This is a genomic window from Streptomyces sp. NPDC001568 (assembly GCF_042893755.1).
Taxonomy (GTDB): Bacteria; Actinomycetota; Actinomycetes; order Streptomycetales; family Streptomycetaceae; genus Streptomyces.
In genome coordinates this window covers 57,672-251,684 of the sequence record NZ_JBIAVF010000014.1, presented here as the reverse complement: position 1 = coordinate 251,684, position 194,013 = coordinate 57,672, and the positions used below count along the sequence as shown (strand labels likewise).

Here is a 194,013-nt window from a genome sequence, read left to right as displayed (position 1 = left end):
GGGGGGGGGGGGGGGGGGGGTGTTGTCCGGGTGGTTTTTTTTTTTTTGCCCTCTCCTTCTGTGGTTGTTGTTTCGTTTGGCGGGGGGGGGGGGGGGGGGGGGGGGGGGGGGGGCGCCCCCCCCCCCCCCCACCACCCCTTTTCCCGCTCCGCGCCGCGACTGGAGAAACCCGCCCATGCGCATCCGCCGCCGCCCCACGCGCCCCCGCAGCGTCGCCGCCCTCCTGGCCGCCCTGTGCGGGCTGCTGCTCCCCGCCACCGCCACGAGCACCGCGACGGCCGCGGACAACGGCACCTGGGGCGTCTTCCCCACGCCCCCGGCCGGGGTGGCGATGACCGACCGCGCCTACTTCTTCCACCAGGGCGCCGCCGGGACGACCCTCGGCGACAGCGTGACGATCCTGAACTCCTCCGACAAGGAGCTGACGTTCCAGGTCTTCGCCACCGATGCGATGAACACACCGTCGGGTGGCGCGTTCGCCCTGCTGCCCGTCGAGGCGAAGCCCGAGGACATCGGCGCGTGGATCGCGTTGGCTCCCGAGGCGGCGACGACCGTGTCCGTCCCGCCGAAGGGCCGCAAGGACATCCCGTTCACCGTGAAGGTGCCCGCCGACGCCACCCCGGGCGACCACGTCGGCGGGATCGTCGCGTTGAACACGGCCGTCGAGGGCGTGCAGCGGGACGGCAAGGTGCAGGTCGGGGTGAAGCGGTCGGTGGGCGCCCGCCTGTACTTCCGGGTGCCGGGGCCGGTGACCGCGGGCCTGAGCGTGGAGGACGTGCGGGTCAGCCGCAGCGCCCCCCTCGTGCCGTGGGTGGGCGAAGCCCGCGCCACCCTCACCTACACCCTGGTCAACCGGGGCAACGTGGTGGTCGAGCCGCGCGTGACGATCTCCGCGCGAGGGCTGTTCGGACGGGAGGTGTTGGACCGGCCCGCCGGGCCGCCCGGCCTGGTCCTGCTACCCGGGCAGCGCGTCGACCTGACCGAGACGTGGGCGGACGCACCGCAGTTGGACTGGGTGGACGTGACGGTATCGGCGGACGCGACCGCCCACCCGGACCTCCGGTCGGAGTCCGGTACGGACTTCCTCGCCGTCCCCTGGCCGGCCGTCGGCGCCGTCCTCCTCCTGGCGGCCGTCGGCGCCGCCCTCCTGATCCTGCGGCGGCGCCGCCGCGCCGTCCCGGAACACCCGGAGCCCGTACCGGACCTGGTGGGCGGGCGCTGACGACCCGGTCAACCCCGACGGGTCCCCTCGGCCAACGCCTTGAGGGTCAGCAGTTGTTTGCGCATCATGACGAGGTCGCCCCAGGCGAGGAGGCGCCGACGCACCCTGCGCCGCGCGGTCCCGCCGGCCTCGGCGGCGACCCTGACCACCAGCCGCGAGCCCTCCCCCTGCGGGCGCACCGTGTAGCTCACGGCCATCCGCCCCCAGCGGGCGGCGAGGGCCTCGGGGAGCAGGCCCGTGATGTGCTCGTCGGTCCGGAAGTCGGTGATGGAGAAGACGAGGAGGGCCTGCCCGACGGCCAGGTCGGGCAGCGGCACGAGAGCGCGCGGACTCCTGCGGCCCCCGAAGTCGAGCCGGTCGTAGCTGTACGGGGCGATGGTCAGCTGCCGGAGCCACCGGAAGAGGACGGGGGGCGGCGCCGCGACGTCGACGGCCCGCGTCCAGCCCTCCGACCCGGCGGGCAGGAGCCGGTCGCACGGGTACACCGCCTCGTGCTCCGCGTTCGTGGCACCCCAGACCCGCCCGCTCACGTCCACGCCCCGACCCTACCGCCGCGCCGAACGCCTCTCGCAGCGCCCGCGGCGCGGCCCCGAGCCCTGTTTGGTTCGTTCGGCGTACTCGGCCCACCAGTCGGTGACCGGGAAACCGGCCCGGACGGCAGGAAACCCCCGGCCGGTGAGGGTGGTCGGGGGTTTCCTGTGTACGGGGGCGGGCGGGGCCGTCAGTGGTTGCGGGGGAAGCCCAGGTCCACGCCGGACGGGGCGTCGGCCGGGTCGGGCCAGCGGGTCGTGACGACCTTGCCGCGGGTGTAGAAGTGGATGCCGTCGTTGCCGTAGATGTGGTGGTCCCCGAAGAGGGAGTCCTTCCAGCCGCCGAAGGAGTGGTAGCCCACCGGCACCGGGATCGGCACGTTCACGCCGACCATGCCCGCCTGGATCTCCAGCTGGAAGCGGCGGGCGGCGCCGCCGTCGCGGGTGAAGATCGCGGTGCCGTTGCCGAACGGCGAGGCGTTGATGAGGGCGACGCCCTCCTCGTAGGTCTCGGTGCGCAGCACGCACAGCACCGGGCCGAAGATCTCGTCGCGGTAGGCGTCGGAGTCGGTCCTGACGTTGTCGAGGAGGGACAAGCCGATCCAGTGGCCGTTCTCGTTGCCCTCGACCGTGTAACCGGTGCCGTCGAGGACGACGTCCGCGCCCTGGGCGGCGGCGCCCTTGACGTACGAGGCGACCTTGTCGCGGTGGGCGGCGGTGATCAGCGGGCCCATCTCGGAGGTCGGGTCGTTGCCGGGGCCGACCTTGATCTTCTCGGCGCGCTCGCGGATCTTCTCGACGAGCTCGTCGGCGATGGCCCCGACGGCGACGACGGCGGAGATCGCCATGCAGCGCTCGCCGGCCGAGCCGTAGGCGGCGGAGACGGCCGCGTCGGCGGCGGCGTCCAGGTCGGCGTCGGGCAGGACCAGCATGTGGTTCTTGGCGCCGCCCAGCGCCTGGACGCGCTTGCCGTTGGCGGAGGCGGTGGTGTGGATGTGGCGGGCGATCGGGGTCGAGCCGACGAAGGAGACGGCCGCGACGTCGGGGTGCGCGAGCAGCGCGTCGACGGCGACCTTGTCGCCGTGGACGACGTTGAGGACGCCCGCCGGCAGGCCGGCCTCCGTCATCAGCTCGGCCAGCTTGTTCGAGGCCGAGGGGTCCTTCTCGCTCGGCTTGAGGATGAAGGTGTTTCCGCAGGCGACGGCCAGCGGGAACATCCACATCGGGACCATCGCCGGGAAGTTGAAGGGGGTGATGCCGGCGACGACGCCGATCGGCTGGCGGATCGAGGAGACGTCCACCCGGTTGGAGACGGACGTGGACAGCTCGCCCTTGAGCTGCACGGTGATCCCGCAGGCCAGCTCGACGATCTCCAGGCCGCGGGCCACCTCGCCCAGCGCGTCCGAGTGGACCTTGCCGTGCTCGGCGGTGATCAGCTCGGCGATGGCGTCGCGGTTCGCGTCCAGCAGGGCGCGGTAGGCGAACAGCACCTTGGTACGGGCGGCCAGCGAGGACTGGCCCCAGCTGAGGAAGGCCTCCTTGGCGACCCGTACGGCCGCGTCGACCTCTTCGGTCGAGGCGAGGGCCACCTGGGTGGTGACCTCGCCCGTCGCCGGGTCGGTGACCGGGCCGTAGTTGCCCGACGCGCCCTCGACGGTCTTGCCACCGATCCAGTGGTTGACGGTCTTCATGCCTTGCTCCTTCACAGATGGCGACGTCGCTGCGCGGCTTGCCGGTCGTACTCTTCACGGGCCTGGGCCGCCGACGTACGGGTCGCGGTCTCGGCCACAGGAACATCCCACCACGCCTGTGCCGGGGGTGGGCCCGACACAGTGTCGGGTGTTCGGGTCTGTGCGTAGACACATGTGGGACGGTCCGCCTCGCGCGCCTCGGCCAGGGCTTTTCGCAGGTCACCGACGGTGCGGGTACGGATGACGGTCATGCCGAGGGAGGCCGCGTTCGCGGCGAGGTCCACCGGAAGGGGGGCGCCGTCGTACGCGCCGTCCGCCCCCCGGAAGCGGTACGCGGTGGCGAACCCCTCCGCGCCCACGGCCCCGGACAAGCCGCCGATGGAGGCGTAGCCGTGGTTGTCGAGGATCACCAGCCGCAGCGGCAGGCCCTCCTGGACGGCGGTGACGATCTCGGTGGGATTCATCAGGTACGTCCCGTCGCCGACCAGCGCCCACACGGGGCGGCCGGGCGCGGCGAGGGCCACGCCGATCGCGGCGGGGATCTCGTAGCCCATGCAGGAGTAGCCGTACTCGACGTGGTACTGGTCGCCGGAGCGGGCCCGCCACAGCTTGTGGAGGTCGCCGGGGAGGGAGCCGGCGGCGTTGACGAGGATGTCGGTGTCGTCGACGAGGGCGTCGAGCAGGCCGAGGACCTGGGCCTGGGTGGGCGGCCGGTCCTCGTCGGGGGCGGGTACGGCGTAGGCGGCGTCGACGCGGGCCTCCCAGTCGGCCTTCGCCGCCGTGTACGCGGCCTCGTACGCGGGGTCCACCCGGTGTCCGTCGAGGCCCTCGGCGAGTGCCCGCAGTCCGGCGCGGGCGTCGGCGAGCAGCGGGGCGCCCGCCATCTTGTGCGCGTCGAACGCGGCGACGTTGAGGTTGACGAACCGGACGTCGGGGTGCTGGAAGAGGGTGGCGGAGGCGGTCGTGAAGTCGGTGTAGCGGGTACCGACGCCCAGGACCAGGTCGGCGCCGCGGGCCAGGTGGTCGGCGGTGGCCGTGCCGGTGTGGCCGATGCCACCGACGTCCGCCGGGTGGTCGAAGGGCAGGGAGCCCTTGCCCGCCTGGGTGGACGCGACGGGGATGCCGGTGGCCTCGGCGAGCGCCCTCAGGGCGCTCCCGCCGCCGCTGTGCCGCACCCCGCCGCCGGCGATGATCAGCGGCCGGCGGGCCGCGCGGAGGGCGGCGCGGGCCGCGTCGAGTTCCTCGGGGTCGGGTTGCGGCGCCCTGATCCGCCAGATCCGTTCGGCGAAGAACTCCTCGGGCCAGTCGTACGCCTCCGCCTGTACGTCCTGCGGCAGCGCGAGGGTGACGGCGCCGGTCGCGGCGGGATCGGTGAGCACCCGCATCGCCTGGAGGGCGGCGGGGACCAGCGCCTCGGGCCGGGTGATCCGGTCGAAGTACCGGGACACGGGCCGCAGGGTGTCGTTGACGGAGACGTCGCCCGCGTAGGGCACTTCGAGCTGCTGGAGCACCGGGTCGGCGGGCCGGGTCGCGAAGGTGTCCCCGGGGAGCAGCAGCACCGGCAGGTGGTTGACGGTGGCGAGGGCGGCCCCGGTGACGAGGTTGGTCGCGCCGGGCCCGATGGAGGTGGTCACGGCGTGCGCGGACAGCCGTCCGCTCTGTCGGGCGTAGCCGACGGCGGCGTGCACCATGGCCTGTTCGTTGCGTCCCTGGAGGAACGGCATGGCCCGCGGCCCGCTCTCCAGCAGGGCCTGGCCGATCCCGGCGACGTTGCCGTGCCCGAAGATCCCCCAGGTCGCGGCGATGAGCCGCTGCCGGCGACCGTCGCGTTCGGTGTACTGGCGGGCCAGGAAGCGTACGAGTGCCTGGGCGACGGTGAGCCTCACGCTTCCTCCGCGCGGTAGAAGGGCAGTCGGGGGTCGGTCTCCCGCCCGGCCCAGGTGTCCCGGATCCAGCCGTGGTCGGGGTGGTCGCGGATCAGCCACTCGCGGGCGCCGCCGGGCGGGCCGGCCATGACGTTGAGGTAGTACATGTCGTGCCCGGGGGCGGCGATGGAGGGGCCGTGCCAGCCGTCCGGGATGAGGACGGTGTCGCCCGTCCGCACCTCCGTGAGGATGTCCGTCCGGCCCGCCGGGGAGGGGCTGACTCGCTGGTAGCCGAGGCCGGGGACGCCCTCGTGGGCGGCGATCTCGAACCAGTAGATCTCCTCCAGCCGGGATTCCTCGCCGGGGTGGTGCTCGTCGTGCTTGTGGGGCGGGTAGGAGGACCAGTTCCCGCCGGGTGTGAGCACCTCGACCGCGATGAGCCGGTCGCAGGGAAAGGCGTCGGCGGCGGCGAAGTTGTTGACCTGCCGGGAGCAGGTCCCGGCGCCGCGCAGTTCGACGGGTACGTCGGCGGCCGGCCCGTAGCGGGCGGGCAGCCGGCGCTCGCACAGGGCGCCGACGAGGGCGAAGCGCCCGCCGCCCGCCGAGGTGACCTCGGCGTGCGCGTCGCGGGGCAGGTAGGCGAAGTCGCTGACCGCGTCGAACACCCCGCTCCGCCCCCTCAGGGGGAACACCACCTCCGTGCCCGCCTCCGCGCAGCGGACCTCGCAGCCGCCCGACAGCGGGAGCACGATCCACTCCGCCTCCCCGCACGCGAACGCGTACGTCTCGCCGGGCGCGAGGTCGAGGACCCGCAGCCGGGTGAAGGCCATCTCCGTCTCAGACACCGGCGGCACGACCCAGCACCTCCTCCACCTCGGCGGGGAACGGCATCGCCGCCCCGCACGCGAGCCGGGAGGCGACGATGGCCCCCGCTGCGTTGGCGTAGCGCAGGATCCGTTCCAGGTCCCAGCCGGCGAGCAGCCCGTGGACCAGGGCGCCCCCGAAGGCGTCGCCGGCGCCGAGCCCGTTCACCACGGTCACGGGTACGGGCGGCACCTCCACCACCGCGCCGGCGCGGTCGGCGGCCAGCACGCCCAGCGGGCCCCGCTTGACGACGGCGAGCTCCACCCCGGCCGCGAGCAGCGCCCGGGCGGCCGCGTGCGGGTCGCTCTCCCCGGTGGCGACCTCGCACTCCTCGGCGTTGCCGACGGCCACGGTGGCCAGCGCGAGCGCCCGCCCGTACCAGGGCTGCGGCGACCCCTCCCACAGCGTGGGACGCCAGTCCAGGTCGAAGACGGTGACGGCGGCCGGCCCGGATTCCGAGCGGGCCTCCAGCGCGGCGAGAGTGGCGCTGCGGCTCGGCTCCGCGCTGAGGCCCGTACCCGTCATCCAGAAGACCCGGGCGGCGCGCACCGCGTCCCGGTCCACCTCCTCGGGTCGGATCTCCAGGTCGGGGGCCTTGGGCAGCCGGTAGAAGTACAGCGGGAAGTGGTCCGGCGGGAAGATCTCGCAGAAGGTGACGGGGGTCGGCCAGCGGTCCACCTCCCCCGCCCACCGGTCGTCGACTCCGAAACCGCGCAGCTCGGAGCGCAGGTACGCGCCGAAGGGGTCCGCCCCGGTCCGGGTGATGACCGCGGTGCGCCGCCCCAGTCGGGAGGCGGCGACGGCGACGTTCGTCGGCGAGCCGCCGAGGAACTTGCCGAAGGTGTCCGCCTCGGCGAGCGGTACACCGGTCTTCAGCGGGTAGAGATCCACCCCGATCCGCCCCATCGTGATGAGGTCGTACGCCCCGCCGTCCGCGCGGCCTTGCTCCGTGGTCACAGCAGGCCCTCCTCCCACTCGTCTTCCTCGTCCCTTCGAGCCTCGCACCCTAAGGTGGCCGACATGACGTCCTCCCCGCCCGCGTTGACCCGTATCCGCATCGGTTCGGCTCCGGACTCCTGGGGTGTCTGGTTCCCCGACGATCCCCTCCAGACCCCCTGGGACCGTTTCCTCGACGAGGTCGCGGACGCCGGGTACGAGTGGATCGAGTTGGGTCCGTACGGCTACCTGCCCACCGATCCGGTGCGCCTCGCCGACGAGACCGCGCGGCGGGGCCTGCGGGTGTCCGCCGGCACGGTCTTCACCGGACTCCATCACGGGCCCGCGGTGTGGGACGAGACCTGGGCGCACGTGTCGCGGATCGCGGAGCTCACGGCGGCGACGGGCGCGGACCGATTGGTCGTCATCCCTTCCTTCTGGCGCGACGACAAGACCGGGAAGGTGCTGGAGGACCGGGTGCTGACCCCGGATCAATGGCGTGAACTGGCCGCGCAGACCGAGCGCCTGGGCCGGGAGGTCCAGGACCGGTACGGGCTGCGGATCGTCGTCCACCCGCACGCCGACACCCACATCGACACCCCGGAGAACGTGGCCCGGTTCCTGGACGCCACCGATCCCGCGCTGGTCTCCCTGTGCCTGGACACCGGTCACTACGCGTACTGCGGCGGGGACAGCGTCGAGGCGGTGGAGACCTTCGGGGAGCGGATCGGCTACCTCCACCTCAAGCAGGTGGATCCGCTGGTCCTCGCCGAAGTGGTGGCGGAGCAACTGCCGTTCGGACCGGCGGTGGCGCGCGGGGTGATGTGCGAGCCCCCGTCGGGGGTACCCGCGTTGGAACCCGTACTGGCGGCCGCGCAGCGGCTCGACGTGGACCTGTTCGCGATCGTGGAGCAGGACATGTACCCGTGTCCGCCGGACCGGCCGCTGCCCATCGCCCGGCGCACCCGCGCCTACCTGCGCTCCTGCGGCGCCCGCTGACCGGCCCGACTCCCGAAGGGACACCCGTTACATGAGCACGCTCGGCATCGCCGTCATCGGGACGGGGAGGATGGGCGCCGACCACGTGCGCCGGATCGGCGCCGCCGTCGGCGGGGCCCGGGTGGTGGCGTTGGCCGATCCCGACGGGGACCGGGTCAAGGAGATCGCGGCGGGCCTGGACGGCGCGGGCGCGTACACCGACCCGGCGGCGGCGATCGCCCACCCCGGGGTGGACGCCGTACTGATCGCCTCGCCCGGCCCCGCCCACGAGGAAGCGATCCTGCCGGCGCTGGAACGGCAGTTGCCGGTGCTCTGCGAGAAGCCGCTGACCCCCGACCCGGAGGGCGCCCTGCGGGTGATGGAGGCCGAACGCCGCCTCGGCCGGCGCCTGGTGCAGGTGGGGTTCATGCGGCGGTACGACGCCGAGTACGCGCGCCTCAAGGAACTCCTCGACGCGGGCGGCATCGGACGGCCGCTCTTCCTGCACTGCCGCCACCGCAACGCCTCCTCGCCCTCCTTCTTCACCAGCGACATGCTGATCACCGACTCGGTGGTGCACGAGGTGGACGCGGCGCGCTGGCTGCTCGGCCAGGAGGTCACCGCCGTGACGGTGCTCTCCCCGACGCCGTCCTCGGCCGCGCCCGAGGGGCTGCGCGATCCCCGGCTGGTGCTGCTGGAGACCTCGGGCGGCGTGATCGTGGACGTCGAGATCTTCGTCAACTGCGGTTTCGGCTACCAGGTCCGCTGTGAGGCGGTCGGGGAGTCCGGCAGCGCCCGGATCGGCGACGGCCACGCGATGGTCGTCGAGTCGGCCGGCCGCTGGGGCGGGGAGATCACCCAGGACTTCACCACCCGGTTCGCCGACGCCTACGACCGCCAGGTGCGCCGGTGGGTCACCGCCGCCGCGCGGGGCGAGGTGGAGGGCCCGGACGCCTGGGACGGCTACGCCGCCGCCGCGGTCTCCGAGGCGGGACTGGCGGCGGCCCGCACCGGCGTACGGACCGAGGTCCGGCTGGCGGAGCGTCCGGAGCTGTACCGCCGCTGACGGGACTTCCCGACCGCCGCCACCGGGTCGCCGGGTCGCCGGGTCGCCGGGTCGCCGGGTCGCCGGTCGTACAAGCATCTCCCGGACACGTCCTTCAACCGGCGACTCCTGTGCCACATCCGTCACAGGAGTCGCCCTTGTGTCACGCATATCCGCATTACGCGGGTTTTCCGTCACAGGCGCACGACAGCCGCTCCCCTGCCCTCACCCAGCGTCGTTCTCCGGGCACAACCTGAGTGATCGTCTGTGTCCACGCGCCGGCTCCCCCGACGGCCTCCCGGCCGGCCCCGCGGCGTGGACGAGGAGGTGTCGTCGATGAGCGACCGTCAGCTGTGGTCGTACAAGGAGATCGCCGCCCATATCCGGGTGCAGCCGGACACGGTGCGCTCCTACCGCAAGCACGGACTGCTTCCCGCGCCCGACCACGTGGAGGGCGGCAAGCCCTACTGGTACGCCGACACCGTCCGGGCGTGGGTGGCGCGCCGCCCCGGCAACCGGGGCCGCCGCGAGGACTGACCGCGTCGCCGCCGGTCCGGGGCGGGGCTCCCCCGCCCGCCCCGGACCGGGCGGTTCACCAGGATTCCGCCTCGTCCGCCGCCCGGGCGCCGCGCGGCCGCGGTTCCCCCTGCCGGGCCCGCAGCCGCATCCCCAGCAGCGGAAAGGCCAGCACCGACAGCATTCCGGCCCCGACCAGCGCCGCCGCCTCCCCCGGCTCCACCTTCCCGGCCTCGACGCCGAGGGTGGTGATCGCGACCACCAGCGGCAGGGCGGTCGACCCGAACAGGACGAGCGCCGAGCGGTCCCGGCGCCCCAGGTCGCGAGGGGCCAGCAGCCACATCGGCAGCCCGCGCACCACCAGGAACAACGCGAGGAAGACGGGCAGCAGCAACAGCGTCCCGCCTCCCGCCAGCAGGGCGTCCAGGTCGAACTCGATGCCGGTGACCACGAAGAAGAGCGGTACGAGGAAGCCGAACCCGATGGCCTCCACCTTCGACAGCACGGCCTCGCTGCTCTCCGGCGCCGCCCCGTGCAGCACCAGCCGGGTGATCAGCCCGGCGGCGAAGGCGCCGAGGAGGACGTCGAGCCCCAGCACCTCGGCCAGCGCGAGCATGGCGACCAGCAGCAGGAACACCAGCCGCACGGCGAACTGCGCGCTGCTGTGCAGGGTGGTGGCGATGACCTTGGAGAACCAGGGCGGCTTGGGCCGCAGCGCCCAGAACACCGCGGCCGCCGTCAGCACCCCGAAGGCGATCAGCACGGCCGCCGAACCGGCCGGGGCCCGCCCGCTGAGCAGCAGCGCCATGGCGATGATCGGCCCGAACTCGCCGACCGCGCCCATGGCCATCATCACCGTCCCGAAGCGGCTCCCGAGGTCCCCGGAGTCCCGCAGCACCGGCAGGATCGTGCCGAGGGCGGTGCTGGTGAGGGCGGTGCCGATGTAGACGCCCTTCTCGAACCCGTCGCCGTGGGCGAGCAGGATGCCGGCCGCCAGGCCCAGCACCAGGGTGACGAGCCAGGCCACCACGGACCGGTTGAGGGTGTCGCCCTTGACCTGGTCGAACCGGATCTCGTAGCCGGCGAGGAAGATGAGCATGGCGAGGCCGAGTTCGCTCAGGACGTCGATCACATCGCCCGAGTGGGCCCAGCCGAGCACGTCGGGCCCGATGAGGATGCCCATCACGATCTCGAAGATCACCAGCGGGACGGACAGCCAACGCGAAACCCCGTAGGCGAGGATCGGAGCGAGGACGGCGACGACCATGATCAGAACGAATGTCCCCGGATGATCCATGAGGGCCATTTACTTATGTTCCGAATGGTTTGTCCACGACGCGGGCCGCACCGACGCCGCGCGACCCGCCGAATGGTCGCCGAATACCCCCTAGGGGTATAATCTGTGAGAAAGACCCCCCGAAAGAGGAGAACGAGATGACCGCCGAGACGGACACCCCGCAGTCGAGCGGATCCTGCTGCTCCAGCACCGGCTCCTGCCACGACGGCACCGTCGAGGTCGGCTCCGGCGCCGTCACCGCCGTGTACAAGGTCACCGGCATGACCTGTGGGCACTGCGAGGGCGCCGTGACCGCCGAGCTCACCGCCCTGCCCGGCGTGACCTCGGTCAAGGCCGTCGCCGCCACCGGCGAGGTGACCGTGATCTCCGGCGCCCCGCTCGCCGACGAGGACGTGCGCGCCGCCGTGGACGAGGCCGGCTACGAACTCGCCGGTCGGGCCTGAGGCCCGCAGCCCCGCACTTCCGCGGTACTCCGCCGGGTCGTGCCGGCCGGCTCATACCGGTCCCGTACGGCCCGGCCCTCCCCCTGGAGCCGGACATGAGCAGCAGCACGGTGCACGACGGACCCATAGCGGTGGCCGGTGCGGCCGAGGTCGAGCTGAGGATCGGCGGGATGACCTGCGCCTCGTGCGCGGCCCGCATCGAGAAGAAGCTGAACCGGATGAACGGGGTCACCGCCACGGTGAACTACGCCACCGAGAAGGCCCGGGTCTCGTACGCGGGTGACGTACGCGTCGCCGACCTCATCGCGACCGTCGTGAAGACCGGCTACACCGCCGAGGAACCCCCGCCGCCGGCTCCCGAGGTCGAGGCGGAGGCCGCCGCTCCGGTGGGCGACCCCGAATCGGCCGCGCTGCGGCAACGGCTGCTGGTGTCCGCGACCCTGGCGCTGCCCGTCGTCCTGCTCTCGATGGTCCCGGCCCTCCAGTTCGACAACTGGCAGTGGCTCTCGCTCACCCTCGCCTCCCCCGTGGTCGTCTGGGGCGGCCTGCCCTTCCACCGGGCCGCATGGACCAACGCCCGGCACGGCGCCGCCACCATGGACACCCTGGTCTCGGTCGGCACCCTGGCCGCCTACGCCTGGTCGCTGTGGGCCCTGTTCTTCGGACACGCGGGCATGCCCGGCATGCGGCACGGCTTCGCCCTCTTCGCGGTTCAGGGGGGCACCGTCACGCGCACGGACGGCTCCTCCGCCCTGTACCTGGAGGTCGCGGCGGGCGTCATCACCTTCATCCTGCTCGGCCGCTACCTGGAGGCCCGCTCCAAGCGGAAGGCGGGCGCGGCCCTGCGGGCGCTGCTGGAACTGGGCGCCAAGGAGGTGGCGGTACTGCGCGGGGGCCGGGAGGTGATGGTCGCGGTGGGCGCGCTCGCCGTGGGCGACCGGTTCGTGGTCCGGCCCGGGGAGAAGATCGCCACCGACGGGACGGTCGTCGAGGGCGGTTCCGCCGTGGACGCCTCCATGCTGACCGGCGAGTCCGTGCCCGTGGAGGTCTCCGTCGGCGACCCCGTCACCGGCGCCACCGTCAACACCTCCGGACGCATCGTGGTGGAGGCGTCCCGCGTCGGGGCCGACACCCAGCTCGCCCGGATGGCCAAGATGGTCGAGGACGCGCAGAACGGCAAGGCAGAGGTGCAGCGCCTCGCCGACCGGATCTCCGCGGTGTTCGTGCCGGTCGTCCTGCTGCTCGCGCTGGGCACCTGGGTGACCTGGCTGCTGATCACCGACGATGCGACGGCCGCCTTCACCGCCGCCGTGGCCGTCCTGATCATCGCCTGCCCGTGCGCCCTGGGGCTGGCCACGCCGACCGCGCTGATGGTCGGCACCGGCCGGGGCGCGCAGCTCGGGATCCTGATCAAGGGGCCGGAGGTGCTGGAGTCCACCCGTCGGGTCGACACCGTCGTCCTGGACAAGACCGGCACCGTCACCACCGGCCGCATGGCCCTGTCCGCGGTGCACGTGGCCGAGGGCGTCGACGAGAAGGAACTGCTGCGGCTCGCGGGCGCGCTGGAGCACGCCTCCGAGCACCCGGTGGCGCGCGCGATCACGGCGGGGGCCGTCGAGCGGACCGGCGGGGGCGAGGGCGCGCTGCCGGTACCGGAGGCCTTCGAGAACCTGGCCGGGCTCGGTGTCAGCGGCGTCGTCGACGGCCGCGGGGTGCTCGTCGGGCGGGAGCGGCTGCTCGCCGAGCGGTCCGTCGGTCTGCCCGCAAGGCTCGCCCGGGCCAAGGCCGCGGCCGAGGCCGAGGGCGGCACCGCCGTGCTGGTCGCCTGGGACGGCGAGGCGCGCGGGGTGCTCGTGGTCGCCGACGCCGTCAAGGAGACCAGCGCCGAGGCGGTGTCCCGGCTGCGGGCACTCGGCCTCACGCCGGTCCTGCTGACCGGCGACAACCGGGCCGTCGCCGAGAGCGTGGCCCGGGAGGTGGGCATCGAGGAGGTGATCGCCGAGGTGCTCCCGCAGGACAAGGTGGAGGTCGTACGGCGCCTCCAGGCCGAGGGCCGGACGGTCGCCATGGTCGGCGACGGCGTCAACGACGCGGCGGCGTTGGCCCGGGCGGACCTGGGGCTGGCCATGGGCACCGGCACCGACGCGGCCATCGAGGCCGCGGACCTGACCCTCGTACGCGGCGACCTGCGGGTGGCCGCCGACGCCATCCGGCTCTCCCGCCGGACCCTCACCACCATCAAGGGCAACCTGTTCTGGGCCTTCGGCTACAACGTGGCGGCGCTGCCGCTGGCCGCCGCGGGCCTGCTCAACCCGATGATCGCGGGGGCGGCGATGGCCTTCTCCTCGGTCTTCGTCGTCACCAACAGCCTGCGGCTGCGGTCCTTCCGCTGAGGGACCGCCCGAGGTACCGCCGGGGCGATCACGCGGAGGATCACCTCCCCCGGTCCTCCACATCTCCTTCACGGGAGACGCAGATCACAGTGATGACAACGTAACCATCCGGGGTCGCCACGGGTCTAATGGGGCGATGCCAAAAACGTCTTGGGGGACGTTTGACGGAGGTCTTGGGGGACGTCCGGGCATCAGCCGGCCGGGGCACGTGCCCGCGGGAGCCTTGAGCGGCCTTCCCGATCCGAACGGGTCCCGGCACACAGACGCCCCGGCGCGGGTCCCGTGGGGGGAGTCCGCATCCGGGGAATGGGAAGCGCCCCGACCGTCGACCCGTGGGGGGATCGACGGCGGGGCGCTTTTCGCAGAGCTGCCGCCGCGGCTGACCGCGGCGGCGTGACCGCCGTGAGGTCCGGTGTCAGCGGGCCTCGACCGGGACGAAGTCGCGCAGGACCTCGCCGGTGTAGATCTGGCGCGGGCGGCCGATGCGGGAGCCGGGCTCCTTGATCATCTCGTGCCACTGGGCGATCCAGCCGGGAAGCCGGCCGATCGCGAAGAGCACGGTGAACATCTCGGTCGGGAAGCCCATGGCCCGGTAGATCAGGCCGGTGTAGAAGTCCACGTTCGGGTAGAGGTTGCGCTCGACGAAGTACTCGTCGGCCAGCGCGTGCTCTTCCAGCTTGAGCGCGATGTCCAGCAGCTCGTCGCTCTTGCCGAGCGCCGAGAGGACGTCGTGGGCCGCCGCCTTGATGATCTTCGCCCGGGGGTCGAAGCTCTTGTAGACGCGGTGCCCGAAGCCCATGAGGCGGACGCCGTCTTCCTTGTTCTTCACCTTGCGGATGAAGGCGTCGACGTCGCCGCCGTCCTGCTTGATGCCTTCCAGCATCTCCAGGACGGACTGGTTGGCGCCACCGTGCAGCGGACCCCACAGGGCCGAGATGCCGGCGGAGATCGAGGCGAACATGTTCGCCTGCGAGGACCCGACCAGACGCACGGTGGAGGTCGAGCAGTTCTGCTCGTGGTCCGCGTGCAGGATCAGCAGCTTGTCGAGCGCCGAGACCACGACCGGGTCCAGGTCGTACTCCTGGGCCGGCACGGAGAAGGTCATGCGCAGGAAGTTCTCGACGTAGCCGAGGTCGTTGCGCGGGTAGACCACCGGGTGGCCGACCGACTTCTTGTACGCGTACGCCGCGATCGTCGGGAGCTTGGCCAGCAACCGGATCGTCGAGAGGTGGCGCTGCTGGTCGTCGAAGGGGTTGTGGCTGTCCTGGTAGAACGTGGACAGCGCGCTGACCACCGAGGACAGCATCGCCATCGGGTGCGCGTCACGCGGGAAGCCGTCGTAGAAGCGCTTCACGTCCTCGTGCAGCAGCGTGTGCTGGGTGATCTCGTTGCGGAACGACGCGAGCTGGTCGACGGTCGGCAGCTCCCCGTTGATCAGCAGGTAGGCGACCTCGATGAAGGTCGAACGCTCGGCCAGCTGCTCGATCGGGTACCCGCGGTAACGCAGGATCCCCTGCTCGCCGTCGAGATAGGTAATCGCGGACTTGTAGGCGGCGGTGTTGCCGTAGCCACTGTCCAGAGTGACGAGCCCGGTCTGGGCCCGCAGCTTCGCGATGTCGAAGCCCTGGTCACCGACGGTGCTCTCGACCACCGGGTAGGTGTATTCACCGTCCGCGTACCGGAGTACTACAGAGTTGTCGCTCACGTCATCCCTCACCGACGTAGTGCCTCTTCTTCGAGGTGCCCTGACTGCCTCTACCTTCCCCCATTTGGCGCAGGAGAGTGCACTCGGGGTCGGCCTTTGGTCCTTTTGACGGCACTGAGTGCCGCCAACCTGAACATCCTGCCCCCTCCGCACCGGCCGGGGAACCCCAGATGATCGATCATTTAGGTGATGTTTCCCACCGGTATCCGGCCGGACAGTCTGGATGCCACCGCCGTGTACCTCCTGCCAGCCGAAACGGTACGCACCGCCTGGCCGAGGGCCTTGCGTGACCCGACCAGGACGACCAGTTTCTTCGCCCTGGTCACGGCCGTGTAGAGCAGGTTCCGCTGGAGCATCATCCAGGCGCCGGTGGTGACCGGGATCACGACGGCCGGATATTCACTCCCCTGGGAGCGGTGGATGGTGACCGCGTAGGCGTGGGCGAGCTCGTCGAGTTCGGCGAACTCGTATACGACCTCCTCGTCCTCCTCCGTACGGACCGTCAGGCGCTGTTCGTCCAGGTCCAGGTCGGTGACCACGCCGACCGTGCCGTTGAAGACGCCGTTGGCGCCCTTCTCGTAGTTGTTCCGGATCTGGGTCACCTTGTCCCCCACCCGGAAGACCCGGCCGCCGAACCGCTTCTCGGGCAGGTTCGGCCGGGCCGGCGTGATGGCCTGCTGGAGCAGGCCGTTGAGGTTCCCGGCGCCGGCGGGGCCGCGGTGCATCGGGGCGAGGACCTGGATGTCCCGGCGGGGGTCGAGCCCGAATCTGGCCGGAATTCGTCGTGCGGCCACGTCGACCGTGAGGATTCCGGCCGCCTCGGTGTCCTCCTCGGGGAAGAGGAAGAAGTCGGGCAGGTTGTCGGTCAGGGGCGGCAGGCCCGTGTTGATGCGGTGCGCGTTGGTGACCACCCCGGACTGCTGGGCCTGACGGAAGATCCTGGTCAGCCGGACGGCCGGGACCGGTCCGCCCTCGGCCAGCAGGTCCCGCAGCACCTCGCCGGCGCCGACCGACGGCAGCTGGTCGACGTCGCCGACGAGCAGCAGGTGCGCGCCCGGGGCCACCGCCTTGACCAGCTTGTTGGCGAGGAGGAGATCCAGCATCGAGGCCTCGTCCACCACGACGAGATCGGCGTCCAAGGGCCGGTCCCGGTCGTAGGCCGCGTCGGCGCCCGGCTTCAGCTCCAACAGCCGGTGCACGGTGGACGCCTCGGCCCCCGTGAGCTCGGACAGCCGCTTCGCCGCCCGGCCGGTGGGGGCGGCGAGCACCACCTTGGCCTTCTTGGCCCGGGCCAGCTCGACGATGGAGCGCACCGTGAAGGACTTGCCGCAGCCGGGCCCGCCGGTGAGGACGGCGACCCGGCGGGTCAGGGCGAGACGTACGGCGTCCCGCTGCTCGGGGGCCAGGGAGGCCCCGGTGCGGCCGGCCAGCCAGCCGAGGGCCTTCTCCCAGTCCACGTCCCGGAAGGCCGGCATCCGGTCCTCTTCGGCGTTCAGCAGCCGGCGGACCTGGCCGACGAGCGAGAGTTCGGCGCGGTGGAAGGGGACGAGGTAGACCGCGGTGATCGGCGGGCCGCCCTGCGGGTCGGGCACGGGTTCGCGCACGACGCCCTCCGGATCGGCGGCGAGCTCGGCGAGGCAGTCGATGACCAGTCCGGTGTCGACCTGGAGGAGTTTGACGCCGTCGGCGATGAGCCGTTCCTCGGGCAGGAAGCAGTGGCCCTGGTCGGTCGACTGGGACAGGGCGTACTGGAGCCCGGCCTTGACCCGCTCGGGGCTGTCGTGCGGGATGCCGACGGCCTGGGCGATCCGGTCGGCGGTGAGGAAGCCGATGCCCCACACGTCGGCGGCGAGCCGGTAGGGCTGGTTCTTCACGACCGAGATGGAGGCGTCGCCGTACTTCTTGTAGATGCGCACCGCGATGGAGGTGGAGACGCCGACTCCCTGGAGGAAGACCATGACCTCCTTGATGGCCTTCTGCTCCTCCCAGGCGGCGCCGATCAGCTTCGTCCGCTTCGGGCCGAGGCCGGGCACCTCGATGAGGCGCTTGGGCTCCGCCTCGATGACGTCGAGGGTGTCGGTGCCGAAGTGCTCCACGATCCGGTCGGCGATCTTGGGGCCGATGCCCTTGATGAGGCCGGAGCCGAGGTAGCGGCGGATGCCCTGGATGGTGGCCGGGAGGATCGTCGAGTAGTTGTCGACGCTGAACTGCTTGCCGTACTGGGGGTGCGAGCCCCAACGACCCTCCATGCGCAGGGATTCGCCGGGCTGCGCGCCGAGGAGGGACCCGACGACGGTCAGCAGGTCCCCGGAGCCGCGGCCCGTGTCGACCCGGGCGACCGTGTACCCGCTCTCCTCATTGGCGTAGGTGATGCGCTCCAACACCCCCTCGACCACCGCCGCCTGCACCGCCCCGTTGGTTGTCATGGCACGACGCTACCGTCCGGCGCCGACAGTGCGCCGGGGGGTGTGGACGAAGACGAACGGGTCCGGCGCGGGGCTCGGCGGACGGAGGGGACAAACGAAAGGGGGGCCGGCCTCGCGGCCGGACCCCCTCACGGTTACCCCTCCCTCGTCGGACTTCCCGATCCCCCCGGATCCCCTCCCGAAAGTCCCGACGCACCATACGACCCGCGATCCGCGCGCAGGGTTGCACCGGAAAGCGGAGCTTTACCTTTCCATTACTCAAGGGGCTCCCGGAGGCCGTCCGAGGTGCCACCGAATCACCGCACAAGTAGCGTTTCCGGCATGAGCGAATCTTCCTTCCAGGACGACGTGCTGGGCGAACTCGGCGACGACAGGCTTCAGGAGATCGCCGGGGTGCTCGGCACGGACGTCGGCGGCGCCCGCGCAACCGTCTCCGAGACCGTCGGCGCCCTGACGGGCGACCTCCGACAGAAGGCCGACGCCGATGACGACGACGGGGTGGAGGTGCGCCAGGCCTTCGCGGAGGTGGCCGAGCCGCCGCTCCAGGGCGTGGCCACGCTCGGCGGCGGCATGGGCGGCCTGCTGAGCGGCGGGATGATGGCCGGGGTGCTCGCCAAGGTGAGCAAGCCCGTGGCCAACGCCGTGTCGAAGAAGACCGGCATCCCCGCGCCCACCATCAGCCGGGTCATCGAGATGCTGATCCCCGTGCTGCTGGCCGTCCTCGCCAAGCGCGCGTCCGCCGGCAAGGGCGCGGGCGGGGCGACGGCCGGTGGCGCCCCGGCCGGTGGCGCCCCATCGCCGGGCGCGGCGCCCGGCGCGGCGGGCGGCGGGGGTCTCGGGGACCTGCTGGGGCAGATCCTGGGCGGCGGCAAGAAGTAGCCCGTACGGGAGCGGCCGCCCCTCTCCCACCGGGGGCGCAACCCGTACGGAGCAAAGGGTGCCCGGTCCTCTGCGGCCGGGCACCTCCGCGTCCCGGACCCGTCCCCCGGCGTCGGGGCGCGCGCTATCCTCGGGCGCCATGGAGACCTCCGGCGCACAGGTACGGCTCAGGGATCCGGAGCCCGGGGAACTGGGCTGGATCGTGCAGCGGCACGGCGCGCTCTACGCGGCCGAGTACGGCTGGAACCAGGAGTTCGAGGGGCTGGTGGCCCGGATCGTCGCGGACTTCGCCGAGGACCACGACCCGTACGTGGAGCGGGTCTGGATCGCCGAGCACGACGGCCGTCCGGTGGGCTCGGTGATGTGCGTGCGCGACGAGGGCTCGCCGGGCACCGCCCGGCTGCGGCTGCTCCTGGTGGAGCCCGCCGGGCGCGGCCTCGGCATCGGCGGCCTGCTCGTGGACACCGTCGTGGCATTCGCCCGATCGGTCGGCTACCGCGAGCTGGTCCTGTGGACCAACGACGTGCTGCGCGAGGCCCGTTCGCTCTACGAGCGGGCCGGTTTCACGCTGGTCGCCGAGCACCCGCACCGCTCGTACGGGGTCAGCCTGACCGGGCAGGACTGGCGGCTGCCACTACAGGAGGGCTCCCCGCGCTGACGCCCGAACCGACCCCTGTACGGTTCGGGCGCCGCGCGGGGGCCAGTGAGGTGAGGCCGACGCCGCCGACGAGGAGCACGGCGGCCAGCCAGCGGGTTCCGGAGATCCCCTCGCCGAGCACGAGCGCGGCCGAGGACATCCCGAACACCGGGACCAGCAGCGAGAACGGGGCCACGGACGAGGCCGGGTAGCGGCGCAGCAGGTAGCTCCAGGCCCCGAAGCCGAACACCGTGGACACCCAGGCGACGTAGACGATGACGGCGACCCCGGACCAGTCGAGGGCCCGCAGCGCGGCCAGGTCCCGTTCGGGCCCTTCGATCAGCAGGGACAGGGCGATCAGCGGCAGGACCGGGACGGTGCACACCCACACCATGAAGTTCATGGCGTCGGGCGGGGCGGCCTTGCGCGTCAGGACGTTGGAGACGCCCCAGCAGGCGGCGGCGGCGACGACCAGGGCGAAGCCGAGCCCGGATCCGGACAGGCCCCGGTCCACGGCGGCGACCGCGATGCCGGCCAGTGCCACGGCCATGCCCAGCAGCCGGACCCGGCCGGGCCGTTCGCGCAGGACGAGCCCGGCGAGGGCGGCGGTGAAGACGGCCTGGACCTGGAGCACGAGGGAGGACAGTCCGGCCGGCATCCCGGCGGCCATGCCCGTGAACAGCAGTCCGAACTTGGCGATGCCGAGGGCGGCCCCGACGCCGAGGATCCACTTCCAGGCGACCTTGGGCCGGCCGACGAAGAACACGGCGGGCAGCGCCGCGACCAGGAAGCGCAGCGCGGACAGGAGCAGCGGCGGGAAGTGGCCGAGGCCGATCTCGATGACGACGAAGTTGAAGCCCCAGACGGCGGCGACGACCACGGCGAGTGCGGTGTGTACGGGACGCATGCTTCGAGCATCGACGGCCCGACCATGTAGCACCAGCGCGGATCTCTTCCGGAATGGATGAAGCAACGCTTACGATCGGTGCATGCTCGACCTGTCCCGGCTGCGCGCCCTGCACGCCGTCTCCGTCCACGGTTCGGTCGCGGGCGCGGCGGCCGCGCTGGGCTACACCCCGTCCGCGGTCTCGCAGCAGATCGCCAAGTTGGAGCGGGAGACCCGTACGACGCTGCTGGAGCGGCGCGGACGCGGGGTCGCGCTCACCGAGGAGGCCCGGCACCTGGCCGACACAGCCCGGGAGTTGCTGACGATCGTCGAGCGGGCCGAGACCACCCTGGAGGAGCGGCGCGGCCTGCCGGGCGGGCTGCTGACGGTGGCGGCCTTCGCCTCGGCGGCGCGCGGACTACTGCCGGGGGTACTGGCCGACCTGGCCCGCCGGCATCCGGCGCTGGACGTCCGGATGACGGAGGTCGACCCCCACCTGTCGGTGGACCTGGTGGCCCGGGGGGTCACCGACCTGGCGGTGGCGCACGACTGGGACATTTCCCCGTTGCCCGCCCCGGAGGGCGTGGAGCACGCGGTGATCGGGCACGACCTCTGCGATCTGGTGGTCCCGGCCGGACACCCCTTCACCTCGCGGCGGGTGGTGCGCCGCGAGGACCTCGGCGGACTGCGGTGGGTGTGCCAGCCGCCCGGGCGGGTGTGTCACGACTGGCTGGTGCGCACCCTGCGGACGGTCGGGTTCGAGCCGGAGATCGCCCATGTGGCGGAGGAGAATCACACCATCGTCGCCCTCGTCGCGGCCGGCCTCGGGGTCGCGGTGGTGCCGCGACTGGGGACCGGGGCGCTGCCGCCGGGGGCGGTGGCCGTGCCGCTGGAGCCGGGCCCCGTACGCAGGTTGTACGCCTTGTGGCGGACGGGGGCGGCCCGCCGGCCGGCGATCACCGAGACGGTCCGGACCCTGCGGGAGCACTGGCCGGCGGTGGCGGGCCCACTTCCGGGGGACCTCCCGAGTGTCCCCGGGGCCGTGGGCGCGGCCCGGCAGTAGGGTCCGGCGGGTGCCGAACCACGCGTCCCGCCGGACCCTGCTCGCCGCCGCCCTGGCCACCGTCGCCGCCGCCGGAATGGCCTCCGCCGCCGCGGGGTCCCACTCCGCGCCCGATGACTCCCGCTCCCCCGAGGAGCCGCCGGGCCGTCATCCCGACCGGGCGCGGCTGCGGGCCCTGGTGGCGGGGATGAGCCTGGCGGAGCAGGTCGGGCAGCTCTTCGTGTCCCGGGTGTACGGGCACTCGGCCACCGATCCCGAGCCGGCGGACGCCGAGCAGAACCTGGCGCAGTTCGGGGTGCGCAGCGCCGCCGAGCTGGTCGCGCGCTACCACCTGGGCGGGGTCGTCTACTTCGCCTGGGCCCACAACACGCGCTCCCCCGGGCAGATCGCCGAACTGTCCGACGGCCTCCAGCGGGCGGCGCGCGGCTCCGGGTCCGGGATCCCGCTGATGCTGTCCGTCGACCAGGAGCACGGCGCGGTGGCCCGGATCGGCAAGCCGGTGACCCTGTTCCCGGGGGCGATGGCGCTGGGCGCGGGCGGCTCCACGGCCGACGCCCGTCGGGCGGCGCGCATCGCGGGCGCCGAGTTGGCCGCGATGGGGATCCGGCAGGACTACGCCCCGGTGGCCGACGTGAACGTGAACCCGGCCAACCCGGTGATCGGCGTACGGTCCTTCGGTTCCGATCCGCACGCGGCGGCGGCGCTGGCCGCCGCCCAGGTGCGCGGCTACCAGAGCGCCGGAGTGGCCGCCACGGCCAAGCACTTCCCGGGCCACGGCGACACCGAGACCGACAGCCACGTCGGGCTGCCGGTGATGCGACACTCGCGCGCCCGGTGGGAGGAGTTGGACGAGCCGCCGTTCCGGGCGGTGGTGGAGGCGGGTGTGGACTGCGTGATGACGGCGCACATCGTCTTCCCCGCGCTGGATCCCTCGGGGGACCCGGCGACCCTCTCCCGTCCCATCGTCACCGGCATGCTGCGCGAACGCCTGGGCTTTCGTGGGGTGGTGGTGACCGACGCCCTCGACATGGCCGGGGTCCGGCAGAAGTACGGGGACGAACGGGTCCCGGTGCTGGCGCTCAAGGCGGGGTGCGACCAGCTGCTGAACGCGCCGGACCTCGGGCTCGCGCAGCGCGGCGTGCTGGCGGCGGTGGAGTCGGGCGAGCTCTCGCGGGAGCGGATCACGGAGTCGGTACTGCGGATCCTGGAACTCAAGGCCCGCCGCGGCTTGTTCGAGGAGTCGGCCGGTGCGGTCGGGTCGGCGGACCCGGAGGTCGGCACGGCGGCGAACCTGGCCGCCGCCGACGAGATCGCGGCCGCCACGACGACCCTGCTGGCCAATCCGCGGGGGCTGCTGCCGCTGGACGCGACCGTCCGTCCCCGACTGTTGGTGACCGGGGCCGAGCCCGTCTCCCCCACCGGTACGACGGGACCCCCTACGACGGTCCTGGCTCGGGAGTTGGAGGCGCTGGGCTGCCGGGCCGCCCCGGTGCCCGCGGACCGGGCTGTGGCCGCCGCCGCGGGGCACGCGGCGGTGCTCGTGTGCACGTACAACGTCCCCGAGGGGGAGAGTCCGCAGCGGACGCTGGTGGCGGAGCTGGTCGCCACCGGGGTTCCGGTGGTGCTGGTGGCGGTCCGCAACCCGTACGACCCGGCGCGGCTGCCGGCCTGCGCCGCGGAGCTGGCGACGTACTCCTGGACGGACGTGGAACTGCGGGCGGCGGCCCGGGTGATCACCGGGGTCCGGCGGCCGGTCGGCCGTCTTCCGGTCCCGGTGCCGGGCCGCTACCCGCTGGGCCACGGGCTGTCCTACCCGCCCGTGGCCCCCTGATCGGCGGTTACGGCCGCAGCTGCGGCTCGCGCTCCAGGTCCTGCCGGTCGAGCTGCGCGTCGGCGGCCGCCAGCGGCGCCGCCTTCGCGGAGTCGGCGAGCGCGGCGGCGGGTGCCACCCCGGCCCACTGGAGGATCTTCGCCGTGGCGAGGGCCTTCTCGCCCTCCTGCAACTGGGCCACGTTGGCGCCGTGGTTGGCGCCCGGCGCGATCATGACGTGGCTGTCGCGCGCCTTGTACCCGAGGCGGAACGGCTCGGCGCCCCACGGGTCGTTCTGCCCGTAGACGAAGAGCATCTGGTGGGCGTTGTCGCGGACCCACCCGTCGATGTCCGCCATGGCCCCCGACTGGAAGGTCATCGGGATGTCACGGGGCACGAACTCGCGCGGCGGCTGGTAGCCGTAGCGGCTCAGTCCCTTGAGGTGGGGCTGCTTGATGTCGGGCGAGCCGAGCTGCGTACCCGCCTGGTAGTAGTACGGCGTGTACGTCTGCAGTCCCTGGTCGGCGTAGGCCGAGAAGCCGGAGATCGCGTCGATGGTGTCCCAGATCTCCTGGTCGCTCGCGGTGGCGGCCGTGGGGATGGAGGAGCAGTCGGCGAGCAGGCTGTACTGCCAGAACGCCCACACGTAGTCGAGGACGACGGCCTCGTACGCCTTGTCGAGGTTGCCGACGGTGGTGAAGGTCCAGCCGTTCTCGGCCGCGGCGGTGGCGAACTTGGCCTCCAGCGGGGCGCGGCGCACGAGTGCCTCGCGCTGGACGGCGTTCAGCCGGTCGCGGCATTCCTTGGTGCCGACCTTGGCGAAGAACCGGTCGTACGCCGAGTCCTCGTTGTTGACGACGTCGTTGGGCGCGACGTACGCGACGACGCCGTCCATGTCACGCGGGTAGAAGCGCTCGTAGTACGTCGCGGTCATGCCGCCCTTGCTGCCTCCGGTGGACAGCCAGTTCTTGTTGTAGATCTTCTTCAGCGCGGTGAAGATGCGGTGCTGGTCGCTGGCGGCCTGCCAGATGTCCAGCTTCGCCCAGTTGGCCGGGTCGGGCCGGGAGGGCGTGAAGAATCGATACTCCAGGGAGACCTGGTTGCCGTCGACGATGGTCGTCGGCTCACTCCGGCGCGGGTTGGTGTTGACGTTGTAGCCCGAGGTGAAGAACACCGTGGGGCGGGAGACGTCCTTGTGCAGCAGGGTCATGCGCTGCTTGAAGGTGCCCTTCCACGGCTGCCGGTGGTCGACCGGCTGCTCGTAGTTCAGTACGAAGAAGCGGTACCCGGGGTACGGCTTCTCCTCTATCAGGCTCATCCCCGGGATGCCGAGGATCCGGTCCTTGATGTCCGTGGCGGCGGCCGGCCCCGCGGCTGTGGCCGCCTGTGCCGTGGCGCCGGCCGCACCCATGGTGCCGATGAGCACCACGAGCGACAGCAGCCATCCGAGCGTCTTGCGCATTCACCCTCCCCTTGGTTCACACTGGTCGCCGTGAACCTAGCGGGGTCAACACGCCCGTGAACAGTAGTGGTTGGGCCCTACGTCAGCACAGGATCCAGCCGGATGCGACGGATTCGGCCGCCACGCTCCCCGTCACGTGGACGCACCGGTTGACCGCGCCGACCACGACGGGACCCGCGAACCGGGTGAATTGCCCCGCGTCGCGCACGGGGGCGCCGCCCCGCGGCTGGACGACCACCGCCATCCACCGCCGCTCGCCGGGCCGCGCGGCGACCGTCACCGCGCAGGCCTGGGTCCGGCTCTTGTACACGCGCACCTCGCCCGTGGACAGCGGCAGCGTCCTGACGAGCCGGCCCGGGCAGCCGCCGGTCGCGGCCTGCGCGGGAGGCGCCGCGAACACGCCTCCGACGCCGAGCCAGAGCGCCGCCCCGAACACCCCGACCGACACGGCCCGCCGCCTGCCCAGCCCCTTCCACCGCTTCAACATCCTCGCCCCCCGATCCGTCGTACGTAACACGTACGCACGTACGACGTCCGGGCCCGCCGGATGGTTGCACGGCACAACGGAGTCACGGCCCCTCCGCGCCGCCCGGGGCGGCGCCCCGCCGCGGCCCGGGCCGGCGCCGCTACCTCGTACGAGTGCATCCACAACTTCCCAGCCGGGGAGGGGGAGTTCACGATCGACGCGGACATTACGCTAGGCGACCGGACAACCGCCCACCGTAGCCGTGAAAGGCATCCGACATGACGAACGACCTCCTGGACCGCAAGCTGGAGCGCGCCTTCGCGCACTTCGACGACAACGGCAACGGCGTCATCGACGCGCAGGACGTGATCGCGCTGGGGACCCGGCTGATCGCCGCGATGGAGGAGCCGTCCGACTCCCCCAAGGCCGACGAGGTGTTCCGGGGACTGACCGACTTCTGGGTGGACCTCTTCGCCGAACTCGACGTCGACCGCGACGGCAAGCTCACCCCCCAGGAGTACGCGGAGGGTATGACGCGGCTGTACAAGGACGGCGGTCCCGCCTACGACAAGTCCTTCCGGCCGCTGGCGCGGGCGATCCTCACGGTCGTCGACACCAACGGCGACGGGCGGATCAGCCCCGAGGAGTTCCACAAGGCGCAGCTGGCCTTCGACACGAAGCTGGAGCTCGCCGACGCGGAGGCGCTCTTCGCGCGGATCGACAAGAACCACGACGGGTACCTGTCGGTGGACGAACTCCTCGTCTCCGTACGCGAGTACTACACCGGTGACGACGAGGACGCCCCGGGCAACCTGCTCTTCGGCGAGCTCTGATACCCGGGACGTCCCCCGCCGGTACGCGGAGGGCGGGGCGGGGTCAGGCGGCCGTCGCCCGCTCGTCCTCCCCGACGAAGGTCCGCCACAGCTGCGCGTAGCGGCCTCCGCGGGCCAGCAGTTCGGCGTGACTGCCGTCCTCGACGACCTGCCCCCGGTCCATGACCACGACCCGGTCGGCGCGGGCGGCGGTCGTCAGCCGGTGCGCGACGACCAGCGTGGTGCGCTTGCCCGCGAGCCGGTCGGTCGCCTGGTTGACCTGGGCCTCGGTGGCCAGGTCGAGGGCCGCGGTGGCCTCGTCGAGGAGCAGTACGTCCGGGTCGACGAGCTCGGCCCGGGCCAGGGCGATCAGCTGGCGCTGGCCCGCCGAGAGGTTGCGGCCCCGTTCCGCGACGGTGTGCAGGTAGCCGCCGTCGAGCGTGGCGATCATGTCGTGGGCGCCGACCGCGCGGGCCGCCGCCTCCACCTCGGCGTCGGAGGCCTCGGGCCGTCCGTAGGCGATGGCGTCCCGGACCGTCCCCGGGAAGAGGTACGACTCCTGGGGGACGACCCCGAGCCGGTGGCGGTACTCCGTCAGGTCCAACTCCTTCAGGTCCGCGCCGTCGGCGGTGACCCGGCCGGAGGTCGGGTCGTAGAACCGGGCCACCATCTTGACCAGGGTGGACTTCCCGGCGCCCGTCTCGCCGACGAAGGCGACGGTCTGCCCCGCCGGGATCCGCAGGGTGATGCCGGCCAGGGCCTCGCCCTTCTCCCCGCGCTCCTCGGCGGTTCCGTACTGGAAGCGCACGTCCTCGAAGGCGATCTCGCCGCGCAACTCCCGCACCGCGCGGGGTGCGGCGGGGCGCGGCGTGCTGGTGGGCTCGCGCAGCAGGTCCTGGATCCGGCGGAGCGAGACGGTCGCCTGCTGGTAGCCGTCGAAGACCTGGGAGAGCTGCTGGACGGGGGCGAAGAACAGGTCGATGTAGAGCAGGTACGCGACGAGCGCGCCGGTGGTCAGCGTCGCCGCGTCGACCCGGCCCGCGCCGACGATCAGCACGGCGGCGGCCGCGCCCGAGGACAACAACTGCACGAAGGGGAAGTACACGGAGATCAGCCACTGGCCGCGCACCCGTGCCTCGCGGTACGCCTCGCTGCGCTCGGCGAACCGGGCGGCGCCGGTCCCCTGCCGGCGGAACGCCTGGACCAGGCGCAGGCCCGCGACGGACTCCTGGAGGTCGGCGTTGACCGTGCCGACCCGGTCACGGGCGAGTTCGTAGGCGGCGACCGACTTGCGGCGGAACACGATGGTGGCGACGACCAGCAGGGGCAGCGTCGCGAAGACCAGCAGGGCGAGTTCGACGTCGAGGACGAGCAGGGCGACGAGGATTCCGAAGAAGGTCAGGACGGAGACGACGGCGGTGACCAGGCCGGTCTGGAGGAACGTCGACAGGGCGTCCACGTCGGTGGTCATCCGCGTCATGATCTTGCCGGTGAGCTCGCGCTCGTAGTAGTCGAGGCCGAGCCGCTGGAGCTGGGCGAAGATCTTGACGCGCAGCGAGTACAGCACCCGCTCGCCGGTGCGCCCGGTCATCCGGGTCTCGGCGAACTGCGCGACCCACTGGCCGAGGACGAGGACGAGGGCGAGCCCGGCGGCCACCCACACCGCGCCGAGGGCGGCCTGTTCGACGCCCTGGTCGATGCCGTGCCGGATCAGTACGGGCAGCAGCAGTCCGGAGCCCGCGTCGAGGGCGACCAGGCCGAGGCTGATGGCGAGCGGCGCCCAGAAGCCGCGGAGCAGCCGGCGCAGGCCGTAGCTGTCCTCGGCGGAGGCGGCGACGCTCTCGTCCACCTCGGGCCGGTCGTCGGCGGGCGGCAGCGCGGCCACCTGGGCGAGCAGTTCGGGGGTCGCGGGCATCCCGGCGACGGCTCCGGCCATCGAGTGGCCGGCGCCGGGCGCACGGGGCGCTCCCGTGGCGGCGGCCGGGGCGGCGCCGGCCCTGTCGTCCTCCTGGCGGCGCCACAGCTCGGGGGTGACCCCGTCGCTGACCCGGCGCTTGGCGTTGACCGGTTCGGAGTCGATCTCGGCTTCGAGTTCGAGGTCCCGTTCCAGGTCCCGGTCGGCGCCGTGTTCGAACTCGGCGGCGGACGGCGCGTCGGGGGTGCGGGGGGAGCCGGCCCCGAGGGCGTCGGGGTCGGTCAGCAGCCTGCGGTACAGGGCCGAGCGGCGTTCCAGTTCCTCGTGGGTGCCGATGTCGGCGAGCCGGCCCCGGTCCAGGACGGCGATCCGGTCCGCGAGCGCGAGGGTGGAGCGGCGGTGGGCGATGAGCAGGGTGGTGCGGCCGGCCATGACGGACCGCAGCGCCTCGTGGATCTCGTGCTCGACGCGGGCGTCGACGGCGGAGGTGGCGTCGTCGAGGAGCAGCAGCCGGGGGTCGGTGAGGAGGGCGCGGGCGAGGGCGATGCGCTGGCGCTGGCCGCCGGAGAGGGTGAGTCCCTGTTCGCCGACCGTGGTGTCGTAGCCGGCGGGCAGGGCCTCGATGAAGCCCTCGGCCTGGGCGGCGCGGGCGGCGGCGCGGATCTCCTCCTCGGCGGCGTCGGGGCGTCCGTAGGCGATGTTCGCGCGGATGGTGTCGGAGAACAGGAAGGAGTCCTCGGGGACGAGCCCGATGGCGGCGCGCAGGGAGTCGTACATTAGGTCCCGCACGTCGTGGCCGCCGACCCGGACGGTGCCCCCGTCGGGGTCGTAGAAGCGCGGCAGGAGCAGCGAGACGGTGGACTTGCCGCTGCCGGAGGCGCCGACGACGGCGACGGTCTCACCCTCCGCGACGGTGAGGGAGAACCCGTCGAGGACGGGCCGGTCGGGGTCGTACCCGAAGCGGACGTCGTCGAACTCGACGGTGGCGGGCGCGTCGGCGGGCAGTTCGCGCTCGCCCTCGCGGATGACGGGCTCGGTGTCGATGAGCTCGAAGACGCGCTCGGCGCCGGCGCGGGCCTGCTGGGCGACGGTGAGCACCATGGCGAGCATGCGGACGGGGCCGACGAGCTGGGCGAGGTACGTCGAGAACGCGACGAAGGTGCCGAGGGTGACGCGGCCCTCGGTGGCCATCCAGCCGCCGAGGGCGAGCATGGCGACCTGGGCGAGCGCGGGGACGGCCTGGAGCGCGGGGGTGTAGCGCGAGTTGAGGCGGATGGACCGCATCCGGCCGCCGAACAGCCGGCGCCCGGCGGCGCGCAGCTTGCCGGTCTCCTGGTCCTCCTGGCCGAAGCCCTTGACGACGCGGACGCCGGTCACGGCGCCGTCGACGACGGAGGCGACGGCTGCGGCCTGGCCCTGGGCGTACCAGGTGGCGGGGAAGAGCTTCTTGCGGCTGCGCTTGGCGATGAACCAGAGGGCGGGCGCCATGAGGAGCGCGACGAGGGTCAGCAGCGGCGAGAGCCACAGCATGATCCCGAGGGATATCCCGAAGAGCAGGAAGTTCCCGATGGTCATCGGGAGCATGAAGAGCAGGCCCTGGATCAGCTGGAGGTCGCTGGTGGCCCGGCCGACGACCTGGCCGGTGGACAGTTCGTCCTGGCGGCGGCCGTCGAGGCGGGAGATGGTCTCGTACATGTCCGTGCGCAGGTCGTGCTGCACGTCCAGGGCGAGCCGGCCGCCGTAGTACCTGCGGATGTAGGTGAGGACGTACACGAGGACGGCCGCGGCTATGAAGATGCCGGCCCAGGGGGCCATCTCGCGGGACTTGTCGCCGACGACGTCGTCGATGATGACCTTGGTGACCAGCGGCACGAGGGCCATGACGGCCATGCCGGCCAGTGAGGATCCGAGAGCGAGCAGGACGTTGGTCCTGTACCGCCAGGTGTAGGCCGTCAGTCGCCTGCCCCAGCCCTGTTTGCCGCCGGCCGCCGTCTGTCCCGCCGTCACGTGGTGCCTCCCCGTCGCTGCTGTCCTGCCGCCTCCCCCAACGCGCCGACCGGCGGATTTCATCCCGCCGCAACAATCGCACCGGTGTCCGGACGCCGCGAGCGGGGCGTTACGCCGGTCGGCGCAAGGGCGGGGCGTACGCCGGTCGGCGCGGGGCGGGGCCGGAACCAGGGCGTGGCCCGGCGGGCGGGGGAAGGGGGAAGGGCGCGGCGCGCGGGCCGGTCGGTGACCCGCGCGGCAACGGGATCACAGGTGCGTCGGGGCGAACATCTTCAGGGTGGTCGGGAGGACCAGGACCGAGGGGCCCGGTGTGGCGAGGGCCTTGGCGAGGTCCTCGCGGAGGGTCTCGGGGGTGGTGGTGGCGGCCGGGACGCCGAAGGAGCCCGCCAGGGCGACGAAGTCGGGGCGGGTGAGTTCGGTGCCGGTCGGCGTGCCGTAGGCGTCGGTCATGTACTCGCGCAGGATGCCGTAGCCGCCGTCGTCCACGATGAGCCAGGTGACGTCGAGGTCGTGCTGGCGGGCCGTGGCCAGTTCCGCGATCGAGTACATGGCGCCGCCGTCGCCCGAGACGGCCAGGACCGGGGTGCCGGGCTCCGCGAGGGCCGCGCCGAGGGCCGCGGGGAAGGCGTAGCCGAGGCCGCCGGCGCCCTGGGCCGAGTGCATCGTGTTGGGGTGCTTGGCGTCGAAGGCGGACCAGGCCCAGTAGGACAGCATCGTCATGTCCCAGAGCGACGGGGAGCGGGCCGGCAGGGCGGCGCGGATCGAGCTCAGGAGGCCCTGCTCCAGCGCGACGTCCTGGCCGGCGAGGCGGACCGCGATGTCGGCGAGCAGCAGGCGGACCCGCTCGGGCGCGCCGGGGTCCTCGCGTTCGGGGACCGTCTCCAGCAGGGCCTGGAGGGCGAGGCGGGCGTCGGCGTGGATGCCGAGGGCCGCGTGGTTGGACTCCAGCTTGCCGAGGTCGGCCTCGATCTGGACGACCCGGCCCGTCGGGAAGAACGTGTGGTAGTTCGAGGAGAGTTCGCCGAGGCCCGAGCCGACCACCAGCAGGACGTCGGCGTCCTCCAGGAAGTCCGTCATGTGCCGGTCCTCCAGCCAGGACTGGAGGGACAGCGGGTGCGTCCACGGGAAGGCGCCCTTGCCGCCGAAGGTGGTGACGACGGGCGCGTTCAGCCGCTCGGCGAGCTGCTTGAGCTTGCCGGCGGCGTCGGCGCGGACCACTCCGCCGCCCGCGATGATCACCGGACGGGAGGCGTTCGCCAGCCAGTGCGCGGCCACCGCCGTCAGCTCGGGGCGCGGCGCGAGTTCGTGCGGGGTCGCGTCCATCCCGGTGACCTGCGGGATCAGCGTCGGGGCGCGCAGTACGTCCTCGGGGATCTCGACCCAGACCGGCCCGAAGGGGGCCGTCAGGGCCGACTCCCAGGCCTCGGCGATCACCGAGGGGATCTGCGAGGGGGTGCGGGCGGTGTGCACCGACTTGACGACCTCGCGGAAGGAGGCTGCCTGGTCCCGCAGCTCGTGCAGGTGGCCGCGCCGGCCGCCGCCGAGGCCCGGGGTCGGGACCTGGGAGGAGATCGCGAGGACGGGCGCCGAGGCGGCCGCCGCCTCCGCCAGCGCGGGCAGCGCCATCAGGGCGCCCGGGCCGGTGGAGAGCAGGAGCGGGACGGCCTCGCCGGTGATCCGGCCGTAGGCGTCGGCGGCGAAACCCGCGTTGTTCTCCGTGCGCAGGCCGACGAGGCGCAGGCTCGACCGGCCGACGGCGTCGAAGAGGGCCAGCGCGTGCTGGCCCGGCAGCCCGAACACGGTGTGGGCGCCGAGCGAGTGCAGCGTTTCCACGACCAGGTCCCCGCCGGTGCGGCCGGGCGGCGGCGCGAGGGCGGCCGCCGTCTGGGCCTCGGTGGGTCGGAGTACCAGGTCGTGGTCGTGCGTCACTGTGCTTACTTGCCCTTCGCCTGCGCGATCTGACGGCTCATGATCGTGGTGAGCTCGTACGCGGTGTGCGAGGCCGCGACCGAGGTGATCTCGGCGTGATCGTACGCCGGGGCGACCTCGACGACGTCGGCGGAAACGAGGTTGCAGGACGACAGGCCGCGGATGATCTCCAGCAGCTCGCGGGAGGTCATGCCGCCCGCCTCGGGGGTGCCGGTGCCGGGCGCGTGGGCCGGGTCGAGCACGTCGATGTCGATGGAGATGTACAGCGGACGGTCGCCGATGCGCTGGCGCAGCTGGTCGGCGACCTCGTCGGCGCCGCGGCGGTAGACGTCGGCGGAGGTGACGATGCCGAAGCCCATCTTGGCGTCGTCGTCGAGGTCCTGCTTGCCGTACAGCGGGCCGCGGGTGCCGACGTGGGAGAGGGCCTCGGTGTCGAGGATGCCTTCCTCGACGGCGCGGCGGAACGGGGTGCCGTGGGTGTACTCGGCGCCGAAGTAGGTGTCCCAGGTGTCGAGGTGCGCGTCGAAGTGGAGGAGCGCGACCGGGCCGTGCTTCTTCGCGACGGAGCGCAGCAGGGGCAGGGCGATGGTGTGGTCGCCGCCGAGGGTCATCAGGCGGGAGCCGTTGCCGATGAGCTCGTCGGCTGCGGCCTCGACCGTCTCGACGGCCTCGTTGATGTTGAACGGGTTGCAGGCGATGTCGCCGGCGTCCGCGACCTGGGCGAGGGCGAACGGGGAGGCGTCCTGGGCCGGGTTGTAGGGGCGCAGCAGGCGGGAGGCCTCGCGGATGGCGTTGCCGCCGAAGCGGGCGCCGGGGCGGTAGGAGACACCGGAGTCGAAGGGCACGCCGACGACGGCCACGTCCGCCTTGCCGCCGACCTCGTCGAGGCGGGGCAGCCGGGCGAAGGTCGCGGGGCCCGCGTAGCGCGGGATGCGGGAGGAGTCGACGGGGCCGCGCGGCTGCGTGCTCATGGGGGGTGCCCTTCTGGTGGTCCTACGGTGCGGTACTTCGAGCGTACGGCGGCGGTTCGAGCCCGCGCAGTGTACGTTTCATCCACTGTTGGCCTTGTCGATGTACGGAGTGACCATGGAGGCTCCCCCCACCCCGCCGGTCCTCCTCGCCCGCCTCCTCACGGACGCGGAGCTGGGCCTGCGGCTGCTGACCGGGCCGGCGGAGGCGGAGGTCCACGGGGTCCACGCCTCCGAGATGGCGGATCCGTCCCCGTACCTGCTGGGCGGCGAGCTCCTCCTGACGGCGGGGGCGGAGCTGGCGGGCGGGCCCGAGGGGGCGGGGCTCGTGGACGCCGGCACGTACGCGGCCCGGCTCGTACGGGCCGGGGTGGGGGCCGTCGGGTTCGGCGTGACGCCCGTGCACGGGACGGTGCCGCCGGAGCTGGTGGAGGCCTGCGCGCGGTACGGGTTGCCGCTGGTGGAGGTGCCGCCCGGCACCCCGTTCACGGCGGTCGGCCGGGCCGTGTGGCGGCTGATGGAACAGGCCCGTACGGCCGAGCTGCGCCGGGTGACGGAGGCGCAGCAGTCCCTGGCCGCGGCGGCGGCCCGGCCGGATCCGGTGCCGGCGGTGCTGTCCCGGCTGGCGGCGAGCCTGGGCGGCTGGACGGCCCTCCTGCCCCCGGCGGGCGGCGCGGGGGCGGGCACGGGTGACGGGGCGACCGGGCGGACTCCCGGCCCGTCGCCGGCGCCCCCGGCGGGCGGCGCGGGGGCGCCCGGGCAGCGGACCGCCGTCGCCTCCGCCGGGGTGCCGGTCGGGGACGGGGTACGGGCGGCGCTCGACGGGCCGGCCGCGCGGCTGACGGCCGGCGGCGGCGCGCACCAGCCCGTCTCCGCCGGGGTGCCGGTCGGGGACGACGTGCGGGCGGCGCTGGAGGGGCTGGCGGCGCGGGTGGCTCCGGGGGCCGCGGCGACCGCCACCGACACCCTGGGCGGGACGCACCTCGCGGCGTACGCGGTGGGCGGCGGCCGGGCGCTGGTCCTGGCCACCGCGGCCCGGGCCTCCGGGGACCACACGATCGCCTCCGTCGGCGCCGTGCTGCTGACCCTGCTCACGGCGGGCCGCCCGGCCGGGGACGAGGCGGCCGCCCTGACCCGGCTGCTGCTGGACGGGGATCCGGCCGCGGCCCTGCCCCCCGGCCCCTGGTACGCCGTCCACGCCCGGGGCGGTACCGGGCCGCAGGCCCTCGCCGCGGCGCTGGGCACCGCGTTGCTGGACCCGCGCCCCGACGGCGTGCGCCTGCTCACCGACCGGGAGCCCGCACCGCAGCCCGGCTGGCGGCTGGGGGTGAGCGCCGCGGCGGCGCCCGGGGAGTTGCGGGCCGCCGACGCGCAGGCCCGGCGGGCCTTGGAGCGCGCCGAGGCGGCCCGGGCCCCGCTCGCCCGGCACGCGGACCCCGGGTTCGCGGGGCTGGTCGGCGAGGCGGAGGCCCGTGCGCACGCCGCCGCCCTGCTCGCGCCGCTCTCCCCCGCCCTGCGGGACACGCTGCGCGGCTGGCTGGCGCACCACGGCGGGTGGGACCGTACGGCCGCCGCCCTGGGCGTGCACCGCAACACGGTGCGCCAGCGCGTGGCCCGCTGCGCGGAGCTGCTGGACCGGGACCTGGACGACCCGGACACCCGGATGGAACTGTGGTTCGCGCTGCGCTGGGAGCCGCCCCTCCCGGCCGCCGAGGAGCCCCCGCCCCCGCCGGCCGGCTGACCGCGGCGACGGGCGCCCGGCCGGGGGTGCGGCGCGGGTTCGCCCGGGTGGCGGCCCGCCTACGATGTGCCGCATGTCCGGGATGTCCGTAGCGGCGGGAAAGCGTTTCGTCGATCCGACCGGCCTCGCCGGGTGGGTGGCGCCGGCCGCCCGGCTGGTGGTGTGCGCGGCCCTGCCCTGGTACCTGTGCCTGTGGTGGTTCGGTACGAGCACGGCGCCGGTGGCCGCCGCCCTGCCGGCCGTCCTGATCCTGCGCGACGACGTGTTCGCGGCGCCCCGGCTCGCCCTCCAGCGCCTGCTGGGCGTGGTCGCGGGCGTGGTGCTGGGCGTGACCGTCCTGCACTGGCTGCCGGCGGTCCCGGCGTCGTTCCTGGTCGTCCTGGTGTGCGGCTGCGCCGTGATGTACCTGCTGCGCCACGACGGCACCCCCAACCAGCAGGTGCTGATCACCGCCGTGATGATCTACGCGACGCCGACGCCGGGCTACCCGCTGGCCCGCCTGGTGGAGAGCGCGGTCGGCATCGCCGTCGTGACGCTCCTCGGTCCGTTGCTGTGGCCCCCGAACCCGTACCGGGCGGCGGCGGGCGGCCTGGAGGCGTACCGCACCGGGCTCCGGGCCCGGCTGGAGCAGATCGCCGCGGGGGCCGCCGCCGGGCGGCGGGCCCCGACGCGGCCCGATCCGTTCGCCCTGTGGCACCGGCCGCACGAGCTGCTGGTCACCCTGGAACGCAGGACGGGACGTACGGCCCTGCTGCCGCCGCGGCGGCCCCCGGCGCCGGACACCCTGCGTCCCCGCCTGCGGCTGGCCGCGCGCACGGCCCCGGCGCTGCTGCTGCTGGCGCGGGAGCTGGAGGTACGGGAGACGGCGCCGCGGAGTCCGGCCGCCGACCCCGGCGCCGCCGCGGCCCCGCCCGACGCGGCGGTGCTCGCCCTGGCCCCGGTGGTGGAGGCGACGGCCCGGGCCCTGGACGCGGCACTGGGCGGGGAGGACTGCGCGCCCGCCCTGCGCGTCGCCCGGGACCTCGCCGCCGAGCACCGGGCCGCCCGTCCCGGCCGCGCCGACACCGTCCTGCGGGCCGGCCTGGAACTCACCCACGAGGCCCTGACCGACCACCTCGCGACGCCCGCGGCCTGACTCCCCCGGGGCGTTTCCGCGTCGGCCGTCCGGCGTAACCCCGGGGCCGTCCGGCCGTCGTTGCCGGGCCGGGGGCACGGGCGGGGGCGAGAGTGAGGGTCCGCGCAGTGGTGAGGAAGGACCCGAATGGACCTGGCTCTGGCCTTCGACACGCTGGCCCGATGGCAGTTCGGCATCACGACCGTCTACCACTTCCTGTTCGTCCCGCTGACGATCTCCCTCTCCACCCTGGTCGCCGTCCTCCAGACGGCGTGGGTGCGGACGGGGAACGAGAAGTACCTCGCCGCGACGAAGTTCTGGGGCAGGCTCTTCCTGATCAACATCGCGATGGGTGTCGTCACCGGCATCGTCCAGGAGTTCCAGTTCGGCATGAACTGGTCCGACTACTCGCGCTTCGTCGGCGACGTCTTCGGGGCGCCGCTCGCCTTCGAGGCGCTGATCGCGTTCTTCTTCGAGTCCACCTTCATCGGCCTGTGGATCTTCGGCTGGGACAGGCTGCCCAAGAGGATCCACCTGGCCTGCATCTGGGCGGTGTCGATCGGCACCATCCTGTCCGCCTGGTTCATCCTCGCCGCCAACTCCTTCATGCAGCACCCCGTCGGCTACCGCATGAACCAGGAACGCGGCCGGGCCGAACTCACCGACTTCTGGCTGGTGCTCACCCAGAACACCACGCTCGTCGTCGTCTACCACACGCTCTCCGCCGCCTTCCTGACCGGCGGCGCCTTCGTGCTCGGCATCGCGGCCCTGCACCTGCGGCGCGGCCGGCACGTGCCGGTGATGCGCACCTCGATGCGGCTGGGCATGGTGACGATGCTGCTGGCCGGGGTGCTGGTCGCCTTCAGCGGGGACAGCCTCGGCAAGGTGATGGTCCAGCAGCAACCGATGAAGATGGCCGCCGCCGAGGCCCTGTGGGACGGCCAGACGTCCGCGCCGTTCTCCGTGTTCGCCATCGGGGACGTCTCCGAGGGGCACAACAGCGTGGAGTGGTCGATCCCCGGGCTGCTGTCCTTCCTCGCGGAGGGCAACTTCACCGCGTACGTGGCGGGCATCAACGACACGGAGACGGCCGAGCAGGCCAAGTACGGGCCCGGGGACTACAAGCCCGACATCCCGGTCGCGTTCTGGGGCTTCCGCTTCATGATGGGCTTCGGCATGGCCTCGCTCGCCATCGGCATCGTGGGCCTGTGGCTGACCCGCAAGAAGTTCTTCCTCGACCCGGGGCTGCGGACCGGCGAGGACGAGGTGCCGCACCTGGCCGTGACCCGGAGCAGGACCCTGGGCTCCCTGCTGACCACCTGGTACTGGCGCGCGGCGGTCTGGACGCTCGCCTTCCCGCTGATCGCCAATTCCTGGGGCTGGATCTTCACCGAGACGGGCCGTCAGCCCTGGGTCGTGTACGGGGTGCTGCGCACCCGGGACGCGGTCTCGCCGAACGTCTCCCACGCCGAGGTCATCACCTCGATGTCCGCCTTCACCCTCCTGTTCGCCGTCCTCGCGGTGATCGAGGTCAAACTCCTGGCGCAGGCCGTGATGGCCGGCCCGCCCGAGATCACGCCGGCCGACCTCACCTCGCCCCGCCGGGTCGGCGGGGACGACGAGGAGGACCCGGACCGTCCGATGGCGTTCTCGTACTGAGGAAGGGGACCCCGAGGTGACGGACGGCACCGCCCCCGACCCGGACCGGGCGCCACCGGCTCTGGACAGGGCGGACAACCCGCCGGTAACTTAATCTGAGCAAGCGCTTAGGCATGAGCGGCGGACCGCCGCGACCGAAGGGAGCCGGCCCAGTGCGCCGTACCGTTTTCAACGAGGACCACGAGGCGTTCCGCGAGACCATCCGCGCCTTCATCGAGGCCGAGGTCGTCCCCGTCTACGACGAGTGGTTCCAGGCGGGCCAGGCTCCCCGCGACTTCTACTACAAGCTCGGCGAGCTGGGCGTCTTCGGCATCAACGTGCCCGAGGAGTTCGGCGGCGCGGGCCTGGACACCCACAAGTTCGAGGCCGTCCTCTACGAGGAGACCTCGCGCGCGGGCGTGAACTTCGGCGGCTCCGGCGTGCACGTGCTGCTCGCCCTGCCCTACATCAAGATGCTCGGCAACGACGAGCAGAAGAAGCGCTACCTCCCGAAGTTCGTCTCCGGTGAGGAGATGTGGGCCCTGGCGATGACCGAGCCGGGCACCGGTTCCGACGTCGCGGGCATGAAGACCACCGCCAAGCTCTCCGAGGACGGCACCCACTACGTCCTCAACGGCTCCAAGACGTTCATCACCGGCGGCGTGCACGCCGACCGCGTGATCGTCTGCGCCCGCACCTCCGCCCCGCGCGAGGACGACCGCCGCTTCGGCATCTCCCTCTTCGCGGTGGACACCAAGTCCGAGGGCTACTCGATCGGCCGCAAGCTCGACAAGCTCGGCCTGCGCACCTCCGACACCGCCGAGCTGGCGTTCGTCGACGTGAAGGTGCCGGTCGAGGACCTGATGGGCGAGGAGAACAAGGGCTTCTACTACCTCGGCGCGAACCTGCCGTCCGAGCGCTGGGGCATCGCCTTCGGCGCCTACGCGCAGGCCAAGGCCGCCGTCCGGTTCGCCCAGCAGTACGTGACGGACCGCACCGTCTTCGGCAAGCCGGTCGCGCACTTCCAGAACACCAAGTTCGAGCTGGCCTCCTGCCAGGCCGAGGTCGACGCCGCCGAGGCGGTCGCCGACCGCGCCCTGGAGGCCCTGGACGCCGGCGAGCTGACCGCCGCCGAGGCCGCCTCCGCGAAGCTGTTCTGCACCGAGGTCGCCCACCGCGTCATCGACAAGTGCCTCCAGCTGCACGGCGGCTACGGCTACATGAACGAGTACCCGATCGCCCGCCTGTACGCGGACAACCGCGTCAACCGCATCTACGGCGGCACCAGCGAGGTCATGAAGTCGATCATCGCCAAGTCGATGGGTCTGTAAGTCCCCTTGACCGAGCTCGACGAGAACGAGGCGCTCACCGATCTCCTCGATCTGCTCGACCTGGAGCAGATCGAGGAGAACATCTTCCGCGGCACGAGCCGGCAGTCCCTCGTGCCGCGGGTGTTCGGCGGGCAGGTCGCGGCGCAGGCCCTGGTCGCGGCCGGCCGGACCGTGCCCGCGGACCGGACCGCGCACTCGCTCCACTCGTACTTCCTGCGGGCCGGTGACCCGGGCGCGCCCATCGTGTACTCCGTCGACCGGATCCGCGACGGACGCTCCTTCACCACGCGCCGCGTCGTCGCCGTGCAGCACGGGCAGCCGATCTTCCACCTCTCCGCGTCGTTCCAGACGTACGAGGAGGGGTTGGACCACCAGGCGGCGATGCCGGCGGCGCCGGACCCGGAGTCCCTGCCGACCGCCGCCGAGTCCCTTCCCCTGTACCGGGACGTCTTCCGGGACCCGGGGACCGTGGAGCGGCTGGTCGCGGCCCGGGCCGCGGTGGACCTGCGGTACGCGACGACCCCGCCGTGGGGCAGCGTCGGCAAGCCGGTCGAGCCGCGCTCGCAGGTGTGGTTCCGCACCGGGGGCAAGCTCGCGGACGACCCGCTGCTGCACACCTGCCTGGCCACGTACGTCTCCGACATGACCCTGCTGGACTCGGTGCTGCTCGCGCACGGCCGGGGCGGTTGGGCGGTGGGCGACGTGGTGGGCGCCTCGCTGGACCACGCCATGTGGTTCCACCGGCCCTTCCGCGCCGACGAATGGCTCCTGTACGACCAGGAGTCACCCTCGTCGGCGGCCGGCCGCGGCCTCGGCCAGGCCCGGATCTGGACCCGGGACGGCCGCCTCGCCGTCACCGTCATCCAGGAAGGCGTCGTGCGCGTACCGCGCGCCTGAGCCCGCCCGGGCGCGGCGTCGGGTGTCGCTGACCTCCCGACCCCGGGGCCGGACATACCGTCACGTCATGCCCGAACAACCCGAAAGCGTCGCCACGGTGGCCGTGGCCACCGTCACCAACCTCGGGATCGCCGCGGCGAAGGCGGTCGCCGGAGTCCTCGGCGGGTCCAGCGCCATGCTGTCCGAGGCGGCGCACTCGGTCGCCGACACGGTGACCGAGGTACTGCTGCTGACCGCCCTCAAGCGCAGCGCCAGACCGGCCGACGAGGCGCACCCGCTGGGCTACGGGCCCGAGCGGTACATCTGGGCACTGCTCGCATCGATCGCCACGTTCGCCGGCGGCGCGGTCTTCGCGGTGTACGACGGCATCCACACCCTGGTGCACGGCGAGGACCCCGGCAACCCGACCCTGTCGTACGTCGTCCTCGCGGTCGCCGCCGTCCTGGAGGGCTGGTCGCTGCTGGTGGCGTGGCGCCAGGTGCGCGGCGAGGCGGACCGGATGCGGGCGCCGCTGGGCCTGTACGTGAAGCACACCCCGGACACGGCGGTGAAGGCCGTGCTGCTGGAGAACGCGGCCGCGCTGATCGGGCTGGCGCTGGCGGCGGGCGGGCTGCTGGGGGCGCAGCTGATGGGTTCGGGGGTGTACGACGGGGTGGCGTCGCTGCTGATCGGGCTGCTGCTGGTGTGGGTGGCGTGGGAGCTGGGGCGTTCGAACGCGCAGTACCTGATCGGGCGGCCACTGCCCGCGGCGATGCGCGACGAGGTCCGCGAGGAGCTGCTGTCGGTGCTGCACATCGAGGCGGTGTTGGAGCTGACGACCCTGGTGCAGGGCCCCGACGAGGTGCTGATCGCCGCGAAGGTCGACTTCCACGACCTGGCGTCGGCCCGGCAGGTGGAGACGGCCTGCGAGGTGGCGGAGGCGCAACTGCGCGAGCGCTTCCCGGCGATCCGCCGCGTCTACCTGGACCCGACGCCCTCCTGAGGCCCTGGGCGTCCCGGCAGCGGATCCGGACGTCGGGGCAGCAGGTCCCGCAGGCCCGCCCGGAAGGTCGGGCAGTCCAGCAGGGACGGGTCTGCGCAGGTCAGGGCGTGGCTGATGCGTGCGCGGGCCTGCCGCAGCTCCTCGATCCGCCGGTCGAGGACCTCGATCCGGCCGGTCAGGTGGGGGCGCACCGCCCCGGGGTCACCCGCCAGCAGTTCCGCGACCTCGGCGAGCGAGAACCCGCCGGCCCGGGCGGCGAGGATCAACGCCACCCGGTCGACCGCGTCGGGCCGGTAGGTGCGGCGCAGGCCGCGCCGGCCCGCGGGTTCCAGCAGGCCGATCCGCTCGTAGTAGCGCAGCGCCGAGGGCGCCACGCCGGTGGCAGCGGCCACCTCGGCGATGTCGAGGAGCCCTGCGGCGTCCGCCGGCCCCGCCCGTTGCGGTCCTGCCCGGTCCACCCGCGCACCCCCCGCCGTCCTTGACTTGAAGCCCGCTTCAAGTGCCACGGTACCCGTCGGGAGGCGCGGCGCGGGCCCGCCCCGGACCCCTGGGAGCACACGGTGACGAGCGGCGGAACAAGCAGCGGCGCGGGCGTCGGGACGGCCACGAGGGCCGCCCGGTGGAATCGGATGCGGACCGCCGCGGTGGCCGTGGTGGCCGCCGTCCGGCATCCGGTCGACGTACCGGACGCGTTCGCCGACGTGCAGGAGGCGACGCGTCGGCACCGCCGCGCGCACCGGTGCGGGGCGTTCGCGTACGGGGAGGGTTCGCTGCCCGCCACCGTCGCGGCGGCGGTGGGCGCCCTGCGGATCGTCGAGGTGGGCACGGCGCTCGGGTACACGGCGATGGCGATGGCCGAGGCGGCGCCGCTCGCACGCGTCGAGACGGTCGAGTGCGACGCCGGGCACGTCCGGCTCGCGCGGGAGCAGATCGTCCGTCGCGGCTTCGGCGACCGGGTGACCGTGCTGGGCGGCGCCGCCGAGGACGTGTTGCCCGGACTCGACGCCGGCGGCTACGACCTCGCCTTCTTCGACGGCTTCACCCCCACCGCGCGGGTCGTCTCGGACCTCCACCGGCTGCTGCGTCCCGGCGGCACGCTGATCGCGGGGAACCTCATCCTCGGTCCGTCGGCCGAGGTCTGCCGTCACCTCGCCGACCCGGCCCGTTGGCGCACGCACTCCCTCGGCGAGACGGCGCTGTGCGTCAAGCGCTGAGCCGCCCCCGCCCAAGCCCCACCCCGCGGGCCCCCGGGCCCCCGGCCCGTCCGCTCAGGCGTCGAGCAGGCCCGCCGTCGCCAGCAGGTAGGCCGTCATGGGGTCGTAGAAGCGCGGGTCGCGCACGTGGTCGTCCAGCGGGACCGCCACCTGGAGGGTGCCCTCGGCCTCGCCGAGGAAGAGCGCCGGGTCGTTGCAGTCGGCGTACCCGACGGCGTCGAGGCCGCGCTGGGCCGCGCAGCCCGCCCAGCCGTGGTCGGCGACGACGAGGTCGGGCAGGTCCCGGCCCTCGGCGGCGAGCCCGTCGAGGATCGCGGCCATGGGGGCCGGGGAGTGGGTGTGCCACAGGGTGGCCCCGCGCTCCTGTACGGCGACGCCCGCGAACTGCCACACGGAGCCCTCGTCGGCGGTGAGGCCCCGGGGGATGACGACGATCTCGCAGCCGGCCGCCCGCAGGGCGTCGGCGGTGGCGCGGTGGACGTCGAGGAGGCCGCCGGGGTGGCCGGTGGCGAACAGGACGCGCTGGCGGTCCAGGGCCGCCTTGTGCAGGCGCGCGGCGAGCCGTTCGAGACCGGAGACGGTCAGCTCGGGGTCGATGGTGTCCTGGCCGAAGCGGTGCGACGGGTCGTCCACGACCCCGCAGCGCTCCGCCATGACCGCGAGCACGTCCTGCTCGTCGCTCCAGCGGTCCCCGAGCTCCAGGCCCAGCCAGTAGTGGCGGTCCCCGTTGGCGAGCTTGCGGTAGTGGCTCAGGTTGTTCTCGCGCGGGGTGGCGACCTCCCCCGCGATCCGCGTACGGACCAGGTGTTCGACGAGTTCGGCGCGGCTGGGTACGGGCGTCTCTATCGGCATGGCGCCCATTCTGCCGCCGTCCGGCCGGAGCCGTCTGTTCCGTCCCGGACGTCGGACACCCGGGATCAGTCCGACAGCGCCCCGAAGGCCCCGTTCGCCATGCGCCTCAGCAGGGACTCCGTGGCGTCGCGGCCGAGCGCCGCGAGGTGGGGGGTGGAGTTGAGGAGACCGAAGACCGCGTGCACGGAGACGCGCACCTCCGCTTCGCCCACCCGGGGGTGCAGTTCCCGTACGACCGCGACCCACAGCTCCACGTACTGGCGCTGGAGCTGGCGCACGAGCTTGCGGTCGGCGTCCCGCAGGCGGTCGAGCTCCCGGTCGTGGAGGGTGATCAGCGCCCGGTCGTCGAGCGCGAAGTCGATGTGGCCCTCGACGAGGGAGGCGAGGAGCTCCACCGGGTCCCCGGCGGCCTCCTCGACCCGCCGGCGGCCGCCGGTCAGCAGCCGCTCGCTGATGCCGACGAGCAGTTCGGCCAGCATGGCGTCCTTGCCCGCGAAGTGGCGGTACAGGCCGGGGCCGCTGATGCCGACCGCGGCCCCTATCTCGTCCACGCCCACGCCGTGGAAGCCGCGCTCCGCGAAGAGACGAGCGGCCTCACTGAGGATTTGCTCGCGACGGGTCGGGGCGGCCGCTCTGGTGCTCATGGAAATCCATTCTAGACAGGGCCGTTAGCGCTCGTTAACCTGAGGCGAGAGTGTTAACGCTCACTAACAGCATGCACCGAGCAAGGGAGCTCGACCGATGCAGCAGGCACCAGTGCTGACGAGCGCCGCGGACCCGGCGTCCGAGGCCTGGCGGACCAATGAGGCCGCCCACCGCGAGCTGACCGAGGGTCTGCGCGCCCGGCTCGACGCGGCCCGGCTCGGCGGCGGCGAGCGGGCCCGCGCCCGCCACACCGCGCGCGGCAAGCTCCTGCCCCGCGACCGCGTGGACACCCTCCTCGACCCGGGGTCCCCCTTCCTGGAGCTGGCCCCGCTGGCCGCGGAGGGCATGTACGGCGGCGCGGCCCCGGCCGCCGGGGTGATCGCCGGCATCGGACGGGTCAGCGGCCGCGAGTGCGTCATCGTCGCGAACGACGCCACCGTCAAGGGCGGCACGTACTACCCGATGACCGTCAAGAAGCACCTGCGCGCCCAGGAAGTGGCCCTGGAGAACCGTCTCCCCTGCCTCTACCTGGTCGACTCGGGCGGCGCCTTCCTGCCCATGCAGGACGAGGTCTTCCCCGACCGGGAGCACTTCGGCCGGATCTTCTACAACCAGGCCCGCATGTCGGGGGCCGGGATCCCGCAGATCGCGGCCGTCCTCGGCTCCTGCACGGCGGGCGGCGCGTACGTCCCGGCGATGAGCGACGAGGCGGTCATCGTGCGCGGCCAGGGCACGATCTTCCTCGGCGGCCCGCCGCTGGTGAAGGCCGCGACGGGTGAGGTCGTCACGGCCGAGGAGCTGGGCGGCGGCGAGGTCCACTCCCGGGTCTCCGGCGTCACCGACCACCTCGCGGAGGACGACGCGCACGCGCTGCGGATCGTACGGAACATCGTGGCGACCCTGCCGGAGCGCGGGGCCCTGCCCTGGTCGGTGGAGGCTCCCGAGGAGCCCAAGGTGGACCCGTACGGGCTGTACGGCGCGGTCCCCGTCGACTCCCGCACCCCGTACGACGCGCGGGAGATCATCGGGCGGATCGTGGACGGCTCCCGCTTCCAGGAGTTCAAGGCCGAGTACGGCCAGACCCTGGTCACCGGCTTCGCGCGGATCCACGGGCACCCGGTCGGGATCGTCGCCAACAACGGCATCCTGTTCTCCGAGTCCGCCCAGAAGGGCGCCCACTTCATCGAGCTGTGCGACCAGCGCGGCATCCCGCTGCTGTTCCTCCAGAACATCTCGGGCTTCATGGTCGGCCGGGACTACGAGGCCGGCGGCATCGCCAAGCACGGCGCCAAGATGGTCACGGCGGTCGCCTGCACCCGGGTCCCGAAGCTGACCGTGGTCGTCGGCGGCTCGTACGGCGCGGGCAACTACTCGATGTGCGGGCGGGCCTACTCGCCCCGCTTCCTGTGGATGTGGCCCAACGCGAAGATCTCGGTGATGGGCGGCGAGCAGGCCGCCTCGGTGTTGGCCACCGTCAAGCGGGACCAGATCGAGGGCGCCGGCCAGGAGTGGCCCGCCGAGGACGAGGAGGCCTTCAAGGCCCCCGTCCGCGCGCAGTACGAGGAGCAGGGCAGCGCGTACTACGCCACGGCCCGGCTGTGGGACGACGGGGTCATCGACCCGATGGAGACCCGGCAGGTGCTGGGACTGGCCCTGACCGCGTGCGCGAACGCCCCCCTGGGCGAGTCGGGCTTCGGCATCTTCCGTATGTGACGTGAGGACCTCACTGATGTTCAGCACTGTTCTGGTCGCGAACCGGGGCGAGATCGCGGTCCGGGTCATCCGCACCCTGCGGGAGCTCGGCGTCCGCTCCGTGGCCGTCTTCAGCGACGCGGACGCCGACGCCCGGCACGTGCGGGAGGCCGACACGGCCGTCCGGATCGGCCCGGCGGCGGCCTCCGAGAGCTACCTGTCCGTGGAGCGGCTGCTCGACGCGGCGCGCCGCACCGGCGCCGAGGCCGTCCACCCCGGCTACGGCTTCCTCGCCGAGAACGCGGCCTTCGCCCGGGCCTGCGAGGAGGCGGGGCTGGCCTTCATCGGGCCGCCCGCCTCCGCCATCTCCCTGATGGGCGACAAGATCCGCGCCAAGGAGACGGTGCAGGCTGCCGGCGTCCCGGTGGTCCCCGGCTCCTCCGGCAGCGGGCTGACCGACGCCGAACTCGTCGCCGCGGCGCGGAAGATCGCCATGCCCGTCCTGCTCAAGCCCTCGGCGGGCGGCGGCGGCAAGGGCATGCGGCTGGTCCGCGACGAGGCCGTGCTGGCCGAGGAGATCGCGGCGGCCCGGCGCGAGGCGAAGTCCTCGTTCGGTGACGACACCCTGCTCGTGGAGCGGTGGATCGACCGGCCCCGGCACATCGAGATCCAGGTCCTCGCCGACGCCCACGGGAACGTGGTGCACCTGGGCGAGCGCGAGTGCTCCCTCCAGCGCCGCCACCAGAAGGTGATCGAGGAGGCCCCGTCGGTGCTCCTCGACGAGGCGACGCGGGCGGCGATGGGCGCTGCGGCCGTGGAGGCGGCCCGCTCGTGCGGGTACGTCGGCGCGGGCACGGTGGAGTTCATCGTCCCCGGCGAGGACCCGTCCTCGTACTTCTTCATGGAGATGAACACCCGCCTCCAGGTCGAGCACCCGGTGACGGAGCTGATCACCGGCCTGGACCTGGTCGAGCAGCAGCTGCGCGTCGCCTCCGGCGCCGAGCTGGGCTTCGGGCAGGCCGACGTCACGCTGACCGGCCACGCGATCGAGGCCCGCGTCTGCGCCGAGGACCCGGCCCGCGGGTTCCTGCCCTCCGGCGGTACGGTCCTGGCGCTCTCCGAGCCGTCGGGCGGCGCCGTGCGGACGGACTCGGGCCTGACGGCGGGCGTCGACACGGGCTCCACCTACGACCCGATGCTGTCCAAGGTGATCGCGTACGGCCCGGACCGGGCCGCCGCCCTGCGGGTGCTGCGCGGGGCGCTCGCGGACACGGTGATCCTGGGCGTCCAGACGAACACCGGGTTCCTGCGCAGGCTCCTGGCCCACCCGGACGTGGTCTCGGGGAACCTGGACACCGGCCTGGTCGAGCGGGACCTCGCCGAGCTCCTGCCCGACGGCGTGCCCCCGGAGGTGTACGCGGCGGCGGCCCTGCTCGCGGCCGCCCGACCGGCGCGGACGCCGGGCTGGGTCGACCCGTTCGACGTGGCCGACGGTTGGCGCCTCGGCGGCACCCCGGCCTGGACCGTCCACCACTTCCGGCTCCCGGGCCAGGAACCGGTGGAGGTCCGCACCCGCCCGTCCGGCGCCGGCACGGAGCTGCTGACGCCCGCCTCCGACGGCGCCGCCGCCCCGGCCCACGGTCGGATCGTGGCCCGCACCGCGGACCGGGTGACCGTCGAACTGGACGAAGTCACCCACACGTTCAGCTGCGCGCCCTCCCCCGAGGGCACCTGGCTGGGCCGCTCGGGCGACTCCTGGCACCTCCAGCGGCACGACCCCGTCGCCGCCCAGGGCCGGGCAAGCGCGGGGGCCGACACCCTGGCCGCTCCGATGCCCGGCACCGTGACCGTCGTCAAGGTCGCCGTCGGGGACAAGGTCGTCGCGGGTCAGAGCCTGCTCGTGGTGGAGGCCATGAAGATGGAGCACGTCATCTCCGCCCCGCACGCCGGCACCGTCACCGAGCTCGACGTCTCGCCCGGCAGCACGGTGGCCATGGACCAGGTCCTGGCCGTGGTCACCGCCGACGAGGAGGCCGGCGAATGAACGGGCTGCCGATGACCGTTGCGGCCCCGGCCGGGCTCCCCGCGCGGGTGCGGATCCACGAGGTCGGTGCGCGCGACGGGCTCCAGAACGAGAAGACGGCCGTCCCCACGGAGGTGAAGGCGGAGTTCGTGCACCGCCTCGCGGCCGCCGGCCTCACCACCATCGAGGCCACCAGCTTCGTCCACCCGAAGTGGGTGCCGCAGCTCGCGGACGCCGAGCAGCTCTTCCCGCTGCTCGCCGACGTCGGGGCGGCGCTGCCGGTCCTGGTCCCCAACGAGCGCGGCCTCGACCGGGCGCTCGCCCTCGGCGCGGACCGCATCGCGGTGTTCGGCTCGGCGACGGAGACCTTCGCCGAGCGGAACCTGAACCGCACGGTCGCCGAGTCCCTGGCCATGTTCGAGCCCGTCGTGGCCCGCGCCAAGCAGGAGGGGGCGCACGTCCGGGGCTACCTGTCGATGTGCTTCGGCGACCCGTGGGAGGGCGCCGTACCGGTCGAGCAGGTCGTGGGGGTCGCCAAGGCCCTCCTCGACCTCGGATGCGACGAGTTGAGCCTCGGCGACACCATCGGCGTCGCCACGCCCGGGCACGTCCAGGTCCTGCTCACCGCGCTGAACGGGCGGGGCGTGGCCACCGACCGGATCGGCGTGCACTTCCACGACACCTACGGCCAGGCCCTGTCGAACACCCTCGCCGCGCTCCAGCACGGCGTGACGACGGTCGACGCCTCCGCGGGCGGCCTCGGCGGTTGCCCGTACGCCAAGAGCGCCACCGGCAACCTCGCCACCGAGGACCTGGTGTGGATGCTCGACGGCCTCGGCATCGAGACCGGCGTCGACCTGGCCGCCCTCACCGCCACGAGCGTGTGGATGGCCGAACAGCTGGGACGCCCCAGCCCCTCCCGTACCGTCCGCGCCCTCTCCCACAAGGAGTAGTCACACCATGTCCCTCGACCACCGGCTCACCCCCGAGCACGAGGAACTCCGCCGCACGGTGGAGGAGTTCGCCCACGACGTCGTCGCCCCGAAGATCGGCGACCTGTACGAGCGGCACGAGTTCCCGTACGAGATCGTCGCCGAGATGGGCCGCATGGGCCTGTTCGGCCTGCCCTTCCCCGAGGAGTACGGCGGCATGGGCGGCGACTACCTCGCCCTCGGCATCGCCCTGGAGGAACTGGCCCGCGTCGACTCCTCGGTCGCCATCACCCTGGAGGCGGGCGTCTCCCTGGGCGCCATGCCGCTGTACCTGTTCGGTACGGAGGAGCAGAAGCGGGAATGGCTGCCGAAGATGTGCTCCGGTGAGGTCCTCGGCGCCTTCGGCCTGACCGAGCCGGGCGCCGGCAGCGACGCGGGCGGCACCCGCACGACCGCCGTCCGCGACGGCGACGAGTGGGTCATCAACGGCTCGAAGTGCTTCATCACCAACTCCGGTACGGACATCACCGGTCTGGTCACCGTCACCGCCGTGACGGGCCGCAAGGCCGACGGTCGCCCCGAGATCTCCTCGATCATCGTCCCGTCCGGCACCCCGGGCTTCACGGTGGCGGCGCCGTACTCCAAGGTCGGCTGGAACTCCTCCGACACCCGTGAGCTGGCGTTCAGCGACGTACGGGTGCCGCTGGCCAACCTCGTCGGCGAAGAGGGCCGCGGCTACGCGCAGTTCCTGCGGATCCTCGACGAGGGCCGCATCGCCATCTCGGCGCTGGCGACCGGTCTCGCGCAGGGCTGTGTGGACGAGTCGGTGAAGTACGCGAAGGAGCGGCACGCCTTCGGCAAGGCCATCGGCGACAACCAGGCCATCCAGTTCAAGCTGGCGGACATGGAGTCGCGCGCCCACATGGCACGGATCGGCTGGCGCGACGCGGCCTCGCGGCTGGTGGCGGGCGAGCCCTTCAAGAAGGAGGCGGCCATCGCGAAGCTGTACTCCTCGACGGTCGCCGTCGACAACGCCCGTGACGCCACCCAGATCCACGGCGGGTACGGGTTCATGAACGAGTACCCGGTGGCCCGCATGTGGCGCGACTCCAAGATCCTGGAAATCGGCGAGGGCACCAGCGAGGTCCAGCGCATGCTCATCGCCCGCGAGTTGGGCTTCGGCGGCTAGGCACGGCGCGACGGGGGCCGGGTGGCACGTCCGCCCGCCCGGCCCCGTCCGGTACGTCCGTCTTGGCACTCCCGGGGAAGGTTAGGCTAGCCTTCCTGGCGAACGGCCCTGCGGCCGCCTCGCACGCACGCACGAAAGCGGACTCAGACATGCCCAAGCCCCGGACCTCCTCCCTCTCCCGCCGCGGCCTCATCGCCGCCGGCGGCGCCCTCGGCCTCGTCGCGGTCCTGTCCGCGTGCGGGAGCACCGACGCGACGAAGGACGGAACGGGCAAGGACAAGGCCTCCGCCGCCGCCCCCGCCGGCCCGTGGAGCTTCAAGGACGACCTGGACAAGGACGTCACGGTCAAGTCCACGCCGAAGAACATCGTCGCGTTCACCGGCACGGCCGCCGCGCTGAACGACTACGGCGTCAAGGTCAAGGGCGTCTTCGGCCCCACGAAGACCGCCGACGGCAAGCCCGACGTCCAGGCCGGTTCGCTCGACATATCCAAGGTCGAGATCCTCGGCAACGTCTACGACGAGTTCAACGTCGAGAAGTACGCCGCACTCCAGCCCGACCTGCTCGTCACCAACACCTGGGACGGCTCGTACTGGTACGTGCCCGAGGCCTCCAAGGACAAGATCCTCAAGCTGGCCCCGGCCGCCGCCATCTCCGTGGGCGGCAACGCCACCCTGGACAAGGCCCTGGAGCGCACCGCGGACCTCGCCAAGTCGCTGGGCGCCGACATGAACACCAAGAGCACCGTCGACGCCAAGGCCCGCTTCGAGGCCGCCTCCGCCAAGGTCCGCGAGGCCACCAAGGCCAACCCGGGCATCAAGGTGCTCGTCGGCTCCGGCTCCGCCGACCTGTTCTACGTCTCCACCCCGAAGACCTCCGCCGACCTCAAGTACTTCGAGCAGCTCGGCGTCGAGTTCGTCACCCCCGACAAGGTCGAGGGCGGCTTCTTCGAGAGCCTCAGCTGGGAGAACGCCGGCAAGTACAAGGCCGACCTGGTCTTCCTCGACAACCGCACCGGCACCCTCCAGCCGGAGCAGCTGAAGGCCAAGCCGACCTGGGCCGAGCTCCCCGCCGTCAAGGCCGGCCAGATCACCCCGCGCGTGACCGAGCCGATCTACTCGTACGACCGCTGCGCCCAGATCCTGGAGGACCTCGCGAAGGCCATCCAGAACGCGAAGAAGGTCGGCTGACCCACCCGGCTCCGGCCACCGCCCCGGAACCGGCCCGACCCGCCGGTTTCCGGGGCCGCCCCGTACCCGAACCCCTGGGGGACCCCGCATGACCGCCGCCGCATCCGACACCCCGGCCACCGCGCACTTCCGGTTCTTCGTCCTCGAGGTCCTGCGCACGCGGCGGCTCGGCCACTCCTTCCTGCGGGTCACCTTCGGCGGCGACGCCCTCGCGGAGTTCCGCTCGGGCGGCTTCGACCAGAGCCTGTCGCTGTTCCTGCCGCCGCCCCACCGGGAGCACACCGAACTGCCCTCGACCGACGAGGAGACCTGGTTCGAGGCCTGGCGCGGGATGCCGGACGAGGAGCGCCCCGTGATGCGGTCGTACACGGTGCGCGAGCAGCGGCGCACGGCCGCGGGCGCGGTCGAGGTCGACATCGACTTCGTCCTGCACGGCCCGGGCGCCGCGGCCGCTCCCGGCGCGGGCACCCCCGCCTCGGACTGGGCCGGACGGGCCGTCACCGGCCGCCGGATCATGGCGATCGGCCCGGCCGTGGCCCAGAACAAGTCCGTCCGCTTCCAGCCGCCGGCCGGGGCCGACGCGATCTTGATGTACGCGGACGAGACGGCGCTGCCCGCCGCCGCCGCGATCCTGGACCGGCTCGACGCCGGCACCCGGGTCAGGGCCTGGTTCGAGGTGCCGCACGCGGGTGACCGCCTCGACCTCACGACGCTCGCCGACGCGGACATCACCTGGATCGTCCGCGAGGACGGCGCGGCCCGGCAGCGGACCCGGCGGGTGCTGGACGCGCTGCGCGCCGCGCCCCTGCCCGCCGCCGAGGCCCCGTACGCCTGGGTGGCGGGTGAGGCCGGCACGGTCCGCGAGGTGCGCCGACACCTGGTGAGGGAGCGCTCCGTGGACCGCCGCGCGGTCCGCTTCACCGGCTACTGGCGGCTGGGCGCGAGCGAGGAGCAGCTCCTCGCGGAGGCGTACGCGGGTCGGGCGCCGAGCGAGGAACCGACGTCCGAGCTGTAGCCGGCAGGAGGTCGGGGCCCACCCCTTGCCGTGATATTTAGGTTAGGCTAACCTAAGCACAACACGCCGTCACGGGACCTGCCCCTGACGGTGGAGCAGGCCCGGGCGGGCGATCGATACGGTCCCTCGATCGCCCGCCCGCCGCTTTTCCCCATCCCGCTCCCCCGCGCCCCCGCGCCCCTCAGGACCAGGGGACGTCCGGCGCCCGGTGGTAGTTGATCTCCTGGGCGTCCAACCGCGGCCCCTGCGCCGCCAGCCGCTCGCGGTACGAGGTCCAGTCGAGCGCCCCCGCCGGGGACCAGCCCAGCTCCGCCAGCCCGAGCACCCGCGGGAAGGCCATCAACTCCCAGTCGCCCCGCTCGGAGATCGTCTCCGTCCACAGCGGCGCCTCCACGCCGAGCACGGCGGATTCCGGGGCCCCGGCGAGGTGGTTCCCCGGATCCCAGGAGTAGGACCGCTCCACCGGTACGTACCCGGCCCACGTCAGCCCCGGCTTCGTCGTCGTGTCGTACTTCATGTCCAGGTACGCCCGGTCCGCCGGCGACAGGATCAACGGGTGCCCGGCCTTCGCCGCCGCCACCACGGCCGCCTTCTCGGCGGCCGGACCGCGGTCGTGGCCCCAGTACTGGATCACCGCGCCCGGCGCCGGCCGCCCCTGCGCGAGCTGGTGCCAGGCCACCACGGTCTTCCCGTGCCGGGCGACGACCGCTTGGGCGCGATCCATGAAGTCCGCGTAATCGTCGGCCGGTGTCGCGTGGGCCTCGTCGCCCCCGATGTGCAGGTACTTCCCCGGGGTCAGCTCCGCGATCTCGCCCAGCACCTGGTCCACGAACTCGTAGGTGCGCTCCGAGCCCACGCACAACGAGCTGAAGCCGACCTTGACCCCGGTGTAGCGCTCCCGCGCCTTCCCGTCGCAGTTCAGCTCCGCGTAGGAGGCCTGCGCCGCGTTCGTGTGGCCCGGCATGTCGATCTCCGGGACCACGTCGACGTACCGGCGGGCCGCGTACTCCACCAGGTCCCGGTACTCCTCCTTGGTCCAGTGTCCGCCGGGGCCGCCGCCGACCTCGCCGGCGCCGCCGTACTCGGCGAGCCGCGGCCAGGAGTCGATCGCGATCCGCCACCCCTGGTCGTCGGTCAGGTGCACGTGCAGCGTGTTGATCTTGTACTGGGCGAGCTGGTCGACGTACCTCTTGACCTGCTCCACCGGGAAGAAGTGACGCGCGACGTCGACCATCGCCCCGCGGTACGCGAACCTCGGCGCGTCCGTGACCGTCCCGCCCGGCACGTCCCCCGTCCCGCGCACCGGCACCAGCTGACGCAGCGTCTGTCCGCCGCGGAAGAGCCCCGCCGGGGTGCGGGCGGTCAGCGTCACCCCGGAGGCGGTCGTCCGCAGCCGGTAGCCCTCCGCCCCCAACTCCTGGGCGCCCTCGTCGAGCAGCAGCCGGATGCCGTCCCCCTCCTGCCCGTCGACCACCGGCAGCGGCAGCCCGCTCGACCCCCGCAGCTGCTCCGCGAGCAGCTCGCCGACCTGGCGGACCTCCTCGCCGGATCCCGCGCCGGTACGGATGACCGTGCCGGCGCCGAAGGCGTACCCGGCGCCTTCGGCCCGCGCAGAGGCGGGCGCCGGCAGCAGCCGGTCGTAGGGGGCGAGGGCGGCGGGGCGCCGGCCGCCGGGTTTCGCGTCGTCGCCGTGGGCGGCGGTGCAGGAGACGGCCGCGCCGAGGACGAGGAGGGTGCCGAGCGTGCGTCGCAGGACTCTCATGCAGCCCAGGTATAGACCAAACGGCGGGCCCTGACGATGGGAGAATCGCCGGATGGCGGAAATCATCCAGAAGGACGGTACGTGGACCTTCGACGGGGACGCGGTGCGCATCGTGCCGGGCCGCGACAAGGGGGTGTCCCTGCTGCGCCGGCACCTCGGCGAGGTGACCGTGCCCCTGCACGCGATAGCGGGCATCAGTCACGAACCGGGCCGCAAGGCGGGCCGGTTGCGGCTGCGGCTGCGTGACGGCGCGGACCCGCTCCTCCAGGTCACCGGGGGGCGGCTCCCGGAGGGCTCGGACCCGTACCGGCTCACGGTGGAGCCGGACCGCACGGGGGTCGCCGAGTACTTCGTCGACGAGGTCCGCAACGCCCTGCTGCTGGACCAGGTCGACTCCGGACCGTCGGACGCGTACCTGATGCCCGGGCCCCCGGTGCCGATCTCGGTGAGCGCGGGCGACGGGACGGTGACCTTCGACGGGGACACCGTCACCCTCCAGTGGAGCTGGACCGCCGAGGACGCCAAGACCGCCGGCGGGTCGCGCACCTTCCGCACGGCGGACCTCAAGTCGGTCGAGTGGGTCCCCGCGCGGGGACTGGAGAACGGCTGGCTGCGTTTCTCGCCGGCGGGCGCACCCTCGGGGGGCCCGCCCAAGTACGACCCCTACACGGTGGAGATCTTCGGCCTCAAGAAGGACCCGCTGATGGCGCTGGCCGCCGCCGCGGTCACGGTCCGGCTGCCCCACCCGGCGGCGGTCGCGGCCTCCGCCCCCGCCCCGGCCTCCGCCCCCGCGCTCGCCCCGCCCGCCCCGACGGCGGCCCCGGCCGCCCTCCCCGCGCCGACACCGGCGGGCGACGACCACGACGCCCTGCTGCGCCGCCTGCGCGAGCTGGGCGAACTGCACACGACGGGCATCCTGACCGCCGAGGAGTTCGCCCTGGCAAAAGCGGCGATTTTGCGTCGCTTCTGACCGACCCGAGCCGGAATAGCCCATTCCCCTGGTCCAGACCAGCGAGATCCTGCCCGATTCCGGGCAGGATCTTTGCGTTCCGCCCGTTCGCCCGTCAATATCTACGAGTGCTCGACCGCCGCCCGTCGCATGACGACCTCGTCGACCACCTGGTGCGCAGCACCGCGCTGCAGCGCGGCGAGGCCGCCCGGGTGGTGCTCGACGTACTCGCCTACTTCGACGAGACGACCGAGGAGTTCGTCCGGCGCCGCCACCGCGAACTGCAGTCCGGCGGGGCGGTCAACGCCGAGATCTTCGAGCGGATCGCGGCAGAACTGCCGCACCGCGCCGTGGCGCCCCCGGAGCTCTCCCTCCGGCAGCTGCGCCGCATCGTCTACGGCTGAGCACGGCATCCGAACTTCAGGAGGGGCAAGACCGTATGTGCGGAATCGTGGGTTACATCGGCAAGCGCGACGTGGCACCGCTGCTGCTGGAGGGTCTCCAGCGGCTGGAATACCGCGGCTACGACTCGGCGGGCATCGTCGTCAACAGCCCGAAGTCGGCGGCCCTGAAGGTCGTCAAGGCCAAGGGTCGGGTCCGTGAACTGGAATCCCGCGTCCCCAAGCGCTTCGCCGGCACCACGGGCATCGCGCACACCCGCTGGGCCACCCACGGCGCGCCGAGCGACATCAACTCGCACCCGCACCTGGACGCCGAGAGCAAGGTGGCGGTCGTCCACAACGGCATCGTCGACAACGCCTCGGAGCTGCGCGCCAAGCTGGAGGCCGAGGGCGTCGTCTTCGTCTCGGAGACCGACACCGAGGTCCTCGTCCACCTGATCGCCCGCTCGCAGGCCGAGACGCTGGAGGAGAAGGTCCGCGAGGCCCTCAAGGTCGTCGACGGCACCTACGGCATCGCCGTCATGCACGCCGACTTCGCCGACCGCATCGTGGTCGCCCGCAACGGCTCCCCGGTCGTCCTCGGCATCGGCGAGAAGGAGATGTTCGTCGCCTCCGACGTCGCCGCCCTGGTCGCCCACACCCGCCAGGTCGTCACCCTCGGCGACGGCGAGATGGCCACCCTCAAGGCCGACGACTTCCGCACGTACACCACGAGCGGTACGACGACCACCGCCACGCCCGAGACCGTGGAGTGGGAGGCCGCCTCCTACGACATGGGCGGCCACGACACCTACATGCACAAGGAGATCTCCGAGCAGCCCGACGCGGTCGACCGCGTGCTGCGCGGCCGGATCGACGACCGCTTCAACACGGTGCACCTGGGCGGCCTGAACCTGGACCCGCGCGAGGCGCGCGGCATCCGCCGGGTCAAGATCCTGGGCTGCGGCACCTCGTACCACGCGGGCCTCATCGGCGCCGGCCTGATCGAGAGCATGGCCCGGATCCCCGCCGACGCCGAGCCGGCGTCCGAGTTCCGCTACCGCAACCCGGTCGTGGACCCCGACACCCTGTACATCGCCGTCTCCCAGTCCGGTGAGACGTACGACGTGCTCGCGGCCGTCCAGGAGCTCAAGCGCAAGGGCGCCCGCGTCCTCGGCGTGGTGAACGTGGTCGGTTCCGCCATCGCCCGCGAGGCCGACGGCGGCGTGTACGTGCACGCCGGCCCCGAGGTCTGCGTCGTGTCCACGAAGTGCTTCACGAACACGGTCGTCGCCTTCGCGCTGCTCGCCGTGCACCTCGGCCGCATCCGGGACCTCTCCGTCACCGACGGCAAGCGGATCATCGAGGGCCTGCGCAAGCTGCCCGCGCAGATCCAGGAGATCCTGGACGGCGAGGAGGACATCAAGAAGCTGGCCGCCGAGTACGCCGAGGCCAAGTCGATGATGTTCATCGGTCGCGTCCGCGGCTACCCGGTGGCGCTGGAGGCCTCCCTCAAGCTCAAGGAGATCTCCTACATCCACGCCGAGGCCTACCCGGCCTCCGAGCTCAAGCACGGCCCGCTCGCCCTCATCGAGCCGGCGATGCCGACGGTCGCGATTGTCCCGGACGACGACCTGCTGGAGAAGAACCGCGCCGCGCTGGAGGAGATCAAGGCCCGCAGCGGCCGCATCCTCGCGGTCGCCCACCGGGAGCAGGAGAAGGCCGACCACACCCTCCTCGTCCCCAAGAACGAGGACGAGCTGGACCCGATCCTGATGGGCATCCCGCTCCAGCTGCTCGCGTACCACACCGCCCTGGCCCTGGGCCGGGACATCGACAAGCCGCGCAACCTGGCGAAGTCCGTCACCGTCGAGTAGTCGGACCGCGCACATCCGGACCGCGCACATGAGGAACGGCCCCCCGGGATCCCCCGGGGGGCCGTTCCGCGTCCGCTCCCCTACCGCGCCTCAGCCCGCGGCGACCGCGCCGCGGCGCGAGGACCGGCCGAACGCCATCGGCCAGTGGGCGAGGACCGCAGTGGCCCCGTACCAGGCGAGCAGTCCGGCGACCGCCGCGACCCAGCCCGCCGCCTTGGCGAGAACACCGCTGTCGGCGAAGGCGCCTATCGCGAGCAGCAGCAGGGAGAGGGTGAAGAGGCCGTACACGCCCTGGCCGAAGAGGCCGCTCGCGGCTCCCACGGTGAGGGTCAGGCCGAGCAGGGCGAACAGGACGAGGAACGATCCGGCGGCATCTGCCGAAACCTTTCCGTCGGCTCCGGCGGCCCAGGTGAACCAGAAGGCGCCGAGGCCCGCGAACGCCGTGCCGTTGAAGCCGTTGCCGCCGCGGAACTCCAGGAGTCCGAGGACGAACAGGGCGAGACCGCCGACGTAGGTGGCGAGTGACACGGAGTTGGCCGCGGACACACCGTCGATGATTCCGGTGTGGCCGATACCGAACGCGAGAAGGGTGAGACCCAGGGCGATGTGCCCCAGGGTCGAGGTCGAGGCCGTGCTTCCCGCAGAGACACCATTGTCCACGGCGGGCTCCCTTCGATCTGCAGTTGTTTGCTGCGTCCCAGCAGCACTTATCTACCCTTTACATGGGGGTTCACAACCGCACAACCGACATACAGTAGGTTACGGAATGACAACAACGGGTCGCTGTGCCCGCTTCGCCAACCGCCCCGCGACGGAACCGAAGATCCGGCCCACGATCCCGTGCGTCGAGCCGACCACGATGGCGTCCGCCGAGTACTCCCGGCCGACCTCCTCCAGTTCGTGGCAGATGTCCCCGCCCCGCTCGACCAGGATCCACGGCACCTCGGCCAGATAGTCCGCGCAGGCCAATTCCAGCCCCAGCACCTCGGTGCGGTGGTCGGGAACGTCCACGAAGACGGGCGGCTCGCAGCCGGCCCACACCGTGGTCGGCAGCCGGTTGGCCACGTGCACGATGATCAGACCGGAACCGGAACGCCGGGCCATCCCGATGGCGTACGCGAGGGCCCGCTCACTGGACGTGGAGCCGTCGAAGCCCACCACCACCCCGTGCCGGAAGGCAGGGTCGCAGGGGTGGCGCGTCTGTTCCACCGCGCGCAGGTCGGCCGAACCGGAGTCGGCGAGAGGTTTGCGCTTGCGGTCCGCGGGTTCGGAGAATTCGTGACCGGCCATGGATGTCTCGGCGAAGGATCCTCGGGGGAAGCGACAGGGACGATTTCGGCGACGCAGTGTGACGGGGCTCTGTCCGGGAAGCATCTTCCCAAGCCCTTACCCACCAGGGTACGGCGACACTCCTGTCCTGCACAGGGCATGCCGCCCTTGGAGAGCGTCCCAGGGAGCATGCCGGAGGTCCGGCGCCTTGGCAATGTCCGCTGTCCCCTACAGGCAGTGACGAAGGACCAGTCTGTCACCCCCGCACGCAGTGACCGAGCGCTGTCACGGGCGTTGGACAGGCGTCCGACCGTCCAGGAAGAGCCCGCAGGGAGTACGCCGTGCCCGGCCATCCGGTTCACCCCGTCCAGCCCGCTCAGCCGACGCAGTCCACCCCGCCCACCCCTCCGTCCCCCTCCTCCGCGCATCCCCTGCTTCACCCGTCCGTGCCATCCGGCAGGGCGTCCCATGATGACGACCCGGCCGGTGACGTGGTGCGCTGGGCCGCCTTCAGCTGCCTGCTCGTCCCCGTCGTCCTCGTCGTCTACGGCACCTCCTACGGCGGGGCCGCCGTCGCGACCCTGGGGCTGGCCGCCGTCACCGCCGCCTGCCGCGTGCTGCTGCGGTACTCCGAGAAGGCCGAACGGGCCGCCGCCAGGGTGCTCGCGGAGGAGTCGCTCGGGTCGGGGCACCGTGGCCGGCACTCTCGTACGGGGGGCGGCTCGCACCGCGGTTGCCACGGTTCCGGACCGCTGTCCCCTCACGACTGACCGGTTCGCACGTACACACCCGGTTGTTTTCAGCCAACTTCCCGATCGGGTGCCCCCCTTGCCGGAATGTCCCCCCAACCCCCCTACCACCAGCGACTACAGAGCCCCGGGGGCGTCGTGACCCTACGGGTACTGGCCATGGCCGGACGGGGCGCTTCCCACCCGGGTAGCGGAGTGGAACGCTTCCTGATCGAATGCTTTTCGCCAAGTTGCCAAGTCGACATAGCGCTGCGTGCTGAACTTGTCACGCCGACACCACGGGACGCAGTAGATTCGATCATGTATTTACGGCGGGGGATCCACGTGCAAGGCCGAGGGGAAACGTGCAGGTGCGACCAGACCAAGGAGTCGCGACACCCAAGGGGGGCTTAGCGCCATGAGCCAGGATTCCACCGCCGTCGTCGCGGACGCGGGCCGGAAACTCGCGGGGCGTCGCCGCAGGGAGATCGTCGCGGTGCTGCTGTTCAGCGGCGGGCCGATCTTCGAGAGTTCCATTCCACTTTCCGTGTTCGGCATCGACCGGCAGGACGCGGGAGTTCCACGCTATCGATTGCTCGTGTGCGCCGGGGAGGACGGTCCGCTGCGGACCACCGGCGGACTCGAACTGACCGCGCCGTACGGGTTGGAGGCGATCGCCCGGGCAGGCACGGTCGTCGTGCCGGCCTGGCGCTCCATCACCTCACCGCCGCCGCCGGAGGCGCTCGACGCACTGCGTCTGGCGCACGAGGAGGGGGCCCGGATCGTCGGTCTGTGCACGGGAGCCTTCGTGCTCGCCGCCGCCGGACTGCTGGACGGCCGGCCCGCGACGACGCACTGGATGTACGCGCCGACGCTGGCCAAGCGCTACCCGTCCGTCCACGTCGATCCGCGCGAGCTGTTCGTCGACGACGGCGACGTGCTCACGTCCGCGGGCACCGCGGCCGGAATCGACCTGTGCCTGCACATCGTGCGCACCGACCACGGCAGCGAGGCGGCCGGGGCCCTGGCCCGCAGGCTCGTCGTCCCGCCGCGGCGCACGGGTGGCCAGGAACGCTACCTCGACCGGTCGCTGCCCGAGGAGATCGGCGCCGACCCGCTGGCCGAGGTCGTCGCCTGGGCGCTGGAACACCTCCACGAGCAGTTCGACGTGGAGACGCTGGCCGCCCGCGCCTACATGAGCAGGCGCACCTTCGACCGGCGGTTCCGTTCGCTCACCGGCAGCGCGCCGCTCCAGTGGCTGATCACCCAGCGGGTGCTCCAGGCACAGCGGCTGCTGGAGACCTCCGACTACTCGGTCGACGAGGTCGCCGGGCGCTGCGGGTTCCGTTCGCCCGTCGCGCTGCGCGGTCACTTCCGGCGGCAGCTGGGGTCCTCCCCGGCCGCCTACCGCTCGGCCTACCGGGCACGCCGCCCGCAGGTCGACGTGACCCCGGTGACGCAGCTCTCCGACGTACCGGTGCCGCACCAGCGCACCGCGCAGCCCCAGCGGGCGGCGGCGGCCCTGGCCGCTTCCGGTCCGAGCGTGACGGAGCTGTACGCACCCGGCCGGGTGCTGCGCGAGCACGCGTAGCGTCTCCGGGAACCGTGCCCCAGCTCATGACGAAGGTCCCCCGCACCGGCCGAGCACCGATGTGGGGGACCTTCGGCATAAGGTGGGGCGCATGAACGATCGCATGGTGTGGATCGACTGCGAGATGACCGGGCTCTCGTTGACGGACGACGCACTTATCGAGGTGGCCGCACTGGTCACCGACTCGGAGCTCAACGTGCTCGGCGAAGGCGTGGACATCGTGATCCGCCCGCCGGACGCGGCCCTGGAAACCATGCCGGACGTGGTGCGCGAGATGCACACCTCCTCCGGGCTGCTCGACGAGCTGGCCGCCGGCACCACCCTCGCCGACGCCGAGGCCCAGGTCCTGGCGTACGTACGGGAACACGTGAAGGAGCCCCGCAAGGCGCCCCTGTGCGGCAACTCCGTCGGCACCGACCGCGGGTTCCTGCTGCGCGACATGGGAGCGCTGGAGAGCTACCTGCACTACCGGATCGTGGACGTGTCCTCGGTCAAGGAGTTGGCGCGCCGCTGGTACCCGCGGGCCTACTTCAACAGCCCGCCGAAGAACGGCAACCACCGGGCGCTCGCGGACATCAAGGAGTCCATCGCCGAGCTGCGGTACTACCGCGAGGCGGTCTTCGTGCCGCAGCCCGGGCCGGACTCGGACACGGCGAAGAGCATCGCCGCCAAGCACGTCGTGCCGGGCGCGTAGTACCTCCGGAGACGGGCGCGGGGAAAGGGGGGAGCGAGCACCCTCCCGGACCCTGTACCCTTTTCTTCGGCCGGTCGTTCTGCGACCGGACATGGTGGGTGTAGCTCAGTTGGTAGAGCACCTGGTTGTGGTCCAGGTGGCCGCGGGTTCAAGTCCCGTCACTCACCCTGCGGGAAGGCCCCGGTTCGCGGAAGCGGACCGGGGCCTTCTGCATGTCCGGCCGCTCGCGCGTTCGGCCCCCTCGCGTGTCCGTCGGCTGCCCGTCCGACCGCTTCCCCCGCCGGGGCGCTACGAGGACTCCCGGACCACCAGCTCGGTCGGCAGGACCACCGCCCGCTCCCCCGGCTCCTCGCCCGCGCCGTCCCGCAGGCCCGCTATGCGTTCCAGCAGCACCCGGGCCATCGTCCGGCCCATCTCCTCGATCGGCTGGCGGACGCTGGTCAGCGGCGGGTCCATGTGGCGGGCCACCACCGAATCGTCGAAGCCGACCAGCGCGACGTCTCCCGGGACCCGGCGGCCGGCCGCGCGGAGCTCGCGCAGGGCGCCCGCCGCCATCACGTCCGAGGCGGCGAAGACGGCGTCCAGGGTCGGGCGCCGCTCCAGCAGCTCGCGCATGGCCCGGCGGCCACCGTCCTCGGTGAAGTCCCCGACCGCGATCAGCGGCTCGTCGACGGGGTGCCCGGCGGCGGCCAGGGCCTGCCGGTAGCCGTCGAGGCGGCACTGGGCCCCGTACACGTCGAGCGGGCCCGTGATGGTGGCGATCGTGCGGCGGCCCCGGCCGAGGAGGTGGCGCACCGCGCCGGCGGCGCCCGCCAGGTTGTCGGAGTCCACGCTCGGCAGGGCCTCGGCGGCCGACCGGCGGCCGCTGATCACCGCCGGGATGCCCAGCTCGGCCAGCAGCTCCGGCAACGGGTCCCCGGCGTGCACCGAGGCCAGCAGCACCCCGTCGACCCGGTGCCCCGACAGGTACTGGGCCAGCCGGCGGCGCTCGCGGTCGCTGCCCGCGAGGGTGAGCACCAGCTGTACGTCGGTCTCGGCGAGGGTGGCCCCGACGCCGCGCACCACCTCGGAGAAGTAGGGCTCCGAGAAGAAGCGGGCCTCCGGCTCGGGGATCACCAGGGCGATGGCGTCGGTGCGGTTGGCGGCGAGCGCGCGGGCGGCCCGGTTCGGCACGTACCCCAGCTCGGCGACGGCGGCCTCGACGACCTCCCGCGTACGGTCGCTCACCTTGGACGATCCGTTGATCACCCGGGAGACGGTGCCCCGCCCGACCCCGGCCCGGACCGCGACCTCCTCCAAGGTCGGCCGTCCTCCACTGCGCCCGTGCCCGTTCATGGCTTCCTCCCGGTTGTGAATCTACCTCTTGACGACTGTGGGAGCGCTCCCACACTGTGTCACACGACACCCGGCACGTTCCGTCCTTCAGGGAGGACCCAGATGCGAGCCCGAAGAAATCTCGTCACCGCGGCCGGCGTGGTCGCCGCGACCGCCCTGCTGCTCGCCGGCTGCGCGCAGGACCCGGACGACGGCCCGAAAGCAGGCTCCCCGTCGGGCGGCTCGGGGCAAACGACCCTGACGGTCGGTGTCTTCGGCGCCTTCGGCCTCCAGGAGGCCGGCCTCTACGACGAGTACATGGCCCAGAACCCGGGGATCCGGATCGAGCAGACCTCCATCGAGCGGAACGAGAACTACTACCCGCAGCTCCTGACCCACCTGGGCAGCGGCAGCGGTCTCGCCGACGTCCAGGCCGTCGAGGTCAACAACATCGCGGAGATCACCGCGACCCAGGCCGGCAAGCTGCTCGACCTGGGCAAGGTGGCGGGGGTCGACAAGGCCTCGTACCTGCCGTGGAAGTGGGCGCAGGGCACGACGAAGGGCGGGGCGACCGTCGGGCTCGGCACCGACATAGGCCCGCAGGGCATCTGCTACCGCAAGGACCTCTTCGCGGCGGCCGGACTGCCCACCGACCGGGAGGCGGTCGGCGCGCTGTGGGACGGGGACTGGAACAAGTACCTGGAGACGGGCCGCGCCTACAAGGCGAAGGCCGGGGACGGCAAGGCGTTCGTCGACTCGGCGTCGGGCGTGATGGCGGCCGTCACCGCGAGCAGCGCCCAGCGGTTCTACGACGAGCGGGGAGAGGTCGTCTACAAGACCAATCCGGCGGTGCGCGGGGCCTTCGACCTCGCCGCCTCCTTCGCCGGCGACGGGCTGAGCGCCAAGCTCCAGCAGTTCACCCCGACCTGGGACCAGGGCTTCGCCAACGGCACCTTCGCCACGATCTCCTGCCCGGCCTGGATGCTCGGGTACATCCAGGACAAGGCGGGCCCGGCCGGCAAGGACAAGTGGGACGTGGCCAGGGCGCCGAAGCCCAGCAACTGGGGCGGGTCGTTCCTGGTGGTGCCGAAGGCCGGCAAGCACACCGAGGAGGCGGCGAAGCTGGCCGCCTGGCTGACGGCTCCCGCGCAGCAGGCCAAGCTGTTCGAGAAGCGCGGCAGCTTCCCGAGCGCGAGCGCCGCGTACGGGCTGCCGGCGGTGGCGGGCGCGCAGCACGCGTACTTCGGGGGCGCGCCCATCGGGGAGATCTTCGCGCGGGCGGCCGAGGGGGTGCCGGTCACGGTGATCGGTCCGAAGGACCTGGTGATCGCCCAGAACCTGGCGGACATCGGGATGCTCCAGGTCGATCAGAAGGGACGCAGCGCGCAGGAGGGCTGGGACGCCGCGGTGAAGGCCATCGACAACGCCCTGGACCGGTGAGGTCCCGGTGACGGACACGACCGCGGCTTCGGCCCCGGCCCCCGCCGCCCGCCGCGTGCGGGACGGGGAGGGCGGGGCCGGTGGCCGGGGGTCCGGGCGGGGTCAGGTGTGGCGCTCGCGCCGCTACCGGTGGGACCTGCGCTGGAGCCCGTACGCCTTCGTGGCGCCCTTCTTCCTCTTCTTCGCCGCCTTCGGGCTGTTCCCGCTGCTGTACACGGGCTGGGCGGCGCTGCACCAGGTGGAGCTGACCGACCCGGACTCGATGACGTGGGTGGGGTTGCGGAACTTCACCCGGTTGTGGGACGACGCCTTCTTCTGGAACGCCCTGCGCAACACCGTCACCATCGGACTGCTGTCGACGGTGCCGCAGTTGGCGATCGCGCTGGGGCTCGCCCACCTCCTCAACTACCGGATGCGCGGCTCGGCCTTCTTCCGGGTGGTGGTCCTCACTCCGTACGCGACCTCCGTGGCCGCGGCCACCCTCGTGTTCGTGCTGCTCTTCGGCCGGGACTACGGGATGGTCAACTGGGTCCTCTCGAGCGTCGGGCTCGGCGCGGTCGACTGGCAGAACGGTCCGCTCGCCTCCCAGTTGGCGGTCTCCGCGATCGTGGTGTGGCGGTGGACCGGCTACAACGCGCTGATCTACCTGGCGGCGATGCAGGCCGTCCCCGGGGAGCTGTACGAGTCGGCCGCCCTGGACGGGGCCTCGCGGTGGCAGCAGTTCATCCACGTGACGGTGCCCTCGCTGCGGCCGACGATCTTCTTCACCTGTGTGGTCTCCACGATCGGGGCGACCCAACTGTTCGGCGAGCCGCTGCTGTTCAACGCGGGGGCGGGCGCGACGGGCGGCTCGGACCACCAGTTCCAGACGCTGGGGCTGTACCTGTACGAGCAGGGGTGGGTGAACCTGCACCTGGGGCGGGCCTCGGCGATCGCCTGGGCGATGTTCCTGATGCTGCTGCTGGTCGCGGGGGCCGCCCGGCTCCTGCGGGGACGGGGGGCGAAGCGATGAGATCACTGCGCGCGGGTCGACTGACGTACGCCGTGCTCGCCCTGTTCACGGCCGGGTCGCTGTTCCCGCTGGTGTGGACGGCGATCGCGGCCTCGCGGAGCAGTACGCGACTGGCGCAGACCCCGCCGCCGTTCTGGTTCGGCGGGAACCTGGGCCGCAACCTGCGGGTCGCCTGGACCGACGCCAACATGGGCGCCGCCCTGCTGAACACGCTCGTCGTCGCCGGTACGGTCGCTGCCGTGACCGTCGTGCTGTCGACCATGGCGGGGTTCGCCTTCGCCCGGCTGCGGTTCCGCGGGCACCGGGTCCTGCTGTCGCTGGTGGTCGGGACGATGCTGATCCCGCCGCAGTTGAGCGTGGTGCCGCTGTACATGCTGGTCGCCGAACTGTCCTGGACGGACCGGCTGCAGGCGGTGATCCTGCCGGCGTTGGTGTGCGCCTTCGGGGTGTTCTTCATGCGGCAGTACCTGGCGCAGGCGTTGCCGATGGAGCTGGTGGAGGCGGCCCGCACCGACGGGGCGAACTCGCTGCGGGTGGTGTGGCACGTGGTGTTCCCGGTGGCCCGGCCGGCGATGGCGGTCCTCGGGATGCTGACCTTCGTCATGACGTGGAACGACTTCTTCTGGCCGATCGTCGCGCTGACCCAGAACGGCAGCCCGACGGTGCAGGTGGCCCTGACGGGGCTGGGCCGGGGCTACGTCCCCGACCAGTCCGTGATCATGGCGGGTGCGCTGCTGGGCACGCTCCCGCTGCTGCTGGTGTTCGTCGTCTTCGGCCGCCAGATCGTGGGCGGCATCATGCAGGGAGCGGTGAAGGGATGAACGGCGTGGGGGACATGCGATTCCCGCAGGGGTTCCTCTGGGGGGCGGCCACGGCCGCCTTCCAGATCGAGGGCGCGGCCGGGCTGCGCGGGCCGTCGATCTGGGACACCTTCTGCCGTACGCCGGGCAAGGTGCACGGCGGTGACACGGGTGACGTGGCCGTCGACCACCACCGGCTGTGGCGCGAGGACGTCCGCCTGATGGCGGAACTCGGCCTGGGCGCCTACCGGTTCTCGGTGTCCTGGCCCCGCGTCCTGTCCGGAGGGATCGGCTTCTACGACGCGCTCGTGGACGAACTGCTCGCCCATGACATCGAGCCCTGCGTGACCCTGTACCACTGGGACCTGCCGCAGCACCTGGAGGAGGCGGGCGGCTGGCCGGCCCGGGAGACGGCCCACGCCTTCGCCGGGTACGCGCAGACCGTGGCCGACGCCCTCGCCGACCGGGTCGGGCTCTGGACCACGCTCAACGAGCCCTGGTGCAGCGCCTTCCTCGGCTACGCCTCCGGGGTCCACGCCCCCGGCCGCACCGATCCGGCCGATGCCCTGCGGGCCGCACACCATCTGAACCTGGCCCACGGGATGGCGGCCGCGGCCCTGCCCTCGCACGTCCGGACGGGCATCGCGCTCAACCCGAGCGCGGTGCGGCCACTGACCGGCTCGGCCGGCGACCTGGACGCCCAGCGCCGGATCGACGCCCTCGCGAACCGGATCTTCACCGGCCCCCTGCTGCACGGCGCCTACCCCCAGGACCTCCTCTCGGATACGGCGGCGCTGACGGACTGGTCCTTCGTCCGGCCCGGTGACGAGACCCTCATCCACCAGCCCCTCGGCTTCCTGGGCGTGAACTACTACACCCCGGCGGTGGTTTCGGCCTCCTCCGACGGACCCCGCGCCGACGGGCACGGTTCCACCGGCCACTCCCCTTGGCCCGCGGCGGACGGCATCGCCTTCCACCAGCCGCCGGGCGAACGCACCGACATGGACTGGTCGATCGACCCGACGGGCCTCTACGACCTGCTGATGCGGTTCAGCTCCGAGGCTCCGGGCCTGCCCCTGTTGGTCACCGAGAACGGGGCGGCGTACGCGCCGGACCTGCACGACCCCCGGCGCATCGGCTACCTGCGGGAGCACCTGTCGGCGATCCACCGGGCGATCGGCGACGGCGCGCCCGTCGGCGGGTACTTCCTGTGGTCGCTGATGGACAACTTCGAATGGTCCTACGGCTACAGCAAGCGGTTCGGCATCGTCCACGTCGACTACGAGACCCAGACCCGCACGCCCCGCTCCAGCGCCCGCTGGTACGCCCGCCTGGCCCGCACGGGCACCCTCTGACCTCCGGCGCCCGGGCCCGCCCCACCCCCGGCCGCCCACCCGGCGCCCCTACGGCCGGCGGAAGTCGGAGGCGTTCTCCTGGGCCCAGGTTGCGAAGGAGCGCGCCGGGTGGCCGGTGAACCGCTCGACGGTGTCGGTGGTGGAGGTCGGGACGCCATCGGCGGCAGCCCAGTAGCCGAGGAGGGCATCGGCGTAGGGGGCGGGCAGGTACTCCGCCACGTCGGCCTTCCACTGCCCGGGGGTGACCTCTTCGTAGGGCAGGGTCCGGCCGAGGGCGGAGCCGAGTATCTCGAGCTGGGTCGCGAAGGTCAGGGACTGCGGCCCGGTCAGGGTGTGGGCCCCGCCGCCGCGAGCGGGGTCGGTGAGCAGGGTGAGGGCCGTCTCGGCGATGTCGGCCTCATGGATCGGGGCGGAGTGCGCTCCCGGGTGGGGCAGCCGGACGGGCCGGCCGGAGGAGAGGGCCGAGGACCAACCGCGGGCGTTCCCCGCGAAGGCGCCGGGCCGCAACAGGGTGGTGTGCAGCGAGGAGGCCAACAGGGCTTCCTCGACGGCGAGGTGGGAGGCTGCGAGGGGGTTCACGGTGGCGTCCTCCGTGATCACCGCGGAGGAGGACAGGAGCACCACGTGCTCCACCCCGGCGGCGCCGGCCTCCTCGACGAACGCCTCGATCCCGGTGGCTTCGGCATAGAGGAAGACGGCACGGATGCCGGCCAGCGCCCCGGCGAAGGTGGTGGGATCCGCGAGGTCGCAGCGCACCGCCTCGGGCGTATCCGGCGCGCGCGAGGCGAGGCGGTAGGGGAGGCCGCGACCGGCGAGGAAGGTGGTGAGGGAACGGGCGACGGCGCCGCGGCCGCCGGTGACGAGGATCGACATGACGATCTCCTGCTCTGCTCGTGAGTCTGCCGGATGTGATGTCAGTGATGCGTGTGGTGCTGATGCCTGTGGTGCTGACGCGTGTGGTGGATGGGTCCAGTTGATGACTGTGCCCTAAGCTGATTACGTGGCACAGATTCTGCGCGATACATTCTCTGCGCCACGCAATTAAATTTCAGGCATGGAGAGGTCGATGTCAACCGATTCCCCCCGTTCGGGTGAGTGGAGCCGCGCCGAGCTGCTCGCGCGCATCGTCACGGAGAGCCAGCGGCACTACGCCGACTACTCGCTCTTCAGCCAGGCCATGGCCGACCACGTCGGCCTGCACCCCACCGACCTCCAGTGCGTCGGCCTCCTGGACCTGGAGCCCGGTCCCGTCAGCACCGGCGACGTCGCCCGCCTCACCGGCCTGACCTCGGGGTCCGCCACCCGTCTCGTCGACCGGCTCGTCAAGGCGGGCATCGTCGAGCGGCGGGCCGATCCGCACGACCGGCGCCGCTCCCTCGTCGTCCTCTCCCCCGCCGCCCGCGACCGGATCCACCAGGCCTGGGACACCCCCGGCCGGGCGTTCGGCGCCGTACTGGACCGCTACTCCGACGCCGAACTCGAGCTCATCGCCGACTACCTCCACCGCGCCGCCGAGGTCGGCCGGGCCCAAGCCCAACGACTGAACTCCGACGACCCGACCTGACCACCCCTCGCCCGGGGGCTACCGAAGCCCCCGGTCCGCGGCTACCGTCCCGGCCAACGGGCAACGACGCGCGCCGGAGACACGGGAGGGTCGGCGTGCGGCTGGAGGTTGCCCGCCCATGCCCGACGCCCTTCCCGACGCCGCCGCCGCCGACACCGTCTCCGGCACCGCGCCCGCCCCCGCCCCGGCGCCCAGCCCCAGCGGCTTCCGCGGGGTGTTCGCACTGGGCGGACCCGCCCTGCCCGTGTTCGCGTTCCTCGCCCGGCTCCCCGCCGCGCTCTGCCCCATCGGAACGCTCCTGCTCATCAACCAGCGGGACGGAATCGGCGACGCCGGCGCCGTCGCGGCGGCGCTCTGGCTGGGCCAGGCGCTCGGCGGCCCGGTCATCGGCCGGCTCGCCGACCGGCGCGGTCACCGCCCGGTCCTGCTCACCGCCTGCCTGGCGAACGCGACCGTCCTGGTCGCCCTGGTCGCCTGCGTCCTCGCCGGGCTGCCCCTGACCGCCCGGATCGCGACGGCCGTGGCGGCCGGACTCACCGTCCCCCAAGTAGGGCCGCTGGCGCGGGCCCGCTGGTCCCGGCTGGCCAGGAACGACAAAACCCTGCTCGACTCGGCGCTGTCCTTCGACACCACCCTCGACGAGGTCGGCTTCATGGTCGGGCCGGCACTGGCCGGGATCCTCGCGATGACCGTCCACCCCGCCTCGGCCCTCGTCCTCGCGGCCGTAGTGATCCTGGTGTTCGGCACCCTGTTCGCCGTCCACCCGACGGCCCCCGGACCGCTCGCGCCGGCGAACGCCACCGACACGACACGCACCCGTGCACGACTGTGGTCGCCGAGCCTGGTCCTGCTGTTCGCGATGGCCCTGCTCCAGGGCGCGGCGTGGAGCGGCGCCAACACGGGCGTCAACGCGCTCGCCGAGTCGCTGGACGAACCCGGTACGGCCGGGCTGGTGTGGGCGGCCATGGCCGTGACCAGCTCCGTCGCCGGGTTCGTGACCGTGGCTCGGCCGGGCGCGGCGGACCTGACGGTGCGGCTGCGCTGGACGATCGGCGTCCAGGCGGCGCTGTCGCTGCCGCTCCTCGCGGTGTCCGGAACGGTCGGCGCCGCCTTCGCGGTCGCCGGCATCGGGTTGGCCGTCGCCCCGCACCTCATCGCCCTGTTCGGGCTGGTGGAACGGACCGGCCCGGCGGACCGGATGGGCGAGGCGATGACGGTGGTGGGCAGCGGTCTGATCCTGGGACAGGCCCTGGCCGCCGCCGTCGCCGGTCCGCTGGCCTCGGCGTACGGGTACCGGGCCGCGTTCGTCGTCTCCGTCGCGGCAGCGGCCGGCTCGGCGGCGCTGGCCCTGGCCGCGGCCCGCCCGGCACTGTTCCGCCGCGGCCCGGGGTGATCCGTACGGGACGCAGCCACGCAGGACCTCCGTACAGGCTCCGTACAGGACCCGCCGTGCACGGTCCGGGGGCCCGGGTGCATCCGCGCCCTCGGACGGGGCGTCAGCGCGGGAGGTCGGTGTCGAGCGGGGGGCCGTGGAACGGGCGGTAGGGGGTCGGTTCCTGCGGGAGGAACCAGTGGAAGCCCTCGTCCAGGAAGACGGCCGCCGCGCTGACGGCGATGACCACGCCCAGGAAACCCAGGGCGAACGTCCCCGCGGCCCGGTGCGGGCCGGGGCGGGCGGCCGGGACGACGCGGTCCGCCGTCGCGTGGGCGAAGGCGAGGACGACGCCGATGGCGACGGCCGAAACGGTGAACAGGACCCACGCCCACACGTACAGGTGCAGGCCCAACAGGGAGCTGCCGTAGCCCTCGTTCCCCGGCAGGGCGTGCAGCAGCGTCTGTCGCCCGGCGGCGGCGGAGCCGCCGACGACGGCGACCAGGGCCATGCCCCAACCCGCCATGTAGTCCCGGCCGGTGACGGCGCCGTCGCCGAGCGCCGTACGGATGACCCAGCCCGCCCCGACCGCCGCCAGCAGCATGAACATGCGCTGCACGACGCAGAGCGGGCAGGGGATTTCGTGGAACCCGAGCTGGTGGAAGAGGCCGGCGCCGACGAAGGCCGTCCAACCGATGACGAAGGAGCACGCGAACCAGTACTGGACCCGTCCGAGCAGTCCGCCCTCCAGGGCGGTCTCCGCGGTCTCCGGGACGAGGGTGTTCATCGTGGCCACGGGTCAGTGGCTCAGCGGGAGGGCGGGACCGCCGGCCACGTGGTGCGCCATCAGCAGCACGACGGCGCCCAGCACGAGCCACCAGGCGCCGAGCACCACGGTCCGGGGCGACTCCCGGTACATGGCGATCAGGGTGGCGAGGAGGCCGCCGAAGATGAGGGTGTCCATGGGCCGGACCGTACCGACCTGCGGACTTGCCTCCCACGAGGCGCGCCCCGGGGGTACGTCGGTTGCCCCGCCGGCATCCGGCCGCCCCACCCGTCGCCCACCCGTCGCCCGCCCGCGCCCCGCGCCCGGCGACCGCCGCCCGCTGCCCGCCGCCGTCAGTCGCCCCGTCGCTTGCGCCGCGTACGTCGCCCTCCGGCGCCGCGGTCGCCGCCGCGGGCGCGGTCGTCGAGGGCGATCCAGACCCGGACCTCGGTCCCCCCGAGGACGGAGCGTCCCAGCCGGACGTCGCCGCCGGTGGATTCAGCGACCCGGCGCACGATGTCCAGGCCGAGGCCGGTCGAACCGTCGCGCCCGCCGTCGTTGCCGCGCCGCAGGGCGGCGTCCGGGTCGGCGATGCCGGGTCCGGCGTCGGAGACGAGGACGATGACGGCGTCGCCCGCGTCGTGCACGTCGACGGCGAACGGGGTGGCCTCGGGGGTGTGCCGAAAGACGTTGCCGAGCATGGCGTCGAGCGCGGCGGCGAGCTCGGGCCGTGCGACGGGGATGCGCACGACGCGGTCCACGCCGGCGAGCCGCACCTCGCGGCCCTCGTCCTCGGCGAGCGCCGACCAGAAGTCCATGCGGTCGCGGATCACCTCGGAGGCGTCGCAGCCCACTCCCGCACCGCCGGCCGCACCCGCGAACCCCTGCGAGACGGGCCGCTGTTCACGGGCGGTACGGATGATCGTGTCGACCTCCCGCTCCAGCTGTTCCACGGCGGCCCGGGTGTGTTCGGCGGCCGGACCGTCGCCGAGGGAGGCCGCGTTGAGCCGCAGCACGGTCAGGGGCGTGCGCAGCCGGTGGGAGAGGTCGGCGGCGAGTTCCCGTTCGTTGGCGAGGAGTTCGACGACCTGATCGGCCATCGAGTTGAACGCGACGGCCGCCGAGCGGAGTTCCTTGGGCCCGTCCTCGGGCACCCGGGCTCCGAGCCGGCCCTCACCGAGCTGGTGGGCGGCGTCCGCGAGCCGTTCGGCGGGGCGTACGAGGCGGGCGCCGAGCCGGTCGGCGACGGCGACGGAGCCGATGATCAGGGCGAGTCCGACGCCGGCGAGGACCAGCCAGGCGGTGGTGACGCCGTTGCTGACCTCGTTCTCCGGCACCAGGATCTCGATGACCGCGATGTCCCCGGAGCCGAGGGCGGTGGGCTGGAGCACGACGGAGTCGCCGCCGGCGACGTGGGTGGTCATCGCCCGTCCGAGGCTGCGCACCTCGCCGACGACGTTCGCGCCCGCCCAGCCGTCGCCGATGTCGACGGGCCCGGCCGCGCCGATGGCCGGTACGTGGACGGCCATCCGTCCGGCGGCGCCCATCTGCGTCGACTCGACGGCCTTGCGCAGTTGCACCGGGTCGGTGGTGATGGACAGGGTCGGCCCCATGGTGGCCGCCTGCCGTTCCGCGTTGGAGATGGCCCGGTCGCTGGCCATCTCCTGGACGACCATGCCGAGCGGGACGGCGAAGGCCACGACCACCATCACCGTGACGGCGAGGCACACCTTGACCAGGGCCCACCTCACGCCGGCGGCTCCAGTTTGACGCCGACGCCCCGCAGCGTGTGGAGGTAGCGGGGGCGGGCCGCGGTCTCGCCGAGCTTGCGGCGCAGCCAGGACAGGTGCACGTCGATGGTCTGGTCGTCGCCGTACGACTGCTGCCACACCTCGGCGAGCAGTTCGCGGCGGGCCACGACCACCCCGGGCCGGCCGGCGAGGAAGGCGAGCAGGTCGAACTCGCGGCGGGTGAGGTCGAGGACGGCCCCGTCGAGTTCCGCCTGGCGGCGCAGCGGGTCGATGGCGAGTCCGCCGACGCGCAGCACCCGCGAGGGGGGTTCGGCGCCGGCGGCGCGGGCGCGGCGCAGGACGGCGGCCATCCGGGCGGAGAGGTGCTCGACGGAGAAGGGCTTGGTGAGGTAGTCGTCGGCGCCGTCGTTGAGGAGCCGGACGATCTCGGCCTCGTCGTCGCGCGCGGTGGCGATGATGACGGGGACGTCGGTGATGCCGCGGAGCATCTTGAGCGCTTCCGCGCCGTCGAGGTCGGGCAGGCCGAGGTCGAGTATCACCACGTCGAAGCGGTGGTGGGCGACTTCGCGCAGCGCCTCCAGGGCGGTTCCGACGCTCCGCACGGTGTGGGAGGCCTCGGTCAGGTGCCGGATCAGGGCGGAACGTACGAACTGGTCGTCCTCGACCACGAGCACACTAGCCATGGCCGCACGGTAGTCCATTCGGGGGACGCCAGGAGGCGCCGGGCCACCTCTGGGGCGGGTGGTGCAGTATGTCCCCGATGCGTCGAGGACTTGTACATGCCATGGCCTGGATCCTGGCGACCGCCGCGGCCGTGACCCTGTCGTGGTGGGGCGTGCGCACCGTCATGTCCGGGACCGCCTACGATCCGCCGCTGGCCGTGCCCCTGACGACGACGCCGCTGTCCTCCTCGACGCACGGCTCGGAGCCGCCGCGGTCCCCGTCGCCGTCACCCTCGCCCTCCTCGTCGCCGTCGCCGTCCGTGACGCCCTCGCCCTCGGCTTCCGCCTCGGATCCGGCCCCGGCGGCGAGGCCGAAGTCGCCGCCGCCGGCCGCCGCGCCGTCCCGGGAGCCGGACGCGTCGGGTCGGGTGAAGGGGTACTCGGTGACGGGCGGCCGGGTCGTCCTCGACCTCGGGACCTCCTCGGCCGAGCTGGTGTCGGCGACTCCGGAGGCGGGGTGGCGGATGCAGGTGTGGAAGCAGGAACTGTGGATCCGGGTCACCTTCACCCGCGACGGCCGGGAGTCGTCGGTGTTCTGCACCTGGCACGACACCGCCCCGCGCGTCGAGTTCGACGAGCGCTGAGCGGCCCCGCCCACGCACACCCGTACGGGCCCTACCGGAACACCGACGGCGGCGGCTGCGGCGAGGCGACCGCCGAGGCGTCCGCGACGGGCGCGGCCCCGCCGGTGAAGTCGGCGAGGGCGCGGCCGTGTTCGACGCGGCCGGGGTGCGGGTCGCTCGCCACCCGGCGGGTGAACTCCGCGACGGGCAGTTCCCGGTCGGCGGCGACGAGCACCGCGTTGCCGAAGCGCTTCCCCCGCCACACCACCGGGTCGGCGGCCAGCGCCAGTTCGGTGAACCGGGCGGCGGCGGTGGCGATCTGGCTCCGCAGGTGGGTCAGCGGCGGACCGTCCGCGAGGTTCGCCACGTACCAGCCGGTGGGTGCCAGGGCCCGGCGTACGTCGTCCAGGAACTCGGTGCTGGTCAGGTGCGCCGGGGTGCGGGCGCCGCTGAAGACGTCGGCGATGACGAGGTCGGCCCAGCCGTCCGGGATCTTGGCCAGGCCCGCCCGGGCGTCCACGGCGCGGACCCGGATCCGCGCCTGCGGGTCCAGCGGCAGGTGTTCGCGTACGAAGGCGACGAGGGCGCCGTCGATCTCGACGACCTGCTGGGTGGAGCGGGGGCGTCCGGCGGCCGTGTAGCGGGCCAGGGTGAAGGCGCCGCCGCCCAGGTGGACCACGTTCAACGGCTGCCGGGCGGGCGCGACGAGGTCGATCAGGTGGCCGATCCGGCGCTGGTACGAGAAGTCCAGGTGCCCGGGGTCGTCCAGGTCCACGTGGGACTGGGGGGCTCCGTCGATCAGCAGGGTCCAGGCGCGGGCGCGCTCGCGGTCGGGCGCCAGCTCCGCCAGGCCGCCGCCCACCTGCCCGGTGACCGGCTCCGCGCTCCCGCGCGGACCGCTGCCGCCGCCGCTGCCGCCCTTGCCGCCCCTGTTGCCCTTGCCCTTGCCCTTGCCTGCCACGGCTCCATTATGGCTGGTCAGCGCTTCAGCGACAGTTGTCGGCCGCTTCGATGAGCCGGGCGGCCTCGCCGAGCGCCGCGCGCAGCACCGCCGGATCGGTGACCGGTCCGACGGCTTCGGGCGGGAGCAGCCAGCCGGTGCCGCCGGCCGTGGGCGAGGCGGCGTCGCCGAAGCGCATGCCGCGTCCGTTGGTCTGCGTACAGGCGCTGCCGGGCAGGTCCCAGCCGTCGGCGGTGCCCGGGGGGACGAGGAAGCCGAGGGTGGCCCCGGAGCCGTCGTGCAGGACGGGGCCGACGCCGGGGGCAGTGAGGCCGGCACCGCGACGGATGATGTCGACGGCCTCCAGGCCCTGCCGGGTGGGGACGGTCACCAGGTCGGGGGCGTCGGGTGCGTCGGGGGTGTCGATGGCGGTCGCGCCGGTCTCGGGCGCGAAGTTCGTTCCAGTGCTGTCCATGCCGGCCTCCACCAAGGGAACCCCTCCTCGATCCGTATCCGCATGGGTCCAACGCGCGGGAGCGTCAACGGATGCGGCGGCAAGACGCCGCAAAGGATGGCAGTTCATGGCGGATCGCGGGTGAGATATCCGTTTTGTAGCCAAACATCGCGTGAACGGCCCTGCGCTGGCGGTACGTTCATGCGCGCCGGAGCCCTTCATGGGGCGAGTACAACCGGGATCCACTGAGATTGCCGAGCTTGTCCAGAGAGGCCACGTCCATGGCGGCGTTCCCCCACTCACCCAACTCCTCCTTCCGGCGGCTGCGCGCGGCGCACTCCCCGGCCGAGTTCGCGGCCATGGTGCGCCGGGCCGCACGGGAGATCGGCGAAACGGTTTCCTGCGACGCCCGTTACATCGGCCGGGTCGAGTCGGGCGAGATCCGCTGCCCCAACTACGCCTACGAACGCGTCTTCCTGCACATGTTCCCCGGCCGCACCCTGGCCGACCTCGGCTTCTCCCCCCGCGAGACGGTACGCGGGCGGTCGGCGCAGCGCGCCGCCCCCGAACCGCTCGCCCCCGTCCACCTCATCCACCGTTCCAAGGAGAGCGACGTGTTGCGTCGCGCGTTCATGGCGGGCGGCTCCGCGACCGTGGCGGCCGCGACGCTCAGTCTCACCCTGCTCGGCGACACCCGCCGGCTCCCCACCCGCGCCGGCGAGGCCGAGGCCGCCGCCGTCGAGGACGCCGTACGCCAGATCCGGCTGCTGGACGACCGGCACGGGGCGGACGCCCTGTACCGGCGCGCGGCCGGACCGCTGCGGACCGCCTACGCGCTCCTCGACGCGGGGGCCACCCGGCAGTCCACCGAGGACCGGCTGCACGCGGGCGCCGGGGAACTCGCCGTCTCGGTGGGCTGGCTCGCGCACGACTCCGGCCGGTTCGAGGACGCCCGCTCGCACTACGCGGAGGCGTTGGCCACCGCCCGGGTGTCGGGGGACTGCGGGCTGGAGGCCCACGCGTTCAGCAACATGGCCTTCCTCGCGCGGGACTGCGGTCGCCCCCGCGAATCGGTACGGGCCGCGCAGGCGGGCCGGCTCGCGGCCCGCTCGGTCGGCTCCCCCCGGCTGCTGTCGCTGCTGGCGCTGCGCGAGGCGGGCGGCTGGTCGGGGCTGGGCGACCGCAGGGCCTGCGAGGAGGCCCTGGCCCGGGCGCACACCGAGTTCTCCAAGGGCCCCTCGGCGGCGGACCCGGAGTGGATGTCCTTCTTCGGCGAGGCCGAACTGGAGTCGCTGGAGTCCCGCTGCTGGGCCTCCCTCGGCGAGTTCGCGCGCGCGGCCCGACACGCACGCCGGGCCGCCGACCTCCAGGACCCGCACTTCGCGCGGAACGTGGCCCTGTACACCGCCGAACTCGCCGACGACCTGGCCCGCGCGGGGGCGCCCGACGAGGCCGCCTGGGCGGGGGGCCGCGTACTGGACCTGCTCACCGAGGTCCAGTCGACGCGGATCCGGTCCATGGTGGCGGGCACGGCCAAGACCCTGGTCCCGCACCAGCGTTCCCCGCGCGTGGGCGCCTTCCTGACCCGCCACGCCTCGGCCTGAGGGCCGGGGCCGGCGGGGGGCGTCAGCTGTCGGCGGGGGCGTCAGCCGTCGAGGTGCCCGGTGTCGTTCCAGCGTTCCAGCGCGGGGGCCCCGTACGCCCAGCCCAGGACCGACAGGGAGGTCGGGTCCAGCCGGATGCGGGCTCCGAAGGAGGCCTCGAAGCCGAGCCAGCGGGCGGCGAGGGTGCGCAGGATGTGGCCGTGGGCAAAGACGAGGACATCGCGCTCCGCCGACCGGGCCCAGGCCACGACCTCGTCCGCGCGGGCCGCGACGTCGGCCACGGACTCGCCGCCGGGAACTCCGTCGCGCCAGATCAGCCAGCCCGGCCGGACCGCCTGGATCTCGGCCGGGGTCATGCCCTCGTAGTCGCCGTAGTCCCACTCCATCAGGGTGTCCCAGGGCTCCGCCCGGATCCCGAAGCCGGCCAGGTCGCAGCTCTCGCTCGCCCGGACCAGCGGGCTGGTGCGCACCTGGAGGTCGTGCAGGTCGGACCAGGGCTTGCGGGCGAGGCGTTCGCCCAGCAGCTTCGCGCCCTGCCTGCCCTCCTCCAGCAACGGCACGTCGGTGCGTCCGGTGTGCTTGCCGAGGCGCGACCAAGCCGTCTGGCCGTGGCGGGCCAGCAGGATGCGGGGAGCCATGTGAGTTTCTCCTGGTCCGTGGGGGTTCGCTCCGGTACGGGCGAATCCGTCGTCCGACCATCATCCATCACATGAACTGAGGGCAACTCCTCCCCTCCCCGCAGCGTCCTACACCGTATGACCAATCGACGGCGACCCACGTGGTGGGTGGAACTGCTGCTGCTGGCCCTCGTCTACGGGGCCTATTCCGGCGGCAGGCTCCTGGCGCGGGGCGACGTGGGCCTCGCCGTCGACCACGGGCTGGCGATCCTGCGCGTCGAGGAGCTGCTGTGGATGGACTTCGAGCGACCGCTGAATCGTCTCTTCTCCGCGTCGGGGGTCCTCGGCATACCCGCCGACTTCGTCTACGCGTCCCTGCACTACCTCGTCACCCCGGCGGTCCTGATTTGGCTCTACCACCGCCGCCCGCGCCACTACCGCGCCGCCCGGGCCTGGCTGGTGGCCTCCACCCTGCTCGGGCTCGTCGGCTTCTCCCTGCTGCCCACCTGCCCGCCCCGACTGCTCGACGCCTCGTACGGGTTCACCGACACGATGGCGCAGTTCAGCGCGTACGGCTGGTGGGGCGGCGAGGCCAGTGCCCCGCGCGGGCTCGGGTCCTTCACCAACCAGTACGCGGCGATGCCGAGCCTGCACGTCGGCTGGGCGCTGTGGTGCGGGGTGCTGCTCTGGCGGCACGCGCGCACACCGCTGGTGCGGGGGCTGGGGATCGCGTACCCCGTCCTGACGGCGGTGGTGGTCATGGGGACCGCCAACCACTACTTCCTCGACGCGGTGGCCGGGGCGGCCGTGATGGGTGCGGGCGCGCTGATCGTCCGCCGCCCGCTCGCCCTCCGCGACCGGGCGGAGGGGGCCGGGGAAGGCGTCCCGCACGGCGCGCCGGCGGCGGTTCCCGGAGGTCGGGCAGTCGGTTTCCGCGGTAAGTCCCCGATTGTCGGTGGCGGATGGGACACTTCCGCCCGTGAGCTCCTTCCCGCCCAGCGGCCGCCCGCAGCCGACCCCGCAGACGACGACACTGCGGCAGCGGCTCGCTGACCTGCGCGGCCCCGCCGTCCCGCCCCGCCCGCTCGACGCCCGGGCGCTCGCCGCGCTCGCCGCCAACCCAGGTTGCGGCAGAAGGGCCCTGCTCGACGGCGCGGGCGTGGACAAGACGGCGCTCGCGGCGGCCCTCGGTTCGCCCGCCTCCTTCGGCCAGTCCCAGTTCGCGATCGTGCGCGGCAACTCCTTCGAGGCCAAGGTCAAGGGCGACGGCGGCGCCGAGCTGCTGCGGCTGGTCCACGACCGGCTCGGCGGCGGCGCCGAGGCGCCCGGCCCCGACGCCCGCGTCCCCGACCTGACCGCCGCCGGACCCGAGGGCCGCGCCGCCCGCACCGCGCTGGCGCTGCGCGAGGCCACCACCGCCGGGGCGTGGACGCTGCTCGACCACCCGATGCTGGCCCTGGAGGTGGCGGGCACCCCCGCCTACCTGGAGCCGGACGCGGTCGTGGTGCACCCCGACGGCCGCTGGACCGTGGTGGAGATCAAGTCGTTCCCGATGATCGACGGGGTGGCCGACGCCGCGAAGGTGGGGGCCGCCGCCCGGCAGGCCGCCGTCTACGTGCTGGCGCTGGAGCGGACGGCCGGGAAGCTGGCCGAAGCCGAGGTGGGGCACCGGATCGTGCTCGTCTGCCCGAAGGACTTCTCCAACCTGCCCACCGCCGCCCTGGTCGACGTACGCCGCGAGCACGCGGTGACCCGGCGCCAGTTGGAGCGGCTGACCCGGGTCGAGGACCTCGCCGCGGCCCTGCCCGAGGGGCTCTGCTTCGATCCGGCCCGATCGGCCGAGGAGCTCGACGAGGCCGTCTCGGCCGTCACCGCGGCCTACGCCCCGGAGTGCCTGGCCGCCTGCGAGCTGGCCTTCCACTGTCGCGAGCGGTCCCGCGCCGCGGGCGATCCGGGCGCGCTGGGTCGTTCCGTACGGGGCGAACTGGGCGGCCTGACCACCGTGGAGGCGGCCCTCGCGGCGGCCTCCGGGGCCGGCCCCGCCGACGACCCCACCGCGGCCGTCCTGCACCACGCGGCCCGGCTGCGCGCCGAGGCCCTGGAGCAGGCCGCGGCACGTCCCCCGCACCACGCCCCGGAGACCCCCGAATGCCCCTGCTGAGCACCCTGGCCCGGTTGGAGGCGGTCCGCGCGGGCCGTGCCCAGCCGCTGGCGACCGTACGGCACCGCCACCTGGGCCCGCGCCCGATGGTCCTCGTACCGCTGACCACCGCGGGCGAGGCGGGCGCTCCGCTCGGCGCGATGGTGGGCACCGACCGGGACGAACCGCGGGTGTTCGTGATACCCCAGCCCCGCGACCGCGACCTGCGCTGGGCGTTCCTGGCGGAGCTGGCCGTCCACGTGCTGGCGCACATCGACGCGTACGCGGACACCGTCGAGCCGGCCGAGCGGACGGAGACGGACCCGGAGAGCGGCAAGCGCGTCAAGGTCGAGACCGAGCTGTGCGTGGACGCGCCGCAGCTGATCGTGCCCAGCCGCGCGGGCATCGAGTACGTGCGCCTGCTCGGCCGCTCCATGCGGTTCCGGCGCACCGCCGAGGAGGATCCGGAGAACCCGTACCCGGCGCCGTCGCAGGTGCCGATGCTGGGCCGCTGGTTCTCGCACCTCGCCGAACGCTCCCGGGTGCCCGGCTCCTCGATGCTGCTGTCGGCGACCGATCTGCTGTCCCGGCACTGGGCCACGGGCCAGAGCAACCTGGAGGACCAGCACCTGGGCGCGCTGCTGGGTTGGATCGACCCGCCCGCGGGCACCTCGGGCGAGCGGGCGGCGTACGAGGCGGAACTCGCCCGTGACGGGCAGGGCCGGTTGTCCTGCCCCCCGGCCGGCCCGGCGACCGATCCGGTGTTCGACAACACGCTGCTGGCGCCGGCCATCGCCCGCTTCGACGCGGCCCGCTCGGCCCTGGAGGCCGGGACCGCTGGTGACGGTCCGGTGCGCTTGGCCGAGGGGGCCGTGCGCACCCTGGTCGTCTCGCAGATGGAGCACGCCTGGCGGCACACCTGGCAGGCGCTCGACCTGGTGCGCGCCCTGCCGCCGGGCGAGCGGACCGAGGAGCGCTGGACCCGCGACCGCTGGTCCTACACCGGCCACCGGGACCGCGTCCGGGCGGGCGAGCCGCCGCAGCCGCGCCGCGACGACGCGGTGACCGCGGCGCAGAAGCTCGCCACCCGGGAGACCGAGCAGGTGCGTCTGGACGCCCAGGAGGCGCTCGACGACCCGCTGGTCATGGCGGGTCGGCGGCTCGCGGGCGAGGCGTTCGCCGGTGAGGTCACCGAGGTGGTGATGGAGTGGACGGACTCCAAGCGGCCCAGTCCGCGCCCGCTGGTGACGGTGGCGACGGAGGACCGGCCGCAGCTCTCCGAGGACGGCGGCGGCAAGGTGTACCGCTCGCTGGACGGCCGCCCCCAGTCGGCGCTGTTCGTGCGCCGGGAGGACGACGGACACCTCGTGCTGCGACTGCTGGACAAGATGGGCCGCACCCGGGAACCGGAGCCGGGCTCGGTGCCGGAGAAGGGCGACCGGATCTGCTGGACGCTGTTCGAGCACGACGCGCGCGGCGGACCGAAGCTGCCCGACCCGGAGAACACCCCGTGGACGCACGGAGGGCCGCCCGGATCGGCGGCGTCCGCCCCCGGGGGCCCGCTGCCCGACGCCGTGACCGACGAGGACATCCTTTGACCGCCTTCGACCCGGGCGCGGTCGCCGCCCAGGCGACCGCCGCCATCCTGCGCGACACCCTGCACGGCACCGAGCGGGGCGTGGTGGTGGATTCGCCGCCCGGGGCCGGGAAGTCGACGCTCGTGGTGCGCGCCGCGCGGGAACTGGCCGCGGCCGGACGCCGGCTGATGGTGGTCGCGCAGACCAACGCCCAGGTCGACGACCTGGTGCTGCGGCTGCACGACAAGGACCCGGAGCTGAAGGTGGGCCGGCTGCACAGCAGCGACGGCGACGCCTACGACCCGGCGCTGCGCGAGCTGCCGTCGGTCACCCTGTCGTCGAAGCCGGGTGACCTCGCCGAGCTGCCCATCACCCTGTCGACGGCGGCGAAGTGGGCGTACGTGAAGGACGTCGAGCCGTGGGAACACGCCATCGTGGACGAGGCGTACCAGATGCGCTCGGACGCGCTGCTGGCCGTGGCGGGGCTGTTCGACCGGGCGCTCTTCGTGGGCGATCCGGGCCAGCTCGACCCGTTCAGCGTGGTCGGCGCCGAGCAGTGGGCGGGCTTGTCGTACGACCCTTCGGCGTCGGCGGTCTCCACGCTGCTGGCGCACAACCCGGGGTTGCCGCAGCACCGGCTGCCGGTGTCGTGGCGGCTCCCGGCGACGGCCGCGCCGCTGGTCTCGCGCGCCTTCTACCCGTACACCCGGTTCCGCAGCGGCACCGATCACGGCGACCGGCGGCTCTCGTACGGGGTCGCGGGCGACGGTTCGGGCCCCGACCGGGTGCTGGACGAGGCCGCCGAGGCGGGCTGGGGGTTGCTGGAGCTGCCCGCGCGGCACACCCCGCGCACCGACCCGGAGGCCGTGCGGGCGGTGGCGCTGGTGGTCCGTCGGGCCCTGGACCGGGGCGCGGTCACGGTCGACGAGCAGTCCCCGGACCCGTCGCCGCTGACGGCGGACCGGATCGCCGTCGGCACCGCGCACCGCGACCAGGCGGCCGCGGTGCGCGCCGCCCTGGCCGCGCTGGGCGTGTCCGGGGTGACCGTGGACACCGCTAACCGGTTGCAGGGCCGCGAGTACGACCTGACGGTGGTGCTGCACCCGTTGTCGGGCCGCCCGGACGCCACCGCCTTCCACCTGGAGACGGGCCGGCTGTGCGTGCTGGCCTCCCGGCACCGCCACGCCTGTGTGGTGGTGGCCCGGGCGGGCATAGCGGACCTGCTGGACGCCCACCCGTCGACGGAGCCGGTACAGCTCGGGGTCACGGTGAAGTTCCCGGACGGTTGGGAGGCGAACCATTCGGTGCTGGCGCACCTGGCCGAGCACCGCGTGGCCTGGCGGCCCTGACGGGGCGTCCCGCGGGCCGACTTTGACATAGTGCGCGGCCCGCGTTTTCCCAGGTGGGGGGTCCGTGGTCACAATGGCGGCCGTTCAGCACGGTGCGGCCGCCTCCGGCCGCACCACGGCACCACCCACGGGGAGTTCATCCATCATGACCCGCCTGCACGTCATCTCCGCCGCCACCCGGCCCACCTCCAGCGGCCGTCCGCTCGCCGCCTGGGTCGCGGACCGGGCCCGCGCCCACGGCGCCTTCGAGGTGACCCCGGTGGACCTGGCCGAGATCGCGCTGCCGTTCCTGGACGAGCCCGAGTACGCCTCCAGCGGCGTCTACGCGCACCAGCACACCCGCGACTGGAGCGCCCTGGTCTCCTCCGCCGACGCGTTCCTGTTCGTGCTGCCGATGTACAACGGCGGGTTCACCGCGCCGTTCAAGAACGCCGTCGACTTCCTCTACAGCGAGTGGCAGGACAAGGCGGTCGGTCTGGTCAGCTACAGCGCGGGTCCGACGGGCGGCGTCCCGGCCGCGGAGATGCTGCTGCCCGTCCTGACCCGGCTGGGCATGCTGGCGGCCGAGCGTTCGGCGTCCGTCCCGGGCGTCAACGCCCTGATCGGGGAGGCGGGCTTCGAGGCCCCGGCCGGGCTGGCGGATCAGCTGGACGGGGTCCTCGACGACGTCGCGGCGCTGGCGAAGGAGCGCGTCACCGTGTGACGCGGGGCACTCTTGCGCGACGTTGGACAATGGAGGGTGGCCCGGAAGCATTTCGCACGCGCAGCAGGAGGACACGCATGGCAGAGCCCGAGCGGACCGAGCGGAGGCTGCGGCCGGCGCCGTTGCTCTTCGAGCCCTCGGCGGCCGCCACGGACCCGGAGCACTTCTTCGACCTGGAATCCATCGAGGACCCGCGTGAGCTGCTGGCCCGGGCCACCGAGCTGACGCTGGCCTTCCGGGCGGCGCACGACCGGGCCGTGGAGTTCCAGGCCCTGGCGGCGGCCCAGCTGGCGGATCCCCGCCGCTTCGACCGGATCCCGCCGGAGGCGATCGCGGAGGTCGCGGAGTGGACCGAGGACTACGCGCGCAAGATGATCGAGTTCGGCGAGGACCTCCAGCGCGGCGCCGCCCCCGACGGACCGTAGGCGTGCCGGCCGTCGGGCGGGTGCGATCCCGTACCCGCCCGACGGAGGCACCTGGCATATGCGGGGCGCAACATACCCCAGCGCCGCCCGCCCTGTCCCGGTTTTCGGTAACTCCCGGGAACGGTCACATCACACCCGGTAGACCTTGGGCATGACGACGCTGACGACGGCCACCGGCTACCCCTCCCTCGACGGCACGGAAGGACGCCCCGCGTCCGCGACCCACGTCACACCGCAGGGCGCCGCCTGGCTGGCCTCCGCGTCCGCCCGGCCCGAGCACACCCTCGCCGCCTGGCGGGCGAGGCCCGCCACGCCCGCCGCGCTGCCCTGCGGGACCGCGTTCGACGTCGTCAACGTCCCGGTCGTACTGGGCCGCCGGATGCTCGACCTGCTGTGGGAGCGGGGTCCCGGCTCCGGCCCGGCGGCCGTGCACCGCGGCCGGATGCTGCTCTTCGCCACCCCCGGGACGGCCCAGCGACTGCCGGCCCTGCTCGCCTGGGAGGAGTGGAGCCCGGCCGCGCCGGCGCCGCTGTGCCACGGCCTCGGCGACGCCGTCACGGTGCCTCCGCTGACCGCCGCGCCCGGCCCCTCCCGCTGGCTCGTCGCGCCCGATTCCCGGCTCCCCCGGCTGCCCGGCCCGGACGCGCTGCTGTGGGCGTTCCTGCACGCCACCCGGGGTGCGGCGACGATTTTTCCTTCGGCGGATCCTGGTGCTAATGTCTACGACGTCAGCAAGCGCCGCTAGCTCAGTTGGTTAGAGCAGCTGACTCTTAATCAGCGGGTCCGGGGTTCGAGTCCCTGGCGGCGCACAGACGGAAGAAGGCCCCCCACGCGAGTGGGGGGCCTTCTTCGTGTTCCGTACCGCGCGCATGGCTACGTGGTGATCTTCACCGTGTAGGCGCCGGACCGGGTGCGGTCGGCGACCTCGATCGTGATGCCCTCCCCCGGCACGGTGAAGGCCTCGCCGACCTCCAGGGGCGCGTCCGCCAGCGGCGGGTACACCGAGCGGTCCCAGCAGGCCTCCGTGCGCGGGTGCGCGTCCAGGACCTCGATGGGCCCGCCGCCGGACGACGCCTCGTTGCGCACCCGGTAGACCAGCACCCCCTCGGTGCAGGTCTCCCCGTCGTTGCCGACCGAACCCCGCGCCTCGACCGCGATCGCGCTGCCGGGGCCCGTACGGATCACCGCCAGCCGGGTGCCGCCGGTGCTGCCGGGCGCCGGGACCTGGGCGAGCGGCTGGAGGGTGTGCATCGAGGAGCCGGACCGTACGCAGTCCACCTGCGAGCGGTCCAGCCAGCCCAGCTTCCACTTGTGCCACGCGAACAGGTCGGGGGCCATGCCGAACTGGCTGCCCATGACGTCCCAGTCGCCGACGTAGGTGTCCCAGTCGCCCTTGCCGTCCGACGGCCGGTGGTAGAGGTCGGGCAGGTCGAAGACGTGCCCGGTCTCGTGGGCGAGGACGTTGCGGTCCGGCGGGTGCCGCTCGAAGACGGTGACGATCCGGCGCAGCGGCGTCCCGTCGGCGGTCAGCGGTCGGTCGAAGTTGACGACCTTGGTGGCGTCGGAGTCCACCCCGGGCGCTTCCGGATCGGCGACGAAGTAGACGACGTCGTACGCGCTGAAGTCCACCTCCGGGTCCGCGACGGCGACCGCGTCCCGCAGGTAGGCCGCCCGGTCCGCGGGGGCCCAGTCCCGCCTTATCCCGTACTCGGTGGACGGCTTGGGCATCCGGATCCACTGCTTCTGGGGATGGGGGACCAGCCGGAACCGCCCGTACGAGGCCCGCTCGAAGAAGTCGCTGGTAGCGGGGAAGTAGTCGGAGGTCAGCTGGTCCGGCGTGAGGCCGGTGCGGTGGTCGGGGAAGGAGAGGAACACCATGACCGCGTTGAGGGTGCGTTCCGGCTTCGGATAGGCGCGGTTCCAGGTGTCGAGGCCGAGCGAGTGGTGCGCCGCCGTACGGGTCAGGGCGCAGGGGCCCGCCTCGGAGTCGGCCGCGGCGGGGGCGGCGATCAGCGACATGGCCGCGAGGGCCGCCATGGAGGTGAGGACCGCCGCGGCACTTCGGGCGCGGGAGCCGTCCACTCCCCCGGGTGTCTGCTGTCGCGGCACATCGACCTCCGGTGGTGGATTAGTGACCTTTCATCCACTTTGAGGCGATTGTCTTACTAATGCCTTGTTCCGGTGCCCCACACGAGTGAGCGCTACGGCAAGACGGTGACCCCCGGGGTTCACGCACACGCATACGGAACGTCACGATCGATCACCGGGGATCAGGTGCGACCCCCGCTCGCTCACAGGTGTGCGGAAACGATCACCCCGGGATCACCGGCGGAGTGTCCGACGGGGCGTCAGTACGGCGCCGCCGCGACGAAGGACCGTGTTCCGTACGGCGACGCCGCTGGATAGGGCCTCCCGGCAGCCTCTATGATCGGCACACTTTCCTGCACGGACACTCACGAGCACTGCGGGAGCCAACGGTGAGCGGAACCTCAGAGGGGACCGGTTCGGCGGCCGACAGCATCCGATCGGCCGTTACGGAGCGTCACCCGGCAGTGCCGGCCGTTCCTGGCATGGCGGCGGCGCCGGCCAGGTTCGCGACGGAACCACTCGACTACCGGGCCGCCTTCGACGCGGCCCACCTCGCGATGGCCGTCGTCGGCCGCGACGGCGACGTCATCGCCGCCAACCAGGCCCTCGCCGGACTGCTGGGCGCCGAGCCGCGCGCGCTGGTCGGGCAGTCGGCGGCCGACCTGGTGGACCTGGCGGCCGAGGCCCGGACCTGGCAGGCGTACCAGGAGGTGCTGCGCGGACGGCAGGCCCGGCTGCGCTGCACGCGCCGCCTCAAGCACCCCGACGGGCATTCGTTGTGGACGGAGGTCACCCTGGGGCCGGTCCCCGGCACCAAGGACGTCCTGCTGTCGGTCGCCGACATCAGCGACCGGCGCGACCTCCAGGCCCGGCTGCGCCACCTCCAGATGCACGACCCGGTGACCCGGCTCCCCAACCGGGCGCTGTTCTTCGAGCGGCTCTCGGCCGCGCTGGAGGCCTCCGCGTACGGGAAGGGGGGAACGGGCCGGATCGGCCTGTGCTACCTCGACCTGGACGGCTTCAAGGCCGTCAACGACACCATGGGGCACCGGGTCGGGGACCGGCTGCTGACGGCGGTCGCGGCCCGGCTGACCCAGTGCGCGGACCAGTCCGGGTACGGGCGCACCGGCGGGCACCTGGTGGCGCGGCTCGGCGGCGACGAATTCGCGCTGCTCGTGGAGGACTCCACCGGCACCGACCAGCTCACGGACCTGGCGCGGAGCGTACTGGCCGCCGTGCAGGAGCCGTTCGACCTGGCCGGGCAGCGGCTGTCGGTGTCCGCGTCGATCGGCGTCGTGGAACGCGACGCGGAGGGGACGACGGCGACCGGGTTGATGCAGGCCGCCGATACGACGCTGTACTGGGCGAAGGCGGACGGCAAGGCCCGCTGGACGCTCTTCGACCCGGAACGCAACGCGCACCGGATGACCCGGCAGGCGTTGTCCTCGACGCTCCGACCGGCGGTGGAGCGCGGCGAGTTCGAGCTGGAGTACCAGCCGCTGGTGGATCTGGAGAGCGGCGCGGTGCGCGGGGTGGAGGCCCTCGTGCGCTGGAACCACCCGCAGTTCGGCACGTTGACGCCGAATCGGTTCATCGGCATCGCCGAGGAGGACGGTTCGATCGTCCAGCTGGGCGGCTGGGTGCTGCGGACCGCCTGCCGGCAGGCCCGGCGCTGGCAGATCGAACAACCCAGTGACGCACCGGTGTTCGTGTCGGTGAACGTGGCGGTGCGGCAGGTGTGGGACTCCGACCTCGTCGGCGACGTCGCCGAGATCCTCGCCGAGACGGGGCTGGCCCCGCAGCTGCTCCAGCTGGAGCTGACGGAGTCCGCCGTCATGGGCTCGGCGGGCCGCCCGCTCCAGGCCCTCCAGGCACTGAGCGACATGGGCGTACGGATCGCCATCGACGACTTCGGCACCGGCTACTCGAACCTGGCCTACCTGAGCCGGCTTCCCGTGTCGGTCCTGAAGCTGGACGGCTCCTTCGTGCACGGCTTCCGCTACGAGGACGGGGCGCACCCGAACCCGGCCGACGAGACCATCGTGGAGGCGCTGGTGCAGCTCGCCCACCGGCTGGGCCTGACGGTCACCGCGGAGTGCGTGGAAACCGCCGGCCAGGCCGCGAGGCTGCGGCGCGTGGGCTGCGACACGGGCCAGGGCTGGCTGTACTCCCGGGCGGTGGCCCCGGACGTGATCGCCCGCATGATCGGCCGCCAGGCCGCGGCCCCGCACCCCGCGGTCTGAGGGGCTGCGGGGCGGCGGGTCCGTCCGGTCAGAGGCTCCGCACGAAGACGGCGAACGCCTCGGGCGCCACCGCGAAGACGGGACCCCCGAGGTTCTTGGAATCCCGCACGGCGACCCGGCAGGGCTGGGGGGCGACTTCGACACACTCGCCGCCGTTGGAGCCGCTGCACGAGGCCTTGCGCCAGGTGGCTCCGGCCAGGGGCGCGCACTCAACGCAGTCGCCGCCGGTGTTGCCGCTGTAAGACGACTTACGCCACCGCGCGCCGGTCAGGTCCTGGCTGATGCCCATAACGTTCCTCCATTACGCGGGTGATCAACGCCGCAGACTCCTCCACCGAAAGGGCAGCGGCTTGCAGGAGAGCGTAACGAAGGGCAGCTTCCTTGACCGTGTCCGGGTTGGCCGTCATGTGCCCGCAGATGAGATCTTCCGTGTAGACGAGATCGGGGTCCTTGTCGAAGCGCAGCGTGTTGAACGACCCGATAAGGCTTGCGTGTTCACCGGCCGCGAAAGGTAGAACCTGAATTTTGGTCCAGCGCTTGTCGCGAAAACTCAACAGGTGGGAAAGCTGGTCCCGCATCACTTCCGGGCCACCGATCGGCCGGTACAGGGCTGCCTCGTCGAGCACCACCCAGACCATGGGGGGATGTTCGCGATGGAGCACTCGTTGCCGTTCCATGCGACCGGCGACGAGTTCGTCCAAGTTGTCCGGGAGCCCCGATGACAGAACGGCCCGTGCGTACGCCTCTGTCTGCAACAGCCCGTACACCAGTTGCGCTTGATAGGTCGAGATGGACGCCGCTCGGGCCTCCATCTCCGCGTACGCCTGAAACCACGTCGGCAAGACGCTCCGCAGGACCAGCCCCACCAAGCGGGAGAAGTGCCCGTCCGTATCCAACGCCGCGTCCAGCCGTTCGGAGAAGTCGCGAGTAGGGACGCGGGCGGTGGTCTCCACCTGGCCGATCAGGGAGCCGGTGCAGTAGATGACGGCGCCCAACTGCGTCTGTTTCAGGCCAGCCGCTTCGCGCAGCCGACGCAGTTCGGAGCCGTAGTAGTCCAGCGGCGAGGCGCTGGGATCGAGGTCGCGGGTCAGGACCACGGGACGGTCACCCCCATGCATGCGTGGGTCCGGTTCGGTCGTGACCAACCGTAGCCATCACGCCACGCACCGATGGGGAAATGGGGCAACCATGTGACACACCCCGCCCCGCACCCGGAATCCGGGGCGGGGCGGGGTGGCGCTCGGCGCGGGGTGGGGGGAGATCAGCAGGCGCCGAGGTCCTTCCAGACACCCCATTCACCGGTGGTGCCGGGCGCCTCGTTCTGGGTCCACCACTGGGCCTTGTACTTGCGGCCGTTGTGGGAGACCTCCGTGCCGCCGGTGTAGACGCTGCCCGCGACGTAGGCCGGGACGGAACCGCAGCCGGTGGGCGGCGTCGTCGGAGGCGTGGTCGGCGGGGTGGTGGGAGGCGTGGTCGGCGGGGTGGTCGGCGGCTGGGTGGTGCCGCCGAGGGCGTCCGAGATCTGGTTCAGCAGCGTGGTGTTGTTGTCCAGACCGAGGAGGGAGTACATCATCGCGCCGGCCAGGCCGCGCTGCTTGCCGTAGTCGACGCGGGCCTGGATGGACTTCTGGTTCAGGCCGGTGAAGAACTCGCCGTCCTTGTAGAAGTACGAGGCCTTGGCCTGGTCGTCCCAGAAGGTGTTCGCCGGGTTGTCGACGAGCCCGCCGAGCTCCTTGTAGTTGGCGATGCCGGTCTGCTGGCTGGTGGGACGGGCCGCGGAGGCGCCGGTCGCGCTCTGGGCGAGGCCGTTGTTCGCCCCGGCGGGGACGCCCTTCCAGCCGCGGTAGTAGAACTCGTAGCCCAGCGTCAGCTTGTTGGCGGGGAAGCCGCCGGTGATGCCGTAGGCCGGGTTGCCGTCGATCCAGGAGTCGATGGCGTTGTCGATGCTGTACTTCTGGGTGCCCGGGGCGATCGGGTCGGTCGGGTCACCGGCCGGGGAGTACAGCGGGGACTGGTGGTACGTCGGGCCGTCGCTGTCCCAGGCGCCGTGCATGTCGTACGTCATGATGTTCGCGTAGTCGAGGTACGCGCCGATCTTGTCCGTCTCGATGTGCTTGATCTTGTCCTGGCCGGCCGGGAGGGCCGAGGTCAGCAGGTACTTCTTGCCGCCGTTGGCCTGGCCGTAGGCGTCGAGCTGCTGGCGGAACTCCTTGAGCAGGAGCGTGAAGTTCTGCTTGTCCTCGGGGGCGTAGTGGTTGCCGAGGTGGCCGCCGGACGAGCCCGGGTACTCCCAGTCGATGTCGATGCCGTCGAAGATGCCGGCCGCGACGCCCTGGCCGCCGTATCCGCCCTCGACCGGCAGGTTGCCCTTGATGTACTGGTCGATGCAGGAGCTCACGAGCTTCTTGCGGGAGGCGTCGGTCTTCGCCGCGTCGCTGAAGTACTTCGAGTAGGTCCAGCCACCGAGCGAAATGTTGATCTTCAGGTGGGGGTACTTGGCCTTCAGCTGCTTGAACTGGTTGAAGACGCCCACGATCGGCTGGTCCCACTTGTCGGCGACACCGCTGACACTGTCGGCCGCGCTGAAGGACTTCTGGTAATCGGCGTACGAGTCGCCCGCGCCGTCACCGGCGTTGGGGTTGTTGTCGTCACCCGCCGCCTTGTTCGCCTCGAAACACGTGAGGTTGGTGGGGTGGATGTTGCCGAACGAGTAATTGATCACGTCCAGCTTCCCCGCTATGCCCCGGGTGTCGAGGTGCTTGGGGTAGAAGGCGTTGCCGTAGACGCTCCACTGGTCGTAGTAGGCGATGCGGACGCCGCCGCTGCTCACGGTGGCGGAGGCGTCCGCGGCCTGCGCGGTGCCGAGGCCCGCGAAGCCGGCCAGCGCTCCGGCTGCCAACGCGGCCGTGGCGGCGGCCGCGATGAGGGGTTTACGGATGTGCATGAACTGCCTCCGGGGGGTGGGAGGGGAGGGCATCAGCTTCAGGTGAGAGAAGTGATAGCGATCACCGACCGCCCCAGTCAATGGTTTGGACCAAAGAAGGACTAGACCACTGAGCGGCCAAATGTGCTCGTCAGAGAGCTGCGCGCACACGAAGAACCGCTCGCCACCCCGGGTGACGAGCGGTTTAAGACTCCCTTAGGCCATGCTCCGGCAAGGTTTCGGCAACAAACCAGCCAAACCCCGTTCTCGGGTGCTCAAGCCGGAATCGAGACGTCCGTCGGCATGCCGTACGCATCTGCGACGAGCCCGTAGGACCGCAATCGGACGTCCCCGCCGTGGGCGTTGGCCGTCAGCATCAGCTCGTCGGCGCCGGTCCGCTTCACCAGCGCGTCGAGCCCGGAGCGGACCTCGTCGGGGGTGCCGTGGACAATGTTCGCGAGCCAGCCGTCGACGAACTCCCGCTCCAGCGGGGAGAAGGGGTACGCCGCCGCCTCCTCGGGCGTCGGGACCAGCCCGGGCCGGCCGCTGCGCAGCCGGAGCATCGACAGCGCGCCGGTGAGGACCTGGGAGCGGGCCTCCTGCTCGGTGTCGGCCGCGAGCGCCGAGACGCCGATGACGGCGTACGGGGCGTCCAGGACGGCCGAGGGCCGGAAGCTCTGCCGGTACAGGTCGAGCGCGGGCAGGGTGCCGGCGGCCGAGAAGTGGTGGGCGTACGCGAAGGGCAGGCCGAGCTCCCCCGCGAGGCGGGCACTGAAGCCGGAGGAGCCGAGCAGCCAGACGGGCGGGCGCCCGGCGGGCCCCTGCACCGGCCCGGGGACGGCGTGCACGCGGGCGTACGGATGCCCGTCGGGGAAGTCGTCGTCGAGGAAGCGGAGCAGTTCCGCGAGCTGCCGGGGGAACTCGTCGGCGGCCTCGTCGAGCCGCCCGGAACCCCGCAGCGCGGCGGCGGTGCGCGGGTCGGTGCCGGGCGCCCGGCCGAGTCCGAGGTCGACCCGGCCGGGGGCGAAGGCCTCCAGGGTGCCGAACTGCTCGGCCACGGTCAGCGGGGCGTGGTTGGGCAGCATGACCCCGCCCGAGCCGAGCCGGATGCGGGAGGTGTGGGCGGCGAGATGGGCCAGGATCACGGCCGGTGAGGAGCTGGCGACCCCGGGCATGGAGTGGTGCTCGGCGACCCAGTGCCGGTGGTAGCCGCGGGACTCGGCGAGCCGCGCGATCTCCACGCTGGTCCGCAGCGAGGCCGTCGCCGTGCTGCCGCTGCCGACGGTGACGAGGTCGAGGACCGACAGCGGCACCGGCGCCCCGCCCCGGACGGTCCCGCGGATCGGGTCCGCGGCCCCCCGTCCCTCGCCCGTGTGCCGGCCCGCGTCCCCGGTGTCGCTCATCGTCGCTCCCGTCCCGTCCCGTTCGCCTCGTTCGGTGGCTCTACGAAGTAATCGAACGGTCCCGGGGCCCCCGGGCATTCCCGGCAGACCGGGACGCGAGCATGCGTCTGGCATATGCCAGACGAGTAGCGCCTGATGGAGGGACTCGATTAAGCCATCAATCTCATCAACACACGCTCCACGTGGGCCTCTTGATGGCTATCGTGGTAGAGCAAGCGGTAACAACCTGGTAGGGGGAAACCGTGGCGCTGAAGCCCGAGCCGACCGCGCCGTTCCACTCGGTGCAGTACGCCCTTCGCGTACTCGAAACGATCGCCCGCCACACCGGCGGTGTGACCGACGTACAGATCGCGCGTGAGACAGGCCTGCCCGCGGCCCATCTCGCCCCGATGCTGCTCATGCTGCGCCGGGAGGGGTACGTCCTGCAGGTGTCGGACGGCGCCTACGCCATAGGGGACTCCCTCGTCCTGCTCGGTTCCGGGATCGACCGGCAGCAGGCACTCCAGGAAAAGCTCCAGGAAACCCTGGACCGACTGCGGGACTCGGTCGGCGCGGCCGTGTACATCAGCCGGTACGTGGACGGCGAGGTCCGCATCACCCAGTTCGCGGACAGTCCGCGCACGCCGAAGGTGCACGAGTGGGTCGACTTCCGTTCGGCGGCGCACGCCAGCGCGGTCGGCAAGTGCCTGCTGACGCAGCTCGACCTGAACGGGCGGCGCGACCACCTGTCGCGGCACAAGATCGCCCGGCTCACCTCGAAGACGATCGTGAACGAACGGATCCTGTTCTCGAAGCTGGACAGTCAGCCGGCCACCGTACCCATGCTGGACCTGCAGGAATACGCGGTCGGGACGGTCTGCGCGGCCGTGCCGATCACCGCAGGCGCGGCCGTGGGCTGCCTGGCCCTGTCGCTGCCGGTCGAGCACGCCCACCGGCTGCGGGCCGCGGCCGACACCCTGAACCGGAAGGCCGCACCGCTGCTGCTGTCGCTCACGCTCTGAGCGACGGGACGGTGGTCGCGGGCCCGCAGGGCCCGGAAAACACTTCGGGCGGTTCCCGGTGAACCGGAAACCGCCCGAAGTACAGGTGCGCCGCCAGGGACTCGAACCCCGGACCCGCTGATTAAGAGTCAGCTGCTCTAACCAACTGAGCTAGCGGCGCCTGACAAAGAAAATACTACCTGCTCCCCGGGGGTGCTCAAAACCATTACCGCGCGCGCGGGCGGGGTCAGTGGTCCAGGAGGGCGCGCCGGCCGTGGGCCTCGTACGCCGTCAGCAGGGCGCGGAGGTCCGGTGCGTCGAGCGGGCGGTAGCCGGGTGCGCCGGGCGGCCGCCACCAGACGGGTTCCGGACAGCGGAAGCCGGCGCGGCGCAGGGCCACCCGGTGGACCTTGTTCGTCGCGGTGACGGGCATGGCGTCGAGGATCCGCAGGTAGCGGGGGGTCATCTTGGTGCCGAGGTCCGGTTGCGCGGCGAGGAAGCGGGTGAAGGCGTCGGGGTCGAAGGCCGCTCCCCCGCGCAGGGCCAGTGCGGCCATGACCTGGTCGCCGGCGGCCTCGTCAGGGACGGCGTAGACGGCGACGGCGGCCGCCGCGTCCCAGCGGGCCAGGATGTTCTCGATCATCGCGGCGGCGAGGTTCTCGCTGTCGACGCGCAGCCGGTCGTCCGTGCGGCCCGCGAACCAGAGGAACCCGCGGGGGTCGCGGAAGAAGAGGTCCCCCGTCCAGTACCAGCCCTCGCGGGTGCGGGCGGCCTCCGCGTCGGGGTTGCGCCAGTAGCCCTCGAAGTGGCTGCGGCCCCGGTTGACCAGCTCGCCTATGGCCTCCTCGCCGTTGAGCAGGCGGCCGTCGGGATCCAGGAGGGCCGGCGGGCATTCCCGTCCGGTGTCCGGGTCGATGACCGCGAGGTCGTCGCCGGCTCCGGCGCGGCCCAGGGCGCCCGCCGGGGTGTCGGGGGTGCGCTGGACGGAAGCACCGCCCTCGGTGGCCCCGTAGCCCTCCACCAGCCGGACCCCGAAGCGCTCGGCGAAGCGGGCCGCGTCGACCGCCCCGGCCTCGGTGCCGAAGCCCAGGCGCAGGGTGTGTTCGCGGTCGTCGGGACGGGGGCCGGTCGCGAGGAGGTACTGGACGGCCCGGCCGACGTAGGTGAAGTAGGTCGCGCCGTAGGCCCGTACGTCGTCCAGGAACGCGGAGGCCGAGAAGCGGCGGCGCAGGGCGACCGAGGCGCCGCCGGCGAGGGCGGGCAGCCAGTCGGCGATGACGGCGTTGCCGTGGAAGAGCGGCATGCAGACGTAGTGGACGTCGTCCGGGCCGACCGAGAAGTGGCGGGCCAGGGCGTGGCCGGCGGCGGCGAGCCGGCCCTGGGTGCAGATGGCGGCCTTGGGGGCGCCGGTGGAGCCGGAGGTGAAGTAGAGGAGGAGCCGGTCGGCGGGGCCGGGCGGGCGGCGTACGACCGCGTCGCCGGGTGCGGCGCCGGCGTACGGGGCGAGCAGGGCCGCGTACTCCTCGGTGCCGGTGACCAGGATCCGCACGCCGGGCAGGTCCAGGCCCCGCAGCAGCGGCAGGTGGGCGGCCTCGGTGACCAGGATCCGGCAGTCGGTGTGCAGGATGTCCCTCGCCAGCTCGGGGCCGCGCCGGGTGGGGTTGATCCCGGCGACGGCGGCCCCGGCCAGGGCCGCCGCGCCGAGCCAGAACGGGAACTCGGGGGTGTTGTCGAGCAGCACGCCCACGTGGGGCTGCGCCCCCGGCGGCAGCAGGTCGACGAGCAGGGCCGCGCGGGCGGCGGCCTCCCGGGCCGCGCGGTGGTGGCTGAGCGCGGTGGGGCGACCGTCGTCGTCCCGGTACTTCAGCCCGGGCCGGTGGTCGCCCCAGCCGCGCGCCACGAGTTCCGCGACGGTCCCGGGTGCGTCGGATGCGTGGGGGGCATCGGGTGCAGTCGTCGTCCGCATGCCGCCGGAGGTTAGCTGACGCTTCGTCAGAATTGAACGTCGGAGCAAGAGTAGAACGCCATCGGGGTGTCGTGGACGGTCCACACGGCCAGGATCATGTGCCGGCCGGTCTTCCCGCTCGGCATGGCGCCCTGGTGGACGGTGGTCATGGCGGGACGGGCGCCGTTGTAGGCCACCGTCAGGAAGGGCTGGAGGTCCAGCGCGGAGCGGGTGAGGGGCCTGCTCGGGTCCCAGCCGTTCTTGGTGACGTAGTACTTGATGTCGGTGGTGGCGTGGTTCGCGGTGAACTGCCAGCGGAAGCTGTAGCCCTGCCCGGCGCTCACGCTCGTGGCGGGCCAGGCGCCGCCGCGCGGCTGGTCGAGCTGCGCGAACTCGGGGTGGCCGGCGGCACATATCGTGCCGTCGGAGGGGCCGAGCGCCGGGAAGCCCTTGGGGCCCTCCGCGCTCTGCGGCTCCCACTGGATGGGCCCGCAGTCGGAGACGGTCTTGTTGGCGCAGAGCTTCTGACGGCTGATCGGGGTGTCGGTGTAGCCGTGGCTGCTCGCGGTGGGCGCGGTGATCAGGGCGCCGGCGGCGAGGAGGCCGAGGCCGAGCACGGCGGCTCCGGCCGCGCGGCCGGTGCGCGCGGGGCGGTGGGGCTGCTCGATGCCGTCGGGCCGTTCGGACCGGTCGGGGCGGGTGGGCATGCGGAAGAGACGCATGATGCTCCTTGGACGTGGGGGGACGTGGGGAACGTGGGGGATCTGGCGAGAGCGTGCGCGCGCGTGGGGATGACTTCAGCTTCCAGGTCTAGACCAAGTTCCACAGTATTGACGGGAGTTGGCCATGTCTATACCAATGCGAGAACGGGTGGTCCGGTCATGACCGGCCACCCGTTCCCTTTGGTCCGGTCCACGGGGTGGACCGGTGCTCCTGTCGTCCTCGGCGCTCCCGTGCTCTCCTGCGGTGCTACTGGTCGGCGCGGCCCGTGTAGAAGGCGACGGTGAGGTCCTTCACCAGGGCCTTGCGCTCGTAGTCGTCCAGCTCGACGATCCCGCGCGACGTCAGCCGGTGGACGGTGTCGTCCACGGCGTCGACCACCGAACTCAGCACGGCGTCCCGGTGCTTGGCGTCGATCGCGGCGACCCGGCGACGGCGCATCGCCTCCGCGACCTCGGGGGCGTACTCGATCCGGGTCGGCTGGGCCGAGAACACCTCCACCCCGACGGCCTCGGTCTCGGCGGCCAGCATCCGGGTCAACGCGTCACCGACGGCCTCGGCGTCGCGCAGGGTAGGGGCGTCCGCGTGGAAGGCGTCGGCGGGGAGCTGGGACAGCACCCGGGCCATGGCCGACTCCACCTGCTCGGCGAGGTACTCGGTGTGGTCCTCGACGGCGAGGGTGGCCCGGGCGGTGTCCTTGACCTGCCAGACGACCTGGACGACCACCTGGAGGGCGAGGCCGCCTGAGTCCACGGCCGGCATCGGCTCGCTGCGCCAGTGCCGCAGCCGCACGTCGACGCGGCGACGCAACAGGAGGGGGCTGACCCAGGTCAGGCCGGTACGGCGGACCGTGCCGCGGTAGCGCCCGAACAGGGTGAGCACCCAGGCGTGACCGGCTTTGGCGCGGCCGAGACCGCCCAGCGCGAGGAGGGTCACGATGCCGAGGAAGGCCAGCGGGGGCCAGTGCGTGGCGCGGAGCCCGCGGTAGGGGCGGGGGGTCACCCCGAAGGCCTCGGCGAGGGCGGCCGGGACGATGCCCGCCCGCCACAGCAGGGCCGCGCACCCGGTCATGGCCAGCGCGCCGACCGCCAGCGCGAACCAGCCGGGGAGCACCGGGCCGCGGTGCTCGCGGAGCCGGTCGTCGCCCCGGGGGACGCGGCGCCCGGCGGGGAGCCGGGCGCTGCCGCCGGGACGGCGGGTCCGCCCCGCGGCTTCGGGGTCCGGGGCCGGGGTGGCGTGCGCGGGGGTCCGGGCCGGGATCGGGTGGGCGCGGAACGGGAGGTGGACGGGGATCTCCGTCACCGCGGCTCCGCGCACGGGGCGGACGTGGGGCAGGTCCTGGGTGTCGTCGTCCTCCCGTGCCCCGTCCATGCCGCGGGCGACGGCCCGGGCCACGAGCTCGGTCACGTCGGGGGCGGGGCCGGCGGGGGCCGGGGTCGGGTGGCCGGCGCCGTCGGGGCCGGGGTCGGGGCCCGGGATCCCGCTTCCCGTCGGGGGGTCGGCGGGTGCTTCGGCCGGCCAGAGCTCGCTCCGGGGGTGGCTGGGGGCCGCCCCGGGCGCGGGGTGGGGGATGTCCAACGCCGTCCCGGACCCGGCCTCCGCCTGAGCGGGGGCCACCACCAGCACGTCACCGCGCGGGTCGGGGGCGCCGGGGATTGCGGTGTACCGGGAGGCCGGGCTGCCGGTGTCGCTGCCGCGCGGGTCCTGAGCGGCCGGGATTCCGGCGTGCTGCGGAACGGAGCGGAAGGCGGCCGGGCCTTCGGCCGACCGTGACGCGGAGCCGGACGGGGTCGCGTCGCCCGTCTCAGGGTCGGCGGGACCGGCGTTGCGCGTCGGCACGGGGGCGGAGCCGCCGCCGCCGTGCGGGCTCGAAGCCGCCGGGATGCCCTCCCGACTCGGCACGGATCCCGACGAGTCGACGCCCGTCGGGTCCGGAGCCGTCCGGATGCCCTCGCGACCCGGTACGGAGCCCGACGAATTGACGCCCGTCGAGTCCGGAGCCGTCCGGGCGCCCTCCCGACTCGGCATGAGTCCGGGCGAGTCGACGCCCGTCGGGTCCGGAGTCGCCGGGGTGCGCTCCCGGTCCGGAGCGGGGTACGACCGGCCCCGGCCGGAGGTCGGGACCTCGATCCACCGGCCTCGGCGCGGAGCCGGGGCCTCCGGCACGGCGGGGTCCGGCCGCGCCGCCGGAACGCCGACCACCGCCGCGTCCTGCGGGTGGGGCCGCGCCGGTTGGGCCTCCGGCCCGGCGAACCGGCCACCCGGGGCCGACTGCGGCTCGACCCCGCCCGCCGGTACGGTCGCTGCGGCCCGGGCCGCCGGGGACGGAGCCTGCCCCTCCGGGGCGAGGACGCCGACACCCCGGCCGGACACCGGGTTCGGGGGCTCCGACCCGATGGCCCCGACCGGGGCCGGAACCTGGGCCTGCGCTCCCGCGTACTCCTGCACGCGCCCCTCGGCCGGGATCCGGCCGGGGTGCTCCGTACCGGGGCGGGCCGTGGCAGGCGCGGCCTCGGCCGACACCCGCACCCGGCGCTCCGCCTCGGGCCGACCCTCCAGGGCGGCCTCCGCCGCCAGGCCGTCGTGCCCGGAGCGGTACTGCGACACCTGGTCCGCGCCCCGGGCCCGGGCCCGCGCCCCGGAACCCGACGCGGGAGGAACCGCCTCCGCGTACGCCGCCGACCGGGCCGCGTACGGGGAAGCGGACTCCGCACCCGGTTCCGCACCCCGCGCCGGGTACTCCGTACCGCCCCGGGCCGACCCGGCCGGGGCCGCATGTCCGGAACGGTCCTGCGACGACTGGTCCGCAGCCGACGTCCGGGTCCCGATCGAGGCCGGCTCGGGCCGGACCCGTCCGAGCGGATCGGAGGCACCTGCCACGCCCACGACCGACCCGGCCGGCGCCTCCCCGCCCTGTGGCCGGTACGCCGACCAGGACTGCGCCTCGCGGGAGTGACCCCGCGCCGGGGCCGACGTCCAGGCGTCGGAACCGGCGGTCGGGAACGCACCGGATCGGGGCGTGCGGTCGGCGGCGGGCACGGATCCGGGCCCGGACTCCGGGTCGGCGGCGCGTGCGTCGCCGGGGTGGGAAGCCGGCGGTCGGGCGGCGGTCGGGGGCTCCGTCGCCGGGGTGTGCCGTGTCGGGAGCAGCGCCGGGGGGACGTGGAGGGTGCCCGTCGTGGACGTGGTGCGCGTGGGGTACATCGTTGCCTCCGTCATGCGAACAGCCGCCGCCAGGTTTCCGGGCCCGGGTAACCGTCGGCCGAGGAGCCGCGCCAGCCCTGGGCGCGCTGGAACGCCTCGACGTTGCGGCGGTCGGCCTCGCTCCAGCGGGCGCTCGGACCGGATGTGTAGTGCTTGCCGAAGCCCTTCTTCACCAACTGCCGGCCGAGGGCGCCGATGGCCGGATGGGACGTGCCCGGGCGGAAGGCCCACGCCCCCGGGTACGCCGGCACCCCGCCCGGCCCCGCGTGACCGATCGGAACCGTCGGCGCGGTGGGGGTCGTGGGGGTCGTCGTACCGCCGGGGGTCGCCGGCGGGATGTCCTTGCCGCCGCGTTCGACCAGCAGCCGCCAGGTGTGCGAGCCGGGGATGCCGTCGGCGTCGGTACCCGTCCAGCCCTGCGCCCGCTGGAAGGCCTGCGTGGCCTGCCGGTCGGAGTCGTTCCACTTCCTGTCCGCGCCCTGCGGGTAGAAGCGGGACGCGCCCCGGCCGATCAGCATCGCGCCGAGCTCGGCGACGTGCGCGTTGTCCGCGCCCGGGCCGAACTTCGACGTCCCGGGGAAGACCGTCGAGACGACGGGGGCCGGCCCGGGCTGCGGCGCGTCCGGCACGATCCCGCCCGCCACCCCGGTGAACCGGTACGGCAGGTACTTGGTCGCGTTGTTCCAGTACGCGTACGGCGTGGCCTGCTTCCGCGTCGTCGGGCGCGTCTGCTCGTAGGCGATGTAGTGGGTGCGCGTCTCGTCGGCCCAGCCGCCGAAGAGCGTCACGTGGGAGCCGTTGTTCGGGTTCGCCGGGTTGTGGAAGAGCAGCATGTCCCCCGGCAGCAGCTCGTCCTTGGTGATCGGCGTGGCGAACGTGTGGAGGCTGCCGGTCCACTCGTTGGTGCCGAGGTTCCAGGCCATCGAGACGTAGCCCGAGCAGTCCTGCCGGTAGCCGTCCGTCCAGTACTCGGACATGCTGTAGGGGACCTTCGCGTCCAGCCACAGCTTCGCCCGGTTGATGATCGTCGCCCGGTCGATGCGCCGCACCGCCGACGGGGCGCCGGGCAGGCCCGGCGGACGCGTACCGGTCGACGGACGTCCGTGCAGCGGGGCCCGGCCGCCCTGCGGGGTGTCGGGGTCGTCCAGGGTCACCGGCCCGGGGCCGGGGGCCGGCGTGTGCAGGGCGACCGCGGAACCGCCTCCGCTCAGGACCACACCGGCCGCCGTGGCGAGCACCAGCGCCCGGCGGGCTCCGCGTGCGGCCGGGTGGCCGCCGTCCCGGAGCGGTATGGCCCGCCCGCGCGCGAGGGAGCGACGCCGCTGCGCGCATCCCGGGCACTCGCAGTCACCCGCGGGCTGGTAGTCCTCGAAGACCGGCATCGGCATCGGTGCCGGCGGCTGCTCGTGCGCCGGAGGCTGCGTCGTCATGCGGTTCCGTCCACTCCCCTGCTCGTCCACTGGTCGGCCGGGCACGCATCTGGCGGGGCATCAGATTCGGCTCGACCAGACATATCGTGCACGATAAACACCCCAAACATGGGTTAATCGGACAACGTGGGCGCGGCTGGTCACGAGCAACCCTGGAGGTGGGGTAGAGTTTTCTCTGTCAGCAGGCGCCGCTAGCTCAGTTGGTTAGAGCAGCTGACTCTTAATCAGCGGGTCCGGGGTTCGAGTCCCTGGCGGCGCACGACAAGGAGAAGCCCTCCACAGCGAAAGCTGTGGAGGGCTTCTTCCGTTGCGTCGTGCGCGTCACTTCGTGCGCGTCACTTCGTGCGCGTCACTTCGTGCGCGTCACTTCGTGCGTGTCACTTCGTGCGCGTCATTTCCTACGGGGCCTCACACCGCGGTGCCGGAGCGGACGCCCGCGCCCGTCAGGTAGGCGGAGACCACCACGTTCGCCGAGTACTGCTTGGCCGCCTTGTCGTAGTTGCCGCCGCAGGTGACCAGCCGGAGTTCGGCCCGGCCGCCGACCCGTGGCCCGTAGGCCTTCTTCGGGTCGAAGTCGGTCCGCTCGTAGGTCTTGACGTCCTCGACGGTGAACTCGGCGATCGTCCCGTCCGCCCGGGCGACGCGGATCTTGGCGCCCGGTTTCACCGTGGCCAGGCCGAAGAACACCGCCGGCTTCGACTTCGTGTCCACGTGCCCCACCATCAGCGCAGCCCCGGCCGCACCCGGCGCGGCGCCGGCGCCCCACCAGCCCACCGTGCCCGGGAGCTCGTACGGCGGCGGGTCGATCGACCCCTGGGAGTCCAGGCCCCGCGAGATCACCGGGGCCTGGACGCCTATGGACGGTACGTCGATCCGGGCGGGCATCGCCCCGGACATCGGGGCGTGGGCGGCGGGCATGCCCGCACCCACCGGGCCGCCGCCCTGCCCGGCCTGCGGACCGGACGGCACACCGGTGATCTCCTTGCCCCACAGCCACAGGCCCAGGACCAGCACCGACCAGGCCGCGAAGGTCAACAGCCGGCCGCCCGGAGTGGCCCGGTCCTCGCTCATCCGCCGCTGCGGCGGCGACGCAGGGTCAGGGCCCGGCCCGCGACCGCCAGGGTGGCCACGGCCGCGAGGGCCGCTCCGATCAGGGTGTGCGGCAGGCCCGGGCCGTCGGCGCCGTGGCTCTTCTTCGTCGCCGCGGCGAGCCGCGTCGTCTCGGCGAGCTGCGCCGACATGCCGCCGCCTCCCGCGTGGACGGGCCAGATCGGCGAACGGTACGGGTCGGGGCGGTGGTGTTCGCGGTGCCGGACCTCGATCGAGCCCCGCACCTCCTCGCTGCCGCCCTTGCCGCCCTTGTCGCCGTGGCCGCCCTTGCCGTCGCACTTCACGCGGATCTCGTGCCAGCCGGGCTGGGCGTGCGAGCGGATGATCGCCTCGCCGTACAGCGCCTGCCCGTCGCGGCCGTCGGACAGGCGGACCTCCGACACGAAGACGGAGGAGTGGGCCAGCCCCCAGCCGCCGTCACAGCCGCGGACGCGCAGCTTGACCAGTGCCCCCGGCTCGGCCGGGTTCGGTTCCGCCGAGACTCCGCCGCGGTCCCATTCGTTGGCGAGGGCGGTGGGGGCGGTCACGACGGAGCATGCCGTCAGGGCGACGGCCACCCCCGCGACACGGAGAGCGAGCAGTGAACTGCGCATGGTGAACCTCCTCTACAAGGAGATTCACGTGCGACGCGCCGCTCCGCATCCGGAGCGGCGCTCTCTTGGCCCGTCTGTGTCAGCCGTTCGCGCCAATGCCGGGTGGGGCAGTGCTCGGCCCGGCGCGCGGGCGCGGCGCCTAGACCAGGTCTACGAGGTCCGCGATGGAGTCGACCGTCCTGGTCGGCCGGTAGGGGAACTTCTCGGTGTCCTGCGCCGTGGTCAGGCCGGTCAGCACGAGGAAGGTCTGCATGCCCGCCTCCAGTCCCGCCAGCACGTCGGTGTCCATCCGGTCGCCGATCATGGCGCTGCTCTCGGAGTGCGCGCCGATGGCGTTGAGGCCGGTGCGCATCATCAGCGGATTGGGCTTGCCGGCGAAGTACGGCTTCTTGCCGGTCGCCTTGGTGATCAGCGCGGCGACGGCGCCCGTGGCGGGCAGCGGGCCCTCGGTGGAGGGGCCGGTCTCGTCGGGGTTGGTGCAGATGAAGCGGGCGCCGCCGTTGATCAGGCGGACGGCCTTGGTCATGGCCTCGAAGCTGTACGTGCGGGTCTCTCCGAGCACCACGTAGTCCGGGTCGTGGTCGGTGAGGATGTAGCCGATGTCGTGGAGGGCGGTGGTCAGGCCCGCCTCGCCGATGACGTAGGCGGTGCCGCCCGGGCGCTGGTCGTCGAGGAACTTCGCGGTGGCGAGCGCCGAGGTCCAGATGTTCTCCACGGGGACCTGGAGGCCCATCCGGCTCAGTCGGGCCTGGAGGTCGCGCGGGGTGTAGATCGAGTTGTTCGTCAGCACCAGGAAGGGCTTGCCGGACTCGCGCAGCCGCTTGATGAAGGCGTCGGCACCGGGGATCGGGGTGCCCTCGTGGATGAGGACCCCGTCCATGTCGGTGAGCCAGGATTCGATCGGCTTGCGCTCTGCCACGGGACTGTTCTCCGCTCTGCGGGGCCTCTGACCTCGGAGGTCTACTGACCTCGGGGACCTCTGGTCTGTACCACCCTATCCGTGCCGGGCCGTGGACGCGGAGCGCGTCCACGGCCCGGACGGTTCACCCGGGTGGCGGGTCAGCCGAGGGTGACGTCGTCGACGGCCCAGAACCAGTTGTTGGTGCCGCTGTAGCGGAACCGGACCTGGACGTCGGTGGCGCCGGCCGGGACCTGGAGGGCGATCGCCTCGCTCTTGGCGAGGGCGTCGGCGGTGTAGTTCTTCACGACGGTGGGGGCGGCTCCGTTGTAGGAGACGAGGACCTGTGCGGTCTGGCCGGCCTCGTGGCGGTAGTGCGACTGGAAGGAGAGGGTGCGGGCGGCGCCGCCGGTGACGGCCCACCTGGGGGTGATCAGGGTGGAGTCGAAGGTGCCGGTGTGGCTCTTGTCGTCCCACTCGTCGGAGTCGGCGACGGCGAACACGTCACGGGAGCGGACATTGAGCTCGCGCCACTGGTCGCGCTGGGCCTGGGTCCAGAACTCGTCGGTGGCGAAGGTCCAACCGGCCCACTCGGTGATGCCGCCGGTGCCCATCCGCGAGTTGTCGACGGCCCAGCCGGTGGGCGGGGTACGGGTGAAGCCCTTGGTGCCGGCCGGGATGCCGGTCTCGTCGACGCGGGCCTGGAGGGCGGGGCGCAGCGTGTCGAAGGCGTCGTTGTCGGGGGCGTTCAGGGGGACGCCGTCCAGGCCGGTGGTCGGGACGCCGACCTGGGCGAGGGCGGTCGCGGCGACGTCGGACAGGCGCACGTCGTCGCGTACCGAGCCGGCGGGGATCCCGGCGCCCTTGGCGATGACGAAGGTGCCGCGCTCGGCGATGCTGGAGCCGCCGTGGCCGCCGGTGGTGGTGTGTCCGTGGTCGGTGGTGACCAGGATCTTCCACTTCTCCTGGGCGTAGGTGGGGCGCTGCTGGACGGCGGTGAGGAGCTGTCCGACCAGGACGTCGACGCGGGCGACGGTGTCGAGGTAGGTCTGGCTGCCGGCGCCGGAGGAGTGGCCGGCCGCGTCGATCTCGCCGAGGTAGACGAAGGCGGCGTCCGGGTTCTGGGTGCGCAGTTCGGTGGCGGCCGCCGCGGCGATCTTCGGGTCCTCGTTGCGGTAGCCGTCGCGGTCGCCCTTGAGGGAGAGCCGCTTGTCGACCTTCGTGGAGAAGATCGGGCCGTTCTGGTCGGTGGAGGTGATGGGCTCCCAGTCCGCGGCGGCGTAGGTGTTGAGCGCCGGCTTGGCGTTCTCGATGCGGGTCAGGAAGTCGGGGTGGGCCGCGTAGTTCTTGCCGGTGAAGGAGTTGTCCTTCACGCCGTGCTTGTCGGGCCACACGCCGGTCGCGATCGTGGACCAGCCGGGGCCGGAGGACGTGGCGCCCATCGGGTTGGCGTAGAGGGTGCTGCGGGCGGTGAGGCCCTGGGCCATGAGGCCGTTCAGGTGGGGGGCGTCGGCGGCCTTGACGCGGTCGAGGACGGCGCCGTCGAGGCCGATGACGAGGACCTTGTCGGTGTTGGCCGCCTTCGGCGCCGCGCTCGCGGTGTGCGCGCCGAGGGCGGTGGCGAGCAGGGCGGTGGCGGTGGCCGCGACGGCGAGGGTGCGTCCGGACAGGACAGGGGACACGTACTCCTCCAAGGAGCAAGTGGGGGCATGGTGAGCAGGCGGGTACTGCGGACATGCGGCGGGTCCGGCCCGGGGGTGCGGTGCTCGGTCCAGACCCGTTATGCGAGCGTCACTCTTGCGGGTGCGGGTGGCCAGGAAGTAACCGGTCAGCTTCCGGTCGCCGACTTCCACGCGTCGACGTGGGCGGTGAGGTTCGTGTCGATGTCGGCCCAGTCGGGTTCGAAGACCTCGACGCCCGTCATGAGCTTGGTGAGTTCGACGGCGTTGGCATCGGTCGGCTTGACGTCGGTGCGCGCGGGGAAGCCGCCACCGACTCCGCTGACGAGCTTCTGGGCCTCCTCGCCGAGCATGAAGTCGAGGAGCTTCTTGCCGTTCTCGGTGTGCGGGGCCTTGGCGACGAGGCCGGCCGCGTAGGGCAGGGCGAAGGTGGTGGGCTTGCCGCCGTCCTTCGCCGGGAACCATATGCCGATGTTCGGCATGGACTTGGACTGCGCGAAGTTCATCTGGACGTCGCCGTTGGCGACGAGCAGTTCGCCCTTGTCGGTCTTCGGCGCGAGCTTGCTGGTGGAGGAGGACGGGCCGACGTTGTTGGCCTGGAGCTTCTTGAGGTACTCCATGGCGGGTTCCTTGCCGCCGAAGTCGTGCATCGACTTGATGAGGACGGCGGTGCCGTCGCCGGCGACGCCGGGGGTGGAGTACTGGAGCTTGCCCTTGTACCGGGGGTCGAGGAGCTCCTCCCAGGTCTTGGGGGCCTCGGCGAGTTCCTTCTTGTTGTAGATGAAGCCGAAGTAGTTGTTGACGACGGACGTCCACTTGCCGTCGGCGGCCTTGTTCGCGCCGCCGACCTGCTCGGAGCCCTTGGGCCGGTACGCCTGGAGCAGGCCCTTGCCGTCGGCCTGTTGGATGAAGGGGGGCAGCGTGATGAGTACGTCGGCCTGGGTGTTGGTCTTCTCGCGGACGGCGCGCTGCACCATCTCGCCGGAGCCGCCCTCGACGTACTTGACCTCGATGCCGGTCTTCTTGGTGAAGTCGGCGAAGACCTTGTCGTACCAGCCGTCGCCCTTGTCGCTCTTGAGGCCGTCGGCGCTGTAGACGGTGACGACCTTGTCCCCCTCGGCGGAGGAGCCGGCGGAGGTGCCGGAGCCGCAGGCGGTGAGGGCGCCGGCGAGGACGAGGCCGCCGGTGACGGCGGTGGCGGTGCGCAGGAGGCTGCGGTTGCTGGGCATGGAACTTCCTTACGGGGAAAGGGAGCCGGGGATCAGCGGTACGAGGCTTTGGTGCGGATACGGGAGACGGCCGCCAGCACCAGCAGGGTGGTGGCCATCAGGACGACGGCGACGGCGGAACCGCTGAAGAGCGAGCCGCGGTCGGTGGCGGTGAAGATCCGGACCGGCAGGGGCATCCAGTCCGGCGGGTAGAGCATCATCGTGGCGCTGAGCTCACCCATCGACAGGGCGAAGCAGAGCCCGGCGGCCGAGGTGAGGGACGGCAGCAGCAGGGGCAGCTTGACCCGCCACAGGACGTACGCGGGGCGGGCGCCGAGGGAGGCCGCGGCCTGTTCGTAGGCGGGGTCGAGGCGGAGGAGCGCTGCCGAGACGGATTGGTGGGCGAAGGCCGTCACGAGCACGGTGTGGGCCAGGATCACGAGGGAACTCGTGCCGTTGAGCAGCAGCGGGGGCTTGCTGAACGCGACGAGCAGGGCGAGGCCGACGACCACGGACGGTACGGCGACGGGCAGCATGAACAGGGCGTCCAGGTACCGCTTGCCGCGCTGCTTGAGGCCGGCGGTGGCCAGCGCCGCCCAACTGCCGATGACGAGCGCGAGCAGGCTCGCGACGACGGCGGTGACCAGGGAGGTCGTCAGGGCTTGGAGGGATTCGCCGCGTACCGCGGCGGCGTAGTTCCCGGTGGTCGGGCCGGAGGGAAGGGCTTCCGACCAGTGGGTGGAGAAGGACGCGGCGACCACGACGAGCAGCGGCAGGGCGAAGAGGGGCAGGAAGAGGAGGCCGAACAGGCCCCAGGCGGCCCAGCGGCCGGTCTTGCTATGCACCAGCACGCTTGCCCACCACCCGGTAGAGGCCGAACAGGCCGACGGAGATCGCGATGTTGACGACGGCGACCACGCAGGCGGCCGAGTAGTCGGATTCGAGGATCGCCTTGCCGTAGATGAGCATCGGGAGCGTCGTGACGTCCTTGGCGCCGGTGAACAGCACGATCCCGAACTCGTTGAGGCACATGACCAGGACGAGGCTGCCGCCCGCGGCGAGGGCCGGCAGCGCCTCGGGCAGGATGACCCGCCGGACGATCCGGGCGGGCTTCGCGCCGAGGGAGGACGCCACTTCCAGCTGCGCGGTGTCCAGTTGGGAGAAGGCGGCGAGCAGCGGGCGCATCACGAACGGGGTGAACCAGGTGATCTCCGCGAGGAGGACGCCCCAGGGGGTCGCCAGGAAGCGGAAGGGGCCCTCGGCGGCGCCGGTCAGGTCGGTCCAGGCCCCGTTGGCCATGCCCACGGTCCCGTAGATGAACAGCAGGGCCAGGGTGACGAGGAAGGAGGGGAAGGAGAGGAAGACGTCGATGAACTTGGCGACGGCCTTGGAGCCGGGGAACGGGACGAAGGCGATGACCAGCGCGAGGGCGAAGCCGAGGACGAGGCAGCCGACGGTGGCTCCGACGGCCAGCCACACCGTGGTGCCGAGGGCCTCGCGGAAGCCGTGGGAGGCGAACACGGAGGCGTAGGAGTCGAAGGCGCCGCCGCTCTCGGGGGTGAGCGACTGCTGCACGACCAGCGCGAGGGGGTAGAGGAAGACCAGCGCGAGCACGGCCACGGGCGGCAGCGTCCACACCCAGGCCGGTACGGCGCGCGGACGCCGGGCGGGCGGGGTCCGCCGCGGGCCGGGCACGGCGGCCCGTACGGTCCGGGCCGGCGGGGTCGCGGCGGCGGGCTCCCGCAGGTTCCCGGCGAGTTCAGCCATCGGAGACCCCCGCGGACAGCAGCACCGCGTCCCGCGGCTCGAAGTGCAGGGTCACCGCGTCGCCCAGCGCCGGGGTCTCGCGCAGTTCGGGCAGGTCGGCCTTGACGCGGTGGCCGTCGACGTCCACGTACAGCCGGTGCGTGGAGCCGCGCCACTGGACCTCGGTGATGGTGCCGCGCAGGGCGTTGGGGCCCTCGCCGAGGCCGAGCAGGTGCGGGCGTACGCACAGCGTGGCGCGGGCGCCGGGGGCGGCGCCGCCGCGGTCCAGTTCCAGGTCGCGGCCCTCGAACACGGCGCCGCCGGCGGCGACGGTCACCGGCAGCAGGTTGGCGTTGCCGACGAAGGAGGCGGTGAACTCGGTGCGCGGGGAGCGGTAGAGCTCCTGCGGGGTCCCGCAGTCCTGGAGCCGGGCGCGGTCCATGACGGCGATCCGGTCGGCCAGGGTGAGGGCCTCCACCTGGTCGTGGGTGACGTACAGGATGGACACGTCGGGCAGTTCGCGGTGCAGCCGGGCCAGTTCGGCGAGCATCCCGGAGCGCAGTTGCGCGTCGAGCGCGGAGAGCGGCTCGTCGAGCAGGAGCACGCCGGGGCGGATGGCGAGCGCCCGGGCGATGGCCACCCGCTGTTGTTGGCCGCCGGACAACTCGCGCGGGTAGCGCTCGGCGTAGGCGCCCATGCCGGTCATCTCCAGGGCCTCGGCGACCCGGTCCCGGATCCCGGCCCTGGGCGCCTTCTGCGCCTTGAGGCCGAAGGCGACGTTCTCCGCGACCCGCATGTGCGGGAACAGCGCGTACTGCTGGACGACCATGCCGATGCCGCGCTGGTGCGGGGGCAGCGCGGTGACGTCCCGGCCGCCGATCAGGATCCGGCCGGCGGCGGGCCGTACGAAGCCGGCGACCGCGCGCAGTGCCGTGGTCTTGCCGGAGCCGGAGGGCCCCAGCAGGGCCATGACCTCGCCGGGCTCGACGGTCAGGTCGAGGGAGTCCAGGACGGTGTTGCCGGCGTAGGCGACCGAGACGGAGTCGAAGCGGATGCCGCTCACGCCCCGGGCTCCGGTGCCAGCAGGGCGGGGAGTTCGGCGATGGAGCCGAGGACGTGGGTGGCGCCGTTCGCGGTCAGCGTCGCCCGGTCGTGGGCACCGGTCAGGACGCCGGCGACGGTGCCCGCTCCGGCGCGGCGACCGCTGAGCATGTCGTACGCCGTGTCCCCGGCGACGACCGTCGCTCGGACGTCGTCGGCGGCGCCGGTGCGCAGGAACGCGGCGAGCACCATGTCGGGGTAGGGGCGGCCGCGGCCACCCGCGTCGGCGGGGCACAGGGTGAGGTCGGCGAGGTCCCGCCAGCCGAGGGCGTCGAGGATGGCGTCCTGGGTGACGCGGGCGAAGCCGGTGGTCAGGACGACGGTGCGGCCGTCGGCGCGGAGGTTCTCGACGGCCTCGCGGGCGCCGGGGATCGGGGCGATGAGGCCGGCGTCGACGAGTTCCCCGTAGGCCTGCTCGAAGGCGGAGTTGGCGCGGCGGGCGAGTTCCTCCGTGCCGAAGAGGTGGCGGAAGACCGAGATCTTCGACTCGCCCATGGTGTCGCGCACGTACTGGAGCTTGGTGGCGTGGTCGGCGCTGCCGGGCTCGACGCCGAGGGCTTCGGCGGCGCGTTCGAAGGCGCGCTCGACGAGGCCGCCGTCGGCGACGGTGGTCCCCGCCATGTCGAGGACGATCAGTTTGTTGGCATCGGTCATGTCGGTCACCAGCCCAGTTCGTTCGCGGTGGTCTCGGCGATGGCGGGCGAGCAGGTCATCCCCCGCCCGCCGGGTCCGGTCACCAGCCACACGCCGTCGGCCACCTGTTGGCGGTGGACGACGCGGCTGGTGTCGGTGCACTGGGCGTAGACGCCCGCCCAGCGGTGGCGGATCTTGGGCAGCGGGCGGCCCAGGAAGGACTCGGCCACCGCGGCGACGTGCTCGTAGGGGTCTTCGAGGGTGTCGAAGGCGAAGGGGTGCTCGTACTCGTGGGTGTCGCCGATGGTCAGTCCGCCGTCCTGGCGCTGGACCATCAGCAACTGCATCCCGTGCGCGGCGGCGACCGGCTCCTGCGGCTGACCGGCGTTGAGCGCGTCGAGCGCCGGGGACGCGTAGGCGGGGTAGTAGCGGAAGCTGTCGGCGTCGGCGACGGAGGTGGTCAGTGCCTCGCCGAGCGGGGCGGTCTGCATCATCTGCAACCGGACCCGGCGCACCGGGAGGTCGGGGGCCAGTTCGCGGACCAGGCCGGACAGCCAGGCGCCGGTGGCGAGGACGACCACGTCGGCGCGGTGGACGTCACCGTGGTCGTCGCGGACGGCCCCGGGGCCGACGACCTCGCGGACCTCGCGGCCGGTGAGGAAGGTGTACCGGCCGGACGCCCGCAGGGCGTCGTGGAGGTGGAGCTGCGCGGTGCGCGGCTCGACGGCCGCGTCCCGCTCGCACCACAGGGCCGCATCGAAGTCCCCGCGCAGGGCCGGGTTGATCTGCCGCGCCTCGGCGGCGGTGACCAGCGCGTAGCCGCGGGCGGCGGCGTCGGGGCGGGCGAGCGCCGCCTTCGCCACCGCGTGCTCGCGGGCGCCCCGGACAGGGGTGAGGGAACCGATGGCGCGGAAGCCCAGTCCGGGCACCCGCGCGCCGATCCGCTCCCAGAGCTCGCGGGCCCGCAGGGCGGTGTCGAGCTCCTCGCCCCCGGCCCGTCCGCTGACCCATATCTGGCCGAAATTGCGCAGTGACGCGCCGCGTGCCTCCGCTTCCCGCTCGATCTGGACGACCTCGTGGCCGCGTTCGACTGCTTGCCAGGCGTGCATGGTGCCGACCACGCCGCCTCCGACGACTATGACTCTCACGCCGTCCAAGGTGGCGGCGCCCGGTGACCCGGGAGGGTCCGATCGGCGTCGGGGCGGTGAACAGCCCTCGACGCTTGGACCAGACCCGTTATCGTTCCGTGATGTCGACTCGCCCTTTTTGGTGCTGGTTGCCGGGTGTGCGCGGCGTCGGTCGCGCGCTATTCGGGGCGCAGGCGCGTCGTGAAGCTGAACCGGTCGCCACGGTAGAGCGAACGCACCCGCTCCAGCGGACGACCCTGCCCGTCCCGCGAGAACCGGTGGATGAGCAGCATCGGGAGGGCCGGCGGAGTGCCGATCAGCAGGGCTTCGCGGGGGGTCGCGAGGACCGTCTCCAGCTTCTCGTCGGCCTCGCCGAAGGCGATCGCGAGGTCGTCGCGGAGGTACCCGTAGAAGGAGGAGTCGGGCTGGAAATCGACGTCGAGGCGGGGCGCGCGGGCGACCCGGATGTACGTGCTCTCCAGGCCGACGCGCTCGTCGTCGGCGAGCAGCACCCGCTCCAGGTGCCAGACGGGCTCCCCGGCCTGCGCGCCGATGCCGGCGGCGAGGCCGTCCGGGCAGGGGAAGCGCTCCAGGCCGATCAGATTGCGGCCCGGGCGACGGCCCTGGCGGCGCACTCCTTCGGTGTAGCTGGCGAGCGAGAGGGGCTGCTCCAGCTTGGGGCCGGCGACGACCGTCCCGCGCCCCGCCCGGCGCAGCCGGCCTTCCAGCAGCAGCTCGCGCAGGGCTTGGCGCACGGTCTCCCGGGACACCGCGTACCGTTCCGCGAGATCGCGCTCGGTGGGCAGCGCACCGCCTTCGCCCAGCTCGTCGAGCAGATCGGCGATCAGCGCCTTGACGGCGTAGTACTTGGGGATCCGGCCGTGCTCGGGGATGCCGGAGCGCACGGGCCCGCCGGGGAGGTGCCGGTGCTGCTGGGTCTGTTCTTCCACGTGGGGACTGTACGTGGGGCAGATGTACGGAGATCGCCGCGTGTGGGCTGTGGCGGCCGGGCGGGCCGGGCCTCAGCGGGGGCGGGGCGCGCGGAGTCGGCGGGCGCCCAGGAGCAGGACGCCGCCGGCGGTGAGCGCGGCGAGGGCGCCGGCCCCGTACGCCCGGTCGCGGGGGCCGGTGTGCGCGAGCGCGCCCGCCTCGGCGTGATCCCGGGGCCCCTCCACCTCGAACCGGTAGCCGCCGGCCTCCCCGACCCAGTCGCCGTCGTCGCCGTGATCACCCTTGCGCTGGACGAGGGCGGCGTCGGCGACGACCTCGCCGTGGGGGGCTTCCTCGGCGAAGGCGAGCCGGACGGTGACGGTGATCGATCCTCCCGCGCCGACGGAGAACCCGGAGAAGGCGTCGCCGCCGTCGAACACGGCGATGATCTCGTCGCGGTCGCTGCGTTCCAGGCTGACGGGGTGGGAACCGCCCGGAGCGTCGAACTCCATCCGGAGGTGGGCCGGGCGCAGGGCCCGCGCCTTGTCCGTGAACACGACGACGGGGTGGATCGCGGTGCACGCGCCGCCGGTGGTGTTGGTCAGGTCCAGCAGCCAGGTCTGCGCCCCGCCGCCGGCCCGGTAGACGGCCGGGCCGCCACGGATCCGGGCCCCGATGGGGAAGGCGGCGCCCTTGCCGTCCCCGCAGCTGGCCAGCGCGCGCGAGGGGAGGGCCGGGGCGGGGCGGGCGCCGCCGCCGGTGCCGATGTCCGCCACGGCGGAGGGCGCGGCGCAGGCGAGCAGGACGGCGGTGAGGGCAAGGGCTTTGCGCAGTCGCATGGAAGACCTTCGCTGCTCGCCGGACGGGACGATGATAGGACGAGGCGACAATCACCCCGGCTTTGTCCGCACCCTTCCACGCGCGCGCGACCCCTTGCCGGGAGCCGCGCGTGAGCCCCTCCGGTTTACGCCTGAATGGCGCACCGGGTCAAGCGCCGACCCCGTCAGGCCCTGTCCGGGGCGGCGGGCGGGTGGACATACAGCGGGGCCAGCGCCAGTTCCGCGGCGCCTTCGGCGACGCCGCCCGGGGCCGGGGTCACCGTCGGCGGGGCCGTGTCGATCAGCGGGCGGGCCGCCAGCGCGGCCCGGACCCCGGCGACGAACACGTCGGGGGCGCCATCCACGACCCGACCGCCCAGCAGGACCCGGTCCACGTCGAGCAGCGCGACCAGGTTCGCCGCGCCCTCCCCGAGGATCCGGGCCGCTTCCGGCAGTTCCCCGCGGGCCACCGCGTCCAGGCAGAGCACCTCCAGGCAGCCCCGCCCCCCGCACCGGCAGGGCGGGCCGTCCAGCAGCAGCACCTGGTGTCCGAACTCGCCCGCCGCCGACCGCGCGCCCTGGTGGATCTCGCCGTCCAGCCGCAGCCCGGCGCCGAGCCCGGTGCCGACGTGCAGGTACACCGAGGTGCCCGCGCCCGGGCCGCCCGGGCCGGCGGCCGCGACGGCGGCGTTGGTGTCCTTGTCCAGTACCACCGGCAGCCCCAGTCGCCCCGCCAGCACCTCCCGCAACGGGAATCCCGCCCAGTTCGCGAACCCGGTCACCCGGCCCATGACCCCGGTGCGCCAGTCCAACGGCCCGGGCGCCGCGACGCCCACCCCGACCGGCGGGTGGGCTCCCGCCCGCTCGGAAACCCGTACGACGGCCGCCACGACCGCGTCCACGACCGGCTCGGGGCCCGCCCCGAAGTCCAGCGGGGCGCTCCACCGGGCGACGACGCTCCCGGCCAGGTCGACCCGTACGGCGCTCAGCTCGTCGCGGTCCAGGTGGACGCCGACCGCGTGCCGGGCGCCGGGGACCAGCCGCAGCAGCGTGCGCGGCTTGCCGCCGGTGGAGGGGGCCCGGCCGGCGTCGGCCACCAGGCCGTCCGCGGCGAGCCGGGCCGTGATCTTGCTGACGGCCTGCGGGGTGAGACCGGCGGCGTCCGCGAGTTCGGCGCGGCCGAGGCCGGGCGGCCCGGCGGCGCGCAGCAGCCCCAGTAGTACCGCCTCGTTGTGCCCGCGCAGCGCCGGCAGGTTCACCCCGCCACGACTGGCCCCGTCACCCCTGTTCACCTGCCCATTGTCCACCCTCCTTGCACTTGCGCAACGCTGTTGCCAAAGTGGTCCCATGAACACCGCCTCCCCCACCGACCCGCTGCGCGTCGCCCTCGTCGGCTACGGACTCGCCGGTTCCGTGTTCCACGCCCCCCTCGTGACCGCGACCGAGGGGCTCGTCCTCGACACGGTCGTCACCTCCGACCCGGGCCGGCAGGGCCAGGTCCGCGAGGCCTTCCCCGAGGTCCGGCTCGCCGCGTCCGCCGATGAACTGTGGGCCCGCGCGGGCGGCGAGGACGCCCCGGACCTCGTCGTCATCGCCTCCCCCAACAAGACGCACGTCCCGCTCGCCACCGCCGCCCTCACGGCCGGACTGCCGGTGGTCGTCGACAAGCCGCTCGCCGCCACCGCGGCCGAGGCCCGCGAACTCGCCGCCCTCGCCGACCGGACCGGCACCTTCCTGTCCGTCTTCCAGAACCGTCGCTGGGACAACGACTTCCTCACCCTGCGCCGGCTCCTCGACGGCGGCGACCTGGGCGAGGTGCTGCGCTTCGAGTCCCGCTTCGAGCGCTGGCGCCCGCAGCTCAAAGGCGGCTGGCGCGAGTCCGGGGCGCCGGAGGAGATCGGCGGCCTGCTGTACGACCTCGGCAGCCACGTCGTCGACCAGGCTCTCGTGCTGTTCGGGCCGGCCGTACGGGTCTACGCGGAAGCGGACGTGCGGCGCCCGGGCGCCGAGGCGGACGACGACACCTTCATCGCGCTCACGCACGCGAACGGCGTCCGCTCGCACCTCCACGTCAGCGCGACCACCGCCCAGCTGGGACCGCGCTTCCGGGTCCTCGGATCCCGGGCGGGCTACGTCAAGTACGGCCTGGACCCCCAGGAGGCCGCCCTGCGCGAGGGCCTGCGTCCCGGCGACGGGAGCCGGCCGTGGGGCGAGGAGCCCGAGCACCTGTGGGGTCGGCTGGGTTCCGGCGAGTCCCCGCTGACCGGCGGCGGCCTGCCGGTGCCCACCGCGGCGGGCGACTACCCCGCGTACTACGCGGGGGTCGCGGCCGCGCTGCGCTCGGGCGGACCGGCCCCGGTCACCGCGCACGAGGCGGCGCGGTGCCTGGCGGTGCTGGAGGCGGCACGGCGTTCGTCGGCGGAGGGCGTCGCCGTGGACCTCTGACGGAGTTGCCCGGGCTCCGGCGGGCGGGGGCGGTGCCGGGTTCGGCGTGAAATCGACGCTTCGGGCGCAATGATCGACATATTCTTCACAGGCTGTCGATCATCACACGTGTGAAGAACGGAATTCCATAAAGTGAAATTGCCCCGGATCGCAACCGTCGTGGCCACGGCCGCGATAGCCCCGGCCGTCCTGCTCTCCTCGCCCGCGTTCGCCACCGACTCCACGTCGGCGGCGAACGTCGGGCCCGCGTCGACGGTGCCCGACGCGGCCCCGGAGGCCGCCCCGGGCGGCACCACGACCACCCCCGCCGAGGACCCGCAGGCGGCGACGGACCGGGCCGAGATCCAGAAGATCCTCAAGGACCCGGCCACCAGCCCGGACATCCGCAAGGCCGCCGAGAAGGCCGTCAAGGGAACGGCCGCGCAGATGCGGCAGTTCCTGACGGTCGAGCTGCCGCAGCTGAAGCTGGAGGACGACCGCGTACGGGTCGCCGCGATCGGCGAGGCGGGCGGCCGGGCCGTGCGCGCGGCGGCCGACGAGACCCTCAAGGTCAACACCCGCGAGGCGATCACCGCGTTCCTGACGACCGGGCAGCACAAGGCCCGCTACGAGGACGACCGCGTCGAGATCGCCCGCATGCTCAACGGAGCCGGCAAGGGCGTCACGAAGGCCGCCAACGAGCTGCTCTCCAAGGGCACGCCCGAGGAGATCCGCGCGTTCGTCGCGACCGGCCAGCACAAGGTGCGCGCCGAGGACGACCGGGTCGCGGTGCTCGGCATGCTGAAGGACGCCGGCCCGGGCCTGAAGGAGGGCATCATCAAGCTCCTCGAAGGCAACCCGAAGCCCGAGCAGCTGCGCGAGTTCGTCAAGACCACGCAGCACGTGCTGCGCGACGACGACAACACGGTCCTGATCTCGGCGATGGTCACGGGCGCCGGCCCGGAGCTGAAGAAGGCCGCCCTCGCCGCCCTCAAGGGCACCGCCCAGGACCGGGCGGCGTTCCTCCAGACCGGCCAGCACGACGCGCGCGCCAAGGACAAGGCCACCGGGGGCCAGACCGGCGGTACGGGCGGCACGGGCACCACCGGCGGCACGGGTACCACCGGCACCACGGGCACGACCGGCACCACCGGCACCACCGGCACCACGGGTACCACCGGCACCACGGGAACGACCGGCACCACCGGGAACGGAAACGTGACTCCGGCGGGCAGCACCGGTTCCGGCCCGCTCGCGAACACGGGCGCCGGTTCCGAGAACGTCCTGATCGGGGGCGCGGCCGCCGCGACCCTCGCCGCCGGCGCGGGCCTGGTCATCGCCAACCGCCGCCGTCGTACGACCAACGAGGGCTGATCGGCGTCGCCCACGGGGACACGGAAGGGGCGGACCGCCACGGCGGTCCGCCCCTTCGCCGTGTCGTGGGTCAGGCGCTCTTGAACTCCTGGCGCTGGCGTCCGAGGCCCTCGATCTCCACCTCGACGACGTCACCGGCCCGCAGGAACGGCTTCGGCTCGGGCTGACCGGCCGCCACGCCCGCCGGCGTCCCCGTGACGATGACGTCGCCCGGGTACAGGGTCATGAAGTGGCTCAGGTACCGCACGACCTCGCCGACCGCGAAGATCTGGTCCGAGGTGTGACCGTCCTGCTTCAGCTCGCCATTCACCCACAGGCGTACGTCCAGCACCTGCGGGTCCGGGACCTCGTCCGCGGTGACCAGCCAGGGGCCGAGCGGGGTGAACGTCTCGCAGTTCTTGCCCTTGTCCCAGGTGCCGCCGCGCTCCGTCTGGAAGGCGCGCTCCGTGACGTCGTTCGCCAGTAGGTAGCCGGCGACGTGCGCGAGGCCCTCCTCGGCGGAGTCGAGGTAGCGGGCGGTGGCGCCGATGACGACGCCGAGCTCGGCCTCCCAGTCGGTCTTCACGCTGCCGCGCGGGATCAGCACGGTGTCGTCCGGGCCGACCACGGTGTCCGGGGCCTTCAGGAAGACGATCGGCTCCGGCGGCGCCTCGGCTCCGACCTCGGCCGCGTGGCCGTGGTAGTTCAGCCCGATGCCCACGATCTTGCCGATCCGGCCGACCGGGGAGCCGACGCGCAGCCCCTCCGCGTCGAGGGCCGGAAGCTCGCCCGCCGCCACGGCGTCCCGTACCCGGGACAGCGCGGAGTCGTCGGCCAGCAGGTCGCCGTCCACATCCGTGATCAGGCCGGACAGGTCACGCAGTGTGCCGTCCTGGTCGAGCAGCGCGGGGCGCTCCGACCCGACGGGTCCGACACGCAGCAGCTTCATGGGCATTCTCCCGTGGTCGTGGGTGGTCGGCCCGGGGCATGCCGGGGCCGGCCGATGGGTTGCGGCCATCGGAGGATTGGTTGATCCTCCAAGATGGCCGCCCAATCCGCAAGACCCTGTTCACGGACTGGAACGACCCCTACCGCCTACCGTCCGCCGCCGCACCGACCGCGGCCGGCGCGCCGCCCTCGCCGGCGACCGCCGCCGCACGGTCCTTGCGGTGCTGGAGCCAGGCCCGCTCCGCGACCGACCAGGCGGTGGTGGTCAGCAGGTACAGCCCGGCGGCGAGCGGCACCACGGCAGCCGTGACCAGCGTCCCGAAGGACAGCAGGGGCAGGACGCCGCCCAGCTTCCGCATCGCCGCCTGCTGCTCGGCGCTCAGTTCCACGGCGGGCTTCGCCGGCGCCCCGGCCTTGATTCCGCGGGGGCCCGGCGTCGGGACGGGAAGCGCGGGCGCCGCCGCGGCGGCGCGCCGTCCCCGTACCGCGCTCCAGGCCGCCACCACCGCGATCGCCGCGAACAGACCGAGGAACACCAGGCCCTGCGCCCCGAACGGGCCGCCCTGCGCCAGCGCGTCGGTCAGGCGGGAGCCGAGGGGCGCGGAGAACAGCCGGTGGCCCAGCAGCTCGTTGGCCTCTCCCCCGACCCGCGAGGAGGAGAACGCCTGGTACATGACGAAGAACACCGGCAGCTGGAGCAACGCGGGCAGGCAGCCGGCCGCGGGCGTGGCCCCGCGGAACGCGGCACGGCTCAGGGGATGCAGGGCGAGCCGTACGAGCACGGTGAACAGCACGATCGCGGCAGCGGTCGCGGACTCGGCCAGCACCGGCTCCAGGAGCCGGCCCAGCTGGGCAACAAGATCAGTGAAAACGGACACGCGGGCCCTCCGAGGGGATTCGTCGAACGTCGAAGAAGGTGCATTTCGGCGTGACGACCCGCGAGGGGCGACGACAGTGATCGGCCCGACCGTGACCGGTCGGCGGAAGCAGAAGGCGGAAGGTGCTGCGCGCCCCTACGCGGCCGTCGGAAGGAGACGTCCGGGCGCCCTGGGCCGGGACCGGCCCGAGGCATCGGGATCGCGCTGCGGCAGGAACGCCGTGCGCTGCTCGCGATCACGGATCGCGGTGCGTATGCGGTGCGGCGGCACGGACCGCACGAGGCACGCGGCCAGGGCGGCGGCGCCCACGGCGACGACGGCCGCCAGCGCGACCACGGCGGTGGCCAGGCCGTTCTCCCCTGCCATCAGGCCGAGGAACCCGCCGAGCAGCACGAGCAGGGCGGCGAGCAGCCGGGTGCCCCGCGAGGTGATGAGGAAGGACAGCGGTGAGGGACGCACGGCAGCGCGCTTCGTGCCCGGCATGACGACCCTCCCTTCCTCCACGAACCCCCGTACGAGCGCACGGGTCGGGTTCTCGCGATCGATACTAACCGGGCCCACCGACAAGGGGAGGGGGACCTCCTGACGGATCGCGGTCCTCCAGCGGGTCCCGGGCCAGTACCTCCGCGTCGGGCCGACCGTCCCCGTCCGCGCCGGCGGCTCCCCGGCGTCCAGCCGCCGACCAGGACACCCCGAGCGTCACCGCCAGGTTCAGGAGCAGCGCGACCATCCCCGCGTTCACGCCCCACACCGGGTCGTGCCCGGTGAAGACCAGTCCGCAGACCACCGCCACCCCCACGGACAACCCGCTCACCGCCCCCGCCACCGTCAACCCGCGCCACACCAGCCCCAGCAGCAGCATCGGCAGCAGTTGCGCCATGCCCTCGTACGAGACGAGCGAGAGCCGCACCAGGGTGTTGGGGGCGACGTACGTCATCACCAGCGCGATCGACCCGGCGGCCACGACCACGACCCGGGAGGCGAGCACCTGCCGCTCCCCCGCGCTCCACCGGGGCACGAGCGACAGCACGCTGCGCCCCCACATCGTGCCGATGACCAGCATGAACACGGCCATCGGCACGATCGACGACAGTGCCGCGGCCACCCCGATCACCCCCACCGCCCACGCCGGCAGCGAGTCGACGACCAGCTCGAACAGCGCCAGGTTCGACCCGGCGCCCGTCAGTCCCGGCACCACGAACAGCGCGGCCATGCCGAGCAGCATCGGTACGAACAGCAACACGTTGTAGGCGGGCAGCAGCACGGCATTGCGTCGCAGGGTGTCGGCGCTGCGCGCGCCGAGGTACCCCGCCACGGTGGTCGGGAAGACGACCACGGTCAGGGCGTTCAGCAGGGAGGTGCTGACGAACCACCCGACCCCGAGCTCCCCCCGGCCGCCACCGCTCGCGCCCCCGCCGTGCCCCGGCAGGGTCAGCCAGGTCGGCTTCTCGGCCACGAGCCGGTCGAAGAGCTCCCCGTAGCCGCCGAAGTAGTGGAACGGCACGTACACGGCGAGGAACCCCAACGTCCCGATCACCATCACGTCCTTGAGCACCGACACCCACGCGCTCCCGCGCAGTCCGCTGACGACGACGAAGCCGGTGGTGACGGCGAAGGCCAGGAAGTAGGCCCCGTTCGGCGACACCGCCCCGTAGGTCACCGTCGTGACCACGACGCCCATGCCCGTGATCTGCAACTGGATGTAGGGCAGCAGGAACACCGTGGCGAGGACGGCCACGGCCGCCCCGAGCCAGGGGCGCCCGTAGCGGTGGGCCACCATGTCGCTGATCCCGACGAGCCCGTGCCGGCGCGCGTAGTCCCAGAGCACGGGGCCGACCACGTACCCGAGCGCGTAGCCGCAGGACATGTACGCGACGACGTACAGCACCGGGGCGCCGTAGTTGTAGCCCCAGCCGGCGGCCCCGAGGTAGCTGAAGCTGGTGTAGCCCTCGCCCGCCATCAGGACCCAGATGAAGACGGTCCCCAGCGAGCGCCCGCCCACCGACCACTCGGCGAGGCCTCCCCCGCCGCCGCCCCGGCCCCGGGCCGCGAGCAGGCCGAGCGCGACGGTGGCCACCATGAACGCCGCGAAGACGGACGTCGCGACGACGGCCCCGCTCACGCCCCCTCCTCGCCGCGACCGGCCCCGCGCCGGGCCGCGTCACGCCGGTCCCCGCGCCGGGCGAGCCACACGGCGAGCGGCGTCACGAGGGTCGCCCCGAGGAGCCACACGAACAGGAACGGCACCCCGCCCGGCCGCGGCTCGATCCGGTTCACCACCGGCAGCACCCCGAGGAAAAGCACGAAGGGCACCCCCAGCCACAGCAACTGCGGACGCTTCACCCATTTCGGACGCACCCGGCCCAGCCTAGGCCGACTTGAGCGTCCCCCACACCACCAGGCGGTACTTGGAGCTGTACTCGGGCGTGCAGGTGGTGAGCGTGATGTACGCGTCCGGCCGGCTGTACCCGTACTCGGGCCGCACCGCGCTGCGCGGCACCGGTGCGATCACCCCGATGTCCCGCTCGGTGGTCTCGTTCAGCACCTGGCCGACCACGTACGTGTAGCGCCGGCCGCGCACGTCGACGTGCAACTCGTCCCCGGGACGCAGCCTGTTGACGTACCGGAACGGCTCCCCGTGCGTGTTGCGGTGGCCCGCCAGCGCGAAGTTGCCCCGCTCGCCCGGCCGCGCGGTCCCCGGGTACTGGCCGACGTACCCCTTGTCCAGCACGGCCCGCTTGTCGATCCCCTGCGCGACGGGAACGGAGAGGCCGAGGCGCGGAACGCGCAGCACGGCGTACGCCTCGTCCCGCGCGGGCGCCGGCGCGGGCTTCGGTCGCGGCGCGGCGGGAGCGCCCGCCGCCGGCCCCGCGGACGGGGACACCGGCGCGGTCCCGCTCGGGGACCCGGTGCCCTCCGCGGCGGGCGACGAGCCGTCCCCCGGCGCGTCCCCCGCGGGCCCGTCGGGAACACCGGTGTCCCCCGCCCCCGTCTCCGCGACCGCCCCCGCGCCGTCCCCCTCCCAGGCCCGCTCCAGCGCCTGGACCTGCTCCTGCGCGGCGGTCGCGGCCTGCCGGTTCGTCCACCACACCTGGTGCACCACCAGCAACGCCACCACCACGCCCAACGTGGTGACCGCCTCCGCGGCCACCCACAACAGCCGTGCGAGACGGGCCCCGCGCCCGCGCCGGCCGCTCCCCTGCACCACCACACGTATGTGATCCCGCACGGGCCGCACCTTAAGTCCTCCCCCCTCAACTGACCAGCGGCAGTACGGTGTGAACCATGCGCCCCGACACGCCTGCAGAGCACATTGCCGAAGCCGAGCGCCTCATCCGCACGGCGACCCGATACCCCGAGGACCAGGAGCCGTTGCTCCTCCAGGCCGCCGCCCACCTCGAACTGGCCGACGCACGGGACCGGGCGAGCGCCCTCTACGACCAACTCCTCTCCGCCTCGCCCGCCGACCCGCACCTGATCAAGGCCCTGCAGGCCGCGAACCTGTGGGAGTACGGTCACGAGGCCGAGGCCCGCGCCCTGATCTCCGGCATCCGGACCGCCGCCCCCGCGGACCCGGCCCCCTGGGAGGTGATCGCGGAAACCCTCGAAGCCCACGACGAGCTGGAAGCCTCGCACGACTGCTTCACCGAGGCCGCGACCCTGCTGACCTCGGAGGACACCCCCCTCACCCCGGCCACCACCGCCCTCCTCACGGGCCGCCACCGGGTCCGTCGCCTGCTCGGGCTCCCGCACGACGAATGGGACATGGTCGCCGACACCCGTCACGTCGGCCCGATCCCCCTCGACGAACTCCACGACCCGAAGCGCATCTGGGCCCTCGGCTCCGACGACCCGGCCGAACTCCGCGCCGAGATCGCCCGCCTGCGGGCCGAACTGGGCGACCGCCGCGCCGCCCTCTCCCGCCCCTTCCCGGTCGCGATCCTGCACTGGCCCCAGCGCGAACTCGCCGAGCTCCTCACCTCGTACCCGACCCTCGCCGCGGAGTACTCCTCCCACGCGACGCACCTGACCGCCATCGAGGCCTCCCTGCGCGCCCTCGCCGCGTCGGGCACCACCAACCTCGGCATCGTCACCGGCAGCGTCCCCTCGTACGAGGCCTTCGCCGCCTCGGAGAAGACCTCCCCGGCCTCCCCCTCCCTGCTGGCCGAGTACGCCACCACCCTCGCCGCCCGCGGCAAGGCCACCTCCTGGCCTCCCGGTGCCACGGCCCCCTGCTGGTGCGCCTCGGGCAAGCCCTACGCGGAGTGCCACGGGCAGTCCTGACCCCGCCGGCGCCGGCAACCCCCTCCGTTCGCGGAGGGGGCCGGTCGGGCCGTCCGTACCCGACGGCGCTGTCGGCGCCGTTCCGTACCATCGGCTTCAGGGGGCGGCCCACGCCCCCATGACCACCGGCGAGCGGGGAGGAACCGCGATGATTCCCGTCGAGCCCTCCTCCGCCGCCGTGTCCGCCCGGATGAGTCGGCAGTCCGTACGGAACACCTCGCCCGAGATGGCGGTCCGCAAGCTGCTCCACGCGGCGGGACTGCGCTACCGGCTCCAGGTGAAGGTGCCGGGGATGCCGCGCCGCAGCATCGACATCGCCTTCCCCGGGGCGAAGGTCGCCGTCTTCCTGGACGGCTGCTTCTGGCACGGCTGCCCGCAGCACGCGACGCGGCCGAAGGCCAACGCCGAGTGGTGGCGCGAGAAGCTCGAACGCAACATGGCGCGGGACCGCGAGACGAACGAGCAGCTGACGTCGGCCGGTTGGACGGTGCTCCGGTTCTGGGAGCACGAACGGGCCGAGGCGGTGGCGGCGCAGGTCATCGCGACCCGGTCCGCGGCGACGCCCCAACGGCCCGCGCACCGGCCCCCCGAGGACCGCGCGCGACCCGCCTCCGACGGGAACGGGCCCGCGCCGAAGGCGGGTTGACCTGCCGCGCGGGGGGGCGACCTGAGGGGCGACCTACCCCTTGGTCCGGAAGAGGGTGAGCTGTTGGTGGCCGCGGGCCAAGGCCCTGGGCGGGGTCGGGCGTGACCTCGCGAGGTCGAGGAAGGCGCGCAGGGCGGCCAGGACCTCCGTCGGGGTGTCGCGGAGCATCGCCGGGGTCGCGCTGACCACCAGGATGCCGTGGGACTCCAGGCGCAGGCGGCGGCGCAGCGTGGCCTGCCAGGCGTCACGGGTGTAGTGGTACTCCGCCGAATCCACCTCCAGAGCCACGCCCTCATCGGGCCAGTAGGCGTCCGGGCTGGCCAGGAAGGCACCGTCCGAGGTGTGGAGGCGGGCGTTCCAGAGGGGGGTCGGGAGGTCGGTGGCCTCGAGGGTGTCGCGGGCCCGCGCCTCGGCGACCGAGCGGACCCCGGCCAGCAGTTCGGCGGCGGCGGCGCGGACCGCGGGGCGGGCCAGGAGGCGGGAGGCGCGCAGTTCGGCGTGCAGGTCGTGCGGGTGGCACCAGCCGGCCTGGACGACCTGGGCGAGGACGGAGCGGATCCGGTCGGGGGGCGCGCCCGGTTCCGTACGAGCGGCGAAGTCGGCGGCGGCGCGTACCGGTCGGGCCGTGGGTACCCCGGACACGGTCATCGTGCCCGGCCAGCGGGACGTGGCCCGGGTCCGGACCCCGGGGGCGGGGGCGAGTCGGCGCGGGGCGCGGATCAGGACGTCGGCCGGGGTGGTCGGGGTGTCGCGGATGCCGAGGAGGGCGAGGGCGGCGCCGCCGGTGAGGACGGCCGTGTCGCCGGAGAGCGGGTCGGCGGTGGGCTCGGCCGCGTAGAGGACGGCGGCCAGCGCGCGCCGTCGGGGGTCGGGGGGGCCGGTCTGGAGGAGGTAGACGCGCGGCAACAGCCGTTGCCAGGGCCCGCCGGGGCGGGTACGGGAGGCGATCGTGCCGCCGGGCACCCCCGCGGTGGTGAGCTGGTGCCGGGTGGCGAGCCCGTGCTGCCGCCGAGCCGACACGGCGCCGGAACGACCGGAGGCCCGCGCGGTGGGCGGCCGGGCGGTGCCGGGCCGGTCGGGTCCGGGCCGGGCGGTGGGCGGCCCGACGGCCGGCGGCCCGGTCGGGGGCTTCGCGACGACGGCCCGGCTCCCGGCCGGCTCCGGAACGGCGGCCTGCCCGGTCGGGGGCTTCCGGACGGGGTCGTCACCGGGTCCGGGCGTCGGACCGGCGGGATTCCACTGCGCTGTGATCATGGCCCGGGTATGCCCCACCCCGGGCCGGGTGTACCGCCCGCCCGGCCGCTACCGGGCGCGGGACGAGCGCCAACGACCCGGCACGCGCGCCCCCGCGCGCCCCGGCCGGAAACGGCGGCCGGGCCGGGGGGGGTGGGCCCCACCTCGGACCGAACGGACGGACCGCACGACCGGACGGACCGCACGACCGGGCAGGCCCGACGAACCGGATCACCGGACCGGCCGGATCACCGGACCGGCCCGCGGCCCGGATCGCCCGTACCGAGTGCGTCGGTCCTACCCCCGGGCCCGAGGGGGCGCCGAAGGGGGCCGGGTCAGGGGTTGGGGTGGTGCGGGTGGGTCGGGGAGAGGAAGACGATCACGCCCGTCTCGGTGCCCGGCAGCGCCGGGACCTCGCGCCAGCCCAGCCGGCGGTACGTGGCGACCGTGTCCGTGGCCAGGCGTGAGGTCAGGAGCCACGCCCGCCCCTCGGGGGCGTCGGCGGTGATCTCGGTGAGCAGGGTCCGGCCGGTGCCGTGGCCGCGCGCGTAGCCGCGTACGGCCAGTTCGTCGATCTCCAGGGCCCCGACGAGCAGTTCCCGGACCCGGGCCGCGCCGAGCTGTGCGGCGACCTGCGGGTACGCGCGGTTCTTCGGGAAGGGGGCCGGGGTCAGCCAGCCGGTCGCGAAGCCGTCGATGCCGGTCGCGGACTGGGCGAAGGCCGTACGGAACCCCGCCCGCCGGACATCCGTCTGAAGCCGGGTCGAGAACTGGCGAATGGTTTCTTCACCTTCGTTCCACGGCGGCCGGGAGAACACCTCCGCATAGGCGTCGACCAGCTCGTCCGCGAGGTCGAGGACGGCTCGTCCGTAAGAGATCAAGGCGTCGACTCCTGGTGGTGGGTTGAGCGGGTTTCCCCCTGGAAGACCGAATCTACGCCTTCCGGGTTCCCTCCCAGGCCGCTCCGCAGAAACGGAGAGTGTGCGACAAATCGCCTCCGTGATCTCCGTGTCGCGTGCCCGGCCGGGGCGTTGAGCAGCCCGTGGACAGACTGCTGCGCGTGACGGGCGGATTCGCGCTCGCCTTCCTGCTCGTCCTCGGCGTCGTGGCGGTGCTGCCCCGGGCCGTGCAGGACGCGGTGCCGCACGCCGTGATCGGCGGGTCCGTGCTCGTCCTCGGCGCGGTGGGCGCCCAGCGGTTCTCCAGGCGGCCGCGTTAGCCTCGTGGACGGTTCATCGGACTGTCGGACCATCGGACCACAGCCCTGTGCGACCGGCCGCGCAGCAGCGGCAGCGGCAGCGGCAGCGGCAGCGCAACAGCAGATCAGCATCAGCAACCCGAAAAAGACGAGGGAGTTCGACATGGCGCGGGTACCGAGTTCCGTGGTGGCGGCCGCAGGCCTGGTCGGCGGCTACGCCGTCGCCCGCTGGACCAAGAAGCGGCCGCTGGGCGGTGTCGTGCTCGGCGCCGCCGGCCTCGTGGCCGGACGCGAGTGGCACCGGCGCGGCGGCGCCCCGGTGGCGGCCGGACTGGGCGCCCTGTACGTCGCCGGCTTCGCCGGGTCGCACCCGCTGGCCAAGAAGGTCGGGGCGTGGCCGGCCGTCATCGGCGCGGCCGGCGTCGTGGCCGCCACGACCTGGGCGGTGGCCGACCGCGCCTGACCCGGAGCGGACGGCCCGACGCCCGGTCGGGCCGTCCCCCGAAAGCAGCGCCCCCGCCACGCCCCGGGTCACGCCCCGAACGCCCGCGACACCGTGTAGATCACCAGGCCGGCCAGCGCGCCGACCACCGTGCCGTTGATGCGGATGAACTGGAGGTCGCGCCCGATGTGGGCCTCGATCTTGCGGGAGGTGTGTTCCGCGTCCCAGCTCGCCACCGTGTCCGTGATCAGCGAGGTGATCTCGGTGCGGTAGGTCGTGACCACGTACACGACGGCGCCCTCGATCCAGCCCTCCACCTTCGCCTGGAGCCGGCCGTCGGTGGCCAGGCGCGCGCCGAGCGACATCAATGAGGCGCGGACGCGGAGCCGCAGCTCGCTCTGCTCGTCCTCCGCCGCCGAGAGGATCATCGAGCGGATCGCGGTCCACGCGGAGGCGATCACGTCCTGGACCTCGCCCCGGGCGAGGATCTCGGACTTCAGCCGTTCGACGCGCGCCCGCGTCTGCGTGTCCGACTGGAGGTCGGCGGCGAAGTCGGTCAGGAAACGGTCGACGGCCCCGCGCGCCGGGTGCTCCGGCATGTCCCGCATCTCGGTGACGAAGCGGAGCAGCTCCTTGTAGACGCGGTCGCCGATCTTCCGGTCGACGAAGCGGGGCGTCCAGCCGGGGGCGCCGCCCTGGACGGCGTCCATCACCGAGTCCCCGTGCGTCACGAGCCAGTCGTGGGCCTTCGCGCAGATCAGGTCGACGGCCCTGCGGTGGCCGCCGTCCACGACGACCTTCTCCAGGGTCTTGCCGAGGCCCGGCGCGATCTCGGCGTGCTCGGCGCGCCGGGTGATGGCTTCGCCGACGACGGCCTGGACGTCGGAGTCGCGCAGGACGGTCAGCGCCCCGCGCAGCGCGGTGGCGAGCTCGGCGGTGACCCGGTCGGCGTGTTCGGGTTCCGCCAGCCAGGAGCCGAGACGGCCGCCGATGCCGAGGGCGCCCAGCCGGGCGCGCACGACGTCGGAGGAGAGGAAGTTCTCGCCGACGAACTCCCCGAGCGAGACGCCCAGCTGGTCCTTCTTGGTCGGGATGATCGCGGTGTGCGGGATCGGCAGGCCGAGCGGCCTGCGGAAGAGCGCGGTGACCGCGAACCAGTCCGCGAGGGCGCCGACCATGCCGGCCTCGGCCGCCGCCGCCACGTACCCGGCCCAACCGCCCGCGCCCCAGGCGTGCTGGGCGTACTTCGCCAGTACGTAGACCACCGCGACCAGGACCAGCAGGCCCGTCGCGGTGGTCTTCATCCGGCGGACGCCGCGCCGCCGCTCCTCGTCCGCCGCGTTGAACACGAACGCGCTCCGGGTCGGCGGGGGCGGCGCGGTGCGCGCCCTCGTGTCGCTGTCCACGTCTTTCACGGGCTCCTGCCTTCCCCCGGTGGCCGGTTTTGTCTGCATAGCATCCGACTCCCGAGAGGCCCGGGGAGTTCCCGGCGCGCCGTTCGGGTGCGCCGGGCGCCCCCGGGGACCCGTCCGGTCCCGTGGCCGCGTACCCCGTACCCGCGCCCGTACCCCGTGCCCGGCCCTACAGCTCCTTGCGCCGTTTCCCGCCGTCCAGCGGCTTCGAGCCCTTCGGCGCCTTGACCTTGATGCCGACGCCGCCCCAGAAGGCGAGGCCGTTGACGATCACGCGCGGCGCTCCGGGTTCCGGCCGGGACGAGGCCGCGCCCTGGTCGAAGCCGCCCATGATCCCGATGCCCCGTACGTCGACCTCGACGCCCGGCGGGACCGTGATCTCGATGCCGCCCATCACGGCGACACAGGTGATCACGACCTCGCGTTCGGCGAAGTCGGCGTCGCGGAGGTCGATCTCGCCGCCGCCCCAGAAGGCCACCGCGTTGAAGCGGGCGGGCACCGTCCAGTGCCCCTTGCGCTGGAACCCCGACATCACGGCGACGGCCGTGGCCGAAGTGCCCCGGCCCCCGATGCGGGACTGCCAGGAGGACCGCGCCTCGCCGCCCCGGGCCGGGGCGGCGGGCGCGGCGACGCCCAGGGGGGACTCGCCGGGCACCTGCGGAAGGTCGCGGGTCAGGGGGGCGAGTTCGGCGTACGTCCTGGAGGCGTAGACCGCCTCCAGGCGCTCCTCGAACTCCTCCATGTCGAGCCGGCCCTCGGCGACGGCGTCCCGCAGGCGCTCCACCACCCGGTCCCGATCGGCGTCGGACGCCCTCAGCTCCGGCAACGGCGCCCGGTCCGGCGACGCCTTCTCCAGGGACGGCCGTTCCGGCGACGCCGTCTCCGGTACCGGAGCCTTCTCGGGCAAGGACTTCTCGGGCCGCTCGTCACTCATGTGGACCACACTATGCAGAGATCCGCACCAGTTGAATGGCCCGCCCCGGCCCCTCTCCCCGGGATCGACCCCGAGACGGGACCCTGACTCAACCCCGACCCGCGTACATCCGCGCGATCACGTCCTCGATGTCGGGCTCCCGCACCGACAGGTCCAGGAGCGGGTAGCGGGCCGCCACCTCGGCCACCAGCGGCGCCGCCGAGGCCCGTGCGGGGAAGGCCAGCCACTGTCGGGGGCCGTCCACCTTGACCACCCGCGCACCCGCTACCTCGATCGGCGCGATCTCCGCCTCCAGGTCGACCACGAGGGTCCGCTCGCCCGCCCCTTCGGGCCCCGCCTCGTGCAGCCCGCCGAGCGCGCCGTCGTACATGAGGCGGCCGTGGTCGATGACCATCACCCGCTCGCAGAGCTGCTCGATGTCCTGGAGGTCGTGGGTCGTGAGCAGGACCGTGGTGCCGAGTTCCTCGTTGAGCTGCCGCAGGAAGCCCCGCACCTTCGCCTTGCTGACCACGTCGAGGCCGATCGTCGGCTCGTCGAGGTAGAGCACCTCCGGATCGTGCAGCAGCGCCGCCGCGATGTCGCCGCGCATCCGCTGCCCCAGCGAGAGCTGGCGTACCGGCACGTCGAGCAGTTCGCCGAGGTCCAGCCGGTCGACGCACCGCTCCAGGTTCTCCGCGTACCGGGCCGCCGGGATCCGGTACATCCGGCGCATCAGCCCGTACGAGTCCTTCAGCGGCAGGTCCCACCACAGCGTGGTGCGCTGCCCGAACACCACCCCGATCCGGTGTGCGAGGCGCATCCGCTCCCGCGCGGGGTCGATGCCGGCGACGCGCAGCCGGCCGCCGCTGGGGGTGAGGATGCCGGTCAGCATCTTGATGGTGGTGGACTTGCCGGCGCCGTTGGGCCCGATGTAGCCGACCATCTCGCCCCGCGCGACCTCGAAGCTGATCCCGTCAACGGCCCTGACCTGCCGTTTCTCCCGTCTGACCCAGTTCACCCGGCGGCGTACGTCGAAGACCTTCTCGACGCCGTCCAAAGCGATCAGTGCTTCTGCCATCAGCCCTCAACTCCCCGTGCTGCGGTACGAACGGACACCCGCGCGCCAGGCCAGCGACGCGGGCAGGAACACCAGGAAGGCCACCAGCGGGCTCGTGAACGCCACCCATTGCGGCAGACCGAGCGGGTCGGGCCGGCCCAGGACGTACAGGGCGGGCAGCCAGTTGACGAAGGCGAGCGGGACGATGAAGGTGACCCCGCGCAGCAGGTCCTTCGCGAAGACCGTCGGCGGGTACTGGAGCATCGTGCAGCCGCCGTACGTGAAGGAGTTCTGCACCTCCGCCGCGTCCCCGGCGGCGAACTGGAAGGCGGCCCCGGCCACCATCACGGCCCCGAAGATCCCCGCCCCGGCCAGGATCATCACGGGGACCAGCAGGACCTTCCCGACCGTCCAGTCCACGTCCAGCGCCGAGACCCCCCAGGCCAGCACGCCGAGGCCCTGCACGATCCGACCGAGGCGGCGCAGGGCGAACCGGTCGGCCGCGACCTGCGCGAGCACCGGGACCGGCCGCACCAGCATGGTGTCGAGCGAGCCGTCGCGGATCCGGGACCCGATCCGGTCCGTGTTGCCGAGGAGCAGGTCGGCCAGGCCCAGAGAGGCCGAGCAGGATCCGTAGAGCAGGGCGATCTCGGGGAGCGTGAACCCGCCGAGCACGTCCACGTGCGAGAACATGATGGCGATGCCCGCGAAGTCGAGCAGGGTGATCGTCGCGTTCCCGAAGGTCGCGAGGAAGAACGACGTCCGGTACGTCATGGTCGAGCGGATCCACATCGTGACGATCAGCCCGTAGCCGCGCAGCCCCTCCCACGCGCGGTTGCGGACCGGCCCGTCGAACCCCACGGGCCCACCCGCGCCCGCGTCCGTGCCGGGACCGTCCTCGACGACGCCCGTTGCCTCAGCCACCCTGGACCACCACCTTCCGCGTCGCCGCCGCCTGCATCAGCCGGCCCGCGCCCAGCAGGACCAGCGCCCATCCGGCCTGGAAGCCCAGCGCCCCTGCCGCTCCGCCGGCCCCGGAGTGCGTGCCGAGCAGGACGTCGAGCGGGACCTGGAGCATCGCCGCCCAGGGCAGGGCCCGCGCCACGTCCCCGAACGCGCCGGGGAACACCGTCAGGGGCAGCACCATCCCGGAGAAGAAGATGGTCACCACGGTGGCCATCAGGTTGATCCCGGTGCCGTCCAGCAGCCAGAACGCGGCCAGCCCGAGCAGGTAGCGCACCGCGAAGCTGACGGTCAGCCCGAGCGTGAGGGACACCAGGAACAGCAGCCAGCGCACCGGATCAACGGGCAGCGCCAGCGGGAAGGCGAGGGCGCCGGCGATGAGCGGCACCACCCCGCGCCCCAGCAGTTGGAAGGCGGCCCTCCCGAGGTCGGAGGCGAGCCACCACAGTTGGAGGTCCGCCGGCCGGTACAGGTCGACGGCGATGTCCCCCGTGCGGACCCGTTCCTGGAGCTCCTCCTGGAAGCCGCCCCCGATGAGCGCCGCGGCAGCGAGCACGGACTGGCTCACCCAGACGAAGGTGAGGGCCTGCGCCTGGTCGTAGCCGCCGAGGCCCGGCCGTTCGTCCCACAGCGCGACGTACGTGTAGGCGACGATGAATCCGAACACGGTGTTGGTGAACACCCCCGCGGCCGTCGCCGTTCCGTAGGCCGCGTAGCGCCGGAAGCCGCCCGCCGCGACGGCCCCGTAGAGCAGCGCTCTCTGACGCACCGTATCCCCTCCGTTTTCCCCATCGTTCCTACGTCGGCCAAAGCGCGCGAGCTTAGTGCGGAGGGGCGAGCCACGCGACCGATTTATGCCCGTCCGGCGCGGATGCACCGGCCATCGGGTAGACACCATGAGGTACGGATGTGGATATTTCGCACAGCCCCGAGGAGTCCCGGCGATGAGCGACCAGTCACCACCACCGGGCTGGACGCCTCGCGATCCGGACACCCCCGGGGGCAAGCCGACGGAGCCCGCCGTCGAACGGGCTCCCCGCGAGGCCGGCGCCGGCGGACGGGCCACAGGCAAGGGCGGTCGTCGGCGCACCGGTTGGCGGCGCGCCCTGCCGACCTGGCGGATGCTGCTGGGCTCCCTCGTGCTGATCGGGCTGCTGTTGGGCGGCGCCTTGGTGGCCGGGTACCTGCTGGTGGACATCCCGCCGGCGAACGCGGCCGCCACCGCGCAGTCCAACGTGTACCTGTACGCGGACGGGTCGCAGCTGGCCCGTGACGGCGAGGTCAACCGGGTCAACGTGCCGCTCTCACAAGTGCCGCTGACGGTCCAGGAGGCCGTACTGGCGGCCGAGGACCGGGACTTCCACTCCGAGCGGGCGGTGGATCCCAAAGCGATGGTCCGCGCCGCCTGGAACACCGTCACCGGGAAGGGCAAGCAGTCCGGCTCGACGATCACCCAGCAGTACGTCAAGAACTACTACCTGGGCCAGGAACAGACGGTGAACCGGAAGGTCAAGGAGTTCTTCATCGCGATCAAGCTCGGTCGGGAGAAGTCGAAGGACTACATCCTGGAGGGCTACCTGAACACCAGCTACTTCGGCCGCAACGCCTACGGGATCCAGGCCGCCGCCCAGGCCTACTACGGCAAGGACGTCAACCGGCTGACCACCGCCGAGGGCGCCTACCTGGCGACCCTGCTCAACTCCCCCAGCGCCTTCGACGTCGTCGCGCACCCCCGCAGTCGGGACCGGGCCGTCGCCCGCTGGAACTACGTGCTCGACGGCATGGTGAAGAAGGAGTGGATGGACCCGGCGGAGCGGGCCGCGGCGCGGTTCCCCGAGCCCGGCAGGATCCGTCCGGCGTCCGGCCTGTCAGGCCAGCGCGGGTACCTGGTGGAGGCCGTCAAGGACTACATCACCGAGCGCGGGATCCTCGACGACAAGACCCTCGCGGAGGGCGGCTACCGGATCACCACGACGATCGACAAGCGCCGTCAGGCGGCGTTCGTCGACGCCGTGCGGACCGAGATGGTGGACGACCTCGACCCGGCCGCCCGCCCGGCGGACCGGCTGGTGCGGGCGGGCGGGGCCTCCATCGATCCGGCCACCGGCAAGGTCGTGGCCCTGTACGGCGGCATCGACTACACGAAGCAGTACGTCAACAACGCGACCCGGCACGACTACCAGGTGGCCTCCACCTTCAAGCCGTTCGTCTTCGCCGCCGCCGTGGAGAACGACTCCCGCACCCAGGACGGCCGGCGCATCACCCCGAACACGGTCTACAACGGCGACAACAAGCGCCCGGTGGTCGGCGGCCGGATCCGCTTCGCCCCCGAGAACGAGGGGCAGGTCTCGTACGGGAACATCACCGTCAACACGGCGACCGACCTGTCGGTCAACACGGTGTACGCGCAGATGGCCGTGGACGTCGGCGGGGAGAAGGTCAAGCAGACGGCGATCGCCCTGGGCATCCCGAAGAGCACCCCGAACTTCGACGCGGGCCCGGCCATCGCCCTGGGCACCATGCAGGCGAGCGTCCTGGACATGACGCAGGCGTACGCGACCCTCGCCGACCACGGCCGGCGCACCCCGTACACCTTCCTGGAGAAGATCACCAAGGACGGGGACACCGTCGGGCTCCCCGACCGCACCCCGGAGCAGGCCGTCAGCCGCGAGGCCGCCGACACGACGACGTCCATGCTGGTCAGCGTCGTCGACAACGGCACCGGTACGGCCGCCCTGGCGGCGGGCCGGCCGGCGGCGGGCAAGACGGGCACGGCCGAACTGGACCGCTCGGCCTGGTTCGCGGCGTACACCCCCGACCTGGTCACGGTGGTGTCGATGATGGGCCAGGACCCGGACACGGGCACCCTCCAGTCCCTCTACGGGGCGCTCGGCGAGCGGCGCATCGGAGGCGGCGGCTATCCGGCGCGGATCTGGGCGGCCTACACGAAGACGGCGCTGGAGGCCTCGGACCCCGTGGACTTCGACCTCGAACTCCAGCGGGGCGCCTCGCGGCCGCAGCAGCCGGACGTCACGCAGCCGCCGGACGGCTTCCCCCCGGACCCGGACACCCCGCCGACGGGCGGCCGGACGGACGGCGGTCGCACCGACGGCGGGCAGACGGACGGCGGCCGGACCGACGGGGGCCGCAACCAGGGCGGCCAGACCGATGGCGGCCGGGCGGACGGCGGCCGGAACCAGGGCGGTCAGACGCAGGGCGGACAGACCGACGGAGGCCGGACCGACGGGGGCCAAACCAACGGCGGCCAGACGGACGGCGGCCAAACCAACGGGGGCCAAACCGACGGAGGTCAGACCGACGGCGGCCAGACGGACGGAGGCCAAACCAACGGCGGCCAGAACACCGGCGGCGACACCCAGGGCGGCGCCTTCGGCCGCCGGCCCCCGGCGGACTACCTCGAATGAGACCCGGCCGGGCCCGTACGGGACGGGCCCGGCCGGCCCCGTACGACACCGGTCCGGCTCAGTGGCCGGAGGTGGCCTTCAGCCCGACCACCGCGACCAGCAGCAGGCAGATGAAGAAGATCCGGGCGGCGGTGACGGGTTCCCCGAGCACCGCCATGCCGAGCACCGCGGCCCCGGCCGCGCCGATGCCGACCCAGACGCCGTACGCGGTGCCGATGGGCAGCGTCTTGGCGGCGTAGGACAGCAGGACCATGCTGGCGACGATCCCGGCACCGGTGAACACGGACGGCCACAGCCGGGTGAAGCCCTCGGTGAATTTCATGCCGATCGACCAGCCGACTTCGAGCAGACCGGCGATGAGAAGAAGAACCCAGGCCATGACAGGCACCTCCGGGACGAGACGGAAACGGGGGTGCGTCGTCTTTGCGTCCTGCAACCCGGTACGGCGCGTCTCGTCGGGGGTTCCCCTCCACCGTAGCAAAGGGGCAGCACGAAGGGCCGGTGACCTCGGCCACCGGCCCCAGGGTCCGACAGGGTGAAACTCGGGATCCGACGGAGGCCCGGTACGGGCCCACCGGATCCCGGATCAGGGATACCGGATCAGGGATGCCGGATCAGAGGTAGAGCCCGGTGGAGTCCTTCGACCCCTCCAGCCGCTCGGCGGCCACCGCGTGCAGGTCCCGCTCGCGCATCAGGACGTACGTCGCCCCGCGCACCTCGACCTCGGCCCGGTCCTCCGGGTCGTACAGCACCCGGTCGCCCGGCTCCACGCTCCGTACGTTCTGTCCGACGGCGACCACCTCGGCCCAGGAGAGCCGCTTGCCCACGGCCGCCGTCGCCGGGATCAGGATCCCGCCGCCGGAGCGGCGCTCGCCCTCGGGCAGGTCGGACTTCACGAGCACGCGGTCGTGCAGCATGCGGATGGGCAGCTTGTCGTGGGTGGTGTTCTCGCTCACGCCCCGAACCTACCTGCCCCGCTCCGCCCCGTCCGCCGGTGGGTGCTCACCGCTTGCGGCGCGCCGACACCACGAGGAGCCCGACCACACCGACGGCGAGCAGCGCCACGGGCACGATGCGCTCGATGCGCGGCGCCCCGTCCTCGTGGCGCAGGCCGTCCTTGACGTCGGTGACAAGCCGGTTGACGGCGACGAAGGCCCGTCCGGCGGTCTGGTCGACCGTCGAGGCGACCCTCGCCTTCGCGTCCCCGACGATCGTCTTCGGGTGCATGCGCACGCCGATCTCGTCGAGGGTCTCGGCGAGCTGCTCGCGGCGGCGGACGATGTCCGCCTCGATCTGAGCGGGGGTCCTGGCTTCCGGCACCGCGCTGCCTCCGTCGTTGTGTCGTCTGTGGCGTGATCCGTCGTGGACAGTCTGTCAGCTCCGTCAGCTTAGGCTCATGACGTACCGATCCCCTCCCGAGGAGACTGTTGAGATGAGCGAGCGACTCCAGCCGGGCGACACCGCCCCCGCCTTCACCCTGCCCGACGCGGACGGCAACGAGGTCTCGCTGGCCGACCACAAGGGCCGCAAGGTGATCGTGTACTTCTACCCCGCGGCCCTGACGCCGGGCTGCACCAAGCAGGCCTGCGACTTCACCGACAACCTGGACGCCCTGGCCACCGCCGGGTACGACGTCATCGGCGTCTCCCCCGACAAGCCGGAGAAGCTCGCCAAGTTCCGCGAGCAGGAGAACCTGAAGGTGACCCTGGTCGGGGACCCGGAGAAGGAGACCCTGACGGCCTACGGCGCCTTCGGCGAGAAGAAGCTGTACGGCAAGACGGTGACCGGGGTCATCCGTTCCACGGTGGTCGTGGACGAGGAGGGCAAGGTCGCGCACGCCTTCTACAACGTGAAGGCGACCGGCCACGTAGCGAAGATCATCAAGGACCTGGGCATCTGACCCGCCCCACCCCTTCGACGCAGCGGCCCGCACCCAACCGGTGCGGGCTGCTCCGTTCATCGGAGGTCGATCACGTCAACGGCGACTCGAGCGACGACCGCCGGGACGATCTGCGACTGCGCTGCCCCAACTGCCATGCCGTCACCAGGACCTGGTGCCGCGACCGCAAACGGGCGCGGCCCACCCAGTAGAGTGGCGGGAGCGCGAGCGCCCGTACTCCAAGCGGCTAGAGAGAATGGCTTTAGGTGCCATGTGTTGTCGGTTCGAGTCCGACCGGGCGTACCAAGGATGAACACCCGCCGCCCGTGATCCACTGGCGGCGGGTGTTTTGCGTCGCGTCAGCCCAGCAGCTCCCTGATCACCGGGACCAGGGCGCGGAAGGCCAGGCCGCGGTGGGAGATGGCGTTCTTCTCCGCCGCCGTCAGTTCCGCGCAGGTCCGCGACTCGCCCAGGGGCTGGAGGATCGGGTCGTAGCCGAAGCCGCCGCCGCCCTCGGGTGCGTGTCGCAGGGTGCCCAGGAGGCGACCCTCGACGACGCGTTCGGTGCCGTCCGGCAGGGCCAGGGCCGCCGCGCAGAAGAAGTGGGCTCCGCGGTGCTCGTCGGCGATGTCGCCGAGCTGGGCGAGCAGCAGGTCGAGGTTGGCCTTGTCGTCGCCGTGGGAGCCGGCCCAGCGGGCGGAGAAGATGCCGGGGGCGCCGTTCAGGACGTCGACGCACAGGCCGGAGTCGTCCGCGACGGCCGGTAGGCCGGTGGCCCGGGCGAGGGCGTGGGCCTTGAGGAGGGCGTTCTCGGCGAAGGTGACGCCGGTCTCCTTGACGTCCGGGATGTCGGGGTACGCGTCCGCGCCGACCAGCTCGTGCGGCAGGCCGGCGTCGGACAGGATGGCGCGGAGTTCGGTGACTTTGCCCGCGTTGCGGGTGGCCAGGATCAGGCGGCTGGGCGTCGAGGTCATGCCCTCATTATTCCGGGCCGCCGGACGGCTCAGCCCGGGGTGCAGACCTTGGAGATCTCCGAGGCGGCGTCGGCGACCGGCTTGATGTCCGGATTGACGTTGCCGCCCTCCAGGGAGGTGCGGACGTTCTGCACGGCCGTGGTCATCGAGTCGATGGCCTTGCCCAGGTCGGCGTTGTCCGTCTGGTCGCCGATCTTCTTCAGGCTCGCGTCGATCGAGTTCAGCGCGTTCTGGGCCTCCTGCGGGCTGTTGCCGGCCTGCGAGACGGCCTGCTGGAGGTCGTTGGCGCTGTCGGCGATGGCCACCGCCGTGTTGGCGCAGTCCATCGCCGTAGATATCGCGTCGCAGGAGGTCAGGGCCGGGACGGTGAGCGCGGCGGCCAGCGCCACGGCGGCGATGCGGAACTTCGGCTTCATTTAGGGGTCCCCCCACAACTCGGATACATGGACGGGCGCACGGCTGTGACACCGTGCGCCCGTACTTGCTCGGACGCGGTTGCGCGCCCGGTGGTTCTGCGCGGACTACGGAGCCTGCAGCTCCAGCGCGCCCAGTTGGAGGGCCTCCAGGTCGGCGCAGCCGCCGGTGGCGAGGTCGAGGAGCGCGTTGAGCTCCTTGCGGTCGAAGGGCTCGCCCTCGGCGGTGCCCTGGACCTCGACGAAGCGACCGTCGCCGGTGCAGACGACGTTCATGTCGGTCTCGGCGCGGACGTCCTCCTCGTAGCAGAGGTCGAGGAGGGGCACGCCGTCGACGATGCCGACGCTGACGGCGGCGACGGTGCCGGTGAGCGGCTTGCGCCCGGCCTTGATCAGCTTCTTCTTCTGGCCCCAGGCGACGGCGTCGGCGAGCGCGACGTAGGCCCCGGTGATGGCGGCGGTGCGGGTGCCGCCGTCGGCCTGGAGGACGTCGCAGTCCAGGACGATGGTGTTCTCGCCGAGGGCCTTGTAGTCGATGACCGCGCGCAGCGAACGGCCGATGAGGCGGGAGATCTCGTGGGTGCGGCCGCCGATCTTGCCGCGGACGGATTCGCGGTCGCCGCGGGTGTTGGTGGAGCGCGGCAGCATCGAGTACTCGGAGGTCACCCAGCCCTCGCCGCTGCCCTTGCGCCAGCGCGGGACGCCTTCGGTGAACGAGGCGGTGCAGAACACCTTGGTGTCACCGAAGGAGATGAGGACGGAGCCCTCGGCGTGCTTGCTCCATCCGCGTTCGATGGTGACCGGGCGGAGCTGTTCGGGCGTGCGGCCGTCGATGCGAGACATGGCTGTGAGCCTAGTCGGTACGGGGATGTGGAAGGGCCCCGCCCGAATCGATCCGGACGGGGCCCTCGCACGCGTCCGCCCCCGCCACGATGCGGCGGGGGCGGACGCGGAGCCGGGTGGGCTCAGCTCACATCATGTCTTCGATGTCCGCGGCGATCGGGTCGGCGTCGGTGCCGATGACGACCTGGATCGCGGTGCCCATCTTGACGACGCCATGGGCGCCGGCGGCCTTCAGGGCGACCTCGTCGACCAGGGCCGGGTCCTTGACCTCGGTGCGGAGGCGGGTGATGCAGCCCTCGACCTCTTCGATGTTGTCGATGCCGCCGAGCCCGGCGACGATCTTCTCAGCCTTGGTGGCCATGTGTTTCTCCCTGAGTGGTTCGAAGAACGAGTCTCGGCGGCCGTAACCAGCGTCGTCCGCTTCGTCACGGTAACTCACGGTTGGCCCATCTACACGGGCGCGTGCCCCGCAGCTGCCGAATGATGACCATCAGCAGCAGCCTGCCCACCAACTGGTCTACACCAGTGTGCCGCAAGTGTTGCGACTGCCAAAAACGGGCCGGTTCAGGGAGGACGCGATGAGCACGAGCAGTGCCGCGACGGCGCCACAGCCGAAGTGGTGGAACGGCTTGTTCCAGGGCCTGCAGAAGATGGGACGGAGCCTCCAGCTCCCGATCGCCGTCCTCCCCGCGGCGGGCATCCTGAACCGGCTCGGCCAGAACGACGTCTTCGGCAAGGACGGCCTCGGCTGGACCGACGTCGCCAAGGTGATGGCGAGCGCGGGCGGCGCCCTCCTCAACGCCGACCTCGGACTCCCCCTCCTCTTCTGCGTCGGCGTCGCGATCGGCATGGCCAAGAAGGCGGACGGCTCCACCGCCCTCGCCGCGGTCGTGGGCTTCCTCGTCTACCGCAGCGTGCTGCGCGTCTTCCCCGACGGCTGCCCCGAGGGGACGAAGGACATCGGGGGCGGCTGCCTGGGGCCGGACGACACCTTCGCCGAGTACAGCTTCCAGAACCCCGGGGTGTTCGGCGGCATCATCATGGGCTTGCTGGCCGCCTGGTTCTGGCAGCGCTACCACCGGGTGAAGCTGGTCGACTGGCTGGGCTTCTTCAACGGGCGCCGGCTCGTGCCGATCATCATGACCTTCGTCGCGATCGCGTTCGCCGTGCTGTGCCTGTGGATCTGGCCGCCGATCGGCGGCGCGCTGGAGAGCTTCTCCGATTGGCTGGTGGGGCTCGGATCCTGGGGCGCCGGCATCTTCGGCCTCGCGAACCGCGCGCTGCTGGTGATCGGCCTGCACCAGTTCCTGAACGTGCCGGTGTGGTTCCAGTTCGGCAGCTTCACCACGTCGGACGGACAGGTCGTCCACGGTGACATCCCGATGTTCCTGAACGGCGACCCGAACGCGGGCCAGTTCCTGTCCGGGTTCTTCCCCATCATGATGTTCGCCCTGCCGGCCGCCGCCCTGGCCATCACCCACTGCGCGAAGCCGCTGCGCCGCAAGGAGGTCGGCGGCCTGATGCTGTCGGTCGGTCTGACCTCGTTCGTCACGGGCATCACGGAACCGTTGGAGTACTCCTTCCTCTTCGTGGCGCCGGCGCTGTACGCGATCCACGCGGTCCTGACGGGCGTGTCCATGGCGGTGACCTGGGCCCTGGGCGTGCACGACGGCTTCAGCTTCTCGGCCGGCCTGATCGACTACGTCATCAACTGGAGCCTGGCGACCAAGCCCTGGATGATCATTCCGATCGGCCTGTGCTTCGCCGCCGTCTACTACGCCGTCTTCCGCTTCGCGATCACCAAGTTCGACATCCCGACCCCCGGACGGGAGTCGGACGAGGAGATCGCGGCCATGCAGGCGGACAACACCAAGGCGTAGCCAAGCCGTTATGAAGGCGCGGCCGGCCGCGCGGGGCCCTTCGGCCCGGCCGGTGGAGGCCCTCGGATCCCAGGATCCGGGGGCCTTCGCCATGTCCGGAAGTCCGCGGTTCCGGATAGCGGACCCGCTCGGGGCGAGTGTGGCGTACGCCACTGGAAATTGAAGGTTCCTTATCTAACCCTCACCGTGTTACAACTGGTCTACACCACCTATTGGTGTAGACCACGCGTGGCTCGTTCCGGCCCCCGCGGTCCCCCTTTCCGAGACGTCGCCAACCCCTTTTTCCCGCCCTGGCAGCGCCTTGTCCACTGGAGGAAGTCCATGTCCACAGCCACCGCCGCTGCGGAAAAGAAGAAGGGCGCTGGCGTGATGGCCGTCATGCAGCGCATCGGCCGGAGCCTCATGCTCCCCGTTGCCGTGCTGCCCGCCGGCGCGCTCCTGCTCCGCCTGGGCGCGGACGACATGCTCGGCGACAAGGACGTCTTCCCGACGTTCATCCTCAAGATCGCCGGTTACATGGCCGCCGGTGGTGGCGCGATCCTCGACAACATGGCGCTGCTGTTCGCCGTCGGCATCGCGATCGGCTTCGCGAAGAAGTCGGACGGCTCGACCGCCCTCGCCGCGGTCACCGGCTACCTCGTCTTCAAGGCGGTCCTCGCCACCTTCACCGACAGCAACCTGCCCCAGGTCGCCAAGGTCGTCGGCGGGAAGATCGTCAACGTCGACGCCCCGGTCAACGCGGGTGTGCTCGGCGGCGTCGTGATGGGTGTCATCACCGCGCTGCTCTACCAGAAGTTCTACCGGACCAAGCTGCCGGACTGGGCGGGCTTCTTCGGTGGCCGCCGCCTCGTCCCGATCCTCTCCGCCCTCGCGGGCCTCGTCACCGGCATCGTCTTCGGTCTGATCTGGCCGGTGCTCGGCACGGGCCTGCACAACTTCGGTGAGTGGCTGACCGGTTCGGGCGCCGTCGGCGCGGGCATCTTCGGTGTCGCCAACCGCGCGCTGATCCCGATCGGCATGCACCACCTGCTGAACTCCTTCCCGTGGTTCCAGGCCGGCTCCTTCGACACCCCGACCGGCGCCGTCCACGGCGACATCGGTCGCTTCCTCGCCGGTGACCCGACCGCCGGACAGTTCATGACCGGCTTCTTCCCGATCATGATGTTCGCCCTCCCGGCGGCCTGCCTCGCGATCGTCCACTGCGCCCGCCCCGAGCGCCGCAAGGTCGTCGGCGGCATGATGTTCTCCCTCGCGCTCACCTCCTTCGTCACCGGTGTGACCGAGCCGATCGAGTTCACCTTCATGTTCATCGCCCCGGTGCTGTACGCGATCCACGCGGTGCTGACCGGTGTCTCCCTCGCCCTCACCTGGGCCCTGGGCATGCGGGACGGCTTCGGCTTCTCCGCCGGCCTCGTCGACTTCCTGCTGAACCTCGGCATCGCGGAGAAGCCGTGGATGCTGGCGGGCGTCGGCCTGTGCTTCGCGGCGGTCTACTACTTCGTCTTCCGCTTCGCGATCACCAAGTTCAACCTCCCGACGCCGGGCCGCGAGTCCGACGAGGAGCTGGCCGAGCTGCAGAAGGCCGAGGCCAAGTAAGCAGCCCGTACCACGCACCGGAGCCCCCGCTCTCCCGGAAGGGAGGGCGGGGGCTCCGTCGTGCGCGGGGGCTCCGTCGTGCGCGGGGGCTCCGTCGTGCGCGGGGCCACTCGTGTGCGGGCCGGCCGCTACCGGCCCCGTCGGGTCGTGGGCTCCCCGCAGACGCTCTCAGAGCTCGTAGACGGCGCCCGCGTACGCGAGGTCGACCCGGCCGTCGTAGACCGATCGGGCGTCGGCGAGGTTCTGGCCGGCATCCGTCCACGGCGGGATGTGGGTCAGGACGAGCCGGCCGACCTGCCCCGCGCTCGCGTACTCCCCGGCCTCGCGGCCGTTGAGGTGAAGATCGGGGATGTCCTCCTTGCCGTGCGTGAAGGAGGCCTCGCACAGGAAGAGGTCGACGCCGTCGGCCAGTACCCCGAGCTCCGGGCAGACCCCGGTGTCGCCCGAGTACGCCAACGAGCGACCGCCGTGCTCGATCCGGATCCCGTACGACTCCACCGGATGGCAGACCTTCTCGGTGCGCACGGTGAACGGGCCGATCTCGAAGGCGGCCGTCTTCAGCGTCCGGAAGTCGAAGACCTCGCTCATCGAGCTCGCGTCGGGGACGTCCTCGTAGGCGGTGGTCAGGCGCTGCTCGGTGCCCTCGGGGCCGTAGACGGGGATGGTGCCGCACCGGCCGCCCTCGTGGCGGTAGTAGCGGGCGACGAAGTACGCGCACATGTCGATGCAGTGATCGGCGTGCAGGTGGCTCAGGAAGATCGCGTCGAGGTCGTAGAGACCGCAGTGGCGCTGGAGCGCCCCGAGCGAGCCGTTGCCCATGTCGAGGAGCAGCCGGAAGCCGTCGGCCTCGACGAGGTAGCTCGAACAGGCCGATTCCGCGGACGGGAACGACCCCGAGCAGCCGACGACGGTGAGCTTCATGGAGCGTGAACCTCCGTGGACGGTCCGTGGACGGAATGCGGGCCGTGCGTGGGTCGAGCGTAAGGCGCGAAACCTCGGGTCGCTCCTCCACGGCAGGCCGTTGTGGGGGGAATCACCTGCGCTGTCACCCGGGGGAGCGACGGCGGGTACGGGCGTTGCCGCGCCGGGCGCCCGGCGCGCGACTACGGTCGGAGCATGGACACGTCCTGGTGGCCCGCGCTCGCGGCGGTGGTCGCCGTGGCGCTGGTGGTGCTGCTGCCGCGGCGGGTCCTGGGTGCCCGCGGCGGGGCGCCGAGGCCGCCGCCGCACGGGCCGGGGCCGCCCCCGCCGGTGCGGGTCGGCGAGCTGTGGGGTCTGGTGGACGGCAGGTCCTGCCTGGTCCTGGCCGTGCGGCCGCACCGGGAGCGGGCCCGGATCGCGTGGATCACCGGGAAGTACGACGACCGTCGGCCCGGCGTGATCCCGTTGCCGCCCGGGGTGGTGGGCCGGCAGGGTCGCGGCGGCTTCCTGGAGGCGGACCGGCCGGCGGAGGTGTCGTTGTGGGAGTTCCGCACCCGGCTGGGAACACTGGACCCGACGGTGTGGGACGAGGCCAAGGGGCTCGGAGGTGGTGCGGGGTGATCCGGTTGCGGCGCGTCTACGATGCCCCCGAGCCGGAGGCCGACGGCGTACGGGTCCTCGTGGACCGGCTCTGGCCGCGCGGGCTGTCGAAGGCGGCGGCCGGGGTCGACGAGTGGCCCCGGCCCCTGACCCCGTCGGCGGACCTGCGCAAGTGGTTCCACGCCGGCGGCTCCCCGGAGGAGTTCCGACAGCGCTACGAGGCGGAGCTGGCCGTACCCGGCGCGGTCGCGGAACTGGATCGGTTGCGGGACCTGGCCCGGACGGGCCCGCTCACCCTGCTGACCGCGGTCCGGGATCCGGCGACGAGCCACGCCGCCGTCCTCGCCGAACTGCTGGCCGCCGCCCCCTGACCCCGCCGGTGGCGGGTCGGGGGCGCGTGCGGCTCACGCCCAGAGCTGGCCTTGGAGGACCTCGATGGCCTCCTCCGTCGTGGCCGCCGTGTAGACGCCGGTCGACAGGTACTTCCAGCCTCCGTCGGCGACGACGAACACGATGTCGGCGCTCTCCCCCGCGGCGACGGCCTTGCGGCCGACACCGATCGCCGCGTGCAGGGCGGCGCCGGTGGAGACGCCCGCGAAGATGCCCTCCTCGCGCAGCAGGTCCCGGGTGCGGGTGACGGCGTCCGCGGAGCCCACCGAGAAGCGGGTGGTGAGCACGGAGGCGTCGTACAGCTCGGGGACGAAGCCCTCGTCGAGGTTGCGCAGGCCGTAGACGACGTCGTCGTACCGGGGCTCGGCCGCGACGATCTTGACGTTCTCGACGTGCTCGCGCAGGTAGCGGCCGACGCCCATCAGGGTGCCGGTGGTGCCCAGGCCCGCCACGAAGTGCGTGATGGACGGGAGGTCGGCGAGGATCTCCGGGCCCGTGGTCGCGTAGTGGGCGCCGGCGTTGTCCGGGTTGCCGTACTGGTAGAGCATCACCCAGTCCGGGTGCTCGACGGCCAGTTCCTTGGCCACCCGGACCGCCGTGTTCGAGCCGCCCGCCGCCGGCGACGAGACGATCTCGGCTCCCCACATCGCGAGAAGGTCGCGCCGCTCCTGCGAGGTGTTCTCCGGCATCACGCACACGATCCGGTAGCCCTTGAGCTTCGCGGCCATCGCCAGGGAGATGCCCGTGTTGCCGGAGGTGGGCTCCAGGATGGTGCAGCCGGGGAACAGGCGGCCGTCCTTCTCCGCCTGCTCGACCATGTGGAGCGCGGGGCGGTCCTTGATCGAGCCGGTCGGATTGCGGTCCTCCAGCTTCGCCCAGATCCGCACGTCGGCGGAGGGCGAGAGCCGGGGCAGCCGGACCAGCGGCGTGTTGCCGACGGCCGCGAGCGGGGAGTCGTAGCGCATTACTTCGAGCCGCCGGCCACGGCCGGAAGGATGGTGACGCTGTCGCCGTCCTTGAGCGCGGTGGAGATGCCGTCGAGGAAGCGGACGTCCTCGTCGTTGAGGTAGACGTTCACGAAGCGGCGCAGCTGGCCACCGGCGGCCTGGTCGACGATGCGCTCCTCGATGCCCTTGTGCCGCGTCTCCAGGTCCGCGAACAGCTCGGACAGGGTCGCGCCCTCGCCGTTCACGGCCTTCTCGCCGTCGGTGTAGGTGCGGAGGATGGTGGGGATGCGGACCTCGATGGCCATGGCAGGCTCCAGTGTCGTGAAGGGCGTTAAACCGTAAGAACGTGAAAGCGCGCGGTTCTTGCGCCCCCGCGCGGGAGGGCTGGGTCGCTCAGCCGGCAGGACAGATGGCGCTGGCGAGGCGGCACAGGTCGACGTGCAGCCGCGCCACGAGCAGCAGCCTGCCGGGCGTCTCGATGCTCACGTCGTGGGGAACCATGCGGTCATGTTAACGATTCCCGGTCCCCCGTTTGGAGTGTGATCCCGCATCGTGGACGGCAACCGCTCACATACTGGTCAGTAGCCCGCCACGACCTGCACTTCTTCCTCCGTGATCACGCCGTCGACGATCCGGTACGAGCGGAACTGGAACTCGCCGAGGCCGTCCTGGTCGGCCGTGGAGACGAGCACGTAGTGGGCGCCGGGCTCGTTCGCGTACGTCACGTCGGTGCGCGAGGGGTAGGCCTCGGTGGCGGTGTGCGAGTGGTAGACGATCACCGGTTCCTCGTCGCGGTCGTCCAGCTCCCGGTAGAGCTTCAGGAGGTCCTTCGAGTCGAACTCGTAGAACGTGGGCGAGCGGGCCGCGTTGAGCATCGGGATGAACCGCTCGGGGCGCCCGGTGTCCGCCGGGCCGGCCACGACGCCGCACGCCTCGTCGGGGTGGTCCTTGCGGGCGTGCTCGACGATCCGGTCGTACAGGTCCTGGGTGAGGGTCAGCATGAGCGACAGGATAGACAGACGGGCCCTCCCGTACCGAGGCGTGGTACGGAAGGGCCCGAATGTCGGACGGAGCGCCGCGGGGACACGGGTCCCGGCCGGGACGGCGGTCGGGAAGGTCCGGTCCCCGCGGGGTCAGGAGACCTTGTTGAAGGCCGCGCCGCGCGGGTTGCGGGACTTCAGCACCAGGTAGGACACGCCGAGGATCAGACCCCACAGCGGGGCGCAGTACAGCGAGACGCGGGAGTCCTTGTCGATGCCCATCATGACGATGACCATCCCGATGAACAGCAGCGCGAACCAGCTGGTCCAGGGGGCGCCCGGGGCGCGGAAGGTGGACCGGGGCAGCTCGCCCCGGTCGGCCTTGGCGCGGTAGCGGATCTGGCAGACCAGGATCATGATCCAGGCCCACATGCCGGAGATGGTGGCGAAGGAGACGACGTAGTCGAAGGCCTTGCCCGGGGCGACGTAGTTGATCCAGACGCCCACCAGCATCAGCGCGGCGGAGAAGGTGGTGCCGAGCAGCGGGGTGCCGTTCTTCGTCAGTTTGGTGAAGAACTTCGGACCCTGGCCGTTGAGCGCGAGGTCGCGCAGCATGCGGCCGGTGGAGTACATGCCCGAGTTGCAGGAGGACAGGGCCGCCGTCAGGACGACGAAGTTGACGATCGCGGCGCCGATGCCCAGGCCCATGCGCTCGAAGGCGGCGACGAAGGGCGAGACGCCCGGCTGGAAGTGCGTCCACGGCACGACCGAGAGGATCATGATGAGCGCGCCGACGTAGAAGACGGCGATGCGCCACGGCACGGTGTTGATGGCCTTGGGGAGGGTCTTCTCGGGGTCCTTGGACTCGCCGGCGGTGACGCCGACGAGCTCGACCGCGAGGAAGGCGAACATCACGATCTGCAGGGTCATCAGCGTGCCGCCGATGCCCTTGGGGAAGAAGCCGCCGTCGTTCCACAGGTTGGAGACGGAGGCGGTCGCCGCGGCGTCGGAGAACCCGATGGTGAGGATGCCGGCGCAGATCAGGATCATGCCGACGATGGCGGTGACCTTGACCATGGAGAACCAGAACTCCAGCTCGCCGAAGAGCTTCACGGAGATCAGGTTGGCGGCGTAGAGGATGACCGTGAAGATCAGCGCGTACGCCCATTGCGGGAAGCTGTCGTCGGTCCAGTACGACATGTACTTGGCGGCGGCGGTGACCTCGGTGATGCCGGTGACCACCCAGAAGAGCCAGTACGTCCAGCCTGTGGCGTAGCCCCAGAACGGGCCCAGGAACTCGCGGGCGTAGTCCGAGAAGGAACCGGACACCGGGCGGTACATGAGCAGTTCGCCCAGGGCCCGCATGATGAAGAAGATGACCAGGCCCGCGATCGCGTAGGCCAGGATCAGGCTCGGTCCGGCCTTGGAGATCGCCTTGCCCGCCCCGAGGAACAGGCCGGTGCCGATGGCTCCGCCGATCGCGATCATCTGGATCTGGCGGGCGCCGAGTGCGCGGTGGTACCCCTCGCCCTCGCCCTGATCGCCCTCGCCGGGCGTCCTGTCGTGCTGCTCGACCTGCACAGAGGTCATGTCTGGTGCGCCTTTCTCCACGCCGATCCGCGCCTCATCGGCTGCGGATCGGGTCCTCGATCCCCCCGGATACGGATGGAGTTGCACGCCGGCGGTCAGCCGGTTCAAGCAGGCCTGGGGACAGGGGTGGCGTCCCTTCGGCAGTCGTGAAGATTTATCACGTGCTTATGGGGGCGCGAGGGGAGGAAATGTGGCGGAAGGCATAAAAAAATCGGGGCATAGGCCCCGATGGGGATCAGATCACCGCATGGCGGTGATCTGATCGTTATCCGGATTTGAGCGTCCGCTGAGCGAACACGCGCCTTGTTTTTAGGTCATCGGATGAGCGTTTCGATCAACGTCTCCTGGAGGCCGCCGAGCCACAGGTAGGCCATCACCATCGGCTTGCGCGGGTCCTCGTCCGGCAGCCGGAACAGGATGGCGCTCTCGTCGTCCTCGGTGATGTCCAGCCGCGCGGCGATCGTCAGCCGCAGGTCGTTGAGGGCGCCGAGCCAGCGCTGCGGCAGATCGCCGGTCAGCTCCAGCACGGCCGCCCCGTCGCCGGCGGGGGTGAGCCCGTCCAGGCTGCGCACGACGGCCAGCGCGTCCTCCCGCTTGCGGGTGCGCAGGTCGTTCTCGGTGAAGCGGCGGAACTCCGAGGAGCGGGCCCGCAGCTCCTCCGGGTCATCCTGGGGTCCCGCGCCGGGGCCCCCGTAGGCGTCGGGGAAGAGCCGGGCCAGGGCCGGGTCGGACGGGGGCTCGCTGGGGCCGTCGGAGGCGAACAGCACGGCCAGCGGGTCGGCGTCCGCGGCGGGTTCGGGCTCGCCGGGGCCGATCAGCTCCAGCAACTGGACCGCCAGGGAGCGCAGGATGGAGATCTCGATCTCGTCCAGCGCGACGGCGGCCCCGGGGCCACCCTTCAAGGGTTCGAACACGCCGCCCATCAGTTGCGGTCCTGCGAGAGGGTCGCCCAGAGCCCGTAGCCGTGCATGGCCTGCACGTCGCGCTCCATCTCCTCGCGGGAGCCGCTGGAGACGACCGCCCTGCCCTTGTGGTGGACGTCCATCATCAGCTTGGTCGCCTTGTCCTTCGGGTAGCCGAAGTACGCCTGGAACACGTACGTCACGTAGCTCATGAGGTTGACCGGGTCGTTGTGCACCAGGGTCACCCAGGGGACGTCGGGTTCGGGGACCGCGTAGGTCTCTCGGGCCGATTCGGTGCGTTCGATCTCAACGGGAGCAACACTCACTTGTCCCATGCTGCCACTGCCGGGGGGCCGTCGCACAAACGGGCCCCCACATCTCGTCACTTTGACGAGATGTGCGCTAGCATCCGTGACATGAACCCTGCGGACCTGGGCCTGCCGGTGGACGTGCCGTCGACAGCGCTCTTCACGGACCATTACGAGCTCACGATGCTGCAAGCCGCACTGGCCAACGGCACGGCGGACCGCCGTTCGGTCTTCGAGGTCTTCACCCGACGGCTGCCCGAGGGGCGCCGCTACGGAGTGGTGGCGGGGACCGGGCGCGTGCTCGACGCCGTGGAGAACTTCCGCTTCGACGGCGCGGTGCTGGAGTTCCTGCGGGAGCGGGCCGTCGTCGACATGCGGACGCTCGACTGGCTGGCCTCGTACCGCTTCTCGGGTGACATCTGGGGCTACCCCGAGGGCGAGACCTACTTCCCCGGCTCGCCGGTCCTGCGCGTCGAGGGCAGCTTCGCCGAGTGCGTGCTGCTGGAGACGGTGATCCTGTCGATCCTCAACCACGACTCGGCGATCGCGGCGGCCGCCTCCCGGATGTCCTCGGCGGCGGGCGGACGCCCGCTGATCGAGATGGGCGCCCGGCGCACCCACGAGCTGGCGGCCGTCGCCGCCTCGCGGGCCGCGTACGTCGGCGGCTTCACCTCGACCTCGGACCTGGCGGCCGGCTTCCGGTACGGCATCCCGACGGTCGGCACCAGCGCACACGCCTTCACCCTGGTCCACGACAGCGAGCGGGACGCCTTCACGGCGCAGGTCGCCTCGCTGGGCCGCGGGACGACCCTGCTGGTGGACACGTACGACGTCGCGGAGGCGGTGCGCACGGCCGTGGAGGTCGCCGGCACCGACCTCGGCGCGGTCCGGATCGACTCCGGGGACCTGCTGCTCGTCGCCCACCGGGTGCGCCAGCAGCTGGACGAGCTGGGGGCGACCTCGACGCGGATCGTGGTCACCTCCGACCTGGACGAGTACGCCATCGCCTCGCTGGCGGCGGCGCCGGTGGACGCGTACGGGGTCGGCACCCAGCTGGTCACCGGCAGCGGGCACCCGACCTGCTCGATGGTCTACAAGCTGGTGGCGCGGGCCGCCTCCGACGACCCGAAGGCCCCGCTGGTCCCCGTCGCGAAGAAGTCCTCGGGCGGCAAGACCTCCCTCGGCGGCCGCAAGTGGGCGGCCCGCCGGACGGACGCGGACGGCGTCGCCGAGGCCGAGGTCATCGGGACCGGCCCGGTCCCCGCGGCCCTCGCCGGCCACCAGCTGCTGACCCAGCTGGTCAAGGGCGGCGAGGTCGTGGCCCGGGAATCGCTGGAGACGGTGCGCGAGCGCCACGCGGCGGCCCTCCGGCGGCTCCCGCTGTCGGCGACGCAGCTCTCGCGCGGCGAGGCGGTCATCCCCACCGAGTACGTGTGAGCGCGGCCGGGGCCGGCGGATCCGCCGCGGGCCCCGGGTTCGGGGAGGGGCGGGGTGGGGCAAGAGCCACCGCGGGGCCCCGCCGCACCGCACCACCCACCCACCGATCCGAAGGACACGCGACATGCACCGCGCACTGATCGTCGTCGACGTACAGAACGACTTCTGCGAGGGCGGCAGCCTCGCGGTCCCGGGCGGGGCGGACGTCGCCGCCGCGATCACCGAGCTCATCGGACAGAGCACGCCCGGCTACCGGCACGTCGTCGCCACCCGCGACCACCACGTCGACCCGGGCGCGCACTTCGCCCGGCCGCCGGCCGTCCCGGACTACGAGACGTCCTGGCCGGTGCACTGCGTCGCCGGGACCGAGGGCGTCGGGTTCCACCCGAACTTCGCGCCGGCCGTCGCCTCGGGCGCCGTCGCCGCCGTCTTCGACAAGGGCGCCTACGAGGCCGCCTACAGCGGCTTCGAGGGCGCCGACGAGAACGGCGTGACCCTCACCCAGTGGCTGCGCGACCGGGAGGTCACCGAGGTCGACGTCGTCGGCATCGCCACCGACCACTGCGTCAGGGCCACCGCCCTGGACTCCGCCCGCGCCGGCTTCACCACCCGGGTCCTGCTGGACCTGACGGCCGCCGTGGCCCCCCACACCACCGCCAAGGCCCTGGAGGAGCTCCGCGGCGCCGGGGTCACCCTCGTCGGCGACCGGGCCGCCTGAGGCCCGGCGGGGGCCGCGCGGGGCTACGTACCGCCCAGCAGGGCGCGGATCGGGTGCCAGAGTTCCGCCGCGCGGTCGGGGGCGCAGCGCCACAGGAGGCCGTCGGGGTGGTGCAGGACGGCCGTGACCTCGTCCGGGGTCGGCGGCTGGGTGTTGCCGCGCAGGTAGACCGCCCGCATCCCGAGGTTCCGCAGCCTGGTCAGGGCGCGGGCCCGGTTCGCGGCGTGCACCAGCACGCGGACATTTCCACCTTCTCCGGACGGCCTGGGCAGGGTCAGGGCCACCACCACACTGCCGCCGGGCAATCTGACGAAACCTCCACCGGGCATGCTTTTCATCTCCCCCGTCAATAAGAAACTCGCACCACGCATCTAAACGCGATCGGCCGCCGCCCGCTAGAGGGCGACGGCCGATCATGCTTTGACCTGCGGTTTTACCGAATTACTTGCTGGAGGGTCCGACCTCGATCGTCATTTCGGTGCCCTCGTAGGACTCCTTGAGGATCTTGATCTTGGTGTTGGTGTCAGTGACCTTCACCGAGCCGGTCGGGTTCTCGTCGTAGTAGTACTTGCCCTTGCGGTCGTCGAAGACGAGGTTGGTCGGCTTCGGCTTCAGGAAGAGCGACTCACCGTTCTTGTGCAGGGTGAAGGCGTCCGTCGAGTACGCGCTGAAGGTGGCGTCGTACGGCTGGATCTTGTTCCGCAGCAGGGTGCCGTCCGACCACTTCATCGGCTTGGCGTTGGCGTCGATCGGAAGGATCAGGCCCTGGCCGGGGTGCTGGCTGGTGTTGTTGTCCTTCTGGGAGGTGTCCCAGAGCCAGATCAGCAGGCCGTCCTGGTACGGGTAGTGCTCGACCCAGTCGGGACGCGTGTTGGCGTGACCGAAGTTGTACGGGCCGACCTTGAGGGTCTGGTCGTACGACACGTAGCGACGGTTCTCGGCCAGGTAGTACTGCGCGTACTCCTTGGTGAAGCCGGCGCCGATCCGCGAGAAGCCCTTGCCCGTCCAGCCGTTGTCGCCGTTCTCGGCGCCGTCGGTGAACAGCGGGGAGCCGTCCGCGGTCAGGGTGACGGCGTCGGCCGTGAAGCCCTTGCCGCCCGCGCCGCCGTCCGTCTGGTAGCGGAAGCGGAGGTCGACCTTCTTGCCCGCGTAGGCGTCCAGCGGGAAGTTGAGCGACTTCCAGGCACCCGAGACACCGGTCAGCGAGGGGCTGCCGGCCGCGTCGACCGGGAGGGCCGCGCCGTCGGCGGTGCCGGCCAGGGCGGTCCAGTTGGCGCCGCCGTCCGTGGACACCTCGGTGTAGAGGTAGTCGTAGTCGGCCTCGATGTCCCACCAGCCCTTGAGGGACAGGGCGGCGGAGGTCTTCCCGGTGAGGTCGACCGAGCGGGTCAGGGTGTTCTTGAGGTCGTCACCCATGTTGCTCCACCACTGCGAGGAACCCTCGGCGGGAGCGACGATGTCGGTCTTGACCTGCTTCTTCGGCAGCTCGACGACCAGCGCCTGCTTGTCCTTGGTGTTGTACGCGGAGACGCCCAGCTTGTGGGTGGACTTCGTCGCGGCCTTCGCCTGGTCGAAGTTCAGCCAGCCCAGCTGGAGCTTGTCCCAGGCCGTCATGTCGCCCGGGAGGTCGCCTATGGACTCCTTGCCGGTGCCGAGCCAGGAGCCCGCCGACATCAGGGACCAGAAGCCGACGCCGTTCTCGCCGCCACCGGAGGTGTCGTAGAGGTCCGGGAGACCGAGGTCGTGACCGTACTCGTGCGCGAAGACGCCGAGGCCGCCGTTCTCGGGCTGCATCGTGTAGTCGCCGACCCAGATGCCCGTGTCACCGATCTGCGTGCCACCGGCCTTGTTGCCCTCGGGGCCGGTCTTGCCCGCGCTGGTGCCGTAGGCGTACCAGCGGTGCGCCCACAGGGCGTTGGTGCCCTGTGCGCCGCCACCGGCCGACTCGTCCTCACCGGCGTGGACGACCTGGAAGTGGTCGATGTAGCCGTCGGCCTCGTTGAAGTTGCCGTCGCCGTCGAAGTCGTAGCGGTCCCACTGGTCGTACTGGGCCAGCTGCGCCTTGATCTGCGCGTCGGTCTTCCCGGCCTTCTTCTGCGCCTCGGTCCACGCCAGGACGCCGTCCTTGACGGTGTCCCACACGTTGGAGCAGTTGGTCTGGCCGCAGTAGTTCGAGCCGTAGCGGGCCTCGTTGTACGGGATCTTCACCCAGTCGGCGACCTCGCCCTCGACCGAGTAGCGACCCGAGGAGGTCTTCTCGTAGTAGGTCTTCAGCGAGTTCTTGCCCTGGCCGGTACCGAAGTACAGATCCTGGAAGTAGGAACGGCTGAAGTCCTTGCGCCAGGCGGTGCTGTTGTCCTGCGCGCGGTCCGGCTGGGCGATCTGGTTGTGCAGCGGACCGGGGGTGCCGCCGTACTTGGGGGCCGGCGGCTTCGGGCCGTCCGGACCGTCCGGGTCGTGCATGGTCGTGTTGTCGACCTGGTCACCGAACTCGACGAGGATCGTGAAGATCTTGTCGGTCTTCTCGCGGCCGAGCTCGACGTACTTCTTGTCGTCGAGCTTCACGACCTTGGAGGCACCGCGCTGCTCGATGCCCTTCTTGCCCGACAGCACCTGGTCAAGGGCCGCCTCGCGCTGCTGCGCCTGCTGCTTGCTGAACGGACCCTCGAGGTCGTGCTTGACCTTCTCCTTGGACGGAGCGGTCGGGTCCTGGTGGTCGGCCGCGGGTGCGCCGCCCCAACTGGAGTCGGCGGTGGCCGTGGTGAAGAAAGCGCCGGAAGCGGCGGTCGCGGCCATCGTCACGCCGACGGCGGCGGCACGCAGCGCGCGCTTCCTTGCGGAGTTACTGGTCACTTGATGTCGTTCCCCTCCCGCGGCCGCAACGTAGGTCGGAACGTCTCCATAGGAGCGGGGGGTTCCGCGCGGCGCGCGTCTCAAGTGACGACATTTGACCGGAGAGTCGAAAGAAAAGACAGACCTTGACTTGTTCCTTACAACTGCACTATGCGGTCAGTCAGTTCCGCTATTCGGACGTTCCGCAGCCTTACGGGTCCTTCCGGGGCGAAGGCCCCCGCCGCTCCCCCGCTCGAGGACCCCTGGGGATCGGCCGGAGGATGAGCCGTGTGCGCCCCCCGTGCTCCGATACCGGGGGTTCGGCCACGCTTACCGGTCGGTCGGCTCGGGCATCCCGTCAAGGAGTCACTTGACACGCGCACCTGTCGAGCCCGAGCCCCCCTCCCCGCTCCGAGGACGGAACACGCCATGCCCCGACCGACTGCCGCACAGCTCGCCTACGGGTCCGCCACCGTCATCGTGTCGACGATCGCCATGCTCCTGCTCTCGCAGACGAGCACCGGCCTGGGGGTGGCCGTCATCTCCGCCGCCGCGCTCGCCCTCGGCCTCCTGGTCGCGCTGACGGTGCCCGCGCCGCGCCGCCGCGGCCGGCACGCCGCCCCGACCGCCCGTCAGGGTGCCGAGGGAACCTCCCCGACGACGACCCGGTCCGCCGGCGCCGACGCGGAACACCCCGTGCACCACTGACCCCCGCGCCACCGGACCCGGCCGCCATCGGGTCCGGACACAAGGGTGCGGGCGGCCGCCCCCCTTCCGGGGGACGGCCGCCCGCGACGGGACGACCGGTTCCGTTCGTCGACCGGGTCAGGTGTTCGCTCTGACCACCACGGTCTTGGCGACCTTGTCGTGCAGGCCCTGCTTGTACGGCTTGTCGATGAGCATCGACACGATCAGGGCGAGCGGCCACAGGCACAGGCAGCAGACCAGGGTCGGGATCCACAGCAGCGCGGCCCGGCCGAGCGCGGCGTTCGAGGGGGGCACGCTGCCGTCGTTGAGCATCGCGGTGCGCAGGCCCAGCGCCTTCTTGCCGAGGGTCTGGCCGTTCTTCTTCGTGAACCACCAGTCGTAGCCGACGTACGCGATGATCGAGATCAGCGTCCACACCAGGCCGGTACCGCTGTACGAGCGGGTGATGATCTCGGTCGCGTCCTCGCCCTGGTTCGTGTTGACGGTGTACCGCCGCGCGTTGAACGCGAACTGGATCAGGTAGAGCGGAACCCCGACGATGAGCACGTCGATGACGCGCGCCGCGAGCCGCTTGCCGAAGTCCGCGAGCGGCGGCATCCCGGCGAGCGGGTCGGGCATGCCGGAGCCGCCTCCACCGCCGTACGGGTCGCCGCCGCCGTACGGGGGCGGCGGGGGCGGGTATCCGCCGCCCGGACCACCGGGGGGCGGTGGCGGAGGCGGGGGGTACCCGCCGCTGCCACCGGAGGGCGGCGGGGGGTACCCGCCCCCGCCGGAGGGCGGCGGGCCGTACGGCGAGCCACCCGACGGAGGCGTCGGTTCCTGGGGCTTCTTGAGGAACGGGTCGTCCTCGGGCGGCTGGCCCGGCGGCGGCTGGTCGGTGCTCATGGCCCGAGTCGAACCCGGGCCCGCCCGACCCGCAACGGGACCGCGTCCGTTCGGGGTAGGGGCTGCGCCTACCGCGCTACGTAGGTGCCGGCCGCCCTGTCGTGCCAGGCCTGACGGCGGGTCCGGTCGAAGAGGGACCGCAGGCTCCCCGGCACGCCGAGGAGGGCGCCGACCAGCCAGCGGCGCAGGGCAGCGCCGAAGGAGGGCGGGCGCAGGGTGGCGACGGCCAGCACGCGGACGCCGAACAGCTTCTTGCCCGGGGTACGGCCCCAGCGGGCGGTCGGCAGCACCTCGTAGAACACCCCGAAGAGCAGTACGGCGGCCAGCAGGAGGCACCCGTACCCGACGGTGGTGGCGTCGAGCAGCCAGACGGTGGTGGTGTGCCCGCTCCCCCGGGCGGCGTCGACCTTGGCCTGGAGGTGGTCCGTCACCCGGGGCACCAGCGGGGCGGCGGCCCCGGCCGTGACGGCGGCGAGGACGAGGGTGTCCAGGGCGCGGGCCAGGGCGCGGCGGACCAGCCCGGCCGGGCGTACGGCCCGCTCGGCCATCTGCTCGAACACGGCCCGGGTCGTGGCCGGCGCGGGCGGCCGCGGCGGGTTCTCCGGGAGCGTGGGGCGGCGCCGGGGCGCGGGCTCGCGGCGGCCCTCGTCGTCCCAGGGGACGGCCGGGCGGGGCCGGGCCTCCTCACCGACCGGGGTACGGGGCGGCGCGGGCTCGGCGACTTCGGTACGGGATCCGGTCGGGCGGGCGCCGCGGACCTCGGCGTCCCGGGCCGCGGCCGGGGGGACGGTCCCGGGCCGGGGCGCGGGGGCGGCGGGCGGGGCCGGGTGGGCGGCGGGACGGACCTCGGCCTCCCAGGGCGCGGCCGGGGCCCGTTGGGCGGCGGCGGGGCGGCCCGCGTCCGGCGGGGCTGGCTGCGGGGCCGCGGAGCGGGCGGGGGTCGCCTCGGGCCACGACGAGGTGAGGCCGGACACGCCGCCGCCGGGGGCGTCGGGCCAGGCGGGCGGACGGGCCGACAGGATGCCCACGCTCTCGGCGGCGGCCTGCGCGGGGAGCCGCCGGGCGGCGGCAGCGGCGGTAGCGGCGGGGGCAGGGGCGGGAGCGGGGGCGGCGGCCTGCGCGGGGGCGGACGCCGCGGCCCGGGCGGTGTCCCGGGCCAGGGAGATGCCGGCGGCGGGGCGGCGTTCGGGTTCGGGCTCGCCCGGGTCGCCCCAGGAGACGCGTACGTCGCGGGGGCCGCCGAAGCCGGCCTGGTGGGCGGGGTCGACCTGCCAGCCCTGCGCCGCGGGCCGGGGTTCGCGTTCCGGTTCGGGGAGCGCCTCGGTCACGGAGGTCTCGTCGAGGAACACCGGCCCGGTCTCGTCCGCGGGGGCGGCGGGGCGGCTCGTGCCGGGCACCCAGGCCGCGCCGTTCCAGTACCGGACGTACCCGGGGATGGACGGGTCGGGGTAGTAGCCCTCGCGGGCAGCGTGATCGCCGTCACCAGGGGAGGCCGTCAATGTCCCCAACTCCGATCGTGGCTTGAGGCTTGTGCAGGGGAGGACCCAGGGGAGGACCATAGCCAAGAACCCCCTCCCGACAGGTCCGGTAACGGGAGATTCCAAGCCTTCGGGCGAACCTCGGCCCTTTATTCGCCCGGGGACGGCCCCGTACCGGCATGCGTCTCCCCCACACCGACGCGCACCGGCACCGGACCTGCCCGCCCGACCCCGACCGTCGACTTTCGGCCGGCCGACAGGTTTTCGGCCAATCCGTGGTTCGTGCCCCGAACCCGCGTCATCACCGGCCCCCCGCGCGCTCTCTGCGGGTGTGGGGCCCCGTCCGGCCCCGCGCCCGGACACGAACGCACCGAAGCGAGGCCGTCATGCAGCAACCCGTCATCGAACGCGAGCTGGAACTCAAGCTGGTCCTGTCCCCCGAGCGCGCCATCGCCGTCCCCGCCCGACTGCTGTACCTCCTCGACGACCCGTTCGCGGTGCACATCACCTTCCACACCGGCTCCAGCACCCCGGTCAACTGGACGTTCGCCCGCGAGCTGCTCGTCGAAGGGGTGTTCCGGCCGTGCGGGCACGGGGACGTCCGGGTCTGGCCGACGAAGATCGACAACCGGGCGGTGCTCTGCATGGCCCTCAGCTCCCCCGACGGCGACGCCCTGCTGGAGGCCCCGGCCGGTGCCGTCTCCGCCTGGCTGGAACGAACCCTGCGCGTGGTCCCGCCGGGCACCGAGGCCGACCGGCTCGGTCTGGACGCGGCGCTGGCGGAGCTGCTCACCCCGACCCCGGCCGACGACCTGTGGCTGCGGGACCCGTGGCCCTCGGACGAGTCGGCGGACGGGGAGGCGTGATGCGGGGACGGATGCCGGGGCGCTCCCGGGGGGTCACGTCAGAACAGCTTGCCCGGGTTCAACAGGCCGAGCGGGTCGAAGGCGCGCTTGACGCCGCGCTGCATCTCCAGCCCCACCGGGCCGAGTTCGCGGGCCAACCACTCCTTCTTCAGGACGCCCACACCGTGTTCGCCGGTGATGGTGCCGCCCAGCTCCAGACCCAACGCCATGATCTCGTCGAAGGATTCGCGGGCCCGGCGCACCTCGTCCTCGTCGGCGGGGTCGAAGCAGACGACCGGGTGGGTGTTCCCGTCGCCGGCGTGCGCGCAGACGCCGATGAGCAGGTCGTGCGTACGGGCGATGGCGGCCGTGCCGTCGAGCATCTCGGCGAGCCGCGAGCGCGGGACGCACACGTCGTCGATCATCGTCGCGGGCCGCAGCGCCTCCAGCGCGGTCAGGGACATCCGCCGCGCCTGGAGCAGCAGTTCGGACTCCGCCTCGTCCTCGGCGGGGACGACGGCGGTGGCCCCGGCGGCCGTGCACAGGGCGGCGACGGCGTCGAGCCCGGCGGCGGCGTCCGGGGTGTCGAAGGCGGCCAGCAGCAGGGCCTCGGTGCTCTCGGGCAGCCCCATCCTCCCGAGCGCGTTGACGGCGCGGACGGTCGTACGGTCCATCAGCTCCAGCAGCGAGGGCGCCAGCCCCGCCTCCATGACGGCGCACACGGCCGCGCAGGCGGCGGCGACGGAGGGGAACTCGGCAGCCAGGGCCAACTGCCGGGGCGGCGCGGGCCGCAGCGTGAGGACGGCCCGGACCACGATGCCGAGGCTGCCCTCGGAGCCCACGAACAGCCGGGTCAGGTCGTATCCGGCGACCCCCTTGGCCGTGCGCCGCCCGGTCCGCATCAGCCGCCCGTCGGCCAGCACCACGTCGAGGCCGATCACGTACTCCGCGGTGACCCCGTACTTGACGCAGCACAGCCCGCCCGAGGCGGTGCCGATGTTGCCGCCGATGGTGCACTGCTCCCAGCTGGAGGGGTCGGGCGGGTAGTACAGGCCCTGCGCGGCGACGGCCCGCGAGAGCACGGCGTTGACCACTCCGGGCTCGACGACGGCGATCCGGTCGACGGCGGAGATCTCCAGGATGCGGTCCATCTTGACGAGGGACAGCACGATGCAGCCGTCGACGGCGTTGGCTCCTCCCGACAGGCCCGTACGGGCGCCCTGCGGGACGACGGGGACCCGGAGCTCGGTGGCGGTGCGCATGACGTGCTGGACCTGTTCGACGGTCCGGGGCAGGACGACGACGGCCGGGGTGCCGGCGGCGCAGAAGCTCGCCATGTCGCCGGCGTAGGAGACGGTCACCTGAGGGTCGGTCAGGAGGGCTTCGGGAGGAAGCCCTTCGGCCAGGCGGGCGAGGAGGCGCGCGGCGGGCCGTGCGGGCGGCGGGGCGGACAGCGCGGCGGGCTGCGGTGCGGGCAGCCGTGCGGAGAGGTCATCAGCCATGGGGCCAGCGTGACACCCGGGGCCATCGGTGTGAACACGGCCGCGACCGGCTTCGGGCACCTCGGCGCGCTCTTCATATTGACGCACAGTGACCCCATGGAGCGTATCGACGAGGAATCGCAGCAGCCCGCGCCGCCCGTGACCTTCACCGGCCGCAAGACGGTCGTGGCGGCCGCGGTCGCCGTGGTCCTGATCGCCGGCGCCCTACTGATCCGCCCGGCCCGCACGGCCGACGACGCCCGCCCGCCCGGGCCCACCGAGCGGGCCGCCTCGGCGGTCGGCATGGGCGCCCCGCCGGCGGCGGTGGACCTGACGGCCCTGGTGGCGGACCGGGAGCAGTGGGTCGCCGGGCATCCCGACGACGACGCCTCCTGGGCGGTGCTCGGTTCGGCGTACCTGGAGCAGTCGCGGCGCACGGCCGATCCCGGCTGGTTCCCGAAGGCGGAGAAGGCCCTCAAGCGGTCGCTGGAGGTCCGGCCCGCCGAGAAGGGCAACTTCGACGCGATGACGGGCATGGGGGCGCTGGCCAACGCCCGGCGGGACTTCGGTACGGGCAAGAAGTGGGGCGAGCTGGTCCGGGCGCAGGCGCCGAAGCGCTGGACGGCGTACCCGGTCCTGGTGGACGCGTACACGGGCCTCGGCGACTACAAGGCCGCCGAGAAGGCCATGGAGCGGCTGACGGAGCTCCGGCCGGGCCTGGTGTCCCACCTGAGGGCCGCACAGGTGTACCGGGACCGGGGCTGGCGCGAGGACGCGGTGGTGTCGCTGGAGCACGCGGGGGGCGCGGCGAAGGCCCCCGCGGAGAAGGCGTACGTCCTGTACCGGCTCGGGGAGATGTCCTGGGAGCGGGGCGAGACGGCGGAGGCGATGCGGCAGTTCGAGGCGGCGCTGCGCACGGACCCGGCGCAGTCGGACGCGCTGGGCGGCCGGGCCCGCGCCCTGGCGGCGCTGGGCCGCTCGGGGGAGGCGGTACGGGACTACCGGCTGGCGCTGGGCCGCACCCCGCAGCCGCGACTGGCGCTGGAGCTGGGCGAGCTGCTGCAGTCGCTGGGCCGGGACGAGGAGGCGCGCGCGCCGTACGAGTCCCTGTCGGCGCTGGCGGCGCGGGGCACGACGAACGGGGTGAACGAGGAGCTGGTGCTCGGCCTGTTCGAGGCGGACCACGGCGATCCGTCGGCGGCGGTGCGCCGGTTGTCGGCGGAGTGGTCGCGGCACAAGAGCGTGCAGGTCGCGGACGCGCTGGGCTGGGCGCTGCACCGGCTGGGCGAGGACGCGGCGGCGCTGGAGTACGCGAAGAAGGCCACCGAGCTCGGGCTGCGCAACGCGGAGTTCTCCTACCACCGGGCGATGATCGAGCGCGGTCTGGGCGACGACGAGGCGGCCCGCCGGCACCTCCAGGAGACGCTGCGGACGAACCCGCTCTTCTCCCCGGTACGGGGCCCGCTGGCGAAGGAGGCGCTGGCGGCGATCGGGCAGCAGGCCGCCGGCGGCCCGGAGAACATGCAGCCGAGCAAGCCGTGGGTGGCCCCGGAGATGCCGAAGCCCCGCCCGAAGCCCAAGCCGAAGGCCGAGTCGAAGCCGAAGGCCGAGCCGAAGGCGAAGGCGGAGCCGGACGCCAAGGCCGAGCCGAAGCAGCCGGCTCCGCGGCCGGAGGCGGCGAAGCCCGACGCGCCCGCCCCCGGGGCGGCGGCGCCGAAGCCCGTCCCCTCGGGCCGCTGAACGCGGGTCGCCCCCGCCCCCGCCGGAGGGCGGGGCCGGGGGCGGGACCCTCGGACGTCGGGTGCGCGGCGGCTACAGGTTGCCGCGCTTGTCCTGCTCGCGCTCGATGGCCTCGAACAGCGCCTTGAAGTTGCCCTTGCCGAAGCCCATCGAGCCGTGGCGCTCGATGATCTCGAAGAAGACGGTCGGCTTGTCCTGCACCGGCTTGGTGAAGATCTGCAGCAGGTAGCCGTCCTCGTCGCGGTCGGCCAGGATCTTCAGCTCGCGCAGCTCGTCGATCGGCACGCGGGTGTCGCCGACCCACTCGCCGAGGGTGTCGTAGTAGCTGTCCGGGACGGACAGGAACTGGACGCCCGCCGCGCGCATGGTGCGCACGGTCGCGACGATGTCGTTCGAGGCGAGGGCGATGTGCTGGACGCCGGGGCCGCCGTAGAACTCCAGGTACTCGTCGATCTGCGACTTCTTCTTCGCGATCGCCGGCTCGTTGATCGGGAACTTGACCTTCTTGGTGCCGTCCGCGACCACCTTGGACATCAGCGCCGAGTACTCGGTCGCGATGTCGTCGCCCACGAACTCCTTCATGTTCGTGAAGCCCATGACCTTGTTGTAGAAGGCGACCCACTCGTTCATGCGGCCGAGTTCCACGTTGCCGACGCAGTGGTCGATGGCCTGGAAGGTCCGCTTGGCGGGTGCGGCGACCATCGGCTCGACGGCCACGTAGCCCGGCAGGTAGGGCCCGGTGTACTCGCCGCGCTCGACCAGCGTGTGGCGCGTCTGCCCGTACGTCGCGATCGCGGCGAGGACGACGGTGCCGTGCTCGTCCTTGACCTCGTGCGGCTCGTCCAGGCCGCGGGCGCCCTGCGCGACGGCGTACTCGTAGGCGGCGCGGACGTCCGGGACCTCGATGGCGAGGTCGATGACCCCGTCGCCGTGCTCGGCGACGTGCTCGGCGAGGAAGCGGCCGTGGTCGGTGGCGGGCTTGATGACCGAGGTCAGGACGAAGCGCGCGGAGCCGTTGGTGAGGACGTAGCTGGCGGTCTCGCGACTGCCGTTCTCCGGTCCGGAGTAGGCCACGAGCTTCATGCCGAAGGCGGTCGAGTAGTAGTGCGCGGCCTGCTTGGCGTTGCCGACGGCGAAGACGACCGCGTCCATGCCCTTCACCGGGAAGGGGTCTGCCTCACGCGCGGTGGCCGGGGTGGTGTCGAGGGTCTCAGTCATGACCGCAGATTCCCGCCCTTCCACAAGCTGCGCAATAGTTTCGATTTCGGCTGTACATCCTGCCCAGCGCAGCCGCAGGATGGCTGAAAGATCTGCGCAGTATGACCAGCGGTACGAGCGGCTCCGCCGCGCCGGGAGGAACCCCATGGGAATCGACGAACTCGACGGCCGGCTCATCGTCCTGCTGGCCCGCGAGCCGCGGATCGGCGTACTGGAGGCCTCGCGGCGGCTCGGGGTGGCGCGCGGCACGGTCCAGGCACGGCTGGACCGGCTCCAGTCCAAGGGCGTCATCCGCGGCTTCGGCCCGCAGGTCGACCCGACGGCCCTGGGCTACCCGGTGACGGCCTTCGCCACCCTGGAGATCAAGCAGGGGCAGGGCGCCGACGTGCGGGCCCACCTGGACGGGGTGCCGGAGGTGCTGGAGCTGCACACGACGACGGGGCACGGGGACATGTTGTGCCGCCTCGTGGCCCGCTCCAACGCCGACCTCCAGCGGGTGATCGACCGGGTCGTGGGCTTCGAGGGGATCGTGCGGGCCTCGACGGCGATCGTCATGGAGAACCCGGTGCCGTTGCGGATCATCCCGCTGGTGGAGCAGGCGGCGGCGGACGAGGACGAGTGAGGCGCCGCGCGACCCCCCGGAAATTCCAAAGACTTCTATGCAAAGAATCCCTTGCACAGAAGTCTTTGCAACTCTACTGTTGAGGCATGCCCGAGGAAGAGACCCGGAACCCCGCACCCAACGTCCGCACCCTGGACGCCCGCTCCCTGCGCGGCCTCGCCCACCCGCTGCGCATCCGCATGCTGTCCGCGCTGCGGCAGAACGGGCCGGCCACCGCCTCACAGCTGGCCGAACGGCTCGGCGAGTCCAGCGGCGCCACCAGCTACCACCTGCGCCAGCTCGCCTCGCACGGGTTCGTCGAGGACGCGCCCGAGCACGGCAAGGGCCGCGAGCGCTGGTGGCGGGCGGCCCACGACGGCACCCAGTTCGACGAAACGCTCATGTACGACGACGACCCCGAGACGCGCGGCGCCGCCGACGCCTTCCTGCACGAGATCGCCACGATCCACGCGCAGGAGGTCAACACCTGGATCGGCGACGCCGTCCACTGGAGCAAGGAATGGCGCCGCGCCTCGGGCATCAGTGACTTCACGCTGCGGCTGACCCCCGAGCAGGCCCACGAGCTGACGCACCGGGTCCACGACCTGATCAACGGCTACCGGGACCTGCCGCCCGCCGAGGGGGCGGAGGCCGTCCGCATCCACACGCACACGCTGCCGCGCCGCGACCGCGCGTAGTCCGCGCCACCTGCCCGTCCCGCGCCACCCGCCCCTCCCGCGCAACCCGTTCTTCCCGCGCCGACCCGAGCTCACCCATGCCCTGAAGGAGTCCTGCCGTGCACGCCTTCGACCACGCCCTGAACCACGCCGCCCGCACCACCGAGCTCGCCGCCGAGGCCGCCGCCTGGCACCTCGCCCACCAGGCCGCGCCCGCGACCGCAGCGCGCCCGCTGCCCACCCTGCCCGCCCTGCGCAACCGGCTCGGGGAGGCGCTGGTGGCCGCCGGGATCCGGCTGATGCAGCCGGCGCACGTCCACGCCCGCATGCACCGGCGCGCCGCGTGAACCGTCGGCCCTTCGCGGCGGTCCTGGCCGCCAACACGATCTCCACAGCCGGAAGTTCGCTCACCCTGATCGGCGTCCCGTGGTTCGTGCTCCAGACCACGGGCAGCGCCGGCCGGGCCGGGATCGTCGCCTTCTGCGCCACCCTGCCGGTCGTCGTGGCCGCGCTCGTCGGCGGCCCCGTCATCGACCGGATCGGTCGCCGCCGGGTCTCGGCCGCCTCCGACCTGGTCTGCGCCCTGTCCGTGGGCGCGATCCCGCTGCTGCACCACGCGGGGCTGCTGGAGTTCTGGATGCTGTGCGCGCTGATGGCCGTCACCGGCCTCGTCCACACCCCGGGCCTGACCTCCCGCTACGTCCTGCTGCCCAGCCTCGCCGAGCACGCCGGCACCAGCCTGGCCCGGGCCGCGAGCCTCTACGACGCCGTCTCGCGCGGGGCCCGGATGATCGGCGCCGCCGTGGCGGGCCTGCTGATCGCGGCCTTCGGCGCCGGGACCGTGCTGCTGGTGGACGCGGCGACCTTCGCCGCCTCCGCGCTGCTGGTCGCCGCCTTCCTGCACGGAGTTCCGGCCGCCGAACCCCAACGCTCCACGGAAAACGTCTCGTTCGCCTCGTACCGGACCGAACTCGCCGAGGGCTGGGCCTTCCTGACCCGCTCGCGGCTGCTGTTGGGCGTCACCGTGATGGTGATGGTGACCAACGGGCTGGACCAGGGCTGGTCCGCGGTCCTGCTGCCGGTCCACGGCGACGAGACGCTGGGCGGGCCCACCACCCTCGGCCTGATGGTCTCCCTCTTCGGCGGCTTCGCGCTGCTGGGCGCCCTGCTGTACGGGATGTGGGGCGAACGGTTCCCCCGCAGGGCGGTGTTCGCGGTCTCCTTCATGCTCTGCGGCGGCACCCGCTACGTCGTCGCCGCCTTCACCGACACCCCGCTGCCGCTCGCGGTCACCATGGCCCTGGCCGGCCTGGGCGCGGGCGTGCTCAACCCGATCCTGAGCACCGTCGTGTACGAGCAGGTGCCGGAGGAGCTGCGCAGCCGCGTCTCCAGCGTGTCCACGGCGGGCGCCGAGCTGGCCATGCCGATGGGCGGCCTCGCCGCGGGACTCCTGGTCGACGGCTTCGGGGTCGTCCCGGCCCTGCTCCTGTTCGGCGGCGTCTACGTACTGACCACCCTGACGCCGCTGGTCTTCCCGGCCTGGCGCGGCCTCGACCGGAGCCCGTCGGGGATCAGCAGGACGGAACCTTCTCGTTCCGGTTCAGCGCCCGCAGCGAGCTCACCGCGTCCGTCAGTGAAGTGACGGGGATCAGCCGCAGCCCGTCGGGCAACTCCGCCCGGGCGTCGGAACATTCGGCCTTCGGCACGAGGAACACGCTCGCCCCGTCGCGCTTCGCGGCCTGGGTCTTCAGGCCCACTCCGCCGACCGGGCCGACCGCCCCGTCCGCGGCGATGGTTCCCGTACCGGCGATGGTGCGCCCGCCCGTGAGGTCCGCGCCGCTGCCGTCGCCGTCGAGCTTGTCGACGATGCCGAGGGAGAAGAGGAGCCCGGCGCTCGGGCCTCCGACGTCGGCGAGGTTCAGCTCGACCTTGACGTCCTTCGGGTCCTTGCGCAGGAATCCGAGGGCGGCCCGGGCGGCGGCCGACTGGGACTTGGTCATCTCCTCCAGGTTGTGCGCCTCGATCTCCTTGTCGCTTCCGCCCGACGGGTACACGGCCTCGCGGGGCATCACGGCCTCACCGGTCCCGAACCAGTACCCGAGCAGTTCGGGCAGTTTGATCGTCGAGGACGGGCCGGTCGCCCGGATGGTGGTCATCCGCAGCTGGCCCTTGGTGTCGCGGACCGGGGCGCCGGTGATGGAGATGACGGGCTTGCCCTGGTCGGAGCCCAGCACGTCGGCCGTGGGGCCGGGCACGGCGACCACGTAGGGCAGCGGCGCGAAGGCCGCCACGGCGAACAGGCCGAGGACGGGCGCGGCGCAGACGGCCAGGGCGGCGGGACGCGGCAGACGTGTGAGGCGTGAGAGCACCCGGCCAATCTACCGACCCGACCCGCCCGCATCCCGCCCCCGGGCCCCGGCACGGCGGAGCCGCCCCCGGGGAGGGGGCGGGGCCGGGCGCCGTACGAGGAATCGCGGCCCGGCGCACGGAAGCCCGGCCGGGCTCGTGGCCGGGCCGGGATCGGCGGCTGTCGTTCCGGGTCAGCGCAGGGCGTCGGCGACCTCGCGTGCCGCGTCGACGACCCGGGGCCCGACCCGCTCCGGCACGGCGTCGGCCAGCATGACGACGCCCACGCTGCCCTCCAGTCCGGTGATGCCGACCAGCGGGGCTGCGGCGCCGCTGGCGCCCGCTTCCAGCTCGCCGTGGGTGAGGGTGTATCCGGGCTCGATGAGGGCCCCCTGACGGGCCGCCAGGATCGCCCGTCCGGCCGCGCCCCGGTCCAGCGGGTGGCGGAAGCCGGCCCGGTAGGCGACGTGGTAGTCGGTCCAGGTCGGCTCGACGACGGCCACGGCCAGCGCCTCGGTGCCGTCGACGAGGGTCAGGTGCGCGGTGGCCCCGATGTCCTCGGCGAGCGACCTGAGGGCGGGCAGGGCCGCCTCTCGTACCAAGGGGTGGACCTGGCGTCCCAAACGCAGCACGCCGAGCCCGACGCGGGCACGGCCGCCGAGGTCACGGCGGACCAGGGCGTGCTGTTCGAGGGTGGCGAGCAGGCGGTAGACGACGGTGCGGTTCACACCGAGTCGGTTGGAGAGCTCGGTGACAGTCAGACCGTGGTCGGTGTCGGCGAGCAGCTTGAGGACTCTGAGCCCTCGGTCGAGAGTCTGGGAGGTTTCCGCGGTCACGACGCCTCTCCCTCTTTCGGTGGGCGGCGGTGACTCTCACGGGGTGGAGCGCTGCCGGTCCCTCGGCGACGCACGGAGAGGCCGCCGGTAGCGGCCATGGCACCGGCTGCGCTCCCGCGGCGGCGCTGCCACGGGGCGTTCGATGCGGGGACAGTAGCGAGCGGGTCCGCTCAGCGGAAGGCCTCGTCCAGAATCCGGGCGCATGCCGCCGATTTGCACGGTTTGCACCGCACGCATGTATCAATTCGTAATGATCATCTGCTGAAAATCGCTTTACACGCCCATTACTCTGATCATGTTCAAAAGTTGCTGGGGGTGGGCAGGCCGTTACGGCCCTGAGCTCACACAGGGGAGAGAAGTCAAAGTGAATCTGAAGCGCATGGCCGTCGTGGCCGCCGCCGCCGTTGTGGGTCCGACCGTCCTCATGGCGACGCCGGCGATGGCCGACGAGGCCCAGCCGACCGCCGTCACCACGCCGGACGCCGCCCCCGCCCCGGAGGCCCCGGCCGCCGAGGCCCCCGCCGCGGCGAAGCCCGCCGCCGAGGCCCCGGCCGAGAAGGCCGCCGAGACCCCGGCCGACGCCCCGGCCGCTGTCGCGCCGGTCGCCCCCGTGGCCCCGGTCGCCCCGCCCGTCGCGCCGCCGGTCGTCCCGCCGGTCGCCCCGGTCCTCCCGGCGACGCCGGACGCGAAGACCCCGGACGCGAAGACCCCGGAGACCAAGCCGGTCGCCGACGAGTCCGAGCTGGAGGCGGGCGACCAGCACATGCTCGCCACCGGTCCGGTCCTCGAACTCAAGGACGTCCCGGCCACCTTCAAGACCGGCACCTGGACGAAGTTCTCCGTCGCCGTCGACAACTCGAAGAACAAGCCGCAGGAGAGCTACGTGCTCGTCCTGGCTGTCGAGGACAGGACCGGCAAGCTCAAGGGCAAGGACGTTCAGGTCCAGGTCTTCTGGAACGGCACCTGGCACTCGGTCCAGATCATCGACGAAGGTGGCGTCCCGGTCGCGCTGCTGACCGACGACCTCCAGATCCCTGCGGGCAAGCTCAAGCTCGACGTCCGCGTGAAGTTCAGCGCGAACGCACCCAAGACGGACATCGTCATCGCGGCGGCCGGCGGCAGCAACGTCGATGACGACGTCTGGTCCGAGCCCGTCTGGGTCGAGTCGAAGATCATCTCCGGCGGCAACGGCGGCGGCAGCAACAACGGCGGCGGCAACACCGGCACCAAGCCGAACGGCGGCACCTCCACCACGCCGATCGTCGACAACAGCAACAACGGCGGCACCACCAACAACGGTGGCACCACCACCGCCGGTGAGCTCGCCGAGACCGGTTCCGACGCGGCCACCAGCTGGGCCATCGGTGGCGCCGGCATCGCGCTCGCCATGGGTGCGGCCCTGGTCGCCGGCACCGGCCGTCGTCGCCGTACCAACGCGTAAGCGGTAGGCACCACGAGAACGGGGTCCGTGCGCGGCTGCGCACGGACCCCGATCCGTATCCGTTCTCCAGGTGGACGGCCGCGACGCGCTACCGCATCCGCGTCGCCCACTCCTGGACCTTCTTGATCCGCTCGCGCAGCTGACCCGCCGTCGCCTCCGCGCTCGGCGGTCCGCCGCACACGCGGCGCAGCTCGGTGTGGATCACCCCGTGCGGCTTGCCGCTCTGGTGGACGTACGCGCCCACCATCGTGTTCAGCGACTTGCGCAGCTCCAGCAGCTCCTTGTGGGAGACCACCGGCCGCCGGTCGGCGGGCAGCTCCAGCAGGTCCGCCTCCGCGTCCGGCTTGCGCCGGCTGTGCGCGATCTGCCGCGACTGCCGCTTCTGGAGCAGCATCTGCACCTGGTCCGGCTCCAGCAGCCCGGGGATGCCGAGGTAGTCCTGCTCCTCCTCGCTGCCGGGGTGCGCCTGCATGCCGAACTCGGCGCCGTCGTAGAGGACCCGGTCGAAGACCGCGTCGGACTCCAGCGCCTCGAAGGACATCTGCTCGTCCTCGGCGAGGTCCTCGTCCTCCAGCTTGTTCGCCTCGTCCATCTCCTTCTCGGACTCGGCGTACGGATCCTCCTCGCCCTGCTTCTTCGGCTTGTCGAGGACGTGGTCGCGCTCGACCTCCATCTCGTTGGCGAAGCCGAGGAGGTAGGGGATCGTCGGAAGGAACACGGACGCGGTCTCGCCGCGCCTGCGCGATCGCACGAAGCGGCCCACGGCCTGCGCGAAGAACAGCGGCGTCGAGATGGTCGTCGCGTACACGCCGACCGCCAGGCGCGGGACGTCGACGCCCTCGGACACCATGCGGACCGCGACCATCCAGCGGTCGTCGTTCGCGCTGAAGGTGTCGATGTTCTTGGAGGCGCCGGTGTCGTCGGAGAGCACCAGGGTCGCCTTCGTCCCGGTGATCTCGCGGATCAGCTTGGCGTAGGCGCGCGCCGAGTCCTGGTCGGAGGCGATGACCAGGCCGCCGGCGTCGGGGATGCCCTTCCTGACCTCGGTCAGGCGCTGGTCGGCGGCGCGCAGCACGTTCGGCATCCAGTCGCCGCGCGCGTCGAGCGCGGTGCGCCAGGCCTGGGAGATGGCGTCCTTGGTCATGGGTTCGCCGAGCCGGGCGGCGATCTCGTCGCCCGCCTTCGTCCGCCAGCGCATGTTGCCGCTGTAGGACAGGAAGATCACGGGCCGGACGACGCCGTCGCCGAGGGCGTTGCCGTAACCGTAGGTGTAGTCGGCCGAGGAGCGGCGGATGCCGTCGTTGCCCTCCTCGTACGTGACGAAGGGGATCGGGTTGGTGTCGGACCGGAAGGGCGTACCGGTCAGGGTCAGCCGGCGGGTCGCCGGGTCGAACGCCTCCAGGCAGGCCTCGCCCCAGGACTTGGAGTCGCCCGCGTGGTGGATCTCGTCGAGGATGACGAGGGTCTTGCGCTGCTCGCAGCGGTTGCGGTGCAGCATCGGGCGCACGCCGACGCCCGCGTACGTCACCGCGATGCCGTGGTAGTCCTTGCTCAGCGGGCCGGCCGAGTACTCGGGGTCCAGTCGGATCCCTATCCGCGCGGCGGCTTCGGCCCACTGCTTCTTCAGGTGTTCGGTCGGGGCGACCACGGTCACCTGCTGCACCACGTGGTGGTGCAGCAGCCAGGAGGCCAGGGTGAGCGCGAACGTCGTCTTGCCGGCGCCGGGGGTCGCCACCGCGAGGAAGTCGCGCGGTTGCTTCTCCAGGTACCGGTTCAGGGCACCCTCCTGCCAGGCACGCAGCTTGCTGGCGGTACCCCACGGCGCGCGGCCGGGGAAGGCGGGTGAGAGGTGGTGGGAGGCGGTAGTAGTCACGGTCTCCGGTTCGTCTCGGTCGCGGGTCGCGGTCGTAACGCGGGTCATCCGCGGTCGTACGTAGGACAACCGGGCCACCTTACCGGCCCGCGCGCACCCGCTGCGGAGGGACAGGCCCGTGACCTCGGCGGGTGCGGCGAGCGTCACACGCGACGCCGGGCCCGGCGCCGGCGGCGGCTGTCACCGGCCGTCGACGGCTGCCGGACGCGCCGCGTGCGTCACAGGGCGCGCAGGCGGGCGGCGATCGAGGACACCTCGGATTCGCGGCCGGCGGCGACGTCCATGACCAGCGCGTACGCCGCCTCCCGGTCCACGTCGGCGAGATCCGTTCCGTTGGCCGTGAGGAAGGTGGCGACGGCGAGCCACGCCATGGGCTCGTTGCCCACCCGAAGGGGCCTGTTGGTCAGGAGCGCGTCCAGCAGCGCGGCCGCCTGCTCGTACAGCGTGCGGTAGTAGGGGCGGTACCGCTGTCGGTGCACCGCCGATATCAGCAGGTGACGCTCGCGCAGCGGGACCCGCCGGCCCTGGGCCGGACGCCCGTCCGGGGCCGGACGGGCGGACAGCGTCAGGTCGAAGACCTCGGTGACGGTGAGATGGCGGACGGCGGGGCGGTCGAGGCCGGCGGGGGCGGCGTCGGGTGGGGCGGCGGGTGCGGCGGAGCGCTCGCCGCCGGGGTCCTCGTCGGCGCCGGCGACGCCCGCGTCCTTCTCACCGGCGTCCTCGTCGCTGCCGGCGGGGCGCTCGCCCGTCACGGGGGCCGCGTCCGTCGCGGGGGCCGCGTCCGTTACGGGGTCCTCGCCCGCACCGGCGTCCTCGCCCAGCCGACGCAGGAGCGGCGCGTGCTGTTCCGCGAGCCTGACGGACAGGGCGCGGACGCGGGCGCGCTCCCGGTGGAGCAGCATCCGTACGGCGACCAGGACGAGCTCCTCGGGAGTGCGGCCGGTGGCGTCGCCGAGGTCGGAGAGGCCGGCGCCTTCGGCGTGCGGAAGTTCGAGGGTGAGGCTGGGCAGGGGGTTCCGGTCGAACACGCGAAGCGGTGCGGGAATGACGCTCGGGCCCTGGGTCGGGTCCAGCACGGAGGCCGGGTGCGGGGTGCTCATGCGGGCAAGCTAGGCGGCGGCGCCGCCCACGGCCTCCGTTTTTCCGACCGGGGTCACGGGGTCCAGCCGGGTGGCGACCCAGGCCCCCACCAGCGCGACGGCCGCCATCGGGAGGAAGACCACCACGAACGCGGTCGGGTGCGAGGCCCCCTCCGCGACGGCGTGCCCCGCGCCCACCGCTCCCCCGCCGAGCGCGGCGAAGGCGGCCCCGCCCGCCGCCAGCAGGACCACGTTCGCGAGGGCGTCCGAGATCTGCAGCGCGGCCGAGTTCGTCCCCGCCTCCTGCGGCGGGGACAGCTTCAGCAGCAGCACGCTGGTCGAGCCGATCACCAGCCCCATGCCGAGGCAGCCCACGGCCCAGGCGAGGGCCAGGGTCCACACGGGCACGGCCTCCACGAGCACCGCCGGGGCCGCCGCGATGGCGAACGCCACCAACACCATGCCGAACACCATCAGCCGCTCCCGGTAGGGCGCCGTCCGTCCCTTGGACTGCACCCACGACCCGGTCGCCCAGGTCACCCCGCCGAGCGCGAGCGAGAAGCCGGCCATCGTCGGGCTCAGACCCCGCTGCGTCACCAGCATCAGCGGCACGAAGCTCTCGGCGGCGATGAACGACCCCGCCGCCACCCCGCGCAACAGCACGACGGACGGCAGCCCGCGCCGCGCCAGGTACGTACCGCGCGGCAGGAGCCCCAGCACGGCGGGCACCAGCAGGGCCGCGCCGACGGCCCCGGGGAGCAGCGACAGCCACCGCAGGTCCTGGGCGGCGTACTGGAGGAGGCCGGCGCCGGCGGAGATCCCGAGGGCCAGCCGGATCCGTCGCCCGTCGAAGGTGGCGGGGGCCCCGCCGGTGTCGACGGGCCCGGAGGCGGTGCGCCGGATCGCGGGCAGCGCTACGGCGAGCGGCACGATGACGAGCGCCGGTATCCCGAGGAACACCCACCGCCAGCCGAGGTGCTCGGTGACCGTCCCGGCGGCCAGCGGCCCGACGATCGACGGCACCACCCAACTCGCCGCGAACGCGGCCATGATCGCGGGCCGCAGCCGTTCCTCGTACGCCCGGCTGACCACCACGTAGAGGGCGACGATGACCAGCCCGCCCCCGAAGCCCTGCACGGCCCGCCCGAGGACGAACAACCACATGGCCCCGGCGGTCCCGGAACACACCAGCCCGGCGGCGAAGGCCCCGATGCCGACGGTGAGCGGCCGGAGCGGGCCCTGCCGGTCGGACCACTGCCCGGACAGGACCATGGCGAACAGGCTGGTGGTGAAGTAGGCGGAGAACGCGAACGCGTAGAGCGCGATCCCGTCCAGCTCGCGCGCCGCGACGGGCATGGCCGTCCCCACTGCGGTGGCCTCGAACGCGATCAGGAAGATCACCGAGATGATCCCGATGCTGAGCGCCCGGTACGCCGGCTGCAGGATCCCGCCGGGCGGCGGCTGCGGCGACTGCGGCTGCACGGGCACGGTGGTGTCGGGCCCGCTCGGCACGCGGGGTTCAAGGGCGCTCATCGACCCAGAGTAAGGTGCGTAGCCCGCAAACGCCCCTGTCAATTGGTCCCATCCCGCCTCGGCCGGGCGACCTAGGTCCATGAACGGGGTGTGGCAGTCGTATTGCGTCCCCCCGATCGCTCTTCCCCACCCCCGGAACCTCCCCGTACGGTCATGACCAGCACCAAGCAACACCACGCACCACCCCACAGCCGTGTGCCCGAGTGGTTGAGGGACTCGCCTGCAAAGCGAGTTACGCCGGTTCGATTCCGGTCACGGCTTCTACTGAAGGCCGTCCAGAGGCGGGAGGTCCCCTGGACGGCCTTCAGCATGTCCGGGGGCTGCCCGCCGCCCCTATTGTCCGCACCGGGTCTGCTCCCGGGCGGCCGTCAGGTACTTCGCCATGAGCCGCGCGAACAACGCCCGCGAGGTCCCCGGCTCCATGTGCTCCACGGAACCACTGATCCCGAGCTCCAGCTCGAATCCATCGGTGGGCCCGTCACAAGTGAGGGCGACCCGGGCCCCGGTGTCCCAGACGATCCCTTTGTTGCCCAGGGGGAGAGGGTCGGGCTTCTGCTCGGTCAGGGGCCAGAAGAACGTTCGGCCCAGAGGCTGGCGTTCAGCAGCTACACGTACGCGATCCCGGTCGTCCACCTTGACGGTGCACATTGCTTTGGGTTGCTCCGCAGTGACGAACACGGCTCTAGGTGACTCAACTTCCACCGTGTCGCCGTCACCCAACAGGGGCTCCAGGTCGGACTGACCGAACACTCCGAAGCACGCGCGGGCAGACATTCGCGGGACCTGGTGCCTCTCCTCACCCGTGCACGCCACCAGAAGTGCGGCAGAAACCACCGCAGCGACGAGTACCGAAGGGTTCCGGATAGCGGGCATCAGGCGCCGCCAGTCGATGTCGCAACATGACCCCGGCCTACCGCGTGGGCATTCGCCGTCTCCGTCGAAGCAACTCCGGCCAGTGCATCAACGCTCCGTTGATGCATGTCAGTACCCTCAACAGCTTTGCGAACCGAATGAGCAGCAGATTTACCAGCCTCTACTTGCGCGTTTCCGTAATCGATCACTGCCTTGCCATCAGCTGCGTCCCTCTGCACTGCATAGTCCTCCTTAGCCCGCTCGACGACGCTCTCCCTGGTGTCTTCGTGGAGCCACGTCACGACATCCCCCGCCAGAGGGACCATCTCCAAGTACTTGCCGCCCGCAGCGTCGATGCCGCGTTCGATCCACTTCGCGTTGTCCTCCACGCCCTGCACGTACTCCTCCTGCTTGTGCGCGCTCTCGGCGAAGACCCCCTCGGCCCGGGCCTGGGAGAGGATGCCGGCGATCTGGCCGCCCGGGTGGACCGCGCTCTTGATCCCCGCGTCGAGTTCCTCGTACTCGCTCCGGTGGACGATCACGTCGTTCACCAAGGTCGTTGTGAACGCCCGCTGGGCGTTGGTCATCGCGCCGTAGGCGTCCGGGTCCTGGCCCACGGCCCCGACGAAGCTCGCCATGGCCGACTTGTCGAACTCGGCCATCTCGCCGTTCGCCTTGATCATCCGGCTGCCGTTCTCCGCCGACGCCTGGATGTCCGGCATGTACTCCGCCGCCATCTGCCCGAAGTGGCCGGACAGGCCCTTCAGCGGGCCGTCGGGTTTGCCCGGATCGGCCGCCACCAGCTCCGGCTTGTCGCCGATCTTCTCGACGATCCGTTCCATGACGGCCGCCATCTCCTTGGTGTGCGGCACCGGCGGAGAGTCCTCGTCGCCCGGGGTCCGGTGGGAGACGGCGGCCATGAGCGCGTCACCCACCGCCTGCTGTCCCGCGTGCAGGCCGCCGGTCCGCGTGCCGTCGAACCCGTCCGCGCCCGGAGGCTTGTCGAGCATGTAGTCGACCATGCCCTGCGCCTTGCCGTACTGACCCGGGACCGTCCTGTCCGCCGTCGTGACGATGCCGTCGCGGTTGCTGTCCTCGCGGACGGGTTCGTTGAAGAAGGCCGTGGCCGCCTCGGGGTTGTTGCCGAGGGCCTCCATCAGCCCGGTGAGCGGGTAGAAGCCCTTGCCGCCCTCCGCGCCGTGGTTGAGGGCCATGCCCATGTCGTACGGAGCCCCGTACTCCCACCCCTTGGGGTCCTTGCGGTCCATCGCGACCATGTCGCGTCCGACCGACGTCAGGAACTCGGTGTCGTACTTGCCCTCACGCAGCAACGAGCCCAGCGCCTGGTAGCCGAAGACGCGCGCGTTCAGCCCGGCGACGCCGGTGACGTCCAGCTCCTTGTGACCGGCCCTCATCAACTGCCGTGTCCAGGCGGCGTCCAGGTGGTGCGGGACGTCCTTGTGCGTGGCCAGACCGAGCATGGCGCCCATGTCGCTCTGGATGTTCCCGACCATCAGCACACGGTCCCGGGCCGTGGGGCCCAGGCCCGTCGCGTCGAGCGACATCTTCGCGTACATCTCCAGCGTGTCCTCGGGGCCGACCGAACGGTAGAAGGACGTCGCGAACTCGGGATCCGTCCGGTTGTCGTCGAACAGCTCCTCCAGTTCGCGCAACGCCGCGACGTTGCGGCCCGTACCGCCTTCGCCGGTGACCGTCCTCATCAGAGCGGCGGCGCGGGCGGACTGTTCCGCGTCCAGGGTCGTGAACTTCGGACCGCTGAAGTCGTGGTCCTCCGCGACGTTGGCCCGCAGGGCGCGGACCAGCGAGTCGTCCGCGTCCTGCGCGTCCTCCACCGCCCGGTCGACCCGCTGTTGCCACAGTTGCCGGTTCGTGCGGAGCAGTTCCTGGTAGTCGGGGTCGTGCCGAGCGGCGTTGCGGTCCGCCTCCGTCGGGAGCGGCACGACGACGACCCGGCCGGCGCCGTCGATCCGGAACCCGGCGGCCGGAGCGTCCTCGGCGATCTTCTTCAGCTGGTCGCGGGCGACCTTGAAGGTGGTGTGGGCGTCCACGAGGAGCAGATGGACGCCCTTGGCCTCCTTGGCGGCGTCCTCGAACTCCTTGGCCGTCTTCGTGACGAACGGTCGGGCCACGCCGGCGGTCACCCCGTTCCACTCGGCCTTGTCGGACTTCGCCTTCATGCCGTTGCGGGCGACTTCCGCCAGCTCGTCCAGCTTGCCCGCCATCGCCCGCCAGTCGCCGGCGGCCGTCCGGAGTTGGTCCAGCGGCGCGTTCAACACGTTCTCGTACGTCAGCACGGGCCCGCCTACTTGAGGTACTCGTCGATCTTGGACGTGGTGAAGGCCGCGTAGAGCTGTTGCTCGTCCTTGCTGTGCGAGGAGAGCGAGTAGTTCAGGCCGTTGGAGATCTGGGCGCACGCGGCGACCAGGGTCTTCACCTGGCTCTCCCAGCGCGCACCCACCTTGCTCAGGGCCGCACCGCTCACGAAGCCCTCGCGGGTCAGCGCGCCGGCCGCCTCGGCGGTCGCGGCGGCGGCGTGCTTGCCGTCGGCCTGGAGACGCGAGTGGAGGCGGTGCGCCTCGGAGCCGACGGCGCCGATGTGGTCCTGGTCGAGCGCCAGGTCCGCGCCGCCGCCGGGCGGGGACGCCCGGTTGAGCCGCAGGGAGACGTTGGTCGCGGCCGTGGCACGGGCGGCCGACCATTCCTCGTCGAACGACATCGCGTGAACTCCTGTGTCGGGTCCGGCTCCGGTCAGCGGTTGGTACGGCGTACGACGACGGCTGCGACGGCCCCGCCGATGAGGAGACAGGCCCCGAGCCCGAGCGCGAGCCAGGGCGGTCCGCCGCCGCCGTCGTCGTCGGGGCGGGGTGCGGGTGCGGCGGCGGGCGCCGCCCGACCCGCCCCGGTCGCGGCCGGGGTCGCGCTCTTGACCTCGGCTGAGGCCAGGTCGGGCAGCGGGTACACGTCCGCCGGCCCGGGATCCCCGGGCGTGGGCACCGCGATCCGGGGGCGTACGACCCCGTAGCCGACGTAGTCGTTCCGCTCGACGCCGTCCACGGGCTTACCGGCGGTGTTCAGCAGGACCCGGAGGACCTGGTTGTTGGTCCACCCGGGGTGCGCGGCCCAGACCAGCGCGGCGGAGGCGGAGGCGAGGGCGGAGGCGTCGCTGGTGCCGTGGCTCTTGCAGACGGCTGTCCTGCTCCCGCAGGCCGAGACGATGTCAACGCCGGGCGCGGAGATGTCGATTTGCGGGCCGTGTTGCGATTCTGCGGTGGCAGCGCCCTCGGCGTCCACCGCACCAACACCTACGACACCGGGCGTTGCCGCCGGATACCTCGGACCGTTCATCGTTTCCGCTTCGTTCCCGGCAGCGGCGAAAATCAGTTTGCCTCGCGAGAGCGCGTATTTGACGGCGTCCAGACGTGCCGGGTCCTCGGTATCGGTACCCATGGAGATATTGATGATCTTCGCAGTCGAGTCGGCGGCGTAGCGGATGGCCTGCGTCCACGACGCGTTCGTGGGGTCGCTCTCGATCGGGACACGGATCGGAAGGATTTTGACGCCCGGGGCGAGCCCGATCGCCCCGTCCCCACTGGGGTGCTTACCACTGCCGGCGATGATCGCCGCCATGGACGTGCCGTGATTGTCGTAGTCCGTGCGCTCATCGCCGGCCTGCGATGTCGCCAGGTCCCGCCCGGGCAGCACCTGACCCTCCAGCTCGGGAACACGGGCCACACCGCTGTCGATGACGGCGACGGTCACGCCCCGACCCGTGCTGACTTTCCAGATGTCACCGGCTTTCATGGCGTCGAGGTGCCATTGCTGCTCCCGGATCGTCTGCGCGAGGGCAGGGTTCGCAGCCACGCCGGTCAGCAGCAGACCCAGCGCGGCCGAGGTCGACTTTCGCATGCGCATCCCGTGCAAGGTCCGTTCTGCTCAGTCGATCACCGGCGGGACAACGCGACGGTTGCTCTGCCAGGTCTCTTCGTCCTCGGTCAGATGGTCGGGGCGGATTCCCACCTGGTCATTCCGACGTCTCCCGTGCGGCTGGACATTCGCTCCGGCGTGACCCATCGCCCCGCCAACTGCGCCAGGTCCCACCCCACCGCGCACGAGGCCTGATCCACCTTGGGTGAAGGGCTGGTTGGCCGTCGACGGTTGCCGGCCGCCTACGACACCGCCCGACTCCGTCGCCGGTCTCCGACCGACCCCTGTTACGGGACTACTCGGCGGCATGCCAAAGCCACCACCCATGCCACGGCCCGCCGAGTGCGCGCCTTCGCCACCGATTACCGTGCCGCGAGGAATTCCCGCATTCGGGGCAGTGGGCGAGAGCGGGCGACCGCCGACAACGCCGGTGTCACGTGGCGGTCGAGGACCGCTGCCACCCACCGGACTTCCCCAGCCGCCGCCAGGGGGTTTGCCGGCCGTGGGAGTTCCACCGATGACGCCGTACCCGCCGATGCTCGGTGGGAGCACATGAAGCGAAGTCGGAACGGGTGCGGCACCAGCCCCACCCGGGCCGGTGCCCACTCCCCCGGGCGAATTGCTGGGAGCCACCGTCGTCCGCTCCGGCAGCGCCCCAGCATGGTCGAGGTGCACACCCACGTCGTGGCCGGAGCCGACCCACGTCCGTCCCACCTCCGGCACGGGCAGGACGTGGTCCTGTGCGCTCGACAAAAGACCTGGGTGACCAGGCCGGCCAGGCGGCACACCGGGGCTCGTGGGCGCCACGGAGTCCGTTCCCGGGCCCACGACGATCTCCTGTCCCAGGGACCCACCAGAACGAGCGAGGCCATCCGAACCGGAGTAACCCTTGGGGATGAAGACCCCCGGCGGTGGTGGGAACGTCGGGATTTCGGCTCGCTTCAGTTGCGTCGTCGCCGTTTCGTACGACTGGGCCAGCTTCGTCAGCTGTTGGATCGCGCGTTCGTGGTCGGCGTTGAGTTTGGTGTGGGCCGTGCGGGCCGCCTCCTGGGCGTCGGGGTCGTTGTGGTGGTCCCGGGCCGAGCGGAGGTCGGCCGCGGCGGCGGTGTCGTACGGCGGGGTGTTCGCCCGGACCTCGATCATCGTTTGGGCGGCTTCCGTCAGCCACTTCCCGGCCTCGGCGCCGTACTCGGACAGTCGGAGCGTGGCGTTGCCCGCCCGGTTCGCCCAGTCCTGGAAGGCGTGGGCGGCTTCGCCCTCCCAGCCCCCGATCCGGTGCCTCTTGAGGCTCTCGCCGATCTCCTCGATCACCGCCGCCGCGTTCGACAGTCGCGCGGCACGCGCCGTGACCGCCTCGGGGTCGAGGGAGGCGATCATGGCCAGGAGTTGCTCGTGCGTCCGGCCCTCGAAGTCCGTGGCCATCAGAGGTCGCTCCCGGCCGTGCTCGCCCCGGCCCGCCCGGCCGCGGCCTCCTCGCGGGCGCGCGGGTCGCGGTCCGGTACGTAGTCGCGCTTCGACTGGCCGACGATCGCCCGCATCCGCTGCCGCGCGTCCTCGTCCACGCCCCCGTAGCCCTTGCCCGCCGTCAGGATCGCGATGCCCAGGGCCTCGATCTGCGCCGCCAGGCCGCGCGAGAGAGCGCGGAGTTCGCCGTGGACCGTCCCGTACGCGCGGAAGAGGGAATCCGCCTCCGCGAAGCCGCTGCCCAGCGTGGCCCTCGGGAGGGTGCCGTGGGCGAGTTCGCCGTCGTCGGCCTCGGAGCCGTCGAGCTTCGCCAGGAGGGCGTCGACCAGCTTCTTGTAGCCGGTCATGGACGCGTACCCGACCTCCAGGGCCCCGGCCTGCCGCGTCAGCGCGTCAGCCACGCCCGCGGCCACACTCCCGGCGACCCCGACCCTGGCCCCGGATAACGCTGACACCGCCGCCACACCGGCCTCCCGTCACACCCCGCGCACGCCTGCGCACTCAAGGTGATCACTCTAGCCCGGGTCGGTCCCGCAACGCGGCGCGCCGGATCAGGAGTTGGGTGCCGCCGCCGACGTCACCGACGCCCCCACCGCCGCCGACGGCCGGATCGGGATCCGGTTCACCGGCCGGCCCGTGGCCGCCCGCACCGCCGAGGCGATCGCCGCCGGGGTGGTCACCACCGGGACCGCGCTCGCCGCCTTCGCGCCGAACGGGGCCACCACGTCGCGCTCCTCGACCAGCTTGACGATGCGCACCGTCGGGGCGTCCAGCGACGTCGGCAGGGCGTAGCCCGTCAGGTCCGGGTGGCGTACGAGGCCGGAGATCGAGCGGAGGTTCTCCGTCAGGGCGGCGCCGACGCCCTGGGTGACGCCCGCTTCGATGCGGGCCTCCAACTGGCGCGGGTTGAGGACGCAGCCGACGTCCTGGGCCACGGCCAGTTCCACGACCCGGACCGAGCCGAGCTCGATGTCCACGTCGACCACCGCGCGGATCGCGCAGAAGGCGAGGCCGACGAACGCGTCGCCCTGCCCGTCCGCGTCCAGCGGCTCCGTCGGGTGGGGGCGGCACTGGGCGGTCGCCCAGAGCTCCTTGCCCTCTATCGCCTCCGACACGGACATCGAGAACGCGCCGTCGTACGACGTGATCCGGCCGTCCGCGATCTGGAGCAGCTCGATCGACATGCCGAGCTTGTGCGCCATGGGTTGCAGCAGTTGGGTGCGGACCATCTTCGCCGCGCGTTCCACCGCGCCGCCCGACACCCACGTGTGGCGGCCGTGCGCCGACGGGCCGGCCGGCGGCTGGTCGGTGTCGACGGGTGCCATCGCCACCTCGTCGACGCCGAGCACCTCCTGGACGATCTGACGGGCCAACGTGGCGAAGCCCTGCCCGGTGTCGACGGCCGCGCAGATGACGGTGGCGGTGCCGCCGACCACCTTCACGGTGGCCGTCGAGACCTCATCGGCGCCCTCGGCGCCGAGCATGTGGACCATGCCCACGCCGTACCCGACCCCGCGCCGCACCGCCCCGGGCTCGCCCGCGCCCTCGGGGCCGCCCGGCAGCAGCCATTCCTCCTCCGGGGTGTCCTTGGGGAGGGAGGGCAGCGGGTAGTCCCGTACGGAACGCAGCAGTTCCGCCACGGGCGCGGGGCAGGTCACCGTCTGGCCGGTGGGCAGGATGTCGCCGGTGGCCATGACGTTGCGCATGCGCAGTTCGGCGCCGTCGATGCCGAGCGCGGCGGCCAGCTTGTCCATCTGGCCCTCGTACGCGGCGCAGACCTGCATCGCGCCCTCGCCGCGCACGTGGCCCGAGGGCGGGTTGTTCGTACGGACCGCCCAGCCCTCGACGAAGGCGTGCGGGACGACGTACGGGCCGCAGGCGAACGCCACGGCCGCGGCCAGCGACTCGGAGGAGGCGTCGGCGTAGGCGCCGGCGTCCATCAGGATCTGCGCCTCGACCTTGACCAGCCGGCCCTCGGCGTCCGCGTGGTGGCGGTAGCGCAGCAGCGTCGGGTGGCGGTGGGCGTGGCCGAGGAAGGACTCCTCGCGGGTGGCGGCCAGTTTCACCGGGCAGCCCGTACGCAGGGCCAGCAGGCCCAGCGGCAGTTGGAAGGCGGGGTCCTCGCGGTCGGACGTCGCGCCGGGCACCCCGGTGACGACGACCCGCACCCGGTCCGGCTCCAGCCCGAAGCAGGCGGCGGCGAGGTCGCGGTCGGTGTGCGGGTCGGTGGAGGCGGTGTAGATCTCCACGCCCCCGTCGGGCCGCGGCACCGCCAGGCCGGCCTCGGCGCCGATGGGCGCGGGGTCCTGGCGGCCGATCCGGTACAGGCCCTCGACGACGATCTCGCCGGTCGCCTCGGGGTCGCCGTAGCGGAGCGGAATGTGCCGGATCAGGTTGCCGTCCGGGTGCAGCGGGGCGGCGCCGAAGGACTGCTCGGGGTCGGTGACGGCGTCGAGGAGCTCGTACTCGACCGCGATGGCGGCGGCCGCGAGGCGTGCCGTGTCGGGGTGGTCGGCGGCGACGGCGGCGATCGGCTCGCCGTGGTGGCGCACGATGTCGTGGGCGAACACGGGCCGGTCGGCGATGCGACGGCCGTGCGTGCCCGCGCCGGGAACGTCGAGGTGGGTGATGACGGCGCGCACGCCGGGCATCTCGGCGGCGGCCGAGGTGTCGACGGACAGGATCCGGGCGTGGGCGTGCGGGGAGCGCAGCACGGCGGCCCACAGGAGGCCCTCGGCCCACAGGTCGGCGGCGTACGGGAAGGTGCCCTCGGTCTTGGGCCGGGCGTCCGCCGACGGGACGGAGGCTCCGATTCCGCGCGGGATCCGCGGCTGGTCCCCGTCCCCGGCGGCGGTGACCGTCGTGACGGAGGTGGTGGCCGTGGTCGTGGCCGTGGTCGTCGCCGTGGCGCCGTCGTGCCCGCTCACGCCATGCCTCCGTTGCGCTGGATCCCGAGGTTGCCGGGGTTGCCGGGATTCCCGGGGTCGCCGTGGTTGCCCGGATCACCCGCGCCCCCAGGATGGCCGGCATGACCGGTATGACCGGGATCCCCCTGGACCCCGCCCTCGCCGGGCAGCGCCTGGTGCGGGATCCGCGGCTCGCCGCCACCACCACCGCCGGCCACAGCGGCAGCAGCGGCCGAACCGCCCGCCTGCGCCTCGTCGTCCGACGCACCCGCCGCCGGCGCCCCGCGTTCCGCGACGACCTCGCGGACCGCCTCGATGACGCCCTTGTAGCCGGAGCAGCGGCACAGGTTGCCGCACAGCGCCTGCCGGGTCTCCAGGTCGCTGGGGGCGTGGTTGCCCTCCAGCAGGTCGTGGATCGTCATGGCCATGCCGGGGACGCAGAACCCGCACTGCACCGCGCCCGACCTGCACAACGCCTGCTGCACGTCCGAAAGTTCCCCGTCCGTGGCCAGCCCCTCCACGGTGCGGACCTCACTGCCGGCGGCCGTCGCGGCCGGCACCAGGCAGGAGGCGACGAGCCGGCCGTCGACCTGCACCGCGCAGGCCCCGCACTCGCCCTGCGAGCAGCCGTCCTTGGCGCCGGCCAGGCCGAGGCGCTCGCGCAGCACGTACAGCAGGGATTCGCCGATCCAGGCACCGGTGACGGGCCGGTCGGCGCCGTTGACGCGCAGGACGTAGGAGGCCGCCGGGTGCTCGTGCTGCGCGACGGCGGGGCCCTGCTCGTCCTCGTACGCCGCCCCCTGCACCGGGACCCGCTCGGCGTCGTCGTCGGCCGGGGGTGTCCGGTCGCTGTCGGGGGTGTCCTCACCCGGCGCGGGCGCGGCCCCCGCTTCGCCCGGTGCGGGCGGCACGGCCGCGAATCCGTGTCCGTGGGTGTCCCCGGGGCCCGCGGTCCCGGCATCCACCGGACGGGGCCGCTCCTCCTCGACCGGCGTCCGCGCCGGGCCGTGGTCGGCGTCGATGTCGGGGGTGGCGTGCAGCAGCGGCTCCGGCTGCGGGCCGGGTTCGGGCAGCGGCTCCGGGAGCGGGGTGCCCACACCGGGGCCGCCCAACACCCTCGGGCCGCGCCCGGCGGATCCCGCCCCGGGCCCCGCGGCCCGGCGGGCGGCGTCCTCGCCGGCTCCGACCGAGCCCGGCAGCACCGAGCCCGGCAGCGGCGCGCCCGGCAGCACCCCGCCGGTCAGCGCCCCCGCGGGGTCCGGGACCCCGGCGTCGGCGCCCGTCCAGGGGGCTTCGGTGCCGCCGGGCGACGCCGCCGGGGCCCGACCCCAGTCGGGGCCGTCGGCACGCTCCCGGAACTCCCCGGAGGGCTCCGCGGAGTCCCCGCCGGGCGCGGCGCCGGTCGCGCCGCCGAACGTGTCCGTCCGGCCGTCGTCCTGGTAGCCCGCGGCGTACCCGCCCCGGTACTCGCCCGGGTATCCGTCCTGCCCGGCGGCCGGGAACTCGCCGGTTCCCGCGTATCCGTCCGTTCCCGCGTAGCCGTCCCTACCCGCGTAGCCCTCCGCGCCGGCCGCGCCCGCGAAGTCCGAACCGTCCCCGAAGGCCGAGAAGTCGGAGAAGCCGGAAGGGTCCGGGTACTCCGAGTATTCCGAGAACTCCGCGTACGGCGAGAACTCGCCGTTCCCGGGGGAAGGTTCCGCCGCTCGCGCGCCACCCGTCGGCAGCGTCCACTGCCCGGTGCTCACGGACTCGTCGGGCTGTTGCCCCGCCTCGGGGAACCGCCACTCCGCCGTCTCGGAGGGATCCGGGTCGGATCCGGGCTCCGCCGGGCCGGCGTCGCCGTAGGCGGCCGCCACGGACGGCGGCAGCGGGATCGACGCGGGGATCGGCCCGCGGTCGGACGCCGCGTCGGCGCCCGCCCCGGCCCCGTTGCCCGCTCCGGCCTCCGGCCACTGGACCGGCATGGTCCAGGTGCCCGTGGCGCTCGGGTCGGCGCTGGCCGAGCCGAGCGGCACGATCATCGGCGGCGGCACGTACCCGTGTCCGGGCGCGGCGAGGGGCTCGCCGTTGTCGAGCGCGTCCAGCATGTGTTGCGGAAGCTTCACGAAGGCCGTGGCCTCGGAGTCGAACTCGCCGCCGTGCGGCACCGGCTCCCAGCCCCAGTCGGCGCCCGCGCCGCCCGGGTTGCCCCTGTTGCCCGAGTTGCCCGCGTCCCCAGTCGATCCGCTCACGTTCTCGTTCTCACTCATGAGGTCAGTGCCCTCCCCAGGGCCCTGCGCGCCAGCACGGCCACCGTCCGCCGCAGATGCAGTACTCCGGAGGACACCGGTTCCCCCTGGTCGGGCACACAGGCGGCCGCGACGTACTCGCCGAAGGCCTCCAGCGCCTCGGGGGCCAGGGTCCGTTCCCCGTCCCAGTCGATCAGCGAGGCCACCCACCGCTCGGCCTCCAACGGCCGCAGCGGCATCGGGGCGACCGCGCCGACGGCGCAGCGCACGCCCCGGCGCGCGGGGTCGAGCACGAGCCCGACGGAGGCCAGGGCGCGGCCCGGTCCGGTGCGCCCGGTGGCCTTCAGGAACACCTGCGGCGCGTGCAGCAGGGGCACCCGTACGAAGCCGATCAGTTCACCGGGCCGGAGCATCTCGCGGCCGGCCAGCAGGTGGGAGACGGGGATCTCGCGCTGCGATCCGCCGGGCCCGACGATGATCAGCATCGCCTCCAGCGCGGCCAGCACCGGGAGGGCGTCACCGGTCGGGGCGGCGGTGGCGATGTTCCCGCCGAGGGTGCCCGCGTTGCGGATCTGCGGCGGGCCGGCGGCGCGGGCGGCCGCGGCGAGCGCCGGGATCAGGGCGGCGAAGTCCGGCCGCCCCATGCGGGCGTGCGTCAGCCCGGCGCCGAGCAGCGCGTGTCCGTCCTGGTACTGCCAGCCGCGGATCTCGTTGATCCGGCCGAGGCCCACCAGCGCGGCGGGCCGCAGCAGGCCCGCGTTGACGGCGGCCATGAGGTCGGTGCCGCCGGCCACGGGTACGGCCGCGGGCATGGCGGTGAGTGCCGCCACGGCCTCGTCGAGCGAGGTCGGCAGCGTCACGGACTGCGACGCCTGGGCCGCATGCGAAGGTTGCGGCTCCTGAGCCGCATGCGATGCGTGCGGTGCGTGCGTGGTCAACCCAGCTGCCCCTTCCCGATGTCCCGGTCCCGGCGCTCACGCCTGTCCGCCGTACGGTACGTCCTCACCGCCGGGAGGTGGCAACTCTGGCACATCTTCCGGAGCGGCCGGCGCGAGGGTCTCCCGGGTACCGCACGACCCGAACACGACTCCGCACCGCGACGCCGGTCCGACCACCACGGGGGCGCCCGGGCGGGTGGCCGTACGACCACGCGCCCGGGCGCCCGTTTTTCCCCGTATCAGCCTTATTCGGGAGAGAGTTCCAAAGGTTTCCGAAGAGTTCCGCTTCCAGCCATCGGCAGCAGCGGGACCGGCACCGCCACCGGGTCACACGATCGGAGGCTCACCCTCGATCGGCCGGCCCAGCACCCCCGGCCGGCGCTGCCACGGCAGCGGACCACCCGGAGGCCGGTAGTCCACGCCGAGCGCGTCGAGCCGCGCGTAGTGGGCCACCATCCGCGCCTCGAACCCGGCCCCGTCCCGGGATTCCGGTTCCGGCAGCGTCGACCACACCACCTCGGCGAAGGCCGCCAGCCTCGGGAACACCTGGTAGTCGACGCGGCTCTGGTTCTCCATCACCTCGGTCCACACGTTGGCCTGCGCGCCCAGCACGTGCGCCACGGCCTCCGGCGACAACTTCGGCGGCACCGGCTCGAAGCGGTACACGTCAGCCAGGGAGCGCACGTACCCGATGGGCATCGGCTCGTCCGGGCCGCCCGCCTGACGGTGGTCCAGGTACACCTGCTGCTCCGGGCACATCACCACGTCGTGCCCGGCCTCGGCGGCGGCGACGCCGCCCGCGTAGCCCCGCCAGGAGGACACGACGGCGCCCTCGCCCAGGCCGATGGCGCTCACCTCCTCGCCGGACCCCGCGGCCCGCCGACCGACGCCGGCGCCGCCCTCCAGGATCTCGTCCCAGCCGACGAGGCGACGGCCGCGGGCGGCGAGCCAGCGGTCGAAGTGCCGGATGAACCAGGACTGGAGACCGTCCTCCCCGTCCACGCCGAGCTCCGCGATCCGCGCCTGCGCCGCCGGGGAGGCCTTCCACTGGACCTTGGGGCACTCGTCCCCGCCCACGTGGACGAAGGGGGACACCTCCTCCGGGAACAGCTCCAGCAGCTCCTCGAAGACGCCTTCGTAGAACCGCAGTACGCCCTCGGTCGGCGCGAGCACGTTCTCCGAGATGCCCCAGTCGTCCCACACCTCCAGCGCGGCGGTGTCCACCACGTCGACGTTCCCGAGCTCCGGGTAGGCGGCGATGGCCGCCTGGGAGTGGCCGGGCACGTCGATCTCGGGCACCACCCGCACGTGCCGTTCGGCGGCGTAGGCGACGATCTCGCGGATGTCGTCCTGGCTGAGGAAGCCGCCGTGGGGCGTCTCGTTCCACAGCGGCGAGGCCCGGTGGCCCCGGCGGCTGCGGGAGCGCCAGGCGCCGGTCTCCGTGAGCTTCGGGTAGCGCTTGATCTCGACGCGCCACCCCTGGTCGTCCGTCAGGTGCAGGTGCAGCACGTTGAGCTTGTGCGCGACGAGCAGGTCGATGTAGCGCAGCACCCCGTCCTTGGGGAGGAAGTGCCGGGCGATGTCGAGCATCATCCCCCGCCATCCGAAGCGCGGGGCGTCCTCGATCGCGACGTACGGCAGGCTCCAGGTCCGCCCCGGCAGCGGCGCCCGGCGGTACGCGTCGGGCCCGAGCAGCTGACGCAGCGTCTGCGCCCCCCAGAACAGCCCGGCGGCCGAGGCGCCGGTCAGCTCGACGCCGTCCGCGCCGATGTCCAGCCGGTACGCCTCCGGTCCGGCCCCGCCCGCGCGCTCCGGGTCCACGGCCAGGCGTACGCCGCCCCGCCCGCCGGGGTCGGCGTCCGGCAGCTCCCACCCGGTGGCTGCCCCGAGTTCGCGGCGCAGCCACCGCGCGACGCCCTCGGCGCCCGGTCCGACGGCGAGGGCCGGCCGGGTCCCGAGGGCGTACCTCCGTCCGTCCCCGTCGGGAACCGCGTTCCGGGGTGCGGGGATCAGGTCCATGCGTCAGCCCTTCGCCACAGCCAGCGTGTTGCGCCCTGCGCAACGCTCGTTCCGCAGGGTGCTCGTCGCGCCGACACTAACCCGCGTCGGGGGCACACAAAAGGCCCCCGGCGCGCATCCGCGCACACGGGGACCTTCGGCGGAGGGGTCGAGGACCTTCCTACTTGTCCTTGCCGCCCTTGTCCTTGTCGCCGCCGGCGCCCATGGACTCGTAGATCTCCTTGCACATGGGACAGACCGGGTACTTCTTCGGGTCGCGGCCCGGGACCCAGACCTTGCCGCAGAGCGCGACGACGGGGGTGCCCCCCAGCGCGCTCTCCATGATCTTGTCCTTCTGGACGTAGTGGGCGAAGCGCTCGTGGTCGCCGTCGCCGTGGGACACCTGCGGCGTCGGCTCTACGAGGGTCCCCGTACCAGTCCCGCGATCGGGCTCAAGAGTGCTCATAAAGCCAGGGTACTGAACGTCACCGGGCTCAGTTCAGCGACGGGTCGTCCAGATAGGTGGCGACCATCGCGAGGTCGCTGCGCTGGCGGCGCAGCACCGCCCGCCAGAGCCGTTCGGGGTCGGGGAAGGACACGTCACCCGGTTCGGAGTCCACGACGTACCAGGCCCCGTCGCCGAGCTCGACCTCCAGCTGACCGGGACCCCATCCGGAGTAACCGGCGAAGATGCGCAGGCCCCCCAGCGCCGCGGCCAGCAGTTCGGGCGGGGCCTCCAGATCGACGAGCCCGATCGCGCCGTGCACCCGGCGCCACCCGAGCGGCCCCTCCTCACCCGGGATCACGGCGACCCCCAGGGCCGAGTCGAGCGCCACCGGCCCGCCCTGGAACACCACCCCGGGGTCACCGGCGAGCGGCGCCCACGGCAGCAGGATGTCCCGTACGTCCACCGGGGTGGGGCGGTTGAGGACGACGCCGAGGGAGCCCTGCTCGTCGTGGTCGAGCAGCAGGACGACCGCGCGGTCGAAATTCGGGTCCGCGAGGGCGGGGGTGGCCACGAGCAACCGCCCTGTGAGGGAGGACACCTCGGTCATGCGGACATGATCCCGCACAATCGCCCTTCAGGGGGAGCGGACGGCGGTATCGGATCGTGCGCAGCTCAGGGCGCACGGCGGCAGCGAGGAGCGCGCACGGCGAAAACCTCCGGAAGTGAACGCTCCGCTACTTGCCGCGCACACAGGGTGCTGTACCGAATTCATGACAGTCCTACGGCCGCGTCAGCCATACAAACAAGGGGGTGGTGCCCCTTACCCTTTTCACTGATCCCCTGCCCATCCCTCTCCGGAACGCGAGATCCATGACCGGCAACGATGTCCTGCTTGTCCACGGCGGAACCCCGCTCGAGGGCGAGATCCGTGTCCGCGGCGCGAAGAACCTCGTGCCGAAGGCCATGGTCGCCGCACTCCTCGGCAGCGAGCCCAGCCGTCTGCGCAACGTGCCCGACATCCGTGACGTCCGGGTGGTGCGCGGGCTCCTGCAGCTGCACGGAGTGACCGTGCGCCCCGGCGAGGAGCCGGGCGAGCTGGTGCTCGACCCGACCCACGTCGAGAGCGCGAACGTCGCCGACATCGACGCGCACGCGGGTTCCTCCCGGATCCCGATCCTCTTCTGCGGCCCGCTGCTGCACCGCCTCGGCCACGCCTTCATCCCGGGCCTGGGCGGCTGCGACATCGGCGGCCGGCCGATCGACTTCCACTTCGACGTGCTCCGCCAGTTCGGCGCGACCATCGAGAAGCGCGAGGGCGGTCAGTACCTGGAGGCCCCGCAGCGTCTTCGCGGATGCAAGATCCGCCTGCCCTACCCGTCGGTCGGCTCGACCGAGCAGGTCCTGCTGACGGCCGTGCTGGCCGAGGGCGTCACCGAGCTCAGCAACGCCGCCGTCGAGCCGGAGATCGAAGACCTCATCTGCGTCCTGCAGAAGATGGGCGCGATCATCTCCGTCGACACCGACCGGACCATCCGCATCACCGGCGTCGACCGCCTCAGCGGCTACAACCACAAGGCGCTCCCGGACCGCCTGGAGGCCGCCTCGTGGGCTTCCGCGGCCCTGGCGACCGGCGGCAACATCTACGTCCGCGGGGCGCAGCAGCGCTCGATGATGACCTTCCTCAACACGTTCCGCCGGGTCGGTGGCGCGTTCGAGATCGACGACGAGGGCATCCGCTTCTGGCACCCGGGCGGCCCGCTGAAGGCCATTCACCTGGAGACGGACGTCCACCCGGGCTTCCAGACGGACTGGCAGCAGCCGCTGGTCGTCGCCCTGACCCAGGCCTCGGGCCTGTCGATCGTCCACGAGACGGTCTACGAGTCCCGCCTCGGCTTCACCTCGGCGCTGAACCAGATGGGTGCTCACATCCAGCTGTACCGGGAGTGCCTGGGCGGCAGCGCCTGCCGTTTCGGCCAGCGCAACTTCCTGCACTCGGCGGTCGTGTCCGGCCCCACGAAGCTCCAGGGCGCCGACCTCGTCATCCCCGACCTGCGCGGCGGGTTCTCGTACCTGATCGCGGCGCTGGCGGCCGAGGGCACCTCGCGCGTCCACGGCATCGACCTGATCAACCGCGGCTACGAGAACTTCATGGAGAAGCTCGTCGAGCTGGGCGCGAAGGTCGAACTGCCGAACGGCGACCTCGTCTGATCCGCCTCCGGGGCCCACGGGCCCCGGAGAGGCCGAAGGGCGGCCACCCCCGTGGGGGTGGCCGCCCTTCGGCGTTCCACGTACTACTGCCGTCCCGAGGGCCTGTGCGGCCCCCGGCACAAGGGCGGTACTACTTACCCTTGGCGGCTTCCTTGAGCTTGGAGCCCGCGGAGACCTTCACGCTGTAGCCGGCCGGGATCTGGATGGGGTCGCCGGTCTGCGGGTTGCGCGCGGTGCGAGCGGCACGGTGGGTGCGCTCGAAGGTCAGGAAGCCGGGGATGGTGACCTTCTCGTCGCCCTTGGCGACAATCTCGCCGACGGTCTCGGCGAGCGCGGCCAGAACGGCGTCGGCGTCCTTGCGGGTCACCTCGGCGCGCTCGGACAGAGCGGCCACCAGCTCACTGCGGTTCATGTTGTACTCCCGTGTTCAACTTGCCTTAGAGGCGTGAGATCGAAGCCGATGCTGCCAGGGCCCTCGGACAGTCCCCGGACCCGGGTCTGAACGTCAGACCCTCTCGCCCGGTTACGCATCCTGCCCCCACCAGCGGCGGGAAAGCCAATCCGGCACCCGCCGGGGTCACACGAAAAGCGCCACAGTCACGCCGCGGTGACGCTCCGTCCGCACCGGAGGCATCCGGCTGGATGCGGACCGCGAGCCACGCGGGCATCCCCGCAACCCTAGAGGCGGCCCGCCGGGCCCGCATCCCGCGACGCGCCGGGACGGGAGCGTGGGGCCCGTCACAACGGCGGCCGGAACGCGCCTCGAACGGGTCTTCGGATCGCGCTGCGGACGGACCGCTCGAACGGATCGCTCGAACGGCGGGCCGCTGCCGGCCCAAGGGGCCGGTACCGCGCGGAGGACCGCCCGAGGGGCCGAACGGGGGGTCAGGTCCCGCCGTCGGCACGGCCGCAGCGGTGCGCGGTCCCCGCACGTCGCCCCTCGCGGCGCCCCACGCGCCGTCAGGCAAGCCGAACGGGCCCGGCGGGCCGTGGTGGCCACCGAGCCCGTCAGGGGGCTACTGACCGGCGGTGGCGGCCTTGCGGACCGCGCCGGCGACCGCGCCCGCGACCTTGTCGTTGAAGACCGACGGGATGATGTAGTTCGCGTTCAGCTCGTCCTCGCCGACGACGTCCGCGAGGGCCGCGGCGGCGGCCAGCATCATGTCGGTGTTCACGGTCCGGGACTGGGCGTCCAGCAGACCGCGGAAGACGCCCGGGAAGACCAGCACGTTGTTGATCTGGTTCGGGAAGTCCGAGCGGCCGGTGGCCACGACGGCCGCCGTCTGGCGGGCGACGGCCGGGTCCACCTCGGGGTCCGGGTTCGCGAGCGCGAACACGATGGCGCCCTCGGCCATGGCCGCGACGTCCTCGCCGGAGAGCACGTTGGGGGCCGAGACGCCGATGAAGACGTCGGCGCCGACGACGGCCTCCTTGAGGGTGCCGGTGTAGCCCTCGGGGTTGGTGTTGTCCGCGATCCAGCGCAGCGGGGAGTCGGCCGCCGCGTCCACCAGGTCGGGGCGGTCCGCGTGCACGACACCGTGGATGTCGGCGCTGACCGCGTTCTTGACGCCCGCCGCGAGGAGCAGCTTCAGGATGGCCGTACCGGCCGCGCCGGCGCCGGACATGACGACCTTGACATCGCCAACTGCCTTGCCGACGACGCGAAGTGCGTTCGTCAGGGCGGCGAGGACGACGATCGCGGTGCCGTGCTGGTCGTCGTGGAAGACGGGGATGTCGAGGGCCTCGCGCAGCCGGGCCTCGATCTCGAAGCAGCGCGGCGCGGAGATGTCCTCCAGGTTGATGCCGGCGAAGCCGGGGGCGATGGCCTTGACGATCGCCACGATCTCGTCGGTGTCCTGGGTGTCGAGGCAGATCGGCCACGCGTCGATGCCGGCGAAGCGCTTGAAGAGGGCCGCCTTGCCCTCCATGACGGGCAGCGCGGCCATCGGGCCGATGTTGCCGAGGCCCAGCACGGCGGAGCCGTCGGTCACGACTGCGACGGAGTTGCGCTTGATGGTGAGGCGGCGCGCGTCCTCGGGGTTCTCGGCGATCGCCATGCACACGCGGGCGACGCCCGGGGTGTAGATCATCGAGAGGTCGTCGCGGTTGCGGATGGGGTGCTTGGACGCCATCTCGATCTTGCCGCCGAGGTGCATCAGGAAGGTTCGGTCGGAGACCTTGCCCAGGCTGACGCCCTCGATGCCGCGCAGCTTCTCGACGATCTCGTCGGCGTGCGCGGTGGAGGTCGCGGCGATGGTGACGTCGATGCGGAGCTTTTCGTGGCCGGACGCGGTCACGTCGAGGCCGGTGACCGAGCCTCCTGAAGACTCCACGGCGGTGGTGAGCTGGGAGACCGCGGTTCCGCTCGCGGGCACTTCCAGGCGGACCGTCATCGAATACGAGACGCTGGGCGCCGTTGCCATGGCCGTGTTCCTCTTCTGTCCCTGATTTCGCTGTACACAGGGCCCGCACACGGCAGGTGTGACAGGTCCCGTTGTCCGATCGTCCCACCTACCAGCCGGTAAAAGGTAACCAGCTACAAATTTCGGAAGAACTCTTCCACCATACGAGAGACTGAGGGTCGGCGGAATGGTGGATTAATACAAAACAGGTCCGCGCCCCCCACCTGGGTGGAGGGCGCGGACCTGGTGTTCCGTCTAAGACACCGACCCGCCATGCTCGCCTCGCGGCAAGTGGTCGCTCTGAGCGACGAAGGTTGGGCCCGGGGGCTTGGATCGAGCCGGTGTCCTGACCAGGCTAACAAAGGTTCGCCGAATGCGATCCCCCTCCAGCCGGTTCGATCGCCCGATCACGCTCCTGGCCGCGGGCCATCCGGCCCCGCACGGCAGCCGACCCCGGGACGGGAGCCCGCCCCCGCACGCGCCCCGGCCCCGGGCCGGGGATCTCCTACGGGGCCGGGAACGTCGTACGGGGCCGGGGGTCGGCCGGCGGGCTCCTCCCTCAGGGCCGCAGCAGCTCCGCCACGCCGTCCGGGCCGGGCCGGTCGCCCGGCGCCGAGACCACCGTCAGCTGCTGCGTCGCACGCGTGAGCGCCACGTACAGGACGCGCAGGCCCGCCGGGGACTCGTTCGCGATCTCCGCCGGGGAGACGACCACCGTGGCGTCGTACTCCAGGCCCTTGGCCTCCAGGCTGCCCAGCGCCACGGCGCGCTCCCCGAGGTCGGCCAGCCAGCCGGCCGCCTCCGCCCGGCGGTCCATGGCGACGACCACGCCGACCGTGCCGTCCACCTGCTCCAGCAGCCGCCGGGTCTCCTCCCGGACGGACGCGCCCAGGTCGGCGCCGGCCGCCGTGAAGCGGGGCTCCAGGCCCGTGGAGCGCACCGCGGTGGGCGGCTCCATCCCCGGCATCGCCAGCTTCAGCACCCGCGAGGCGACCTCGGCCACCTCGGCCGGGTTGCGGTAGTTCACCGTGAGCGTGAAGCGCCGGCGCGGCCTGCGCCCCAACGCCTCGTCCCGGGCGGCAGCGGCCTCCTCGGGATCGGTCCACGAGGACTGCGCCGGGTCACCGACCACCGTCCAGGTGCCCATCCGGCCCCGCCGACCCACCATCCGCCACTGCATCGGCGTCAGGTCCTGGGCCTCGTCGACGATCACGTGCGCGTACTCGGTGCGCTCGGCCGCGATCCGCTCCGCCCGCTCCCACTGGGTCTCCTCGCGGGTCGGCATCAGCTCCTCCAGCCCGCTGAGCTGGTCCAGCGGATCCATCTCCCGCCTGCGCCTGGGTCGCGCGGGCGCGCCGAGGAGCTGCTGGAGCTCGTCCAGCAGGGCCACGTCGTGCACCGACAGCGGGCCCTTGCCGTCCGGGCCGATCCGGCGCAGGGAACGCGCCAGCTGTCGGGTCTCGCGCGGGTTCAGGTCCCGGCGCGACCAGCGGCCGAGGCGCCGATCGTCGGCCATCGCCGCGAGGACCTTGCGCGGGGTCAGCTCGGGCCACCAGGCGTTCAGGAAGCCGATGAAGTCGTCCTCCGTGGAGATGTCCTCGTCGAACGCGGACCGCAGCTCGGCCGCGAGCTCCGGGTCGCTGTGCCGGCCCGCGCCGCCGGACTTCGAGTAGAGGGCGTCGAGGAGCAGCTTGCGGGCGCGGGGGCGCAGCAGGTTCACCGGCGCCGTCCCGCCCAGCACGTTCTGCCGGATCCGGTTCAGCTCGGCGGACTCCAGCTCCTGACGCCGCCCGAAGGCCACGACACGGAGCCGTTCCGGCGCCTCACCCAGCTCCAGGGCACCCCGTACGGCCTTGCGGAGCACCTTGAGCATCCGGGAGGAGCCCTTGATCCGGGCCACGGCCGGATCGTCGTACGTGGTCGCCTCGGCCCCGTCGACGAGCGAGCCGAGCGCCCGGATGGCGACCTGACCCTCCTCGCCGAGGGAGGGCAGCACGCCCTCCGTGTAGGCGACGAGCAGCGGGGTCGGAGAGACGATCAGGATGCCGCCGGAGTAGCGCCGCCGGTCCTGGTAGAGCAGGTACGCCGCCCGGTGCAGGGCGACGGCGGTCTTCCCGGTACCCGGCCCGCCCGCCACCTCGGCGACGGACGCGGCGGGGGCCCGGATGACCAGGTCCTGTTCGGCCTGGATCGAGGAGACGATGTCCCGCATCGAGTGCGTCCGCGCCCGGCCGAGGGCGGCCATCAAAGCGCCGTCGCCGATGGCGGGCAGCTCGACGCCGTCGAGGGTGGCGGTGACCTCGGGGCGCATCAGGTCGTCCTCGACACCGAGCACCTTGCGGCCCTTGGACCGGATCACGCGACGACGCACGACGCGGCCGGGGTCCTTGGGCGTGGACCGGTAGAACGGCGCGGCCGCCGGGGCGCGCCAGTCGATGACGAGGGGCGCGTAGTCGGTGTCGAGTACGCCGATGCGCCCGATGTGCAGGGTTTCGGCGATGTCGGCGGTGAGGTCCGGGCGGATCGCGTCGTCGGCGGGCTCGACGGAGGTGAACGCTCCGTCGGCGCCGCGCTCCCCGTCCTTGCCTTCGACCAGGTCGATGCGTCCGAAGAGGAAGTCCTCGAACTCGTTGTTCAACCGGTTGAGGTGGATCCCGGCGCGAAAGACCTGCGCGTCGCGCTCGGCGAGCGCGCCGGGCGTGCCGACCTGGCTCCGTTTGGCGGCGTCGTTCACCAGGAACTCGGCCTCGTGGATCTTCTCCTCAAGGCGTCGGTACACCCGGTCGAGATGCGTCTGCTCGCCCGCGATCTCCCGATCGCGGACGGAATCCGCCGTGCTGTCGACAGCGGCATTCTGCGCGGCCACCAAGGCCCCCTTCTGACGTGCATGGGCGACCGTCAACCGTACGCGAATCCAGCCCCTGTCCGCACGCCGGTTCCGCGCGCCGGACGAAATGCGCGGATCGGGGTGGGCCGAGCAGGATCGGACTTGCCCGTATCAGGACGGGTTTGACGGTTTCCCGCCGGTCTCATCGCCTGCCGGGGCGGGCCGGCCCTACAAGGGCGGTGAGTTGGCGGGGGGGGGGGTGGGGGTGGGGGGTGGGCTCGGTGCTCCGGACTCGGGGAGGTTGGTCGGGGTCGGGTGGGTGGGGTCCGGGGTGCGGGGTCGGTTCTGGTGGGCGGGGCCGGGGGTAGGGCGGGGTGCCCGTGATCCGGATCAGGGAGGGTTTGGTGGTTTCCCGCCGGTCTCATCGTCTCTCCGCGTCGGGCCGGTCCCTCAAGGGCGCTCCCTTCGGTCGCGTCGCTACGCGATGGCCTACGGCCACCCTTGACCGACCGACCCGCCACGAAAATCCGAAGACCGACGGGAACCCCCCAAAAGAACGGTCACGGGGGACGGATGAGCAGGAGCGGTCCCTCAGTGACGAGACGAGGGGCCGGGCGCCGGCCGACAGGGCATGCGGGGACATCACAGTCCTGCGGCAGGGCCACGGGCGCGGCCAAGGGCCACTACCTGCCCGTCAGGACGACGACATCAACCGGGATTGCGGGTAGGCGGGAAAGCGCGTCGGATCGCTACGAACTTCGCTCGGCTCAGCGACTGACCACCGGCCGTGGCTGGACATAAGCCGCACCAGCCAAGTTCATGGCCGAGGCCGTCTCGGCGACTGACCACCGGCCATGGTCCGACCACAAGACCGCCAGACCGCCAGATCACCTGGTCACCTGGTCACCTGGTCACCAGATCACCGATGTGGCACAGCCACACGCTTACGCCCACCCGCCGACGCTCGGCGCAC

The 194,013-nt window shown here is 72.7% G+C and carries 174 protein-coding genes, 6 tRNA genes, 1 pseudogene and 1 riboswitch; of the genes and pseudogenes, 75 read left to right on the top strand and 106 right to left on the bottom strand.

Annotation, left to right across the window (positions count from 1 at the left end):
• Positions 1-175 precede the first annotated feature (175 nt).
• Positions 176-1,222 (top strand): WxL protein peptidoglycan domain-containing protein, encoded by a 1,047-nt coding sequence (locus tag ACFY0I_RS26220; RefSeq protein WP_388900405.1) that lies wholly within the window; start codon positions 176-178, stop codon positions 1,220-1,222.
• A gap of 8 nt (positions 1,223-1,230) precedes the next feature.
• Here ACFY0I_RS26220 and ACFY0I_RS26215 read toward each other — a convergent pair whose 3' ends face one another.
• The 5 genes from ACFY0I_RS26215 to iolC form a co-directional block, all read right to left on the bottom strand.
• On the bottom strand, positions 1,231-1,758 hold the full coding sequence (locus ACFY0I_RS26215) for a hypothetical protein (RefSeq protein WP_388900402.1): 528 nt from the start codon (positions 1,756-1,758) through the stop codon (positions 1,231-1,233).
• A 185-nt stretch (positions 1,759-1,943) separates the two neighbouring features.
• Positions 1,944-3,443 (bottom strand): CoA-acylating methylmalonate-semialdehyde dehydrogenase, encoded by a 1,500-nt coding sequence (locus ACFY0I_RS26210; protein ID WP_388900399.1) that lies wholly within the window; start codon positions 3,441-3,443, stop codon positions 1,944-1,946.
• Between the two features lie 11 nt (positions 3,444-3,454).
• On the bottom strand, positions 3,455-5,329 hold the full coding sequence (gene iolD / locus ACFY0I_RS26205; RefSeq protein ID WP_388900396.1) for a 3D-(3,5/4)-trihydroxycyclohexane-1,2-dione acylhydrolase (decyclizing): 1,875 nt from the start codon (positions 5,327-5,329) through the stop codon (positions 3,455-3,457).
• Positions 5,326-6,138, bottom strand: coding sequence for a 5-deoxy-glucuronate isomerase (gene iolB, locus ACFY0I_RS26200; protein WP_388900441.1), 813 nt, complete (start codon positions 6,136-6,138; stop codon positions 5,326-5,328). Before iolB ends, iolD begins: the two co-directional genes overlap by 4 nt.
• 7 nt (positions 6,139-6,145) lie before the next feature.
• Complete coding sequence (gene iolC, locus ACFY0I_RS26195; RefSeq protein ID WP_388900438.1) at positions 6,146-7,078, bottom strand: 5-dehydro-2-deoxygluconokinase; 933 nt, start codon at positions 7,076-7,078, stop codon at positions 6,146-6,148.
• Positions 7,079-7,192: 114 nt separating this feature from the next.
• On the opposite strand from iolC, the gene ACFY0I_RS26190 reads away from it, so the two are divergent.
• From ACFY0I_RS26190 to ACFY0I_RS26180, 3 genes are all read left to right on the top strand, one after another.
• Positions 7,193-8,107 carry a sugar phosphate isomerase/epimerase family protein gene (locus tag ACFY0I_RS26190; protein ID WP_388900393.1) on the top strand — a complete coding sequence of 305 codons (915 nt, stop codon included), beginning with the start codon at positions 7,193-7,195 and terminating at the stop codon, positions 8,105-8,107.
• Between the two features lie 31 nt (positions 8,108-8,138).
• The gene (locus ACFY0I_RS26185; protein ID WP_388900390.1) at positions 8,139-9,152 is read left to right on the top strand and encodes a Gfo/Idh/MocA family protein; all 1,014 of its coding nucleotides are present in this window, start codon (positions 8,139-8,141) and stop codon (positions 9,150-9,152) included.
• Between the two features lie 315 nt (positions 9,153-9,467).
• Positions 9,468-9,668 carry an AlpA family transcriptional regulator gene (locus tag ACFY0I_RS26180; protein ID WP_030384769.1) on the top strand — a complete coding sequence of 67 codons (201 nt, stop codon included), beginning with the start codon at positions 9,468-9,470 and terminating at the stop codon, positions 9,666-9,668.
• Between the two features lie 55 nt (positions 9,669-9,723).
• Here the strand turns inward: ACFY0I_RS26180 and ACFY0I_RS26175 are convergent, their stop codons facing one another.
• Entirely contained in the window at positions 9,724-10,944 is a 1,221-nt protein-coding gene (locus ACFY0I_RS26175; RefSeq protein ID WP_388900435.1) for a cation:proton antiporter, read from the bottom strand.
• Positions 10,945-11,081: 137 nt separating this feature from the next.
• Between ACFY0I_RS26175 and ACFY0I_RS26170 the strand changes: the two genes are divergently transcribed.
• Both ACFY0I_RS26170 and ACFY0I_RS26165 read left to right on the top strand, forming a co-directional pair.
• Positions 11,082-11,387 (top strand): heavy-metal-associated domain-containing protein, encoded by a 306-nt coding sequence (locus ACFY0I_RS26170; RefSeq protein WP_388900386.1) that lies wholly within the window; start codon positions 11,082-11,084, stop codon positions 11,385-11,387.
• A gap of 95 nt (positions 11,388-11,482) precedes the next feature.
• Entirely contained in the window at positions 11,483-13,780 is a 2,298-nt protein-coding gene (locus tag ACFY0I_RS26165; protein WP_388900383.1) for a heavy metal translocating P-type ATPase, read from the top strand.
• 415 nt (positions 13,781-14,195) lie between these two features.
• Here ACFY0I_RS26165 and ACFY0I_RS26160 read toward each other — a convergent pair whose 3' ends face one another.
• Complete coding sequence (locus ACFY0I_RS26160) at positions 14,196-15,485, bottom strand: citrate synthase (protein ID WP_384000711.1); 1,290 nt, start codon at positions 15,483-15,485, stop codon at positions 14,196-14,198.
• Positions 15,486-15,667: 182 nt separating this feature from the next.
• Positions 15,668-17,911 (bottom strand): ATP-dependent RecD-like DNA helicase, encoded by a 2,244-nt coding sequence (locus tag ACFY0I_RS26155; RefSeq protein ID WP_388900379.1) that lies wholly within the window; start codon positions 17,909-17,911, stop codon positions 15,668-15,670.
• 321 nt (positions 17,912-18,232) lie between these two features.
• Here ACFY0I_RS26155 and ACFY0I_RS26150 point away from each other — a divergent pair, with 321 nt between their 5' ends.
• Both ACFY0I_RS26150 and ACFY0I_RS26145 read left to right on the top strand, forming a co-directional pair.
• A complete protein-coding gene (locus ACFY0I_RS26150; protein WP_388900376.1) occupies positions 18,233-18,790 on the top strand; it encodes a DUF937 domain-containing protein in 558 nt (185 codons plus the stop codon).
• A 160-nt stretch (positions 18,791-18,950) separates the two neighbouring features.
• A pseudogene (locus tag ACFY0I_RS26145) lies at positions 18,951-19,448 on the top strand (GNAT family N-acetyltransferase); the annotation flags it as partial.
• Here ACFY0I_RS26145 and ACFY0I_RS26140 read toward each other — a convergent pair.
• Positions 19,393-20,334: an EamA family transporter gene (locus ACFY0I_RS26140; RefSeq protein ID WP_388900373.1), complete on the bottom strand. Its 942-nt coding sequence runs from the start codon at positions 20,332-20,334 to the stop codon at positions 19,393-19,395. The pseudogene ACFY0I_RS26145 and the gene ACFY0I_RS26140 overlap by 56 nt on opposite strands.
• An 82-nt stretch (positions 20,335-20,416) precedes the next feature.
• Between ACFY0I_RS26140 and ACFY0I_RS26135 the strand changes: the two genes are divergently transcribed.
• Positions 20,417-21,376, top strand: a complete 960-nt coding sequence (locus ACFY0I_RS26135; RefSeq protein WP_388900370.1) for a LysR substrate-binding domain-containing protein — start codon at positions 20,417-20,419, stop codon at positions 21,374-21,376.
• A 10-nt stretch (positions 21,377-21,386) separates the two neighbouring features.
• Positions 21,387-23,207, top strand: a complete 1,821-nt coding sequence (locus ACFY0I_RS26130) for a glycoside hydrolase family 3 N-terminal domain-containing protein (protein WP_388900368.1) — start codon at positions 21,387-21,389, stop codon at positions 23,205-23,207.
• A 7-nt stretch (positions 23,208-23,214) separates the two neighbouring features.
• Here the strand turns inward: ACFY0I_RS26130 and ACFY0I_RS26125 are convergent, their stop codons facing one another.
• The gene (locus ACFY0I_RS26125; protein ID WP_388900362.1) at positions 23,215-24,648 is read right to left on the bottom strand and encodes a S28 family serine protease; all 1,434 of its coding nucleotides are present in this window, start codon (positions 24,646-24,648) and stop codon (positions 23,215-23,217) included.
• A gap of 82 nt (positions 24,649-24,730) precedes the next feature.
• Positions 24,731-25,135, bottom strand: coding sequence for a hypothetical protein (locus tag ACFY0I_RS26120; RefSeq protein WP_388900359.1), 405 nt, complete (start codon positions 25,133-25,135; stop codon positions 24,731-24,733).
• Positions 25,136-25,392: 257 nt separating this feature from the next.
• On the opposite strand from ACFY0I_RS26120, the gene ACFY0I_RS26115 reads away from it, so the two are divergent.
• On the top strand, positions 25,393-25,947 hold the full coding sequence (locus ACFY0I_RS26115; RefSeq protein WP_388900357.1) for an EF-hand domain-containing protein: 555 nt from the start codon (positions 25,393-25,395) through the stop codon (positions 25,945-25,947).
• A gap of 43 nt (positions 25,948-25,990) precedes the next feature.
• On the opposite strand, the gene ACFY0I_RS26110 is transcribed toward ACFY0I_RS26115, so the two are convergent.
• The 3 genes from ACFY0I_RS26110 to speB all read right to left on the bottom strand — a co-directional run bounded on the left by ACFY0I_RS26110 (position 25,991) and on the right by speB (position 32,748).
• On the bottom strand, positions 25,991-29,911 hold the full coding sequence (locus ACFY0I_RS26110; protein WP_388900354.1) for an ABC transporter ATP-binding protein: 3,921 nt from the start codon (positions 29,909-29,911) through the stop codon (positions 25,991-25,993).
• A 183-nt stretch (positions 29,912-30,094) separates the two neighbouring features.
• Positions 30,095-31,777, bottom strand: coding sequence for a thiamine pyrophosphate-binding protein (locus ACFY0I_RS26105; RefSeq protein ID WP_388900351.1), 1,683 nt, complete (start codon positions 31,775-31,777; stop codon positions 30,095-30,097).
• A 5-nt stretch (positions 31,778-31,782) separates the two neighbouring features.
• Complete coding sequence (gene speB, locus ACFY0I_RS26100; RefSeq protein WP_281210177.1) at positions 31,783-32,748, bottom strand: agmatinase; 966 nt, start codon at positions 32,746-32,748, stop codon at positions 31,783-31,785.
• A 115-nt stretch (positions 32,749-32,863) separates the two neighbouring features.
• Between speB and ACFY0I_RS26095 the strand changes: the two genes are divergently transcribed.
• The 6 genes from ACFY0I_RS26095 (at position 32,864) to ACFY0I_RS26070 (ending at position 40,448) form a co-directional block, all read left to right on the top strand.
• Positions 32,864-34,486, top strand: coding sequence for a PucR family transcriptional regulator (locus ACFY0I_RS26095; RefSeq protein WP_388900348.1), 1,623 nt, complete (start codon positions 32,864-32,866; stop codon positions 34,484-34,486).
• Between the two features lie 73 nt (positions 34,487-34,559).
• Positions 34,560-35,621, top strand: coding sequence for an FUSC family protein (locus tag ACFY0I_RS26090; RefSeq protein ID WP_388900345.1), 1,062 nt, complete (start codon positions 34,560-34,562; stop codon positions 35,619-35,621).
• A 126-nt stretch (positions 35,622-35,747) separates the two neighbouring features.
• On the top strand, positions 35,748-37,259 hold the full coding sequence (locus ACFY0I_RS26085; protein WP_388900342.1) for a cytochrome ubiquinol oxidase subunit I: 1,512 nt from the start codon (positions 35,748-35,750) through the stop codon (positions 37,257-37,259).
• Positions 37,260-37,411: 152 nt separating this feature from the next.
• Positions 37,412-38,569, top strand: coding sequence for an acyl-CoA dehydrogenase family protein (locus ACFY0I_RS26080; protein WP_281206505.1), 1,158 nt, complete (start codon positions 37,412-37,414; stop codon positions 38,567-38,569).
• Positions 38,570-38,575: 6 nt separating this feature from the next.
• The gene (locus ACFY0I_RS26075; RefSeq protein ID WP_281206504.1) at positions 38,576-39,466 is read left to right on the top strand and encodes an acyl-CoA thioesterase II; all 891 of its coding nucleotides are present in this window, start codon (positions 38,576-38,578) and stop codon (positions 39,464-39,466) included.
• Positions 39,467-39,533: 67 nt separating this feature from the next.
• The gene (locus ACFY0I_RS26070) at positions 39,534-40,448 is read left to right on the top strand and encodes a cation diffusion facilitator family transporter (protein WP_388900339.1); all 915 of its coding nucleotides are present in this window, start codon (positions 39,534-39,536) and stop codon (positions 40,446-40,448) included.
• On the opposite strand, the gene ACFY0I_RS26065 is transcribed toward ACFY0I_RS26070, so the two are convergent.
• The gene (locus ACFY0I_RS26065) at positions 40,424-40,906 is read right to left on the bottom strand and encodes a MerR family transcriptional regulator (protein ID WP_388900336.1); all 483 of its coding nucleotides are present in this window, start codon (positions 40,904-40,906) and stop codon (positions 40,424-40,426) included. The two genes, ACFY0I_RS26070 and ACFY0I_RS26065, sit on opposite strands and share 25 nt — an antisense overlap.
• Positions 40,907-41,077: 171 nt before the next feature.
• On the opposite strand from ACFY0I_RS26065, the gene ACFY0I_RS26060 reads away from it, so the two are divergent.
• A complete protein-coding gene (locus ACFY0I_RS26060; RefSeq protein ID WP_388900333.1) occupies positions 41,078-41,662 on the top strand; it encodes an O-methyltransferase in 585 nt (194 codons plus the stop codon).
• A 54-nt stretch (positions 41,663-41,716) separates the two neighbouring features.
• On the opposite strand, the gene ACFY0I_RS26055 is transcribed toward ACFY0I_RS26060, so the two are convergent.
• Together ACFY0I_RS26055 and ACFY0I_RS26050 are read right to left on the bottom strand one after the other, a co-directional pair.
• Positions 41,717-42,523: a phosphatase gene (locus tag ACFY0I_RS26055; RefSeq protein WP_388900330.1), complete on the bottom strand. Its 807-nt coding sequence runs from the start codon at positions 42,521-42,523 to the stop codon at positions 41,717-41,719.
• A gap of 56 nt (positions 42,524-42,579) precedes the next feature.
• The gene (locus ACFY0I_RS26050) at positions 42,580-43,158 is read right to left on the bottom strand and encodes a TetR/AcrR family transcriptional regulator (protein WP_362879159.1); all 579 of its coding nucleotides are present in this window, start codon (positions 43,156-43,158) and stop codon (positions 42,580-42,582) included.
• Positions 43,159-43,255: 97 nt separating this feature from the next.
• Between ACFY0I_RS26050 and ACFY0I_RS26045 the strand changes: the two genes are divergently transcribed.
• The 6 genes from ACFY0I_RS26045 (at position 43,256) to ACFY0I_RS26020 (ending at position 51,200) form a co-directional block, all read left to right on the top strand.
• Entirely contained in the window at positions 43,256-44,872 is a 1,617-nt protein-coding gene (locus tag ACFY0I_RS26045) for a carboxyl transferase domain-containing protein (protein WP_385574607.1), read from the top strand.
• Positions 44,873-44,888: 16 nt separating this feature from the next.
• Complete coding sequence (locus tag ACFY0I_RS26040) at positions 44,889-46,895, top strand: biotin carboxylase N-terminal domain-containing protein (RefSeq protein WP_388900327.1); 2,007 nt, start codon at positions 44,889-44,891, stop codon at positions 46,893-46,895.
• Positions 46,892-47,827: a hydroxymethylglutaryl-CoA lyase gene (locus tag ACFY0I_RS26035; RefSeq protein ID WP_388900324.1), complete on the top strand. Its 936-nt coding sequence runs from the start codon at positions 46,892-46,894 to the stop codon at positions 47,825-47,827. Before ACFY0I_RS26040 ends, ACFY0I_RS26035 begins: the two co-directional genes overlap by 4 nt.
• Positions 47,828-47,834: 7 nt before the next feature.
• Positions 47,835-48,995: an acyl-CoA dehydrogenase family protein gene (locus ACFY0I_RS26030; RefSeq protein ID WP_388900321.1), complete on the top strand. Its 1,161-nt coding sequence runs from the start codon at positions 47,835-47,837 to the stop codon at positions 48,993-48,995.
• 149 nt (positions 48,996-49,144) lie between these two features.
• Positions 49,145-50,185 (top strand): ABC transporter substrate-binding protein, encoded by a 1,041-nt coding sequence (locus tag ACFY0I_RS26025; protein ID WP_388900318.1) that lies wholly within the window; start codon positions 49,145-49,147, stop codon positions 50,183-50,185.
• A gap of 88 nt (positions 50,186-50,273) precedes the next feature.
• Positions 50,274-51,200 carry a siderophore-interacting protein gene (locus tag ACFY0I_RS26020; RefSeq protein WP_388900316.1) on the top strand — a complete coding sequence of 309 codons (927 nt, stop codon included), beginning with the start codon at positions 50,274-50,276 and terminating at the stop codon, positions 51,198-51,200.
• Positions 51,201-51,381: 181 nt separating this feature from the next.
• Here the strand turns inward: ACFY0I_RS26020 and ACFY0I_RS26015 are convergent, their stop codons facing one another.
• Positions 51,382-52,962, bottom strand: a complete 1,581-nt coding sequence (locus ACFY0I_RS26015; protein WP_388900314.1) for a beta-N-acetylhexosaminidase — start codon at positions 52,960-52,962, stop codon at positions 51,382-51,384.
• Positions 52,963-53,014: 52 nt separating this feature from the next.
• Between ACFY0I_RS26015 and ACFY0I_RS26010 the strand changes: the two genes are divergently transcribed.
• The 3 genes from ACFY0I_RS26010 (at position 53,015) to glmS (ending at position 56,168) form a co-directional block, all read left to right on the top strand.
• Positions 53,015-53,932, top strand: coding sequence for a DUF4429 domain-containing protein (locus ACFY0I_RS26010; RefSeq protein WP_388900311.1), 918 nt, complete (start codon positions 53,015-53,017; stop codon positions 53,930-53,932).
• A 107-nt stretch (positions 53,933-54,039) separates the two neighbouring features.
• Positions 54,040-54,315: a hypothetical protein gene (locus tag ACFY0I_RS26005; protein WP_030008735.1), complete on the top strand. Its 276-nt coding sequence runs from the start codon at positions 54,040-54,042 to the stop codon at positions 54,313-54,315.
• A 35-nt stretch (positions 54,316-54,350) separates the two neighbouring features.
• Positions 54,351-56,168, top strand: coding sequence for a glutamine--fructose-6-phosphate transaminase (isomerizing) (glmS, locus tag ACFY0I_RS26000; protein ID WP_388900309.1), 1,818 nt, complete (start codon positions 54,351-54,353; stop codon positions 56,166-56,168).
• 90 nt (positions 56,169-56,258) lie between these two features.
• On the opposite strand, the gene ACFY0I_RS25995 is transcribed toward glmS, so the two are convergent.
• Both ACFY0I_RS25995 and ACFY0I_RS25990 read right to left on the bottom strand, forming a co-directional pair.
• The gene (locus tag ACFY0I_RS25995; protein ID WP_388900306.1) at positions 56,259-56,828 is read right to left on the bottom strand and encodes an acetate uptake transporter; all 570 of its coding nucleotides are present in this window, start codon (positions 56,826-56,828) and stop codon (positions 56,259-56,261) included.
• A gap of 99 nt (positions 56,829-56,927) precedes the next feature.
• A complete protein-coding gene (locus ACFY0I_RS25990) occupies positions 56,928-57,458 on the bottom strand; it encodes a universal stress protein (protein WP_362879177.1) in 531 nt (176 codons plus the stop codon).
• Between the two features lie 425 nt (positions 57,459-57,883).
• On the opposite strand from ACFY0I_RS25990, the gene ACFY0I_RS25985 reads away from it, so the two are divergent.
• The 4 genes from ACFY0I_RS25985 (at position 57,884) to ACFY0I_RS25970 (ending at position 60,617) form a co-directional block, all read left to right on the top strand.
• Positions 57,884-58,207, top strand: a complete 324-nt coding sequence (locus tag ACFY0I_RS25985; RefSeq protein WP_388900303.1) for a hypothetical protein — start codon at positions 57,884-57,886, stop codon at positions 58,205-58,207.
• 376 nt (positions 58,208-58,583) lie between these two features.
• Complete coding sequence (locus ACFY0I_RS25980; RefSeq protein WP_362879179.1) at positions 58,584-59,756, top strand: helix-turn-helix domain-containing protein; 1,173 nt, start codon at positions 58,584-58,586, stop codon at positions 59,754-59,756.
• Between the two features lie 91 nt (positions 59,757-59,847).
• Positions 59,848-60,450, top strand: a complete 603-nt coding sequence (gene orn / locus ACFY0I_RS25975; RefSeq protein WP_362879180.1) for an oligoribonuclease — start codon at positions 59,848-59,850, stop codon at positions 60,448-60,450.
• Positions 60,451-60,544: 94 nt separating this feature from the next.
• Positions 60,545-60,617, top strand: a tRNA-His gene (locus tag ACFY0I_RS25970).
• A 121-nt stretch (positions 60,618-60,738) separates the two neighbouring features.
• On the opposite strand, the gene ACFY0I_RS25965 is transcribed toward ACFY0I_RS25970, so the two are convergent.
• A complete protein-coding gene (locus ACFY0I_RS25965) occupies positions 60,739-61,785 on the bottom strand; it encodes a LacI family DNA-binding transcriptional regulator (protein WP_388900299.1) in 1,047 nt (348 codons plus the stop codon).
• A 102-nt stretch (positions 61,786-61,887) separates the two neighbouring features.
• Between ACFY0I_RS25965 and ACFY0I_RS25960 the strand changes: the two genes are divergently transcribed.
• Genes ACFY0I_RS25960 through ACFY0I_RS25945 form a run of 4 tightly spaced genes read left to right on the top strand, consistent with a single transcriptional unit; the run spans position 61,888 to position 66,371 of the window.
• On the top strand, positions 61,888-63,204 hold the full coding sequence (locus tag ACFY0I_RS25960; protein WP_388900296.1) for an ABC transporter substrate-binding protein: 1,317 nt from the start codon (positions 61,888-61,890) through the stop codon (positions 63,202-63,204).
• A 55-nt stretch (positions 63,205-63,259) separates the two neighbouring features.
• Positions 63,260-64,216, top strand: coding sequence for a carbohydrate ABC transporter permease (locus ACFY0I_RS25955; protein WP_388900432.1), 957 nt, complete (start codon positions 63,260-63,262; stop codon positions 64,214-64,216).
• The gene (locus tag ACFY0I_RS25950; RefSeq protein WP_388900293.1) at positions 64,213-65,037 is read left to right on the top strand and encodes a carbohydrate ABC transporter permease; all 825 of its coding nucleotides are present in this window, start codon (positions 64,213-64,215) and stop codon (positions 65,035-65,037) included. Before ACFY0I_RS25955 ends, ACFY0I_RS25950 begins: the two co-directional genes overlap by 4 nt.
• A complete protein-coding gene (locus tag ACFY0I_RS25945; protein WP_388900291.1) occupies positions 65,034-66,371 on the top strand; it encodes a GH1 family beta-glucosidase in 1,338 nt (445 codons plus the stop codon). Before ACFY0I_RS25950 ends, ACFY0I_RS25945 begins: the two co-directional genes overlap by 4 nt.
• A 48-nt stretch (positions 66,372-66,419) precedes the next feature.
• Here ACFY0I_RS25945 and ACFY0I_RS25940 read toward each other — a convergent pair whose 3' ends face one another.
• Positions 66,420-67,244 (bottom strand): SDR family oxidoreductase, encoded by an 825-nt coding sequence (locus tag ACFY0I_RS25940; protein WP_388900288.1) that lies wholly within the window; start codon positions 67,242-67,244, stop codon positions 66,420-66,422.
• 193 nt (positions 67,245-67,437) lie between these two features.
• Here ACFY0I_RS25940 and ACFY0I_RS25935 point away from each other — a divergent pair, with 193 nt between their 5' ends.
• Positions 67,438-67,935, top strand: a complete 498-nt coding sequence (locus tag ACFY0I_RS25935) for a MarR family winged helix-turn-helix transcriptional regulator (protein WP_388900285.1) — start codon at positions 67,438-67,440, stop codon at positions 67,933-67,935.
• A gap of 118 nt (positions 67,936-68,053) precedes the next feature.
• Positions 68,054-69,328, top strand: a complete 1,275-nt coding sequence (locus ACFY0I_RS25930; protein ID WP_388900282.1) for an MFS transporter — start codon at positions 68,054-68,056, stop codon at positions 69,326-69,328.
• Between the two features lie 103 nt (positions 69,329-69,431).
• Here ACFY0I_RS25930 and ACFY0I_RS25925 read toward each other — a convergent pair whose 3' ends face one another.
• From ACFY0I_RS25925 to ACFY0I_RS25910, 4 genes are all read right to left on the bottom strand, one after another.
• Complete coding sequence (locus ACFY0I_RS25925; RefSeq protein WP_388900430.1) at positions 69,432-70,094, bottom strand: disulfide bond formation protein B; 663 nt, start codon at positions 70,092-70,094, stop codon at positions 69,432-69,434.
• Between the two features lie 12 nt (positions 70,095-70,106).
• Positions 70,107-70,271, bottom strand: a complete 165-nt coding sequence (locus ACFY0I_RS25920) for a DUF5993 family protein (protein WP_388900279.1) — start codon at positions 70,269-70,271, stop codon at positions 70,107-70,109.
• 155 nt (positions 70,272-70,426) lie between these two features.
• Positions 70,427-71,824 (bottom strand): sensor histidine kinase, encoded by a 1,398-nt coding sequence (locus tag ACFY0I_RS25915; protein ID WP_388900276.1) that lies wholly within the window; start codon positions 71,822-71,824, stop codon positions 70,427-70,429.
• A complete protein-coding gene (locus tag ACFY0I_RS25910) occupies positions 71,821-72,507 on the bottom strand; it encodes a response regulator transcription factor (RefSeq protein ID WP_383993023.1) in 687 nt (228 codons plus the stop codon). Before ACFY0I_RS25910 ends, ACFY0I_RS25915 begins: the two co-directional genes overlap by 4 nt.
• A 77-nt stretch (positions 72,508-72,584) precedes the next feature.
• On the opposite strand from ACFY0I_RS25910, the gene ACFY0I_RS25905 reads away from it, so the two are divergent.
• Positions 72,585-73,130, top strand: coding sequence for a hypothetical protein (locus ACFY0I_RS25905; protein ID WP_388900273.1), 546 nt, complete (start codon positions 72,585-72,587; stop codon positions 73,128-73,130).
• 31 nt (positions 73,131-73,161) lie between these two features.
• Here the strand turns inward: ACFY0I_RS25905 and ACFY0I_RS25900 are convergent, their stop codons facing one another.
• On the bottom strand, positions 73,162-74,070 hold the full coding sequence (locus tag ACFY0I_RS25900) for a spermidine synthase (RefSeq protein WP_388900271.1): 909 nt from the start codon (positions 74,068-74,070) through the stop codon (positions 73,162-73,164).
• Positions 74,071-74,095: 25 nt separating this feature from the next.
• Positions 74,096-74,524, bottom strand: coding sequence for a hypothetical protein (locus tag ACFY0I_RS25895; RefSeq protein WP_388900268.1), 429 nt, complete (start codon positions 74,522-74,524; stop codon positions 74,096-74,098).
• 260 nt (positions 74,525-74,784) lie between these two features.
• On the opposite strand from ACFY0I_RS25895, the gene ACFY0I_RS25890 reads away from it, so the two are divergent.
• Positions 74,785-76,107, top strand: a complete 1,323-nt coding sequence (locus ACFY0I_RS25890; protein WP_388900427.1) for a tetratricopeptide repeat protein — start codon at positions 74,785-74,787, stop codon at positions 76,105-76,107.
• A gap of 41 nt (positions 76,108-76,148) precedes the next feature.
• On the opposite strand, the gene ACFY0I_RS25885 is transcribed toward ACFY0I_RS25890, so the two are convergent.
• Positions 76,149-76,745, bottom strand: coding sequence for a histidine phosphatase family protein (locus tag ACFY0I_RS25885; RefSeq protein WP_388900265.1), 597 nt, complete (start codon positions 76,743-76,745; stop codon positions 76,149-76,151).
• 117 nt (positions 76,746-76,862) lie between these two features.
• Between ACFY0I_RS25885 and ACFY0I_RS25880 the strand changes: the two genes are divergently transcribed.
• From ACFY0I_RS25880 to ACFY0I_RS25845, 8 genes are all read left to right on the top strand, one after another.
• Entirely contained in the window at positions 76,863-77,777 is a 915-nt protein-coding gene (locus ACFY0I_RS25880; RefSeq protein WP_388900262.1) for a phosphatase PAP2 family protein, read from the top strand.
• Positions 77,704-78,885 carry a hypothetical protein gene (locus tag ACFY0I_RS25875; RefSeq protein ID WP_388900259.1) on the top strand — a complete coding sequence of 394 codons (1,182 nt, stop codon included), beginning with the start codon at positions 77,704-77,706 and terminating at the stop codon, positions 78,883-78,885. The genes ACFY0I_RS25880 and ACFY0I_RS25875 overlap by 74 nt, the downstream gene beginning before the upstream one ends.
• The gene (locus tag ACFY0I_RS25870; protein WP_388900256.1) at positions 78,873-80,462 is read left to right on the top strand and encodes a hypothetical protein; all 1,590 of its coding nucleotides are present in this window, start codon (positions 78,873-78,875) and stop codon (positions 80,460-80,462) included. The genes ACFY0I_RS25875 and ACFY0I_RS25870 overlap by 13 nt, the downstream gene beginning before the upstream one ends.
• Positions 80,459-81,790 carry an AAA domain-containing protein gene (locus tag ACFY0I_RS25865; protein WP_388900253.1) on the top strand — a complete coding sequence of 444 codons (1,332 nt, stop codon included), beginning with the start codon at positions 80,459-80,461 and terminating at the stop codon, positions 81,788-81,790. Before ACFY0I_RS25870 ends, ACFY0I_RS25865 begins: the two co-directional genes overlap by 4 nt.
• A gap of 145 nt (positions 81,791-81,935) precedes the next feature.
• The gene (locus ACFY0I_RS25860; protein WP_388900250.1) at positions 81,936-82,493 is read left to right on the top strand and encodes an NADPH-dependent FMN reductase; all 558 of its coding nucleotides are present in this window, start codon (positions 81,936-81,938) and stop codon (positions 82,491-82,493) included.
• Positions 82,494-82,570: 77 nt separating this feature from the next.
• Entirely contained in the window at positions 82,571-82,918 is a 348-nt protein-coding gene (locus tag ACFY0I_RS25855; RefSeq protein ID WP_388900247.1) for a hypothetical protein, read from the top strand.
• Between the two features lie 151 nt (positions 82,919-83,069).
• Positions 83,070-83,663, top strand: coding sequence for a bifunctional DNA primase/polymerase (locus tag ACFY0I_RS25850; protein WP_388900244.1), 594 nt, complete (start codon positions 83,070-83,072; stop codon positions 83,661-83,663).
• A tRNA-Lys gene (locus tag ACFY0I_RS25845) sits at positions 83,654-83,727 on the top strand. Before ACFY0I_RS25850 ends, ACFY0I_RS25845 begins: the two co-directional genes overlap by 10 nt.
• A 64-nt stretch (positions 83,728-83,791) precedes the next feature.
• Here ACFY0I_RS25845 and ACFY0I_RS25840 read toward each other — a convergent pair.
• Positions 83,792-85,027, bottom strand: coding sequence for a M6 family metalloprotease domain-containing protein (locus tag ACFY0I_RS25840; RefSeq protein ID WP_388900242.1), 1,236 nt, complete (start codon positions 85,025-85,027; stop codon positions 83,792-83,794).
• A gap of 368 nt (positions 85,028-85,395) precedes the next feature.
• On the opposite strand from ACFY0I_RS25840, the gene ACFY0I_RS25835 reads away from it, so the two are divergent.
• The gene (locus ACFY0I_RS25835; RefSeq protein WP_388900239.1) at positions 85,396-87,249 is read left to right on the top strand and encodes a putative bifunctional diguanylate cyclase/phosphodiesterase; all 1,854 of its coding nucleotides are present in this window, start codon (positions 85,396-85,398) and stop codon (positions 87,247-87,249) included.
• A 28-nt stretch (positions 87,250-87,277) separates the two neighbouring features.
• Here the strand turns inward: ACFY0I_RS25835 and ACFY0I_RS25830 are convergent, their stop codons facing one another.
• The 4 genes from ACFY0I_RS25830 to ACFY0I_RS25815 form a co-directional block, all read right to left on the bottom strand.
• Complete coding sequence (locus ACFY0I_RS25830) at positions 87,278-87,538, bottom strand: DUF397 domain-containing protein (RefSeq protein WP_388900236.1); 261 nt, start codon at positions 87,536-87,538, stop codon at positions 87,278-87,280.
• Complete coding sequence (locus ACFY0I_RS25825; RefSeq protein ID WP_388900233.1) at positions 87,498-88,346, bottom strand: helix-turn-helix domain-containing protein; 849 nt, start codon at positions 88,344-88,346, stop codon at positions 87,498-87,500. The genes ACFY0I_RS25830 and ACFY0I_RS25825 overlap by 41 nt, the downstream gene beginning before the upstream one ends.
• A 164-nt stretch (positions 88,347-88,510) precedes the next feature.
• On the bottom strand, positions 88,511-90,193 hold the full coding sequence (locus tag ACFY0I_RS25820; RefSeq protein ID WP_388900230.1) for a glycosyl hydrolase family 18 protein: 1,683 nt from the start codon (positions 90,191-90,193) through the stop codon (positions 88,511-88,513).
• A gap of 254 nt (positions 90,194-90,447) precedes the next feature.
• Positions 90,448-91,575 carry an LLM class flavin-dependent oxidoreductase gene (locus ACFY0I_RS25815; RefSeq protein ID WP_388900227.1) on the bottom strand — a complete coding sequence of 376 codons (1,128 nt, stop codon included), beginning with the start codon at positions 91,573-91,575 and terminating at the stop codon, positions 90,448-90,450.
• A 242-nt stretch (positions 91,576-91,817) separates the two neighbouring features.
• Here ACFY0I_RS25815 and ACFY0I_RS25810 point away from each other — a divergent pair, with 242 nt between their 5' ends.
• On the top strand, positions 91,818-92,576 hold the full coding sequence (locus ACFY0I_RS25810) for an IclR family transcriptional regulator (RefSeq protein ID WP_281206459.1): 759 nt from the start codon (positions 91,818-91,820) through the stop codon (positions 92,574-92,576).
• 86 nt (positions 92,577-92,662) lie between these two features.
• Here ACFY0I_RS25810 and ACFY0I_RS25805 read toward each other — a convergent pair.
• The 5 genes from ACFY0I_RS25805 to ACFY0I_RS25785 form a co-directional block, all read right to left on the bottom strand.
• Positions 92,663-92,736, bottom strand: a tRNA-Lys gene (locus tag ACFY0I_RS25805).
• Between the two features lie 66 nt (positions 92,737-92,802).
• Positions 92,803-94,521, bottom strand: coding sequence for an AMP-binding protein (locus tag ACFY0I_RS25800; RefSeq protein WP_388900224.1), 1,719 nt, complete (start codon positions 94,519-94,521; stop codon positions 92,803-92,805).
• A 26-nt stretch (positions 94,522-94,547) separates the two neighbouring features.
• The gene (locus tag ACFY0I_RS25795) at positions 94,548-95,222 is read right to left on the bottom strand and encodes a lytic polysaccharide monooxygenase (RefSeq protein ID WP_388900221.1); all 675 of its coding nucleotides are present in this window, start codon (positions 95,220-95,222) and stop codon (positions 94,548-94,550) included.
• Positions 95,223-95,469: 247 nt separating this feature from the next.
• The gene (locus ACFY0I_RS25790) at positions 95,470-98,424 is read right to left on the bottom strand and encodes an SPFH domain-containing protein (protein ID WP_388900218.1); all 2,955 of its coding nucleotides are present in this window, start codon (positions 98,422-98,424) and stop codon (positions 95,470-95,472) included.
• A gap of 11 nt (positions 98,425-98,435) precedes the next feature.
• Complete coding sequence (locus ACFY0I_RS25785; protein WP_388900424.1) at positions 98,436-99,812, bottom strand: peptidoglycan-binding protein; 1,377 nt, start codon at positions 99,810-99,812, stop codon at positions 98,436-98,438.
• Between the two features lie 227 nt (positions 99,813-100,039).
• On the opposite strand from ACFY0I_RS25785, the gene ACFY0I_RS25780 reads away from it, so the two are divergent.
• Positions 100,040-100,113, top strand: a tRNA-Lys gene (locus ACFY0I_RS25780).
• 149 nt (positions 100,114-100,262) lie between these two features.
• Here ACFY0I_RS25780 and ACFY0I_RS25775 read toward each other — a convergent pair.
• The 13 genes from ACFY0I_RS25775 to ACFY0I_RS25715 all read right to left on the bottom strand — a co-directional run bounded on the left by ACFY0I_RS25775 (position 100,263) and on the right by ACFY0I_RS25715 (position 112,989).
• On the bottom strand, positions 100,263-100,925 hold the full coding sequence (locus tag ACFY0I_RS25775; protein ID WP_388900215.1) for a class F sortase: 663 nt from the start codon (positions 100,923-100,925) through the stop codon (positions 100,263-100,265).
• Complete coding sequence (locus ACFY0I_RS25770; protein WP_388900213.1) at positions 100,922-101,557, bottom strand: hypothetical protein; 636 nt, start codon at positions 101,555-101,557, stop codon at positions 100,922-100,924. Before ACFY0I_RS25770 ends, ACFY0I_RS25775 begins: the two co-directional genes overlap by 4 nt.
• Positions 101,558-101,696: 139 nt before the next feature.
• On the bottom strand, positions 101,697-102,476 hold the full coding sequence (locus ACFY0I_RS25765) for an HAD-IIA family hydrolase (protein WP_388900210.1): 780 nt from the start codon (positions 102,474-102,476) through the stop codon (positions 101,697-101,699).
• Between the two features lie 140 nt (positions 102,477-102,616).
• Entirely contained in the window at positions 102,617-104,137 is a 1,521-nt protein-coding gene (locus ACFY0I_RS25760; RefSeq protein ID WP_388900207.1) for an alkaline phosphatase family protein, read from the bottom strand.
• A 146-nt stretch (positions 104,138-104,283) separates the two neighbouring features.
• Positions 104,284-105,363: a 2-aminoethylphosphonate ABC transporter substrate-binding protein gene (locus ACFY0I_RS25755; RefSeq protein ID WP_388900204.1), complete on the bottom strand. Its 1,080-nt coding sequence runs from the start codon at positions 105,361-105,363 to the stop codon at positions 104,284-104,286.
• 32 nt (positions 105,364-105,395) lie between these two features.
• A complete protein-coding gene (locus ACFY0I_RS25750; protein WP_388900201.1) occupies positions 105,396-106,193 on the bottom strand; it encodes an ABC transporter permease in 798 nt (265 codons plus the stop codon).
• A complete protein-coding gene (locus ACFY0I_RS25745) occupies positions 106,180-107,109 on the bottom strand; it encodes a 2-aminoethylphosphonate ABC transporter permease subunit (RefSeq protein ID WP_388900198.1) in 930 nt (309 codons plus the stop codon). The genes ACFY0I_RS25750 and ACFY0I_RS25745 overlap by 14 nt, the downstream gene beginning before the upstream one ends.
• Entirely contained in the window at positions 107,102-108,151 is a 1,050-nt protein-coding gene (locus ACFY0I_RS25740; protein ID WP_388900195.1) for an ABC transporter ATP-binding protein, read from the bottom strand. The genes ACFY0I_RS25745 and ACFY0I_RS25740 overlap by 8 nt, the downstream gene beginning before the upstream one ends.
• Entirely contained in the window at positions 108,148-108,843 is a 696-nt protein-coding gene (locus ACFY0I_RS25735; RefSeq protein ID WP_388900192.1) for a phosphonatase-like hydrolase, read from the bottom strand. Before ACFY0I_RS25735 ends, ACFY0I_RS25740 begins: the two co-directional genes overlap by 4 nt.
• Positions 108,844-108,848: 5 nt before the next feature.
• Complete coding sequence (locus tag ACFY0I_RS25730; RefSeq protein WP_388900189.1) at positions 108,849-109,970, bottom strand: TIGR03364 family FAD-dependent oxidoreductase; 1,122 nt, start codon at positions 109,968-109,970, stop codon at positions 108,849-108,851.
• A 158-nt stretch (positions 109,971-110,128) separates the two neighbouring features.
• The gene (locus ACFY0I_RS25725; RefSeq protein WP_388900187.1) at positions 110,129-110,899 is read right to left on the bottom strand and encodes a GntR family transcriptional regulator; all 771 of its coding nucleotides are present in this window, start codon (positions 110,897-110,899) and stop codon (positions 110,129-110,131) included.
• A 72-nt stretch (positions 110,900-110,971) separates the two neighbouring features.
• A complete protein-coding gene (locus tag ACFY0I_RS25720) occupies positions 110,972-111,718 on the bottom strand; it encodes a hypothetical protein (protein WP_388900184.1) in 747 nt (248 codons plus the stop codon).
• Positions 111,719-111,882: 164 nt separating this feature from the next.
• Positions 111,883-112,989: an ROK family protein gene (locus tag ACFY0I_RS25715; RefSeq protein WP_388900181.1), complete on the bottom strand. Its 1,107-nt coding sequence runs from the start codon at positions 112,987-112,989 to the stop codon at positions 111,883-111,885.
• A 55-nt stretch (positions 112,990-113,044) separates the two neighbouring features.
• Between ACFY0I_RS25715 and ACFY0I_RS25710 the strand changes: the two genes are divergently transcribed.
• The gene (locus tag ACFY0I_RS25710) at positions 113,045-114,142 is read left to right on the top strand and encodes a Gfo/Idh/MocA family oxidoreductase (protein WP_388900178.1); all 1,098 of its coding nucleotides are present in this window, start codon (positions 113,045-113,047) and stop codon (positions 114,140-114,142) included.
• 138 nt (positions 114,143-114,280) lie between these two features.
• Entirely contained in the window at positions 114,281-115,495 is a 1,215-nt protein-coding gene (locus ACFY0I_RS25705; protein ID WP_388900175.1) for an ALF repeat-containing protein, read from the top strand.
• Positions 115,496-115,565: 70 nt separating this feature from the next.
• On the opposite strand, the gene ACFY0I_RS25700 is transcribed toward ACFY0I_RS25705, so the two are convergent.
• From ACFY0I_RS25700 to ACFY0I_RS25675, 6 genes are all read right to left on the bottom strand, one after another.
• The gene (locus tag ACFY0I_RS25700; RefSeq protein WP_388900173.1) at positions 115,566-116,423 is read right to left on the bottom strand and encodes a fumarylacetoacetate hydrolase family protein; all 858 of its coding nucleotides are present in this window, start codon (positions 116,421-116,423) and stop codon (positions 115,566-115,568) included.
• 139 nt (positions 116,424-116,562) lie between these two features.
• The gene (locus tag ACFY0I_RS25695) at positions 116,563-117,300 is read right to left on the bottom strand and encodes a YidC/Oxa1 family membrane protein insertase (protein ID WP_388900170.1); all 738 of its coding nucleotides are present in this window, start codon (positions 117,298-117,300) and stop codon (positions 116,563-116,565) included.
• Positions 117,301-117,435: 135 nt separating this feature from the next.
• Entirely contained in the window at positions 117,436-117,783 is a 348-nt protein-coding gene (locus ACFY0I_RS25690; RefSeq protein ID WP_388900168.1) for a DUF6412 domain-containing protein, read from the bottom strand.
• A gap of 64 nt (positions 117,784-117,847) precedes the next feature.
• Complete coding sequence (locus tag ACFY0I_RS25685) at positions 117,848-119,380, bottom strand: sodium:solute symporter (RefSeq protein ID WP_388900422.1); 1,533 nt, start codon at positions 119,378-119,380, stop codon at positions 117,848-117,850.
• 38 nt (positions 119,381-119,418) lie between these two features.
• The gene (locus ACFY0I_RS25680; RefSeq protein WP_388900165.1) at positions 119,419-119,658 is read right to left on the bottom strand and encodes a DUF3311 domain-containing protein; all 240 of its coding nucleotides are present in this window, start codon (positions 119,656-119,658) and stop codon (positions 119,419-119,421) included.
• A gap of 10 nt (positions 119,659-119,668) precedes the next feature.
• The gene (locus ACFY0I_RS25675; RefSeq protein ID WP_388900162.1) at positions 119,669-120,529 is read right to left on the bottom strand and encodes a class E sortase; all 861 of its coding nucleotides are present in this window, start codon (positions 120,527-120,529) and stop codon (positions 119,669-119,671) included.
• A gap of 56 nt (positions 120,530-120,585) precedes the next feature.
• Between ACFY0I_RS25675 and ACFY0I_RS25670 the strand changes: the two genes are divergently transcribed.
• Together ACFY0I_RS25670 and ACFY0I_RS25665 are read left to right on the top strand one after the other, a co-directional pair.
• On the top strand, positions 120,586-121,584 hold the full coding sequence (locus ACFY0I_RS25670) for an SEC-C metal-binding domain-containing protein (RefSeq protein WP_388900160.1): 999 nt from the start codon (positions 120,586-120,588) through the stop codon (positions 121,582-121,584).
• 148 nt (positions 121,585-121,732) lie between these two features.
• Positions 121,733-122,230, top strand: coding sequence for a very short patch repair endonuclease (locus tag ACFY0I_RS25665; protein ID WP_388900157.1), 498 nt, complete (start codon positions 121,733-121,735; stop codon positions 122,228-122,230).
• A 33-nt stretch (positions 122,231-122,263) separates the two neighbouring features.
• Here ACFY0I_RS25665 and ACFY0I_RS25660 read toward each other — a convergent pair whose 3' ends face one another.
• Positions 122,264-123,484 (bottom strand): hypothetical protein, encoded by a 1,221-nt coding sequence (locus ACFY0I_RS25660; RefSeq protein ID WP_388900154.1) that lies wholly within the window; start codon positions 123,482-123,484, stop codon positions 122,264-122,266.
• Between the two features lie 314 nt (positions 123,485-123,798).
• Entirely contained in the window at positions 123,799-124,344 is a 546-nt protein-coding gene (locus ACFY0I_RS25655) for an acetyl-CoA sensor PanZ family protein (protein WP_388900152.1), read from the bottom strand.
• Between the two features lie 161 nt (positions 124,345-124,505).
• On the opposite strand from ACFY0I_RS25655, the gene ACFY0I_RS25650 reads away from it, so the two are divergent.
• Positions 124,506-124,682 (top strand): hypothetical protein, encoded by a 177-nt coding sequence (locus tag ACFY0I_RS25650; RefSeq protein ID WP_388900149.1) that lies wholly within the window; start codon positions 124,506-124,508, stop codon positions 124,680-124,682.
• Between the two features lie 142 nt (positions 124,683-124,824).
• The gene (locus ACFY0I_RS25645) at positions 124,825-125,124 is read left to right on the top strand and encodes a hypothetical protein (RefSeq protein ID WP_281208493.1); all 300 of its coding nucleotides are present in this window, start codon (positions 124,825-124,827) and stop codon (positions 125,122-125,124) included.
• Between the two features lie 68 nt (positions 125,125-125,192).
• Here ACFY0I_RS25645 and ACFY0I_RS25640 read toward each other — a convergent pair whose 3' ends face one another.
• From ACFY0I_RS25640 to ACFY0I_RS25620, 5 genes are all read right to left on the bottom strand, one after another.
• Entirely contained in the window at positions 125,193-126,509 is a 1,317-nt protein-coding gene (locus tag ACFY0I_RS25640; protein ID WP_388900146.1) for a DUF445 domain-containing protein, read from the bottom strand.
• A gap of 175 nt (positions 126,510-126,684) precedes the next feature.
• Positions 126,685-127,449 (bottom strand): DUF1707 domain-containing protein, encoded by a 765-nt coding sequence (locus tag ACFY0I_RS25635; RefSeq protein WP_388900143.1) that lies wholly within the window; start codon positions 127,447-127,449, stop codon positions 126,685-126,687.
• 88 nt (positions 127,450-127,537) lie between these two features.
• Positions 127,538-128,506, bottom strand: coding sequence for an ATP-binding cassette domain-containing protein (locus ACFY0I_RS25630; protein WP_388900141.1), 969 nt, complete (start codon positions 128,504-128,506; stop codon positions 127,538-127,540).
• A gap of 6 nt (positions 128,507-128,512) precedes the next feature.
• On the bottom strand, positions 128,513-129,409 hold the full coding sequence (locus tag ACFY0I_RS25625) for an ABC transporter permease (protein WP_388900138.1): 897 nt from the start codon (positions 129,407-129,409) through the stop codon (positions 128,513-128,515).
• Positions 129,402-130,217, bottom strand: coding sequence for an ABC transporter permease (locus ACFY0I_RS25620; RefSeq protein ID WP_388900135.1), 816 nt, complete (start codon positions 130,215-130,217; stop codon positions 129,402-129,404). Before ACFY0I_RS25620 ends, ACFY0I_RS25625 begins: the two co-directional genes overlap by 8 nt.
• A 175-nt stretch (positions 130,218-130,392) precedes the next feature.
• Here ACFY0I_RS25620 and ACFY0I_RS25615 point away from each other — a divergent pair, with 175 nt between their 5' ends.
• Positions 130,393-132,873: a transglycosylase domain-containing protein gene (locus ACFY0I_RS25615; protein WP_388900132.1), complete on the top strand. Its 2,481-nt coding sequence runs from the start codon at positions 130,393-130,395 to the stop codon at positions 132,871-132,873.
• A 58-nt stretch (positions 132,874-132,931) separates the two neighbouring features.
• Here ACFY0I_RS25615 and ACFY0I_RS25610 read toward each other — a convergent pair whose 3' ends face one another.
• The 3 genes from ACFY0I_RS25610 to ACFY0I_RS25600 all read right to left on the bottom strand — a co-directional run bounded on the left by ACFY0I_RS25610 (position 132,932) and on the right by ACFY0I_RS25600 (position 134,193).
• A complete protein-coding gene (locus ACFY0I_RS25610) occupies positions 132,932-133,252 on the bottom strand; it encodes a multidrug efflux SMR transporter (RefSeq protein WP_362880371.1) in 321 nt (106 codons plus the stop codon).
• A gap of 32 nt (positions 133,253-133,284) precedes the next feature.
• A riboswitch (guanidine-III (ykkC-III) riboswitch) is annotated at positions 133,285-133,363 on the bottom strand.
• Positions 133,364-133,487: 124 nt separating this feature from the next.
• Positions 133,488-133,829 (bottom strand): co-chaperone GroES, encoded by a 342-nt coding sequence (locus tag ACFY0I_RS25605; RefSeq protein ID WP_362880373.1) that lies wholly within the window; start codon positions 133,827-133,829, stop codon positions 133,488-133,490.
• A gap of 46 nt (positions 133,830-133,875) precedes the next feature.
• Positions 133,876-134,193 carry a DUF3618 domain-containing protein gene (locus tag ACFY0I_RS25600; RefSeq protein WP_388900127.1) on the bottom strand — a complete coding sequence of 106 codons (318 nt, stop codon included), beginning with the start codon at positions 134,191-134,193 and terminating at the stop codon, positions 133,876-133,878.
• Positions 134,194-134,305: 112 nt separating this feature from the next.
• Here ACFY0I_RS25600 and bcp point away from each other — a divergent pair, with 112 nt between their 5' ends.
• Entirely contained in the window at positions 134,306-134,773 is a 468-nt protein-coding gene (gene bcp, locus ACFY0I_RS25595; RefSeq protein ID WP_319193606.1) for a thioredoxin-dependent thiol peroxidase, read from the top strand.
• A gap of 207 nt (positions 134,774-134,980) precedes the next feature.
• Positions 134,981-135,058 (top strand) — tRNA-Leu (locus ACFY0I_RS25590).
• Positions 135,059-135,111: 53 nt separating this feature from the next.
• Here ACFY0I_RS25590 and rdgB read toward each other — a convergent pair.
• The 4 genes from rdgB to ACFY0I_RS25570 form a co-directional block, all read right to left on the bottom strand.
• Positions 135,112-135,726 (bottom strand): RdgB/HAM1 family non-canonical purine NTP pyrophosphatase, encoded by a 615-nt coding sequence (gene rdgB, locus ACFY0I_RS25585; RefSeq protein ID WP_281208486.1) that lies wholly within the window; start codon positions 135,724-135,726, stop codon positions 135,112-135,114.
• 29 nt (positions 135,727-135,755) lie between these two features.
• Positions 135,756-136,142: a hypothetical protein gene (locus tag ACFY0I_RS25580; protein ID WP_388900123.1), complete on the bottom strand. Its 387-nt coding sequence runs from the start codon at positions 136,140-136,142 to the stop codon at positions 135,756-135,758.
• Between the two features lie 105 nt (positions 136,143-136,247).
• On the bottom strand, positions 136,248-136,982 hold the full coding sequence (gene rph / locus ACFY0I_RS25575) for a ribonuclease PH (protein WP_281208484.1): 735 nt from the start codon (positions 136,980-136,982) through the stop codon (positions 136,248-136,250).
• Positions 136,983-137,109: 127 nt separating this feature from the next.
• On the bottom strand, positions 137,110-137,343 hold the full coding sequence (locus ACFY0I_RS25570; RefSeq protein WP_150519444.1) for a glucose PTS transporter subunit EIIB: 234 nt from the start codon (positions 137,341-137,343) through the stop codon (positions 137,110-137,112).
• Positions 137,344-137,560: 217 nt separating this feature from the next.
• Between ACFY0I_RS25570 and ACFY0I_RS25565 the strand changes: the two genes are divergently transcribed.
• Together ACFY0I_RS25565 and ACFY0I_RS25560 are read left to right on the top strand one after the other, a co-directional pair.
• Positions 137,561-138,862: a PTS transporter subunit EIIC gene (locus ACFY0I_RS25565; protein WP_388900119.1), complete on the top strand. Its 1,302-nt coding sequence runs from the start codon at positions 137,561-137,563 to the stop codon at positions 138,860-138,862.
• Positions 138,863-139,183: 321 nt separating this feature from the next.
• Complete coding sequence (locus ACFY0I_RS25560) at positions 139,184-140,458, top strand: PTS transporter subunit EIIC (protein WP_388900116.1); 1,275 nt, start codon at positions 139,184-139,186, stop codon at positions 140,456-140,458.
• 168 nt (positions 140,459-140,626) lie between these two features.
• Here ACFY0I_RS25560 and ACFY0I_RS25555 read toward each other — a convergent pair whose 3' ends face one another.
• Positions 140,627-141,379, bottom strand: a complete 753-nt coding sequence (locus ACFY0I_RS25555) for an MBL fold metallo-hydrolase (protein ID WP_388900114.1) — start codon at positions 141,377-141,379, stop codon at positions 140,627-140,629.
• Between the two features lie 195 nt (positions 141,380-141,574).
• Here ACFY0I_RS25555 and ACFY0I_RS25550 point away from each other — a divergent pair, with 195 nt between their 5' ends.
• The gene (locus ACFY0I_RS25550) at positions 141,575-142,000 is read left to right on the top strand and encodes a hypothetical protein (RefSeq protein ID WP_388900111.1); all 426 of its coding nucleotides are present in this window, start codon (positions 141,575-141,577) and stop codon (positions 141,998-142,000) included.
• Positions 141,997-142,350 carry a DUF488 domain-containing protein gene (locus ACFY0I_RS25545; protein ID WP_388900109.1) on the top strand — a complete coding sequence of 118 codons (354 nt, stop codon included), beginning with the start codon at positions 141,997-141,999 and terminating at the stop codon, positions 142,348-142,350. The genes ACFY0I_RS25550 and ACFY0I_RS25545 overlap by 4 nt, the downstream gene beginning before the upstream one ends.
• A 33-nt stretch (positions 142,351-142,383) precedes the next feature.
• On the opposite strand, the gene ACFY0I_RS25540 is transcribed toward ACFY0I_RS25545, so the two are convergent.
• The 7 genes from ACFY0I_RS25540 to clpS form a co-directional block, all read right to left on the bottom strand.
• Positions 142,384-143,334 carry a PLP-dependent cysteine synthase family protein gene (locus ACFY0I_RS25540; RefSeq protein WP_388900106.1) on the bottom strand — a complete coding sequence of 317 codons (951 nt, stop codon included), beginning with the start codon at positions 143,332-143,334 and terminating at the stop codon, positions 142,384-142,386.
• Positions 143,334-143,621 carry a MoaD/ThiS family protein gene (locus ACFY0I_RS25535; protein WP_281208476.1) on the bottom strand — a complete coding sequence of 96 codons (288 nt, stop codon included), beginning with the start codon at positions 143,619-143,621 and terminating at the stop codon, positions 143,334-143,336. Before ACFY0I_RS25535 ends, ACFY0I_RS25540 begins: the two co-directional genes overlap by 1 nt.
• 88 nt (positions 143,622-143,709) lie before the next feature.
• Positions 143,710-143,817, bottom strand: coding sequence for a putative leader peptide (locus tag ACFY0I_RS25530; RefSeq protein WP_338014447.1), 108 nt, complete (start codon positions 143,815-143,817; stop codon positions 143,710-143,712).
• Positions 143,818-143,894: 77 nt separating this feature from the next.
• Positions 143,895-144,317: a Mov34/MPN/PAD-1 family protein gene (locus tag ACFY0I_RS25525; RefSeq protein WP_388900102.1), complete on the bottom strand. Its 423-nt coding sequence runs from the start codon at positions 144,315-144,317 to the stop codon at positions 143,895-143,897.
• A 132-nt stretch (positions 144,318-144,449) separates the two neighbouring features.
• Complete coding sequence (locus ACFY0I_RS25520; RefSeq protein ID WP_388900099.1) at positions 144,450-145,886, bottom strand: amino acid permease; 1,437 nt, start codon at positions 145,884-145,886, stop codon at positions 144,450-144,452.
• Between the two features lie 314 nt (positions 145,887-146,200).
• Positions 146,201-146,809 carry a DUF2017 domain-containing protein gene (locus ACFY0I_RS25515; RefSeq protein ID WP_388900096.1) on the bottom strand — a complete coding sequence of 203 codons (609 nt, stop codon included), beginning with the start codon at positions 146,807-146,809 and terminating at the stop codon, positions 146,201-146,203.
• Positions 146,809-147,123, bottom strand: a complete 315-nt coding sequence (gene clpS, locus ACFY0I_RS25510; RefSeq protein WP_281208472.1) for an ATP-dependent Clp protease adapter ClpS — start codon at positions 147,121-147,123, stop codon at positions 146,809-146,811. Before clpS ends, ACFY0I_RS25515 begins: the two co-directional genes overlap by 1 nt.
• An 81-nt stretch (positions 147,124-147,204) precedes the next feature.
• Here clpS and ACFY0I_RS25505 point away from each other — a divergent pair, with 81 nt between their 5' ends.
• Positions 147,205-148,533 (top strand): nicotinate phosphoribosyltransferase, encoded by a 1,329-nt coding sequence (locus ACFY0I_RS25505; RefSeq protein ID WP_388900093.1) that lies wholly within the window; start codon positions 147,205-147,207, stop codon positions 148,531-148,533.
• A 124-nt stretch (positions 148,534-148,657) separates the two neighbouring features.
• Positions 148,658-149,251, top strand: coding sequence for an isochorismatase family protein (locus ACFY0I_RS25500; RefSeq protein ID WP_388900090.1), 594 nt, complete (start codon positions 148,658-148,660; stop codon positions 149,249-149,251).
• 23 nt (positions 149,252-149,274) lie between these two features.
• Here ACFY0I_RS25500 and ACFY0I_RS25495 read toward each other — a convergent pair whose 3' ends face one another.
• Positions 149,275-149,580: a hypothetical protein gene (locus tag ACFY0I_RS25495; protein ID WP_388900087.1), complete on the bottom strand. Its 306-nt coding sequence runs from the start codon at positions 149,578-149,580 to the stop codon at positions 149,275-149,277.
• Positions 149,581-149,692: 112 nt separating this feature from the next.
• Positions 149,693-152,047, bottom strand: a complete 2,355-nt coding sequence (locus tag ACFY0I_RS25490) for an immune inhibitor A domain-containing protein (protein ID WP_388900419.1) — start codon at positions 152,045-152,047, stop codon at positions 149,693-149,695.
• A 465-nt stretch (positions 152,048-152,512) separates the two neighbouring features.
• On the opposite strand from ACFY0I_RS25490, the gene ACFY0I_RS25485 reads away from it, so the two are divergent.
• Positions 152,513-152,791 (top strand): hypothetical protein, encoded by a 279-nt coding sequence (locus tag ACFY0I_RS25485; RefSeq protein ID WP_388900084.1) that lies wholly within the window; start codon positions 152,513-152,515, stop codon positions 152,789-152,791.
• A 117-nt stretch (positions 152,792-152,908) separates the two neighbouring features.
• On the opposite strand, the gene ACFY0I_RS25480 is transcribed toward ACFY0I_RS25485, so the two are convergent.
• Together ACFY0I_RS25480 and ACFY0I_RS25475 are read right to left on the bottom strand one after the other, a co-directional pair.
• Positions 152,909-153,676, bottom strand: coding sequence for an RDD family protein (locus ACFY0I_RS25480; RefSeq protein ID WP_388900082.1), 768 nt, complete (start codon positions 153,674-153,676; stop codon positions 152,909-152,911).
• Positions 153,677-153,744: 68 nt separating this feature from the next.
• Positions 153,745-155,175: an RDD family protein gene (locus ACFY0I_RS25475; protein WP_388900080.1), complete on the bottom strand. Its 1,431-nt coding sequence runs from the start codon at positions 155,173-155,175 to the stop codon at positions 153,745-153,747.
• Positions 155,176-155,540: 365 nt separating this feature from the next.
• Here ACFY0I_RS25475 and ACFY0I_RS25470 point away from each other — a divergent pair, with 365 nt between their 5' ends.
• Positions 155,541-156,020, top strand: a complete 480-nt coding sequence (locus tag ACFY0I_RS25470; RefSeq protein WP_388900078.1) for an SsgA family sporulation/cell division regulator — start codon at positions 155,541-155,543, stop codon at positions 156,018-156,020.
• Positions 156,021-156,058: 38 nt separating this feature from the next.
• Here ACFY0I_RS25470 and ACFY0I_RS25465 read toward each other — a convergent pair whose 3' ends face one another.
• Positions 156,059-157,501 carry an FAD-binding oxidoreductase gene (locus ACFY0I_RS25465; RefSeq protein ID WP_388900076.1) on the bottom strand — a complete coding sequence of 481 codons (1,443 nt, stop codon included), beginning with the start codon at positions 157,499-157,501 and terminating at the stop codon, positions 156,059-156,061.
• Positions 157,502-157,597: 96 nt separating this feature from the next.
• Between ACFY0I_RS25465 and ACFY0I_RS25460 the strand changes: the two genes are divergently transcribed.
• The gene (locus tag ACFY0I_RS25460; RefSeq protein ID WP_388900074.1) at positions 157,598-159,220 is read left to right on the top strand and encodes a tetratricopeptide repeat protein; all 1,623 of its coding nucleotides are present in this window, start codon (positions 157,598-157,600) and stop codon (positions 159,218-159,220) included.
• 72 nt (positions 159,221-159,292) lie between these two features.
• On the opposite strand, the gene hppD is transcribed toward ACFY0I_RS25460, so the two are convergent.
• Complete coding sequence (gene hppD / locus ACFY0I_RS25455; RefSeq protein WP_388900072.1) at positions 159,293-160,438, bottom strand: 4-hydroxyphenylpyruvate dioxygenase; 1,146 nt, start codon at positions 160,436-160,438, stop codon at positions 159,293-159,295.
• A 145-nt stretch (positions 160,439-160,583) separates the two neighbouring features.
• Here hppD and ACFY0I_RS25450 point away from each other — a divergent pair, with 145 nt between their 5' ends.
• The 4 genes from ACFY0I_RS25450 (at position 160,584) to ACFY0I_RS25435 (ending at position 163,358) form a co-directional block, all read left to right on the top strand.
• Positions 160,584-161,060: an Lrp/AsnC family transcriptional regulator gene (locus tag ACFY0I_RS25450; protein ID WP_388900071.1), complete on the top strand. Its 477-nt coding sequence runs from the start codon at positions 160,584-160,586 to the stop codon at positions 161,058-161,060.
• Between the two features lie 86 nt (positions 161,061-161,146).
• Positions 161,147-161,737 (top strand): ArsR/SmtB family transcription factor, encoded by a 591-nt coding sequence (locus ACFY0I_RS25445; RefSeq protein WP_388900069.1) that lies wholly within the window; start codon positions 161,147-161,149, stop codon positions 161,735-161,737.
• A 98-nt stretch (positions 161,738-161,835) separates the two neighbouring features.
• Positions 161,836-162,063, top strand: a complete 228-nt coding sequence (locus tag ACFY0I_RS25440) for a hypothetical protein (protein ID WP_388900067.1) — start codon at positions 161,836-161,838, stop codon at positions 162,061-162,063.
• Positions 162,060-163,358 carry an MFS transporter gene (locus ACFY0I_RS25435; protein WP_388900065.1) on the top strand — a complete coding sequence of 433 codons (1,299 nt, stop codon included), beginning with the start codon at positions 162,060-162,062 and terminating at the stop codon, positions 163,356-163,358. The genes ACFY0I_RS25440 and ACFY0I_RS25435 overlap by 4 nt, the downstream gene beginning before the upstream one ends.
• Here the strand turns inward: ACFY0I_RS25435 and ACFY0I_RS25430 are convergent.
• Both ACFY0I_RS25430 and ACFY0I_RS25425 read right to left on the bottom strand, forming a co-directional pair.
• The gene (locus ACFY0I_RS25430; protein ID WP_388900062.1) at positions 163,288-164,085 is read right to left on the bottom strand and encodes a S16 family serine protease; all 798 of its coding nucleotides are present in this window, start codon (positions 164,083-164,085) and stop codon (positions 163,288-163,290) included. The two genes, ACFY0I_RS25435 and ACFY0I_RS25430, sit on opposite strands and share 71 nt — an antisense overlap.
• Before the next feature lie 171 nt (positions 164,086-164,256).
• Positions 164,257-164,898 carry an IclR family transcriptional regulator gene (locus ACFY0I_RS25425; protein ID WP_069920456.1) on the bottom strand — a complete coding sequence of 214 codons (642 nt, stop codon included), beginning with the start codon at positions 164,896-164,898 and terminating at the stop codon, positions 164,257-164,259.
• Between the two features lie 364 nt (positions 164,899-165,262).
• Between ACFY0I_RS25425 and ACFY0I_RS25420 the strand changes: the two genes are divergently transcribed.
• Positions 165,263-166,339, top strand: coding sequence for a hypothetical protein (locus ACFY0I_RS25420; protein ID WP_388900060.1), 1,077 nt, complete (start codon positions 165,263-165,265; stop codon positions 166,337-166,339).
• Between the two features lie 88 nt (positions 166,340-166,427).
• On the opposite strand, the gene ACFY0I_RS25415 is transcribed toward ACFY0I_RS25420, so the two are convergent.
• The 3 genes from ACFY0I_RS25415 to ACFY0I_RS25405 all read right to left on the bottom strand — a co-directional run bounded on the left by ACFY0I_RS25415 (position 166,428) and on the right by ACFY0I_RS25405 (position 170,824).
• Positions 166,428-168,260 (bottom strand): DEAD/DEAH box helicase, encoded by a 1,833-nt coding sequence (locus ACFY0I_RS25415; RefSeq protein WP_388900416.1) that lies wholly within the window; start codon positions 168,258-168,260, stop codon positions 166,428-166,430.
• 170 nt (positions 168,261-168,430) lie between these two features.
• Positions 168,431-169,312 carry a hypothetical protein gene (locus ACFY0I_RS25410; RefSeq protein WP_388900058.1) on the bottom strand — a complete coding sequence of 294 codons (882 nt, stop codon included), beginning with the start codon at positions 169,310-169,312 and terminating at the stop codon, positions 168,431-168,433.
• A 9-nt stretch (positions 169,313-169,321) separates the two neighbouring features.
• Positions 169,322-170,824 (bottom strand): MFS transporter, encoded by a 1,503-nt coding sequence (locus ACFY0I_RS25405; protein ID WP_388900055.1) that lies wholly within the window; start codon positions 170,822-170,824, stop codon positions 169,322-169,324.
• 189 nt (positions 170,825-171,013) lie between these two features.
• On the opposite strand from ACFY0I_RS25405, the gene ACFY0I_RS25400 reads away from it, so the two are divergent.
• Positions 171,014-171,085 (top strand) — tRNA-Cys (locus tag ACFY0I_RS25400).
• Positions 171,086-171,157: 72 nt separating this feature from the next.
• Here the strand turns inward: ACFY0I_RS25400 and ACFY0I_RS25395 are convergent.
• The 12 genes from ACFY0I_RS25395 to ACFY0I_RS25340 all read right to left on the bottom strand — a co-directional run bounded on the left by ACFY0I_RS25395 (position 171,158) and on the right by ACFY0I_RS25340 (position 186,210).
• Positions 171,158-171,472, bottom strand: a complete 315-nt coding sequence (locus ACFY0I_RS25395) for a hypothetical protein (protein WP_388900052.1) — start codon at positions 171,470-171,472, stop codon at positions 171,158-171,160.
• Positions 171,473-171,696: 224 nt separating this feature from the next.
• Positions 171,697-173,991, bottom strand: a complete 2,295-nt coding sequence (locus tag ACFY0I_RS25390; protein WP_388900049.1) for a DUF6571 family protein — start codon at positions 173,989-173,991, stop codon at positions 171,697-171,699.
• Between the two features lie 8 nt (positions 173,992-173,999).
• A complete protein-coding gene (locus ACFY0I_RS25385) occupies positions 174,000-174,413 on the bottom strand; it encodes a hypothetical protein (protein WP_388900046.1) in 414 nt (137 codons plus the stop codon).
• A gap of 32 nt (positions 174,414-174,445) precedes the next feature.
• Positions 174,446-175,609 carry a type VII secretion-associated serine protease mycosin gene (mycP, locus tag ACFY0I_RS25380; RefSeq protein ID WP_388900043.1) on the bottom strand — a complete coding sequence of 388 codons (1,164 nt, stop codon included), beginning with the start codon at positions 175,607-175,609 and terminating at the stop codon, positions 174,446-174,448.
• Positions 175,610-175,630: 21 nt separating this feature from the next.
• Entirely contained in the window at positions 175,631-177,043 is a 1,413-nt protein-coding gene (locus ACFY0I_RS25375; RefSeq protein ID WP_388900040.1) for a WXG100 family type VII secretion target, read from the bottom strand.
• Entirely contained in the window at positions 177,043-177,486 is a 444-nt protein-coding gene (locus ACFY0I_RS25370) for a hypothetical protein (protein WP_388900037.1), read from the bottom strand. Before ACFY0I_RS25370 ends, ACFY0I_RS25375 begins: the two co-directional genes overlap by 1 nt.
• 150 nt (positions 177,487-177,636) lie before the next feature.
• The gene (locus tag ACFY0I_RS25365) at positions 177,637-179,910 is read right to left on the bottom strand and encodes a xanthine dehydrogenase family protein molybdopterin-binding subunit (protein ID WP_388900413.1); all 2,274 of its coding nucleotides are present in this window, start codon (positions 179,908-179,910) and stop codon (positions 177,637-177,639) included.
• Positions 179,911-180,008: 98 nt separating this feature from the next.
• Complete coding sequence (locus ACFY0I_RS25360; protein WP_388900034.1) at positions 180,009-182,240, bottom strand: (2Fe-2S)-binding protein; 2,232 nt, start codon at positions 182,238-182,240, stop codon at positions 180,009-180,011.
• The gene (locus ACFY0I_RS25355; RefSeq protein WP_388900032.1) at positions 182,237-183,157 is read right to left on the bottom strand and encodes an FAD binding domain-containing protein; all 921 of its coding nucleotides are present in this window, start codon (positions 183,155-183,157) and stop codon (positions 182,237-182,239) included. The genes ACFY0I_RS25360 and ACFY0I_RS25355 overlap by 4 nt, the downstream gene beginning before the upstream one ends.
• A 327-nt stretch (positions 183,158-183,484) precedes the next feature.
• Positions 183,485-185,176, bottom strand: coding sequence for a beta-N-acetylhexosaminidase (locus ACFY0I_RS25350; protein ID WP_388900029.1), 1,692 nt, complete (start codon positions 185,174-185,176; stop codon positions 183,485-183,487).
• Between the two features lie 160 nt (positions 185,177-185,336).
• Positions 185,337-185,621 carry a DUF3039 domain-containing protein gene (locus ACFY0I_RS25345; protein ID WP_281211013.1) on the bottom strand — a complete coding sequence of 95 codons (285 nt, stop codon included), beginning with the start codon at positions 185,619-185,621 and terminating at the stop codon, positions 185,337-185,339.
• Between the two features lie 28 nt (positions 185,622-185,649).
• Complete coding sequence (locus ACFY0I_RS25340) at positions 185,650-186,210, bottom strand: YqgE/AlgH family protein (RefSeq protein WP_281211014.1); 561 nt, start codon at positions 186,208-186,210, stop codon at positions 185,650-185,652.
• A gap of 263 nt (positions 186,211-186,473) precedes the next feature.
• Here ACFY0I_RS25340 and murA point away from each other — a divergent pair, with 263 nt between their 5' ends.
• Positions 186,474-187,811, top strand: a complete 1,338-nt coding sequence (murA, locus tag ACFY0I_RS25335) for a UDP-N-acetylglucosamine 1-carboxyvinyltransferase (RefSeq protein WP_356875250.1) — start codon at positions 186,474-186,476, stop codon at positions 187,809-187,811.
• 130 nt (positions 187,812-187,941) lie between these two features.
• Here the strand turns inward: murA and ACFY0I_RS25330 are convergent, their stop codons facing one another.
• The 3 genes from ACFY0I_RS25330 to ACFY0I_RS25320 all read right to left on the bottom strand — a co-directional run bounded on the left by ACFY0I_RS25330 (position 187,942) and on the right by ACFY0I_RS25320 (position 193,079).
• On the bottom strand, positions 187,942-188,223 hold the full coding sequence (locus ACFY0I_RS25330) for an HU family DNA-binding protein (RefSeq protein ID WP_007264399.1): 282 nt from the start codon (positions 188,221-188,223) through the stop codon (positions 187,942-187,944).
• A gap of 604 nt (positions 188,224-188,827) precedes the next feature.
• Positions 188,828-190,234 (bottom strand): NAD-dependent malic enzyme, encoded by a 1,407-nt coding sequence (locus ACFY0I_RS25325; RefSeq protein ID WP_388900024.1) that lies wholly within the window; start codon positions 190,232-190,234, stop codon positions 188,828-188,830.
• 538 nt (positions 190,235-190,772) lie between these two features.
• Positions 190,773-193,079, bottom strand: a complete 2,307-nt coding sequence (locus tag ACFY0I_RS25320; protein WP_388900021.1) for a HelD family protein — start codon at positions 193,077-193,079, stop codon at positions 190,773-190,775.
• Between the last annotated feature and the right edge of the window lie 934 nt (positions 193,080-194,013).

Coding starts and splice junctions, on each gene's coding strand:
- ACFY0I_RS25980 (WP_362879179.1), top strand. CDS start 58,584: ATGAGCCAGGATTCCACCGCCGTCGTCGCGGACGCGGGCCGGAAACTC.
- ACFY0I_RS25540 (WP_388900106.1), bottom strand. CDS start 143,334: ATGCGCTACGACTCCCCGCTCGCGGCCGTCGGCAACACGCCGCTGGTC.
- ACFY0I_RS26170 (WP_388900386.1), top strand. CDS start 11,082: ATGACCGCCGAGACGGACACCCCGCAGTCGAGCGGATCCTGCTGCTCC.
- ACFY0I_RS25360 (WP_388900034.1), bottom strand. CDS start 182,240: ATGAGTGAGAACGAGAACGTGAGCGGATCGACTGGGGACGCGGGCAAC.
- ACFY0I_RS25525 (WP_388900102.1), bottom strand. CDS start 144,317: ATGCTGACCCTCACCCAGGACCTGTACGACCGGATCGTCGAGCACGCC.
- ACFY0I_RS25645 (WP_281208493.1), top strand. CDS start 124,825: ATGGCGCGGGTACCGAGTTCCGTGGTGGCGGCCGCAGGCCTGGTCGGC.
- ACFY0I_RS25860 (WP_388900250.1), top strand. CDS start 81,936: ATGACCCGCCTGCACGTCATCTCCGCCGCCACCCGGCCCACCTCCAGC.
- ACFY0I_RS25580 (WP_388900123.1), bottom strand. CDS start 136,142: ATGAAGCCGAAGTTCCGCATCGCCGCCGTGGCGCTGGCCGCCGCGCTC.
- ACFY0I_RS25615 (WP_388900132.1), top strand. CDS start 130,393: ATGAGCGACCAGTCACCACCACCGGGCTGGACGCCTCGCGATCCGGAC.
- ACFY0I_RS26110 (WP_388900354.1), bottom strand. CDS start 29,911: ATGAAATCCGCCGGTCGGCGCGTTGGGGGAGGCGGCAGGACAGCAGCG.
- ACFY0I_RS25450 (WP_388900071.1), top strand. CDS start 160,584: ATGGGAATCGACGAACTCGACGGCCGGCTCATCGTCCTGCTGGCCCGC.
- ACFY0I_RS25490 (WP_388900419.1), bottom strand. CDS start 152,047: ATGGCCGCGACCGCCGCTTCCGGCGCTTTCTTCACCACGGCCACCGCC.
- ACFY0I_RS26025 (WP_388900318.1), top strand. CDS start 49,145: ATGCCCAAGCCCCGGACCTCCTCCCTCTCCCGCCGCGGCCTCATCGCC.
- ACFY0I_RS25940 (WP_388900288.1), bottom strand. CDS start 67,244: ATGTCGATCCTCGTCACCGGCGGCCGCGGCGCCGTCGCCCGTTCCCTC.
- ACFY0I_RS26015 (WP_388900314.1), bottom strand. CDS start 52,962: ATGAGAGTCCTGCGACGCACGCTCGGCACCCTCCTCGTCCTCGGCGCG.
- iolB (WP_388900441.1), bottom strand. CDS start 6,138: ATGGCCTTCACCCGGCTGCGGGTCCTCGACCTCGCGCCCGGCGAGACG.
- ACFY0I_RS25925 (WP_388900430.1), bottom strand. CDS start 70,094: ATGAACACCCTCGTCCCGGAGACCGCGGAGACCGCCCTGGAGGGCGGA.
- ACFY0I_RS25385 (WP_388900046.1), bottom strand. CDS start 174,413: ATGTCGTTCGACGAGGAATGGTCGGCCGCCCGTGCCACGGCCGCGACC.
- ACFY0I_RS26095 (WP_388900348.1), top strand. CDS start 32,864: ATGGAGGCTCCCCCCACCCCGCCGGTCCTCCTCGCCCGCCTCCTCACG.
- ACFY0I_RS25960 (WP_388900296.1), top strand. CDS start 61,888: ATGCGAGCCCGAAGAAATCTCGTCACCGCGGCCGGCGTGGTCGCCGCG.
- ACFY0I_RS25555 (WP_388900114.1), bottom strand. CDS start 141,379: ATGAAGCTCACCGTCGTCGGCTGCTCGGGGTCGTTCCCGTCCGCGGAA.
- hppD (WP_388900072.1), bottom strand. CDS start 160,438: ATGACTGAGACCCTCGACACCACCCCGGCCACCGCGCGTGAGGCAGAC.
- ACFY0I_RS25790 (WP_388900218.1), bottom strand. CDS start 98,424: ATGTACCCCACGCGCACCACGTCCACGACGGGCACCCTCCACGTCCCC.
- ACFY0I_RS25745 (WP_388900198.1), bottom strand. CDS start 107,109: ATGGCTGAACTCGCCGGGAACCTGCGGGAGCCCGCCGCCGCGACCCCG.
- ACFY0I_RS25530 (WP_338014447.1), bottom strand. CDS start 143,817: ATGGTTCCCCACGACGTGAGCATCGAGACGCCCGGCAGGCTGCTGCTC.
- ACFY0I_RS25505 (WP_388900093.1), top strand. CDS start 147,205: ATGAACCCTGCGGACCTGGGCCTGCCGGTGGACGTGCCGTCGACAGCG.
- ACFY0I_RS26120 (WP_388900359.1), bottom strand. CDS start 25,135: ATGTTGAAGCGGTGGAAGGGGCTGGGCAGGCGGCGGGCCGTGTCGGTC.
- speB (WP_281210177.1), bottom strand. CDS start 32,748: ATGAGCACGCAGCCGCGCGGCCCCGTCGACTCCTCCCGCATCCCGCGC.
- clpS (WP_281208472.1), bottom strand. CDS start 147,123: ATGGGACAAGTGAGTGTTGCTCCCGTTGAGATCGAACGCACCGAATCG.
- ACFY0I_RS26140 (WP_388900373.1), bottom strand. CDS start 20,334: ATGCGTCCCGTACACACCGCACTCGCCGTGGTCGTCGCCGCCGTCTGG.
- ACFY0I_RS26165 (WP_388900383.1), top strand. CDS start 11,483: ATGAGCAGCAGCACGGTGCACGACGGACCCATAGCGGTGGCCGGTGCG.
- glmS (WP_388900309.1), top strand. CDS start 54,351: ATGTGCGGAATCGTGGGTTACATCGGCAAGCGCGACGTGGCACCGCTG.
- ACFY0I_RS25660 (WP_388900154.1), bottom strand. CDS start 123,484: ATGATCACAGCGCAGTGGAATCCCGCCGGTCCGACGCCCGGACCCGGT.
- ACFY0I_RS25735 (WP_388900192.1), bottom strand. CDS start 108,843: ATGACCGATGCCAACAAACTGATCGTCCTCGACATGGCGGGGACCACC.
- ACFY0I_RS25460 (WP_388900074.1), top strand. CDS start 157,598: ATGGAGCGTATCGACGAGGAATCGCAGCAGCCCGCGCCGCCCGTGACC.
- ACFY0I_RS25630 (WP_388900141.1), bottom strand. CDS start 128,506: ATGGCAGAAGCACTGATCGCTTTGGACGGCGTCGAGAAGGTCTTCGAC.
- ACFY0I_RS25690 (WP_388900168.1), bottom strand. CDS start 117,783: ATGCCGGGCACGAAGCGCGCTGCCGTGCGTCCCTCACCGCTGTCCTTC.
- ACFY0I_RS25550 (WP_388900111.1), top strand. CDS start 141,575: ATGGACACGTCCTGGTGGCCCGCGCTCGCGGCGGTGGTCGCCGTGGCG.
- ACFY0I_RS25850 (WP_388900244.1), top strand. CDS start 83,070: ATGACGACGCTGACGACGGCCACCGGCTACCCCTCCCTCGACGGCACG.
- ACFY0I_RS25800 (WP_388900224.1), bottom strand. CDS start 94,521: ATGCGGACGACGACTGCACCCGATGCCCCCCACGCATCCGACGCACCC.
- ACFY0I_RS25685 (WP_388900422.1), bottom strand. CDS start 119,380: ATGGTGGCCACCGTCGCGCTCGGCCTGCTCGCGGCCCGGGGCCGGGGC.
- ACFY0I_RS25485 (WP_388900084.1), top strand. CDS start 152,513: ATGCCCCGACCGACTGCCGCACAGCTCGCCTACGGGTCCGCCACCGTC.
- ACFY0I_RS25325 (WP_388900024.1), bottom strand. CDS start 190,234: ATGGCAACGGCGCCCAGCGTCTCGTATTCGATGACGGTCCGCCTGGAA.
- ACFY0I_RS26010 (WP_388900311.1), top strand. CDS start 53,015: ATGGCGGAAATCATCCAGAAGGACGGTACGTGGACCTTCGACGGGGAC.
- ACFY0I_RS25350 (WP_388900029.1), bottom strand. CDS start 185,176: ATGGACCTGATCCCCGCACCCCGGAACGCGGTTCCCGACGGGGACGGA.
- ACFY0I_RS26185 (WP_388900390.1), top strand. CDS start 8,139: ATGAGCACGCTCGGCATCGCCGTCATCGGGACGGGGAGGATGGGCGCC.
- ACFY0I_RS26070 (WP_388900339.1), top strand. CDS start 39,534: ATGCCCGAACAACCCGAAAGCGTCGCCACGGTGGCCGTGGCCACCGTC.
- ACFY0I_RS25480 (WP_388900082.1), bottom strand. CDS start 153,676: ATGAGCACCGACCAGCCGCCGCCGGGCCAGCCGCCCGAGGACGACCCG.
- ACFY0I_RS25815 (WP_388900227.1), bottom strand. CDS start 91,575: ATGAGCGACACCGGGGACGCGGGCCGGCACACGGGCGAGGGACGGGGG.
- ACFY0I_RS26030 (WP_388900321.1), top strand. CDS start 47,835: ATGTCCCTCGACCACCGGCTCACCCCCGAGCACGAGGAACTCCGCCGC.
- ACFY0I_RS26220 (WP_388900405.1), top strand. CDS start 176: ATGCGCATCCGCCGCCGCCCCACGCGCCCCCGCAGCGTCGCCGCCCTC.
- ACFY0I_RS25700 (WP_388900173.1), bottom strand. CDS start 116,423: ATGAAGCTGCTGCGTGTCGGACCCGTCGGGTCGGAGCGCCCCGCGCTG.
- ACFY0I_RS25775 (WP_388900215.1), bottom strand. CDS start 100,925: ATGAGCGAGGACCGGGCCACTCCGGGCGGCCGGCTGTTGACCTTCGCG.
- ACFY0I_RS25820 (WP_388900230.1), bottom strand. CDS start 90,193: ATGCACATCCGTAAACCCCTCATCGCGGCCGCCGCCACGGCCGCGTTG.
- ACFY0I_RS25535 (WP_281208476.1), bottom strand. CDS start 143,621: ATGGCCATCGAGGTCCGCATCCCCACCATCCTCCGCACCTACACCGAC.
- ACFY0I_RS25935 (WP_388900285.1), top strand. CDS start 67,438: ATGTCAACCGATTCCCCCCGTTCGGGTGAGTGGAGCCGCGCCGAGCTG.
- ACFY0I_RS26040 (WP_388900327.1), top strand. CDS start 44,889: ATGTTCAGCACTGTTCTGGTCGCGAACCGGGGCGAGATCGCGGTCCGG.
- ACFY0I_RS25950 (WP_388900293.1), top strand. CDS start 64,213: ATGAGATCACTGCGCGCGGGTCGACTGACGTACGCCGTGCTCGCCCTG.
- ACFY0I_RS25395 (WP_388900052.1), bottom strand. CDS start 171,472: ATGTGCACCGTCAAGGTGGACGACCGGGATCGCGTACGTGTAGCTGCT.
- ACFY0I_RS26060 (WP_388900333.1), top strand. CDS start 41,078: ATGCGGACCGCCGCGGTGGCCGTGGTGGCCGCCGTCCGGCATCCGGTC.
- ACFY0I_RS25720 (WP_388900184.1), bottom strand. CDS start 111,718: ATGCGACTGCGCAAAGCCCTTGCCCTCACCGCCGTCCTGCTCGCCTGC.
- ACFY0I_RS25560 (WP_388900116.1), top strand. CDS start 139,184: ATGTCCACAGCCACCGCCGCTGCGGAAAAGAAGAAGGGCGCTGGCGTG.
- orn (WP_362879180.1), top strand. CDS start 59,848: ATGAACGATCGCATGGTGTGGATCGACTGCGAGATGACCGGGCTCTCG.
- ACFY0I_RS25470 (WP_388900078.1), top strand. CDS start 155,541: ATGCAGCAACCCGTCATCGAACGCGAGCTGGAACTCAAGCTGGTCCTG.
- ACFY0I_RS26150 (WP_388900376.1), top strand. CDS start 18,233: ATGAGCGAATCTTCCTTCCAGGACGACGTGCTGGGCGAACTCGGCGAC.
- ACFY0I_RS25710 (WP_388900178.1), top strand. CDS start 113,045: ATGAACACCGCCTCCCCCACCGACCCGCTGCGCGTCGCCCTCGTCGGC.
- ACFY0I_RS25965 (WP_388900299.1), bottom strand. CDS start 61,785: ATGAACGGGCACGGGCGCAGTGGAGGACGGCCGACCTTGGAGGAGGTC.
- ACFY0I_RS25830 (WP_388900236.1), bottom strand. CDS start 87,538: ATGGGCATCAGCCAGGACCTGACCGGCGCGCGGTGGCGTAAGTCGTCT.
- ACFY0I_RS25465 (WP_388900076.1), bottom strand. CDS start 157,501: ATGGCTGATGACCTCTCCGCACGGCTGCCCGCACCGCAGCCCGCCGCG.
- ACFY0I_RS25890 (WP_388900427.1), top strand. CDS start 74,785: ATGGCGGCGTTCCCCCACTCACCCAACTCCTCCTTCCGGCGGCTGCGC.
- ACFY0I_RS25670 (WP_388900160.1), top strand. CDS start 120,586: ATGCGCCCCGACACGCCTGCAGAGCACATTGCCGAAGCCGAGCGCCTC.
- rph (WP_281208484.1), bottom strand. CDS start 136,982: ATGTCTCGCATCGACGGCCGCACGCCCGAACAGCTCCGCCCGGTCACC.
- ACFY0I_RS25515 (WP_388900096.1), bottom strand. CDS start 146,809: ATGGGCGGCGTGTTCGAACCCTTGAAGGGTGGCCCCGGGGCCGCCGTC.
- ACFY0I_RS25910 (WP_383993023.1), bottom strand. CDS start 72,507: ATGGCTAGTGTGCTCGTGGTCGAGGACGACCAGTTCGTACGTTCCGCC.
- ACFY0I_RS26020 (WP_388900316.1), top strand. CDS start 50,274: ATGACCGCCGCCGCATCCGACACCCCGGCCACCGCGCACTTCCGGTTC.
- ACFY0I_RS25930 (WP_388900282.1), top strand. CDS start 68,054: ATGCCCGACGCCCTTCCCGACGCCGCCGCCGCCGACACCGTCTCCGGC.
- murA (WP_356875250.1), top strand. CDS start 186,474: ATGACCGGCAACGATGTCCTGCTTGTCCACGGCGGAACCCCGCTCGAG.
- ACFY0I_RS25945 (WP_388900291.1), top strand. CDS start 65,034: ATGAACGGCGTGGGGGACATGCGATTCCCGCAGGGGTTCCTCTGGGGG.
- ACFY0I_RS26055 (WP_388900330.1), bottom strand. CDS start 42,523: ATGGGCGCCATGCCGATAGAGACGCCCGTACCCAGCCGCGCCGAACTC.
- iolC (WP_388900438.1), bottom strand. CDS start 7,078: ATGGGGCGGATCGGGGTGGATCTCTACCCGCTGAAGACCGGTGTACCG.
- ACFY0I_RS25405 (WP_388900055.1), bottom strand. CDS start 170,824: ATGAGCGCCCTTGAACCCCGCGTGCCGAGCGGGCCCGACACCACCGTG.
- ACFY0I_RS25610 (WP_362880371.1), bottom strand. CDS start 133,252: ATGGCCTGGGTTCTTCTTCTCATCGCCGGTCTGCTCGAAGTCGGCTGG.
- ACFY0I_RS25665 (WP_388900157.1), top strand. CDS start 121,733: ATGATTCCCGTCGAGCCCTCCTCCGCCGCCGTGTCCGCCCGGATGAGT.
- ACFY0I_RS25565 (WP_388900119.1), top strand. CDS start 137,561: ATGAGCACGAGCAGTGCCGCGACGGCGCCACAGCCGAAGTGGTGGAAC.
- ACFY0I_RS26180 (WP_030384769.1), top strand. CDS start 9,468: ATGAGCGACCGTCAGCTGTGGTCGTACAAGGAGATCGCCGCCCATATC.
- ACFY0I_RS25770 (WP_388900213.1), bottom strand. CDS start 101,557: ATGCGCAGTTCACTGCTCGCTCTCCGTGTCGCGGGGGTGGCCGTCGCC.
- mycP (WP_388900043.1), bottom strand. CDS start 175,609: ATGCGCATGCGAAAGTCGACCTCGGCCGCGCTGGGTCTGCTGCTGACC.
- ACFY0I_RS25375 (WP_388900040.1), bottom strand. CDS start 177,043: ATGGCCACGGACTTCGAGGGCCGGACGCACGAGCAACTCCTGGCCATG.
- ACFY0I_RS25755 (WP_388900204.1), bottom strand. CDS start 105,363: ATGCCCAGCAACCGCAGCCTCCTGCGCACCGCCACCGCCGTCACCGGC.
- ACFY0I_RS26085 (WP_388900342.1), top strand. CDS start 35,748: ATGGACCTGGCTCTGGCCTTCGACACGCTGGCCCGATGGCAGTTCGGC.
- rdgB (WP_281208486.1), bottom strand. CDS start 135,726: ATGACCTCGACGCCCAGCCGCCTGATCCTGGCCACCCGCAACGCGGGC.
- ACFY0I_RS25880 (WP_388900262.1), top strand. CDS start 76,863: ATGACCAATCGACGGCGACCCACGTGGTGGGTGGAACTGCTGCTGCTG.
- ACFY0I_RS25920 (WP_388900279.1), bottom strand. CDS start 70,271: ATGGACACCCTCATCTTCGGCGGCCTCCTCGCCACCCTGATCGCCATG.
- ACFY0I_RS26175 (WP_388900435.1), bottom strand. CDS start 10,944: ATGGATCATCCGGGGACATTCGTTCTGATCATGGTCGTCGCCGTCCTC.
- ACFY0I_RS26210 (WP_388900399.1), bottom strand. CDS start 3,443: ATGAAGACCGTCAACCACTGGATCGGTGGCAAGACCGTCGAGGGCGCG.
- ACFY0I_RS25885 (WP_388900265.1), bottom strand. CDS start 76,745: ATGGCTCCCCGCATCCTGCTGGCCCGCCACGGCCAGACGGCTTGGTCG.
- ACFY0I_RS26190 (WP_388900393.1), top strand. CDS start 7,193: ATGACGTCCTCCCCGCCCGCGTTGACCCGTATCCGCATCGGTTCGGCT.
- ACFY0I_RS25895 (WP_388900268.1), bottom strand. CDS start 74,524: ATGGACAGCACTGGAACGAACTTCGCGCCCGAGACCGGCGCGACCGCC.
- ACFY0I_RS26045 (WP_385574607.1), top strand. CDS start 43,256: ATGCAGCAGGCACCAGTGCTGACGAGCGCCGCGGACCCGGCGTCCGAG.
- ACFY0I_RS26135 (WP_388900370.1), top strand. CDS start 20,417: ATGCTCGACCTGTCCCGGCTGCGCGCCCTGCACGCCGTCTCCGTCCAC.
- ACFY0I_RS26050 (WP_362879159.1), bottom strand. CDS start 43,158: ATGAGCACCAGAGCGGCCGCCCCGACCCGTCGCGAGCAAATCCTCAGT.
- ACFY0I_RS25495 (WP_388900087.1), bottom strand. CDS start 149,580: ATGCCCGGTGGAGGTTTCGTCAGATTGCCCGGCGGCAGTGTGGTGGTG.
- ACFY0I_RS25870 (WP_388900256.1), top strand. CDS start 78,873: ATGCCCCTGCTGAGCACCCTGGCCCGGTTGGAGGCGGTCCGCGCGGGC.
- ACFY0I_RS25795 (WP_388900221.1), bottom strand. CDS start 95,222: ATGCGTCTCTTCCGCATGCCCACCCGCCCCGACCGGTCCGAACGGCCC.
- ACFY0I_RS25635 (WP_388900143.1), bottom strand. CDS start 127,449: ATGAGTGACGAGCGGCCCGAGAAGTCCTTGCCCGAGAAGGCTCCGGTA.
- ACFY0I_RS25345 (WP_281211013.1), bottom strand. CDS start 185,621: ATGAGCACTCTTGAGCCCGATCGCGGGACTGGTACGGGGACCCTCGTA.
- ACFY0I_RS25445 (WP_388900069.1), top strand. CDS start 161,147: ATGCCCGAGGAAGAGACCCGGAACCCCGCACCCAACGTCCGCACCCTG.
- ACFY0I_RS26035 (WP_388900324.1), top strand. CDS start 46,892: ATGAACGGGCTGCCGATGACCGTTGCGGCCCCGGCCGGGCTCCCCGCG.
- ACFY0I_RS25500 (WP_388900090.1), top strand. CDS start 148,658: ATGCACCGCGCACTGATCGTCGTCGACGTACAGAACGACTTCTGCGAG.
- ACFY0I_RS26090 (WP_388900345.1), top strand. CDS start 34,560: ATGTCCGGGATGTCCGTAGCGGCGGGAAAGCGTTTCGTCGATCCGACC.
- ACFY0I_RS25520 (WP_388900099.1), bottom strand. CDS start 145,886: ATGACCTCTGTGCAGGTCGAGCAGCACGACAGGACGCCCGGCGAGGGC.
- bcp (WP_319193606.1), top strand. CDS start 134,306: ATGAGCGAGCGACTCCAGCCGGGCGACACCGCCCCCGCCTTCACCCTG.
- ACFY0I_RS25415 (WP_388900416.1), bottom strand. CDS start 168,260: ATGACCCGCGTTACGACCGCGACCCGCGACCGAGACGAACCGGAGACC.
- ACFY0I_RS25330 (WP_007264399.1), bottom strand. CDS start 188,223: ATGAACCGCAGTGAGCTGGTGGCCGCTCTGTCCGAGCGCGCCGAGGTG.
- ACFY0I_RS25570 (WP_150519444.1), bottom strand. CDS start 137,343: ATGGCCACCAAGGCTGAGAAGATCGTCGCCGGGCTCGGCGGCATCGAC.
- ACFY0I_RS25990 (WP_362879177.1), bottom strand. CDS start 57,458: ATGGCCGGTCACGAATTCTCCGAACCCGCGGACCGCAAGCGCAAACCT.
- ACFY0I_RS26125 (WP_388900362.1), bottom strand. CDS start 24,648: ATGCGCAAGACGCTCGGATGGCTGCTGTCGCTCGTGGTGCTCATCGGC.
- ACFY0I_RS25410 (WP_388900058.1), bottom strand. CDS start 169,312: ATGAGCACCCCGCACCCGGCCTCCGTGCTGGACCCGACCCAGGGCCCG.
- ACFY0I_RS26115 (WP_388900357.1), top strand. CDS start 25,393: ATGACGAACGACCTCCTGGACCGCAAGCTGGAGCGCGCCTTCGCGCAC.
- ACFY0I_RS25340 (WP_281211014.1), bottom strand. CDS start 186,210: ATGACCGAGGTGTCCTCCCTCACAGGGCGGTTGCTCGTGGCCACCCCC.
- ACFY0I_RS26155 (WP_388900379.1), bottom strand. CDS start 17,911: ATGACAACCAACGGGGCGGTGCAGGCGGCGGTGGTCGAGGGGGTGTTG.
- ACFY0I_RS25905 (WP_388900273.1), top strand. CDS start 72,585: ATGCGTCGAGGACTTGTACATGCCATGGCCTGGATCCTGGCGACCGCC.
- ACFY0I_RS25855 (WP_388900247.1), top strand. CDS start 82,571: ATGGCAGAGCCCGAGCGGACCGAGCGGAGGCTGCGGCCGGCGCCGTTG.
- ACFY0I_RS25785 (WP_388900424.1), bottom strand. CDS start 99,812: ATGCCGATGCCGGTCTTCGAGGACTACCAGCCCGCGGGTGACTGCGAG.